This is a genomic window from Polaromonas sp. P1_E12 (assembly GCF_056405975.1).
Window position 1 is genome coordinate 611,249 of the sequence record NZ_JBFUBB010000001.1, and the last position, 223,783, is coordinate 835,031.

Sequence of the window (223,783 nt, forward strand, 5' to 3'; positions counted from 1 at the left end):
ATCGGTGATTCACGCACCGGCAGGTTCACCAGCGCGGCAAACACGCCCAATGCAATCGCGATGTACCAGACGATGTCGTAGCTGCCCGTGCGGTCATACAAATAGCCGCCCAGCCAGACGCCCAGGAAGGAGCCGATCTGATGGCTGAAGAAGATAAAGCCGCCCAGCATCGACAAGTGCTGGATGCCGAAGATCTGCGCCACGACGGCGTTGGTCGGCGGGATGGTCGACAGCCACAGCAGGCCCATCAGGCTGGCAAAGATGTAAACGCTCAAGGGGCTCAGCGGTGCCGCCAGGAACACGGCGATCACGATGGCGCGCGAGAGATAAATCGTCGCCAGGATCTTGCGTTTGGCGATTTTCTGACCCAGCGAGCCTGCAATATAGGTGCCAAACACATTAAAGAGGCCGATCAGCGCCAGCGCATAGCTGGCCACCTGGGGAGACAGGCCCTTGTCCTTGAGGTAGCTGGGCATGTGCACGCCGATGAACACCACCTGGAAGCCGCAGACAAAGTAACCCGCCATCAGCAATTGAAAGCTCGGGTACTTGAAAGCCTCGCGCAGCGCCTGAAGGATAGTTTGCTCGCGTTTGGCAGGCTGCCCGCCGGTAAAACCGCCTTCGCGCAGGCCCAATGCCAGCGGCGCAATCAGCAGCACCGCGCCGCTCAGCACCAGCAAAGCCTCTTTCCAGCCCAGGCTGCTGATCAGCAAACCTTCGGTCGGCACCATCAGGAACTGGCCGAATGAGCCCGCCGCCGCGGCCACGCCCATGGCCCACGAGCGTTTGTCGGCCGAAATATTGCGCCCGATCACGCCGTAAATCACGGCATACGTGGTTCCGGCCTGTGCGGCGCCAATCAGCACGCCGGCTGTCAGGGTGAACAGGAAACCGGTGGGCGACAGCGCCATGCCCACCAGGCCCAGCCCGTACAGCAGCGCGCCGCCCACGATCACGCGGAAGGCGCCAAAGCGGTCGGCCGCCATGCCGGCGAAGATGCCGAACACCCCCCAGGACAGGTTTTGCACCGCCAGCGCAAAGGCAAAAGTCTCGCGCGTCCAGCCCTGCGCCTGCGTGATGGGCTGCAGCCAGAGGCCAAAACCGTGGCGAATGCCCATGGACAGCGTGACGATGGTGGCGCCGCAGATCAGCACCTGCAGCATGGAGAGTTTTTTGGTGTCGGTGGTCATGGGCGAGTCGCCTCGAGTGGCGAAAAAAGGAAAGGCCTGAGGCGGCCGGGAGGCTCTTTGCCGACTGTAACGAAAATGGCGAAACACTGCCGGGGCCGTCCTTCGTTCCCACCCTTGAATCAGACGGGCTGTATGTTTGTACAGTGACTTTTGCGGCCCCGACTACAATTGCGGCAATTCTTTCATCTGCCATGGCTGACAAACTACCCACTGAATATTCCGAAGGCTCGATCCGTGTGCTCAAGGGCCTGGAGCCCGTCAAGCAGCGCCCGGGCATGTACACCCGCACCGACAACCCCCTGCACATCATCCAGGAGGTGCTGGACAACTCCGCCGACGAGGCCCTGGCCGGCTACGGCAAGAAGATCAAGGTGACGCTGCACACCGACGGATCGGTGAGCGTTGATGACGATGGCCGGGGCGTTCCCTTTGGCCTGCACCCGGAAGAAAAGGTGCCGGTCATCGAGATCGTCTACACCCGGCTGCACGCCGGCGGCAAGTTCGACAAGGGCAAGGGCGGCGCCTACAGCTTTTCGGGCGGCCTGCACGGCGTCGGCGTGAGCGTGACGAATGCACTGTCCAAACGCCTGGAAGTCACCTCCTACCGTGAAGGTATGGTCGCCCATCTGGTGTTCTCCGGCGGGGACGTGACCGAGAAACTGCACCTGCGCAAAAACGGCGAGGGCGACCGCAAGACCGGAACCACCGTCCGCGCCTGGCCCGATTCCAAATACTTTGAATCGGCCGCGCTGCCCATGGCCGAGCTCACGCACCTGCTGCGCAGCAAGGCGGTGCTGATGCCCGGCGTCACGGTGACGCTGACCAACGAGAAAACCAAAGACGTCCAGACCTGGCTCTACAAGGGCGGCCTGCGCGACTACCTGATGCAGACCCTGACCGGCGACCCGGTGATCCCGATGTTTGAGGGCGAAGGTTTTGCCGACGCTTCGCACGAGAGTTTTGCCGAAGGCGAGGGCGCGCAGTGGTGCGTGGCCTTCACCGAAGAGGGCCAGCCGGTGCGCGAAAGCTACGTCAACCTGATTCCCACCAGCGCCGGCGGCACGCATGAAAGCGGCCTGCGCGACGGCCTCTTCAATGCCGTCAAGAGCTTTGTCGACCTGCATTCGCTGCTGCCCAAGGGGGTCAAGCTCTTGCCCGAAGACGTTTTTGCCCGTGCCAGCTATGTCCTGAGCGCCAAAGTGCTCGATCCGCAGTTCCAGGGCCAGATCAAGGAACGCCTCAATTCACGCGACGCGGTACGGCTGGTGTCGAGCTTTGTGCGGCCGACGCTGGAGCTCTGGCTTAATCAGCACGTCGACTACGGCCGCAAACTGGCCGAACTGGCCATCAAGGCCGCCCAAACCCGGCAGAAAGCCGGCCAGAAGGTCGAAAAACGCAAAGGCTCCGGCGTGGCCGTGCTGCCCGGCAAGCTGACCGACTGCGAAAGCCGGGACCTGGCGCACAACGAAGTCTTCCTGGTCGAAGGCGATTCGGCCGGCGGCAGCGCCAAGATGGGCCGCGACAAGGAAAGCCAGGCCATCCTGCCGCTGCGCGGCAAGGTGCTCAATACCTGGGAGGTCGAGCGCGACCGCCTGTTTGCCAACACCGAAATCCACGACATCGCGGTCGCCATCGGCGTCGATCCGCACGGCCCCAATGACACGCCCGACCTGAGCGGCCTGCGCTACGGCAAGGTCTGCATCCTGAGCGACGCCGATGTGGACGGCTCGCACATCCAGGTGCTGCTTTTGACCCTCTTTTTCCGCCACTTCCCCAAATTGATCGAATCGGGTAATGTGTATGTCGCCCGGCCGCCGCTGTTCCGGGTGGACGCGCCGGCCCGCGGCAAAAAGCCGGCATCCAAGGTGTATGCCCTGGACGAAGGCGAGCTGATTGCCATTTTGGACAAGTTACGCAAGGATGGCGTGAAGGAAGGCGCCTGGAGCATCAGCCGCTTCAAGGGCCTGGGCGAGATGAGCGCGGAACAATTATGGGAAACCACACTCAATCCTGACACCCGCCGCCTGTTGCCCGTGCAATTGGGCAACCAGGATTTTCTGCAAACCGAGACGCTCATCACCAAGCTGATGGGCAAAGGCGAGGCCGCAGCGCGCCGCGAACTGATGGAGTTGCACGGTGACAGCGTCGAGGTGGACGTTTGAGGCTTCTCCTGTCGTTTGCGCGTGTGATGGGCATCGTGGTACTGGTGCTTGCCGCATTCTGGGCGACGGTGGCACTTGCGCGCCATGAATTCATGGCCTCCGGCTTTGCTTTCGCTCTTGCCGCAGGTGGTTTGTGTTTGTCGATTTTTTCAGAGAAGGCCATCGCCAGAAAGAAGCAGCAGGCGGAGAAAGAGGTCACGTTGGAGGCGCTGCTGTTTAGCGACAGTGCGCTGGACGTGCCATTTCGCTGGTTTCGCTGGCTCTGTTTTGTCGTTGCGCTGTTGCTGATTTTTGGGGTAACGGGTTTGCTGGCAAGGGCGACCTGGCAGGAAGGGAAGTTGGTTCCCGTGGCCTTGCTGAGCAGTTTTGCTGTTCTATTGTTTGTGTACATTGGCAGTTTGTTTGTTTCAGGTTATGCCGCATGGCAATCCGGCAGCGCGTTGAAGGCGGATTTGCTGGGCTTGAGGCTCTGCGGCTTGCCCGCTATCGCCTGGAAGCATATTCGCGGGATCGACCTTAAGCAGTTTGAAGTCAAGGGGCAAAAGAAAGCCATCTTGATGTTGGCGCTTGATCCGGCGACGTTCAACGAGCTGAAATCTGCCTTGGTGCCGAGGTCGCTTCATTGGACGGGTCCCAAATTAAGGGAGAAGCCTGCGGTAGTAGAGTTTGGTTGCGATTTTTTAGGAAGAGACCCGGAGCTCGTCGTTCGGGCCGTCCAGTTCATCGCGGACAAATCAGGTGGGCGAAGGGTCAAGGGCTGGAACTACCTTGAAGCAATTGACGTGGCGGAGCAGCGAGAGCAAGCTGCTGAACTCCGCAGGGAGGCAAACCGCAAGAGTGACCTGCTGTTTGCCGAGCTGCAGCGAATGAACCGGTCGGGACCTGTTGATGAAAAAAGACTGGCGGAAATTGACCGTCAAATGCAGGCTGAACTCGAACGGATGAGTTCAGCGGCCAATGCAGAAGTAAATGCTTTCAAGCACAACATGAGTGCACTGGATGAGCGCCTGAAGCCGCTGAAATGGTTTTACAGGGGAATGGTGGTTTTGCTGATTGTCATGATTGGTGGGGCCGTTTTAAGAATTGTGCTCACACTGAAGTCCTGACTCGTGACGATGAATAACTTGATGTTTTACCGTTCCTGCAAGCTGACCTCGTGGTTCCGACGGCCTGAGGCCGACAGGTTTGCCTGGATGGTTGAGCAATCAACAATGGATTTCTTTTATGAAAATTTTTAGTGGCAAACCCAGGCTCTGGCCGGGTTTCTTTTTGAGCCTGCTAATGCTGCTGTCGCAGCAATCTGCCCATGCCGACATCTGGGGCTACGTGGACAAAGACGGCATTGCGCATTTTTCGGCTGTGCGGCTGGATGAGCGCTATGAGCTTTTCTTTCGTGGTGTTGAAAGTTTCAGCGCAGGCGACAACGTTGCCAAAAGCGGCAAAGCCGTCGGCAACGGCGCCAACCGGGCCACCGGTGTGGCCAATGCGCCGCCCAAGCTGCTTGCTTACTTTGATGTGTCCCCCAACTACAAGGCCGTCAAGCACCTGCTGCGCGAGGCTTCAGCCAAACACGGCATCGACTACGAGCTGCTGCAGGCACTGATCGCCACCGAATCCGGATTCAACGCCCAGGCCGTTTCGCCCAAGGGTGCGGTCGGGCTGATGCAGCTGATCCCGCCGACAGCGGAGCGCTATGGCGTACGGGCCACCAAGGATTCCACCATCCACAAAAGGCTCACCGATCCCAAGACCAACATCCGGGCCGGCTCCAGCTACCTCAGTGATCTGATTGCCATGTTTCCCGGCCAGCTCGAACTGGCCATCGCTGCGTACAACGCCGGCGAGGGCGCCGTTCAGCGTGCCGGCAACAAGATTCCGAACTATCCCGAAACCAAAAACTACGTCAAGACCGTGATGCAGCTCTATAACCACCTCAAGCCACCCAGCATGGCGTCCGGCGGCCGCGTTCGCATGGAAATGATGGGCGGGGCCACCGGCCGCGGCAACATGGTGTCACCCACGGTGGTGTCCACCGCCACGCCAGAGGCCTTGCCCGAGCCGTACTGAGGTCACAATGCGCCTTGTGTCCTGCCCGGCAGCCTGATAGACAGCTTTCCTTTTTTGTAACCCTGTGGCGGCCGCACCCGCGTGTGCCGGCATGCCTCACGCCACCTTACCCGCCAAGCCAAACTCAAGATGGATCTCTTTACACCGGACGCCGTAGCCCCGATCCCCGAACCCGCAGACCAGGATTCCCTGGCCGCGTACGCGCAGCGGGCTTACCTTGAATATGCCCTCAGCGTCGTCAAGGGCCGCGCCTTGCCCGACGTTTGCGATGGCCAGAAGCCGGTGCAGCGCCGCATCCTCTTCAGCATGTCGCGCATGGGCCTGGGTTTTGGCGGGGCGAATGGCGCGAGCGGTGCCAAGCCTGTCAAGAGCGCGCGCGTTGTCGGCGACGTGCTGGGCAAATACCACCCGCACGGCGACCAGGCGGCGTACGACGCGATGGTGCGCATGGCGCAGGACTTCAGCCAGCGTTATCCGCTGGTCGATGGACAAGGTAATTTCGGCAGCCGCGACGGCGACGGCGCAGCGGCCATGCGATACACCGAGGCTCGGCTGGCGCGCATCACGACGCTGCTGCTCGACGAGCTTGACGAAGGCACGGTCGACTTTGTGCCCAACTACGACGGCTCCTTTGAAGAGCCGCGCCAGTTGCCGGCACGCTTGCCCTTCACGCTGCTCAACGGCGCCAGCGGTATTGCCGTGGGCCTGGCTACCGAAATTCCCAGTCACAACCTGCGCGAAGTCGCCGACGCCTGCGTGGCGCTCATCAAGACACCCAAGCTTGCGGACGAAGAGCTGTACGCGCTGATCGCCGGGCCCGACTACCCAGGCGGTGGGCAGATCATCTCGAGCGGCGCGGAAATCGCGGCGGCCTACAGCACGGGCCGCGGCTCGCTCAAGGTGCGTGCCCGCTGGAAGATTGAAGAACTCGCGCGCGGCCAATGGCAGCTGGTGGTGCAGGAACTGCCGCCCGGTGTCAGCACCCAGCGAGTGCTCGAGGAAATCGAAGAGCTCACCAATCCGAAAATCAAGGCCGGCAAAAAAGCCCTGAGCCAGGACCAGGTGCAGCTCAAGCAGACCATCCTGGCCGTGCTCGACGTGGTGCGCGACGAATCCAGCAAGGACGCCGCCGTGCGCCTGGTGTTCGAGCCCAAGACGAGCAAGATCAGCCAGTCCGAGCTCATCAACACCCTGCTGGCCAACACCAGCCTGGAAAGCTCCTCGCCCATCAACCTGACCATGGTCGGGCTGGACGGCAAGCCGACGCAGAAAAACCTGCGCCAGATGCTGACGGAGTGGATCGAGTTCCGCCAGACCACGGTGCAAAAACGATCGCAGCACCGGCTCGACAAAGTGCTGGCCCGCATCCACATCCTCGAGGGGCGGCAACTGGTGCTGCTCAACATCGACGAGGTGATCGCCATCATCCGCCAGTCGGAAGAGCCCAAGCCCGCATTGATAGAGCGCTTCAAGCTCAGCGAAATCCAGGCCGAGGACATTCTTGAAATCCGCCTGCGCCAACTGGCACGGCTTGAAGCCATCAAGATCGAGCAGGACCTGAAAAACCTGCGCGAAGAGCAGGGCAAGCTCGAGGAAATCCTGGGCAGCCCGGCGGCGCTCAAGCGCCTGCTGGTCAAGGAAATCGAGGCCGACGCCAAGCAATTCGCCGATGCGCGCCGCACGCTGATCCAGGCCGAGAAAAAGGCCGTGCTCGAAGTCAAGGTGCTCGACGAGCCGGTGACCGTGGTCATCAGCGACAAGGGCTGGGTGCGCGCACGCAACGGTCACGGACATGACCCGGCAGGCTTCGCCTTCAAGGCGGGCGACGGGCTTTACGGTACCTTCGAATGCCGCACCATCGACACGTTGCTGGCCTTCGGCTCACGCGGCCGCATTTATTCGGTGCCGGTGTCATTGCTGCCCGGTGCGCGCGGCGACGGCCAGCCGCTCACCACCCTGATCGACCTGGAGTCCGGCACGCAGCTGGTGCATTATTTTGCGGGCCCGTCCAATGCCGCATTGCTGCTGAGCGCCAGCGGCGGCTACGGCTTCCTCGCTACGGTCGAGAACATGACGTCGCGCCTCAAAGCCGGCAAGGCCTTTATCAGCTGCGCTGAAGGTGAAACCATTTGCAGGCCTTCGCATGCCGCCTTCACCAGCGCATCGGCGCCCTTGGTGCCGGCCACGCATGTGGCTTGCGCCTCGACGGGCGGCCGCATCCTGACGTTTGAAATCGCGGAACTCAAGATGCAGGCCGCCGGCGGGCGCGGCCTGATGCTGATCGACCTCGAAGCCAAAGACACTTTGGCTGGTGCAGCCGCCTACACGCGCAGCGTGAAGATTGAAGGCATTGGCCGCGGCGGCAAGGCGCGTGAGGAAACGCTGGAAATCCGCAGCCTGAACAATGCCCGTGCGGCGCGCGCGCGCAAGGGCAAGGCGGCCGACCTGGGCTTCAAACCCACCGGCATCAGCCGCGTTGAGTAAAACTGACTGAAGGTCATAACTGGCGGGCGCAAGCAGCTATTGATTTAATAGCAAGATGCTGCGCTCACCGGTCTGGTCAGCAGCTATTCAGCAATCAAGCTGCCAAGAGCAGATCAAGCTTTTTCAGGCCCGCCACCGTCTCCAGGCAGGCTTGCGCCACTTCCTTGCCCTTGGTCAGGAAATGTTCCGTGAAGAATTTTCGGTGTTCGTCATGCTCATGAAAATGCTGCGGCGTCAGCACCGCTGAAAACACCGGCACGCCGGTTTCCAGCTGGATACCCATCAGCGCGCTGATCACCGCATCGGCCACAAACTCGTGACGGTAGATGCCACCGTCCACCACCAGCCCGCAGCAGACCACGCCTGCATAACGGCCCGACTGTGCGAGTTTTTTCGCGTGGAGCGGAATCTCGAACGCGCCGGGCACTTCAAACGTGTCGATGGATTCAGCGCCCACGCCTTGCCGGGCCATCTCGGCCAGGAAGGCACCGCGGCCCTGGTCCACGATGTCTTCGTGCCAGGACGACTGGATAAAGGCAAAACGTGCCTTGTGGGAGGAGCCGCTGGAATGGTTGGTGGAAACGGGGAACTGGGTTGACTGACTCATGGATGGCCTCTGTTGGGTGTTACCAGAATCAGGGCGCACGAGCCTGCGGCTTTGCGCGTGGACACGCGGACGACCGCAGCGCAGAACGCGCCCAGTCGTAAACGCCCACGGCACAGCCGTAAACATCGCGCTCTCTTTCATCCGGACTGTGACCGTCGGCTTCGGAGTTGAACCGAATCTGCTGACCCTGGTTGCCGTATGAAGCACGGCAACCAGGCGCTCGCGGGCTGATGCAGTTGCCTGCAAACACCGCCGGTGGGGAATTTCACCCCGCCCTGAGAACGCTACCCCGGCAAAATGGCCGGGGCGAAGTGAATTTTATGGTTTGCGAGAAACCTTTGCCGGGCGGGTGAATGCCCTGGCGCCAGCTCAGAGGAGGGTACTCAGCGAGGTCCAGTAGCTGTCCATCAGCTTTCTTGCGTCTGCAATCGCTTTTTCCTTGCTGGTTCCGCTGGGGATTCGCATGATCAGTGCAAATTCGACCAGCTTGTCTCCAATGACCGAGAACCTGCTGATGCCCAGCGTGTTCAGTACAGAGGCGTCCGGTGAAACCTGAAAGTCCGCCGTCGGGAAGCAATGCGAGCCAATCCTGTTGGGCACCAGGAGTTCAATGGACTCACCAAACGGGCCGGTCAACCTGGAGAAGGAAAACGGCGCGCCGCGGGATGACTTGACCTGTAAGTCGGCCGCAGCACGCAGACCGCTTGCGTTGCTTCTCATGCTGGAAGGAAGCTCTGTCACCACGATCGCGGCAATCGGGGGAGCCAGATCTCCCGGGGAAAGCAGCACATAGTGATCAGTGACCCCGCGCGATTTGTCGTTCAGGAAAAGCTTGACGTGCGTTCGTTCCAGTTCGGGAAGCTGCGGCACGGCAATTTGAAACCCCGCGTCCTTCAGGATGATTTTTCGGGTGGACTTGATGGTCGCTTCGTCTGCATTGCGCACCATGAGGTTTCCGCCTCCGCCGTTGCAGGGCTGGAGCGATAAATTCCAGACAGACCTGATGTCGTTGGCTGCACCCGCAGGAGCTTGGGCAACTGCCAGCGGGGGACAGGCCAAAGCCAGGTACAGGACAGACATCCCGAGCTTGGCGAGTTTGCCGAAATGCCGCTTTTCCTTGTTCATGGTGAATACTTTCAGAAAGTCGGCTTCCGTGCAAACTTCGTTGCACTTGCCATGAAGAAGGTTCTGCTGGAAGTCAAATTCAGGCCGGGGGTACAAAGCTCCGGCCTGACGTCTTGTCTCACTCGACTTCAGCAACCAGGTCGATCTCGACGCAAGCGCCCATGGGAACCTGGGCCACGCCAAAGGCGCTGCGCGCATGCTTGCCGGCGTCGCCGAAGACTTCTGCAAACAACTCGCTGGCGCCGTTGGTCACCAGGTGCTGCTCGGTATAGTCGCCGGTCGAGTTGACCAGGCTCATGAGCTTGACGATGCGCTTGACCTTGCCCAGGCCGACGGCGGCTTCGAGTGTGCCCATCAGGTCGATGGCGACCGAGCGCGCGGCGGCCTTGCCTTCTTCTGTCGTCATGTTCTTGCCGAGCTGGCCGACGAGGGGCTTGCCGTCCTTCTTGGCGATGTGGCCGCTCAGGAACACCAGGTTGCCGGTCTGCACGAAGGGCAGGTAAGCTGCCAGGGGCGTTGCCACGGTTGGCAGGGTGATGTTCAGTGCTTTCAGCTTGTCGTAGGCGCTCATGGTGATCCTTTTGGTGAAGAAAAATGGCACCAGCCCAATGAGTATAAGCGCGAGCAGCTATTGTTTTGATAGCGAATAAAGCGGCGCGGCCGGCTGGTAGTGCAGGGAATTGTAGGATGGTGCCCGGGTTCCGGAGGCCTTTGGGGTCATGAAAGGAAATGATGGAACGGCGCAGGGCCTGCGCGGCTTGTCCCGCGCCCCCTTTCACCGTTCCACATGCCGGCGTCACTCGGGCTTGATGCCGGCCTTTCGCACCACAGCACCCCAGCGGTCTACTTCGTTGCGCATGAAGGCACGCAGTTCGTCGCGTGTCGAGCCTTTCAGGTCAATGCCCAGGGTGGTGAGGCGCTCGCGCGTGGAAGGGTGCGCCAGCGCCGCCACCGCTTCGCTGCGCAGCCGCTCGACGATATCGATCGGCGTGGTGGCCGGCGCCACCAGCGCCCACCACTGGTTGAACTGCATGCCCTCGATGCCGGCTTCGCGCGCGGTCGGCACGCCGGGCAGGGTAGCCAGGCGCGCATTGCCGGTCACCATCAAGGCAGAGATCCTGTTCGCGCCCAGCAGCGAACTGCCGCTGGCCATCGTGGCGAAATGCGCGTCCACCTGGCCGGCTGCGACGTCGGTGAGCGCGGGTGCGGAGCCGCGATAGGGAATGGCGTTGACCTTGATCCCCGTGGCGCCGGCGAACAGTTCGCTGGAAAGGTGGCTGATGGAGCCATTGCCGCTGTGGGCAAGCGCCAGCGGCACCTTGCTGCCCCGGTAGTTTTTGAGGAAGCCCTTGATGTCGCCATTCTTGTACTGCGCGCCGCCGGCAAACAGCAGCAGCGGCGAGGTGCCGACCATGGACACCGGCGTGAAGTCGCGCAGCAGGTCGTAGGGCATCTTGTTGAACACGGCCGGCGCAATCGCATGCGGCAGCTCGACGATGGCGAAGGTGTAGCCGTCAGGCGCGGCCTTGGCCGCGGCTTCGGTGCCGATGCGCCCGGAAGCGCCGGAGCGGTTGTCGACCACCACGCTTTGCCCCATGGTTTCGCCCATGCGCTGGGCAATCGCGCGGGCGATGGCGTCGGTGCTGCCACCGGGCGCCCAGGGCACGATGAGGCGGATGGGTTTGTCGGGGTAGGCGGCATGGGCGGTTCCCGCCAGGGTGGCGCAGGCCAGAAGCAGGGCGGGGAGCAGTCGGGTCTTCATGGTGAAAAATTCCTTTGCGGGCTGAAGAAAAAGGAGTCGTGTGGTCAAGGGATGGGGTTAAAGGTGTCGCGGTCGCCTTTGGCCGTGAGCAGCAGCAAGGCGTGTTCTGATGCCTGTACTTGGCCGAGTGCGCGTAGGTGCGCCAGCGCACTGAGGCAGGCGCCGGCGCAAAGCTCCACCCACAGGCCTTGCGCCGCGAGTCGGGCGCTGCCCTCAATGGCGCCGGCATCATCAATGGCCACGGCGCCGCCGCCTGACTGCTGCACGGCCAGTTGCTGCTGCAGCGTGACGGTGCTGCCGCCTGTTGAAAATTGTGCCGTCTGGCCGTTAAATTCCGATTGCAGTGGCGCACCCTCGAGTACGCGGGAAAGGCGGGGGAACGGCTCAACGGCCCACAGCCTGGGCATGTGCCCGATGAGTTTCGCCTGGTGCAAATCACGCAGTGCGCTGTAAATGCCCCAGAGCAGGTCGCCGCGCGCAGTGGGCACCAGCACGTGGTCCGGCACGCAGCCGCCGGCGACAAATTCGAGCGCCACCGCGCGGTAGCCTTCCACGCCAAAGGCCGGGCTGCCGACCGCGGGCACGCTGTAGTTGGTGAGCGCAAATGCGCCGTCCTGCTCGACCCGCCGGCGTACATGGCTCCAGCGGTAAAAGCCGTGGTCGAACACCACGCGCCGGGCGCCCAGGTGATGGAGGGCTCGCGCAAAAGGCGCCGGCATGTCGCGGTAGGTGGCGATTTCGCAGGGCAGTCCGGCCGCGGCGCAATAGGCTGCTGCCGACACTGCTGCGTTGCCGCTGGAAGCCAGCACCACGGTCTGTGCGCCTGCGTCCAGCGCCCGACTGACGGCCTGTGCCGACATGCGGTCTTTGTGCGAGCCGGTGGGGTTCATGCCCTCGTGTTTGGCGCTGAGCTGGCGCAGGCCAAGCTCGCGCGCCAGGCGCGGCAGGTCCAGGCAAGGCGTGTCGCCTTCGCCCAGGGACACGCCGTGGGTGTAAGGCAGCCAGTCTCCCCACTTATAACCTGTACTGGCAGTTTTCAGTGTTTGGGGCAGCCCGGTGTAAACGGCTTCCAGGCTGGCGGGCGTACCTTGCGCCGCGCAGTGCGGGCAGCCGGTGGGCAAATCCTTCAGCGGGTATTTACGGGCGCAGAGGATGCAGCGCAGCCCGGTCATCCGGGGATTGCGGCTGATGGCGTTCCATGCCTGAGGGCTTGGAAGGGATTCGGGGAAAACAGGATTCATGGGCAGATGGTACGAAGACCGTGGCCTCTCATGCATCGCTTGTTTGCGATTTAAAATAAGTAAAACTTATAGGAAGAAGCCATGGCTGAAGCCAGTGCACGTCAGATTGAGGTGTTCCGCATGGTCATGCGGCTGGGCACCGCCAACCGCGCGGCGGCGGCGCTGCACGTGAGCCAGCCGGCGGTCACGCAGCTGCTGCAGCAGCTCGAAGCGCGCGCCGGGCTCAAGCTGTTTGACCGGCCCAAAGGCAAGCTCACGCCCACGCCGGAGGCGCACGCGCTGATGGAAGAGGTTGAGCGGGTCTACGAAGGCCTGGAAGCCGTACAGCGAAAAATCGTGGCCCTGCAGTCGCATGAAGACACCGTGCTGCGCATCGGTTCACTGCATGCCATGGCCGCCAGCGTGATGCCCTGGGCGCTGGCGGAGTTCCAGCGCAGCTATCCACGCACGCGTTGCCTGCTGCTGGTCGACAGCTCGAAAGTGCTGCGCGAGGCGTTGTTCCAGGGGGCGGTGGACCTGGCTTTCCTGGGCGACGAGGCGGACACCAGCGGCCTGGTGTCTTCGCTTTTTTACCAGGTGCCTGCGGTATGCGTCATGCCCGCGGCCCACCCGCTCGCGCGCAAGCAGGTCCTGCAGCCCAGGGATCTCGCAGAAGTGCCGCTGGTCGGCCTGTCCGCCTCGGATACAGCCCAGCGCCGGCTGGAAGCCGCATTTGCACAGGCGGGTGTGCAGCCGCGCTTTGTGGTTGAAACACCTTACAGCGCAACGCAGTGTTCGCTGGTGCTGGCCGGGGCCGGGCTGGCAGTTACCAATCCGCTGGTGGCGCGTGAATATGTGGCGCTGGGCCTGCGCAGCGTTCCGCTGGCGGCTGATGTGTCGTTCAGGGCCTTGCTGGCTTTCAAGCCGCGCCAGGCGCAGTCGGGTGCCGCGCAGGAGTTTGTGAGCCTGTGCCGGCGCTGCCTGGCACGCAGCCTGCCGGAGGGTTCGCTGCTGGAAGAGCCGACAGCTTCGCGCAAGCCCCTCAGTTCCCGGCGCTTGCCACCGGCTCCACCGTAACGGCCACGTCCAGGATGTGCTGTGCGCCGCCGCGTATCACGCCGCGCATGGGCGATACATCGAGGAAGTCGCGGCCGATGGCCAGCGTGACGTAATCTTCACCCGGCGCGCGGTTGTTGGTGGGGTCGAAGTCGAGCCAGGCGCCCAGGCCGGGGCAGTACACCGAAGCCCAGGCATGCGAGGCGTCGCTGCCCACCAGCCGTGGCTGGCCGGGCGGTGGCGTGGTGAGAAGGTAACCGCTGACATAACGCGCCGGCAGGCCCATGGCGCGGCAGCAGGCCACCATGATGTGCGCGAAATCCTGGCACACCCCCTTGCCCAGCTTGAGCGCCTCGAGCGCCGGCGTGTTGACTTCGGTGCTTTCGCTTTCGTAGGTCATGGCGCTGTGAATGCGTTCCATCAGGTCGCGCGCCGCCTCGGGCAGCGGCCTGCCAGGCAGGAAGCTGGGGCGGGCAAATTCAATGAAGGCATCGTCGCGCGGCACATAGGGCGAGGCGAAGAGGAATTCGGAGGCGCTGTCGTAGGCCGCGCCGGCGCGGTAACGGAACTGTTCGCGCACCTGCTCCCAGGCGGGCGATGCAGGCTTGCCGGTGGACAGCGTCGCTTCTGATTGCAGCGGGTTGAGGGCCGACGTGGAGACGATGCTGTCGGCCACCACGGTGAGGCTCTCATGTGCCGCCTGCAGGGAGAAGTAGGTGCGCGTGTTGCCGTAGACGTCTTCGGTTTCGCGCAGCTGGACCGGTTCGGGATTCACCCGCAGCGCATAGTCCAGCAGGGTCTGGCCGTTTCGGCTGGCGGGCTTGAGATGCACAACATGGTGCGCGTTTTCCACCACAGGGGCATAGCGGTAACGGGTTTCGTGAACGACGTGAAGCAGCACGGGAAAACTCCTGGGGCCTCAGGCGCCTAAGCTCTGGCTGGCCGAAGCCGCGTGGCTGAAGTAGCGGCGGCTCAAGGTGTCTGACAGCTCCAGCGCGGCATCGCAGCACTGCTCGAGCAGCTGCACCAGCCGCCCGTCATGTTGCTCGCCGTTTTCATCTTCGCCTTCGCCGGTGCGGGCTGGGACCTCCTGGCACAAATCAGCCAGCGCCCAGCTGCCGGGGTCGGGTAGTTCCATCGCCAGGTCGGGCATGTCGCCCGGCGCGCTGCCCGCCAGCTTGGCAAGGCGCCCGCGCAGGGTCTGCACCACCCAGCCGAGGGAGCGCGGGTTGTCGCGGTCCAGCACCAGCAGATCAAGCAGCGCCGGGATGTCGCGGCGCTGCTGGTATTGCGCGTGGAAGGTGATAGTGCTGTCGAACAGCGCCACCATGGCGTTGAAGCCGCCTTCCTCAAAGACCGATCCGGTTTCGAAACCGCGCACCAATGCGCCCGCCAGGGTGTTGAGCCGTTCAATCAGCCGCCCCAGACTCAAGAGGCGCCAGCCGTCGTCGCGTGTCATGCGGTCAGTTTGCGCACCCGTCATGGCTGAGAGGAAACCGCTGGCTGACTCGAGCGCCCGCAGCGCCTCGACGGAAGAATATTCGAGCAGATATTGGCTGGATTGGCTCTGGCTTTGCCCACCCTGACTTTGGGTCTGGCCCACGGCGCTGAACGATGAGCAGCGCTGGAAGAAGTCGGTCTCGGTGCGCACGATCATGTGCCATTGTTCCTGTGACAGGCGTTCGCGCACGGCAGATGCGGCGCTCTTGAGCGCCCGCAGGTTAAAGCCGACGCTGGCGGCCTGTTCGGTGTCGGCCAGGTTGGCGATCAGCGCGCGTTCGAAGACACGGCGCGCATGCGTGGCCGGCGGCACGGTGTCCAGCACCAGCGCATTGCCGACGGCCATGCTGGTCAGCCAGGCCAGCAGCGGCTGCGAGGTCTGGTCCTCGCCGCCCAGGCATTGCAGCGTGATCTGCGCCAGGCGCGTGGAGTTTTCGGCGCGCTCGGTGTAGCGGCCCAGCCAGAAAAGGTTTTCGGCCGCGCGGCTGGTTACTGGTGGGCGGTGGCGCAGCGGTGCTGCGGCCCAGGCAGGCGCCGGCTGTTCGGTGCGCGGCGCGGTGGTGTGTTCGGCCGCCGCCTTGGCTGCCGATGGATCGCCCAGCACCCACACGTCGGCACTGCTGCCGCCGTGCTGCATCGACGACATGTTTTCGTTCTTGCCCGCCAGCCGTGCCAGGCCGCCCGGCAGCACCTGCCAGGAGCCGTTGCCGTCGGCCACCGCAAACACGCGCAGCATGGCCGAGCGCGGGGAAATCCGCTCGCCCTGCCAGGTCGGCGTTTGCGGCAGAGGCAGGTAAGCCTGCACGGTGAAGTCTTCGCCCCGGCGAACAATGCGGCCAGCCCATTCGTCCAGCGCGCGACGCGACAGGGTATGGCCGATGACGGATTCCATGCCGGTGCCCGGATAGGTCGGCTTGATCACGCAGGTCTTGAGCTGGCTCAGCACGTCCTGCATCACCGCCTGCTCGCCGCACCACCAGGTGGCCAGCGAGGGCAGGGCCAGGGTTTCACCGAGCAGGTGCTCGGAGAGCGCGGGAAGAAAGCCGAGCAGCGCGCTTGACTCGAGGAAGGCCGAGCCCGGCGTGTTGACCACCAGCACATTGCCCGCGCGTATCACCTGCAGCAGGCCGGGCACGCCCAGTGTGGAGTCCGAGCGCAGTTCCAGCGGATCGAGAAATTGGTCGTCCAGACGCTTGAGCAGCCCGTGCACACGCTCCAGGCCGCGCAGGGTTTTCAGGTAAAGCTTGTCATCGCGCACCAGCAGGTCGCTGCCCTCGACCAGTGTCAGGCCCAGGAAGCGCGCCAGGTAAGCATGCTCGAAATAGGTTTCGTTGTAAGGCCCCGGCGTCAGCAGCACCACGCGGCTTTCCTCGTCGCTGTCCGTCGGGCTCATGGCTTTGAGGCCATCCACCAGCGCCTTGTACGACGCGGCCAGCCGTTCGACCTTCATTTCGCGGAAGGCTTCGGGGAACAGCAGTGAAATCGTCAGGCGGTTTTCGAGCAGATAGCCCAGGCCCGAAGGCGCCTGCGTGCGCTGCGACACCACCGACCAGCGGCCGTCGGGGCCGTGGGCGATGTCGAAGGCGGCAATGTGCAAATAGGTGCCGCCGGCCGGCTGCACGCCCTGCATGCCGCGCAGGTAACCCGGGTGGGCGTGCACCAGCGCGCTGGGCAGCAGGCCTTTGGATAGCAGCTCCTGCGGGCCGTAGATGTCGGCCATCACGCGGTCCAGCAGGCGGGCGCGCTGCTGGATACCGGTCTCGATCTGCGCCCAGTCAGCGGGCGAAACCATCATGGGGAACAGGTCCAGCGACCAGGGCCGCTGCGGGCCATTGGCGTCGGCATAGACGTTGTAGGTCACGCCGTTGTCGCGGATCTGGCGGCGCAGGTTGGCGGTGCGGCGGTTCAGGTCGTAAAAGCCGTCGCTGCCGAGGAAGTTGAAAAAGCGCGTCCAGTCGGGCGACAGCGCGTCGTCCGTCCCCGCCGCCGGGGCGTCGGGCCGGGCGGGGGCGGTTTCAGGGGGACTGCCTGCGGCCCGCAGCGCGGGCTGTGCCGGCGCGGCCGTTTCTACAGGTGCGGGGCCCTCGGACGCACGGCCCCGCAACTCATCGAAATGCCCCGCCGCCGCATGAGGCGCCAGCGCCGCAGCCAGTGCGCAGGGAGATTCAAGCGACTGGGCGGCAAAAAGTGACTGAGTGTTATTTTCCACGTGGGTGCAAGTATGCCTGCGGCCCATCCCCTGCAAGGCTCAAGGCGGGTTGAATGCACGGCCAAAATGGCTATTTATGCCGCCTGCGCATGCAAATGTTGCAGCCATAAGACAGCCGTTAACGGTACGGGGAGGCGCTTCGCCCGGGGCTTTCAAGCCCCGGGCCGCCGCCGCAGGGGCGGATTCAGCGCAGATCGAGCGTGAACGGGAACTCCCGGCTGGGCTGCGCCGGCGCCACGCGCATCTTGCCCGGGGTGTGGCCCATGCGGAAAAAGCGCGTGAGGCGGCGGCTTTCGGCCTCGTATGAATTGACCGGCAGCGTGTCATAACTGAGCCCGCCCGGATGCGCCACATGGTATTGACAACCGCCCAGCGAGCGTTCCATCCAGGTGTCGACGATGTCAAACGTGAGCGGCGCATGCACGCCGATGGAAGGGTGCAGGGCCGAAGGCGGGTTCCAGGCCTTGTAGCGCACACCGGCTACATATTCGCCGACGCGGCCGGTGCTTTGCAGCGGCAATGCCCGGCCGTTGACGGTGACGACATAGCGGTTGTCATTGAGGCCCGTCACATGCACTTCGACGCGCTCCAGCGATGAATCCACATAACGCACGGTACCGCCGGCCGAGCCTTCTTCGCCCATCACATGCCAGGGCTCCAGCGCACTGCGCAACGTCAGCTCAATGCTGTTGGACTTGACCTGCCCGATCAGCGGGAAGCGGAACTCGAAGTGAGGTTCGAACCATGCCATGTCGAAGCCGTAGCCGGCTTCGCGCAGCTCGGTCAGCACGTCTTCAAAATCCATGCGGATAAAGCCCGGCAGCAGGAAGCGGTCGTGCAGCTCGGTGCCCCAGCGCGTGACGCGGCCGTGGTAGGGCTTGTTCCAGAAGCGCGACACCAGCGCGCGCAGCAGTAGCTGCTGGGCAATGCTCATGCGCGCATGCGGCGGCATTTCAAACGCGCGCAGCTCCAGCAGGCCCAGGCGCCCGGTGGCGGAGTCGGGCGAGTACATCTTGTCGATGCAGAATTCGCTGCGGTGCGTGTTGCCGGTCACGTCGACCAGGATGTTGCGCAGCGTACGGTCCACCAGCCAGGGCGGCATGTCGGCACCGTATTTTTTGCGGTTGTTTTCGATCTCGCGCAGGGCGATTTCCAGTTCGTACAGCTGGTCGTTGCGGGCCTCGTCCACACGCGGTGCCTGGCTGGTCGGGCCGATGAACATGCCCGAGAAAAGATAGCTCAGCGACGGATGGTTGTGCCAGTAGGCGATCAGGCTGCCCAGTACCTCGGGCTTGCGCAGGAAGGGGCTGTCGGCGGGCGTCGCGCCGCCCAGCACGAAGTGGTTGCCGCCGCCGGTGCCGGTGTGGCGGCCGTCGGTCATGAATTTCTCGGCCGACAGGCGCGTTTCATGCGCGATCTTGTAGAGGAATTCAGTGTGCTCCACCAGCTCGCCCCAGTTGTAAGCCGGGTGGATGTTGACTTCAATGACGCCGGGGTCGGGCGTGACCTGCAGCATCTTCAGGCGCGGGTCGCGCGGTGGCGGGTAGCCTTCGAGCACGATGCTCACGCCCAGCGATTGCGCCGTTGCTTCCACCGCGGCCAACAGGTCGAGGTAGTCTTCGAGCCTTTCCATGGGCGGCATGAAGACGTAAATCGCACCGGTTTCGCCACGGCCCGACTTGTTGGCCTTGCTGTCCGGGTCGGCCTTGGGTTTGTCTTTCGGGCCGTTGGCGCGCTGCGGGTCGCGCACTTCCACACAGAGCGCGGTGCGCGTGAGCCATGCGGCCGATTCAAAGGGCTTGGGCGCGCGATCGTCTGCTGCGGTTGCGTCTTCTGCGGCAGGCGCACCGGCCGGTTTGCCGTCTGCGCCGCCGGCGCCGTTATTGCCCAGCGGGCGGAACTGAAGGATGCGGCTGGCTTGCGACAGCGCGGTATTGCCCGTCATGTAGCGCGCCATGTACTGCGCGAGCGAACTGGCGCTGCCGCCTGCCGATGCGGCCGCCGGTGTGGCGCCGCGGGCTGCGCTGAAGCTGCCGTTGTAGCGCGCCGCCAGTGCGGAAGCCGCCGGCAGGTCCTGTCGCGGGGCAAACGGATCGGACTCGATCATGTAAGGGTAGTCGGTCTTGGACACCCAGGGCACCGAATCCAGCGGCAGGCGGTAGCCCATGGGCGAGTCGCCCGGCATCAGGTACATGCGCTCTTCGCGGAAGAACCAGGGGCCGGTGGTCCATTTGGGCCCACTCAGCGCGGGCGAGGCGCCTGCGTTTCGTTGCTTGAGTTGCTCCTTGGTTTGCAGCGGCAGCACATAGCCCACGACGGAATCCAGGCCCTGCATGAAGACGCGGCGCAGGCGTTCGCGCTCCATGGCGTCGTCCAGCTTCGAATCAAATGGGTCGACATTGACTGGCAGCCGGCGTTCGCGCCAGAGGTAGTACCAGGTATCTTCATAGCCTGGCGTGATGTAGGTGGTGGCCAGGCCCAGCTTGCCCGCCAGTGTCTGCACAAAACGCTGCGCGTCGGCGCTGGTGTAGTTGCAGGGCTGGCGCTCGTCGGCGAAGAGGCTCGGGTTTTGCCAGATCGGCTGGCCGTCCTTGCGCCAGAAAATGCTGAGTGCCCAGCGCGGCAATTGCTCGCCCGGGTACCACTTGCCCTGGCCGAAATGCAGGAAGCCGCCTTCGCCATATTCGGCGCGCAGCTTTTGCACGAGTTCGGTCGCATAGCCGCGTTTGGTCGGGCCCAGCGCGTCGATGTTCCATTCGGCCGCGTCGCGGTCGGTGGTGGCCACAAAGGTCGGCTCGCCGCCCATGGTCAGGCGCACGTCACCGGCCGCCAGGTCTTTGTCGACCTTTTCGCCGAGCGCCAGCACCTCCTGCCATTGCTCCTCGGTATAGGGCTTGGTCACGCGTGGTGACTCGTAAATGCGCTGCACCGCCATGTGGTGCTCGAACTCGACTTCGGATTTGTCGACGCCGCCTTCGACCGGCGCTGCGCTCGACGGCTCGGGCGTGCACGCCAGCGGAATGTGGCCTTCGCCGGCCATGAGTCCCGAGGTCGGGTCCAGGCCGACCCAGCCGGCACCGGGCAAAAACACCTCGCACCAGGCGTGCAGGTCGGTGAAGTCGGCTTCGGCGCCGCTGGGGCCGTCGATGGATTTGACGTCGGCTTTCAGCTGGATCAGATAGCCCGAGACAAAACGCGCGGCCAGTCCCATGTGCCGCAGCAGCTGCACCAGCAGCCAGCCGGTGTCGCGGCAGGAGCCGCAGGCCAGGCGCAGCGTTTCTTCGGGCGTTTGCACGCCGGGCTCCATGCGGATCGAATATTTGATGTCCGACTGCAGGCCCTGGTTCAGGCCCACCAGAAAGTCGATGGTGCGTTTGGGCGTACGGTCGATTTTTTCAAGGTAGCGCTTGAGCAGCGGCGTGGCCGGCTGGGTGGCCAGGTAGGGTGCCAGTTCGCGGGCCTGCAGTGCGTTATAGGTAAACGGGAATTCTTCGGCAGCCGGTTCCAGGAAGAAGTCAAACGGGTTGAACACCGCCATTTCCACCACCAGGTCCACCGTGACCTTGAACTCGCGTGTCGGCTCGGGAAACACCAGCCGGGCCTGGTAATTGGCAAACGGGTCCTGCTGCCAGTTGATGAAGTGGCCGGCGGGCTCAACCCTGAGGGAATACGACAGTACCTGTGTGCGGCTGTGCGGCGCAGGCCGCAGGCGCACGACCTGGGGGCCGAGTTTGACCAGGCGGTCGTATTTGTAATGCGTGATGTGGCTCAGGGCGACGTGGATGGACAAGGCAGCCTCGCTTTTAAAGGAACGGGCGTGTAATCACGCCCTCTGGAAAATACGTTCAACAGACCGCCACATCTTGCGGTCTCAGGAACGCCGTGTAAACAGCTTACCCGGATTTGGTGGCATTTCTGAAAGCAAGAGCTGCGCCACGTGGTCTCTTGAGTGTGAACCGGCTGTTTGGCGCTGTTTGTTGGCTATCTGCCGCGCTTTCCCGTTAAGCTCAAAGCGGTCAGTGCATAAAAACAGTTCAAAGGGGAGGCGGGTTTGAATCGACCTGTATCAGCCGGGGCACGGCTGTATGCGGCAAGCCCGGGGCCGGTGTTTGCCGGTTTTATTGCGGGTGTTGCCCTGCAGTTGCAGCAGCCCGTCTTGTGGCCACAACAGATTTATGCCGCCATGGCGCTGCTGGCCTGCACCCTGGCTGGCCTGTACCTGCGCTTTGGCAGGCTGCGTCTTCCTTCGTGGGGAAGGGTGGTTTCGGCCTTTGCCCTTGCTGCCTTGCTCGGTGTGGGCCTCACGGGCTGGCGTGCCGGCGTCTTCCTGACGGCGGCGCTCAATCCGGCGCTGGAGGGCCGCGATATCGAGGTCACAGGCCAGGTGCTGGCGATGCCGCAACCCGGAGAAGATGGCCTGCGCTTTCGCTTCGCGGTGGAATCTGCCCGCCTCAATGGCGGCACAGTCACCCTGCCGCCGCAAATCATGCTGGGCTGGTATTCGGGCTTTGCCGGGCGCGAGCCCGCCGTACCGGCGCAGGACGCCGACCCGTTCGAGATAGCACTGGCCTTGCAGCGCCAGCCGCAAGCCCTGCGCGCCGGAGAACGCTGGCAAATGACGGTGCGGCTCAAGGCGCCGCACGGCAACAGCAACCCTTATGGTTTTGACTACGAACTCTGGCTGTGGGAGCAGGGCATACAGGCCACGGGCTATGTGCGTGCCGGCCCGCGCGACGCACCGCCGGCAAAACTTTCCAGCAGCTGGCAACACCCCATTGAGCAGGCCCGGCAGGCCGTGCGTGAAGCGATTTTTGGGCGCATTGAAAACCGGCAGCTGGCAGGCGTCATTGCCGCGCTGGTGGTCGGCGACCAGGCCGCCATCGAACGCGCCGACTGGGATGTGTTTCGTGCCACGGGCGTAGCTCACTTGATGAGTATTTCAGGCCTTCATATAACGATGTTTGCCTGGGCTGCCTCACTGCTGATCGGCGCGCTGTGGCGGCGATCAGCGCGTTTCACGCCGCGGTTGTGCCTGGTGTTGCCGGCAGCCGCTGCAGGTGCTTTGGGCGGCTTGCTGCTTGCCACCCTGTATGCATTGTTTTCCGGCTGGGGCGTGCCCGCGCAGCGAACCATCTGGATGCTGGCCACCGTGATCCTGCTTCGGCAAGGCGGCAGGCAGTGGCCCTGGCTGCAGACCTGGCTGCTGGCCATGGCCGTGGTGGTGGCGCTGGACCCATGGGCGTTGATGCAAGCCGGGTTCTGGTTGTCTTTCGTTGCGGTGGGTGTTTTGTTTGCTACAGATTCAGGAGCTGCTCGCGCTCATGGGGAAAGGGCTGCAGCCCAATTCGACTCAAAAAAACAACCTGAGGACGGGCACTGGTGGCAGCGCCGGCCCAGATGGCTGGACAGCGTTGGGCGTGCGATGCGGGAGCAATGGGTCGTCACGCTGGCGCTCACGCCCCTGTCGCTGCTGCTGTTCAACCAGGTTTCGCTGGTCGGCCTTCTGGCCAATGCCGTGGCCATTCCGGTGGTAACACTGGTCATCACGCCGCTGGCTTTGCTGGGCGTGGCGTGGGCGCCGGTGTGGTCGCTGGCGGCATGGTCGGTCGGCGGGCTGGCGATATTTTTGCAATGGCTGGCGAGCTGGCCGCTGGCCTCGGTCAGCGTGGCGGCGGCACCGCTGTGGTGTGCTGTCGCCGGCGTGGCGGGCGGCGGCCTGTTGGCCACGCGCCTGCCGTTTCATTTTCGAGCGCTGGGCCTTCCCCTGTTGCTGCCGGTGCTGTTGTGGCAACCGGCCCGCGTGGCACCGGGGCAGTTCGAGCTGCTGGCCGCGGACATCGGGCAGGGCAATTCCGTGCTGGTGCGCACGGCAAGCCACACGCTGCTGTATGACGCCGGCCCGCGCTTTTCGCGCGAAAGTGATGCCGGGCACCGCGTGCTGGTGCCACTGTTGCGCGCGTTGGGGGAGCGGCTGGACATGCTCATGATCAGCCACCGGGACATCGACCACATCGGCGGGGCCCAGGCTGTCCTGGCCATGCAGCCAGAAGCCAGCCTGGTGAGTTCGATTGAAGACGCGCATCCGCTGCAAATGCAGCGCAAAGCCGGCCGCTGCGTGGCCGGCCAGCGCTGGGAATGGGACAGCGTGGCATTTGAGGTGCTGCACCCCGTAGCCGCCGATTACGACGCTGCCAGCAAGTCAAACGCCATGAGCTGCGTGTTGCGCATCTCCAGCAGCGTCCCTGGCGGCAGCCGCACAGCCCTGCTGGTCGGCGACATCGAATCGCCGCAGGAACTCCGGCTGGCAACCAGCGTGCCGGCCAGCCTCAAGGCTGACTTTCTGCTGGTACCCCACCACGGCAGCAAAACATCGTCCAGCGCGGTGTTCCTCGATGCCGTCAGGCCGCAGTGGGCGGTGGTGCAGTCGGGTTACCGAAACCGTTTTGGCCACCCGGTGGAGTCCGTGGTGGCGCGTTATGAGGAGCGCGGCGTACGCCTGGTGAAGTCGCCGCAGTGCGGGGCTGCCACCTGGCAAAGCCTTCGCCCCGGGGAGATTTTGTGCCAGCGGGAGCAGGGCAGGCGCTACTGGCATCATGTGCCTGAACGCTAAAAATATTGGCGGACGCACCGCCTTGGCGCATAACTTGCTAAGCTACGTTAAAACAATTGCCATGCGCATAACTTGCTGGAGATCAAGCCAATGAGCCGACCGATGTTCGACGAAATGAACGCCACGGAGTCCAGCGTCCGTGAGCATTACCAGGGTTACCAGCGTTGGCTGGCCCGGCAGCCTGCCGACGTGATGCAGGCCCGCCGCGCCGAAGCTGAAATGATTTTCCGCCGGGTCGGCATCACTTTTGCGGTTTACGGTGCCAAGGACGAAGACGGCGCCGGCACCGAACGCCTGATTCCCTTTGACCTGATTCCCCGCATCATTCCCGCCCACGAATGGGCCAGCATGGAAAAAGGCCTGGTACAACGCGTCACTGCGCTCAACCGCTTCATCCACGACGTGTACCACGGCCAGGAAATCATCAAGGCTGGCGTGGTGCCGTCTGAGCAAATTTTCCAGAATGCGCAATTCCGGCCCGAGATGATGGGCGTTGATGTGCCCGGCAATATCTATTCGCACATCAGCGGCATCGACATCGTCCGTGCACCCGATGCGCAGGGCAACGGTGAGTACTACGTGCTTGAAGACAACCTGCGCGTGCCCAGCGGCGTGAGCTACATGCTGGAAGACCGCAAGATGATGATGCGGCTCTTTCCCGAGCTTTTCAGCGAAAACCGCGTTGCGCCTGTTGCGCATTACCCCGACCTGCTGCTCGAAACCCTGCGCGGCATGGCGCCGCCGGCCACGGCCGAACCCACGGTGGTGGTGCTGACGCCCGGTATGTACAACTCGGCCTATTTTGAACACGCCTTCCTGGCGCAGCAAATGGGCGTCGAGCTGGTCGAAGGGCAGGACCTTTTCGTCAAGGACAACTTTGTCTACATGCGCACCACACGCGGCCCCAAGCGCGTCGACGTGATCTACCGCCGCGTGGACGACGACTTCCTCGACCCGCTGGCCTTCCGGCCGAATTCCACACTGGGGTGCGCCGGCCTGCTCAATGTGTACCGCAGCGGCAATGTCTCGCTGTGCAACGCCATCGGCACCGGCGTGGCGGACGACAAGTCGATCTACCCTTACGTGCCCAAGATGATCGAGTTCTACCTCGGCGAAAAGCCCATCCTGAAAAACGTGCCGACCTACATGTGCCGCAACAACGAGGATTTGCAATACACCCTGGCCAACCTGAAAGACCTGGTCGTCAAGGAAGTGCACGGCGCCGGCGGCTACGGCATGCTGGTGGGGCCAGCTGCCACCAAGGCCGAGATCGAAGAGTTCCGTGCGGCCTTGCTGGCCAATCCGTCGGGCTACATTGCGCAGCCCACCCTCAGCCTTTCAACCTGCCCCACGTATGTGGAAAGCGGCATTGCACCGCGCCATATCGACTTGCGGCCCTTTGTGCTGAGCGGTAAAGAAGTGCAGATGGTGCCGGGCGGCCTCACGCGCGTGGCGCTCAAAGACGGCTCGCTGGTGGTCAATTCGTCGCAGGGCGGCGGCACCAAAGACACCTGGATATTGCAGGACGGCTCGTCCATGCAGTACCAGTCCCAATCGCAGTCGCAATCCCGGGGAGGAATGTAATCATGTTGTCACGCACTGCAGACCACCTCTTCTGGATGTCGCGCTATACCGAGCGGGCGGAGAATACAGCGCGTATGCTGGATGTGAACTACCAGACCTCGTTGCTGCCGCAGTCCGATGCGCTGGTACAGGCCGGCTGGCAGGGCCTGCTCAGCATCAGTGAGCTCAAGCCTTCGTTTGCCGCCAAGTACGGCGACACCATCAACCCGCGCGACGTGATGGACTTCATGGTGCGCGACGAGAAAAACTCGTCCAGCATCATTTCATGCCTGCAGAACGCCCGTGAAAACGCCCGGGCTGTGCGCGGCACGCTGACCACCGAAGTATGGGAAACGCAGAACCAGACTTACCTCGAAGTCATCCGCATGCTGCGCAGCGGCGACTTCGAGCGCGACCCGGGCCAGTTCTTTGAATGGGTCAAGTTCCGTTCGCACCTGTCGCGCGGCGTGACCCTGGGCACCATGCTGCAGGACGAAGCCTTTCACTTCCTGCGGCTGGGCACCTTCCTCGAGCGCGCCGACAACACCGCGCGGCTGGTGGACGTGAAGTTTCACGCCGTGCAGAACGACTTCCTCGGCATGGCCGGTGAGAAAGACCAGGAATACGACTTCTACCACTGGAGCGCCATCCTGCGCAGCGTTTCGGGCTTTGAGGTCTACCGCAAGGTGTACCGCGACGTCATCAAACCCGAGCGCGTGGCCGAGCTGCTGATCCTGCGCGCCGACATGCCGCGCTCCCTGCTGGCCTGCCTGAACGAAGTCATGAGCAACCTTGCCATGGTGACCAGCGACACCAGCAGCGAAACCCAGCGCCGCGCCGGCAAATTGCGCGCCGACCTGCAGTACGCACGTATCGACGAAATCCTGGCAACGGGCCTGCATGCATTCCTCACGCAGTTCCTGGACCGCGTGAACGAGCTGGGCGCACACATCAGCCGAGAGTTTTTGGTGCCGGCCACCACTTGAAAGACGGTAACCCACCGGCCGCAGCGCCGGGCCAGCCAAGGCAAGCCCGGCGCCGCTGGAAGGCAGAGGCTTAATGAAACTGCACGTCAGACACATCACCGACTACCGGTACACGGAGCCGCTGCGTTACGCGTTGCAGACGCTGTGGCTCACGCCGCAGTCCAGCCCGGCGCAGACGGTGCATTTCTGGAGCCTGGGCGCGCCCGAAAAACTCTTTACCCAAAGCGACGCCTTTGGCAACACCATCAGCTCCTACACCTTTGTGGGCAAGGATGCCGATAACGTGCGCTGGAGCCTGGTCAACGCGGCTGGTGATGTGGAAACCTTTGGCGTGGCTGAGTTCAACGACCCGGAAACCCTGCCGCATCCGTATTTTTTTCTGCGTGCCACGCATCTGGCTGAGCCGCATTGGGAGCTCGCCGAATTTGGCCGCCGCTTTATCCCGCAAAGCCTTGACGGCACCGCAAGCTTGCCGTCCCTGCTGGCATTGAGCCAGGGCGTGGCAGACGCAGTGGGCTACCTGAAAAACAGCACCAGCGTGACGACCACGGCGCTGGAAGCCTTCAAGTCCGGGGCAGGCGTCTGCCAGGACCAGGCCCACGTCATGGTCGCCATCTGCCGCAGCCTGGGCTACCCAGCGCGCTATGTCAGCGGCTACTTCTACGCCGCCAACGAGCCCGACCTTGCCAGCCACGCCTGGTGTGACGTGTGCCTCGATGTGGCCACCCGCCGCTGGGTCAGCATCGACGTCACCCATAGCTGCCTGATCGACCAGCGCCACGTGCGCCTGGCCATGGGCACCGACTACAACGCCTGCCCCCCCATCAAGGGCGTGCGGCAGGGCGGCGGGGAAGAATCGATGACGGTGGAGATCACGATTCAGCCGGTGTGAGCCTGCCCGGGCCTGGATGGGCAGATGCACTGAGCGCAATGCGGAGGTAGATACCCGATCAGTCCATTTGATTGCTATTGTTTTCATAGCTGCTCGCGCCCGCTACTATTGGCCTGCAGACCTAAAATATGAATGAAAACAGGCCCAAAAGCGCGCTAAAACCCGTTTTAACGCCTCAATTGACCGCCCCGGAGGCGCAAAAGAGGCCTGCGGCGGCTCAAGTCGACTTTTTTAAGCATCAAAAGGGAATCCAGCCCAATCAAAGCAAGCGCCAGAAGCTATTGAATTGATAGCAATCCAGGCGAGCCATACAGCTGGCGGCCTGGCAGGACTTTGGTCAGCGTGATCGAAAAACCGCCACCGGCGACCAATACCGAACGGATATGTTGTATGCGTTATCTGGCTGTTGCCGCGGTGGCATCGAACAAAAACGTACCCCAGTACAGGTAAGTTTTCCCGGTGCTAAGGCTATAGTGCAAATACCGAACCCGCTCCCGGACCTGATCCAGCAAGCGGGCAGACTGCAGTGGAGGATTGCGGGGTTTCACGGAACTTTTATATCTGTATGAAATTACAGTGTATTTCTTTGAGACCCAGCATGCAAGCGGCTTACAGGAGGTTCTAATGTCCAGATTAGATTGCAAGCGCCAGGTTATACCGCAGGTTTTGCGGCATACATTACGTTAGACCGCATGAACACCGCCCTCTCATTATTGGCTGCCGCCGGAAGCGCGCTCTTCGGGGCTTCGTTTGCGCGCCACGTTTGGCGAGCGCTGGCAACTGGCTCGGCTAACGTACACAACGCTGCGATCCGCCGTCGTGCGCGACCTGTGTATTTCTGGCTCGCCGTGATAGTCCAGGGTCTTTTCGGAGCATTGTTCTTGGCGAATGCTTGGCGCATAGCGCATCAACTTTTCGTGGCCTAGCCGTATAGTGATGTCCATGGCGCTGCGGTCTAACAGGTCGATCGACACGGACGCCCAAGGGCGTCCGCGGCTACGCCGCTCCTGTTCCTTGGTCGCCGGTCATCTCCGACGTTAGGCGTGTATGAATAGTTCTAGTGTCACATGAGATCGGTCATTTCGTTCCTGCTCGTACTCGGATTCGTTTCCTCGTTTGGATTTTCGCCGAACGCCGATGCGGTCGAGTTTGTTGAGCCGACTCCGGAGCAAAAGGCGCGCTGCGAGGCCGTGGCAGACGAGCGACCCCGGCAACTCTGCCTCCAAGCGTACTCCGTCATGGGGTTGAAGTTTCCGGACACAGTGGAGGAATTTGGCTCCTTTACCAACGCTTCTCGGATGGCCATCTTCAAGCCGAAAGGCAATGGTCCGTTCCCCGCGCTGCTTCTATTGCACACGTGCGCGGCGGTCGATTTTGATCCCCAGCACATGCGTTACTGGGTGAGCCGGGCGCTGGAAGAGGGCTACGTCGCCTTCGTCGTGGATAGCTGGAAACAAAGAGGGATTCCCCAGGAGGGTACCTGCTTCGTCATTCGTCCGGGTTTCGCTCCTCTACCAGTCCGCGTTCGGGACGCCTATGAAGCGCTACGGCATCTGGGCAAGTTTGATTTCGTAGATACCTCCCGTGTCGCCGCGATGGGGTTTTCGCAGGGCGGACGGGTCGCGCATTTGCTTGCGAGCAAGGGAACCGCCGCGAGGTATTCCGTGCAGCGCTTCGCCGCCACCGTCGCGGTTTACGGCCAGTGCTTCAGCCGGGAATTCGGCGCGACGTTCGTGCTGCCGGACAGCGATGCGCCGCTCCTGTCACTCCTCGGCGAGCTGGATGAAGACGGCGACCCGCGGGAATGCCTGCCCCGACTTCAAAAGCTCCAGGAATCCGGCGCACCGGTCGAATGGCATGTGTTCCCTAATACCGGCCACGCTTGGGACCAACCCAAATCCAGCCCGCCCCGGCGCGTCCGTCAGATTGGAAGTTCCCCCGAGGGGGTGCTCTTCGCTTACGACGCCAAGGTCGCGGACGAGTCGCGCAAACGGGTTTTCGAGTTTCTTGCCCGCCACCTCAAGGCACGTGACGGCGGCGTAGGCCCTCCGAAATGAAGGCGAATGTGAGAATTCTTCGTGTTCGCGGAGGATAGAAACGTCACGCCTAACCGCCGCATCCACGCCGACGCGCGCAACAGCGGCGCGCGCGGGTGATGCGGAACGTTAAATGGCAACCTCGCAAGTTCAAACGCTCCCGCGATTTCGGTTCCGCGTCAGCACGGCCCTCGTGTGTTTCGGTCTGATTTTCTTGCCGTGGTCGGCGTATTTCTTTGACCGCCCAAACTTTCTGGACGACAAAGGGTTCGCCGCTGCAACCTTCAATTTCATCGTCTATCATTTTTCTGGGGAGGTCCTGTTTTTGGGCTTTGTCGTTGCCTTCGGATCGTTTTTCTGGTTTGCATACAAGCGGCATTGGCGCGCGGTATTTCAGTTTTTTCTAGAAATGGTGGTGTGTGTTGGTGCAGTCATTCTTCTTCCTGCCTACTGAGCCATTTAACCCGTTGCTCGGCACGGACACGCAACCCAAGGCTGCCGCTTTGCGGCGCAGGTTGTGTGCCGGGCAGCGCCAACGTTAGATTTTCAGATGTACGCGCTCACGGTTTTAGTATTTCTGGTCCTGCCTGTTGGTATGGCGTCATTTCTTCTCTGGCGCGCCTATCAGATGGGAGTCAAAGGCCGCGTTGAACTTACACATCAATGGATTTCGCGCCCGCCTGAAGGCATTGAAGCATTTGCTCGATGGTTTGCTTGGCGCGACTTAACGTTTGGAGCGGGCCTGTTGGCTTGCCTGATGCTGCTACTGGCTTTGCCCCAATACTTTGCCGCGTGGATACCTCTCATGGCACTATTCGGTTTCATACATCAAGGATTCACTGGCTATGCACTTCACAAGCTCAGGAAAAGAAATTCAATCTAACAGGGTGCTCGTCGCGGACAAGCAGCGTCAGAATGCCGCTTCGCGGCGCGTGCTGCGTGCCGTACAGCGCCGACGCTATATGGCTTGAGCACATGAGGTATCGCTGCGTCCCACCAGATCCAAGCGAGTTTCCGAGGATACGCTTGGTTGCGCCGGCCCTAGTTCCCTTGGCCTTTGTGATTGTGGGAATGGTGGGCTCAGGCCAAGGACATCTTTGGAACGTTCACGGCGACGGAGCGTTGTTGCTCGGAGCAATTGTGATCACAGGCATTGCTGCATTTTTCATCACCCTAGTCACCTTTGTTCGGGGGTTAGTCGATCTTGTGGCTTATTCGAGCCTGCGCACGAGCCTCAACATAGGCTGTGTGTCACTGGCGGGTGCCTTCTTGGTCACGGCCCTGGTTGGAGTTGCACGTGGATAGGACGCCACATAACCCGCTAGTCGACACGGACGCCCAAGTGAGTCTGCTCCCTTTGGTCGCACCTGACCTTGAGCGCCGGTCACACGCACGTTAGCCCTCATGAACCTGCCCATCGGTTCTTCCCAAGGATTGCCTCGCTGGGCGGGGCTCGCAATCGCTTGGGGCATAACGTTCGTCTGTCTGGGCTGCGGTACTTACGAATGGGCCCACCCGGGATCTTTGTCTCCTTCAGGTCGAGCGGCTTCTCTCTTCTCTTTTGCTGGAGACCTTTTCGGCCCGAAAGGCGTCGCGGCGGCTCATTTCGCTCTCGCGGTTCCCGCCGCTCTGATCGCTCTCAGCATTCAGTTCTCATCGAAAAGTGAGCGATGAGGGCTAACCATTCCATCAAGAGCGGATCGCCTTCGCCCCCGCTCATGTCAAACGTTAGGCCGCATTATGGAACCGTGGTTGTTCATCACAATCGTCTTCGTGGCCGCTGTAGTGGCAGCCGCAAAATGGCTGTTTCGCCAGCGCACGCCTGACGAAGTACGTGCAGCTCGCGAGCGCCTCCGCCGGTTCCGGGGCAAGCCGTAGGCGGTTGTGGCATAGTCCGTTGAAATACTTGGTTCGAGGGAGAGTGCGAATGCACGACAAGGCGGAAATCTACTGTCCAGTATGCGAGTGGAGGCCACGCTCAGAAGACAGATGGGAATGCATGCCGTCTTGTGGGACCGTTTGGAATACGTTTTGGACTCGAGGCGTTTGCCCGGGTTGCGCATACAAGTGGACGAAGACCCAGTGTCTTGCCTGCAGCGAACTGTCTCCGCATGAAGCCTGGTATCACTACCCTCCTGAGCTGGAGTCGTCAGAGTCCGAGTCAACTGCGGCCACAACGAATGCGGCCTAACCCTTCCATCGAGGGGACGTCCACAAGCGGGCTTCGCCCACTTGCGGCCGCCCCTCATGTCAAACGTTAGGCTTCTCAGATGACCGATATCAAGCCCGCGACCTTCCCCGATGACCTTGAGCATGTCGTAGCCATCCTTCGGGAGTACGTCGCCAGTCCAAGCGTAAGCCTTGCCTTCCAGAATTACGAAGCGGAATTCGCTGCGTTACCCGGAAAGTACGCCGCGCCCGATGGTCGCCTGCTTCTCGCATGGAAGGGGCCGGCTGTCGTTGGCTGTGCCGCGCTTCGCCGCGTTGACGCAACCACCTGCGAAATGAAGCGCGTCTACGTGCGGCCGGATGCGAGAGGCGAAAGCCTTGGCCGCCGGCTCATCGAACGTATCCTCGATGAAGCGCGGGCTGCGGGCTACTCCCGCATCTGCCTCGATGTCTTGCCTGAGTTTTCTGCCGCACAGCGCATCTACGAGTCCCTGGGTTTTCAACCTGCGGCGCCCGTTACCTTCAATCCCGTCCCCGGTACCAGGTACCTGGCCCTTGAGCTCTCGCCGTCACGGCTTGCAGATGTTGCCTGATCCTTCCACCGGGCGGGCGCCTTGTGGACGGCTTTGCCTGGGCGCGGTCGCTATTCCGTCCAGAGATTAATGGTGCGTCCTGCTTTTGCTATCGCCGCCCTCGCCACCGCCGCAAGCAGTGTTGCATTCGCCACCGGCTCCTTGTCGTTCGAAAGTGCTGGCTACGTTCTGGACTTTGAAGTAGGGCAACAGGAGCGCCCAGTTCTGGCTGGTGTGTCGTTTGCCGCGCCTGGGGCGGGCTCGAGTCCGATGCTTCGGCCGCCGCATCTGGTCGCCGTGGCATTTGACGTGAAGGCAAAAATCCTGCTCGTTCGCTACAGGAATCCCGGGGACAGCAAGCTGCCGCCAGACTTTGAGCTTTCAGTTCGCGGTAGTGAGGGCATCTTGAAGCTGCCGAATCGCTCAGTCACCGGCAGGTTCAACTGGGAAATGTGAGCTGAGAATGCCATTCGCCGCATAACGCCAACGTTGAGTGCCGCAACGCGCATATGCTTCACCTTTACGATCGCGAAACTTCTGGCAATGCCGGCAAGGTCCGCCTGCTGCTGGTCTTCCTGGGCATTCCGTATGATCGAACCCTCCTTCCCTTAACGGTCGATCATTTCAGCCGCCCTCGGTGGCCTGTTTGTATTGAATATTGGAATCCATCATGAACAAATTGCTTGTCTTCCAGCTCACGGTTCAAAGCTCCTATGTCGGCAACGTTGAGCATGATGCTGAAGGTGATCACTTCGACACGGTTCAGTGGTGGTTCTCGGAAAACGAGACCTGGCGCATCAAAACGTTTGCAATAGACCAGGACATCCACACGCATCGTATTGCAGGCCCAATCGCTGAAGAAGTTGCAATGGAGAACACCATGAAGCACTACGAAGATGTGGTCGAGAGAGCGTTTGCCGTCGAGTTCGACGATCTGGGTGACGAGAGCGAGGTGTCGGAAGTCATGGAAGATTTAGGGGGAGCCTCCGCGCTGGAGATTGCAAGAAACGGGAGCCAGTTTGCCTTCTGGAATCCGTCACGCCTGAAGTACACCTCCAAGAGTCAACCGGTCTGAAGCTCAACCACTCATCTCAAACACCTGCCCACAAGAACAAAACTCATGAAATTCGAATTTGGAACGCCGAAGGCGCTGGACGATATCTCGCTGCAGGACGCCAAGAATCATCCCATTTGGTTGTGGGCCTGGGAGGCCGGACTGGAGGGCGAGGTGGAAGATGAGACGTGGCAGTGCCCGGTCTTGAACACCGCGGATGTCACGGATGCAATGACGGAGCCGGTCATTACGCTGCGCATCGAGGGGAGCGATGTGATTGGCTCGGCCAGCTACAACGCGGAGCTTGATCAACTGGAAGCAATTTCCATTTGGGAGAACGGTGCCTGGGCAGGAATCCAGGAGACCACGCTGGCGACACCGATTACATTGATTGCTGTCCCCAGCATTCGCGGCGTCACGGGTGTCAGGTTTGTTTGCAGTGAACCCGACGAAGATCGAGCTTCACGTGAGGGCTGACTGCGGTGGGTACTTGGGGCTGGAGCGGCGCATGACGCAATTTGCCAGCTTGGTAGGCACGAATGTTCGGCCAGCCTGCTTTGCATGCTTGTTGGCTGCCGATTGATTTCAACGTCAGGCTAAAAATGCGTTACCCGGAATCAAAACCGCCATGGACCGGCAGCTGCCTTTGCGCAAAGGTGCAGTACCAGCTGACTGCGCATCCGCTGACGTTCTACGCGTGTCATTGCACAGACTGCCAGCGGCGCTCCGGCAGTAGCATGCGGCTGGCCATGTGGGTTGACCGCTCGGCGCTGGAGGTCACGCAGGGAAGCCCGCAGCTCCTGACGTTTGACATGGGAAACGGGCGCCAACGCAGGGCGAAAGTGTGTGTTGATTGCGATACCCGGTTGTGGGCGGAACCGGCCGACAAGCCGACCATGGCGGCGTTGCTGCCCGGCACATTGCACAACGCGCGGGAGTTTGAGCCTGTTGCGCACCTCTGGACAAAAAGCGCGCTTTCCTGGGTGGTGATTCCGCCAGGCGTTGCCGTGTACGAAACCCACCCCGATCGCCCGGGGGAGCTCGCCAGGCTGTGGCAGGAGGCGATGCAACAGCGTGGCTCCGGCGATGCAAACTAAACACTGGTCGAGCCTGCAAATTGTGGCGGGCTGAATTTCCCCTTTCCTCCAGCACATCAACATCAGACCTTAATCCATGACGACAACTGCCCTCCTTATCATCGACGTTCAGAAGGCTCTTTGCTCCGGCGAGAGCGGGGCCTTTGAAAGCCGGCGCGTCATCGACAGAATCAACCAGGTGTCTGCCATGGCCCGCGCCGCGGGAGCTCCCGTCATCCTGATCCAGCACGAGGCGCCGGATGATCCACTGGAATATGGCACTGAAGGGTGGAAACTCGCCGATGGCCTGGACACCCAGCCAACCGATATCCGCCTGCGGAAGAAGGCGACCGACTCGTTCCACAATACGGAGCTGCACGCGCTGCTGCAGGAGCGTGAAATCAAAAAGCTGATCATCTGCGGTATGCAAAGCGACTTTTGCGTAGACACAACGACCCGGCGCGCCCTGGCTCTCGGCTATCCGGTCACGCTGGTTTCGGATGGCCACTCCACCGTGGACAACGGAATCCTCACTGCGGCACAGATTTCGGCCCACCATACGGCGACCCTGGCAAACATCCAGAGCTTTGGGCCAAGAGTCACTCCACAGCTAGCGGGCGAGATCAAGGTTACGGTCTGAGCCAGTTTTGATTTCTATGCACGCACCCTGGATGCCCATCGCCTTTGCCGAAGTCGGCGTGCGCACGTTCCCTGCCGGCCAAAGCAACCTCAGAGTGACCGAGTACCACGCCCACACCAACATTCGCGGCTATGACGACAAGGCGTCGTGGTGTTCATCATTCGTGAATTGGGCTTTGGCACAGGTCGGCATTCCCGGCACCGGGTCTGCGCTGGCGCGTTCCTGGCTGGAATGGGGTGAGCCGCTCGGTGGGCCGGTGCCCGGCTGCGTTGTCGTGTTGTCGCGGGAAGATCCGGGCGGCTGGAAGGGCCACGTGGGTTTTTTTCTTCGCGCAGATGAAACGAATGTGTACCTGCTGGGCGGCAACCAGCTGGACCAGGTGTGTGAAAACGCCTACCCGTTGGTTACGGTGCTGGGGTATCGCTGGCCCTCTGGCAAGGGGCCTTGATCTTCGTGCAACTGCGTGCTTCGCCTGCTGCGCACCAGGTTACTTCATCCTTACCGGCGGCCATCATTGGCGCTTGGCGTCATTGGCACCGGCGTCAGTTGTACTGCCGCAGGGCCGCACTGTCCTGAATTTGTTGGCTATCTGGGCGCTTTCGTGGCATCCTGCCATGCACCGGGATTTCCATCCGATCCTCCGGCCCATGGTGAGCGCCAACGTTGGGCCTCAAAATTACAACGTCAAAGGGAGACGCTCCAATGAAATCATGGGTTGTTCCGGTGGCGGTTGTCATCTGCATGGTGGTCTTGTGGATCTGGAGCCGAAACGCAGATAAAAGAGGGCTGGCTGCCTGGGCCAGGGGGCAAGGCGGCGAACTTCTGGAAGTGCGAGATGTTCATGAATTCGACGGTAGCGGAATGCGTCCCCTGCAAGACGATAACGTCCAAGAATATTTAGTGAAGGTGAAACTTGAAAATGGCACCCTGAAACAGGGGCGGGTTGTGCTGACTTCTCACCTGCTCAGGAAAACGGATATTCAGTGGCGGGAGGACGGTGAATGGGATTGACGCGGCCTCGCGCCAACCGTCTGGCCGAACGGACGGCACAGGCCGGCCGGTGGGTGCCTACTGCCTGACCCGCGCCGCCACTTCCCGCCCCAGCTCAATCACCGCCATCGCGTAATAACTGCTCCAGTTGTAGCGGGTAATGGCGTAGAAGTTTTCGGTGCCCGCAATGTATTGCGGCGCGTCCGGGCCGTTGAGCAGCTCCACCAGCGCGAGCGGCCCGGTGTGCTGCAGCGCAGGGCCTTCCAGGACAGCACCCTTGGCCGTGAAGCTTTCAACACCGAATGTAGGCAGGATGTCGGGCGCCATCAGGGCGTCCATGTCGAGCCGGCTTTTGTCGAAGCTCACGGGGTAATGCGTGGGCATGCCCGGCTGCCAGTTGAAGGCCTTGAAATAACTCGCGACTGAGCCGATCACGTCGGCCGGGCTGCCCGACAGATCGATATTGCCGTCGCCGTCGAAGTCCACCGCGTATTTGACCCGGCTGGAAGGCATGAACTGCGGCATACCCATGGCGCCGGCGAAGCTTCCGCGTGCGTCGAAAGGGCTGGCCTCAAGCCGGTGTTGCAGCGTCAGGAACTGTTCAATTTCTCCCTTGAAGAATTCGCTGCGCTCTTTGGCGCGCGGATGGTTGGCAGGGAAATCGAAGGCCAGCGTGGTCAGGGCATCCATCACGCGAAAACTGCCGGTGTCGCGGCCGTAGATGGTTTCCACGCCGATGATGCCGACGATGATTTCGGCGGGTACGCCGTATTCCTTTTCGGCACGCTCCAGTGTCTGCTGGTTTTCCAGCCAGAAGCGCCTGCCGGCCTCGATGCGCACCGGGTCGATGAAGCGGCTGCGGTAGACGCGCCAGTTTTTGACAAAGGTCTTGGCTGGCGGCTGCATCAGCCGCACCACGGTGGCGTTGTAACGCGACTGGCCGATCGCATCGCGCACCCAGTCGGGGTCCAGGTCGCGGCGTGCGGCCATGTCGTCGGCAAACTGCATGGCTTCGGGGCGGGTGGAATACAGCGGCCCTTGCGCCGGGGCCGATTTGGCGGCCACGCGTTTTTTGATGTTATTTCCCTCGCCAGACCAGGCAGATACTGCGCAAGCAGCTATCAAAAAGAGAGCAAATCCGAAACGTTGAAGGCGCATGAAGGAGTGATCGAATGACGAGGAGTGAGCGGGGAGGGCTGAGCCGATTTTAAGCGGGCCAGGCGAGCCGGTCGAACTCCTGCCTGAGCGCATGAAGCTGCAGCGCCGCTTTACCGCCGCTTGCCGGCACGGCGGCGTAGCGCAGGTGCTCCAGGCGCATCAACCAGTCATGCAGGGCCTCGCCTTGCTTGCCGTAGCGGCCCAGCACCTCCTGCGCCAGCTGGCGGGGCGAGGTGGCGGGCGTGCTGTGAAGGCCGGCCTTTTCCAGCCGCTTGCGCGTGCGGGCCAGCAGGCGCAGCCAGGGATCGTGCTGCGCACGGTCCCACAGCGTCCAGGCCGCGCCGACCAGGGCGGCCAACACCACGATACCGATCAGCACATAGCTCAGGTCTTCCCAGCTGGGGGACTCAAAGCCGATGTCTTTCAGCAAATTGAGTTGTTTGCCTTGGGTGTAGTTCAGCACCCACTGGTTCCAGCCGTTGTTCACGGCCTCCCAGGTGGCGCGCAGCTGCGCAGTCAAGGTCGGGCTGAAGTTGCCCAGGGCTTGCGCCACCACGCCTTGCGGTGCGGCCAGGCGCTGGAACGCCCCTGTGCGTCCCGGCGCCACTGCTGAGGTTGGGTCTACGCGCACCCAGCCTTCACCGGCCTGCCAGACTTCGGCCCAGGCATGCGCGTCGCTTTGCCGCACCACCCAGTAGCCGTCGACGCTGTTGAGCTCGCCGCCCTGGTAGCCGGTGACGATGCGCGCCGGGATGTCGAGGGCGCGCATCAGGATGACAAAGGCCGAGGCGATGTGTTCGCAAAAACCTTCCTTGCGGTCAAACCAGAATTCGTCGGCGGTGTGTTGCCCGTACACACCGGGCTCCAGCGTGTAAACGTAGCCCCCGGTGCGCAGCCGTTCCAGCGCAACTTGCACCAGCGTACGGGTATTTGCCACCGCATAACGCGGGTCGCGGCGAATCTCGGCTGCGAGCGCCAGCGTGCGGGGATTAAAGCCGGCCGGCAGCGCTACAAATTCCTGCAGGCCGATCACCTGCTGACGCGGCCCATGCCTGAAGATCGGATAGCTCTGGGCCTTGTAGCGCACCAGGTCGGTGACAGGCCGGTTGGTGAACCACTGGAGATCGGCCTCCATGGTATTGCGGTATCCGGGCAAGTCGGGGCTTTGCGGGGCCGCCTCCATCACGAAGATCCATGGTTGATTATTGGGGGCAAGCGTCACTTCATAGTTGACAGGCGCACCAGCCACTTCGAGGTTAGCAGGCAGGGCATAACGCGATGGCAGGAACGCGCGCAACGGCTGCCAGTTGCGCCCATCGAAGTTTGAAAGCACAGGCCCCCTGAAGTACAGCTCTTGCTGGGGTGGTGGCTTGCCGCCCTCAAACCGGATGCGCATGGCTACGCTGTCGTCCAGTGCCAGAGTGGCGATACTGCCCACCTGCATGCTGGGGCTCAGGCCGCTGCGGCCGGTCATCGCATCGCTCGGCACCCCCCACAAAGGCGCCAGGCGCGGAAACAGCAAAAACAGCACCAGCATGATGGGCGCGCCCAGCAGGGCCATCCAGCCTGCTGTTTTGGCCGCTTGCAGCAGCGGCGGTTTGCCCACCGGCAAGTGGGCATTGACCAGCACGGTCAGCAGACCCATCAACCCTAGCAGCATGCTGAAGGCGGTAAGCAGGGACTGAGAATAAAAGAAGTTGCTCAGCATGCAGAAGAAGCTGAGAAAGAACACCACAAAGGCGTCGCGCCGGGCCCGCAGCTCCAGGGTCTTGAGCGTCAGCAGCACGACCAGCAAGGTCACGCCTGCATCGCGGCCGAACAAGGTTCGGTGCGTCGTCAGCGTGGCGCCAATGGTCAGGGCCAGCAGGGCCAGCAGCCACCACTTGCCCGGCAGCGGACGGGCCTGCACGGCCAGCCAGCCGCGCCACACCAGCACGGTACTGGCCAGCGCGCTGCACCACAGCGGCAGGTTGCCCACCTGGGGCAGCAGCACCCAGGCGATGACCAGCAACAGGAACAGGGTGTCGCGGGCGTCGCGGGGAAGGGTTTGGAGGCGGGTCAGCATGGGGCTTCCCGTCCCCGTTCGGGCTGGGCCTGTCGAAGCCTCGTTGTTGTAAGGGCGCTGAGGTGGATTGAGTTCCGGGGCCGGGGTTGCCGGCGGCAACTCACTTTCTTTTGCTTCGCCAAAAGAAAGTAAGCAAAGAAAAGGCGACCCTGGTTCCTGCGTCCCCTTCGCTGCGCTACGGGGCAACCTGCGGTGCTCGGTTCAGGCGGGGTCTCGCTCGAACTCGCCTTCGGCTCAGACAATCGCGATCCCTGATCCGCCTGAGCCTGCGCTCCTCGGCGCATCCACAAGGGGCAATCGGGAGCGGGGACCAATACCAACAAGGACACGCCATGGCGTGTCCTTGTTTCTTCAAGTGTTCGGRTTCTGSTATTCGGCTGTTGGCTGTTGGTATTCCTTACCCCACCCCTTCTGTATGCGCCGAGGAGCGCAGGGCCAGACGGATCAGGGCAAAAACTTGTTTGAGCCGCAGGCGAGTTGTTTTTGACCCCGGCTGGACCGAGCACCACAGGCTGCCCGAAGCGCAGCGCAGGGACGCAAACAGCAGGGTCGCCTTTTCTTTGCTTACTTTCTTTTGGCGAAGCAAAAGAAAGTGAGTTGCCGCCGGGCAACCCCCGGCCAGCCGTCCCCAGCAAAAAGCCCCCCGGTCGGATAAACCCAGAAACCGTCAACATACCGCCAACGCCTCCAGGCAAAGCCGTTTATGCGCCTCCCCACTGGCAGGCTTGATCTCCACCGAAGGCAACCTCAAGCCATAGTCCAGCGCGAGCTTGTCGGCCATCAACACCCAGGCACACAGCCGTGAAAGCTTTTGTTCAACACCGGCAGAGCCCGCATTCATGAAGTCCAGCCAGAGCTCATGCCGCTGGGCTTGCTGCGTGTCACGCACGACCAGGCCGTTGCCCTGTTCATCGGCCTTGGCTGCTTTTTTCCAGACGATCAGTTTCATGGGGTCGCCGCGGCGGTAACCGCGTACGCCATCGAATTCACCCGTGCTTTGTGCCCGTGAGGCCGCCGTCGCGCCACCGGAGCGGGGCTCGCCGGGCGGCAGCGGTGGCGGGTGGGCTTCGGGCTGCGGATAGACCAGGATCTGGGCAGCCGGGCGCCATACCGTCCAGACGCGAAAGGTGCCGAGCGGGTAACGGGTTTCGGCGGTCAGCGTCGGCAGCCGGTACAAGCCCCGCCGCGGCGGCGTGAAGGCCACCTGCACCACGCTGCTGCCCTGCGCGGGCACGTCGGTCCACACCCAGTGCTGCTCCCCGCCCTTTTTGGCGTCCTTTTTGGTGTCCACATCGTGTGGGTTCAGCACGCTCAGCCCGATGCCATGGCGCGCGGTACGCCTGGCGTTCATGAGTTTTACATCAAATGCGGCGGTAGCGCCCGCGTAGTGTGCGGGAGGCGCTACTAAATTCATAGCAAGACCGCGCAACGTGCCGTGGCAGACGTGCATGCCGACCAGAGCACTGCCGGCCAGCAGGAACGTCAGCAGGTAGCCCAGGTTGAGCTGGTAGTTGATGGAAGCCACCAGCAGCACCAGCAGCGTCACGCCCAGCATCAGGCCAGGCCGCGTGGGCAGGATGTACACGTTGCGCTGGGTCAGCGACACGCTGTCGGTGAACGGCAGCTTGCTTTGCCACCACTTCTGGAAGCGCCCGCGAATGAAGGCAAAAGGATTCCATTCGCGGGCCGCCGTGGAACCGGCTTTGTCGGGCCACTGGTGGCGCCCCCCGGGGGGGGAGGCGCCGGAGGCGCTTCGGGGGGCGTCCATCTTCTTCAGGGGAGGGGCACAGCGTCGAGCATGGCCCGCACCTGCTCCACAGGGCCGCGGCCGGCGTCGCTGACCGGAATGAGCCGGTGTGCGGCGGTTTGCGGCAGCACGGCAGCAATGTCGTCCGGCGCCACGTAGTCCCGCTTGCTCAGGAAGGCCTGTGCTTTGGCGGCCCGCATGATGGCAATGCCCGCGCGCGGGCTGAGGCCTTGCAGAAACCAGCGGCCTGAACGGGTCGCCGTGACCAGGTCCTGCAGGTAGTTCAGCAGCGGCTCCGACGCGTGAACCTGCGCCACCATCTGCTGCAGCTCCAGCAGGTCGTGCGGCGCCAGCAGGGCCGGCAGTTTTTCGAGCATGTCGCGGCGGTCGGCGCCCCGCAGCAATTCGCGTTCGGCGGCGCGGTCAGGGTAGCCCAGCGAAATCCGCATGTGAAAGCGATCCAGCTGGGACTCGGGCAGGGCGTAGGTGCCGAGCTGGTCGTGCGGATTCTGTGTGGCGATCACGAAAAACGGCAGGGGCAGGGGCCGGGTTTCGCCCTCGACCGTGACCTGCTTTTCCTCCATGGCTTCGAGCAGGGCGCTTTGGGTTTTCGGGCTGGCCCGGTTGATTTCATCGGCCAGCAGCACCTGCGCAAAAACCGGCCCCGGGTGAAACACAAAACTTTCCTTCTGGCGCTCGTAAATCGACACACCCGACAAATCGCTGGGCATCAGGTCGGCGGTGAACTGCACCCGCGAAAACTGCAGCCCGAATGAGCGGGACAGTGCATGGGCCAGCGTGGTTTTTCCGACGCCCGGAACGTCTTCAATCAGCAGGTGGCCGCCGGCCAGCAGGCAGGCCACGCAGTCCTGTACCTGTGCCGGTTTTCCGACGATGACCGTGTTAAGCTGATCGAGAAGTGCCTGGAGTTTTTCTGTGACTTTCATGGTGCCAACCATACCGTAATTTTTTACAAATTATTTCCCCCATGAACGCGACTGGTTATTTCACGCACGCAGATTGCCGCAAGCATGAGATGGGCCCCGGCCACCCGGAATGTCCCGAGCGGCTCGACGCCATTGACGACTGGTTGCTGGCGACCGGCGTCAAGGACGCCCTGGACGCGCGCGAGGCCCCCCTGGCAGCGCTGGGCGACATCGAGCTGGCGCACGACCGCATGATGGTGGCGGCGATCCGCGGCCTGAGCGACAGTCTGGTCGACGACATCAGGGCCGGCGGGCCGGCCTATGCCCAGATAGACCCCGATACCGCGCTCAATGCGCACACCTGGAACGCCGCCCTGCGCGCGACCGGCGCCGTGCTGGCGGCCACCGACGCTGTGATGTCCGGAGAGCTTGAGAACGCGTTTTGCGCGGTGCGCCCGCCGGGCCACCATGCCTGCCACAACCGGTCCATGGGATTTTGCGTTTTCAACAGCGTCGCCGTTGCTGCCAAATATGCGCTGGAGCGCCACGGCCTCAAGCGCGTGGCGATTGTCGACTTCGACGTGCACCACGGCAACGGCACCGAGGACATCCTCAGCGGCGACGACCGTGTCCTGATGGTCAGCTTTTTCCAGCACCCGTTTTACCCATATACCGGCACCGAAAATCATGCAGGCAACATGCTCAACCTGCCCGTGCCGGCCTATACCAAGGGCATGGCCGTGCGTGAGCTGATCGAAGCGGCATGGATTCCGCGCCTGGAAGAATTCAAGCCCGAGATGATTTTCATCAGCGCGGGTTTTGATGCGCACCGCGACGACGACCTGGGCCAGATGGGTCTGGTCGAGCAGGACTACGCCTGGATCACCCAGCGCCTGAAGGACGTCGCCAGGCGCCATTCCCAAGGCCGTATCGTCTCGTCGCTGGAGGGTGGCTACAACCTGAATGCGCTGGCGCGCAGCGTGGAAGCGCATATCCGCGTCCTGGCCGATTTGTAGGGCATTCATGAGTGCCGTATCTGCTGAGCTTTCGGCTCCCGTGCTTCACACGCATGACGCGCGCGGTGTCCACCGCCTGGTGCTGAACCGGGCGTCTACTTTTAACGCGCTCGGTGAAGACGTGCTGTCTGCACTGCAGGCTGCACTGGATTTGATCGCGGCCGACAGCTCGGCGCGCGCGGTGGTCATCTCGGCCGAGGGCAAGGCTTTTTGTGCCGGCCACAACCTGAAAGACATGCGCGCCCGGCCCGAGCTGGCTTATTACCAGAAGCTTTTTGCGCAGTGCACGCGCGTGATGCTCAGCATCCAGAGGCTGCCGGTGCCTGTGATCGCGCAGGTGCAGGGCCTGGCCACCGCGGCCGGGTGCCAGCTGGTGGCGCAATGCGACCTGGCGGTGGCCTCCAGCAATGCGACTTTTGGCGTGAATGGCATCGATGTGGGCCTGTTTTGCGCCACGCCCAGCGTGCCGCTGGTGCGCAACATTCCGGCCAAGCAAGCCATGGAGATGCTGCTCACGGGTGAATTCATCACCGCGGACGAAGCGTGTGCGCGCGGGCTGGTGAACCGTGTCGCATCACCGGAATCCCTCGAGGGCGAAGTCGAAAAACTCTTGCAGTCGCTCCTGCCCAAACCGCGCGAAGCACTCGCCATGGGCAAGGCGCTGTTCTACCAGCAACGTGAAACCGGCATCGAGGCCGCCTACCAGCTGGCGGGCCAGTCCATGGCCTGCAACATGGTCCATGCCGTGGCACAGGAAGGCGTGCAAGCCTTCATCGAAAAAAGGAAACCCCAATGGCCAGCGCCGGCGCCCTGACGACCCGTCCCGCTCCTCCCGTCCGCATTGATGCGCTGGATGACTGGTTTGCGGCACTGGCCCAGCCTACCGCCCTCACGGAGCTGGCCGCGCTGATTTCCTGCGCGTTGCTGGCCTGGCTGGTGGTGCGCATGGCGGGCCGCGCACGTATGGCGGTCGATGGGACTTCCATCCTTTTCGGGCGGCGCGCGATTGACGGCGTGCTGTTTCCGCTGCTGCTGCTTTTCTTTGCCAATGCGGTGCAGGTCCTTTTGGCGAGGACCTTTCCGTTGGCGGTATTCAAGGTAGCCATTCCTGTGCTGCTGTCGCTGGCGGTGATCCGCCTGGGGGTCAAGGTGCTGCAGGTGGCCTTCAAGGACGCGCCGCTCGTGCGGGCCCTGGAGCGCACCATTTCCTGGCTGGCCTGGATCGCCATGGTGCTGTGGGTCAGCGGCTTCTTGCCTGTGATACTTGACGAGCTCGACGACATCAAGTGGAAGGTCGGCAACTCGACGCTGTCGGTGCGCACCATGCTTGAAGGTGCGGTGACAGCCGGTGTGGTGCTGCTGATCACCTTGTGGATATCTTCGGCCATTGAGGCGCGCCTGCTGCGTTCAGCCACCGGCAACGAGCTCTCCCTGCGCAAGGCTGTCAGCAATGCGGTGCGTGCCATGCTGATGTTTGTCGGCCTGATGCTGGCGCTGTCGTCGGTGGGCATTGACCTCAGGGCGTTGTCGGTGCTGGGCGGCGCGGTAGGCGTGGGTGTGGGCTTTGGCCTGCAGAAGCTGGCGGCCAACTACGTGAGCGGCTTTGTCATGCTGGCCGAGCGCAGTGTGCGCATCGGTGACAACGTGCGGGTGGACACCTTTGAAGGGCGCATCACCGATATCAATGCGCGCTACACCGTGGTGCGTGCACCGTCCGGGCGCGAATCCATCGTGCCCAACGAGATGTTCATCAGCAGCCGCGTTGAAAACCTCTCGCTCAGCGATACGCAGGTGCTGCAGTCCACCGTGGTGTCGGTGGGCTATGACAGCGACGTCGAGCTGGTGATGGGCCTGCTCAGCGAAGCCGCGCTCAAGCAGGACCGTGTGCTGCGCGACCCTGGTCCCAGCGTCAATCTGACCCACTTTGGCGTCGACGGGCTCGAGTTCACGCTCAACTACTGGATGGTTGATCCCGAAAACGGCCAGCAGAACCTGCGCTCGCGTGTCAACCTCGCCGTCCTGGAGTCGCTGCGCTCGCACGGCATCGAAATTCCGTACCCGCAGCGTGTGGTGCATACCCGCGTGAGCATTTCGGAGAATGCAAAAAACGTGGAGGGCGAGAAGGGCGCTACCGGTGCCAAGCCTTCCTGAGCGGCCCACAAACGGCCTGCGGCGCGCTTTTTCCCTGCCCGACCTCCGTTCGCTGCATCGGCAATTGACGCCTGAAAGACACCTGAAGGACAGTGGTTGGGCAGGATGCTCTAATTCGCTGTATCCGGCGCTCTATAATGAAAAATAGAACGATCGTTCTTTTTCTGCCTGGTTCCCCTGGATACCCTCCGGCGACCAGTTGAGCAGCCCGCATCAGGGGCGCCGCAGCATAGAATGCAAAGCTTACGTTTACGTTAACGTCAATTCAGTCCCGATTTCATTTCGATTTCAATTCGTACTCAATCCATCAACTCTGGAGTCCTCTCATGAAGGTCTTGGTTCCCGTCAAACGCGTTGTGGACTACAACGTCAAAGTCCGCGTCAAATCCGATGGCACTGGTGTCGACATCGCCAACGTCAAGATGAGCATGAACCCGTTTGACGAGATCGCCGTTGAAGAAGCGACGCGACTGAAGGAAAAGGGTGTCGTAACCGAAGTCATCGCCGTGAGCTGCGGCGTGCTGCAGTGCCAGGAAACCCTGCGCACCGCCATGGCCATCGGTGCCGACCGCGCCATCCTGGTCGAAACCGCCGAAGAACTGCAGCCGCTGGCCGTCGCCAAGCTGCTCAAGGCGCTGGTCGAAAAAGAGCAACCGCAACTCGTCATCCTCGGCAAGCAGGCCATTGACGACGACTGCAACCAGACCGGCCAGATGCTGGCTGCGTTGCTGGGCTGGCCACAAGCCACTTTTGCTTCCAAGGTCGAAGTCGAAGGCGGCACCGCCAAGGTCACGCGCGAAGTCGACGGCGGCCTGGAAACCCTCTCGCTCACGCTGCCGGCGATCATCACGACCGACCTGCGTCTGAACGAACCGCGCTACGTCACCTTGCCCAACATCATGAAGGCCAAGAAAAAGCAGCTCGACAACCTCAAGCCCGAAGAGCTCGGCGTGGACGTCAAGCCGCGCATCAAGACCCTGAAGGTCAGCGAGCCGCCCAAGCGCAGCGCAGGCATCAAGGTGGCCGACGTGGCCGCCCTGGTGGACAAGCTCAAGAACGAAGCCAAAGTCATCTAAGGAGTTGATTGAAATGACCGCACTTGTAATCGCAGAACACGACAACAATTCCATCAAGCCAGCGACCCTTAACACCGTGACGGCTGCCGCCCAGTGCGGTGGCGACGTGCACGTGCTGGTGGCCGGCAAGGGCGCCGAAGCCGCCGCCAAAGCCGCCGCCGCCATTGCCGGCGTGGCCAAAGTCATCCACGTCGAAGGCGAGCATTTCGCCCACGGCCTGGCTGAAAACATGGCCGCCCAGGTGCTGGCCATCGCTTCCGCCTATTCGCACATCCTGTTTCCCGCCACCGCTTCGGGCAAAAACATCGCCCCCCGCGTGGCCGCAACGCTGGACGTCGGCCAGATCTCCGACATCACCAAGGTCGATGCTGCCGACACCTTCGAGCGCCCCATCTACGCCGGTAACGCGATCGCCATCGTGCAAAGCCTGGACGCGACCAAAGTCATCACTGTGCGCACCACCGGCTTTGACGCCGCGGCCGCCACGGGCGGCTCCGCAACCATCGAAACGCCCGCGGGCGTTGCCGACAGCGGCAAGTCGACCTTCCTGGGCTCCGAGATCGCCAAGAGCGACCGCCCTGAGCTGACGGCTGCCAAGATCATCGTCTCCGGTGGCCGCGCGATGGGCTCCAGCGAGAAATTCAACGAAGTGCTGACGCCGCTGGCCGACAAGCTGGGTGCTGCCCTGGGCGCATCGCGCGCAGCGGTTGACGCGGGCTATGCCCCCAATGACTGGCAAGTGGGCCAGACCGGCAAGATTGTCGCGCCGCAGCTCTACATCGCCGCCGGTATTTCCGGTGCGATCCAGCATCTGGCCGGCATGAAAGACAGCAAGGTCATCGTGGCGATCAACAAGGATCCGGAAGCGCCTATCTTTAGCGTCGCTGACTACGGTCTCGAGGCCGACCTGTTCACTGCCGTACCCGAGTTGGTCGCAGCCCTGTAATACGGTTTCAGGCCAGCGCGACATGAAAGCCAAGCAGCAACCCGGCCAATCCGGCATGAGGCGAGGCGCATGCATGGCCTTGATGCTGGCGGGTTTGCTCCTCGCTGCGTGCGCGGGGCTTGACCGCAAAGTCGAACAGGTCAGCGTCAAGTCGGACATCAAGGAGCCTGTGACGTCTTTGGCCCTGGTTTTTGTGACCCCCGAGTGGGCCAACCAAAACCCGGACCTGGTCAAAGGCTACAGGCTCTCGGGTGTACTCGACAACCGCCTGATGAACCAAAGTGTTGGGCACGCCGCAGACTTCATGCAGCTCAACGGAGTTCCCGCAAAGTACGCAGGCACGTTCGGCCAGCGTTCCAATATCAGGGGCGTGCTGGGCGAATGGTCCGGCCAGGGTTACAACACGCTGCTGTTTGTTCCGATGGGCTCTACCGTCACCTCCCAGGGCCATGAAGCCCGCAGGGGTTCTACCCGTTACCGCGTGACGCTGTACAGCAAGAAGCTCGTGCCCATGCTGGAGTTTCAGGATGCGTTTTACGCCTCGGCCCCGGATTCGGGTCATGTGGACCTGATGGCGGCGGGCTGGCTCAATGCCTTGATGGACAACGGTTATGTCGTGCGGAAATCCGAAAAACTGGTGGAACCTCCAGTTCGTGATTTTTCGCCCTAGATTCAAGAGTTCACCTGGCAATTGAGACCCCGATTTCGCCTGGGGTATCCCAAGCCGACAGGCCATGGCGGCGCACCGATTTTTACCCTGCCTTCGCCGGGCATAAGACAACTTTCCGGAGACAAAAACATGACATACAAGGCCCCCCTCAAGGACATGCTGTTTGACATCAAACATCTGGCCAACATCGAACAGATCGCGCAAATCCCCGGCTTTGAAGAAGCCGGCTTCGACACCGCGCAAGCGGTGCTCGAAGAATGCGCCAAGTTCAACGAGGGCGTGCTGGCTCCGCTCAACCGTGACGGTGACATCAATCCGTCGAGCTTTCAATCCGGCGAAGTCACCACCACGCCTGGCTTCAAGGAGGCCTTCCGCCAATACGTCGAAGGCGGCTGGCAAGGGCTGCAGCACCCGGCTGATTTTGGCGGCCAGGGTTTGCCCAAAACCATAGGCGCAGCGTGCGGTGAAATGCTCAATTCCGCCAACATGAGTTTTGCGCTGTGCCCGCTGCTCAGCGACGGCGCCATTGAAGCCCTGCTCACGGCCGGCTCCGACGACCTCAAGGCGGTCTATCTTGAAAAGCTGGTGAGCGGCCAGTGGACTGGCACCATGAACCTGACCGAGCCGCAAGCTGGTTCGGACCTCGCCATGGTGCGCAGCCGTGCCGAGCCGCAGCCCGACGGCACGTACAAGGTTTTCGGCACCAAGATCTTCATCACCTATGGTGAGCACGACATGGCCGAGAACATCGTGCATCTGGTGCTCGCCCGCGTGACCGGCGCGCCCGAAGGCGTCAAGGGCATTAGCCTCTTTGTCGTGCCCAAGTTCATGGTCGGCAAAGACGGCGCACTCGGTGCACGCAACGACGTGCACTGCGTGAGCATCGAGCACAAGATGGGCATCAAGGCGTCGCCCACTGCCGTGCTGCAGTACGGCGACCATGGCGGTGCCGTAGGCTACATCGTCGGTGAAGAAAACCGCGGCCTCGAGTACATGTTCATCATGATGAACTCGGCGCGCTACGCCGTGGGCATGCAAGGCATCGCGATTGCCGAACGCGCCTACCAGAAAGCCGTGGAATTTTCCAAAGACCGCGTGCAAAGCCGACCGGTTGACGGCTCCATCAAGGCCAGCGCGCCCATCATTCACCACCCGGACGTGAAGCGCATGCTGATGACCATGCGAGCCTACATCGAAGGCTGCCGCGCCATGGCTTCTGTCGCTGCTGCGGCGTATGACGCAACGCATCACCACCCCGATGCGGATGTGCGCAAGCAGAACCAGGCGTTTTACGAATTCATGGTGCCACTGGTCAAGGGCTACAGCACCGAGATGAGCCTGGAAGTGACGTCGCTGGGTGTGCAGGTGCATGGCGGCATGGGCTTTATTGAAGAAACCGGCGCCGCCCAGTACTACCGCGACGCCAAGATTCTGACCATCTACGAAGGCACGACCGCCATCCAGGCCAACGACCTGATTGGCCGCAAGACTTCGCGTGATGGCGGCCAGACGGCCAAGGCGATTGCCGCGCAGATCGAAAAAACCGAAGGCGAGCTGCTCAAGCAGGGCAGTGCTGACGCAGTAGCCGTGGCCAAGCGCCTGAAGGCGGCGCGCCTGGCCTTCATCGACGTGGTTGATTTCGTGGCCGGCAACACCAAAGCCAGCCCCAACGCCGTGTTTGCCGGCAGCGTGCCTTACCTCATGCTCGCGGGCAATGTGGTGGCCGGCTGGCAGATGGCGCGTTCGCTGCTGGTGGCGCAAGAACAAATCGCCCAAGGCATCGACGTCGCCTTCATGCAGGCCAAGATCACCACCGCACGTTTTTATGCTGACCACCTGCTGACCAAGGTGCCCGGCGTGCGCGACAGCATTGTCGATGGTGCAGACAGCGTCACGGCGCTGGCGCTGGACGCGTTCTGACCCCCGTACACACTGCTATTTATTTGATAGCTGTTAGCGCCCGTCAGTAAAGGGCTGCAGCATGTTTTTTCTTGAATTCAGAATAACAACGGAGCCACCATGTCCAGACTGCCCGGCGCATTGAACAAGCTGCCTTTGCCCATCATCGGTTCACCGCTCTTCATCATCAGCAATCCCAAGCTGGTCATCGCGCAGTGCAAAGCCGGCGTGGTGGGCGCCATGCCCGCGCTCAACGCTCGGCCCGCGTCGCAGCTTGATGAGTGGCTGGCCGAGATCAGCGAGGCACTGGCAGCCCACAACAAGGCCAACCCTGACAAGCCGGCGGCGCCTTTTGCCATCAACCAGATCGTGCACAAGTCCAACGACCGCCTGGAGCACGACATGGAAATGTGCGTGAAGTACAAGGTGCCCATCTACATCACCAGCCTGGGTGCACGCGAAGACATCAACGCTGCCGCCCACAGCTACGGCGGCGTGGTGCTGCACGACATCATCAACAACAAGTTCGCCCGCAAGGCCATTGAAAAGGGCGCCGACGGCCTGGTGGCCGTGGCAGCCGGCGCTGGCGGCCACGCGGGTGTGAAGAGCCCGTTCGCGCTGATCCAGGAAATCCGCCAGTGGTTTGACGGCCCTCTGGCGCTGTCGGGCGCCATCTCCACTGGCGGCGCGGTGCTGGCCGCGCAGGCCATGGGCGCCGACTTTGCCTATATCGGTTCGGCGTTCATCGCGACGGACGAAGCGCGCGCGGCCGACGCCTACAAGCAGGCCATCGTTGACGGAAATTCCGACGACATCGTCTACAGCAGCCTTTTTACCGGCGTGCACGGCAACTACCTCGCGCCGTCGATTCGCGCTGCTGGCATGGACCCTGAGAACCTGCCCGAAGGCGACGTCAAGACCATGAACTTCGGCGGCGGCGAAGGCAGCAAGTCCAAAGCGTGGAAAGACATCTGGGGTTGCGGCCAGGGCATTGGCTCTGTCAGCAAGGTCCAAAGCGCCGCGGCCTTTGTGGACCAGCTCAGGCGCGAGTACGAGCAGGCACGCAAACGGGTCTGCGCTTAAGCGCCATCGCCACCTTTGAGCAGCGCTGCGCCTGAAATACCCGCCTTGACCACCGCGACCCGACGCTTTCCCGGCATGGATGCCCTCAAAGGGCTGGCCTGCGTCCTCATTGTTTTGCATCACCTGGCTTTTTACGGCCCGATGTCGGATGTGGTGCACCCGTTTGCACCGGCCTTGATGGACTGGCTTTACGACTACGCCCGCATGGCCGTGCAGGTGTTCCTGGTCGTGAGCGGTTTTCTGGCGGCGGCCTCGCTGGCGCCACAGGGTGTGGCCGTGTTCGGTGCACCTGGCACCCTGATTTTTCGCCGCTACTGGCGACTCGTCAAACCCTATCTGGTGGCGCTGGCCGTGAGCATGCTCGTGGCCGCGTTGGTCAGGCCCTGGTTCGCACATCATTCGGTGCCGGATGCTCCCACGGTGCACCAGCTGCTCGCCCATGTCCTGTTGCTGCAGGATCTGCTCGGGCAGGACGCGCTTTCTGCCGGTGTCTGGTACGTGGCCATCGACTTCCAGCTCTACGCCATGGCGGTTCTCATCTTTGCCTTTGCCCGGCGGTTCCAGTTTCAGCCACACAACGGCGACGCAACGCACACTACTTCGGTTTCGGCCCCACTCGGCGTGAGCCTCATCCTGTTGGTTGCCTTGGCTTCGCTGCTGTTTTTCAACCGCCTGCCGGCCTTTGATATCACCGCCCTCTATTTTTGCGGCTCCTATGCCCTGGGCATGCTGGCCTTCTGGGCCTCAAACCGCCTTGGCGCGCGGCGCAGCTTCTGGCTCGTGACCCTGGCGGTGATGGGCGGGCTCGCCCTGGCGCTGGATTTCAGGGGGCGCCTGGTGGTGGCACTGGTCACCGCCTTCGGCCTGGTCGGGCTGGCGGTGCTGCAGCCACAGTCCTGGCCGGTGCGATGGCTGCAGCAGCGCCGGCTGGTGCAGCTGGGCCAGATGTCCTACTCTGTGTTCCTCATCCACTTTCCGGTGTGCCTGCTGGTCAATGCCATCGTGAGCCATTTCTGGCCCACGCAGCTTGCGGCAAATGTGCTGGGCCTGCTGCTGGCCTTCCTGCTGTCGCTGCTGGCGGGCTGGGTGCTGTATCAGTCGGTGGAATCGCGGCCGATTCCTTTGCGGCCGCGCTGGTTGAGTCGCTTTTATTTGCGTTAAAAAGCAGCTCTTCGCCTTTCTGGACAAGCGCAACTAGCTATTGAATTAATAGCATTCAACCGGAGCCAGGCTCACTGCCTGAACATCTCCAGCTTCAATGCCGCAGGCTCACCCAGCCATGAAGCATGCGTGGTGTGGTCGGCCAGGTCGTCGCCGGTGAGCCCGTGCACAAACACATCCAGTCCGTCGCGGTGTTCTTCGAGCCAGGGAATGACGCTGTCAAACGCCGCGCGGTCAAATGCCAGCTGGCAACTCCAGCGCGGGTGCGGTCCCACCTCTCGTTCATGCACCCGCCCCACGGCAATCCCGAAAAGCGCACCGGCCTTTTCGCACAGGGCGCGTGCCTGCTCAACGGTGCCGGGCCCGAAGTACACATGGGCGTGGTAGCGGGCATAAAGGTTTTCGGGACGCTGGATCATGGTGAAACGGAAAGGGAGAAGAGGGACGGAAAAATGAAAAAGGGGGCGTATCAATGACTGCATTGGATGAGTCCTCAGGCATCCTCCAGAAACGTCAGGGCCGGTAGCGGTGCATCGGGGTTTTCTTCTCGGGCTTTTGCATGCGTCTGCTTCATGCGCTGCCGGCAATGCGCCAGGTCTTTTACCTGAAACAGGAAAAACACCTCGGCCGCGTCTTCCGCGTTTTGCCAGAGGTGCTCCAGATACATGCCTTGCTTCGCATGTTCGTCCGCGTCCTTTTCCAGCTGCTGTTTAACGGCGGCCAGCGGCGCGCCGGTGAGTTTTACCAGTACGTGTGCCATGGGACGTCTCCTGCTTTAAACCCATTATTGCGGGCCCTGTTGCAGACATTTGCTAAAGGGTTTTTGTTTGAATATACTGTATTTATATACAGTATCTTTCTGCGACCATGCCGGGCACTGCGCTTGCCCCCACCAAATCTTATTAATCCATGTCCGACGCCATCATCCCGCTACACGCCATCAAGGGCCGAGGCACTGCCACGCGCATGCCGCACCGGTTTGAAAAAGACGTGCGCAACGCATGGGACGACGGCTGGGGTACGCTGGAAGAAGGCGCGGCGGGCGAGGCGCCCCGGATCGAAACCACGGTCACGATGGAAGAAGCGCGCAGCGCCATTGTCGGCAACGATTCGCCCGATATCTTTTTTGACTACAGCATCAATCCCTACCGGGGCTGTGAGCATGGCTGTGTGTACTGTTATGCGCGGCCCACACACAGCTACCTCAATCTTTCGCCGGGGCTGGACTTTGAAACGAAGATCATCGCCAAGCGCAATATTGCCGAGGTGCTGCGCGCCGACCTGCGCAAACGCAGCTATGTTCCCAAGCTGCTTAACATCGGCTCGGCCACAGACTGCTACCAGCCCGCCGAGCGCGAGCTGCGACTGACGCGCAGCATCATCGAGGTGATGCAGGAAGTGCGGCACCCGTTCTCTTTGATCACCAAATCCAGCGGCGTGGAGCGCGACCTGGACCTGCTGGCGCCGCTGGCTGCTGACAAGCTGGCCGCCGCCTACGTGACCATCACCACGCTCGACGGCGAACTCGCGCGCAAGCTGGAGCCGCGCGCGGCCGCACCGCACCGGCGCCTGCGCACCATCCGCACGCTGGCAGAGCACGGCGTTCCCGTCGGCGTCAGTGTGGCGCCGCAAATCCCATTTGTGAACGACGACATGGAGCATGTGCTGGAGGCCGCCTGGGAGGCCGGTGCGCGCAGCGCGTTCTATACCGTGATCCGTCTGCCCTGGGAAGTGGCACCCATCTTCAAGGAGTGGCTGGAGCTGCACTACCCGCAGCGCGCCGCGCGCATCATGGCGCGCATCCACGAAATGCGTGGCGGCAAGGACTACGACAGCGACTTCGCCACGCGCATGAAAGGCCACGGCCTGTGGGCCGAACTCATCAAGCAGCGTTTTGAGAAAGCCTGCAACCGGATTGGCTTTAACCGCCAGCGCATTGAGCTGGATTTGAGCCGGTTCCGGCCGCCAGCGGCTGCGGGGTCCGAGGGGCAGGGTAGGCTGTTTTAAGAGGGCCCGCTGTCAATTCAGCGCGGGGGCTATAGTCCCGGAAGCCTGTGCGTCGCACCTCACGCCGTTTGACAATCAAAGGAGCTCACCTTGGCACTCGAGTGGAAATATTCATCGGAAGGCATGGTCGCCGCAGACTGGGAAGAACTGTCGAACCTTTACCGGATGGCCCCACTGGGCGACAAGAAGCCGGCCGACCTGCAGGTCGTATTCATCAACAGCATGTTCAAGTGTTTTGTGTACGACGCCGGCAAGCTGATTGCCGCCGGCCGTGCGGTGGCGGACGGCAAGGATTGCTCTTATATCTGCGACATCGCGGTAGCGCCGGACCGGCAGGGCTCCGGCATGGGCAAGGACATGGTCGCGGCGCTGGTGCGGCTTTCCAGCGGTCACAAAAAAATCATCCTCTACGCGGTGGCCGGCAAGGAACCGTTTTACCGCAAGCTTGGCTTTCGGCGCATGCTGACCGCGATGGCGATTTTTGCGAATACCGAGCAAGCGCTGCAAAGCGGTTTGATCAGCGATAACTGATCGGGCAACCGAGAGCCGGCCCTAACGCAGATAACTGCGGTTCAGCCTCACTTCAAGCTTTTTCTGCAGCGTTTCAAACGAGGCGCTCATGGCCCAGTAAATGCCCGCCGCCGCCAGGTACAGCGGAAAGGGCTGGAAGGTCGTGGCAATCACTTCCTTGGTCGCCAGCATCAGCTCGCCCACGGCAATCACCGACACCAGCGAGGTGTCCTTGATCAGGCTGATCAGGCTGTTGGAGAGACTGGGCACCGCCAGACGCAGGGCCTGCGGGCCGATCACATAGCGCAGTGTTTGCGCTTGTGTGAGGCCCAGGCTGCGGGCGGCGTTCCACTGCCCGTGTTCCACACCGTTGATCGCGCCGCGAATGGTTTCCGACAGGTAGGCTCCCACGTTCAGGCTCAGGCCCAGGATGCCCGCGCTGATCGGGTCGAACTGGATGCCGATGCTAGGCAGGCCGAAGTAAATGACGAAGAGCTGCACCAGCAGCGGCGTGCCGCGCATGCAGCTGACGTACAGCGTTGCAAACTGCGAAAGCCCAGGCACCTTCGCCAGTCGCGTCACAGCCACGATGGTACCGATGATGGCACCGAAGAATACAGATGCCACCGCCAGCAGCAGCGTCCACGCCGCGCCTTTGAGCATCAGTGGCAGGGCATCGCGCAGCAACTGGGTCAAGCCAGACAAATCCATGGGAGTCTCCACAAATAAAAACCCCGGCAGTGAGCCGGGGTTGCTTCAGGGCGCCTGCCGGAAAGCGGCGCGCGGCTGATCGAATGTTACTTCGGTTATTTCACGGCGACAGGCGGCTTGCTCACGTCGCGGTCAAACCACTTGGTGGATATCTTCGCGAAGCTGCCGTCGGCCTGCAGGTCGGCCAGCGCCTTGTCGATGGCGGCCTTGAACTTCGGGTTGTTCTTGACGAAGGGAATGCCGGATTTTTCAAGGTCGCCCACGGGCGCACCGGGCTTGAGCGGCAGCTTGGTTTGTTTGACGATGTAGGGAATCAGCAGGCTGTCGTTGAGCGCGGCGTCAATGCGGCCCAAAGCCAGGTCTTGCAAATACTCTTGCGCGCCGGGATAGGTCTTCACGTCAATGCCGCCGACTTTTTTGGCGATGTCGGCGTAGTTGGTGCCCTGGCCCAGGCCGAGCTTTTTGCCCTTGAGGTCGGCCAACGTCTTGAACTCGCGCTTTTCATCCTTGCGGATGATCAGTTGCGGTGCAGAGATGGTGTAGGGCTCGGAGAAGTCAAAGGTCTCCTTGCGCTTGTCGGTGATGCCGACCTGGTTGATCACCACGTCGTACTTGCCGGCCTGCAGGCCTGCCAGGATGGCACTCCACTCGCTCGTGGAGAACTCGGCTTTGACGCCCAGCTTCTGCGCCAGGGCATTGGCCAGTTCCACTTCAAAGCCGGCGAGCTGGCCGCCTTCCTTGTAGTTGAAGGGCGGGTAGGTGCCTTCAAGTGCAACTTTGAGGGTGCCGCGCTGTTTGACGGTGTCGAGCAGGTCGGCTGCGCTGGCGCTGAGTGCGAGCGTCAAAAGAAGTGTGGAAGCGATGGTGGAGGCGGCAGCCTTGCGAATATTCATATTCAACCCCTGCATAAGAGAATTGTTATTGAGATGAAAAGTGAATATTAAATCTGCCGTCACATTGGTGCATGCAGGGCGACAAAGGCCCTACGGCGCATCCGGATGCTTCGCGGACGCTGAGCGCGGACTCAGGGCTTGGCGCAGTGGGCGTAGATGTCGAGCGCAGGCTTGTAGACGCTGGTCTGCACATTCATCAGGCCGAGCACCGAGTGGAAGTAATTGTCGTGGCTCACCATGGCGTCCAGTTGCTCCTTCAGGCATGCCGTCGTCAGCTTGTTGCGCTGCTCGAATGCGGGTGAGAGCCAGGTGATCCACGGCACGCGCTTTTGCACTTCAGGCGCAATGCCGTAGGGCATGCCGTGCAGGTAGAGGTTGTTCTCACCCAGCGACTCTCCGTGGTCGGCGAGGTAGAGCAGGGCAGGCGCGCTGCGCGCCTCTTGTGCCTTGAGCCACTGGATGGAAGACGCCAGCAATTTGTCGGTGTAGACGATGCTGTTGTCATAGGCATTGAGCAGGCCTTCGCGGCTGCAGCTTTGCAGCGCGTTGTCGGTGCACTCGGGCAGGAATTTTTTGACGGCTTGGGGCGAGCGCTTGTAATACGCCGGGCCGTGGCCACCCATCTGGTGCATCACGACCACCACGCCCTTGGCGCGGCGCTCGGCCGGCAGCGCGGCAATGCGTTCGTCAATGCCGTGCAGCATGACTTCGTCAAAACATTCGCCGCTGTCGCACAGGCCCGGTACTTTGAGCTGTATGGTGTTCACGTTGGGCACGCGGTCGCACACGCCCTTGCAGCCTGACTGGTTGTCTATCCATAGCACGGCCAGGCCCGCGCGCTGCAGCACGTCCAGCATGCCTTCGTAGTTGGCCGGGCGTGAGTCATAGGCTTCACGCCCGAAGTTGGAGAACATGCAAGGCACGGAGGCTGCCGTGCTGGTGCCGCACGACCATGCATTGCGCAGGCTCACCACGCTTTCCTGGGCCAGCAGCGGGTTGGTGGGCCGGCTGTAGCCGTTGAGTGAAAAGTTGGCGCTGCGCGCTGTTTCACCCAGCACCAGCAACAGCAGCGGTGGCTTGGTTTGGGCTGTGTAATTGGCACCGAGTTTTGCGTCTTCACCCAACGGCAACAGAGTGGATTCGTCGCGCTGAAAGGGCTTGGCCGCGATGGCGCCTAGCGCGTAATAGGAATTGAGTGGGTTGATGAGATAACGCACATGCGTGTAGTTGCGCATGACGGAGGCAATGCTCTGGAAAAACAGGAACACCACTAACACCAGCAGCACGCACGCTCCGGTCAGCGTGGCTGCATTGGTGAGCATCTGTCGCACTGCGCCTGCACGTCTGACCTTCTGCCGCCACAAAAAGATCATCGGCAGGACCGCCAGCACCATCACCGTGGCCAGCAGTCGCCAGTTCAGCAGGTCACGTGTTTCGCGCACATCAGTCTGCAGCGTGTTGATCATCATGGTCTTGTCGATGACCACGCCATAAGTCACCATGAAATAGGCACCGAAAGCGGCCGACAGCAGAAAGACAGTGATGGCGGGCTTGAGTGTCCAGCGCCAGGCCAGCACGCTGAGCAGCGCGATGGTCGCCAGCGCAATCACCAGCGCCAAGGCGATGCTTATTACCACCGCCTGGCCCCCGGTAAGGCCCGGCAGGCGGGCCAGCTCGCGCCACAAGGCCACATTGCACACGGTCGCGATCCAGAGGCTTGCAATGACCACCAGCCACAGCGGCCGCATGCCTCGACGGTGTTGGTCAGGAGAGGAAGGGGGTCTGGACCCGGATGGCGGTTGCAGCGGCATAGCGCTGCATTGTATTTGCCCCACCTTAGGGCGGGCTTATGCGCGCCTCAAGTGGCGGTGGTCAAACCCAGCTGCCGCGCATGGTGCCGCAGGTGTTCGGCCATAAAGGTCGCGATGAAATAGTAGCCGTGGTCATAGCCCGCATGGCGATGCAGCGCCAGTGGCTGGCCCGCTTTGACGCAGGCGGCTTCAAACAGCTCGGGGTACAACTGCTCGGCAAGGAATTTGTCGTCCAGCCCCTGGTCTATGCGTATGCCGCCAGGGTAGGGCGCTGCGGGCATGAGATTCATGATGGCGGTGGCGTCATGTTCGACCCACTGCGACTCATCGCTACCGAGGTAGCCGGTAAACGCCTTGCGGCCCCAGGGACACTGGCTGGGCGTGCAGATAGGTGCAAACGCCGAGACTGATTGAAAGAGATCCGGATGCCGGAGTGCCAGCGTCAACGCGCCATGGCCGCCCATCGAGTGGCCGAAGATGCCGATGCGACTGGCGTCCAGCGGCAAGGCGCTCGTCAGCAGTGGCAGCAGCTCTGCCGTGATGTAGCTTTCCATGCGGTAGTGCTGTGACCACGGCGCCTGTGTCGCATCAAGATAGAAGCCCGCGCCGCGGCCGAAATCCCAGCTGTCGGTCTCGCCCGGAATCTTTGCGCCGCGCGGGCTGGTGTCAGGCGCGATCAGCGCCAGGCCCAGCTCGGCGGCTACGCGCTGCGCACCGGCTTTGATCATGAAAGTTTCTTCGTTACAGGTCAGGCCCGCCAGGTAGATCAACGCCGGCACCTTCTCCCCAGCCATGGCTTGCGGCGGCAGGAAGACCGAAAACTTCATCGGCAGGCCGACCTCGCGCGAGTCGTGCTGGTAGAAGCGTTGTACGCCGCCGAAGCAGCCGTGTTCGCTGAGGAGTTCGAGGGGTGTTGTCATGTCGCTTAGTACAGGACCACACCGCGGATGGACTCACCGGACTTCATCAAATCAAAACCTTTGTTGATGTCCTCCAGCGGCATAGTGTGCGTGATCAGGTCGTCGATATTGATCTTGCCCTCCATGTACCAGTCGACGATTTTGGGCACATCAGTACGGCCGCGCGCGCCGCCGAAGGCCGATCCTTCCCATTTGCGGCCGGTCACCAGCTGGAAGGGCCGGGTGCTGATCTCGGCGCCGGCCTCGGCCACGCCGATGATGATGCTGCGGCCCCAGCCCTTGTGCGTGCATTCCAGCGCCTGGCGCATCACCTTGGTGTTGCCTATGCATTCAAAGCTGTAATCCGCGCCGCCGTCGGTCAGCTGAACGATGGCGTCGACGACGTTCTCCGTATCCTTGGGGTTGATGAAGTGCGTCATGCCGAATTTGCGGGCCATCTCCTGCCGCGCGGGGTTAATGTCCACACCGATGATCTTGTCGGCACCCACCATCTTCGCGCCCTGAATCACATTGAGGCCAATGCCGCCCAGGCCGAACACCACGACGTTGGCGCCAGCCTCGACCTTGGCGGTAAAGAGCACCGCGCCAATGCCGGTGGTCACACCGCAGCCGATGTAGCAGACCTTGTCAAAGGGAGCGTCTTCGCGGATTTTGGCCAGCGAAATTTCAGGGGCGACGGTGTAGTTGCTGAAGGTGCTGGTGCCCATGTAGTGAAAGATGGGTTTGCCGTCCAGGCTGAAGCGGCTTGTGGCGTCGGGCATCAGGCCCTTGCCCTGCGTGCCGCGAATCAGCTGGCACAGGTTGGTTTTTCGCGAAAGACAGAACTTGCATTGCCGGCACTCGGGCGTGTAGAGCGGGATGACATGGTCGCCTTTTTTGAGCGTTGTCACGCCGGGGCCGACGTCAACCACAATGCCCGCGCCTTCGTGGCCGAGGATGGCTGGGAAGATGCCTTCCGGGTCGGCGCCCGAGAGCGTGTAGTAATCGGTATGGCAGATGCCGGTGGCCTTGATCTCGACGAGCACCTCTCCGAACTTCGGGCCTTGCAGGTCCACGGTTTCAATGGTCAGGGGCTGGCCTGATTTCCAGGCAACGGCGGCTTTGGTTTTCATGGTGTGTTGGCTTGCGCTTGAAGTGAGTGGGGATGAGGTTCCGTGCGTAGGTCACTATAAGCCAGTCACCGTCGCTGAGTCTCCCCTGAAGCCGTATCTTCATGGGCCCGATGTTTCATTTTGAGAAAAGCTGGGCCATGCACCCGGGCTGTGTCGCCGACCCTAAGGCTGGAGTATGCCGCGCATTGTGGGAGCAGAGCCTTCATGGCCTTCTCTGTAAATGAAAAAGCTGCCTGGCCCATTAAACATGAGCGCAAGCGGCTATTAATTTCATAGCATTGAGGTCTGGCGAGTGATACCCGCCACGGCTTGCTCAGCGGCCGGCTTCTTTCAGATACTGCGTCCGGGCGGCGATGGCGGTGTCGGTGAAGTCGGTGAACACGCCGTCAACGCCTGTGCGGTAAAAGGCCAGGTACTCGGCCTTGGCATCGCCCTGGTAGTCGCTGGCCAGGCGGCGCGACTCGTTACGGAAGGTGAAGGGATGAACGAACAGGCCTGCTTTGTGCGCATCGGCGACGAAGCTGGTGGCTGGCTGCGAGGTGGAGTCCGCGTCGTTGAGCTTGCCGTCGCGGTTGATGTCGACCTGCTTGCCGTCGGCGCCGAAGGTGCCCTTGGTGCTGATGATGTAGCGCTTCCAGGGGCCGATGCCATCGGCGTAGGTCTTGATCTCGGCCAGGCCCGCTGGTGTGACCATGGCGCTGAAGAAACGCTTGTCGCCGGCCTTGGTCCAGTCGTAAGGGCGGTCGCTCGGCACGGCAAAGGTCACGCGGCCGGTTTTCGGGTCAATGCCGTCGCCGTCGACGAGCTGGATCAGTTTCGTATTGAGGCCCTTGCTCTTCATGTACTTCAGGCTGCCGGGTTCAAACGACTGCACATAGATGGGCGCGGTCTTGCTGTTCCATCCGGCGGCGTTGATGATGGCAATCAGCTTGTCTTCCATCGGCAGGCCGAGTTCGCGGAAGTAGGTCGGGTTCTTGGTTTCCGGGTAGATCGCAATCGTGCGGCCGGTTTTCGCGGACTGGGCTTTGGCCATGTCCACCACTTCCTGGAGGGTGGGGATTTTGTACTGGCCATTGAACTGCTGCGGGCGCTCGGCGTCGGTCGAGATCGCCCCCAGGGTGCGAATCTCGGCCAGTGTGAAGTCGTTGCTGAACCAGCCGGTCTGCGTTTCGCCGTCGACCTGGATGGTCTTCTTGCGTGAAGCGAACTCCGGATGTTTGGCCACGTCGGTGCTGATGGCCAGGTTGGGGTCGTGGCGGGTGATCAGCACGCCGTCCCTGGTCACGACCAGGTCCATCTCGATCACGTCGGCGCCGAGTTCGATCGCCCGCACATAGGCTTCCATCGTTTCTTCCGGCACATAACCGGAAGCGCCGCGGTGGGCGATGACCAGTGGCGCCTTGCCGTCAAGGGTGGGCAGGCCTGCTTGTGATGTTGTGCCTGAGGAGGAGCAAGCGGTGAGTAGTACGCTGCTGCAAATAAGGGCGAGCAGGCTACCTTGTTTTACGGCCTGGCGGGTCGATACGGTCATGGGTGTTTCCGGAGTTAAAGGGCTGATCGTATGTGTCTGATCACGACAGGCGTGTGACAGTGTGTATGGCGCTGATGTCTATACAACAGCGACCCAGCCATCGCCGTACAGATTTCATGGGCAGGGCCGGGATTTGGGCTGATATCATGTTTTTTTCCCTTAGCTGAAGACTCAAGATGCCCGCTGCTGTTGCTTCCACAGACCATCGCACCCGGGTTGCCGCCGAACGCCGCGTCCGCATGCGCAAACGATTGCTCGAAAGCGCAATCATCGTGTTCTCGCAAAAGGGGGTCGGCGCCAGCGTCATTCCGGAGGTCGTTGCGGCAGCCGAGGTCTCGCAGGGCTCGTTCTACAACTACTTTTCCACCAATGAAGAGCTGCTGGCAGCAGTCGGCGAGGAACTCAGCAATGAGATGGTGCAGCTGATCGAGTCCGTGGTTGGCGGGATCGAGGATCCGGCTTTACGGGTCGCGACTGCCATCCGCTCCTACCTGCACCTCGCGCGTTCCTATCGCGTCGTTGCCCGTTTTCTTGCCAGTGCCGGGCTGCAGCTGGGGGGAGAGAAAAGCTCCGTCTACGAGTTCTTGCCTCCGGATCTCAAGGAGGGGCAGAAGAGAGGGTGCTTCGACGAGATGCCGATCGATATTGCAATGGACCTTGTCAGAGGCGCCGGGCTGGCCGCGATCCATCGCATCGCCAACGGCCGGATAGCCAAGGATTACCCTGAAAGAATGGTCCAGGCCATCTTGCGTTCGCTCGGCGTCAGCACTGCCGAGGCTGTGCGCTTGACGGCGACAGCTTTACCCAGGTTGAATGCTCCACCGGAGTCCTTGTTCGCACAAGCGCAGGCGCGGCTTGAGGCGCAGACTGCCGCCACCGGGTGACGTGGCGCCCGGCGGCTTGGCGCATGACGCGCAAGCTTGGCAGGAAGCGGATTTCGCCGTGAAGCGCTAGGGGCGCACATCGATGAGCGTTTTGGCAAGCAAACTTACGAACTGACTCTCGTCAGCGTCCAGCGGAGTGGCGGAGATGACCTCGGCGGCCGCGGCATCCACACCCAGCGCGCACAACGCAACGGCTGCGGCTTGCCCGGAAAAATCCTCCTTGCGGCCGGATTCCATCGTTCCGTGTATTGCACCCAGCACAGCGCCGGCAACGATGTTGAGCGCCAGTGCCATCGGCATGCGCTTGAATCGCCCTTGCTGGAATCCTTGCTCGATATCCCGGCGGACGAACTCCAGCATATTGGGCCCGTTCTCACTTGGCCAGCCGAGCCGGAGAAGGAATCCCGCAAAGGCCGGGTAGTGAATGGCCAGCCGCGCTCCCAGCCGGATCCCCCGTGCCACCTGTTCTGCCGAGTCCTCATGGCTGCGCACGATCGGCTCGGCAATACGGATCAATTCATTGGCGATTTCCGTCGCCAGCTCACGGACAAGCGCGTCTGAGGACGGGAAGTACTTATAGAACGTTCCGCGGGATACCTGCGCTGCCGAGATAACGTCTTCAATAGAGATGGACGCAGGCTCCTTTTCCGACACAAGGCGCATGGCGCTGCGCAGCAATCGAGAGCGCATGCGCTCTCGCCGTTGGGCGGCGACCCGTGAGCGGTGATCCGCGATCAAAGGCGGATTGGGGTTGTTGTCTGGTGAATCTTGCATTCTGTCTCTTGAAAATGATTTATCCATCTCGGTGATCGATCTGCGGGGTTCGCAGCCCGATCACCTCTACGCCAGGACTCCTGGGCTTTCTCGGCTCCTTGAGCGCTTCCTGGGCTTCTTTACGGGCTACACGCGAATCTTCCAGGCTCATGGGCCCGCCGGGGTGAGTCGTATTCAAAGTTTCATTTCTTAATAATAACTTAACTGTCATGATGACAAATCAGTCAATATGAAGTATATTCCAGATTCGTAAGTCGGAAATTAGCCCGGATCGGCCGGTCCCGCAGATGCCGGAGTGCCAGGCAAGGCACAACTCGGCGTAACGAAATCGCAGCTGAGTCGCGTTAGCTGCCTGATTGCCAAAGAGTTGGTGTCTGAAGAATTTGATTGGAGAACTGAAATTGAAAATTAACTATGGACCGATAGGCCTGACTATCATCTCGGCGTATCTGCTCACCGCGTGCGCTCCCGCTCACGAGCCTGGGCATGACGATGCGCGTCCGGTGCGGACCGTTGTTGCCGGCCACACGCCAGGGACTGTCGGCTCAAGCTATTCAGGCGAGATTCGCGCTCGCTACGAAAGCCGGCTCGGCTTCCGCACCGGTGGGAAGATCGTTGCCCGTCTCGTCGAGGTCGGCAGCCACGTCAAGGCCGGCCAGCTGCTGCTGCAGCTCGACCCGACACAGGAAACGCTGCAGGTTGCCGCAGCGGGCGCCGAAACCGATGCCGCAAAAAGCCGCGTCGCACAAGCGCGTATCGACGTGCAACGCATCGAACAACTGTTGGCACGAAATTTCGCGTCACAAGCGGAGCTCGATCAACAGCGCCTGGCGCTGTCGCAGGCTGAAGCGCAGTTGCGCTCGGCGTCCGCGAGGCAGCAGGTGAACGCCAACCTGCGTGGATACACCACGCTGGTGGCCGACCGCGACGGCGTGGTCAGCGCGATCAGCGCGGAAGCCGGCCAGGTGGTCGGGGCGGGCCAACAGATCGTCACAGTGGCGGCTGACGGCGAACGCGAAGTGACCATCAGCATTCCCGAATCGCGGATCGACGAGTTGCGCCAGGCAAAGTCGCTGCAGGTTGCCGTCTGGGCGCATCCGGACAAGTCCTGGGCCGGCACGCTGAGGGAACTGGCGCCGGACACGGACAGCGTCACGCGCACCTATTCGGCCCGCATTTCGATCCAGCAGCCCGACCCAGCCCTGCTCAGGCTGGGAATGACTGCGACTGTCTTCGCTCCCGACGTCGACGGCAAAGCAGCGATCCGCCTGCCGCTGACGGCCATCGTCGACCGCGAAGGCGGGCGCCGGGTGTGGGTGGTGGACGCCAAGACTTCCCAGGTCGCACTGCGCGAAGTGAAACTGGGCAGTGCGCAGAACGACACCGTGCTCATCACCAGCGGCCTGGCCGACGGCGAGATCGTTGTCAGCGCCGGCGTGCACATGCTGCAACCCGGCCAGCGCGTGAAGCTGGTCAATGCGGCCGCCGTCACCGTGGCGGGAGGTGCCAAATGAAAGGCGTCAACCTGTCCGAATGGGCGTTGAAGCACCAGCAGATGATCGCCTTCCTGTTGCTGTTGCTGTCGGTAGCCGGCGTGCTGGCCTACGGCAGCCTGGGCCAGAAGGAAGACCCTGACTTCACCATCAAGACCATGGTGGTGCAGGCCTACTGGCCCGGAAGCTCCGCGCAGCAGATGGCCGACCAGGTGACCGACAAGCTGGAGAAAAGGCTGCAGGAAGTGGCCGAGATCGATTACACCTCCACCTACGTGAAGCCGGGCGAAACCCAGATCAAGGTCAACCTTCGTGAAAGCGTACCGCCGCAAGCGGTACCGGACGTGTGGTACCAGGTTCGCAAAAAGATGAGCGACGTCCGGCACACCCTGCCTCAGGGCACGCAGGGGCCGTTCTTCAACGACGAGTTCGGCGACACCTTCGGTAATCTCTATGCGATCACCGGCGACGGCTTTGACTACGCCGATTTGCGCCGCTTCGCCGACGCCGCCCGTAACGAGTTTCTCCGTGTGGCGGACGTCAACAAAGTGGACCTCGTGGGCAAGCAGGACGAAAAGATCTACGTGGAAGTCTCCACCGCCAAGCTCGCCTCGCTGGGCCTGGATCCGGCCCTGATCGCGTCGACCCTGGCGCAGACCAATGCCGTTGCGGCGGCCGGAACCGTGCAGAGCACGAATGAACAGGTTCGGCTGACGGTGAGCGGCGAATTCGACTCGATCGAAAACATCCGGGCGATCGGCATTCGCGCCGGAGACCGCACTTTCCGCCTCGGCGATATCGCCGAGGTCCGCCGCGGCTTTGTCGAACCCGCCGCCTCCAGAATGCGCTTCAACGGCAACGAAGCGCTCGGCCTGGCAGTGAGCATGCGCAAGGGCGGTGACGTGATCCACCTCGGCGAGCAGCTGAACGAAACGGTTCGCCGCATTCAGGCAGACTTGCCCGTCGGCGTGCAGATTCATGCCGTCAGTGACCAGCCGCACGTCGTCGAACACTCGGTATTCGAGTTCAAGAAGAGCCTGGCGGAGGCGGTACTCATTGTGCTTGCTGTCAGCTTCTTCTCGTTAGGTATGCGCACCGGACTGGTCGTCGCGTTGTGCATCCCGTTGGTCCTGGCGATGACCTTCCTGGTGATGTACCTGCTCGGCATCGAGCTGCAGCGAATCTCGCTGGGCGCGCTGATCATCTCGCTGGGCTTGCTGGTTGACGACGCCATCATCGCCGTGGAGATGATGGCCCTGAAACTCGAACAAGGCTGGGATAAGGCCCGGGCCGCGACCTATGCCTATACGGCTACGGCGTTTCCGATGCTGACCGGCACGCTGATCACTGCCGCCGGCTTCTTGCCAGTGGGTTTCGCCAAGTCGGGTACCGGCGAATACGTGTACTCCCTGTTCCAGGTGGTGGGTATCTCTCTCATCCTCTCCTGGATCGTGGCTGTGTTGTTTACTCCGTACATTGGCTTCAAGCTGCTGAAGGAAAACGCGCATGCATCGCACGACGAGGATGCGGTCTACCAGCGCGGCTTCTACCTGAAATTCCGGCACTTTGTCGACCTCTGCCTGGTTCACCGGAAGTGGGTAATCGTCATCACGTTCGCTCTCTTCGCCGCCTCGCTCGTTCTGTTCAAGGCCGTGCCGCAGCAGTTCTTCCCCGCATCCGACCGGGCGGAGCTGATGGTGAACCTCTGGATGCCAAAGGCATCGACCTTCGAGGCAAGCCAGCGCGAGGTGCGGGAGCTTGAAACCCTGCTCAAGGGTGATCCCGACATCGAGGCGGTGACCAGCTTCGTCGGCAACGGCGCCCCGCGCTTCTACCTGCCCCTGGACGTGCAGACGCCTAACCTGAACCTCGGCGAGATGCTGGTGATGACCAAAGGCGGCGAAGCGCGCGAGCGTGTGCTGGCCAAAATCCACACGCTGTTCGAGGAACGCTTCCCGAACGTGCGCGGCCGCGTCAACCGCCTGGAAAACGGCCCACCGGTCGGTTATCCGGTGCAGTTCCGCGTCTACGGCAACGACAACGCCAAGGTGCGCGAAATCGCAGAACGCGTGGCCGCCATCATGCGCGGAAACCCCCATGTGCGGGGCGTGAACCAGGACTGGGGCGAGCGTATCAAGCGCGTGCGGGTCGACGTCGACCAGGACAAGGCGCGCGCGCTGGGTATCAGCTCCTACCAGATCAAGCAGGCGCTCGAGGCATCGCTGTCCGGAACGCCCATCACGCAGTACCGCGAAGAAGACCAGGGCATCGACGTCGTCGCACGGCTCGTGGCACCGGAACGCACGGACCTGAATAACCTGAAGGACGCAAAGATCTATGTGCGTGACGGCAAGTTCGTGCCGGTTTCGCAGGTGGCCCGGATTGCGCTTGATAGCGAGGAGAGCGAGCTGTGGCGGCGCAACCGTATTCCGACCCTGACCGTGCGCGCCGACATCTCGGGCGCACAGGCGCCGGACGTCACCAATGCGCTGCAACCGAAGATGGCGGCGCTCGCGAAGGAGCTGCCGCTGGGTTACGGCATCGAGGTTGGCGGCGCGACCGAGTCGAGCGAGAAAGCCCAGGCTTCGGTGAATGCGGTCATGCCTGCCACGCTCATCATCGTGCTGGTATTGCTGATGATCCAGTTGCAAGACATGAAGAAGATGGCCCTGGTGTTGCTGACCGCGCCGCTCGGCCTGATTGGGGTCAGCGTGATCATGGCGGTGTTCCGTATTCCGTTCGGCTTCGTCGCAATGCTGGGGGTGATTGCGCTGGCGGGGATGATCATCCGGAACTCGGTGATCCTCGTCGTGCAGATCGACCAGGAAACTGCCGCCGGAACCCCGCTGTGGACCGCCATCATCGAGTCGGCCGTGCGTCGCCTGCGTCCCATCGTGCTGACCGCACTGGCCGCCATCCTGGCGATGGTGCCGCTGACCCACTCGGTCTTCTGGGGCCCCATGGCCTGGGCAATTATGGGCGGGCTTGCCGTTGCAACCCTGCTGACGCTGATTTTCCTGCCCGCACTGTATGCGGCGTGGTACCGGGCCAAGCGCCCCTCCGCCACCCTATCCGTAAATCCCTGAAGAAAGATATATCCATGAAAACACTAGCTAAACCCACCCGCTGGACGGTGCATTCGGCTCTGGGAATCCTGTTTGCCCTGGGTGCCGCACACGCCAATGCCATTGATCTGGTCGGTGCCTACGAGCAGGCGCTGCAGAACGATCCGACCAGCCTTGCCGCCAACAATGCGTTGGCCGCAGGCCGCGAGAAAGCCGTGCAGGGCGATGCCCTGGTGCGGCCGCGTGTCAACTTGCAGGCGGGCGTGAGCCGGATGCACGTTCACTCTACCTCCGACGCGCCTTCCGCCTTCGCGGCATTGGCACCAACCGACAGTACAGGCACGGTGCGGCAAACGGCCGTGGAGGTCGTGCAGCCGCTGTATGACAAGACGGCGACCGCGACGAGGCGGCAGCTGCATGAGCAGTCCGCGCTCGCGCAGACGCAGTTCGACCAATCTCGCCAGAATCTCGCGCTGCGTGTGGCCGACGCCTACTTCGGTGTCGTGGTGGCCGAGGAGACACTGCGTGTGGTGCAAGCCGAGCAAGCGGCATTGCGCCACCAGCGTGACCGCGCCAAGGCGCGCTTCGAGATCGGGCAAGGCAGGATCACCGACCTTAACGAAGCGCAAGCGCGCCTGGACGGCGTGGAAAGCCGGGAAATATCAGCGCAATCCTCGCTTGAGCTACGCAACGCCCAGTTTCGGGAGACCATAGGTGCGTCACCGGCGCAGCTCGTAAAACTGGCTCCCTCATTCGTTGCCCGCCTGCCCGAGCCGAACGACCTGCTCGCCTGGCAGGCGAAAGGCGAGGACCAGAACAGCTTGATCAAGGTCAGGCAGAACGAGTTCCAGATCGCCGGCGCCGAGATCGACAAATACCGTCTCGTCAATCGTCCGAGCCTCGCTCTGGTGGGCCGGTACGCCACGTCAGGGCAGAGCGGGAACCTTTCGCCGCTGGCCGTCTCAAGCGGCCGGACCGGAACCATCGGGTTGCAACTGAACGTACCGCTTTACGCCGGCGGTGGATTGGATTCGCGCGAGCGGGAAGCCGTCGCCAAGCGTAGCCAGGCCGAGCAGGAAGTAGCGGCAGCGCGGCGCGATGTGCGCCTGAAAGTGCAGGACGGATTCCTGGCCGTGAAGACCGGCGTATCCCGCATTGCCGCGACCGAGCAGGCGCTGGTCTCAGCGCGCAGCGCGCTGGAAGCGACGACGCTCGGGCGTGACGTCGGTAGCCGCACCGAACTCGACGTGCTCGATGCCCAGCAGAGGTTCCATGGCGCGGAACTGGACCTTGTCCAGGCGCGCGTCGACTACCTGCTGGGGCGTTTGCGGCTGGCCGATGCAGCCGGCGAATTGAACGAGGGCAGCCTGCGCTCGCTGAGCCTGTGGCTGGGGTCCTGAGTCAGCAAAGCACCAAGGAGGAAACGGGTATGCAATCGGGATATCGAATCATTTGGGCGCGTCTTGCCCGCGGGGTGCTGTGCGCGGGCGCCGCTATGCTGCTGGCAGCCTGCTCCACGACGCGGCCCTGGTTGAACCAGCCAATCACTGCGGAGTCGCCCCAGCCGACGTTCATGCCTGTGCAGGTGTCGGCGCAGGAGCGGCCTCCCTCCATGATCGCTGCGATCACCTTGTCCGGGGGCGGTGCCCGGGCGGCAGCCTTCGGCCTGGGGGTTCTCAAGGAACTCAAGGCCACGCGTTTTGAATGGGAAGGCAGAACGACCAACCTTCTGGACGAGGTGGGGCTGGTCAGCGGTGTCTCCGGGGGCAGCGTGCTGGCGACCTATTACGCGGCCTTCGGAGACGAAACCTTCACGCGTTTCGAGCGCGACTTTTTACTGGTGGACTTCCAGGCCGGCCTGATCAAAGAAGCTTTTTCGCCGGAATCCCTTTACCGGCTCACGTCACCCTGGTTCGGACGCACCAATCTTCTTGAAGAGAAGTTGAACGGGCTGTATCAAGGGAAGACCTTTGCTGACATCCTGGCCCGCGGTCGCGGGCCTAGGCTTCTGGTCACAGCGACCGACCTGACGACCGGCGCGCCGTTTGAATTCACGCCCGAACAGTTCGCCTTGATCTGTTCCGATCTGAACAGCGTGCCCTTGTCCTTCGCGGTAGCCGCGTCGTCGTCAGTGCCGATACTGCTCAGTCCTGTCACTCTGAAAAACTATGCCGGCTCTTGCGCGCAAGCCGCGCAGGTGACGGACGCCGCAAAGAATGATCGCAACCTGCAGGAGCGCCTGCTATACGCGAGTGCCCAGAGCTACCTGGACGCTGAGGACCGACCGTTCCTGCATCTGGTTGACGGTGGCCTCGTTGACAATCTCGGCGTGCGCGGCCTGCTGTACCGCACCGCCGCGGGAGGGTCGCTTGATGAAAACTTTCAGAATTTGCCGCCGGGATCCGTACACAAGGTCGTCTTGATCAGCGTGAATTCGGAGCGAGACACCGCTGACCGTATTGACCGCAGCGACCGTGTTCCGGGAATTGGCCAGGTTCTGGATGCGCTGATCTTCGGCGCCGGCTCCCGGGCCACCAAAGAGACGCTTGTGGAGATGAATGACAATGCCCGGCGATGGACGCAAGAGTTGAACGCGTTGCGGGGCCGGCACGGTAGCCCGTTTGCGCCGGACGCCGAGATCCATGTCATCAATGTCAGCCTGCGGGACCTGAAAGACGAGAAGACGCGCAAGTCCCTGCTGCAGGTCCCGACCGCGTTCACCGTTTTGCCTTTGCAGGTGCGTCAACTCGAGGAGGCAGGTCGCGTCGTGCTGCGCGAGTCGCTGGAGTTTCAACGTCTTCGCGACGACCTGGTCGCAGCGCCTGTCCGTCCGTCTCTCGACGAGAACTTGACGGAGTACCGGCCGGGCTCGCAACGCAGCGAAGAACTACCTCAAGCTGTGGCCACGCCAACTAGCGAGTGACAAAAGAAAAAGCTCTTCCGGATCTCCGGAAGAGCTTTTGTGGATTTTGACCCTTTAGTTGAATGTCTCGAACAAGTCCCGTATCTTCCGGGAAGTGAAAGAGATAGAGGCCGATCAGGCGCTGAAGAAACTCTTGAGCTTGTCGGCCCAGCCTTCTTCGCTGGGCGAATGCTTGGCGCCGCCTTTTTTCAGCGACTCGTCCAGCTCTTTGAGCAGCTTGCGCTGGTGCTCGGTCAGTTTGACCGGTGTTTCCACTGTGATGTGGCAATACAGGTCACCCGGATAACTGGAGCGCACGCCCTTGATGCCCTTGCCGCGCAGGCGGAACTGCTTGCTCGCCTGGGTGCCTTCGGGAATGTCGATGGCCGCTTTGCCGGCGAGTGTCGGCACTTCAATTTCCCCGCCCAGTGCGGCGGTGGTGAAACTGATGGGCACGGCGCAGTGCAGGTCGTCGCCGTCGCGCTCGAAGATGTCGTGCTTCTTCAGGCGGATCTCGATATAGAGGTCGCCGGGCGGGCCGCCATTGGTCCCCGGCTCCCCGTTGCCGGTCGAGCGGATGCGCATGCCGTCGTCGATGCCCGCGGGAATTTTGACCTCGAGTGTCTTGTTGTTCTTGGTCTTGCCCACGCCGTGGCAGGTGATGCAAGGCTCGGGAATCAGCTTGCCCGTGCCTTTGCACTGGGGGCAGGTTTGCTGCACGCTGAAGAAACCCTGCCGCATTTGCACCACGCCGTGGCCATGGCAGGTGGTGCAGGTCACCACCTTGGTGCCGGGCTTGGCGCCGCTGCCGTGGCAGGTATTGCAGTCGTCCCAGCTCGGAATGCGAATCTGTGCGTCCTTGCCGTTAGCGGCTTCTTCGAGCGTGATTTCCATGGCGTAGCTCAAGTCGCCGCCACGGTAAACCTGCCGGCCGCCGCCACGTTGTGCCCCGCCGCGTTGGCCGCCAAACACGTCGCCGAAGATGTCGCCAAAGGCCTCGGCAAAGCCGCCAAAGCCTTCTGCGCCGGGGCCGCCGCGCATGTTGGGGTCTACACCGGCGTGGCCATACTGGTCGTAGGCCGCGCGCTTGTTCTCGTCGGAAAGCATCTCGTAGGCTTCTTTGGCCTCCTTGAATTTTTCTTCGGCAACCTTGGACGCATCCCCCTGGTTGCGGTCGGGGTGGTGCTTCATCGCGAGTTTGCGATATGCCTTCTTGATGTCTTCATCGCTGGCGTTTTTGGCAACGCCCAGCGTGTCGTAATAGTCTTTTTTGGTGGCCATGGCAGGTCAGTCAGGAATCGTTATTGTGGGGGTCAGCGGGAAACGCAAAAGCGGAAATCCTGGATTGCTCCCGGTTTTCCGCCTTTGCTGGCTGCCTTTGCCGTCTGCTTTTGCATGCAGTTATCGCGCCAATGCAGGGATGCTTTGTAAAAAAGCGCTTAGCCCTTTTTGACTTCCTTGACTTCAGCGTCCACGACATTGTCGTCGGCCGGCTTGGCTTCAGCCTGGGCGGCGCCCGCTGCGCCTGCGTCACCACCGGCTGCCGCCTGCGATGCCTGCATGTCGGCGTACATCTTTTCGCCGAGCTTCTGACTGGCTTCCATCAGGGCCGTGTTCTTGGCGTCGATGGCGGCCTTGTCGTCGCCAGTGAGCGCTTCTTCCATGTCCTTGATGGCGGCTTCGATCTTTTCCTTCTCGCCGGCTTCGAGCTTGTCGCCGTATTCACCCAGCGATTTTTTCACGCTGTGCACCATGGCTTCAGCGTTGTTCTTGGCGGTGACGAACTCGACTTTTTTCTTGTCTTCTTCGGCGTTCAGCTCGGCGTCTTTCACCATCTGCTGGATTTCAGCTTCAGACAAACCTGAGTTGGCCTTGATGGTGATCTTGTTTTCCTTGCCGGTGCCCTTGTCTTTGGCGCCGACGTGCAGGATGCCGTTGGCGTCGATGTCAAAAGACACTTCAATTTGCGGCGTTCCGCGTGCTGCCGGCGGAATGCCCTCGAGGTTGAACTCGCCCAGGCCCTTGTTGCCCGAAGCGATTTCGCGTTCGCCCTGGAACACCTTGATCGTCACGGCCGGCTGGTTGTCTTCAGCGGTCGAGAAGGTCTGTGCGAACTTGGTCGGGATGGTCGTGTTCTTCTTGATCATCTTGGTCATCACGCCGCCCATGGTTTCGATACCGAGGGACAGCGGGGTAACGTCCAGCAACAGCACGTCGGTGCGATCGCCGGAGAGGACCTGGCCTTGAATCGCTGCGCCGACGGCAACCGCTTCGTCGGGGTTCACGTCCTTGCGGGGTTCCTTGCCGAAGAGTTCTTTGACCTTTTCCTGCACCTTGGGCATGCGGGTCTGGCCGCCGACCAGAATCACGTCATGGATGTCGGCCGCGCTGACGCCGGCATCCTTCATGGCGATGCGGCAAGGCGCAATCGTGCGCTCGATGAGTTCGTCAACCAGGCTTTCGAGCTTGGCGCGGGTCAGCTTGACCAGCAAGTGCTTGGGGCCGGTAGCCGGGTCGTGCGCGATGTAAGGAATGTTGACTTCGGTGGCTGGGCTGTTGGACAGCTCGATCTTGGCCTTTTCAGCCGAGTCTTTCAGGCGCTGCAGGGCCACCACGTCCTTCGACAGGTCGATGCCGCTGTCTTTCTTGAACTCGGCCACGATGTAGTCGATGACGCGCTGGTCGAAGTCTTCGCCGCCCAGGAAGGTGTCGCCGTTGGTAGACAGCACTTCAAACTGCTTTTCACCGTCGACGTCGGCGATTTCGATGATGGAGATGTCGAAGGTGCCGCCGCCCAGGTCATACACGGCGATCTTGCGGTCGCCCTTTTCCTGCTTGTCCAGGCCGAAGGCGAGAGCCGCTGCGGTGGGTTCGTTGATGATGCGCTTGACTTCAAGGCCGGCGATGCGGCCGGCGTCTTTGGTGGCCTGGCGCTGTGCGTCATTGAAGTACGCAGGCACGGTGATCACGGCCTCGGTGACCGGCTCGCCGAGGTAGTCTTCGGCGGTTTTCTTCATTTTGCGCAGGATGTCGGCGCTGACTTGCTGGGCCGACAGCTTCTTGCCGCGCACTTCCACCCAGGCGTCGCCGTTGTCGGCGGCCACGATGGAATAAGGCATCAGCGCGATGTCCTTCTGGACTTCTTTCTCGCTGAACTTGCGGCCGATCAAACGCTTGACGGCGTACAGGGTGTTCTTGGGGTTGGTCACGGCCTGGCGCTTGGCAGATGCGCCAACCAGCACTTCGCCGTCTTCCTGGTAGGCGACGATGGAAGGGGTGGTGCGCACGCCTTCCGAGTTCTCGATCACGCGGGGGGTGTTGCCCTCCATGACGGACACGCAGCTGTTGGTGGTGCCGAGGTCAATGCCGATGATTCTTCCCATGATGATTTACTCCTGCTTTTTTGATTCGTTAAAGATTGAAGGTGGGGTGGCCGGGGCGTTTGAGGCCGCAGCCGCTGTGTGGATTAACTATGTTGATAACTTGTGGGTAAGTTGTGCGGCTTCAAGGGCTTCAACAAAGTTTTCAAGGTTTTTAAAGGGGGTTTTACTTGGGGGCTGCCACCGTGACCAAAGCGGGGCGCAGCACGCGCTCGGCGATCAGGTAGCCTTTTTGCAGCACGTTGACCACGGTGTTGGCTTCCTGGTCCGCCGGGACCATGCTGATGGCCTGGTGCTGGGTCGGGTCGAATTTGGTGCGAGGAGCCGGGTCGATGGCGACCACCTTGTTGCGCTCGAGTGCACTTTTCAGCTGCTTGAGTGTGGCTTCGGCGCCTTCGCGGATCTGCTCCGGCGTGACGTCCTTGATGGCGAGCCCGGCTTCCAGGCTGTCTGCTACCGGCAGCAGGCTTTCGGCGAAGCTTTCCAGGGCGTATTTGCGCGCCTTGGCCACTTCTTCATCCGCGCGGCGGCGGGCGTTTTCGGTCTCGGCCTTGGCGCGCAGGTAGCTGTCGGCCAGCTCGGTGTTTTTGGCCTGCAGCGTGGCGACTTCGGCTTGTGCGACCGTCAGCGCGTCAAACTCGTTGGCGGCCTGTGCCGCTTCCAGTTCTTCAGGGCTGGGCTCACCGCTAAGTGGTTGATTTTGTTCGGGTTGTGTATTGTCAGACATGCTCGAAGACAGGGTTGAAGCTGGTAATGTTTCCAGCTGGGGATGGCAAAGCCCTTTTCAAGACAGGGGCTTCGTTTTTGGTCCAGATAGTTTGGCTGCGGGTGCGCGGCCTGGGGCCCAGCGCGGTTGGGGGCCCTGCCGTCCCTATGTGGACCGGTGTGCCCCAGCCGTAGGAACTGGTTCGTGGCCTGAATTGTAGTGGCTGGCCACCCATGTTCCCGGCTAGCGGGGCTGGTTCTGGCTGTCCATCGAATGGCGCCCGAATGCAGGCCTTATGCTATGTTATTGATAGCTGCTTGCGCACGCCCACATTGAGCTGGAGGCCAAATCGTCGAAAACTCTGGTGAGGCGGTAAAAAAAGGCCTCAAGGCGCTGCCGGTTTCTGCATGCGCGTCATGAGTTCGCGCTTGTTGTCACGGCTGCGGTGGGCATGCTCGCGCATCAGGGCTTCGGCGCGCGCCCCTTCACCGGCCAGCAGTGCGGCCAGCACATCTTCGTGGTCGGTTTGTGCGCGCTGGATGAACCCGTATTCGAGCAGGGGCAGGGCGCCGTTCAGGCTGAGCGCACCGGCGCCGGCCATCGGGGTTTTGCTGACATGGGCCAGTGCGGAGGTCAATGTGCTGTTGCCTGCGGCGTGCGCCAGGGCGCCATGAAAACGGGCGTTCATCGGTACCCAGCGGGCCGCGTCAATCACGTGGCAGGCGGCCTGTGCTTGCTCCAGTAGCAGCCTGCCTTCTTCGACGCAGGCCTGCAGGGCCTCCCGGGTTTCGGGCGTAATGCCGCGCTCGGCCGCCTGCCGGGCCGCCATGCCTTCCAGTACGCCCCGCACGTCGACTGCATTGGCAATTTCGTCAACGCTGAATTGCCTGACGCGAAAGCCGCGTGTCGGCAGGCGTTCCAGCAGGCCTTCCTTTTCCAGCTCGCCGAGCGCAATACGGATCGGTGTGCGCGAAACCGCCAATTGGGCGGACAGCTCAAGCTCCACCATTCGTTCGCCCGGGGCCGCCTGGCCGCTGAGGATTCTTTGCCTCAACGTCTGCGTGGTGTATTCAATCTGGGAAGACATAGGCCCTGGGGGTAAATGGACGAACGACGAAATTGGCTGAATTATTGCATGCAGTATCTTGATTTATTAGGGTTTATGAGGGTGATATACCAATTATTGCGTGCAATAAAATAAGAGGACTAAGTATTTTTCGCCTGCATGAACCATTCAATGCGCCGGTGACGGCGGCGAGCCTCAGGAGACACCCATGAAGAACCTGCCCCGCTTCAATCGCTTGCGCAAGTTTGCCCGCACGGCAGTCCAGCTGACTGCGGCTTGTGCGGCCTCACTTGTCTTCAACGGCTTGACAGTGGCATATGCCCAGCCGGCTGCAGCGTATCCCGGCAAGCCCGTCAAGCTCATCGTTCCTTTTCCGGCAGGCGGTGGTGGCGACACGTTGGCCCGACTGGTCATGCTGCGCGCGGCCAAAGAGCTCGGTCAGCCCATCGTGGTCGAAAACCTGGGCGGCGCCGGCGGAAACGTGGGCAGTGCAACAGCGGCCAAGGCGCCGGCCGATGGCTACACCTTGCTATACGGCACCAACGGCACACATGCCATCAACCATGCGATCTACAGGTCACCCGGCTTCAACCCGTCTCGCGACTTCGAGCCCGTGACCCAGCTCACCCGCATCGCCGCCATGGTGGTGGTGCGGCCCACGCTGCAGGTCAACTCCATGGCGGAACTCACCAAGCTGCTCAAGGCCAATCCGGGAAAATACACCTTTGGCTCCGCCGGCAATGGCACCACGTCCCACCTGGCCGGAGAAATCTACAAATCGCGCGCGGGTCTGGCGGTGGTGCACATACCTTACCGCGGCGGCGCACAGGCCATGACGGACCTGATGGGCGGGCAGGTCGACATGATGATCGAGGTCATGCCGAATGCCGCACCCCAGGTGAAAAGCGGGCGTGTCAAACCATTGGCGGTGACGACAGCCACGCGCGTGGCGGGCTGGCCGGATCTACCCACCATCGCGGAGTCGGGCTTGCCCGGATTTGATGTGAGCGCGTGGGACGCGATTTTTGTTCCGGCCGGAACGCCCAGGCCCATCATCAATCGTCTCAACGAAGCGATCCACAAAGCCCTGGCGGATCCGGAGTTGCGCGCACAGCTACAGTCGCGTGGTGCCGAGGTGGCGCCGGGCACCCCCGAGGAACTGGCCAGGCATATTGCTGGCAGCATGACCTTGTGGGGTGACGCGGTGAAGCGTTCCGGCGCTGCAGTGGATTAGGGCGCCGGGAAGTGCATGGATGAATACCTGATGAATGCCTGTTGATCGGTAAAACAGCGCAACAAAAAAGCGACCTTGAAGGTCGCTTTTTTTCGGGCCAGGCTGGCCAGGTAATTTACTTTTTCTTGGTCTGGCTGACGGCCCACTTGCCGGCAAATGCCTGCAGGTCGTTCAGGCGCTTGAGCAGGTCGGCGCCCAGCGTGGTGACCGTGTAGCCATCGCTGCCATGGCCAAGCAGGCCGGCTGCGCGCAATTCCTTGATGCGGGTATTGAGGGTGTTGGGTGTGATGCTGCCGATGCTGTCTTGCAGGAGGCGGAATGTCTGGGGATGGCCGTCTTTCAGGGCCCACAGCACGCGCAGTGCGTAGCGTGCTTCCAGCAGTTCAAGCAATTGGCCTACCGCTGCATTTTCTTTGGCACTCATCAGGTTATCTCCTCGGGTCACAGTTTGGTCACAGGGGGTTGTTAAGCAGAAAGCTTCGAAAGCTTGGGGCCAAATATAACGCAAATTGCTGACTGCTACGAGTTTTATAGCTGTCCACGCCCGCTGCAGTTGGACTGGGGCATGTTTGTGCCTTGGAAAACCCTGATGTGGCGAACACCGCAATGCGCTGGCAGGATCACCGGGTGGTGTCAAAGCACATTATTTTTACCTACATCACGGGGATCCGTGTTGCCGGATGAAGTGCTACAGCGCTGCCTGTTCTGGAGGACTCCATGATCGCTTCAATCACCTGTTGCACCCCAAGTGCGGAGCGCCCCGTCACGGCGGGTGCGCATCCATTCTGGACAGAGCGAATGAAATCCTGCAGCACGGCGCGATGAGCGGCATGGTCGAAGGCCATGGGGTTGGCGCCACCGCCGGAGGCCTGGCGTGCACCGGCGGTCAGCGTCTTTCCGCTGGAAAAAACCGCCTGCATTTCACCGCCTTCCAGCGTCACGGTGCCCTGGGTGAAGTTGAGTTCAACGCGCTCGGGAAAACCGGGGTAGGCCGCCGTAGTGGCCTGAACCACAGCGACCGCACCACTGCCGTAGTGCAGCAATGCGGCAGCCATGTCTTCGGCCTCCATGCTATGCACTGCGCTGGTGCTGGCAACTCCTGTGACGCGCGCCGGCATGCCGGTGAAGCTGAGCAGCAGGTCGAGCGTATGAATGGCCTGCGTGATCAGCACGCCGCCGCCGTCCCGCGCCAGGGTGCCGCGGCCGGGTTCATCGTAATAACTTTGCGGCCGCCACCACCGGATCGACGCGGCGGCGCTGACCAGCGGGCCCATAACGTCGTCACGCAGCAGTGCCGCCACGGCAAGGGCCGCGTCGCGCATGCGGTGCTGCAGCATCACCGCCAGCATGACCCCCGCAGTTTCGCAAGCCTCAACCAATGCATTGGCCCGGTTCAAATCAATTTCGAGCGGCTTTTCGACCAGCACATGCTTGCCCGCGCGCGCTGCCTGCTGCACGAGGTCCAGATGGGTATTGGGCGGCGTAAGAACCAGCACGGCTTTCACGCTGGCATCTTCCAGAATATCTTCCAGGCGTGTGGTTCGGCGCGCCCCTTGAGGCACTTCTACAGCGGCCAGCCGTTCGGCGTTCCGCCCATAAACCCATGCGACGTCTGCTTCACTGGCCAGGTCTTCAAGACTTCGGAAGTGAGGTGCAGAGCCCAGCCCTGCACCAATGACGGCGAGGCGCAGCCGCGCAGGGCTGGGTACGAACGGCATGTTCAGTCAAGCTTGACGTTGGCCGCCTTGATGACTTGCGCCCATTTCTCGACCTCGGCCTTCTGGAAGGCGGAGACCTGCTCGATCGTCATGCTGGACGGTTGCATGCCCAGCCCTTTGAGGCGTTCCTGCATCTCGGGCTGCGCGGTGATTTTCATGATTTCATCGTGCAGCCTGTCAATGATGGGCTTGGGGGTGCCGGTGGGCACAAAAATGGCTTGCCACGAGGCAACCTCAAATCCGGGAACGGATTCGGCCACCGTTGGCACATTCGGCATGGACTCCAGGCGCTTGGCGGAGGTGACCGCCAGCGCACGCACCTTGCCGCTCTGGATATGCGGACCTGCTACGACCGTGGTGTCGAACATCATGTCCACCTGTCCGCCGATCACGTCCTGGATGGCGGGGCCGCTGCCTTTGTAGGGCACATGGATGAACTGGGTGCCCGACTTGAAGCCCAGCAGTTCCAGCGAGAGATGCTGCGACGTGCCGCTGCCGGCCGATGCGGACGAAATGGTTTTGGGTTTGGCCTTCGCGGCGGCCAGCACGTCCTGCAGCGTTTTGTAAGGGCTGTTGGCTCCCACCACCAGCACAACCGGGTTGGTGCCGATGAGCGCCACCGGAGAGAAAGACTTGATCGGGTCGTAGCCCAGTTTCGGGTAAAGGCTCACATTGATAGCGTGCGAGCTGACGGTGCCGCCCAGCATCGTGTAGCCATCTGCCGGTGCGCGGGACGCGACTTCCGAGCCGACGCTACCGCCAGCACCGCCCTTGTTGTCAATCACGATGGTGGTGCCGAGTACCGGCCCGAGTTTTTGGCCAATCAGCCGGCCCAGGATGTCGGTGGTCCCGCCCGCAGGAAAAGGCACGATGAAGGTGATGGGCTTGCTGGGCCACTTGTCTTGCGCCCACACGGGGAGCGCAAGCGCCGGCAGGATGGCGCCGGCAATGGCAGAGTGAAGAAGGGAACGGCGTTTCATGATGTCTCCTGTGTGTTGTCTGGTGGTGTTGGCTGGAACTTACTTGATGGCCTGAATGCGCTCGTACAGGCTCTTGGGCCAGGGGGCATCGGCTGCGGTCAGCGAGGGCAAGACCGCTGCGGCAAAAGGCGCGCGGTCTACCTTGTTGACGGTTTTGCCTTTCTTCTCAAACTCGGCGACCAGGCGGTTTTCGGCATCGACGATGTCCTGGCTGGCGCGGCTTGATGCTTCCCAGAGCACCTGGTCAAAGATTTTCCTGTCGGCCTCATTGAGTTTGGTCCAGACCGAGCCCGACACGGCCGTGATCAACGATTCGGTGATGTGGCCGGTCAGGGTGATGTATTTCTGGACTTCGTAAAACCTTTTGGCCTCGATCGTGGGAAGCGGGTTTTCCTGTGCATCGACCGTGCCGTTTTGCAGCGCCAGGTAGACCTCGGCAAAGGCGATGGGCGTCGGGTTCGCGCCCACGGCCCTTGGGAACATCACAAAAAGTGGTGCGTCGGGCACGCGCAGCTTGAGGCCCTTCATGTCGTCGGGTTTGTTGATGACCTTGTTGGAAGTCATGTGGCGCAGGCCGTAGTAGGTGTAGCCTGCAATATGCTGGCCACCGGTTTTGCTGGCATAACCCTGAGCCAGCTCCTGAAAGATCGGGCCGTTACGGAATGCCTGGAAGTGCGCGTAATCGCGAAACACAAAAGGCGCGGCGGCGATCGACAACGGCGGGTGTGCACGCCCGGCAAAGGCCGCGCCGGTGTAGATGATGTCGACGGTACCCAGTGTCAGGCCCTGGTTGATGTCGGTTTCCTTGCCCAGGGATGAGGCCGGAAAGACCTCCACCACATAGCGGCCGTTGGTCTTCTTCCTGATTTCGTCGGCGGCCCAGACGGCTTGCTTGTGAAAGGTCTCCGAGGTCTCGTAGACGTGAGCCCATTTGAGCTTGGTCTGGGCTGCGGCGGCGCCTGCGCCCAGCGTGCCGGCCAGCGCCAGCAGTGTCGCACCCGCAATGCTGCAAAGGGTTCTGCGTTTCATGTCTTGTCTCCTGATTGTTTTTGTGGCTCAGTGGGTATCGTTGGTGGGGAAAGGGCGCCGCGGTATACCGCCCCCGGCGCCTGGCGGGCAACAAATGTCCCGTGCAATGGGCATGACAGATTTCCGGAACCCTCTAAATTCCGGCGACCTGCTGGATTTATCGAACCATGCAGGGCATCTTGTTGTTGAATTTCCAGTCGGGGATCAGGTACTGCATGGCTACGGCATCGTCGCGCGCACCGAGGCCGTGCTTGAGATAAAGCTGGTGCGCTTTTTCCACTTCGGCCATGTCCAGTTCCACGCCGAGGCCCGGTGTTTGCGGCACCGCAACCTGGCCGCCCACAATTTGCAAGGGGGCCTTGGTCAGGCGCTGGCCATCCTGCCATATCCAGTGCGTGTCAATCGCGGTGACCTTGCCCGGCGCGGCCGCAGCCACGTGGGTGAACATGGCCAGGGAAATGTCGAAGTGGTTGTTGGAGTGCGAGCCCCATGTGAGCCCCCAGGTCTGGCAGACCTGCGCGACGCGAACGGAGCCTTGCATGGTCCAGAAATGCGGGTCGGCCAGCGGGATGTCAACCGACTGCAGGTGAATGGTGTGCGACAGCTCGCGCCAGTCGGTGGCGATCATGTTGGTGGCGGTCGGCAGGCCGGTGGCCCGGCGAAACTCCGCCATCACTTCGCGGCCGGAGAACACGCCTTCGGCGCCGCAGGGGTCTTCTGCGTAGGCCAACACATCGCCGCGGCCCTGGCAGATGCGGATGGCATCCTTGAGCAGCCAGCCGCCGTTCGGGTCCAGCGTGATGCGTGCATCGGGAAACCGCTCTGACAGGGCAATGATGGCCTCCATCTCTTCCTCGCCCCGCAGCACGCCGCCTTTGAGCTTGAAATCCTTGAAGCCGTAACGCTTGTAGGCCGCTTCGGCCAATGCCACGATGGCGTCGGCATCCATGGCGGCCTCGTGGCGCAGGCGCAGCCAGTCGTCCTCTGCATCCGGCGCACTGGAATAGGCCAGGTCCGTCTGCTTGCGATCGGCCACATAAAAAAGGTAGCCCAGCATGGCCACTGAATCCCGCTGCTGGCCTTCGCCCAACAGGGCGGCCACAGGTACGCCCAGGAATTGACCCAGCAGGTCGAGCAGGGCGCTTTCCACGGCAGTGACGGCATGAATCGCCACGCGAAGGTCAAAGGTCTGGTTGCCGCGGCCGCCGCTGTCGCGGTCCGCAAAACGTGTGCGCAGGGTGTTGAGAATCTGGTTCCACGCGCCTACCGATTGCCCTTCGATCAGTTCACGGGCGTCTTCCAGGGTGTTGCGGATCTTCTCGCCGCCCGGTACTTCACCTACGCCGGTGCGGCCTGAACTATCGGTCAGGATCAGCAGGTTTCGGGTAAAAAATGGGCCGTGGGCACCGCTGAGGTTTAACAGCATGCTGTCCTGGCCGGCCACGGGAATCACCTGCACGCGAGTGATTCGGGGAGTTTGGGAAAGGGCGTGAGGGGCTGTTGCGGGAGCGTTTGAAGCGGGCATACCGGACGTGCTTGTAGGATGGTTGATAAAACAATTTATCAGTTATCGTACAACTCACCGATTATTTATGCAACCAGATTTGTACCCAGGGTGCGAGGTGCCTGAGGTTCGGAAGGCTCTTCGGGTGGCTGCATGGTATGCGCGTTATTGCCCCGGCGAAGCCGTTCACGGCTATTGGACAGATGCGTCCGCATGGCGGCGCGTGCGGCCTCCGCATCCTGATTGCGGATGGCGTTGTAGATGCTCTCGTGCTCGCTGTTGACCCGCTGCAGGTAGTTGAAGCGGCCTTCGGGTGCACTGTGCGCCGTGTTGACGCGAGTGCGCGGAATGATCATGGTGCCCAGGTAGGTCATCAGGTCGGCGAAGTGCCGGTTGCCCGTGGCGCGGGCTACTTCCATATGGAACTGGAAGTCCGGTGGCACGGCGTCGGAGTCCAGGCTGATGGAGTCGTGAAAGGCGCGCAATGCATTTTCCAGGGCCTTGAGGTTTTCTGGCGTTCTCCTCTGGGCGGCAAGGCCGGCGGCTTCGGTTTCCAGGCTGATACGCAGCTCCAGCACCGAGATCACATCGGCCACGGTGGCAAAGTCCTCGGCGGTGATCTTGAAGTTGCCGGCGTCCTGCGGTTGCAGGACAAAGGTGCCGATGCCGTGCCGGGTTTCGACCAGCCCTGAGGCCTGGAGCTTGGACAGCGACTCACGCACCACGGTCCGGCTCACGTCAAAACGAGCCATGATTTCGGCTTCTGTGGGCAGTTTTTCGCCCGGCTGCAGGTGACCTGAACGGATGCTGGTGGCCAGATTTTCGACGATCTCACCCACCAGTCCGCGGGGGCGGCGCATGCGTAACGGCTCTTCGTGAAAGCCAACCGTAAGGCCTGCCTCGGAGCGACTAGGGGTTTTCCTTGAGTCCATTAAAAAACCATTGACAAGCTAGGGGGCGAACTGGAGAATTCCAAGTCATCAGACAACCTATGACTGCGATGTTCTTGGGTTGACTTTAACAAACTTCATAAAAAAGTCCAGTGTTTGCAATCGCACCGGGCACAGATGTAAAAAATGACCATCAAAGTTCACGAAAAGCTCTTGTTGACCGGCGCGGCTGGTGGCTTGGGCAAGGCCTTGCGCGAGCGCCTGAAAGCCAATTGCTCGGTACTCCGGCTGTCCGACGTGCAGCCTTTCGGTGCTGCCGCGGTCAACGAGGAGGTGATTCTGGCCGACCTGGCCGATTCCGCTGCCGTCCACACCATGGTTCAGGGTGTTGATGCGATTGTTCATCTGGGCGGTGTCTCGGTAGAAGGGCCCTTTGGCCCCATCCTGCAGGCCAATATCCTGGGCGCCTATAACTTGTATGAGGCCGCGCGCAAGAACGGCGTCAAACGCATCGTCTTTGCCAGCTCCAATCACGTCACCGGTTTTTACCGCCAGGACCAGACCATCAATGCCGACCATCCGCCGCGGCCCGACGGTTTGTACGGCCTGAGCAAAGCCTTCGGTGAAGATCTCTCGCGCCTGTACTTTGACCGCTACGGCATTGAAACCGCTTGCGTGCGCATCGGCTCTTCGTTTGCCGAGCCCAAAGACCGCCGCATGCTGGCGACCTGGCTGAGCTTTGACGACCTGCACCGCTTGATTACCGCCTGCCTGACCACGCCGGTGCTGGGCCACAGCATTGTGTTTGGCATGTCCGACAACGCCGTCACCTGGTGGGACAACAGCCGCGCACGCCACATCGGTTATGTGCCGAAAGACAGCTCGGACATCTTTCGCGAGGCCGTCTACGCCCGAACCGCTGCACCTGACCTGAAAGACCCGGTCGCCCAGTACCAGGGTGGTGGCTTTGTCGTGGCCGGCCCTTTCGGCGACTGAGTGGCCAGGATGAACACGAGTGAATCTCACGTTGAGCTGATTCTGGATGCGCGCAATGGCACGGGGGAAAGCCCTGTCTGGCAGGCCGCCGAACAAGCGCTCTATTGGGTTGATATTCCGGCGCGCAGGCTGTGCCGCTGGAGCGTGGCCGAAGGCGTTCTCACTGAATGGGCCGCTCCTGAAATGCTGGCCTGCGTTGCTTCGATAGGCGGCACGCAGGACTGGGTTGCAGGCGCTGAAAGCGGCGTGTTCCGCCTGAGTCCACGGGCGGATGGCCAGCTTGGGTTCAAGCAGCTTGCCGCCGTTACGCATGCCATGCCCGGCATGCGCTTCAACGATGGCCGTTGTGACCGTCAGGGGCGCTTTCTTGCCGGTACCATGTTGATGAATATGGCTGCCGGCGCACGTGTGGGTTGTATCTATAGCTATAAAAAAGATAGCGAACTGAAAAAACTCCTGGACGGTTTCATCACGCCGAACGGTATGGCCTTCAGCCCCGACGGCCGTACCATGTACCTGTCGGACTCGCATCCGTCGGTACAGGCCATCTGGGCCTTTGACTACGACACCGACACTGGCACGCCATCAAACCGGCGCGTCTTTGTCGACATGAACCCGCTGCCCGGCCGTCCGGATGGCGCGGCTGTCGATGCCGACGGCTGCTACTGGATTTGCGGCAACGATGCCGGCCTGATCCATCGTTTCACCCCCGCCGGCAAGCTGGACCGCTCGCTGGCCGTGCCGGTGAAAAAACCTGCCATGTGCGCCTTTGGCGGCGCCGGGCTTGACACCCTGTTCGTGACGTCGATACGCCCTGAAGGTGTCGACTTATCTGACCAGCCGCTGGCCGGCGGTGTGTTCGCGTTGCGCCCCGGCGTGCGCGGGCTGCCCGAGCCGCAGTTTTCCCGCTAGTTATTTATAAACCGGTCCTTCAAGGAGACAACCATGACCTTCCGCAGAAACTTTATCGCCGCAGCCGTTGCGGCAGTCGCATTGGCCACATCGTTTACTGCCTCGGCGCAGAACATCGTGCTCAAGGCATCTGACACGCACCCGGCGGGTTATCCGACGGTTGTCGCCGTCGAGAACATGGGCAAGAAGCTTGAAGCCCAGACCAATGGCCGCATCAAGATGCAGATGTTCCCCGGCGCCGTGCTGGGTCAGGAAAAGGAAACCGTCGAGCAGACCCAGCTCGGCGCCTTGCAAATCAACCGCATCTCGCTGGGCGTGATCGGCCCCATCGTGCCGGAAGTTGACGTGTTCAACATGCCTTTCGTTTTCCGCGACATCCCGCACATGCGCAAAGTGATCGACGGCCCGATCGGCGACGAACTGCTGGCCAAGGTCACTGCCAGCCCGGCGCGCCTGGTTGCCCTCGGCTGGATGGACGGCGGCGCACGCAGCCTGTACACCAAGAAGCTGGTCAAATCCCCCGCCGACCTCAAGGGCGTGAAGGTCCGCATGATGGGCAATCCGCTGTTTGTCGACACCATGAACGCCATGGGCGGCAACGGCATTTCCATGGCTTACGGCGAAGTGTTCAGCGCACTGCAGACCGGCGTGATCGACGGTGCGGAAAACAACCCGCCCAGCATGTTCACTTCCAACCATTACACCGCCGGTGCCAAGTACTACGCCCAAACCAATCACCTGATCATTCCAGAACTGCTGGTGATGTCCAAGGTGACATGGGACAAACTCACGCCAGCCGACCAGGCCCTGGTCAAGAAGCTGGGCCGTGAGGCACAGCTGGAACAGCGCGTACTGTGGGACAAGAGCGTCGAGGAATACTCGGCCAAACTGAAGGCCGCGGGTGTCGAGTTTGTGCCGGTGGACCAGAAGCTGTTCTTTGATGCCACGGCGCCCGTGCGCGCCAAGTACGGCGTGAAGTTTGCTGACCTGATGAAGCGTATCGACGCAACCAAATAAGCGTTGCTCCCGGGCCCAGGTGCGCTGCCGACGCGGCGCGCCCGGGCCGTCTTGCCGTATTGCGGAAATACCATGAAACACCATACCCTTCGCTTCAACGACTGGCTGTACCTTGCGTGCATCTGGATCTCGGGCCTGTCCATCTTTCTCATGTCGCTGATCATTCCATGGGGCATCTTCACACGTTACGTGCTGGGCACCGGTTCGCAGTGGCCGGAGCCCATTTCAATTTTGTTGATGGTGATCTTTACCTTCTTCGGCGCCGCTGCCGGCTACCGCGCCAACGCTCATATTTCTGTAGCCATGGTTACAGACCGTATGCCCGAACAAATGCGCAGCGTCGTTGCCTGGCTGATGGACATCTTGATGGCGGTGGTATCCGTCTTCATGGCCTATTACGGCGCCAAGCTCTGCATGCAGACCTGGGGCCAGTACATCGGCGAAATCCCCTGGATGCCGGTGGGTGCGACCTATCTCCCGCTGCCCCTGGGTGGCCTGATTACGCTTATCTTTGTACTTGAACGCATGGCGCTGGGCCATCAGGGTGACCGCGAAGTTGTCACCTACGACCACGAAAAAATTGAAGGCGAGGCCCTCTGATGGATGCATTTGTTCTGCTGGGGTCTTTTCTCCTGCTCATGGTTCTGGGCCTGCCGGTGGCTTATGCGCTGGGCTTGTCCGCGCTGATTGGCGCCTGGTGGATAGACATCCCGCTGGACGCGGTGATGATCGCGATCTCCAGCGGCGTCAACAAGTTTTCGCTTCTGGCGATTCCCTTTTTCGTACTGGCCGGCGCCATCATGGCCGAGGGCGGCATGTCCCGCCGGTTGGTGGCGTTTGCCAGTGTGCTGGTCGGTTTTGTGCGCGGCGGCCTGTCGCTGGTCAATATCCTGGCCTCAACTTTCTTCGGCGCCATTTCCGGCTCGTCGATGGCAGACACGGCCTCCATCGGTTCGGTGTTGATTCCCGAGATGGAGAAAAAGGGCTACCCGCGCGACTTCGCTACGGCGGTCACCGTCAGCGGCTCGGTGCAGGCCATCCTGATCCCGCCCAGCCACAACGCAGTGATTTATTCGCTGGCCGCCGGCGGCGGCGTGTCGATCGCGGCGCTGTTTCTCGCGGGTGTGCTGCCTGGCTTGCTGCTGGGTCTGACCCTGGCTGTCATGTGTCTGTTCATCGCGAAGAAACGCGACTTTCCCAAGGGCCGCGTCATCCCCATGCGCGAGGCGCTGAAGATTTGCGCCGATGCGCTTTGGGGCCTGATGACCATGGTCATCATCCTGGGCGGCATTCTGTCGGGCATTTTCACGGCCACCGAATCGGCCGCCATTGCCGTGATCTGGGCCTTCTTTGTGACCATGTGCATTTACCGCGACTACAAGTGGCGCGACCTGCCCAAGCTGGTACACCGCACGGTCAAGACCCTGTCCATCGTCATGATCCTGATCGCGTTTGCCGCGAGCTTCGGCTACATCATGACGTTGATGCAGATTCCGCAGCAGATCACCGGCATGTTTACCAGCGTCTCGAACAACAAGTATGTGGTGCTGCTGATGATCAACGTGCTGCTGCTGATTCTGGGCACGCTGATGGACATGGCGCCGCTGATCCTGATCATGACGCCCATCCTGTTGCCCGTGGTTACCCAGCTCGGCGTGGACCCGGTGCATTTCGGCATGATCATGATGGTCAACCTCGGCATGGGCCTGATCACGCCACCCGTGGGCGGCGTGCTGTTTGTCGGCGCGGCGGTAGCCAAACTTCCCATCGAAAAAGTGGTGCGGGCGCTGTACCCCTTCTTTGGCGCGCTGTTGCTGGTGCTGTTCATGGTGACCTACGTGCCGGCGCTGTCGCTGTGGTTGCCCAACCTGCTGCTCAAGTAATTCATGTCCGTATTGAAGATCACCGCGGTTCGCATCACGCCCATTGCCTTTCGCGACCCGCCGCTCCTGAACGCGGCCGGTATTCACGAGCCCTGGGCGTTGCGGTCCATCATCGAGCTGGAAACCAGCACCGGCCTGGTCGGTATCAACGAAAGCTACGGCGACTTGCCGATGCTGGAGGCGCTCGCCAAGGTGGCGCCCTTGCTCGTCGGCCTGTCGCCCTGGGCTCTCAGCGAGATGGAGTCGCGCGTTGCCGGTCAGGTCACGCCGCCGGTGCAGACCGCATCGGAATTTCTCGGCCAGCAGGTGTCGCTGGCGCCGGGCACTCACGTCTCCAAGACGGTGGCTAAGGTCGTCAGCGCCTTTGAGGTCGCCATGCTGGACCTGCAGGGACAACTGGCTGGCGCACCGGTGGTGGACCTGCTGGGCGGTGCGGCGCGCGACCGCGTACCGTTTTCGGCCTACCTGTTCTACAAGTATGCGCAGCACATCGACAAGCCTGCTTCTTCCGGATATCCGGCCGACCCTTGGGGTGAAGCGCTCACACCACCCCAACTGGTGGCCCAGGCGCGCCGGATGATTGCAGAGTACGGCTTCAAGAGCATCAAGCTCAAGGCCGGTGCGCTTGCGCCGGATCAGGAAGCTGCGGGCCTGCTGGCGCTTGCCGAGGCTTTCCCCGGGGTGCCCCTGCGCATCGACCCCAATGCCAACTGGAGCGTGGCGACCAGCCTGAAGATTGTGGAAAAGCTGCGCGGCGTGCTCGAGTACTACGAAGACCCTGCCCCCGGCCTGGAGGGCATGGCGGCCGTGGCGCGCGACTGCGAGGTGCCGCTGGCCACCAACATGGTGGTGACTGATTTCGCCGAGTTCCGCCGCAACGCCGAGATGGGCTGCCCGGTCAAGATCGTGCTGAGCGACCACCACTACTGGGGCGGCCTGCGCGTCACGCAGCAGTTGTCGCGGCTGTGCAGCACCTTTGGCCTGGGCCTGTCGATGCACAGCAACTCGCACCTCGGCATCAGCCTGATGGCGATGACCCACCTGTGCGCCAGCGTGCCGCTGCTGACTTACGCCTGTGACACCCACTATCCCTGGCAGGACGAGGAAGTGGTGGAGGGCGGCCGCCTGCGCTTCGAGGACGGTAGCCTGCGCGTGACGACCACCCCCGGCCTGGGTGTGACGCTGGACCGCACGGCTTTGGCGCGCCTGCACGACAACTACCTGAACTGCGGCATCCGCAACCGCGACGACCTCGCGCAGATGCGCAAATATGACCCCGCATTCACCGGCGCGCAACCGCGCTACTGAACGGCGCCCATCCGCAGGACAACTTCAACCATGAAACAAGGACTTGCCATGCTTCCAGCCTCGTTGCGCACTTCGTTTCTGCTGCTCGCCGGCGTGGGACTGATCGCCGCCTCCGGTGCCGCCAGCTCGGCCACCTGGGTGTACGTTGCCAATGCCGACAGCCAGGACATCTCGGTGATGCAGCTGGACCGCGCGGCAGGTGCCCTCAAGCCGGTGGCCACCGTACCCGTGGGCGGCACGGCCATGCCCATGGTGGTGAGCCGTGACAAAAAATTCCTCTACGTGGCGCTGCGCTCGCAGCCGTTTCGTGTCGTGACTTTCGCCATCGACGGGGCCACGGGTGGCTTGAAGAAGCTGGGCGAATCCACGCTGGCCGACAGCATGGCCAACATCGACCTCGACGCGACCGGCAAGTGGCTGTTCGCCGCCTCGTACGGCGGCAACAAGATCACCGTGAACAGCATGGGCGCCGACGGCGTCGTGGGTGCGGTGCAGCAAATCGTGAGAACCGCGCCCAATGCGCATGCCATCCATGCCGACGCTTCGGGCAAGTACGTTTTCGCCACCAGCCTGGGCGGGGACAACCTCTCGAGCTGGAAGTTCGACCCGGCAACCGGTGTGCTTTCGGCCAACGACCCCGCGCTCATCAACGTCGCCCCGGCTAAAACCGGTCCGCGTCACTTCGTGTGGGACAAGCCGCAAAAATACGTTTATCTGCTCAACGAGCTGGATGGTGGCGTGGACGTGTTCAGCTATGACGCCGGCAGAGGCGCAATGAGCCATCTGCAGCGCAGCACCGTTGTGCCGCCGGGCTTTGCCGGCAAGGTGTGGGCGGCCGATCTGCAGATTTCGCCAGACGGCAAATTCCTCTACGGCTCCGAGCGTACTTCGAGCACGCTGACCACCTTCAAGGTCGACCCTGCCACGGGCCGGATCGCGGTGGTCGGCCAGACGCCGACCGAGAAGACACCGCGCGGCTTCGCGGTGGACTCGACCGGCCGCTTCTTGATCGCTACCGGCCAGGACTCGCACGGCGTGTCGCTGCATGCCATCGATCCCGTCACCGGCCTGCCGGGCGCGGGCAAGAGTCAGCCTGGCGGCAAGAACCCGAACTGGGTCGAGATCGTGGACTTCTGATGAACGCACTCGCCCCCCGTCCACCGCTGTACATCCGCATGCACGATGCGGACAACGTCGCCATCGTCTCCAACGACGGCGGACTGCCGGCTGGCGCAGTGTTTGCCGATGGGTTGACGCTGGTCGAGCGGGTTCCCCAAGGGCACAAGGTGGCGCTGATTGACTTGCCCAAGGGCACGGCAGTTCTGCGCTACAACGTGCCGATTGGCTACGCACTGAAAGATATTCCCGCCGGCAGCTGGGTGCACGAGCGCCTGCTCGCCATGCCCGACGCGCGGGGCCTCGAAGGCCTGCCGATCGCCACCGTCAAGCCACCGGCACAGGCCCCGCTGGAGGGCTACACCTTCGAGGGTTACCGCAATGCGGATGGTTCCGTCGGCACCCGCAACATCCTGGCCATCACCACCACGGTGCAGTGCGTGGCCGGCGTGGTGGACTTCGCCGTCAAGCGCATCAAGGACGAGTTGCTGCCGAAGTTTCCCAACGTCGACGACGTGGTCGGCCTGGAACACACCTACGGCTGCGGTGTCGCCATCGACGCCCCCGACGCCATCATCCCGATACGCACGCTGCGCAACATCAGCCTGAACCCCAACTTCGGCGGCGAGGTGATGGTGGTCAGCCTGGGCTGCGAAAAGCTCCAGCCCGAGCGCCTGATGCCGCCCGGCACCATCCAGATCGTCGACGAACGCAGCGTGGCCGACGTCGGCATCAGCGCCGAAGCGCCGCTTGATGTGGTGTGCCTGCAGTCCGAGAACCATGTCGGCTTCATGTCCATGATCGATTCCATCATGCAGGCGGCCGTGCTGCACCTGGAAAAGCTCGATGCGCGCCGCCGTGAAACCGTGCCCGCCAGCGAACTGGTGGTTGGTGTGCAGTGCGGCGGCAGCGATGCCTTCTCCGGCGTCACCGCCAACCCGGCGGTCGGTTTTTGCACCGACCTGCTGGTGCGCGCCGGTGCCAGCGTGATGTTTTCCGAAACCACCGAGGTCCGCGACGGCATCGACCAGCTCACCTCGCGCGCGGCCACGCCGGAAGTGGCACAGGCCATGATTCGCGAGATGGCCTGGTACGACGCCTACCTGCAAAAAGGCCTGGTCGACCGCAGCGCCAACACCACGCCCGGCAACAAGAAGGGCGGCCTGTCCAACATCGTCGAAAAAGCCATGGGCTCCATCGTCAAGTCCGGCAGCTCGCCCATCAGCGGCGTGTTGGCGCCCGGTGAAAAGCTCAAGCGCAAGGGACTGACCTACACCGCCACGCCGGCCAGCGACTTCATCTGCGGCACCTTGCAGCTCGCCGCCGGCATGAATTTGCATGTGTTCACCACCGGCCGCGGCACACCTTACGGCCTGGCCGAATGCCCGGTGATCAAGGTCGCCACCCGCAGCGATCTGGCGCGCCGCTGGCACGACCTGATGGACATCAACGCCGGCCGCATTGCCGACGGCGACGCCAGCATCGAAGACGTGGGCTGGGAGATGTTCCACCTCATGCTCGAAGTGGCCAGCGGCCGCAAGAAGACCTGGGCTGAACACTGGAAGCTGCACAACGCGCTGGTGCTGTTCAACCCCGCACCCGTGACCTGATTTTTCGTTCAAAAACACGCAAGGAGACATCATCATGCAACGCCGTACCCTGATCCACACTGCCATCGCCGCAGCTGCCGGCGGCCTGTCGGCCCTCTCTGCATTTGCGCAAGGCGCCTGGCCCACTGGCAAGACCATCACCTATGTTGTGCCGTTCCCGCCCGGCGGCAACACCGACACGCTGGCCCGCCTGATCGCGCAGCCGCTGTCCACCGCGCTCGGCACGCCCATCGTCATCGACAACAAGGGCGGCGCCGGTGGCAGCGTGGGTTCGGCCATCGCGTCGCGCGCACCGGCCGACGGCTACACGCTGCTGGGCGGCACCATCAGCTCGCACTCGATCAACGTCAGCCTCTACAGCACGCCCATCGGCTACGACCCGGTGAAATCCTTCGCGCCCGTCGCCATGCTGGGCGTGAGCCCGCTGCTGCTGGTGGTGCCGGCCAGCAGCCCGCTGCGCACCCTGGACGACGTGCTCAAGGCCGCCCGCGCCAAGAACGGCGGCCTGAGCTCGGGCTCGCCGGGCATCGGCACCTCGCCGCACATGGCGCTGGAGCTGTTGGCCAGCCAGTCGGGCGTCAAGTTCACCCATGCGCCGTACAAGGGCTCGGCGCCCGCGGTGCAGGACCTGATAGGGGGCCAGCTCGACATGATGTTCGACACCAGCCTGATCGTCGGCCCACACATCCAGAGCGGCAAGCTGCGCCCGATTGCCGTCACCGGCGGCCAGCGCGTGCCCAGCTACCCGAATGTGCCGACCATCGCCGAGAGCGGCCAGAAGGGCTTCGACATGGTGTCCTGGCAGGCCTTGTTTGTCCCCGCGAACACACCACAAGCCGTGGTCGACCGTCTGCACGCCGAAGTGATGAAGGTGCTGGCCCAGCCCGAGGTTCAGGCCAAGCTCAAGGTGTTCGGCATGGAGCCCTCCAGCATGACGCCCGCGCAGTTGCTCGAGTATCAGAAAACCGAGGTCGACAAGTGGGCCAAGGTCATCAAGGCCGCCAACATCAAGGCCGAATAAGCCCGTACCCCTTTCAGAGAGCAACAGCAAACCACCATGACACAACCCACGCCTTACCAATCCTTTCCCAACAGCTTCAAGCGCGACCTGCTGGCCGGCAAAAAACTGATCGGCTGCTGGTCCTCGCTGTCCAACGCCATCACCACCGAGGTGCTGGGCGTGGCCGGCTTCGACTGGATCCTGCTTGACGGTGAACATTCGCCCAACGACATGGCCACTTACATCCCGCAGCTGATGGCGCTGAAGGACAGTGTCAGCGCACCCGTGGTGCGCCCGACCAGCAATAACTCGGTTGAGCTCAAGCGCCTGCTCGACGCCGGCTTCTACAACTTCCTGATTCCCTTTGTCGAAAGCGCCGAGCAGGCTGTCAGCGCCGTTGCCGCCACGCGTTATCCGCCCCAGGGCATTCGAGGTGTCTCGGTATCCCAGCGCAGCAACAAGTACGGCACGGTGCCGGACTACCTCAAGTCCATCAACGACCACATCTGCGTGATGGTGCAGATCGAAAGCATCGCCGGCACGGCGGCTGCTGACGAGATCGCCGCCACCCCGGGTGTCGACTGCATGTTTGTCGGCCCGTCCGACCTGGCCGCCGGACTGGGCCACCTCGGCAATGCCGGGCACCCGGAGGTGCAGGCCGCCATGGTGAAAATTTTTGCCGCCGCCAAGGCGCACGGCAAGCCGGTCGGCATCCTGGCGCCGGTGGAAGCCGACGCACGCCGCTACATGGAGATGGGCGCAACTTTTGTCGGCGTCGGCAGCGATCTCGGCGTGTTCCGTGGCGCCACGCAGGCCCTGCGCGACAAATACCTCGCCTGATTTTTCTGTCATCCCTGACCGCGCGGCCGGGGCTACCGCTATTTTTTACGAACAAGGAACATTTTTATGAGCAAGCTTGGTTTTATCGGCCTGGGCATCATGGGCGCGCCGATGGCTGCGCACCTGATTGCGGCGGGACACGAGGTTTTCATGAACACGCGGAGCAAAGTGCCTGCGGCTCTCTTGACGGGCAAGGGCAAGGCCTGCGATTCCATCGCCGACGTAGTAAAGCAGGCGGACATCATTTTCCTGATGTTGCCCGACACCCCCGACGTGGAGAACGTGCTGTTTGGCGAGGGCGGAGTGGCCTCGGCGCTGACCAAAGGCAAGACAGTGGTCGACATGAGCTCCGTCTCGCCGATGGACACCAAAGAGTTCGCCAAAAGGATCAATGCCCTGGGTTGCGACTACCTGGACGCCCCGGTGTCGGGCGGTGAAGTCGGCGCCAAAGCTGCGAGCCTGACCATCATGGTGGGCGGTCCGCAGGCCGCGTTTGACCTCGTCAAGCCGTTGTTCGAGCTGATGGGCAAGAACATCACCCTGGTGGGCGGCAACGGCGACGGCCAGACCTGCAAGGTGGCGAACCAGATCATCGTGGCGCTGAACATTGCGGCCGTGGGCGAAGCCCTGCTGTTTGCCAGCAAGGCTGGCGCCGATCCAGCCAAAGTGCGCCAGGCGCTGATGGGCGGTTTTGCCTCGTCGCGCATTCTGGAAGTTCATGGCGAACGCATGATCAAGCGCACCTTTGCGCCGGGCTTCCGTATCGGCTTGCACCAGAAAGATTTGAACCTCGCGCTCAGCGGTGCACGTACGCTGGGTCTGGCTTTACCGCAAACGGCGGGCGCCGCCCAGCTGATGCAGGCCTGTGCCGCCAACGGCATGCAGGACCTGGACCATTCCGCTCTGGTGCGTGCGCTTGAACTTCTGGGCAACCACGAAGTCGCGTAACTCATCCGCATGAAGAGCCCACAGAGGCTCACGGCGCAGCTGGTGGAGGACACCGCTTTTTCATACATCCGGAGACGAACATGCCGATCAATCGACGAGAGCTTATGGCTGCTTCACTGGCTTTGGGGACTGGCGCTGCGAGCGCGCAGGCTTCATGGCCGTCCAAACCCATACGCCTGGTGGTGCCGTACCCACCCGGCGGTTCTTCAGACATCATCGCGCGCGCCATTGCGCAGCCTCTGTCCGAGGCGCTCAAGCAGTCGGTCATCGTGGACAACAAGGCCGGCGCCAACGGTAACCTGGGCGCCGACATCGTGGCCAAGTCAGCACCCGACGGCTACACGCTGCTGCTGTGCGACACCGGCGCTCTGGCCATCAGCCCTTCGGTCTATCCCAAGCTGGGTTTCGACCCGACCAAGGACTTGCGTGGCGTCACGATGCTGGCCTATTCGCCGCACCTGCTGGTGGTTCATCCCTCGGTGCCCGCCAGCAATCTCAAGGAGCTCGTAGCGCTCTCGCACAAGACCGACCTGAACTTTGCGGTAACGGCCATGGGCAGCGCGCCGCACCTGGCTGGTGTCGCGGTCGAGCGGGCGAGCAAGGCGAAGTGGCAGTACATCCCCTACAAGGGCGGTTCGCAGGCCGTCAGCGATACGATCGCCGGCCAGACCCAGGTGTTGATGAACGGCATGCTGGCCACCTTGCCGCATGTGCAAAGCGGGAAGCTGAAGATCCTGGGTGTTTCCAAGAGCACGCGCATGCCGCTGATTGGCAATGTGCCGACGCTGGCGGAGCAGGGTCTTGCCAACTTCGAGTCGGGCACCTGGCAGGGCTTGTTGGTGGCCAACGGTACGCCGGCAGCTGTCATCAATCGCCTCAACACCGAGCTCATCAAGATCATCCGCAGCCCGGACATCCGCGCCAAGCTGGCGGGGCAGGGCGCCGAGGTCGTGACCATGACACCGGCACAGCAGGATGTTTTTTTCAACCAGGAGCGCAGCCGATGGGCCAAAGTTGTTGCAGAAGCAAACATCAAACTGGACTGAAAAATCGTTGCGTGACTTAGTGGTGATATTGCCTGATACCTTTGGGTTGTGAGCGCGCATCCGTGGGAATATCGAGCAAGGGATTCAATTTTGAAAAGAAACGAGTCGGCCCATCAGAGGCTGGCCGTTATTAGCCACGCCAGGAGACAAAAACATGCGGACTTCATTCAAGGGGCTTTTGTGCCTCTCTTTTGCCCTATGCGCGAGCGCCACTGTGGCTCAGACCAAGCTGCGGGCATGGAACATTCATCCCGATGGCTATCCGGTATCGGAGGCCATGAAGAGTTTCGTGGAGCAGGTGGCCAAGAGCACCAGTGGCCGCTATAACATCGAGCTCTTCAACAGCGGCACACTTGGCGACCAGCCCAAGGCCGTGCAGATGCTCAAGAGCGGCGAGATTGACGTGGCTGAGTTCAGTTCCGGTCCGCTGTCGGACGCCGTGCCGGGCATCAAGGTGCTGAACCTGCCCTTCCTGTTCACTGATTCCGCGCACATGTTTCGCCATCTGGACGGCAAGCTGGGTGAGCGTTTTGCCGCCAACCTGAAGGCCGCCGGCTTCGTTGTGCTGGGCTGGTATGACGGCGGTGGCCGTTCTTTTTACTGCGTCAAGCCCGTCAACAATATCAGGGACCTGGCCGGCATGAATATTCGTGTCCAGCAGTCCGAAATTTACATCGAGATGGTGAAGCTGATGGACGCCAAGCCGGTGGCCTTGCCCTTCAAGGACGTGTTGGCCGCCCTGGAGCAGGGCAAGGTGGATTGCGCCGAGAACAACTTGCCTTCGTATGAGTCCACCGGACACTTCAAGGTGGCCAAAAACGTTTACGTCACCAACCATGTGATCTCGCCCGAGGCCCTGGTCGTCTCGACCAAGCTGTGGGAAAAACTCAGCAAAGAAGACAAAGCCGCGTTCACCGAGGCCGGCGTCAAGTCCGCCATCCTGATGCGCGAGCTGTGGAACAAACGGGTGGCCGCGGCCCTGGAGACCACGACCAAGCAGGGTTCGCAGTTCGTCAAGGTCAGGGATGCATCGCCCATGGTCAGGCGCATGGGGCCTTTGTATGGAAAATACATGGCGGACCCGACCACACGCGAAGAGTTGCTGACGATTATTTCGAAGTGAGCGTCCCAGACACCGTGCATTGCCATGCTGCTTGACCCCACACGATTTGTACGAGAGCTCGGTGGCAAGCCCACCGCGTTGTTCACGTTGCGCAACGGTCAAGGCATGACTGTGTGCGTGACAAACTACGGCGCAAAGATCGAGCAAGTACTGGTGCCGGGCCGGGATGGCCGCTTTGACGACGTGGTGCTGGGCTACGACAGCATCGACGGCGTGATCGGCGGAGCGCCCTCGGTGGGGGCCTTCATCGGGCGCTATGCAGGCCGTATTGGCCATGCGCGCTTCACGCTGGGTGGCAAGGAGCATGTGCTGGCCGCCAACAACGGCCTGCACTGCTTGCACGGCGGCGTGAAAGGCTCGCGTTTTCGGGTATTCGATACGGTGCAGTGCAGCGATTCCAGCGTTGAAATGCGTTATGTGTTTGCCGACGGGGAAGAGGGCTTTCCGGGCGCGATGGCACTGCGCCTGACCTACAGCGTGACCGAGGCGAACGAGCTGGTGCTCGACTACGAGGCGCTCGCGCTGGATACACCCACGGTGGCCAATCTCACCACGCATGCTTTTTTCAATCTCGAAGGCGCGGGAAGTCGTAACGCGCTGGAGCATGAGGTCACGATTTGCGCCAGCCGCTATTTCGAGATGGCGCCTGACCTCATCGCGACAGGCAGGTTGCTGCCGGTGGAAGGAACGCCGTTTGATTTGCGCAAGCCGGTCGTGCTGAGCAAGCGGGTGCGCGGCTTGCAAGCCGAGGCTGGTATTGGCCTCGTCGCCGGGTATGACGACTGTTTTGAGATTGACCGCTCTGCCGCCAGTGATGAAGATCTGGCGCTATGCGCGCGCGTGAGTGCACCCATTAGCGGGCGGGTGATGGAAGTCTGGTCGACCGAGCCCACCATGCAGTTCTACACCGGTCTTGTGGCAGGCGAGCCGCTGGCCGGCGGGCCGGGCAAGGGCGGCAGGCAATACGCGCAGCAGCAAAGCCTGTGCTTTGAGCCGCAAGGGTACCCCAACGCACCCAATGTGCCGGCATTTCCTTCCGCCGTACATGAGCCGGGACAGCGCCGCCAGGGCCGCACGCTCTACCGCTTCAGCACTTCTTAGGCGAGTGCGTTCCGCATGTCAAAATGCTCCGGCAACAAGCAAGGAGCTGAGCATGCGATGGTGGAAACTGGCGTGGATGTTTGGGATGGTGTGGGCGGCGCAGACGACCGGCATGCCCGCATGGGCGCAGCAGCCCGAGCGCGTGCCGCCGCAGATCGTCAAACTGCCTCTGCTGATCGACGGTAAACAGTATGAGGTTGTCACCCATCTCTACAAGCCCGCGGGCGAAGGTCCGTTTCCGCTGGTGATCTTTTCCCACGGGCGAGCGCCGTCGCGCGTTGACAGGGCCAAGCTTGAGTATCCGGTGCTGGTCGGGCACGCCAACTACTGGCTTCGCAAGGGTGTTGCCGTGGTTGCCCCGGTACGGCCGGGATACGGGGATACCGGGGGCTCCGACAGGGAGGACTCCGGCATCCGGTGGAGCGGCAAGGTTTGCACCGGCGATGCCGACTTCATGCGTGTGGCCAGCCACGCGGGCCAGACAGTAGTCGCGTTGCACCAATGGGCGCTGCAGCAGCCCTGGGTGCGCAAGGACAGGGTGCTGCTCGAAGGGCAGTCGGTGGGCGGCATGACGACGGTGTCGGTCGCGGCGCTCAATCTGCCGGGCGTCGTCGGCGCCGTCAATTTCGCGGGCGGCTCCGGCGGTAATCCGGAAGACTCCCCGGCCAGGAGTTGCAAGCCCGAGAACATGGGTAAAACCTATGGTGAACTCGGCAAGCTGGTCAAGGTGCCCAACCTGTGGCTCTACGCCGAGAACGACCAGTTCTGGGGAGCCGAGGCGCCCCGCGGATGGCACGAGGCCTTCAGGGCAGGCGGCAGCGACACGCAGTTCGTCCAGACGGGCCCGGTGCCAGGGCATGATGGGCATTCGCTGCTGACCTACGGTGGCAATATGTGGTCGGTGCCGCTCGATGCGTTCGTGCGCAAGGTAGGGCTGACGGCACCTTGAATTTCAAACGGGCATAAAAAAGCCCGGCACCTTCCGGGGCCGGGCTCTCAAGAGGCTTTGAGGAAAAAGCAGCTTACAGCGTATCGATAAAGCTGCGCAGCTTGTCCGAACGCGAAGGGTGCTTGAGCTTGCGCAGCGCCTTGGCTTCGATCTGGCGGATGCGTTCGCGCGTCACGTCGAACTGCTTGCCGACTTCTTCGAGCGTGTGGTCGGTCGACATTTCGATACCGAAGCGCATGCGCAGCACCTTGGCTTCGCGCGGTGTCAGGCTGTCGAGAATGTCTTTGACCACATCGCGCAGGCCGGCCTGCATCGCGGCTTCCAGCGGTGCGGTGTTGGCGCTGTCTTCGATGAAGTCGCCCAGGTGCGAATCATCATCGTCACCGATCGGTGTTTCCATCGAGATCGGCTCTTTGGCGATCTTCATGATCTTGCGGATCTTGTCTTCAGGAATCTCCATCTTGGCGGCCAGGATGCTGGCGTCAGGCTCAAAGCCGAATTCCTGCAAGTGCTGGCGCGACAGACGGTTCATCTTGTTGATGGTCTCGATCATGTGAACCGGGATGCGGATGGTGCGGGCCTGGTCGGCGATGGAGCGCGTGATGGCCTGGCGAATCCACCAGGTGGCGTAGGTCGAGAACTTGTAGCCGCGGCGGTATTCGAACTTGTCGACGGCCTTCATCAGGCCGATGTTGCCTTCCTGGATCAAGTCGAGGAACTGCAGGCCGCGGTTGGTGTACTTCTTCGCGATCGAAATCACCAAACGCAAGTTGGCCTCGATCATTTCTTTCTTGGCGTCGCGCGAGTTGGACTCGCCTTCGTTCATGCGCTTGTTGATGTCCTTGAGCTGGGCCAGCGGCACCACCACGCGGGCCTGCAACTCAGCTAGCTTGGTTTGCAGTTCCTGGATGGGCGGCACGTTACGCGCCATCACCACCGACCACGGCTTGCCGGAGGCAACCTGCTTTTCAACCCATTTCAGGTTGAGCAGGTTGGGCGGGAAGTCCTTGATGAAGACTTCCTGCGGCATGCCGCATTTCTCGACGATGATGCGGCGCAGCTCGCGCTCTTTCTTGCGCACGTCCAGCACCTGGCCGCGCAGCATGTCGCACAACTTTTCAATGGTCTTGGCGGTAAAGCGCACGGTCATCAGCTCGTCACTCAGGGCTTTTTGCGACTTCACATAAGTAGGCGTGCCGTAGCCTTCCTTGTCGTAGGTCTTGTGAACCTTCTCGAACAGGGTGGCGATCTTGTCGAAGCGGCTGAGCGCTTCCTTCTTGAGCTCTTCGAGCTTTTTGGTCAGGGCCTTGGAACCGCCCTTGCCGTCGTCATCATCTTCTTCGTCGAATTCGTCGAAGTCTTCTTCGGCCACATAGTCGTCGGCCTCGTTGGGGTTGGAAAAGCCGTCGACCACGGTGGAGATGACGATCTTGCCTTCGCGGATTTCTTCGCCCAGACGCATGATTTCTGCGATGGTGGCGGGGCTTTCCGAGATGGCTTCCATCATCTTCATGAGGCCGCCCTCGATGCGCTTGGCGATTTCGATTTCGCCTTCGCGCGTCAAGAGCTCAACCGTGCCCATTTCACGCATGTACATGCGCACGGGGTCGGTGGTGCGGCCGAATTCGCTGTCGACGGTGGACAGCGCGGCTTCGGCTTCTTCTTCGGCTTCTTCTTCAGTGGCGACCGTAGGGCCGGTGTTGTTCAGCAGCAGGGTCTCGGCGTCGGGCGCCTGCTCGTACACGGCCACGCCCATGTCGTTGAGCATGTTGACCACGACTTCCAGCGTTTCAGCATCGACCAGCTTGTCGGGAAGGTGGTCGGAGATTTCGCCATGCGTGAGGTAGCCGCGCGTTTTACCCAGCTTGATCAGGGTTTTCAGGCGCAGGCGGCGCTTGAGCATGTCTTCTTCGGAGAGGACGGTTTCATCCAGGCCGAATTCCTTCATCAGGGCGCGTTCCTTCGCCTTGCTGATTTTCATGCGCAGCGGTTTGACCTTCTCGGTCGTTTCCGCGATGGGTTCCCCGACGAGATCGTCTTCAATGTCGGACATGTCGAGGTCTTCCCCTGTCTTGACCGGGCCGGCCGCACTCTTCGGCTTGCGGCCGCGCTTGGCGCCGGTGGTGGCGGCAGGCGCGCTGCCTTCGGCCGCCGGATTCTTGGGCGGGCGGCCGGGTTTCTTCTTCACGGGCACGTCGGCGGAGACGGCGAGGGGCTTGGCTTCAGGACTGGACTTGGTCGGCACGGCGGGGGCTTTCTTCAGGGGCAAATCGGAAATCGCGGTTTTCAGGGGGGCTTTGCTCACCAGAGCATTGGGTTTGCTGGGTTTAACAGATATGGCGTGTTTTCCCGGCTTTTCAACCTTGCCGCTTTTGGCGACAGGCTTTGCAGCAGCTTTAGTTGCTGCTTTGACTGGAGGCTTGCCTGCGGGCCGGGCCGCAGCTTTGGGTGCTGCTTTGGCTTTGGGCTTTGCGGCAGCTTTGGACTGCGCACTTTGCGGCTTCTTGGACGTGCTCGGCTTCTTCGGCTTGGCAGTAGGCATGGGACCTCCAGTTGTCGGGAATTGTTTTAAATATCGATCAGCTACCAGTAAACAAAAATGCGCCTTGGCGCCTGCACAAAGCACAGGCACGGTGACAAAGATTCAGAGTCAAAACGAGAAGGCGGAAAAACAGGCCGGGCAGTGCCAAAGGCACATGGCGGTTTATTTTCCCGGGCAAGCTGTTTGGGCGAACATTTGGTGTGCAGTCCTTGCGGAAATTCCCTGGGGGAAGTGGCCGTCTCATCTGTGAGTTCCCCGAAGTTTCAGGGTGGCCGGGCCGGAGGTGCTGCTGTCGCGCTTGCCGTCGAAAATCGGATTATACCCTGTTGCCTGTTTTTTGGGCGATTTATATGACCCAGAAACAGGGATTTTCCCGGAGGCCGGGCCCGCTCAGCGGGCCGGGTCGGTGGCGGCGGTTTTGAGGCTGGCGGCCAGCTCCAGATAGCGCTGCCGGGCGGCCGGGTCGGTGGCGGCCCGGGCGGCCAACTCGCTCATCTCGCGCTGGCGGTGCAGGCGCAGGAGCTGGTCCAGGATGCTCCGAACCTCATCCCAGTCACTTTCGATGCCTTCAGGAATCTGTGCGATTTGCGCTGTGGCATGTCTTTCGTGGGGGTGGCCGCGCAGCCCTTCACGCAAGGCGGCCCACGGCTGGGGCCCATGCTCATGCAACTGGCTCTCCAGCCAGATGAAAAGCGGGCCGTGGGGCTCAGGCAACTCGACCAGCAAATGATGCTCTTCAGTGGTGAGCCGGTCCCAGGTCTGGGCCTCGGTCAGCAGCAACCTGAGCACACGGTCTTCACGGCTGGCCGGCAAGATACGGCCAGCCACGCGGCGTGGAGCCCGGGCGCCGAAGCTGCGTCCCGTCGTTGACGATGCCGGGAAGTAGCCGCCAGAGGGCTCGGACGAGGTGTAATCGGGCTCCTCGCGAAAATCCGGCAGATAGTCCGCAGGGCCAGACATGTCCTGGGAAGCGCCTGATGTTGAGGACGATTCCGGCTTCTGACCCTTATTGGACGTGCGCAAGCTGCTATTATTTTTATAGCTACCCTTGGAGGTCGCAGGTTGCCAAAGCTGCGTCAGTTCGCGGCTGTCAATCAGTACCCTGTCGGCAATTTCGGCCAACAGCTGGCGTTTCAATGCGCCATCAGGCATCAGGTTCCACAGCGGGCGGGCATTGCTGGCCATATGGGCGCGGCCCTCGGCGGTGTCAAGGTCACAGCCCTCGGCGGCGGCTTCCAGCAGAAAGCGGCTGAGCGGCACGGCCTTGCTGACATAGGCCGCGAAGCCTTCCTGGCCGTGCTCGCGGATGTAGCTGTCGGGGTCGTGCTCGGCCGGCAGGAACAGGAACTTGACGGTGCGCACGTCGGTGGCAAAGGGCAGGGCGGCGTCCAGCGCTTTGCGGGCGGCGCGGCGGCCGGCGCTGTCGCCGTCAAAGCTGAAGACGACTGAGTCGGTGAAGCGGAACAGCTTTTGCACGTGATCAGCCGTGCAGGCGGTGCCCAGGGTTGCCACCGCATTGGCAAACCCCAGCTGGGCCAGGGCCACCACGTCCATATAGCCTTCTGTGACGAGGGCATAGCCGTGTTCGCGCAGGGCGGTGCGGGCCTCGAACAGGCCATAAAGCTCCCGGCCCTTGCTGAACACAGGGGTTTCCGGCGAATTGAGGTATTTGGGCTTTTCGTCGCTGAGCACGCGGCCGCCGAAGCCTATACATTCACCCTTGACGTTGCGGATGGGGAACATGACCCGGTCGCGAAAGCGGTCATAGCGCTTGGCTTCGCCTGCCTGGTTTTCCTCGCCGGGCTCGCCTGTGATGACCAGGCCGCTTTCGACCAGCAGCGGGTCGTTGTAATCGGGAAAGACACTGGCCAGGCTGCGCCAGCCTTCAGGTGCGTAGCCCAAGCCGAAGGTCCTGGCGACTTCGCCCGAGACACCGCGGCCCTTGAAGTAGTCGATGGCGCGCTCGGAGTTGCGCAGGGCCTTGATGTAGGCGACGCCGGCCTTTTCCAGCACGCTGGTAAGCGTGGCCTGCTGCTCTCGCATCTGGGCGGCCCGGGCCCGGTCTTGCGGCGAGACATCGTCTTCAGGCACCTGCAGGCCGTATTGCTGGGCAAGGTCCTTGACGGCTTCGACAAAGGTCATGCCGCCGTGGTCCATCAGAAAGCTGATGGCGTTGCCGTTTTTGCCGCAGCCGAAGCAGTGATAGAACTGCTTGGAAGGGCTGACACTGAAGGAAGGGGACTTTTCGCCGTGAAAGGGACACAGGCCCATGAAGTTGGCGCCGCCCTTTTTGAGCTGCACGTAGCGGCCCACTATGTCCACCACGTCGGCGCGCGCGAGCAGCTCCTGGATGAACGATTGGGGGATGGCCATAAAGCAATTATCGCCCCCACGGTCGCTCACTGCGTGTAGCTCCCTGCCCCCCGAGGGGGCCGCCCGCCTGCGGTCTGGCAAAGCCAGTCCCGCGGCTCATGCTGGCTTGAAGAGTCAGTGGCACAAGCAGTGGGGCATTTCACAAGCGGGCAGCCGCGGAAGCGGCTTTGCCGGGCCGCAGGCGCCGCCCCCTGCAAGGGGCTATACGCAGTGAGCCTGGACGGGGGTGTGCCGGGATCAGTCGCCCAGCACCAGGCCTTCCCGTCGCGGATCGGCGCCGCCGAAGAATCCGTCGGGTGTTCTCTGAATGGCTTGCAGGCCGCTGGTCATGGTTTGTTCGCGTACCTCGGCGCCGCGGCTTCTCAGCGCCTCGACGGTGGCCGGCGAGAAACGTTTTTCTTCCAGGATGCTCGGGCCGTTGAGCGAGGCGAAGTTGGGCAGGTCAATCGCCTGCTGGGCGTTGAGGCCCCAGTTCAGTGTGGCGTAGAGGGTTTTGGCGGTGAAATGGATGATGAGTGCGCCGCCGGGGCTGCCGCCGCTCATGACGAGCTGCCCCGAGGTTTTGTCAAACACCAGCGTGGGGGCCATCGACGAGCGCGGGCGTTTGCCGGCTTGCACGCGGTTGGCCACGGGCTTGCCTTCGGCGTCTGTCGGGGCGAAGCTGAAGTCGGTCAGTTCGTTGTTCAGCAAAAAGCCGCCAGCTTTTCCGGTGCCGCCGTCGGTCATCAGGCGCGAGCCGAATTGGTCTTCAATCGTCGTGGTCATGGCGATGGCATTGCCGTAGCCATCGATGATGCTGATGTGCGAGGTACCGTACTCGGGCTGGTCGGGCATGGGCGCGTAGGCGGTTGTGACGGCGCCCGGCACGCCAGGTTTTGCGGTTTTCATGCTCGGGCCTGTGGACTGAATCAGCCTGGCGCGCTCACTGAGATAAGCGGGGGCCAGCAGGCTCATCCAGTTGCCGCCCGGCGGCTGCACAAAGTCAGGGTCACCCAGGTATTGCGCACGGTCGGCAAAGGCCAGGCGCGAGGCCTCGGTGTAGAGGTGCAGCCAGTCGGCCGAAGGCGTGGGCGACACCGAGCCGGGAACACCGCCGGTGCCGGCGACCAGGCCCAGCGTGGCGGCCGGCGTGTTGTTCAGGATGCCGAGGATTTGGCCGACTGCAATCGCGCCCGAGCTGGGCGGCGGCATGCCGCAGAGGCGGTAGGCCTTGCCGGCCGCGCTGTAGTCCGAGCAGATCGGGTCGCGTTTTTTGGGCTGGTAGCCGGCCAGGTCGCCCAGGGTCAGCTTGCCGGGATTGGTGGCGTGGCCCTGCACTTTGGTGACGATGGCTTGCGCGACCTTGCCTTCGAGCAGCGCGTTGGAACCTCTCGCCGCGATTTGCCGCAGCACGTCGGCCAGCGCCGGGTTGCGCAAGACAGAACCCACATCGACGGGGGTACCGTCGGCTTTATAGAAATAGGCTGCGGCGGTGACATCCTTCTTCAGGTGCACTTCACCCTTGAGCAAGGTGTTGAGCCGCGGGCTGACCTTGAAGCCGCCTTCGGCGAGCTGGATGGCGGGCACGAAGAGCTGGGCCCAGGGCAGGCGGCCGTATTGCTTGTGGGCCATCTCCAGCATGCGCACCGTGCCGGGCGTACCGACGGAACGCCCGCCAACCACGCCGTCGTAAAACGGCATCGGTTTGCCGTCGGCGCCGATAAACAGTTTTTCGTCCGCCGCAGCGGGCGCGGTTTCGCGGCCGTCAAAGGCCTCGACCTTGCCGCCATTGGCGTGCAGCAGGAAGGCGCCGCCGCCTATGCCGCTGGACTGCGGCTCTACCAGCGTGAGCACCATTTGCACTGCAATTGCAGCGTCGATGGCCGAACCACCGGCTTTGAGTACCTGGTAACCCGCATCGGTGGCCAGCGGGTTGGCGGCGGCCACGGCGAAGGTCTTGGTGGCCCAGCCTGGCTTGGGGGTGAAGCCCGAAGAGCCTTCGGGCTGCATGTATTTGGTGCCGCGCGCGACTTCATCGGCGGGGACCTGGTAGTTAAATGCGGTGGGGCTGCTGGCGCAGGCGGCAAGCAGCGCGGTGGCTGCCAGCGCCGGGAAGGCGTGTCTCATGCGATATCCTTGAATGTAGTTGTAGCTTGTGGCAGGACCCTGTGCCTGCGCTGTTGAATATATCGAGCGGCCCCGCGCCTCACAATGGCGTTTCAGAGAAATCACTCTTCCATGGAATTTGACAATCTCGATGCCTTGCGCGTGCTGCTGGCTACGGCGGAAACTGGCAGCCTTACAGCAGCGGGCAAGCGCTGCCGGCTGTCTACAGCGGCCGTCAGTGCGGCGATCAAGCGGCTGGAAACCTCGCTGGGTGTACGTCTGTTTGAGCGAACCACACGCGCCGTGCGGCCCACGGCCGAGGGTGCTGTCATGGTCGACCATGCCCGCCGCGCGCTCGAGCTGGTGTCCGAAGGCCAGGCCAAAGTCCGTGCCGGCACCTTCGGCTTGACGGGCAGCATCCGCATCACCGCCACAGCCATGCTGGCCCGCGAGATGCTGGCCTACTGGCTGGCCGAATTTGCCAACACTCACCCGGGTATTGAAATCGACCTGCAGATCAGCGATGCGCGTGTGGACCTGGTGCGCGAGGGCATCGACATCGCCCTGCGCAACGGGCCGCTGATGGATTCGACCCATTCGGCGCGCCTGCTGGCGCCGGCCCGGCGCGTGGCTTGTGCGGCCCCGGACTATCTGGCGCGCCGCGGCACGCCGCTGGAGCCATGCGAGCTTGTGCAGCACGACTGCCTGGTTTGCCATGTGCGCGAGCGCCGGCAGGATCAGTGGCAGTTCGAATTGCAGGGAGAGGCCAGCGCGCCTTTTCAGGTGCGCGTGGCTGGGCCGCTGGCCTGTAACGACGCATCCATTGCGCTGCAGTGGGCGCTGGAGGGGCGGGGCATCGTCTACCAGTCCGAGATCGACCTCATGGCCTCTTTGGCCAGCGGCAAGCTGGTGCGCCTCTTTGCGGGTCACCTGGGTGAGCCGGCGCCGCTTTATGCGGTGGTGCCCAGCCGGCGCTATGTGCCGGCCCGCGTCAACGAGGTGATTGAACGGCTTTCAGCGCTGCTGACCGAACGGCTGGCAGCGCTGCACCCGCCTGCGGCCTAGGCTCAACGTGGTGCGAGGCGAATCGCGCCGTCCAGGCGAATCACTTCACCATTGAGCATGTCGTTTTCGATGATGTGTTTGGCCAGGCGCGCATAGTCTTGCGGTGTGCCCAAGCGCGAGGGGAAGGGCACGCCGGCAGCCAGCGAGTCCTGCACTTCCTGCGGCATGCCAAAAAGCATGGGCGTGCCGAAAATGCCGGGCGCGATGGTCATGTTGCGGATGCCGTTGCGGGCCAGGTCGCGGGCGATCGGGAGGGTCATGCCGACGATGCCGCCCTTGGAGGCGCTGTAGGCCGCCTGGCCGATCTGGCCGTCGTAGGCTGCCACAGAGGCGGTGGAGATCAGCACACCGCGTTCGCCGGTGGCTTCCGGGTCGTTCTTGCACATGGCGTCGGCCGCCAGGCGGATCATGTTGAAGCTGCCCACGAGGTTGACGGTGATGGTTTTGCTGAATGCGCCCAGGCTGTGCGCGCCGTTTTTGCCTACGGTTTTCTCGGCGGGTGCAATGCCGGCACAGTTCACCAGGCCCATCAGCTTGCCCATGGCAACCGCCTTGGCCACCGCGGCCTGGCCGTCGGCTTCCTGGCTTACGTCGCATTTGACGAAAGCGGCTTTGTCCGCGCCCAGTTCTTTGGCGATGGCTTCGCCTTTGTCCGCCTGCATGTCGGCGATCACGACTTTCGCACCATTGGCCACCAGCATGCGTGCCGTGCCTTCACCCAGGCCCGATGCGCCGCCGGTGACGATGAATACTTTGCCTGCGATTTCCATGGTGGTTCCTTGATGAAGATGGAGAGACTTTGAAGAGATTGCGTGAACGTTTTGGGTGACGTTAACGTAAACGTCAATTATGGCGCATGAAATTACCCCCACGCTCCTTCACTTCGTGTGGTCGTTGTCTCCCGAGGGGGCGTTTTCATCTAGGGACGGCCCGGCGATGAAAAAAGCCCGGCGCCTTTCGGTGGCCGGGCTTTTCGTAACAGTGCGGCGTTGGCTTACTTGTAGCCGACGCGATCCAGCATCTGCTGCACCTTGAGCTGGTTGTTGCCCACGGCGCTGATCGGGATGGTTTCCGATTTGAAGCTGCCGTTGCCCGATGGTGTCATGGCTTTGAGAGCCGGGTTGCTCACACCCAGGCCCGGAACGGCGGCCCATTCGTTATTGCCATTGGCAAAATACTCCTGCGCGCTCGGGCTCGCCAGGTATTCCATGAACTTGACGGCATTGGCCGTGTTCTTGGCATTTTTGGCAACGGCAGCGCCGGCGATATTCACGTGCGTGCCCCAGCTGTCCTGGTTGGGGAAGACCACGCCCACGCGGTCGGCCACGACTTTGTCTTCAGGCGCGTTGGAACGCATGATGCGCGCCAGGTAGTAGGTGTTGGTCAGAGCAATGCCGCATTCGCCGCTGGCCACGGCCTTGATCTGGTCGCTGTCGCCGCCCTTGGGGTCACGCGCCATGTTCGCCACCAGGCCCTTGAGCCATTGCTCGGCCTTGGCTTCGCCCAGATGCTCGGTCACCGCGCCGAAGAGCGACAGGTTGTAGGGGTGCGCGCCCGAACGGGTGCACAGCAGGCCCTTGTTCTTCGGGTCAGCCAGCTCCTCATAGGTATCCACGTCGGCTTTTTTGACCTTGAGCTTGTCAAACACCACAACGCGGGCGCGCGTCGAAAAGCCGAACCAGGTCGTGCCTTCGGCAGTTTCCTTGGCGCGCAGCTTGGCCGGGATGGCAGCTTCGAGGGCGGTCGATTTGATGGGCTTGAAGAGACCGTCTATATCGCCCTTGTGCAGGCGCGCGGCATCGACCAGCAAAATCACGTCGGCAGGAGAGGCCGTGCCTTCGGCCTTCAGGCGCGCCAAAATGCCGGCGTCATCCGCGTCCACGCGGTTGACCTTGATCCCGGTGGCTTTAGTGAAGTCGCTGTAGAGCTTTTCGTCGGTCTGGTAATGGCGGGCAGAATACAAGTTGACCACCTGTTCCTGCGCCGAAGCCAAGCCTGCCAGCAGCATCAGCGACGAGAGAACCACTTTTTTGTACATAACTTTCCACTTCCTTACTGGTATTTTTAAAGCCCGGCCATGATAAAGCAAATAAGAATCATTCTTGGTAGTCCCCCTACGTTGCGCAAGCCTTCGCTAGGGCCAGACTGGCTGGCGGGCATCTGCCTGGCTGCGGGTTTATCGCTGTTTGCCGGCTGCACTACAGCGCCGCCCGGTCCGGGCGCACCCGTGGCACCACTGCCGGTAGAGGCCGCCAGAAAGCCGCCGCGCATCGGCCTGGCGCTGGGCGGGGGCGCCGCACGCGGCTTTGCCCACGTGGGCGTGATCGCCGTGCTGGAGGAGGCCGGGCTCAAGCCGCAGCTGGTGGTCGGCACGTCGGCCGGCAGCCTGGTGGCGGCGCTGTATGCCAGCGGCAAGACCAGCGCGCAGCTGCAGCAGACCGCGCTGAACATGGAGGAAGTTGCCATCACCGACTGGATGCTGCCGATCATCGGCCGCGGCATGTTCCGCGGTGACGCGTTGGCCCGCTATGTCAACGACCTGGTGGCCAACCGGCTGATGGAGAACATGGTCATTCCGCTGGGCATCGTCGCCACCGACCTCAACAGCGGTCAGGCCGTGTTGTTCCAGCGCGGCGATACCGGCACAGCAGTGCGCGCATCCAGTGCAGTGCCGGCCGTGTTCGTGCCCGTCAAGATCAACGGCCGCGAGTATGTCGACGGCGGCCTGGTCTCACCGGTGCCTGTGCGCTTTGCCAGGCAGATGGGCGCCGACGTCGTGATTGCCGTCGACATCTCCAGCCCGCCCGAAGCCAACCTTGCCGGCGACACGTTGCAAATCCTGCTGCAGACCTTTGCCATCATGGGCAAAAGCATCAACCAGTACGAGCTCAAGGATGCTGACATTGTGGTCCGTCCGTCGCTTACGGGCCTGAAAAGCGCCGACTTCTCTGCACGGCAGCGCGCCATCGACTCAGGCCGTGCCGCCATGCTGGCCGCGCTGCCCCAGCTGAAGGCCAAACTGGCCGCGGCGGGTGTGGCGGTGGCCAGGTAGTTGCTATTCTTTTGATAGCTGCTTGCGCTCGTCCCTATTGGGTAGAACGCTTAAATGGCCTAAATCTGGATACGCCAGGCAAAAAAAAGCCCAATCTTGCGATTGGGCTTAACTGGATCCGTGAAAATGAATTTCGAATGGATCCGAGGAGACAAGCGGTCTGGAATCGTGCTGTTACGCAAGGTTCCGGGATCAGGCTCCGGTCGTTCCCGCAGAAGGTGCGGGAACAATGAATAACAATTAACGCTTCTTGGAAGCGGTTTTCGTGGCGCTCACTGCGGATGCAGCCACGGTGTTGAAGTTGGCTTCAGCCATTTCGCTGGCTTGCTTGACAGCCTTTTGCATGGATTCGAATGCGTTGTTCGCGGCAGCAACAGCGCTCTTCATCACGGCAACGGCGGTTTCGGAACCGGCTGGCGCGTTTTTGGCAGCGTTGTCGACCAGGCCGACAAACTTCTTCTGTGCATCAGCGGTTTGGCCTTCCAGGGTCTTGCCCAGTTCAGCACCAGCAGCCGAAGCGATGTCATACAGGTGACGGCTGTAAGCGGCGGTCTTTTCAGCCAGGGGCTGGACCAGGCCGGCTTGCAGGGCCATCAGTTCTTGCGCGTCTTTCACGCCCATCACGGCTTGTGCGTGGTTGGCGGTTTCAGCAAGGGCAGCCTTGGTGGCTTGCACGTTCAGTTCGACCAGTTTTTCAACGCCTTCGAAGGCTTTGTGGGTCAGACCAAACAGGGTTTCGATGTTGGCTTTGTGGGAGGCCATGATTTGTTCAGCGGTCAGCATAATTAATCTCCAGATATAAGTTAATGAGTCGTCGGGTCAATAGTTGCTTTGCGCTGAATTGCTGCACTGCAACATGACCCCAAGTATAGGCATTGGCCGAGGCATTGCAAGCGGTTTTTGTTGCACTGCACCATTTTAGATGTCGAGCCCTATTTGTACTCCGAAAACAGAGTGCAAAAGTATCCAAAAGTCCATGCTTTCCCGCGCTCGGTACTACATGACGGTTGTTGCCCCTTCAGGCCACAATCGTTGAAACCCTTCCTCGCTTCTCATCTTGCAAGCTTTTTACGCCGACAACTTCGTATTGCCGCTGCCGCTTGGGCACCGTTTTCCCATGGCCAAGTACCGGCTGTTGCGCGACCGCCTGGTCAACGAACTGCCGGCCGTTCGAATGGCACAGGCACCGGCCGCCACCGATGGTGAGCTCGCCCTTGTTCACACGCCCGCTTATATAGACGCCATCACCCACGGAACCTTGCCGGCGCCTGCCCAGCGCGAGATCGGCTTTCCCTGGAGCCTGGGCATGGCCGAGCGCGCGCGCCGCTCTGCCGGCGCCACCGTTGCAGCGGCCCGCATGGCGATGGGGCCTGGAGGCAAACAGGGCGAAGGCGTTGCAGCCAACCTGGCCGGAGGCACGCATCACTCGTATGCGCACAAAGGCGGCGGCTTCTGCGTTTTCAACGATGCGGCGGTGGCCGCCAGGCTCATGCAGGCAGAGTGGGCGCGGCTGCACCGCCACGAGCGCAAACCGCTGCAGGTCGCCATCATCGATCTGGATGTGCACCAGGGTAACGGCACTGCCAGCATCTTTGCCGCGGACACCAGCGTGTTCACGCTGTCGTTGCATGGGCAAAAGAATTTCCCGTTTCGAAAAGAAGCCAGCGACCTCGATGTGGACTTGCCGGACGGCTGCGGCGATGCAGCCTATCTGCAGGCGCTGGAGCACGCGCTTGACGAGCTGGAGCGGCGCTTTGAGCCGGGGCTGGTGCTGTTCCTGGCGGGCGCCGATCCGTACGTGGGCGACCGCCTGGGACGGCTGGCCCTGAGTTTTGACGGTCTGGAGGCGCGCGACCGGCGCGTCTTCGACTGGGCCTGGCAGCGCCGCATCCCGCTGGCGTTTTCCATGGCGGGTGGCTATGGAATCAACATCGACGAAACCGTGCAGGTGCAGATGAACACCTACCGGGTGGCGCTTGAATACTGGAAGCGATGGAATCCGTAGCGATTGCTGCTACATTGCCTTGGCCATCCTGGCGCCCCAAAAATTAGAACAAGCCATCGTCATCAAATATGCCGACTGATCCCGCGGAAGCCCAGAAAAATATCGCTGACCGTGCCCTTCGTGTGTTGGTGCTGGGAGGCACCGGTTTCATCGGCCGACATGCCGTGGCGGCCTTGCATGCCTCGGGCGTGCAGGTGGCGATCGGCAGCCGCCATCCTGAGCGCCACGAAAGCACCTATCCCTTTGCCGCCCTGCACCTTGTGCGCTTCGAGCATCTGTTGCAGCCCGATGCGTGGACAACCCTGTTGAAAGATGTGGACGTGGTAGTCAATTGCGTGGGCATCCTTCGCCAGCGGCCGAATGAGTCGTATGACCATGTGCATCACCGCGCGCCGGCGGCGCTGGCCGTCGCTTGCGCCGGCGCCGGCATTCGGCTGATTCATACCTCGGCCCTGGGCCTGCACGCAGGCGCCAAAAGCCGGTTTTTGTCGAGCAAGCTGCTGGGTGAGCACGCCATCGCAGCATCAGGCAGTGACTACGCCATCGTGCGGCCGTCCTTGCTCGACGGCGAGGGCGGCTTTGGCGCCCGCTGGCTGCGCGGCTTGTCGCGCTCGCCGGTGCAATTTATTCCGCGCGGTGCGCGCGGCGGTATTGCGGCGATGGCTGCCACCGATCTTGGGAAAGCATTTGCTGCGCTTGCGGCTCTTTCTTCCCTGGCGGGCCACCGCGAGGTTGAACTCGGCGGAATTCGCCGTTACGGTTACGCGGAGTACCTGCGTGAGCTTCGCGCCGACTACACGGCCACCCCTGCGCTGCAGATTCCAACACCCAACTGGGCGGCACGCCTGGGCGCGCATGTGTGCGACGTCCTGCACTTTTCGCCTTTCTCTTACGGGCACTGGATTTTGCTGCAGCGGGACAACGTGCCTTCACCCAATCGCTTGCCGGAACTGCTGGGGCGCGAGCCACTTCCGATCAGGCCCGCCGTTAGCCCAGCCGTCCACCCCGAAGCCCGCCTTGAGCCTGGCCAGGTGCACGCTGGCAAAATAGGTTCTCATGACCTCCCCGACACGCCCGCAGGCAGAAGCCCGCAGCGCCTATAAAGCCTTTCGCGACATCGGCACCCGCTGGTCCGACAACGATGTTTACGGTCACGTCAACAACGTCGTCTATTACAGCTGGTTCGATACCGCCGTCAACGGCCTCCTGATTGAGCGCGGCGCCATCGACATCCACACCGGCAGCGTGATCGGCCTGGTGATCGAAACCCAATGCAACTACTTCGCGCCGCTGGCTTTTCCTGAGCCGGTGGTCGCGGGCATCCGCGTGGCACACGTCGGCTCGTCCAGCGTGCGCTACGAAGTGGCCCTGTTCCCCGGAGATACGGGTGCACTGTGCGCTGCCCGGGGCCATTTCATCCATGTGTATGTCGACCGCGTCACGCGCCGGCCTGCGCCACTGCCCCCCGAACTGCTTTCTGTACTGGAGACCCTCCGATGACCCAGGCACCGCCCGTGCTTCCCTATATCACCCCGCGCCGCGCAGGCGATGCGCGCAATGCAGTGGACGAAGCCATCGTCAGCCGGCAATCGATACGCCAGTTTTTGCCCAAACCGGTGCCGCGCGAGACCATCGCCCACCTGCTGGAAGTGGCCAGCCGCGCGCCCTCCGGCACCAACACGCAGCCCTGGAAGGTCTATGTGCTGCAGGGCGCCAGCCGGGATATGCTGGTGGAAAAAGTCTGTCAGGCCCATGATGCGATATACGCCAACCCCGCGCTGGCCACTGAATACAAAGAAGAATACGACTACTACCCCGAAAAATGGGTCTCACCCTATATCGACCGCCGCCGCGAAAACGGCTGGGGCCTTTACGGCCTGCTGGGCATCACCAAGGGCGACAAGGACAAGATGCATGGGCAGCATCACCGCAACTTCCGGTTGTTCGATGCGCCCGTGGGGCTGATGTTCACGCTGGACCGCGTGATGGGCCGCGGTTCGCTCGTGGACTACGGCATGTTCATGCAGAGCCTCATGGTGGCCGCACGCGGCCTGGGCTTGCACACCTGCCCGCAAGCGGCCTGGAACGGTTTTTCCCGGATCATCCTGCCGCACATCGGCGCGGGCAGTGACGAAATGCTGGTGTGCGGCATGGCGCTGGGTTATGCCGATGAAACGGCGCTCGTCAACACCTTCCGCACGCCGCGGGTGCCGGCTTCGGAATTCACCACATGGCTTGACTAGGCGCAGCGCAGTTGCATCCCCGCACGCGCCGGCTGGTTTAGGTGTTGCGGGTAAAGTCAGGGATTCGCGAAAAGACGCGATTTCTTTTTGCCTGTTTGGGCTCTGCTTTTTTTGTTTTCACCTGTTTTAGAAGGACCGCATCATGAATCTCACCACCACACCTTCCGGCCTGCAATACGAAGACACCGTGCTGGGCACCGGTGCCATCGCCAAGGCGGGGCAGCATGTCAAGGTTCACTACACGGGCTGGCTCTATAACAACGGCGTCCAGGGCGCGAAGTTCGACTCCAGCAAGGACCGCGGCCAGCCGTTCGAGTTTTCCCTTGGCGCGGGGCAAGTGATCCGCGGCTGGGATGAAGGCGTGCAAGGCATGTCGGTAGGCGGCACGCGCCGCCTCGTTATTCCGGCAGAGCTGGGCTATGGCGCGCGTGGGGCAGGCGGCGTGATTCCACCGAATGCCACCTTGCTGTTTGAAGTGGATTTTCTCGGTACCTGAGCTGGCGCGAGTTGAAGAAGGCCCCGGTGCGGCATTGGCGCCGGGCCTGTTCACCTGATTAACCGCCAAGGCGCCCTGGCGCCGCGGCCCTCAAGCGATCCCCATGATCATCACCAGCCTGCTCGACACCGATCTGTACAAGTTCACCATGATGCAGGTGGTCTTGCACCAGTTTCCGGGCGCCGAGGTGGAATACCGCTTCAAGTGCCGCAACGCCGGCGCTCCGGGTATTGGTGATCTGGCGCCCTATGTGACCGAGATACGGGAAGAAATCCGTGGCCTGTGCAGCTTGCGTTTCCAGGATGCCGAGCTGGCTTACCTCAAGGCCATGCGCTTCATAAAGAGCGATTTTGTCGACTTCCTCGGTATCTTCCGGCTCAATGAAAAGTACGTCAGCGTCACGGCCTTGCCTTCGGGCGAGATCGACGTGTCCATCAAGGGCCCCTGGCTGCACACCATCCTCTTTGAGATTCCGGTGCTGGCCATCATCAATGAGGTCTACTTTCGCAACACGCAAAAGAAGGCGAACCTGGCCGAGGGGCGCAAGCGCCTGGAGACCAAAATTGGCGAGCTGCAGACGCAAGGCCTGCGAACGCTCAAGATCGCCGATTACGGTACACGCCGCCGGTTTGGCAAAGCCTGGCACGAAGAAGTGCTGCGCACCCTGGTGACGCGGCTGGGCACGGGGGTGGGCGGCCAGTTCGCCGGCACCAGCAATGTGCTGTTCGCCATGAAGCTCGGCCTGACGCCGCTGGGCACCATGGCGCATGAATACCTTCAGGCCTGCCAGGCGCTGGGGCCGCGTCTGCGTGACAGCCAGGTCTTTGGCTTCGAGTCATGGGCCAAGGAATACCGGGGCGACCTCGGGATCGCGTTGTCGGACGTTTACGGCATGAGTGCCTTCCTGCGCGATTTCGACATGTACTTCTGCAAGCTGTTTGACGGCGCCCGCCACGACAGCGGCGACCCGTTCCAGTGGGGCGAGCGCATGCTTGCGCACTACACCAAGAACCGGGTCGACCCGCAGACCAAGACGCTGATTTTCAGCGACGGCCTGACGGTGCCGCGCACCATCGAGCTGTACCAGCAGTTCAGGGGCCGCTGCCAGCTGGCCTTCGGCATCGGCACCAACCTCACCAATGACCTGGGCTACGAGCCGCTGCAGATCGTGATCAAGATGATCCGCTGCAACGGCCAACCCGTGGCCAAGCTGTCTGACACACCTTCCAAGAACATGTGCGACGACGAAAAATACCTGGCGTATTTGCGGCAGGTGTTTGAGATTGCATGACTTTCATCCGTCCGATTGGCATGTCTAGCATGGATGCGTAACGATAAAAAAGAACCGGAACATCATGAAACCTCCACAACAGCTGGTGGCGCTGGCGCTGCTTTTGTTATTGCCAAGCCTCTCGTTTGCCGCTGAACTTGACGGTAGCCGGCTGTCAGCCTTGTGGGCGGTGCCGTTCGCTGGAATTTTGCTGTCGATTGCAGTCATGCCGCTGCTGGCGCCTTCTTTCTGGCACCACCACTATGGCAAGGTTGCTGTAGCGTGGACGCTGGCCTTTTTTGTGCCGTTTGCCGCGCTGTACGGTGGCTCTGCTGCTTTTTCCGGCTTGGTGCACGCGCTGCTGGCCGAATACATCCCCTTTATTGTGCTGTTGGTTGCGCTGTTCACGGTGGCTGGCGGGATCCATATTCGCGGCAACCTGCACGGCAGTCCGGCCTTGAACGTTGCGATCCTGGCCATTGGCGCCGTGCTGGCGAGCTTTATGGGCACCACCGGTGCATCGATGCTGATGCTGAGGCCCCTTATCCGGGCCAATGACAATCGCGTGCACAGAGCCCATGTGATTGTGTTTTTTATTTTCATTGTGTCCAATGCAGGCGGTTCACTCACGCCATTGGGCGATCCACCCCTGTTCCTTGGCTTCTTGAAGGGCGTTGATTTTTTCTGGACGGTCAAACAGATATTTCCGGAGACGCTTTTTCTGGTGGGCAGCCTGCTGGCCATCTTCTACGCGCTGGATGGCTGGTTCTTTCGCCGTGAAGGTGTGCTGAAAGTAGACCCTACGCCGGACACCCGGCAGTTTGGGTTTGACGGTGCGGCCAACTTCGCGCTTCTGGCGGCGATCGTGGCCCTGGTGCTGCTCAGCGGCTTCTGGAAGTCACCCGCCTCCTTTCATCTCATGGGGACGGAAGTCGGCTTGCCGGGCCTCGTGCGCGATGTTGGCCTTGTGCTGGTGACGTTCCTGTCGCTCAAGATCACTGCGGAAAAAGTACATGCGGACAACCAGTTTTCCTGGGGGCCGATGGTGGAAGTCGCCAAATTATTTGCCGGCATTTTCCTCACCATCATCCCGGTGATCGCCATGCTCAAAGCAGGCGTCAATGGTCCTTTTGGTTCCGTGGTTTCGGCTGTGACGCGACCGGACGGCCAGCCCGATCCGGCGATGTATTTCTGGGCCGCTGGCTTTCTCAGCTCATTCCTGGACAACGCGCCCACCTACCTGGTGTTCTTCAACACCGCAGGGGGTGATCCGGCCACGCTGATGACCACACTGGCACCGACGCTGGCTGCGATCTCGGCAGGCGCGGTTTTTATGGGCGCGAACACCTATATCGGCAATGCGCCCAACCTCATGGTCAAGGCCATCGCGGAAGACCGCGGCATCAAGATGCCCGGTTTCTTCGGTTACATGGCCTGGTCCTGCTCTATCCTGGTGCCGCTCTTCGTCATCATGACCTTTATCTGGTTCAAGTAAGGAAGTAATTTTTCATGAGCAAGCCCAAAATTCTTGTTGCCCGCGCAGTTTTTCCCGAAGTCATTGCCCGCCTGGAGCAGCATTTCGAGGTTGAATCCAACCAGGCCGACGAGACCTGGTCCAAGGCCCACCTCACCGAGCGCCTCAAGGGAAAGGACGGCGCCTTCACCACGGGCGGCGACAAAATCGACGCGGAGGTGCTGGCCGCCTGCCCGGGGCTCAAAATTTGCGCCAACATGGCGGTGGGCTACAACAACTTCGACATCGACGCCATGACCGCTGCCGGCGTGCTGGCCACCAATGCCCCGGATGTCCTGACCGAAACCACCGCTGATTTCGGTTTTGCCCTGCTGATGGCCACGGCCCGTCGCGTGACCGAAAGCGAGCATTACCTGCGCGCCGGCAAATGGACCAAATGGAGCTACGACATGTTTGCGGGCTCCGACATCCACGGCGCGACGCTGGGCATCCTGGGCATGGGACGCATAGGGCAGGGCATTGCCAAACGCGGTGCCCATGGATTTGGCATGAAGGTGATTTACCACAACCGCTCGCGCCTGGATGCAACGCTGGAGGCAGAATGCAAAGCCAGCTACGTCGGCAAGGAAGAACTGCTCAAGACCGCAGATCACCTCGTGCTGGTACTGCCGTATTCGCCTTCATCCCACCACACCATTGGCGCCGCAGAACTGGCATTGATGAAACCCACTGCCAACCTGATCAACATCGCGCGCGGCGGTATCGTCGACGATGCCGCACTCGCTGCGGCCTTGAAGAGCAAGCGCATCGCAGCGGCCGGGCTCGATGTGTTCGAGGGCGAGCCCAAGGTGCATCCTGATTTGTTGACCGTGCCCAATGTGGTGTTGACGCCGCATATCGCCAGCGCCACCATTCCCACGCGCCTTGCCATGGCCGGGCTGGCTGCCGACAACCTGATCGCATATTTCGGCGGCAAGAAGCCGCTGACCCCGCTCAACCCCGCGGTACTTGCCGGCAAATAAGCAAGAAGAAGGCAGCAAGCGGACAATGAACACATGATGGAATCCTGGCTGATGATTGCCTTGTTGGTGGCCAACCTGCTGTTGCTGGTCTGGCTGCTGGTGCGTAAGCCCGCCGAACCAGCGGATACGGGCCGCATCGAGCTGCTGGCGAACATCGCGGCAGGCCACGACAAGCTCGAGCGCGAATTGCGGCGCGAAATCGGTGACAACTCGCGCAGCAGCCGGCAGGAATTGGCGACTACCTTCGCCACCTTCCAGCAAACGCTGGTGCAGCAAAGCGCCGAAGCGATCCGCACGCAGAACACGCAGATCGACGCGTTTTCGCAGCAACTCACCCTGCTGCAAAAGACGCTGTCGGATACCCTGACCACTCAGCTGCAGTCCGTCAGCGAGTCCAACGCCAGGCGCATGGGTGAAGTGCGCGAGACCCTGGAAAAACAGCTGGCGCAACTGCAGCAAACCAATTCGGCCAAGCTCGATGAGATGCGCAAGACGGTCGACGAGAAACTGCAGACGACGCTGGAGACGCGCCTGGGCGAAAGTTTCAAGCAGGTGGCCGACCGGCTCGAGCAGGTGCACAAGGGCCTGGGTGAAATGCAGACGCTGGCGCAGGGCGTGGGCGACCTCAAGCATTTGCTCACCAATGTGAAAACACGCGGCATCTTCGGCGAAGCGCAACTGTCGGCCTTGCTGGAACAGGTGTTCACCGTCGACCAGTACGCGGCCCAGGTCATTACCCGCCGCGGCGGCAAGAATCCGGTCGACTTCGCCATCAAGCTGCCGGGCCGGTCTGATTCGGGTGAACCTCTGTGGCTGCCCATCGACGCGAAATTTCCGAACGAAGACTACGAGCGCCTGCTGGACGCGCAACAGCGCGCCGATGTGCTGGGCGCCGAAATCGCCGGCAAGGCGCTGGAGACGCGCATACGGCTGGAGGCCAAGTCGATCTCCGAAAAATACATAGACCCGCCTTACACCACCGATTTTGCGATTCTCTTTTTGCCGACCGAGGGCCTCTATGCCGAAGTGCTGCGCCGGCCCGGCCTGATGGAATTCCTGCAGCGTGACCATCGTGTCACGCTGGCCGGCCCGACAACGCTGCTGGCCATGCTCAATTCACTGCAGATGGGTTTTCGCACGCTGGCGCTGGAAAAACGTTCCAGCGAAGTCTGGCAGGTGCTGGGTGCGGTGAAGACAGAGTTCGGCAAGTTCGGCGACGTGCTGGCCAAGGTCAAGTCGCAGACCGAAACCGTGCTCAACACACTGAGCAGTGCCGAGCAGCGCAGCCGTGTCATGGGCAAAGCCCTGCGCAATGTCGAAGCGCTCCCGGAAATCGATTCTGCCCGCCTGCTCCCATTGGACCCGCTTGACAAAGACCTGGACAACATCTGATGCGCACCGCATGAGCTGTGCGTCATGACGCCTGAACTCGCACGCCTGATCGTGGCGCAGATTTGCCTGCACGCCTGCATGGCCGGCACGCGCATGGCGGCGCCGCTGCTGGCGTTGCGCGAGGGCTACAGCCCCGCGGCGGTGGGAGTGCTGCTTGCATTGTTTGCCCTGACGCAAGTCTTCCTGGCGTTGCCGGCCGGCCGTTTCGCCGACCGGCATGGCCTCAGGCGCCCGATCCGGTATAGCGTCTTCGCTGCGGTGCTGGGAGCTGGGGCTGCGGTGGCCTTTCCGGTGTTCCCGGTGCTGTGTCTGGCGGCGCTGCTCACGGGCGGCGCCACCGGCGCAGCAGTGATTTCCCTGCAGCGCCACGTGGGCCGCGCGGCGGTCGGCGCACTGGAGTTGCGCCAGGTGTTCAGCTGGCTGGCCATTGGTCCGGCGGTATCCAATTTCATTGGACCGTTTTCCGCCGGCCTGCTGATCGACCATGTGGGTGCCGTGCCGGGAAGCACTTCCGGCTACCGCGCGGCGTTTTTGCTGATGGCGATCCTGCCGCTGGCCTGCTGGTTCCTGGTACGCAAGACGCGCGAGCTCCCGCCGGTGATTGCCGCCAGCGGCGGGGTGCAGCCCAAGGCCTGGGATTTGCTGCGCCAGGCCAACTTTCGCCGCCTCATGCTGGTGAACTGGTTTTTGTCGTCCTGCTGGGACGTCCACACCTTTGTGGTGCCGGTGCTGGGTTTTGAGCGCGGCATCAGTGCTTCGGTCATAGGCACCATCCTGGGATCGTTTGCGGTGGCCGCGGCTTTGATCCGCATGGTGATGCCGCTGGTGGCGGCCCATCTGCGCGAGTGGAAGGTGCTGGCGGTCTCCATGCTGGCGACAGCCGCACTGTTCGGCATCTACCCGTTGATGCATTCGGCGATCGGCATGGGCCTGTGCTCCATCCTGTTGGGCCTTGCGCTGGGCATGGTGCAACCCATGGTGATGAGCATGCTGCACCAGATCACACCGGAAGCACGCCACGGCGAAGCGCTGGGGCTGCGCCTGATGGCGATCAATGCGTCCAGCGTGGTGATGCCCATGTTGTTTGGCTCCGCCGGTGCGTTGATGGGAATTGGCGGGGTCTTCTGGGTCACCGGGGCCATGGTAGGCGCGGGTTCACGCGCGGCGTGGCTGCTCAAGGACAGCATGTCTGCCCATGGCGGGCACCATCCCGAAACCGGGCCTACAGACGGTAAAAATCCTTGATCAGGTCCCAGGCGACCTGTGCGTCGTCCACGTACTGAAAGAGCTTGAGGTCGTTGGGTGAGATCACGCCTTCTTCCACCAGCATGTCGGTGTTGAGCAGGCGCTTCCAGTAGCTGCTGCCAAAAAGGATGATGGGCACCGGCTTGGCCTTGCGGGTCTGCACCAGCGTGATGACTTCGAACAGTTCGTCGAGCGTGCCGAAACCACCCGGAAACACCACAAGCGCCTTGGCACGCATCATGAAATGCATTTTGCGCAGCGCGAAGTAGTGAAACTTGAATGACAGCTCGGGCGGCACGTAAGGGTTGGCCGCTTCTTCCATGGGCAGGGCAATCGCCAGGCCCACACTCAACCCGCCGGCCTCGTGCGCGCCCCGGTTGGCTGCCTGCATGATGCCCGGGCCGCCGCCGGTGCAGACGAAGAGCTTGGTCTCGGGCGGTTTTGTCTCGCTGTACTGTGCCACCAGCTTGCCGAAGGCGCGGGCTTTTTCGTAATAGTGGGCATTGCGCGCCAGTTTTCGCGCGCGGTCTATGGTTTCGGCATCACCACCTGCCTCGGCTTCGGCCACCATGGTGACGGAATCTTCCTCGCTGCGAAACCTGGCGCTGCCGAAAACGACCACTGTGTTTTCAATGCCATGGGCCTGCTGTTCCAGGTCGGGTTTAAGCAGTTCCAGCTGGAAGCGGATCCCGCGTGTTTCACGCCGCAGCAAAAACTCCGGGTCGGCAAATGCCAGCCGCGAGGCGTCGGCTTCCAGCGGTGTGCCTTCCCGTGCGTGGGCCTGCAGTTCGGCCCAGGCGTTGGCCAGGCGGCTGACGGATAAGTCTTGTTTTTGTTCCATGAGCTTATTGTGAACGATCAGGCGGGGCGGCTGCTTTTCGGGAACTGGGGCCCGCACAAGCAAAAAAAGGCTCCGTGAGGAGCCTTTTTGCGGAGGGCAGAAGCGGGATTACACGCGCTTGCGGTATTCACCGGTGCGGGTGTCAATTTCAACCAGGTCGCCCTGGGCCACAAAAATCGGCACGCCGATTTCAAAGCCGGTAGCGAGCTTGGCGGGTTTCAGAACCTTGCCGGAGGTATCGCCCTTGACGGCGGGTTCAGTCCAGGTGATTTCGCGCTGAACGCTGGTGGGCAGTTCGACCGAGATCGCCTTGCCGTCGTAGAACACCACTTCCAGTTCCATACCGTCCTGCAGGTAGTTGAGCGAATCGCCCATGTTTTCCGCTTCGACTTCGTACTGGTTGTACTCGGAGTCCATGCAGACATACAGCGGATCGGCGAAGTAAGAGTAGGTGCAATCCTTTTTGTCCAGAATGACCTGATCAATCTTGTCGTCGGCCTTGAACACGACTTCGGTGTTGAAGTTGGCGACCAGGCTTTTGAGCTTCATCCGCACGGTGGCGGAATTGCGCCCGCCGCGGCTGTATTCGGTCTTGAGCACCACCATCGGGTCTTTGCCGTTCATGATGACGTTGCCGGCGCGGATTTCTTGAGCGATTTTCATAGCAGTTTCACTGAGTAGGCCGCTAAACGCATGCACCGGTGTGCAGGTTCCGCGGCGGGTTGTGCAGGACGCCAAAGTCTGGTCGACCTTCAGGCTGTTCTGCAAAGCCTATGATTTTAACGTTTTTTTGTCACGAAACCGAGCAGCCGGGTGCCCAGGTCGTCCTGGGCCATCAGGCGGGAGCGGGCCGTCTGGGCTGTTGCTTGCCAGGCCGGCAGGTCAATGGGGAAGGGCGCCGGGCCGCCGGCGGTAGGTGGCGGCGCTGTTTTGCCGTTCCAGGCGGCGTGAAAAGCCCGCAGGGAGGGCGGCGCCTGGAGCATGTCCAGGAAGGCCTGCAGTTTGGCCAGGTGGGCGTTGTCATGCTGCGGATAGATGTGCCAGACGAAAGGCTTGCCTGCCCAAAGCGCCCGCACCACCGAGTCCTCGCCGCGCACGAAGTTCAGGTCCGAGGCCCAGAGCAGGTGGTCAAACCCGGTTTGCGTCAGCAGGGGGAGGTATGAAATTGATAGCTGCTTGCGCCCGCCCTTATTGGGTTGCAGCCGATTCTTATCATCATACAGGGCACGAACGGCGTTGGCGGCACGCCCCGCGGCCACCAGCAGATGCACCGGTTTGCCTTGCAAGCCGTGTTCCGTAAATTGCGCCAGCAGGCCTTCGAGCGCGGGGGGCTCATAGCAAAACAGGGACACCAGGGTTTCGCCACCCCAGTGGATTCCGTGGGTTTTCAGCCAGCCGGCGCGGTCAAAGCCTGCCTGCCTGTCCTGCAGGCCTGACTCACGCAGCAGCCCGCCGGTATCAGCCGTGAAGCCCGGGTAGAAAAACCACTTGGTCCAGCCGGCAGCCGGTCCGCCTTGTACCGGCGAAGGCATGGCGTGGGAGCGCCCCACGTAGTCCTCGGCAGACAGGTATTCGAGATTGATCCAGACGGGTTTTTGGCCTCCAGCCCAATGCAGACGAGCGCAAGCAGCTATGAAATCAGGAGCAACTTCACAGCCGAAGGCCTCGATCAGCACATCGCAGGGTTGCCCGGCGAGCCCTGCGGCGTCCAGGTTCAGGGGCTGTTCACCGGATGGCCAGGGAAATACCTGTACGCCTTCACAGCCCCCGGGGGCCATCCATGTCAGCGCGGATGCGTCATCCACCCAGAGCCGCACCTTGTGCCCGCGCGAGGCCAGGTCGGCGGCCAGACGCCAGCACACACCAATGTCCCCGAAGTTGTCGATGACTTTGCAAAAAATGTCCCAAACGCGTGCTGCAGCCATGGCGGGTATTGTGATGCAGCCGCGATGCCGGCCCTCATGCTGCGGCGTGGCGCGCTCCCCCTGTCACAGCCATGTCACCCAGGCTGGGTACAAGCCGTCATCAATTTGAAATGGAGTTCATCGTGGTTTTATCTAAATCGGTGATGCGCGCACGGGCCATGGCCGCTATTCTGGGGCTGGCCTTGTGCGCCGGCGGTAGCGCTTCATCGTGGGCGCAGGCAAGCCTGGAAAAGGCGGAAACGTCTGTCGTTGAGGGTGTGGTCCTGACCAGGCATGTGCTGCAGGTTGCGACCCGCTTTTACGTGCCTTACACCGGTGCGGACGTGGGCATCAGACAGCGTTTTCCTCAAGGTTTTCCCATAGCGCCCGGCTCGGGGCTGACATTGCGCAACAAGGATGCCGACGGCACTTTGTGGTTTTATGCGCTGACTGATCGCGGCCCCAACGGCGACTCGCCCGACCTTGACAGCAGCGGTGTGACTTCGGCCAACAAGACCAAGGCCTTTCCCGCACCCGATTACGCGCCCAAGTTTGGCCTGATCCGCGTCAGGAATGGGGTGGCTGAACTGGTGTCGGTGACTGACATCAAAACTGCAGAGGGTGTGAATGTGAGCGGCCGCCCGGTGCAGGGCGGTATTGGCTCTTCGGGTGAAACGCCCTTGACCGAAACGCTGCAAGCCAGCCTGGCCTTCGACGCCCATGGCATTGACCCGGAAGCCATCGCCATGGACCCGGATGGCAAACACGTCTGGATTTGTGATGAATACGGCCCGTATCTGATCAAGGTGGCGGTTGAGAGCGGCCGTATTGCGGCCAAATTCGCGCCGGCCAACGGCTTGCCTGCCGTGATTCAATTCCGCCAGCCGAATCGCGGCTGCGAAGGCCTGGCCATCACGCCCGGCGGCAAGCTGGTCATGGCCATTCAAAGCATTCTGGAAATGCCAGATATGGGGAGTGGTTTGTCGGCCCGGCATACCAGCAAGGCGCTCTTTACCCGTCTGGTGGAATTCAATCCCGCCAATGGGGCTACCCGCATGTTTGCCTATCCGCACGACGTGACCCGGTACGGTAAGAGCAAGGACGCCAAGATTGGCGACATCGTCGCCTTGAGTGACGCGCGCTTTGTGCTGATCGAGCAAGGCAAATTCAAGGCCGATGGTGAGGTGCACAACCTGCTGGTGGCGGTGGATGTGGCCCAGGCCACGGATTTAAGCGGCAAGAAACTGGCGGGTGGATTGGAGCTGGAATATGCCGGCGCTTTGAGCGAACTGTCGGCCATCGGGGTTTCCCCTGCGAAGCGGCTGGAAATCCTCGATTTGCGCAAGAAGGATGCAAGCGGAAAGCTCCAGTTCGGCTGGCTTCCAGAGAAGGCCGAAGGCCTGGCCCTGGTGAACGACGATACGCTGGCGCTGATCAACGACAACGACTTTGGTGTGTCCGCGCGAATCGTCGATGCGGCCGGCAAGGCCGTCAAGATCGATGACTGCAGCGTGAATGCCGCCGGTGTCCTGGAGGGCAAAAAATGCAAAGGTGCAGCGCCGCTCAAGTATGAAATCGTCAATGGCAGTGATGACGAGAAGCCAACCCGCCTGTGGCTGATCAGGTTCCCGAAAAAGCTCCTGGACTATCGGCCGGACTGAATCCTTTGTTGGGTCGGCTCCAAAAGGGTATCGGTCCTGTCAGGGTTTTCTTCTGAAGCGCCGGTACGCGGCAAAATAGGGGTATGCCTGAACGTTCCCCCGCTGAAAAGTTACCCGCCGGACATACGCCCGAGTTGCTGGCCGAAGTGGCCGCGCTGCCCGCCTTGCCGGGCGTCTACCGTTACTTCGATGCGGAAGGCGGCGTGCTGTATGTCGGCAAGGCGCGCAACCTGAAGAAGCGGGTCTCCAACTACTTCCAGAAGAACCACGGCGGCACGCGCATCGGCCACATGGTGACCAAGATCGCCCGCATGGAAACCACGGTGGTGCGCTCGGAAGCTGAAGCGCTGCTGCTCGAAAACAACCTGATCAAGACGCTCAACCCGAAATTCAACATCCTGTTTCGGGACGACAAGAGCTACCCCTACCTCAAGCTGACAGGCGCGCGTCCGGCCGAAGAAGGCGCTGCGCCCACGGCTGCCGTCTTTCCGCGCATTGCCTATTACCGCGGCGCGGTCGAGAAAAAGCACCGCTACTTCGGCCCGTACCCCAGCGCCTGGGCGGTGAAAGACACCATCTTGCTGTTGCAAAAGGTGTTCCGGCTGCGGACCTGCGAAGACACGGTGTTCAACAACCGCACCCGGCCCTGCCTGCTGTACCAGATCAAGCGCTGCTCCGCACCCTGTGTGGGCCATGTGTCACCCGAGCAGTACGCGCTGGACACCGCCAACGCCGAACGCTTTTTGCAAGGCCAGGCCCAGGACATCCTGACCGAGCTCGAGAGAAAAATGCTGGTGCATGCCGAGAAGCTGGAGTTTGAGCAGGCCGCAGAGTTGCGCAACCAGATGTCGGCGCTGTCCAAGGTGCTGCACCAGCAGTCGATGGAAATCGGCGGCGACAAGGACGTCGACATCCTGGCGGTGAAAGTTCAGGGCGGCAAGGCCTGCGTCAACCTGGCCATGGTGCGCGGCGGCCGCCACCTGGGTGACAGGGCGTACTTCCCCAGCCATGTGGAGAACGCGACCGACGTCGCGGCGCTGGATGCCGAGATCGATGCGGACGCCAGGCAGGCTGCGCAAGCCGAGGCAGCCGGTGAAAGTGCTGCGCCTGTGCCTGCACCTGTGGGCAAGTCACTTGAGGCCCTGGTGCTGGAAGCCTTCATCGCGCAGCATTACATTGATGTGCCGGTTCCACCCACCCTGGTGTGCAGCGAGCCGGTGGACAAGGAACTGATGGAGGCACTAACAGCGCAGACCGGTACCAAGGTCACGGCCATCCACCAGCCGCGTGAGCAGCGCCGCATCTGGCTGGAAATGGCACAGAAGAACGCCGGCCTGCAGCTGGCCCGGTTGCTGGCCGAACAGGGCTCCCAGCAGGCGCGTACGCGCGCGCTGGCCGAGGCGCTTGATTTGCCGCTCGACAACCTCGATACGCTTCGCATCGAATGTTTTGACATCTCGCACACGGCCGGTGAGTCGACACAGGCTTCCTGTGTCGTGTTCCAGGAGCACAAGATGGTCAACAGCGAATACCGCCGCTACAACATCGAAGGCATCACGCCAGGCGACGACTACGCCGCCATGCGGCAGGTGCTGATGCGCCGCTATACCCGGCTGGCTGAAGCCGCACGCAATGGGGAGGCCAAACTGCCCGACCTGGTGCTGGTCGACGGCGGGAAGGGGCAGGTGTCGATGGCACGTGAGGTGTTCGGGGAACTGGGCCTGGACCTGGGCCTGATTGCCGGCGTTGAAAAAGGGGAGGGCCGCAAGGTTGGCCTCGAAGAGCTCGTGTTTGCGGACGGCCGCGACAAGGTCTATTTGGGGCGGGATTCAGCAGCGTTGATGCTGATCGCGCAGATCCGCGACGAAGCCCACCGTTTCGCCATCACGGGCATGCGGGCCAAGCGCGCCAAGGTGCGGGTGGGCGGCAGCAAGCTTGAGGACATTGCCGGCATTGGCCCCAAGCGGCGCGCCAGCTTGTTGCAGCGCTTCGGCGGCATTCGCGGCATCGCTTCGGCCAGCGCGGAAGACATTGCCACGGTGGATGGCATTTCGAAGGACCTGGCCGAGGAAATCTACCGCGCCCTGCATTGAGGCAGCATCGGTTGCGTGCCCTGTTTCGGGCAGCAGTTCCTTGAAATTTGCTCAGATGTATTTGTGCAACGGAACGCACTGTTTTGGCGTGCTTTGCACCGCTATCCGGCACCACCGCACGGCTCATGCCAAAATCGGGGCATGTTTCTGACCATCCCTACGTTGATGACCTGGACCCGCATCGTTGCGATTCCGTTGATCGTGGGGGTGTTCTACCTGAACCTGGCGCCCACGGAGCGCAATCTGATTGCCACCGTGATGTTCGTCGTGTTTGCCGCAACCGACTGGCTGGACGGCTTTCTGGCGCGCAAGCTGAACCAGACTTCTTCCTTCGGCGCCTTCCTTGATCCGGTGGCCGACAAGTTCCTGGTCTGCGCCTCTTTGCTGGTGCTGGTGCACCTGCAGCGTGCCGACGTGTTCGTGGCGCTCATTATCATCGGCCGCGAGATCGCCATCTCGGCGCTGCGCGAGTGGATGGCCCTGATTGGCGCGACCAAAAGCGTGGCCGTGCACATGCTCGGCAAGGTCAAGACCACGGTGCAGATGATTGCCATCCCTTTCCTGCTGTTCGACGGCGTGCTGTTCGGCGTGATCAACACGCACGTATGGGGCACCTGGTTGATCTGGATCTCCGCCATCCTGACGGTCTGGTCCATGATTTATTACCTGAAAAAAGCCATCCCGGAAATCCGCGCGCGCGCCAAGTAGTCCTGCCCTTGGTGTTGCCGTTCTAAGGCTTCTGTCCTTGAGTTCTTCCTCTTCTTCATCCTCTTCCGATGCGCTGATCCGGGCCATGCCCGCCGTGTTTGTGCTGATCTGGAGCACCGGCTTTATCGTCGCCAAATATGGCTTGCCGTATGCGCCGCCGCTGACTTTCCTGGCGATCCGTTATTTCCTGTCGATTGTTTGCTTCCTTGTCTGGATCGTGCTGGCCCGGGCCGCGTGGCCGCAAGGCCGGGCGCAATGGCTGCATCTGGCCATGGCCGGCGTGTTGATGCATGCCGGTTATCTGGGTGGCGTCTGGATTGCCGTGAAGTCGGGCATGGGTTCGGGCTTGACCGCACTCATTGTCGGACTTCAGCCAGTGTTGACGGCGCTCTGGGTTTCGTGGGTTGCCTCGCCCGAGACAAACGGCGGCGAGGCCAAGGTCACTTCACGCCAGTGGACCGGTCTGGCGCTTGGGCTAGGCGGGCTGTTACTGGTGGTTTCGCGCAAATTCGGCACGGGCCATGAAGTGACGGCGCTGACGCTGGCCTGCACGGTCTTTGCGTTGTTCAGCATCACTGCGGGAACGCTTTACCAGAAACGTTTTGTCAAACCTGCCGATGTGCGCAGTGCCAATGCCATTCAGCTGGCCGCTGCTTTCGTGGTGACCCTGCCGCTTGCGCTGTTTGAAACTGAAGCGATCACGTGGAACCACCAGGTTCTGGGCGCCATGGCGTGGTCGGTGCTGGTGCTCACGCTGGGAGGAAGCTCCCTGCTTTACCTTTTGATTCAGCGTGGCGCAGCTACAGCCGTGACCAGCCTGCTGTATCTGGTTCCGCCAACGACCGCCCTGATGGCATGGCTGTTGTTTGAGGAGCCCATTACGCTCAGCACGATTGCCGGCACTGCGCTCACGGCGTTAGGCGTGAGCCTCGTGGTGCGGGCCGCGAAGCCGGCGGCAGCGTAGTTTTCCAGGGCGCTTCCTGAAACTGTGCGACCAGGTGGTCAATCAGCAGGCGAATACGGCGTGGCTGGTCTGGGCGGTAGGGGGCCAGCCAGTGAATGTCGGCGTCTGGCATTGAATAGGCCGGTAAAACGCGTACGAGCCGGCCCGATGCGATATGCGGTGCAATATCCCAAAGGCTGCGTAGCATGATGCCGCGGCCTTCCATGCACCAGTCGCGTACCAGCTCCCCTGAATTGCTGGCCAGCGGGCCGTGCACGCGAACGCGCACCGCGGTCTTCTCGCGTTCCCTGTGCAGCGGCCAGACATCAAAACGCTGTCCCGGGGCATTGCCGTTTTCGCGCACGATCAGGCAGGCATGGTCCTGCAAGGCCTCCAGGCTGGCGGGTGAACCGTGTTGTTTGATGTAGCGGGGCGAGGCCACCATGATGCGCTGGTTGCGCGCAAGACGGCGTGACACCCACTGGGCCGCCTGCCGACCCTGTATCGACCAGAGCCAGATGGCGCCGTCGTAACCCTCCAGCGCGAGGTCGGGCAAATGCTCGGTGAGCTCCAGCTGTATCTCGACACGCGGATAACGCTCCTGGAATTCCGCCAGCGCAGGCCCCAGCCACCGGCGGCCGAACCCAAAAGTTGCAGCCAGCCGGATAAGCCCGGTGGGCTCCGCTTTTCGTTCCTGCAACTCTGCCTCAAGCGCATGGAAGCCCTGCAGGAGAATGATGGCCCGTTCGCAGACTGTTTCGCCTTCGGCGGTGGGGCTGACGCGCCGGGTCGTGCGCTGGAACAGGCGTTGGCCCAGCCTGGCCTCCAGTGCGGCAAGCCGCTTGGTGACGACCGGCGGCGCCACGTCCAGGCTTTGCGCTGCGGCCGCCAGGCTCCCGTGGTCGCGAACGGCAAGCACCAGTTCAAGGTCGCTGCGTTCCATTGATTAATTCCTTTTTGGAAATAATTGATTGCCTGATTATTGCTTGTATTGGATGCCACTCTTCTACAAAATCAGGCAAAGATCTAAAAATCGTTCAAGGCATTCAACACCGGAGCACCGGGAAATTGATTACCCGAAGATGAACCAAGGCAACTGATTGATGTTTGAGAATTTCGTTTCGTGCGATGTCGACGGCCCGGCCGGCAGCTTGCACACCCTGCGGGGCGGCGCAGGGGCGCCACTTCTGTTGCTCCACGGGCACCCGCAAACCCACGCGATGTGGCACTTGGTCGCGGGAACGCTTGCGAAAAAATTCACCGTCGTGATGATGGACCTGCGCGGTTACGGTGACTCCGCACGGGTTGCCGGTGATTCGGCGCACGAGGCCTATTCCAAACGCGCGATGGCGCTGGATGCCGTCGCAGTCATGCGTCACCATGGGTTCGAACGGTTCCAGGTGCTGGCGCACGACCGCGGCGCGCGCGTGGCCCATCGCCTTGCGTCGGATCATCCCGGGGCGGTTCAGCGGTTGATGCTGCTTGACATTGCGCCCACGCTGGCCATGTATGACAACACGACGAATGCCTTTGCGCGCGCTTACTGGCACTGGTTCTTCCTGATCCAGCCGCCGCCGCTGCCCGAAGCGTTGATCGAGTCCGATCCGGTACGGTATGTACGCAGCGTAATGGGCAAGCGCCATGCGGGCCTTGCGGCTTTTGCGCCAGCCGCACTGGCCGAGTACGAACGCTGCGCGCAAATCCCCGGCACCGCTCAAAGTATCTGCGAAGACTACCGGGCCTCTGCCACGATCGACCTGGAGCACGACCGCGCGGACGTTACTGCCGGCCTGCGCCTGGCGCAGCCGCTGCGCGTGTTGTGGGGCGAGCATGGCGCGGTGGGCCAATGCTTTGATGTACTGAATCTCTGGCGGGACCGTGCGAAAGATGTCTCGGGCCGAAGCTTGCCGTGCGGTCACTACATTGCAGAAGAAGCGCCGGCGTTGCTGCTGGCAGAAGCACTGGATTTTTTCAAACCTGAATCAGCGGCTCTCAACGGGTCAAATTAACGCCAACCACATTCAAAAAGGAACACCATGAGCAAGAGCATCGGAAAAAAACGCATCGCCGTCATCGCAGGCGACGGCATCGGCAAGGAGGTCATGCCCGAAGGCGTGCGTGTGATGGAGGCTGCGGCCGTCAAGTACGGCATCGACCTGCAGTTCGACCATTTCGATTTTTCAAGCTGGGACTACTTTGAAAAGCACGGCAAGATGATGCCGGACAACTGGAAGGACCAGGTGGGCGGCCATGACGCGATCTACTTCGGCGCTGTGGGATGGCCCGCGAAAATTCCCGATCATGTTTCACTGTGGGGTTCGCTGCTGCTGTTCAGGCGTGAGTTTGACCAGTACATCAACCTGCGGCCTGCACGGCTGATGCCCGGCATCATTGCGCCGGTGGTCCGGCGTGACGGGAGCGCGCGTCAACCTGGTGAAATAGATTTTTACATCGTCCGTGAAAACACCGAGGGCGAATATTCCAGTATTGGCGGGCGGGCGTTTCCCGGTACGGAGCGCGAGTTTGTCCTGCAGGAGTCGGTATTCACCCGCATCGGCGTGGACCGCGTCCTGAAGTTCGCCTTTGAACTCGCCCAGTCCCGTCCCAAGAAGCACCTGACCAGTGCGACGAAGTCCAACGGCATTTCCATCTCCATGCCTTACTGGGATGAGCGCGTGGCCGAGATGGCAAAAAACTATTCGGGTGTCCGCCTGGATCAATTCCATATCGACATCCTGACCGCGCATTTTGTGCAGCGCCCGGACTTCTTCGATGTGGTGGTGGCCAGCAATCTCTTCGGCGACATCCTGAGTGACCTGGGGCCGGCCTGCACGGGCACCATAGGCATTGCGCCCAGCGCCAACCTGAACCCTGATCGGAAGTTTCCTTCGCTGTTCGAACCGGTGCACGGCTCGGCGCCCGACATTGCGGGCCGCAACATTGCCAACCCTATCGGGCAGATCTGGTGTGGTGCCATGATGCTGGAGTTCCTCGGGCACAAGGATGCGCATGACGGCATCCTCGCTGCAATTGAAAAGGTGTTGAGCCCTGGAAGCGGTGCGCCGCGCACCCCGGACCTGGGTGGAAAAGCCGGGACGACAGACCTTGGCAAGGCCGTCGCCGAGGCCCTGTCCGCTTCCTGAAACCGTCATAAAGACGGCTTTTGTCAAGCATGAAAATTACACATCATGCTTACGATTAAGCCGTGAAAGCGCTGAAAAACCGTCTAGAATCCGCCTCCGCACGTTGTAAAAACTTGCTGCTGTATTGACAGGTCAAGAGTCCATGGCTCTAATTGGAATCAGCAGAAAACTGCACATGCCGCTCCCGCTGACACACTCAACACAGTGTCCCGGGAGATATTTTTTAGAGACAACCAGATTAACTTTTTATCAACGAGGGGCTCCTTGTGAACAAGACTGAACTGATCGAGCACATTGCCAAGCATGCTGATATTTCCAAAGCTGCCGCCACGCGCGCGCTGGAGTCAACCATTGGCGCTGTGAAAACAACCCTGAAAAAAGGAGGCTCCGTGTCTCTGGTGGGTTTCGGCACTTTTGCCGTGGGAAAACGTGCTGCGCGCACCGGCCGCAATCCGCGTACCGGCGATGCGATTAAAATCAAGGCTGCCAAGGTTCCAAAGTTCCGTCCAGGCAAAGCTCTCAAGGATGCTTTGAACTGAAACGGAAACTCAACGTGGGGTGCTTAGCTCAGTTGGTAGAGCAGCGCCCTTACACGGCGTAGGTCGGCGGTTCGAGCCCGTCAGCACCCACCACCCACGAAAAAAGGCGAACATGGTTCGCCTTTTTTGTTGTTGGCTCCCGGTTTGTTCGTAAAGCTGTTGCAGCACAGGAAGTTCGAGATGTTTGATTTCATTCGCAAGCACACCAAAGTCACCATGGCGTTGCTGTTTTTGCTGATTGTTCCGTCCTTTATATTGGTGGGCATGAACAGCAATGGTCCCTCCGGGAACAACAGCGGGGTCGTTGCCGTTGTCGACGGAAAAGACATCACGCAGCCCGAATGGGACCAGGCCCACCAGAACGAAGTCCAGCGTATACGCGCCTCCATGCCGTCGATTGACGTCAAACTGCTCGATACGCCGCAGGCACGCTACGCGACGCTGGAGCGCCTGGTGCGCGACCGTGTGGTTGCTGCTGCTGCCCATGTCACCGACGACTATCTGGCCCGCGAGTTGCAGAAAATCCCGGAAATCGCCGCCCTGAAAGGCCCGGACGGCAAGCTCGATATGGAGCGCTATCGCCAGTTGCTGGCATCGCAGGGCATGACGCCGGAAATCTTTGAGGCCAATGTCAAGGCCGGGCTGCCGAGCCGGCAGGTGCTGGGCGGTATTGGTGCAAGCGGCTTCGCCACGAATGCTGCGGCTGATCTGTCGCTCAATGCCTATTTCGAGAAGCGCGAAATCCAGCTGGCCCGTTTTGATGCTGCCGATATGGCAGCCAAACTGGCACCGACCGATGCCGACCTTGAGCAGTTCTACAAAGCCAACGAGAAACTCTTTCAGGCGCCAGAACAGGCCAACATTGAATACGTGGTGCTCGACATCGAGACTGTTAAAAAGACGGTCACGGTCAACGAGGCCGATCTCAAGACCTACTATGAGCAAAATATCCAGCGCCTGGGCGGCACCGAAGAGCGCAGGGCAAGCCACATCCTGATTGCAGCGCCCAAGACTGCCTCGGCAGCCGATCGCGAAAAAGCGAAAGCCAAAGCAGAGGAATTGCTGGCGCAGGTCAGGAAGGCGCCCGATACTTTTGCCGATGCGGCACGCAAAAACTCGCAGGACACTGGTTCGGCACCTTCCGGCGGCGATCTCGATTTCTTTGCGCGCGGCTCGATGGTCAAGCCATTTGAGGACGCCGCCTTTGCGATGAAAAAAGGCGACATCAGCAATGTCGTGGAGTCGGAGTTCGGTTACCACATCATCAAGCTGACGGACATCAAGGCACCGAAGCGGCCCGCGTTCGAAGAAATGAAACCGCAGCTGGAAGCCGACCTCCGCAAGCAGGAAGCCCAGAAGAAATTTGCTGAAGTTGCCGATGTCTTCACCAATGGTGTCTATGAGCAGCCCGACAGCCTCAAGCCCGTGGCGGACAAGCTGAAGCTTGAAGTCAAGGCGGCCAGCAATGTGGCCCGGCAGCCCAAAACCGGTGCGGCTGGCGTGCTGTCCAATCCGAAATTCCTGGGCGCACTTTTTTCGCCGGATGCGATCGAAAAGAAGCGCAATACCGAAGCCATAGAGACAGCGCCCAGCCAGCTGGTTTCAGGCCGGATCACCCAGTACACCCCGGCACGCACCCAACCCTTTGCCGAAGTGAAAGATGTCGTGCGCCAGCGCTGGGTTGCCCAGCGCAGCGCCGAAGAAGCGCGCAAGGAGGGCGAGGCCAAGCTGGCTGCCTGGAAGGCCGCCCCGGCGTCTGCAACCGCTTTGGCCGCACCGGTGGTCGTGTCGCGTGAGCAAACCCAGAAGCTTCCCAATCCGGTGATCGATGCGGCGCTCCGTGCCGACGCGGCTGCCTTGCCGGCATTTGCCGGGGTTAGCCTCGGCGCACAAGGTTACGTCGTGATCAAGGTCAACAAGGTGGTTCCGCGCGAGGCGCCGCTTGAAGCGGCCGCCAAGCAGGAACGCAACCAGTACACGCAGTGGTGGACCGCCGCAGAAAATCTGGCGTATTACAACGGCCTGAAAGAACGCTTCAAGACGAAAATCCTGGCGGCAAAGCCTCCTGTCGCCAAGGCTGGCGCAGAAGAAGTCGTCACCCAGTAAATTGCAGCGGCTTTGCCGCTATAATGCAGGGCTCCGGTGGCTGTAGCTCAGTTGGTAGAGTCCAGGATTGTGATTCCTGTTGTCGTGGGTTCGAGCCCCATCAGCCACCCCACTATTTGAAGTCCCGCTTGCCGCAAGGCTCGCGGGACTTTTTCATTTGGGGGCCTGGCGCGGCTGCCTTGCACAGGCGGGCCAGGCCCTAGTTCACCATGACCAGCTTGCCCTTCACGCCACGTGAGCCCATGTGGGCATAGGCAGCTTTCAGTTCGGCCATGGGCATGGTGCGGTCAATAACCGGCTTGATCTTGCCTTGGGCATACCAGCCGGCCAGCTCGGCCATCATGGCCGCATTGGCCTTGGGTTCGCGCTTGGCGAAGTCGCCCCAGAACACGCCGACGATGGATGCGCCCTTGAGCAGCGTGAGATTGAGCGGCAGGGACGGGATGGGTCCCGAAGCAAAGCCCACCACCAGGTAACGGCCCCGCCACGCGATGGAGCGAAAAGCCGGCTCGCTAAACTCGCCGCCGACCGGGTCATAAATCACGTCAGGTCCCTTGCCTTCGGTCAGTGCCTTGATTTCGTCACGCAGGTTTTTCGTGGTGTAGTTGATGGTGGCGTCCGCGCCAATGGACGCGCAAAGGGCGCATTTCTCATCGGTCGATGCGGCTGCGATTACGCGGGCTCCGGCGGCTTTGGCAATCTGTATGGCTGCGGTGCCGACACCGCCTGCAGCACCCAGCACCAGGACGGTTTCACCGGCCTTGAGTTGTGCGCGGTCCATCAGGGCGTGCCACGAAGTTGCGTAAATCATGATGAAAGCGGCCGCGTCCACGAAGGGAAATCCTTTGGGCAAGGGCATGCACAGGGCCGCCGGTGCAAGGGTGTGTGTGCCGAATCCCCCGGTGCCGGAGAGGCAGGCCACGTTGTGACCTACCTGGAGGTGCGTGACGCCTTCGCCCACCGCCTGGACCACGCCGGCGTATTCGGAGCCGGGCACAAAGGGCAGGGGTGGTTTCATCTGGTACTTGTTCTGCACGATCAGCAGGTCGGGAAAGTTCAGGCTGGCGGCCTTGATCTCAATCAGCACTTCGCCTGCCTTGGGTTGCGGTGTGGGCAATTCTTTCCAGGTCAGGGCGTCTACGCCGGTGGGGTTTTCACAAAGCCAGGCTTGCATGGAATGTCTCCGATAGAAGGAATGCTGCGACAGGTACAGAAGAAACAGAAGAAGAAAGGCGGGCCGCCAGCGGAAAGAGACGGCGCCTTGCCTGCATCATAGGCAAAGCGGCAGGTTTTGCGATGTCCGGCAGGGCTCAGGCTGTCGCAGCCGTGACCGTAAAATCAGTCCATGAAAATCCTCATTTGCAACGACGACGGTTACCAGGCCTCCGGCATCATTGCCCTCTATGAAGCGCTTAAAACCGTTGCCGATGTCGAGGTGGTGGCCCCCGAGCACAACAACAGCGCCAAATCAAACGCGCTGACCCTGCACTCGCCGATGTACGTGCAGACCGCGGCCAACGGCTTTCGCTACATCAACGGCACACCGGCAGACTGCGTCCATATCGCGCTGACGGGTTTGCTGGGCTACCGGCCCGATCTGGTGGTTTCAGGCATCAATAACGGCGCCAACATGGGCGACGACACGATTTACTCCGGAACCGTGGGGGCCGCCATGGAAGGCTACCTGTTCGGCATTCCTTCCATCGCGTTTTCCCAGACTGAAAAGGGCTGGGCGTACATCGATGTGGCAGCCCGGCGGGCGGCCGAGCTGGTGCAGCAACTGATGCCCACGCTGGAGGCCGTGGCGGAAGGCGCTGAGCCGACGGTGCCGCCCTGGCTGCTCAATGTGAACATTCCCAACCTGCCCGACAACGAGATCCAGGGCGTGAAGGTGGCCAGGCTGGGGCGGCGCCATGCAGCTGAACGCGTCATCGTGCAGACCAGCCCGCGCGGCGAAACCATGTACTGGATTGGCGGCGCAGGGCCTGCGAAAGAGGCTGGTGAAGGAACCGATTTTTATGCCACCAGCCAGAAGTTTGTGTCCATCACCCCGCTGCAGGTGGATTTGACCGATCATGAGCGTCTGCCTTATTGGGCCCAAACCGCTGCCCGGCTGGCCGAGTTGCACAAAAAATCGTCATGAAATCCAGCCTCAAACCGCCGTTCAATCCAACTGCCAAAGCGCCCGTTGCGGCAGGCCGCCCGGCATTTCCGGTTCGCCTGAAGCCCGACGCGGGTGTCCCATCTGCTACAAAATCAATAGCTGGTAGCGCAAGATCAGAGCGCGCTACAAGCCAAAGTGGCTTGAAGAAACCGGCGCCACCCGTGGCCTCCGCGTTGCCGGGCGGTGTCGGGCTCGATTCGCACACCGTGCGCGCGCGCATGGTGAGCAAGCTTGCTGCGCAAGGTGTTGCCGATGCGTTGGTACTCGCCGCCATGGGGGCTGTCGAACGCCACCGTTTTGTTGACACCGCGCTGGTCAACCAGGCCTATGAAGACACCAGCCTGCCGATTGGCCTGGGGCAAACCATTTCCAAACCCAATGTGGTGGCCCGCATGCTGGAACTGCTGCGCCACGGCGCGGCCGGAAAGCTGGGGCGGGTGCTTGAAATCGGCACTGGCTGCGGCTACCAGGCCGCGGTGCTCAGCCATCTGGCGACGGAGGTCTACAGCATCGAAAGGCTGCGTGGCCTGCACGACAAAGCCAGGGAGAATCTGCGGACTTTACGCCTGCCCAATGTGCACCTGCTGTTTGGTGATGGCATGATGGGCTACGCCAAGGGCGCACCTTATGCGGCCATCATTGCTGCTGCCGGCGGGGAGGCCATTCCGCCTGCCTGGATTGATCAGTTGGCTGTGGGCGGCAGGCTGGTGGCGCCCATGCAAACCGCCGGTGGTGCCCAGGCGCTGGTGGTGGTCGACAAAACCCCCCAGGGCGTCAGGCAGACCCTGCTGGAGGCCGTTCATTTTGTGCCTTTAAAATCGGGGACAAGCTGACGATCCGGCCCCTGCAGGACCCAGGCCGGTTATCGATATAGCAGTGACGGCATTGAACCATCCGATCATCCAGTTAACCAATACGCCATACCCGTCAGATTGACGACGAAAGAACCAATGAATCAAACCGTACGGCCGAACCGGGCAGTGTCTGTGGATGCAGCAGGCGCAAGTCATGGCGCCCGCTCAACGCTCGGCAGGCTGGCCCTGCCATGCGCTCTGGCGGCAGCGCTGCTGCTTGCCGCTGGCTGCGGCACGCGTTCTACCACCCATGCCCCGGTTGAAGACCGCGGCACCGGGCTGTCGCGTCCCACGCCGGGCGCGGTGGACGCGGGCAATGTCAAGCAGTTGCCCGGCTTTGAAAACGCCGGAAAACCCGGTTACTACACCGTCAAACCCGGTGACACCATGATTCGCATCGGCCTGGAAAACGGCCAGAACTGGCGCGACATCGTGCGCTGGAACAACCTTGAAAACCCCAACATCATCGAGGTGGGGCAGGTGCTGCGTGTGGTGCCGCCAAGCAGTGAAAATCCGCTGGTCGTGACGCGTCCCGTGACATCCGGATCGGCCACCACGTCGACCGCATCCACCACGCCGGCCCAGGCTGCCAGCGCGGCGCGTCCCGCGTCAACACCGGCTGGCACCAGCCCGGCGCCCGCTGCAACGGGCGATGAAGACATCGCCTGGATCTGGCCCGCGCAGGGCACGATGCTCGCAGGTTTCGATGAAGCCAAAAACAAGGGCCTGGATATTTCAGGCAAGGCGGGGGACCCTGTCATTGCCTCGGCCGACGGCCGCGTGGTGTACGCCGGCGCCGGCCTGCGCGGCTATGGCAACCTGATCATCCTCAAGCACAACAACACCTTCCTGACGGCCTATGCGCACAACCAGACTTTGCTGGTCAAGGAAGACCAGAGCGTGAAGAAGGGGCAAAAGATCGCCGAGATGGGCAACAGCGACGCGGACCGCGTGAAGCTGCATTTCGAGATTCGCCGTCAGGGCAAGCCTGTCGACCCTTCCAGATACCTGCCTGCCAAATAAGCGGTGTTTTCATCCGCAGAAAGGAGCCCCGCGTTTGCTGGGCTCCTTTTTTTTGTTTCTGGTGTCTTGACGCTGCTTGCGTCAGGGCAAAGCTATCGAAAAATTTAAGAAAAGAAAGCCCGCAGACCAGTCTGGACGAGCGCAAGCAGCTATCTATTTTGTAGCAATTGGTTGCTGGGAAGTGCGGCCGGCTGCCTATGTTCGTGATCAGTGCGGCTGCAAAATCTCGTCGTAGCCACGGCCCTTGAACTCCAGCAGGTCAATGCCATGGCCAAAGGGGTCGGCCAGCCCCGCGATGCGTCCCCAGACCCGTTCAGCCACGGGCATTTCCAGAACGGCGCCGTGGCGCTGCAGCCGGTCAACCGCCGCATCAATGTCTTCCACCACAAAATCAAGGTGAACAGGCGTCCAGTGGCGCTGGTAGGTGCGAACACTCTCGCTGCCCTGACCGCTGGCGATCGGCCGGGTACCCGGCGCATTGAAGAGCAGATCGATCGGGCTGCTTGCACCGAGAATTTCCACGAAATCGCTCTTGAAACGGCGGCCTGTGCGCAGCCCGAGTGCCTCTGTGTAGAACTCGACAGCACGTTCCATGTTGTCAACATCGATGCAAATACGAAGCTCCATGGCGCCTTCCTTTCACGGGTTCAGAAAATGGTACCGCAGCCTGAGACAATTGGTGCATGACAGAAGAAAGCCAGAACAAGCAGCCAGCGACGGCGGCCGACTACCCGCCCGACGTGCTCGAGGTCGAGTCGCTCGACATTGAAGCCCAGGGAATTGCCCACAGGGCTGACGGCAAAGTGGTTTTTATCGAGGGCGCTCTGCCTTTCGAACGGGTAACTGCCAACGTCTACCGCAAGAAAAGCAGCTTTGAAAAAGCCATGGTGATGGCGATTCACCGTGAATCGTCCCAGCGTGTGCGGCCGGCATGTCCGCATTTCGGCATGCACACCGGCGCATGCGGCGGCTGCAAGATGCAGCATTTGCATGTGGGGGCGCAGGTGGCCGTGAAGCAGCGTGTGCTCGAAGACAATCTCTGGCACATCGGCAAGGTCAAGGCGGACAACCTGCTGCGGCCCATTGAAGGGCCGGCCTGGGGATACCGCTATCGCGCGCGGCTGTCGGTGCGGTATGTCCGCAAAAAGGGTGTCGTGCTGGTGGGGTTTCACGAGCGTAAAAGCGGCTACGTGGCCGATATGACCGAATGTCACGTGGTGCCCCGGCACGTCAGCGACATGCTCGTGCCGCTACGCGAGCTGATCGGCAGCATGGATGCGAAGGAAACCTTGCCGCAGATCGAACTGGCCTGTGGCGATGAAGTCACGGCCATGGTGCTGCGCCATATGGAGCCCCTAAGCCCCGGAGACTTGAACCGCCTGCGCGATTTCGCTGCGCAAAACCGCGGCCTGCAATGGTGGCTGCAACCGGGGGGCCTCGAGACGGTCAAGCTGCTGGACGACGCTGTGCAGGAGCTGAGCTACGGCCTGCCGGAGTTCGATGTGGTCATGCCGTTCAAGCCGACCGATTTCACGCAGGTCAATCCCCACATCAACCAGGTGCTGGTGTCGCGTGCACTGCGCATGCTGGCGGTGCAGCCGGATGAGCGGGTGATCGACTGGTTTTGCGGCCTGGGCAATTTCACCTTGCCGCTGGCCACGCGCGCCAGCGAGGTGCTGGGCATCGAGGGCAGTGAAGTCCTGGTCGCCCGTTCACGCGAGAATTTTGAAAGAAACAGGCCTGCATCCAGCGTCCGACGGGCGCTGGCAGCTACAAAATTTGTAGCGCGCAACCTGTTTGAAATGACGCCGGCGATGCTGGTGAAAGACGGCCGGGCCGACAAATGGCTGGTGGACCCTCCGCGTGAAGGCGCTTTTGAGCTCTTCAAGTCCCTGGCAGCGCTGCACCAGCAGATCGTCAGCGGCGTCCCCTGTGACGACGGTGAGCACCAGCAGAGCCTGGCCCTGAACGGCTGGGCGCCGCCGCAGCGCATTGTCTATGTAAGCTGCAACCCGGCCACCCTGGCGCGGGATGCGGGCGTGCTGGTGGACAGCGGCGCATACCGCTGCACGGCGGCCGGTGTGGTCAACATGTTCCCGCATACGGCCCATGTGGAGTCCATTGCGGTGTTTGATTTGGCCCCCACGGTCTCTCACTACGTGTAGCTCCCTGCCCCCGAGGGGGCCGCTGCGCCTGAGACTGGCAGAGCCTGATCCGCGGCCCTGGCTCGAATTGGAGAAGCCCCAAGCTCACCCTGCGGAGAATGACACGAGGTGCGCATGAAAAAAGGGCCCTGAGGCCCTTTTTTTATTCTGTAGCGAAGCGGATGGATCAGTCCCGGTCGCCGCCGAAGATGCCCAGCAGGGCCAGCAGGCTCTGGAAGATGTTGAACAGGTCCAGGTAAATGGCCAGGGTGGCGCTGATGTAGTTGGTTTCGCCGCCGTCGATCACCTGTTTCAGGTCATACAGCAGGTAGGCGCTGAAAACCGCGATCGCCAGCGTGCTGATGACTGCCATCATCATGGTCGAGCCGACGAACACGTTGATGACGGCTGCCACCATGATGACCAGCGCGCCGGCAAACAGCCACTTGCTCATGCCGCTCAGGTCCCGCTTGATGACGGTGGCCAGGCTGGCCATCACGAACATCACGCCGGCCGTACCGGCAAAAGCCGTCATGACCAGTGATGCGCCGTTGCTGAAACCCAGCACCATGGCGATCATGCGCGAGAGCATCAGGCCCATGAAAAAGGTAAAACCGAGTAGCACAGGCACGCCCGCGGCCGAGTTCTTGGTCTTTTCAATGGCGAAAATAAAGCCGAAGGCGCCTCCGAGGAACACGATCAGGCCCAATCCGCCCGTCAGGGAGCGGGTAATGCCCGTCGCCACACCCAGCCAGGCGCCCAGCACGGTGGGCAGCAGGCTCAGGGCCAGCAGCCAATAGGTGTTGCGCAGGACCTTGTTGCGTTGCTCGACGCTGGAAGCAACGCCGTAGTCGAGGGTTTGAACATTGTCAGTCATGAAAGTCGTCTCCGAGGCGCCAGCAAATGCGGGCAAGATTATTTTAGGGTGCATTGCCGTTTTTCCAGCCCTCACTCCCTACTTTTTGTAAGGGTTCTATAAGCTAATTTGGCGGCAATGCGGGTGAGGGGTGGCCTCAAATTTGCGTATGCTCAGTGTCTTTGCCAATAAACTCCGGAAATCCTGAAGACCATGAAATCAAAAGCAGTGCTTGAACTCGCCGACGTCAAAACCATCGCCGCCGCCGCCGAGGCCGAAGCCCTCAAGAACAACTGGGCCGTCACCATTGCCATCGTCGACGACGGCGGCCACCTGCTGCACCTGCAGCGCCTGGACGGCGCGCCGCCCATTTCCTCGCACATTGCACCCTCCAAGGCCAACACGGCCGCCATGGGCCGCCGTGAGAGCAAGGTTTACGAAGACGTCATCAACGGCGGCCGTACGTCCTTTCTGTCGGCGCCCTACATCCACGGCATGCTCGAGGGCGGCGTACCCATCGTGAAAGACGGGCATTGCATTGGCGCTGTGGGTGTGAGCGGCGTGAAGTCCAGCGAAGACGCGCAAATCGCACGTGCGGGCATTGCCGCCATCGGCCTGTAAACCGCGTCGCAGCGGGAATAAAAAAGCCGGCCACAAGGTCGGCTTTTTTGTTGGCGCGAGCAGAACAACATCAAGGAAAAAAAGCCTGGCTAAACAACTCCAAAAGAGTCTGTGGCTGGCTAAAAACGACCTTGGAGGCTTGGTAGCCCCGGATCGCCCCACGATGAAACTGTGCTGGTGAAGAGGGTGATGAAACGGTGAAGGCGGCTTACTTGGTCAAAATCAGTTTGCCCAGGCGAGTGGCCTGAAGGCGATAAGTCGAGCCATTGTGGTTGATTTCCACCGCCTTTTGCCCGCGCAGGATTTCGGTGCTGTTGACGCAGGCGGCAGAGGCCCCCGAAGGATGGCCGCCAGAAGCGGTCTCTGTGTGCGCGGGGGCGCGGGCAGGAAGGCTCAAGGTATGGGAGGCGGGCATTGCGATGGACATGATGGTTAAACCTGTTTGGGTTTCGTTAAGTTAATGATAACCATTCTCATTTGAAAGTCAAGCGAATCCAGGCTGCGGTTTTGTTTCTTTCTGTGTGAAAAACCTGGAGTGCCTGTCCAGCAGGCATGCATCCAGGACCCGATGAGTCCTGCAGGCCCTGGTCAGTTCTTGGGTTCAGTGATGAAACCGATCTTGCGCAGCCCGGCCTGTTGGGCTGCTGCCATGGCTTGGGCCACGCGCTCGTAGCGAACCGATTTGTCGCCGCGGATATGCAGGTCTGGCTGCGGGTTCTGCGCTGCCGACGCCTTGAGCTGCGTGACCAGCTCTTCGTCTGAAACCTTGGTCTCGTTCAGGAAATAGCTGCCTTCCGCATCCACGCTCAGGCGAACCGTTTCCGGCTTGATGTTTTGCGCTTCGTTGGAGGCGCGCGGCAGGTCGATGTTGACGGAATGCTTCATCACGGGGACCGTGATGATGAAGATGATGAGCAGCACCAGCATGATGTCCACCATGGGCGTCATGTTGATCTCGTTCATCACCTCATCGCTGTCGTCTTGGGTTCCAAAGGCCATGGTGCTTCTCGGTCATTGAATGAGGGAGCTCCGCGGCTGTTGGGCGGCAGAGCAGGATAAAGGGTTGGCTTTCAGGCTTTTTTCATTGGCACAACATTGGCCTGTTGGCCGCTGGCGCTCACGCGGGCACCGGTCACGAAGTAGGCGTGCAGGTCATGCGCGAAGCGGCTGAGTTTTTGCAGAACGCCCTTGTTGCCGCGCACCAGCGCGTTGTAGCCCAGCACCGCCGGGATGGCAACCGCGAGACCCAGCGCCGTCATGATGAGCGACTCGCCGATCGGGCCGGCCACCTTGTCGATGGTTGCCTGGCCGGCCGCGCCGATGGACAGCAGCGCATGGTAGATGCCCCACACGGTGCCGAAGAGGCCGACGAAGGGGGCGGTGGAGCCGACCGAGGCCAGGATGGCCAGGCCCGACTGCAGCTTGCCGGTGAATTCGTCGATGGTGTTGCGCAGCGTGCGCGTGACCCAGTCGCTCACGTCCAGGGCGTCGTGCAGGTGTGCTTTGGTGTTACGGTGATGCAGCGTGGCTTCGCGGCCTTCCAGGGCCAGTTGGCGGAACGGGTTGGCGGGGTCCGAGCCCAGCTTGGTGAGGCCTGCGGCAAAGTCTTCGCTGTGCCAGAAGTCTTCAGAGGCGCGGGCGATCTTTTTGTACTTGATGAGGTCCAGCGTCTTGATGATGATGACCATCCATGACGCGAGCGACATGACCAGCAGCAGCACGGCCACCGATTTGGTAACGATATCGCCCTGGCTCCAGACGTTGGCAAGGCCGAATTGGGAATTCATGAATCAATACTCCACGGGTTTCAAAAAGATTACTCCAGGACGAAGTTGATGGGTACGTTAAACCACATCTCTTCGGCCACGCCGCCACGCTTGCCGGGCACGTAGCGCCAGCGCATGACGGTGGTGACCGCTGCCTGGTCAAGCCGGTCAAAGCCGCTTGACTGGCGGATTTCGGTTTTCTTCGCCTGGCCGTCTGCGCCGATCAGCACACGCACGATCACTTTGCCCTGCTCGCCAAGGCGCCGGCTGATGGGCGGATAGGCGGGCTTGGGGTTTTGCAGGTAGTCGGCATCGCTCGACGGCAGCTGCACTGCCGGTGGCGCGGGCGGCGTAACGGGTGCCACGGCCACAGGCGCTGGTGGCAGCGGCGGTGTGACAACGCCTGTCGGGGCATTGGGCGAGGGTGTTGGGTCTGCGATGGCCAGCGGCTGGGGCGCGGGTTTGTCGGGTGCCCTGGCAACCGCTTTTTTCTGCACGGTCGGCGTGGGTGGGGTAGGAGGGACGGGCTCCACCTTGGGGGCGGGCGGGTCCACGAATTGCGTGAGGATTTCTGCAGGAATCACGATTTCGGCGGCGCGCATCAACAAGCCGCTTTGCAGCGCCCAGATGAACCCCACGTGCAGGCCCACTACCACGAGCGCGATAACAGCATTGCGGCTGAGGGGCTGGCGCGGCGGGGCGGGGCGTGGCGCGGTGGAGAAAGTGGCGTTCATCGAGAGGGGGATAGGTGGGCGAATGGCCACATGAGGCGCGGTTTCGGTCAAAAAGGCAACCAGGAAACTAGCGGCGGAAGATCCACCACGCGGAACCTATCACCAGCACAAGGCTGACAGGAAGGGCCGAAATCAGTATTGGGGAGAAGGTTGCAAGGTGTTCCATGGGCTGCCTTCCAGCGTGTGGGCGGCGAGCTTGATGTTGGCCGTCGGGCAGCTGGCGCTGCACTGCGCCACCACGTCGCGGGCGCAGCCTTCGCACTGGCCGCACTGGGTGGCCACGCCGAGTTCGAACTGGATCTCGTCAAAGCCCAAGCCTGCTCGGGCATGGCGGGCAATTTCGCGGTCGGAGATTCGGCGGCAGACGCAAACGATCATGGATGGGCTTGGCTGGTGATTGATTCAATCGGTGCGTTGATTATAAATGCGAATCTATCGCATTTGCAATCATGGCACGCAGATTTCAGGAGGTGCGAGCCATTTGGAGCGGATTTTTGGCCTCATTTTTGAAGCCAAATTCAGCAGTAATCCTTGCTGGATGTGCGCAAGGTGCTATAAATTAGATAGCGAAAAGGCAGTTCCTTGAGGCGAGCGAGGCATCCTGGGGGGTGATGGGTTGCCAAGACCCTTCACGATGCAGGATAAACGCGGTCCTGCCGTCTAAACCTCAGCCCACATCCGCAGCAGGTTGTGATAGCAGCCTGTAAGCCGTACCACTTCGGCGCCTTCGGCCGCACCTGGGGTCGAGCGTTCCAGTTCCTTTTGGCGCAGAGAGGTAATGGCCATGTCCATCTCATACAAAAGCCGGCGTTGGGCATCGGAGCGCACCATGCTTTCAATCCAGAAGAAGCAGGCCAGCCGCTCACCGCGCGTGACAGGCTCCACGCGGTGCACCGATGTGCCCGGGTACATCACCAGGTCACCTGCCTCGAACTTGATGCGTTGCTCGCCGTAAGTGTCTTGCACGACCAGTTCGCCGCCGTCGTAGCTGGCCGGATCGCTCAGGAACAGCGTACAGGAAATGTCGGTTCGCACGTGCCGTGCTGTGGCGGCATGCGTGCGTACCGCGTTGTCAATGTGGTTGCCGAAATTGTTGGCGTCGCCGCCGTAGCGGTTAAAGAGCGGCGGATAGACCGATTTGGGCAGCGCCCCGGTCACGAACATCGGATTACGGGCCAGCGCCACCGACACGATGTGCCGCGCCTGCTGGGCGGCGGGCAGCTCTTCAGGCAGCTGCAGGTTGTTCTTGACGGCGCCGCTCTGGCTGCCGGCCGTGATGCGGCCGTCGGCCCAGTCGGCGGCCAGGATCAGCTGGCGGATTTGCGCGAGCTCGTCCGGCTTGAGGGCTTGTTGAATGCGAAGCAGCATGGTGGGGCTTCCCGAAAAGCGACTGAAAAAAAATGGGCACCCGGAGTATCCCCCAGGTGCCCAACCTTGAAAACGTTCTTTCAAATCAGAACTTGCTGGTGAGCGTCACACGCACGCTGCGTGCGTCGCCGGGCGCCACAAAGCCGCGGTACAGCGTGTTGTAGTAGACCTTGTCAAACAGGTTGTCGATGTTCAGCTTGACGGTGTTTTTTTCATTGATGCGGTATTCCACCAGCGCGTCGGCCTTCACGTAGCCCGGCACCCGGTTGGTGGCCGTGACGGCATTGGCCGGCTTGTTGGTGCTGACGGCGGTGAAGCCGCCGCCGATACGCCACTTGTCGCCGATGCGGTAGGTGGTGAACAGGTTGGCCTGGCGGCTTGGGCTCAGCCCCGGGTTCTGCCCGATCTCGGCAGTGGCGCCGGTCTTGTCGATCCTCGCCGTCAGGAAGCCGATGCCCGCAAAGACATCCCACTGCGGCGTGATGCGGCCGGCGACCTCAAATTCCAGCGCATCGGTGTGCCGCTTGCCGGACAACAGGTAGGAGTTGGTGCTCGTGTCGATGTCGGTGTTGCGCTCGTTGTACTTCTCTGTGCGGGCCAGGGCTGCGCGCAGTGACAGGTCACCGCCGTAGAGCTCCCACTTGGCGCCAATTTCCATGTTGCGGCTGCTCTCGGGCGGCGTGTTGGCAGAGTTCGGGTCGAATTGGTACAGGTCGCCGGAGGTATTGAACGACGTGCCATAGGCGGCGTAGTAGCTGACCTCATCGGTCGGCTGATATATCACGCCCAGCCGTTTGCTCAGCAGGCTGTCGGATCTGGCGAGTGTCCCGTTGTTGGGCGGCGTGCCGGTGGGTCGCTGGTAGTCGGCCTTGAAGTTATCAACGCGCAGGCCGGCAACCAGCTTCCAGTACTGTGTGAGGTCGATCGTGTCCTGCATGTACAGGCCCAGCGTAGTGGCCTTGAATGCCGTTTCCAGTCTCTGCGTGTAATTGCCCCCGATACCGGTGCTGATGGGATTGCCCACAGTGGTGGTCGGCTTGGCCCCCGTCAGGAGGGGGTAGCTAAGGCGGTCGGAATTTTCCACGGCGTACTCGGCGCCGATCAGCAGGCTGTTCTTGCGGCCGAACCACTGGGTGGTCGTGAGGTAGTCGGTTTGCAGGAATGTGTGGTGTTCGTTGCCCGCCTTGGCATTGCCGGCGCTGGTGGCGCCGCGGCTCACCACCGTGTTGGCGCTCAGGTTGGCCAGGGTCGTGCCGGCGGCAAAGCTGGCCTGCGTGGCGCGCAGCGTGCGTGAGTAGTAGCCGTCGCGCACCGTGGTTTTCAGGCTGCTGCCGTCGGTCCATCGGTGGGTATGGCTCAGGGTGACAGCGTCGGCCTTGTCGTTCTGGAAATCGGTGTTGAGGCCATACCAGTATTTCTCGGTGCCAGGCGCGGGGCGGCTGTTGAACCAAGCAAAGCCCCAGTCGGGCTTGTCGTTGTAGTGCAGGTGGTAGTAGCTGATTTCAAATTCGTTCGCTGTGCCGATGCCGAAGCGGTAGTCCAGGGCCAGGCCCCGGCGATGGGTGGAGGCGCTGGCGTTTTCGCCGCGGCCATCGCCGTCTGTCGCCATGGCGTTGATGCGGAGAGCCGCGTCGTCGTCCAGCTTGAAGTTGAAGTCGCCCTGGTAGCGTTGGTAGCCTTTGGTGCCGACGGTGGCGTTCACTTCGTGCTCGGTGATCAGGCGTGGCTGCTTGCTGACCTGGTTAATCACCCCGCCGGTGGAGCCGCGGCCGAACAGCATGGAAGCAGCACCACGCAAGACTTCCACGCGCTCGGTGTTGAAGTTGTCGCGGTTGTACTGCGCGATGTCGCGCATCCCGTCCATGTAAATGTCGCCCGCCGCGCTGAAGCCGCGAATGCGGATGTTGTCGCCGACCCGTCCGCCTTCGCCCGCTTCAAAGGTGATGCCGACGACGTTTTCGAGTGCGCTCTTGAAGCTGTCCTTGCCCTGGTCGTGCATCAGCTTTTCGTTGACGACCGTCAGCGACTGGGGAACGTCCTTGGCCGGCACGGGCATCTTGCCGACACTGGTAATGCCGCTCTGGTAGGTCTGGCTGGCGCGATCGCGTGTGCCTGTCACTGTGACGGGGGCCAGGCTTCTGCCTTCAACAGGTGTTGCAGAGGTGGACGACGTAGCGGTCGTGTTGCCGGTGCTGGGCGTCGGGGTGATGCTCTGGGCCCAGCCCGACACCGAAACAGCCAGCATGAGCGCACCAAGCGGGAGCAGTGTTTTGTCGGAAGATGCGGCAGGATTGGCAACCGGGCTGGCAAACGGCGTGAAGTTGTCGGCGCCCATGGTGCGGTTTTTTTTGTTGCGCGCAGGGCGTGCGGCGCGAGCGGAAGGGTGTGCCAAGATGGCCTCCAAGCAGGGTCCTGCCTTGCAGGCGGTGGACCGGGTTCAGGAAAAAGCTTGGCTGGCTCAGAATGCCCGGGGGCGCGAGTTGGCTGGCTCGTAAAGTTCGCTCGAAGTGTATATCAAATGATAATGATTCGTAATCTGTTGTATCTGAATGTTGCGGGAATAAGGGCGAAAACGGTGGTTGTGTGGCAAAAAGGCCAAATTCAGTAGGCGACAAAAAGAGCTTCTGAAAACCAGGAGCGGTCAGCGTTGGCGCAAACAAAAAAACGGGGCCTGTGCCCCGTCTTTTTTGTGCCAGGTATGTCACCGGGCTATTTCAAGACCACATTCAGCTCAGCTCGCCCATCTGGCTTTGCAGGTAGTTTTGCAGGCCAACCTTGCCAAGCAGTTCAATCTGCGTTTCCAGGAAGTCGATGTGCTCTTCGGTGTCATCGAGGATCTCCTGTAGGAGGTCGCGCGAGACATAGTCGCGTACGCTTTCGCAGTGGGCAATGCCGTCCTTGATGGTGGCCTGTGCACCGGTTTCGGCTTTCAGGTCGCAGTTCAGGGCTTCTGGAACATCCTCGCCGATCATCAGCTTGCCCAGGTCCTGCAGGTTGGGCAGGCCATCGAGCATGAAGATGCGGTCCATCAACTTGTCGGCGTGCTTCATTTCGCCGATGGACTCTTCGTATTCCTTCTTGGCCAGCTTGTCCAGGCCCCAGTGCTTGTACATGCGGTAGTGCAGGAAGTACTGGTTGATGGCCGTGAGCTCGTTCTTCAGCTGCGCCTGCAGGTGAGCGATGACTTTTGCGTCGCCTTTCATGGGAATTCCTTATCGTTGTGTAGTGCGGATCGCCCATTGTCACTGGCCGCGTGCCGTAACTCAAGCATTCCCCTGCTGGGGCGGTCTGGTTGCGTTTGATTGTGAGAAACGTTCGCATTGCAAACGTTTCCCGTTGTCAGTCAGCGCTCGGCAAATGCGCGTTCCACCACGAAGTGGCCGGCTCGCTGCATGTTGCCTTCCTCAAAGCCGCGCTCTTCCAGCATGGCCTTGATGTCGCGCAGCATGTCGGGGCTGCCGCACAGCATCAGGCGGTCGTTCCCGATAGAGATCGCGGGCAAGCCCAGGTCGCTGTACAGCTTGCCCGACTGCATGAGCTCGGTGATGCGGCCTTCGTTGCGAAAGCGCTCGCGCGTCACGGTGGGGTAATACAGCAGGCGTCCGCGCACCAGCTCGCCGAGGAACTCATGCTCGTGCAGCTCGTGCTCGATCAGCTCGCGGTAGGCCAGCTCGGCGCTGGTACGGCAACCGTGCACCACCACCACACGCTCAAATCGCTCGTAAGTGTCTGGGTCCTTGATCAGAGAGAGAAAGGGCGCCAGACCGGTGCCGGTGGCCAGCAACCACAGCGTCTTGCCAGGTAGCAGGTTTTGCAGCAATAGCGTGCCGGTGGGTTTGCGTCCGACCAGGATGTCGTCGCCCGGCTTCAAGTGCTGCAGCCGCGAGGTCAGCGGGCCGTCGGGCACCTTGATGCTGAAAAATTCCAGCTGGTCTTCATGGTTGGCGCTGGCCACACTGTAGGCGCGCAGCAGCGGTTTGCCGTCCACGGGCAGGCCGATCATGGTGAATTGGCCGTTGACGAAGCGAAAGCCCGAATCGCGCGTGGCGGTGAAGCTAAATAGTGAGTCGGTCCAGTGGTGGACGGAAATAATGCGTTCTGTGTTGAAGGCGCTCATGAGAGAAAAAGAAGAGAAGGGGAAAGAAATGGGGGGACGAGAAAGGGCTTTGGGTGATGCAAGGGACTCACCGCGCATCCCTTCAGGTCGTGCCCTCAGATCGTGCGTGAGCAAGCCTGAATTTTATAGCCTGGGCGGGCCTGCCGCCGGTGATGGCTATAGACGCCACACCGGCGCCAAGGTCAGGCACATCACCATCGCATTTCGCGCGGCGACAGAACTCAAGCGCCAGGCAGCCGCCCCTGGGCAAGTATGGCCCGTGAAGGCTTTATTGGGGTTGCTATCAAATCAGGAGCTGTCTGCGCTTGTTTTATAAGGGTTTCAGGCACTTTTCCCATGAGATTTTGGTGTTTTTGTGCTTCGCTTCAAAGTGCTGCCACGTTAACTTTACCTATCGCACCAGAACAAAAAAACCGGTCACCCACCCATTCAGCGTTTGCGAGGCCCGCCGGGCACCCACGAGAACCAGGCCATCACGGCCACGGGCACGCCCAACCCCAGCCAGCACCACCAGTCGCCCCAGCCGTCAGACACCAGTGCGGTCAGCAGGCCGGTGATGCTGAGCATGCCCAGCACGAGGGGCCAGCGCCACAGGCGCCAGAAAGCGGAGCCCTTCGCGGGATCGGCCTTTGCGCTCACACGGCACCGCCAGTCGTTTCATGGCGTGCGGCATGCGGCGCTGATGCTTGCCCTGCTGTTTTTTCCGGCTTCGCTGCTTTGGCCGGATTACGCCGTCCAAGCCACAGGTAAAGGCCGCTGCCCAGCACGATGATGGTTGCGATGTCCAGCAGGGCCCAGAGGATTTGCATCGGCATGCCGCCGTAGTCGCCGAAGTGCAGCGGCTGCGACACCAGTAGCGCGGTGAGATACCAGGGCAGCGGCGGGCTGGCGGTGAGCGCATTGGTGCCGGCGTCCACCAGCACCGGCTTGAGCAGCCGCGAGTTGAAGGGCTCATTGCCGCGCAGGAACACCGTGTAGTGGTGCGGGCTTGAAAACGATGTACCCGGAAAAGCGATAAAGGCCATCTTCATCTCAGGCGCCAGAGCGGTCGCTGATGAAGCTGCCTGCTGCACCGAGGCCAGGCGGGCCGGCGGTTTTTGCCCCTGGTAGGGCGCCAGCAGAGAGCTTAGCTGGTCGTACTGCCAGTACTTGATCAACAGGTCGGCCCAGGTGTTGATCATGCCCGTGGCGCCCACGGTGAAGGCCCACACCAGCGTCACGATGCCGAGCAGGTTATGCAGGTCCAGCCATTTGGCGCGCGGGCGGGTTTGCCGCACTGTGCCGAAGTCCAGCTTACGCATGAAGGGCGCATACAGCACCACACCCGAGACAATCGCCACCAGCAGCAAGAGTCCCATGAAGCCCAGAAAGAGCTTGCCCGCGAGTCCGGCAAAGAGGTCAACGTGCAGCTTGAACATTACATACATAAAGCCTTCGTCGAACCTGGGCTGGGCCAGCACAGCTGCGGTGCGTGCATCGACGGCGACGGTCTTGTTATCCACCTCGGACAGCGGCGTGTCACCCAGCGTGACGTACCAGAAGCGGTCGTCGTCGATCTCATGGGACGCGAACATGGGCACCTTGCCCGGGTGCAGTGCCTGTGCGATTTCCATGACCTTGTCCAGGCTGGCGCGCGGTGTGCCCTTCGGTAAATCGGGCGCCTCAACTTCGGTGCCCAGCAGGTGGCCGATCTCATGGTGAAAAATCAGCGGCAGCCCGGTCAGGCACAGCAGCAGCATGAAGACAGTGCAAACCAGGCTGCTCCATTTATGCACCCAGGTCCAGGTCTTGATGCGCCGGCTGTCCATTTTTGCGGTCGTCGTCATTGGGGTTTTCCTTTCTGCGGCCTGAACCCTGGAGCCGTCAGGCGGCGCGTGGTGCGCGGCAGGTGCATGGTGAGCAAAGTCAAAACTCCCTGGAAGGATCGCCAGATGCCTGGCGTGCGCACAGCAGCCCGAACGCCACCGCAAGTGGCGAAGTTCAAGGGGTCGGTGGGCGGGTTGTCGGCTTGCTACGCCCTGCGACGCGAGCCGGCTGCAGGGCTGTTGGCTAGCGAAAGAGGATGCTGGGAACTATACATCAAATGAGAGTAATTCTCATCTGATGAGCCCTTCGAAGTATCTGGTTTTAGAGGAGGATTCGCATTCTGCGTGCAAAAAAAAGCCGCCCGGTTGAGGGCGGCTTTTGAGCTTCAGTGGTTCAGCCCATGGCCGGACCGTCACCCATGCATTACGCGGCGATAGGGCTACGGATCAGGTAGTCAAACGCGCTGAGCGCCGCCTTGGCGCCTTCACCGGCCGCGATGATGATCTGCTTGAAGGGCACGGTTGTCACGTCGCCCGCCGCGAACACGCCCGGCACCGAAGTCTGGCCCTTGGCGTCGACGATGATCTCGCCGTGTTTGGACAGGTCCACCACGCCCTTGAGCCAGTCGGTGTTGGGCACCAGGCCGATCTGGATGAACACACCTTCAAGCTCAACGGTTTTCAGCTCGCCGCTGGCGCGGTCTTTGTAGATCAGGCCGTTGACCTTCTGGTCGCCGGTGATTTCGGTCGTTTGCGCGTTGGTGAACACCGTCACGTTCTGCAGGCTGTTCAGCTTGCGCTGCAGCACGGCGTCGGCGCGCAGCGCAGTGTCGAACTCGATCAGCGTCACATGGCCGACGATGCCGGCCAGGTCAATCGCCGCCTCGACGCCCGAGTTGCCGCCGCCGATCACCGCCACGCGCTTGCCCTTGAAGAGCGGGCCGTCGCAGTGCGGGCAGTAGGCCACGCCCTTGTTCTTGAACTCGTGTTCGCCGGGCACGTTGATGTTGCGCCAGCGTGCGCCGGTCGAGATCACGATGGACTTGCTCCTGAGCGAGGCGCCGCTTTCAAGCTGCACTTCAATCAGGTTTTTGTCCGGCCCGCTGTTCGGCACCAGCGCCTTGGCGCGCTGCAGGTTCATGATGTCAACGTCGTAGTTGCGCACGTGCTCTTCCAGCGCGTGGGCAAACTTGGGGCCTTCGGTTTCCTTGATGGAGATGAAGTTCTCGATGCCCAGTGTGTCCAGTACCTGGCCGCCAAAGCGCTCGGACGCCACGCCGGTGCGGATGCCCTTGCGTGCGGCATACACAGCCGCAGCTGCGCCGGCCGGGCCGCCGCCGACGATCAGCACGTCGAAGGCTTCCTTTTTGTCGATGATTTTGGCTTCACGTTCCACGCCGCTGGTGTCGATTTTGGCCAGGATTTCTTCCAGGCTCATGCGGCCGTTTCCGAACATGGTTCCGTTGAGGAAGACCGTGGGCACGCCCATGATCTCGCGCTCCTTCACTTCATCCTGGAAGGTACCGCCCTCGATCATGGTGGTCTTGATGCGCGGGTTTTGCACTGCCATCAGGTTCAGCGCCTGGACCACATCCGGGCAGTTGTGGCAGGTCAGCGAGACATACACCTCGAAATCGAAATCGCCGTCGAGCGCGCGGATCTGCTCCAGCACGGGTTGCTCGACTTTGGGCGGGTAGCCGCCGATCTGCAGCAGCGCCAGGATCAGCGAGGTGAATTCATGGCCCATGGGCAGGCCGGCGAAACGCGGGCCGTGGTTTTCACCGGGGCGGTTGATCGAAAACGAGGGCTTGCGGTGCGGGTCGTCGCGGCTTTCGGTCAGTTTGACCAACGGCGAGGACTCAGCCACGTCTTTCAGCAGCGACAGCACTTCGCCCGAAGCCTCGCTACCGTCGAGCGAGGCGACGATTTCGATGGGCGCAGTGGCGCGTTCGAGATAGCTTTTCAGTTGGGCTTTGGTGGCGTCGTCGAGCATGAGGGACTCACTTTCAATTTCAATGGGGAACAAAAAAGCCCGGGACGGCACACGCGCGTGTGCCGGGGCCCGGGCCTTCGTCAGGAAGGCAGCAGGGCGTTAGAACCTGTTCTTAGATCTTGCCAACCAGGTCGATGGACGGAGCGATCGTCTTGGCGCCTTCGTTCCACTTGGCAGGGCAGACCTGGCCGGGGTGTGCGGCGGTGTATTGGGCCGCCTTCAGCTTGCGCAGGGTTTCCTTGACGTCGCGGGCGATCTCGTTGGAGTGCACTTCAGCCGTCTTGATGACGCCTTCGGGGTTAATCACGAAGGTACCGCGCAGTGCCAGGCCTTCTTCAGGGATGAACACGTCAAACGCCTTGGTCAGCGTGTGGGTAGGGTCGCCCACCAAGGGGAACTTGGCCTTGCCGACAGCAGGGGAGGTTTCGTGCCAGACCTTGTGCGAGAAGTGCGTGTCGGTGGTGACGATGTAAACCTCTGCACCGGCCTTCTGGAATTCGGCGTAGTTGTCAGCAGCATCTTCAACTTCCGTGGGGCAGTTGAAAGTGAATGCAGCTGGCATGAAGATCAGGACCGACCATTTGCCCTTCAGCGATTCGTCTGAAACGTCGATGAACTTGCCATTGAGGAAAGCTTGGGTTTTGAAAGGCTGGACTTGGGTATTGATCAGGGACATCTAGATGGCTTCCTATGCTGGGTTAAAGAACTGGTAAAAATGCTTTCGAGACGATAGTATAACTCTTTTATATTTCATGTATCGATAGATATTAACTATTTATCGAATAGGCGTGGTGCGGCGATTTTTGCCTGTCCATTCTTGTTATTCGCTGTGACCAGGTGGTGACTGACGGAGGGGAACACAGAGCGGGAGACGCACGAAGGGTGTTATCACCCAGACTATTTTGCATCTAATTGTTGCGAATGAGAATAATTCGCATATACTTCGATCTCCTCAGAGCCAGCCACAAGTAACGCAAGCCTTCAGGCTTCACCGTTACGGCAGCAAGCCCTCCAAATGTTTCACTTTTTGGGCTTGCACGTGACGTCGATCCATCCATCTTCCCGCTTCGCCTTGCGCGAAATTTCCTTGTTGGCCGGTCTGGCCTGTAGCGCCGGCTTTGCCGCGCATGCACAGCCGGTGGCAAACGCTCCGGTGCAGGTTGCCGCCCTGAAAGAGATCGTGGTCAGCGGCTCCCGCACAGAGCAGGCGATTGAAGACCTTCCGATGACCATCGACGTCCTCAATGCAACCGACATTGAGCAGGGCCAGATCCGCGACATTCGTGATGCGGTCAAAAACATTCCCAATGTCTCAGTGCGGCGTGCGCCTGTGCGTTTTGGTTTTGCCACCGGCGGTGATACGGGCCGGGACGGCAATGCGGGTTTCAATATCCGGGGGCTGGATGGCAACCGCGTACTGATGCTGGTCGATGGCATTCGCATACCGCGCAGCTACAGCTTCAACGTCAATTCTTTCGGCCGCGACACCTTGTCGATTGACCTGGTCAAGCGGATTGAGCTTGTCAAAGGTCCGGCCTCGGTGCTTTACGGGTCTGACGGCATCGCGGGCCTGGTGAATTTCATCACCTACGAGCCCGAAGATTTCCTGAAGGACGGCAAAACCATTGGCGGCCGCGCTTCCACCACTTACAGCGGCGACGACAAGGGCTTCGGCGTGTCCGCGACCATTGCTGCGCGTGCCAATGAAGTGCTGGATGTTCAGCTGACAGTAGCGAGCAATCACAGTCAGGAGCTGGACAACAAGGGAAGCAACAACACCCTGGGTGTTGCCAGGACAACGCCGAACCCGCAAACCGACACCGGCAATTCGTTGCTGGCCAAGGCGGTGCTGCGTCCCGCGGCAGGGCAAAAGCATGTGTTGACTTTTGAGCATGTCGACAAGAAATCGGTTTATGACCTGCTGACGGCTGCGCGTTCCGCGACGGTACTGAGTACCGACGGCTTCAGCAATATGGACCGCAACCGGCTCACCTGGGACGCAAAGTACAAACTTGATGCCGCCCTGGCCGACAACCTGCAAACCGTGCTGAGCTACCAGGACGCCAAGTCGCGCGAGTTCGCCAAAGAGACCCGCACCGGTGCCATACCCCTGCGGACACGCGACACCTACTACCAGGAGCGCACGCTACAGGCCAGCATGCAGGCAGACAAGGTCATCCGGCCTGTGGGCCAATGGGCGCAAAAACTCACCTACGGCGTTGACTACACCCGCGCGAAAATCAGCAACCTTCAAACCGGCATTGCACCGACGGCGCCTGAGACTTTTCCGGTCAAGCGTTTTCCCGACACCACGGAATCCAGCGCAGCACTGTATTTGCAGGATGAGCTGATCAGCGGCGACTGGAGCCTCACGCCGGGCGTGCGGATCGACCGCTTCAGCATCGACGCCAGCCAGGCGGGTTTTGCGGCCACTCCCGTGTCTTTGTCCGGTTCGGCGGTTTCGCCCAAGTTCGGTGTTCTCTATCGCGCAACGCCGCAGTGGAGCGTTTTCGGCAACTATGCGAGCGGCTTCCGGGCGCCTAACGCCGGGCAGGTCAATGCGTTTTTTGAAAACGTGGCGCAGAACTACAGGACCATTCCCAACCCCAACCTCAAGCCCGAGAAAAGCAAAAACCTGGAATTCGGCGTGCGCGGCAATCTCGAACGGCTGACCCTCGATGCCGCCGTGTTCTATGGCCGCTTCAACAACCTGATCCAGGACAACGCAACAGTCTCGATCAGTCCGACGACGGTCTTCCAGTCCATCAACATCGACAATGCGACGATCAGCGGCTTTGAAGTCAAGGGCAGCATGGATTGGGGTCGGCTGGGTGACGGCCGTCTGAGCACGCCGTTTTCCTATGGCGAAACCCGCGGCACCGTCAAGAACACCGGCCTGCCGCTGGACACCATCGACCCGGCCAAGCTCACGCTGGGTGTGAAGTATGAAACCGCAGGCTGGGATGTCCGGCTTGACGCCAGCCACCATTCGGCCAAGAAATTCAGCGACATTGGCACGCAGCAGATCGGTACGGCCCCGGCCACGACACCACAGTTCGCGGTACCGGCGGCCACCACGGTTGACCTGAGCGGGCAGTGGCGCATCAGCAAGACCCTGCGCGTCAACGCGGCCATTGTCAACCTCACCAACAAGAAGTACTGGAACTGGTCCGACGTGCGCGGTGTCGCCGCCAATTCATTGGCGCTGGACTCGTACACCCAGCCCGGTCGCCACTTCAACGTGTCGCTGGTGGCCGATTTCTGATTCAACCCCTGATCGTCTTCATGAAGGAATGCGCATGAGCCAGTTTCCCGACCACGGCATCAACGACCCCGACGTCGGGACGGCTGACACGCCCGGACTTCCCACGGCTGAAGCCTTGCTGGCCGGCACGCTGGCCCTGATGACCGGCCACGCCCAGGCCTGCTGCGAAGGGCAGCGCGCATTGATGGCGGAAAAAATCATCGCCAACCTGTTCATGCTTTCGCATCATCCCGGCGCGCCGCCCAGTTTCAGAGCCATTGCCACCAACCTGCATGTCCTGTGGGTGCGCCTGCTGCCGCAGGGCCAGGATTTGCAGCAGGGCGCCATGCCGGCAGAAATAAACGACACCCCCATCCACCGCGTGCTTTGGCACACAACCCCGGAGACCCTTCAATGAGTGCAGTCCTTCAAACCCAGACGCGGCCAGTGGCCGCAACCCAGGCGCCGGCCGTCACGCCGGTCATGAGCGATGCCAGTGTGCGAGAACGTTTCGTGGCCGCGCGCAGCAGCGGCAAGCGCGCCAAAGATGCCGCTGAAAGCCTGGGGCTCAGCGAAGGCCGGGCGATAGCAGCCCATGCGGGCGCGCACGGCCAGCCCCTCAAAGCCGTTCCGCTCAAAGGTCCCTGGGTTGAAATCCTCCAGGCCCTGGAGTTGTGCGGCCCGGTCATGGCGCTGACGCGCAATGAATCCACCGTGCATGAGAAAACCGGCATCTACCAGAACATCAATGCGACCGGCCACATGGGCCTGGCATTGGGCGAGGACATCGACCTGCGTCTTTTCTTCAGCCGCTGGCATGCGTGCTTTGCGGTGCTCGAGCCCGCCAACGATACGAAGAACCCACCGTCGCAAAGCCTGCAATTCTTTGACGCGCACGGCGTAGCGGTGCACAAGGTGTTTGTGCGCGCTGAAACTGACCGCGATGCCTTCAACGACATCATCGAGCAGTTCACCGACGTGGAAAAGGACTACACCTTCACACCGGCTCCCCCCAAGGCGGCGCCCAAACCCGACACCGATATCGACACGGCCGGCCTGTTGCAGGGCTGGAGTGAAATGACGGACACGCACCAGTTCTTCGGCCTGATCAGCAAGTTCGGCGCGGAACGCCAGCAGGCCTTCAGGCTGGTGCAGGGGCACTTCACCGAACGCGCCGACTTGGGCATCGTGCGCAGGCTGCTGGACGAGTCGGCGATGGACGGCGCGTCCATCATGGTGTTTGTCAGCAGCAGCGGATGCATCCAGATCCACAGCGGCCCCGTCAAGCGCATCGAGCCCATGGTCACACCCACGGCGCATTGGATCAACGTGCTGGACGCCGGTTTCAACCTGCACCTGCGCGAAGACATGATCAAAACCGCTTGGATCGTGAAAAAGCCCACGGTAGACGGAATCGTCACGTCGGTGGAAGTGTTTGACGGCGCGGGCGAATTGATGGCCATGTTCTTTGGCAGCCGCAAACCTGGTGTGCCGGAGCAGCAAGCCTGGCGCGACATTGCAGCGCGGCTGCCCCGGCTCTTGTCTCTTGCCAGCCCGGCCCTGAACCCAGAGCACGCTTGAGTCATGACTTTCCGAAAGAATGCCCATGAAAAATCACCCCGACACACTTCAGCTGGCGCTTCCGCGCACGCCCTCGCGGCGGGACGCCCTGCGGTATTTTTCACTCCCGGCGGTTACCGCCGTCTCCAGCGTTTGCGGCCTGTCTGCGACTGCTGTGCTGGCCCAGGTGCCGGCGAAGATGCCGCGCATCGTCTCGGTGAGCGGCGCGACCACGGAAATCGTGTACGCGCTGGGCGCTGAAAAACAGCTGGTTGGCACCGACACCACCAGCCTGTTTCCTGCCGCTGCATTGCAAACCCCCAAGGTTGGCTATATGCGCCAGCTCTCGGCCGAAGGGCTGCTCTCGCTCAAGCCGGATGCGGTGATCGGCACCACGGAAGCTGGCCCGAATGTGGTGATGGACCAGATCCGAAGTGCCGGCGTCAAGGTGGAACTCGTTGATGCCGACCACAGCTGGGCGGAAGTCCAGCGCAAGGTTGCGGCCGTCGGGCGCGCGACTTCGCGTGTCGCGCAAGCCGCCGCGTTGCAGGCAAAGCTCGATACCCAGTGGGCCGAAGTGATCGCCGCGGTGGCCCGTAAAACCGGCCGCAAACCCCGTGCCGTTTTTATTCTCAGCCATTCAGGCAGCCCCCAGGTCGCCGGCGACAAGACCGCCGCGCACGCCATGTTTCGCTACGCGGGCCTGGACAACGCCTTGATCACGCCCGGCAGTTCCGCCAACTTCAGCGGCTACCGCCCGATGACACCCGAGGCCTTGGTGACGGCCGCGCCGGATGTGATCGTCACGACCACACAGGGCATTGAAGCCATCGGCGGGATTGAGAAATTCTGGCAGCGCCCGGGCCTCGAGCTCACACCCGCCTACAAGCGCCGTGCGCTGGTGGCGCTTGATGCGCTTTACCTGATAGGTTTTGGCCCGCGCCTGCCGCAGGCCGTGGCCGAGTTGCACCGGGCCAGCCTGAAAGCGCTGGCATGAGCGGGCCCCTGAAACCCGTCATGACGGAAGTCCTGTGCGCACGCACACCAGCCGTTCTGCACTGCGCCGACTTGCGCCGGACACAGGCGTTTTATTGCAGCAACTGGGGCTTTTCCGTGCAGCACAGCGTGCCCGGTGTGATCGTGGTGCTCACGCGCGAGTCGGTGACGGTCCAGCTTTGGCAGCGCCGCGCCGACATGGCGCCGCAGCGTTTCGCCTGCCGCCTGCTGGTGGACAGCATCGAACAATGGCACATGGCCTTGCAGTCGGCGCCCGGCCAGGCGCTGCACAGCCTGGTGGAGCAGGAGTGGGGAACCGAGTGGGGCGTCAGCGACTGCGAAGGCAACCGGCTGTTGTTAGTGCAGTCGGCTCCGCATGCGGCCAGGCGCAAGGCGCGCGCATGAAGGCAACCCTGCTGCACGGCGATCACCGGCGCTGGCCTGCCGCGGCAGTACTAGGTATGGGTTTTCTGTTGCTTGCTATCAGTTTTATAGCTGGTAGCGCACGGGGCGCCTACGCTATCAGCCCTTTTCAGTTGTGGACTGTTCTGGTGGACATGCTGGCAGGCAATAGCCAGCCCACACCCGAGCACCTGGTTTTCATGAATATCCGCCTGCCGCGCTTGCTGCTGGGCGTGGCGGCCGGCGCGGCGCTGGGCATGTCCGGCGCGCTGATGCAGGGCCTGTTTCGCAACCCGCTGGCCGACCCCGGCCTGATCGGTGTCAGCAGCGGTGCGGCGCTGGCTGCGGGCATGACCATCGTGCTGGGCAGCCTGTGGTTCCCCGACATGCCGCGTACGCTGGGCAGCTGGACGCTGGTGCTCATGGCTTTTATGGGCAGCTTGCTGGTCACGGTGCTGGTGTATGCGCTGTCGCAGCAGGACGGCGCCACACGCGTCGGCATCATGCTGCTGGCCGGCATTGCCGTGAATGCGCTGGCCGGTGCGGGCCTGGGTTACCTCACTTTCCTTGCCACCGATGAGCAGTTGCGCAACATCCAGTTCTGGCTGCTCGGCAGCCTGGGCGGCGCGCGCTGGAGCGCGGTGGCGCTGGTGTTTTCCGTGGTGCTGGCCGCGGTATGCGCCGGCCTGACATTGGCCAAACCCCTCAATGCCATCGCACTGGGCGAAGCCCAGGCAGCCTTGCTGGGCGTGCCGGTCGAGCGCGTCAAGCGTTTCGCCGTGCTCGTGACGGCGCTGGCCGTTGGCGCGGTCACGGCCACCACCGGCATCATCGGCTTCATTGGGCTGGTGGCCCCGCATTGCGTGCGCCTGGTGGCCGGGCCCGACCACCGCATTGTGTTGCCGGGCTCGGCCCTGTTGGGTGCGGCGCTGGTGCTGGTGGCCGACAGCGTGGCCCGCACCGTGGTCAAGCCGGCCGAGCTGCCGCTGGGTGTGCTGACGGCCTTTGTCGGCGTGCCTTTCTTTTTACTGCTGCTGCGTCACTTCCGGAGCCGGCTATGAGGGCATGCCAGTGAACGCACGTAATCAGACAGATTTTTCGCCACTGGCCGGCATGCTGGAGGTGGTGGGTGTGGGCGTCGAGGTACCCGGCCGCTCGCTGCTGCAGGCGGCTTCGGCGCAATTCATCGCAGGGCAGGTTACGGCGGTGCTGGGACCCAACGGCGCAGGCAAGTCCACTTTGATGTCGCTGCTGACCGGGCAGCGCCAGCCCACAGGCGGCCATGTCTACCTGGCCGGCAGGGCGCTGCCGGCCTATGCGTCGGCTGATCTTGCGCGAGTACGTGCCTCGGTGGCGCAGGAAACACAGGTAGCGTTTGAGTTCACTGTGCGTGAAGTGGTCGAGCTGGGCCGCTACCCGCACCGCCGCCATCCCGGCAAGCGTGATGTGGATGTGGTGCTGCAGGCCATGCAGGCCACCGCGGTCGAGCATCTGCAGCACCGTTCGCTCAACACGCTCTCGGGTGGTGAGAAGGCGCGCGTTCACCTGGCGCGCGCGCTGGCGCAGGTGTGGGAGCCTGTTGCCGGCATCGCTGGCGATGGCCCGGTGCGTTGGTTGCTGCTGGATGAACCTACTGCCGCGCTGGATTTACAACACCAGCACCGCATGCTGCAGCTGGTGCGCGCCTGGGCCACAGCTCAGGGCGTGGGCGTGGTGGCTGTGCTGCATGACTTGAATCTGGCGTTGCGTTATAGCGACCGCTGCGTGGTGCTGCAGGGCGGGCTGGTTGTCGGCAGCGGGGCGACCGCCGATGTGCTCACGCCGGTATGCATCGAGAAAGTCTGGGGAGTGGTGGCACACCCGGTGGCCACGCAGGGCAGGGCGCCTGGGCCGTGCCAGTATTTGTTCGACGCGCTCATCTAGAACTACAGATACTCAGGTCGACAGAGCAATCACCACAGCGGATTCGTCGATCAAGGCCTGGACAAGGGCCTTGGTCTTCAGTCCGCTGCCGGCCGCTGCGAAACCCACCAGCTGCAGACCACCATCAAGTTGTAGCGACACTTCATCGCCTGTAGCACCCCGGCTGATGCGAACGGCCTGGCCATTGAGGCCTTGCACACCTGGCACCGCGGCGGCCGCAGGTGACTGCGCCGTCACGGTCACCGCCGTGGCCTTGCACAGCGCCAACACGGTTTGGCCTTTTTGCAGGCCCAGCAATTCGGCACTGGCTTTGGTAATGCGCGATACCAGCATCGCCCCGCCGGCCAGCGTCAGATGCACGCGTGCCATCTGGCCGCGCACCTCCAGCTTGTCGACCTGGCAAGGTAGCTGGTTGCGCATGCTGGTGCGCACGCTCATGCTGGACAGTACCGGCAGCGCGCGGGGCAGCAGCAGTTCATTGGCTTTGAAGCCCGCCAGCACCTGGCTACGTGTTTCGCTCAAGAGGCCCGCCACTGCCAGCAGCTTCTGGCCCGCCGGCGTCAGGGTGGCGCCGCCACCGCCAGAGCCGCCCACGGCGCGCTCCACCAGCGCCACGCCGGCCAGGTTGGTAAGGGTGTCGATGGCCTGCCAGGCGGCCTTGTAGCTGACCTTGGCCTGCCGCGCCGCCTGCGAGATCGAGCCGCTTTCGCCGACCAGGCGCAGGATCTCGATGCGCTTGTCGGCCGGTTCATGGCTGAAGGCGCTTGCGAAGGAGGGAGCGGCGGGCGAGGAATTGGCGGCTTTTTTCATGGGAGCCTCGGGACAGGTACCGCTATTCTAAAATAGAATAGCGAATCGGCAGGAGTGGCTTTCCTTCAAACGCATCTTCGCCTCCTTCACTGTCGTCTCCCATCTTTCATCATCGGAGCTTCATCATGTTCAAAACTGCGTCGCGCTGGCTGCCGGGTCTGTATCTCGTGCTGGCATCGGCCGCCGCACTGGCCGATGATGTCCAGGTCGCGGTGGCCGCCAATTTCACCGCGCCCATGAAACTGATTGCTGCGGACTTTGAAAAAGACACCGGCCACAAAGCCGTGCTGACCTTTGGCGCTACCGGCAAGTTTTATGCGCAGATCATCCATGGCGCGCCGTTTGAAGTGTTTCTCGCGGCCGACGATGAAACCCCCGCGAAGCTGGAGAAAGAGGGCGCGGCCGTGAACGGCAGCCGCTTTACCTATGCCACCGGCAAGCTGGTGCTCTGGTCGGCCCAGCCCGGCGTGGTCGATGCGCAGGGCGAGGTCCTGAAAAAGGGCGACTTCAAAAAGATCGCCATTGCCGCACCCAAGCTCGCGCCCTACGGCGCTGCCGCGGTTGAGACGATGAACAAGCTCGGCCTGCAAGTCGTCCTGGAGCCTAAACTGGTGCAGGGCGAAAGCATCGGCCAGGCCTTCAGCTTTGTCTCCACCGGCAATGCGGAGCTCGGTTTTATCGCGCTCTCGCAGGTCTACGAAGCCGGCAAGATCAGGTCGGGCTCGGCCTGGATTGTTCCCGACAGCCTGCACAGCCCGATCCGCCAGGACGCGGTGCTGCTGGCCAAGGCCAAAGACAATAAGGCCGCGGTGCAGCTGATGGTTTTTCTGAAAACAGAGAAGGCCAGGGCGGTGATTCGCTCCTTCGGCTACGAGCCCTGAATGCGGCATAGAAGCGGCATAGAGGCGACACTGAACCATGCTCGACGATGCAAGCCTTCAGGCGCTGGCGCTGACCTTGCGGCTGGCCGCCACCACCACCGTGGTGCTGCTGCTGGCCGGAACGCCCTTGGCCTGGTGGCTGGCGCGCACGCGTTCGTGGCTCAAAGGGCCGGTGGGTGCGCTGGTGGCCTTGCCGCTGGTCTTGCCTCCGGTGGTGCTGGGCTTTTATCTGCTGGTACTGATGGGGCCGAACGGCCCGGTTGGTCAGCTCACGCAATCGCTAGGTTGGGGCGTGCTGCCGTTTACCTTTGCCGGACTCGTGGTGGGTTCGGTGCTGTATTCCATGCCCTTCGTCGTGCAGCCGCTGCAAAACGCCTTTGAGGCGATTGGCGAACGGCCGCTGGAAGCCGCCGCCACCTTGCGCGCCTCGCCGCTGGACACTTTTTTCAGCGTGGTGCTGCCGCTGGCACGGCCCGCCTACTTGACGGCCGCCGTCATGGGCTTTGCGCACACGGTGGGCGAGTTCGGCATCGTGCTCATGATGGGGGGCAACATTCCCGGCAAGACACGCGTGATGTCGGTGCAGATCTACGACCATGTGGAGGCGCTTGAATACAGCCAGGCGCACTGGCTGGCCGGTGGCCTGCTGGTGTTTTCTTTCCTGGTGCTGCTGGCGCTCTATACCTTCAATGCCCTGCAGCCGGGCCGGCGCAAAGGGCAGGGCGCATGAAGCCAGCCAGCCTTGTCGAAGGCGGCATCTCCGCCTCGTTTCATCGGGGCTTCACCGATTTCTCGCTCGACGTGTCGCTGGCCTTGCCGGGGCGCGGCGTCACGGCCATCTTCGGTCCCTCGGGTTCGGGCAAAACCAGCCTGCTGCGCAGCATTGCCGGACTGGAGCGGGCGGCGGCCGGCCATCTCTCGGTCAATGGCGAAGTCTGGCAAGACGACAAGGCCGGCGTCTTCTTGCCGGTGCATCAGCGGCCGCTGGGCTATGTGTTCCAGGAAGCGAGCCTGTTCGCCCACCTGGACGTGCACCGCAACCTCGATTTCGGCCAGCGGCGCGTGCCGGCTGGCCAGCGCCGCATCTCGCTGGAACATGCCATTGAATTGCTGGGCTTGCAAAAACTGATGCGGCGCATGCCCGGCACGCTTTCGGGCGGCGAGCGCCAGCGCGTGGCCATCGCGCGCGCGCTGGCCACCAGCCCGCAGCTTTTGTTGATGGACGAGCCCCTGGCCTCGCTGGACATCGCCCGCAAGGCCGAAATCCTGCCCTACCTGGAGCGCCTGCATGACGAACTCGACATGCCCGTGCTCTACGTCAGCCACGCGCCCGATGAGGTCGCCCGGCTGGCCGACCACCTGGTGCTGCTGGAGGCCGGCCGCGTCACGGCCTCAGGCCCCACGCGCGAGCTGATGACGCGGCTGGACCTGCCGCTGGCGCACGGCGACGCCGCGGCCGCGGTGATGGATGCCGTGATCAGCGCCGTCGAGCCTGAATGGCACATGAGCCATGCCGAGTTTCCAGGCGGACGCATCAGCCTGCTCAACCCTTCGCTGCAGGTCGGCCAGCGCGTGCGCGTGCGCATCCAGGCGCGTGACGTGAGCCTGACGCTGGAGCGCCAGGAGGGCACCAGCGTGCAGAACATCTTTGCGGTCACCGTCACCGGCCTTTCAGCCGACAGCCCGGGACAGGTGATGGTCGGCCTGGACGCCGGCGGCAGCGCGCTGCTGGCACGGCTCACCCAAAAATCAGCGGAATCCTTGCAATTGCAGCCCGGCAGCCGTGTGTACGCGCAGGTCAAGGGGGTGGCGGTGCTGGGCTGACCCGGCGCTGCTATAAAAAAGATAGCTGTTCGCGCACGTCGGGATTGGGTTAACGGCTGATTTCATGCGAAATTTTTAACCAGGCCCAGGGCTCTATTTTTCGCTAAAAAATGCTTCCTGGCCAATAGGGGCGGGCGCAAGCAGCTATCAAATCAGTAGCAACTCACCCGATCCCGGGAAAAAACGGGCTCACCTTGTGCATCGCGTGCAGAGGCATGGGATGTACCGGGCCCCGCCTCAGTACTCCAGCCGCTCGGGCCGGATTTCCTGCAGGATGGTGGTGGCGATCTCTTCAATCGATTTGGTGGTGGTTGACAGCCAGCGTATGCCTTCGCGCCGCATCATGGCCTCGGCCTCATGGATTTCGTCGCGGCAGTTCTCCAGGCTGGCGTATTTGGAGTTGGGCCGGCGTTCATTGCGGATCTGCGCCAGGCGCTCGGGCGCGATGGTCAGCCCGAAGATCTTCTTGCGGTGTGGCACCAGCGCCGGCGGTAGCTGGCGGCGCTCGAAATCTTCGGGGATCAATGGGTAGTTGGAGGCCTTCAGGCCGTACTGCATGGCCAGATAGAGCGAGGTCGGCGTCTTGCCGCTGCGGCTCACGCCCACCAGGATCACGTCCGAACCGGCCAGGTCGCGGTTGCTCTGGCCGTCGTCATGCGCCAGCGAGAAATTGATCGCCTCGATGCGGTCGTCGTATTCCTTGCTCTTGGAGGCATCTGAAAACCGGCCAACCCGGTGGTTGGACTTGATGCCCAGCTCACCCTCCAGCGGCGCCACAAACATGCCGAACATGTCCAGCAGCATGCCGTTGCAGTGGGCCTTGATGACGGCGAGGATCTCCATGTTCACCAGCGTCGTGAAGACGATGGGGCGTTTGCCCTCGACTTCGGCGGTGTGGTTGATCTGCCGGATCGCCTGGTGGGCCTTGTCCACGCTGTCGATAAAAGGCAGGCGCACGTGGCGCGGCTTGAATTCAAACTGCGCCAGGATGGCGTTACCAAAGGTTTCCGCGGTAATGCCGGTGCCGTCGGAGATGAAAAACACGGTGCGTTGGGACATGGGAAGGGGATAAATGAGGGACAGGGAAGGAAAATAAGGGTTTCGCTGGTTGAAAGCCGGGTGAAAGCCTGACACGGCACGCCGGGCCCGAGGCCCCTACAATCGTGGCAATTATCCAGTTTGTCACATCATGCCCCGCCACAACCCCTTCCAACAACAACAAGGTTGCTTGCCGCGCATGGTGAATTCCACGGTTTTTAAACCTCCCGGAGTATTTTCATGTCCAAGCTGTTTGAGGCGACCGCCCTGGTCGTACCGTTTGAAAACCTGAGGATGACAGACGTCGAGTCTGTCGGCGGCAAGAACGCCAGCCTCGGCGAAATGATTTCGCAACTGCCGACCGGCCCCAACGGGGTTCGTGTTCCCACCGGATTTGCCACTACGGCCCACGCCTTTCGCGTGTTCCTGGCGCATGACGGCCTCGACAAAAAAATCAACGGCGTGCTGGACACGCTCAACACCGATGATGTGCGCGCGCTGGCCGAAGCCGGCGCCAAAATCCGCAAGCTGGTTGAAGCCCAGCCTTTCCCGGCCGATCTGGAAAAAGCCGTTCGCGACAGTTTTGCCGCCCTCAGCGCCGGCAATGCCCAGGCCAGCTTTGCGGTGCGCTCATCCGCCACGGCAGAGGACTTGCCGGACGCGTCGTTTGCCGGCCAGCAGGAAACCTTCCTGAACGTCGTCGGCATCGAGGACGTGCTGCACAAGATGAAAGAGGTGTTCGCCTCGCTGTACAACGACCGCGCCATCAGCTACCGGGTGCATCAGGGCTTTGCCCATTCCGACGTGGCGCTGTCCGCTGGCATCCAGCGCATGGTGCGTAGCGACAAGGGCGCAGCCGGCGTGATGTTCACCATCGACACCGAAAGCGGCTTTGAAGACGTGGTGTTCATCACCTCCAGCTACGGCCTCGGTGAAACGGTGGTGCAGGGCGCCGTCAACCCCGACGAGTTTTACGTGCACAAGCCCATACTCAAAGCGGGCAAACGCGCCGTCATTCGCCGCAACCTGGGCAGCAAGCTGCTGCAGATGGAGTTCACCAGCGCCGACGAGAAAAAAGCCGGCGGCAAGCTGGTCAAGACCACTGATGTGCCGACCGAGCTGCGTAACCGCTATTCACTGACCGACACCGACGTTGAGCAGCTCGCCCGCTATGCGCTGATCATCGAAGCGCATTACGGCCGCCCGATGGACATCGAGTGGGGCAAGGACGGCATCGACGGCGAGCTCTACATCCTGCAGGCGCGTCCCGAGACCGTCAAGAGCCAGTCCAAGGGCAAGGCAGAGCAGCGCTACAAGCTCAAGGGCACCGGTACCGTGCTGGCGGAAGGCCGGGCGATTGGCCAGAAGATCGGTACAGGCGCGGTCCGCATCGTCCACGACATCAAGGACATGGACCAGGTGCAGGCCGGCGACATCCTGGTGACCGACATGACTGACCCGAACTGGGAACCGGTGATGAAGCGCGCCAGTGCCATCGTGACCAATCGCGGCGGGCGCACCTGCCACGCCGCCATCATCGCGCGCGAGCTGGGTATCCCGGCCGTGGTCGGCTGCGGCGACGCCACCGAAACGCTGAAGGACGGCATGCTCGTCACCGTGAGCTGCGCTGAGGGCGATACCGGCAACATTTATGACGGCCTGCTGGAGACCGAAGTGACGGAAGTGCAGCGCGGTGAGATGCCGCCTATCGACCTGAAGATCACGATGAATGTCGGCAACCCGCAGCTGGCGTTTGATTTCTGCCAGATCCCCAATCACGGCGTTGGCCTGGCACGGCTGGAATTTGTCATCAACAACAACATCGGCGTGCACCCCAAGGCGATTCTTGATTACCCCAACGTGGATGCCGACCTGAAAAAGGCGGTGGAAAGCGTGGCACGCGGCCATGCCTCGCCGCGTGCCTTCTATGTCGACAAGGTGACCGAAGGCGTGGCCACCATCGCAGCGGCCTTCTGGCCCAAGCCGGTGATCGTGCGTCTGTCGGACTTCAAGTCCAACGAATACCGCAAGCTGATCGGCGGCTCACGCTACGAGCCCGAAGAAGAAAATCCGATGCTTGGTTTTCGCGGCGCATCGCGTTACCTCAGCCCTGATTTCGGTGAAGCTTTTGCGATGGAGTGCGAAGCGCTCAGGCGCGTGCGCGACGACATGGGCCTGGTCAACGTTGAGGTCATGGTGCCGTTTGTCCGCACCCTGGGCCAGGCGAAGAAGGTCACGGACCTGCTGGCGCAGCACGGCCTCAAGCGCGGCGAAAAAGACCTTCGCGTGATCATGATGTGCGAAGTGCCGAGCAACGCCATCCTGGCCGATGAGTTCCTTGAATTCTTCGATGGTTTCTCGATTGGCTCGAACGACCTGACCCAGCTCACGCTGGGCCTGGACCGCGATTCGGGCCTGGACATCCTGGCCCAGGACTTCGACGAGCGCGACCCTGCTGTCAAGGCCATGCTGAGCCGGGCCATCCAGGCATGCCGCAAGCAAGGCAAATACGTCGGCATCTGCGGCCAGGGCCCCAGCGACCACCCGGACTTTGCGCAGTGGCTGAAGGACGAGGGCATTGGCTCCATCTCGCTGAACCCTGATACGGTGATCGCCACCTGGAAGCAACTGGCCAACTGAAGACGGCTGACATGAATTGAAACGGTGCGCTGTGGAGAGATCCGCAGCGCATTTTTTTCGCGCGCTTCAACTGGATGACCACGGGAAAACCCCCGGTGGCAGAAGGTTTACCGGTAAGCCAATTGGCAAGGCCTCCGATGACAATCGGAATTGTTGCCTTCATCCCTTAATCCCTTCATCCCTTAATCCCTTCATCTGTTTGCCATGAGCCATGCTTGCCGTCGCCACTACCGTCAAACTGCTCACTGAAATCGCTCTGCTTGCATTGGCCGGCCAATGGGCGGTAGGCCTGCTGGCAGGCGCAGCCAAGGGCAGCAATCCGTTTTATCGTGTGCTCCAGCTGGTGGGCTTGCCTTGGGTCAAGGCAGCACGCTGGATATCTCCGCAGGTGGTGATGGACCGTCACCTGCCGCTGGTGGCTTTTTTGGTGCTGCTGCTGGTGTGGGCTGCCGCTGCCATTGCCAAAATCCGCATCTGCCTGGAGATCGGAGTGGCGCTGTGCAAATAGGGCAAATAAGGAACACCCTCCAATATGGTTTTCTGAAAACACGTGCACTGCTTTTGCTCGCCTGCGCCAAACGGTCTGCCGCGCTGGCCGTCTTTGATCAGATGCTGCAATTGCGCCCCGCAGACCCTTATGCGCTGGCCAGCCGCGGCCATGTGGCGGCGCAGCTCCAGCTCACGCAGGAATCCATTGCCAGCCTTCGGCAACTGACCGCTGTCAGGCCCGGGCAGGCGGCAGGCTGGTTCAACCTGGGTTACGTGTTGCAGCAGGCGGAGCGCCATGACGAGGCCGGGCCGGCCTTTGAACGCGCGGTGGTGCTGGACGCGCGCCTGGACCAGGCCTGGTATGGCCTGGCGCTGGTGCACATTCACGCGCACCGGTTTGAGGAAGCCGCCGAGGCCCTGAAAAAGAACACAGCCCTGCAGCCTTTGAGCCCTTACGGCTGGTATCGGCTCGCGCAGGTGTGGGTGGCGCTGGGCCAGCCCGCCAAGGCGCGCAAGGTGATTGCACACCTGAGTCGCTTTGAGCCGCGTGTGGCGGCCCAGTTCGAGCGCGAGAACGAGGCCGTTTTTGCGGCCACCGGCGAGGCAGCCCATGCAGCCCACTGAGAGTCACCGCCGTTACTGGCGCAAGAACCTGGTTGTGACGGCTGCGCTGCTCCTGATCTGGTTCAGTGTCACGTTCGGCGTGAGCTACTTCGCGCGGGCGCTGAATTTCACTTTTTTTGGCTGGCCTTTCAGCTTCTGGATGGGCGCGCAGGGCGCCCTGGTGGTGTATTGCCTCATTGTCGGGTTTTATGCCTGGTACATGAACCGGCTCGACATCGAGCATGACGTGGCGGACGAGGACTGAATGGGCGGCTTTTTTGGTTCGCGCGACGGGGTCATGCTCTCGAGCCAGCAGTTCAAAAAGCAGCTGGACCGCATCTACCGCTGGTACACGCTGGGCCTGGTGGTGTTTGTGGTCGTCCTGGCGCTTCTGGAACGTGCGGGCCTGCCGCGGCTATGGATAGGCACGGCCTTCCTGCTGGCCACTATCGGCCTTTATGCGGGCATAGGCGTCATGAGCCGCACCACCGACGCCTCCGAATACTATGTCGCGGGGCGGCGCGTGCCGGCGGTCTACAACGGCATGGCCACCGGCGCCGACTGGATGTCGGCGGCCTCCTTCATTGGCCTGGCGGGAACGCTTTACCTCACGGGTTACAGCGGGCTGGCCTTCATCATGGGCTGGACAGGCGGCTACTGCCTGGTGGCGCTGGTGCTGGCGCCTTACCTGCGCAAGTTCGGTCAGTTCACCATTCCGGATTTTCTGGGAGAGCGCTACGGCGGGCGCCTGCCGCGGCTCATCGGCGTGGCGGCGGCCATTCTGTGTTCCTTCACCTATCTGGTGGCGCAGATTTACGGCGTCGGCCTGATCACCTCTTACCTGACCGGCATCGCGTTCGAGCTGGGTATCTTCTTGGGGCTGGGCGGCATTCTGGTGTGCTCGTTCCTGGGCGGCATGCGCGCGGTGACCTGGACGCAGGTGGCCCAGTACATCATCCTGGTGGTGGCCTATCTCATTCCGGTGATCTGGCTGTCGGTCAAGCAGACGGGCGTGCCGGTACCGCAACTGGTTTATGGCTTTCAGCTTGAAAAGGTCACGGCCAAGGAGAAAGAGCTGACGGCCGACCCCAAAGAGTTGCAGGTGCGCGAGCTGTTCCGGCAGCGCTCGGAAGCGCTGTCGGGCAGGCTGGAGCACCCCGCCGAGTCGCTGGCCGCCGACAAGCTGGCCGCCGCCAAACGAATGGAGCAGCTCAAAAGCGGCAATGCATCCGTGGCTGAAATTTCATCGGCCGCCAGGGCGATGGCCGGTATGCCCCGGGACGAGGCCGCAGCCGTCAAGGCCTGGACGGCGGCCAGGGCCGCTGCGGACGTCAAAACCCAGCCGCTTAACGGCATGCCCGCCCACGCGGCCCAGTTCTCCGGCAACCCGGACGGGACCCCGAAAGAGCAGGAGACCTACGACACTTCGCGCCGCAATTTCCTGGCGCTGGTTTTTTGCCTCATGGTGGGCACCGCGGCCTTGCCGCACATCCTGATGCGCTATTACACCGTGCCCAGTGTGCGGGAAGCGCGGCAATCAGTCACCTGGTCGCTGGTGTGTATCTTCCTGCTTTATTTCACCGCACCGGCACTGGCCGTGCTGGTGAAGTACGAGATATTCACCGTGCTGGTGGGCATGCCGTTTGACCAGCTGCCCGCCTGGGTGCATTCCTGGACGAGGGTGGACCCTTCGTTGCTGTCGGTCACTGATATCAACAAGGACAACATCCTGCAGCTCAATGAGATGAACATCGGCGGCGACATCATCGTGCTGCTGACGCCCGAGCTGGCAGGCTTGCCGTATGTGATTTCAGGCCTGGTGGCGGCGGGTGGGCTGGCTGCCGCGCTTTCCACCGCCGACGGCCTGCTGCTGACGATTGCCAATGCGCTGGGCCACGACCTTTATTACAAGATGATCGACCCCAATGCATCAACGGTGAGCCGGGTGACGGTGTCCAAGATATTGCTGCTGATCGTGGCCTTGCTGGCGGCCTATGTGGCGGCGCAAAAGCCGGCGGACATCCTGTTTCTGGTGTCGGCCGCGTTCTCGTTTGCCGCCGCCTCGTTCTTCCCGGCGCTCAGCCTGGGGATCTTCTGGAAGCGCGCCAACGGCATCGGGGCCGTGCTGGGCATGGTGTCGGGCCTTGGCGTAACCTCGTATTACATGTTCACCAACCAAGCTTGGCTGCGCGCCACCTTCGGCATTACCTCGCCGGTGCAGCTGTGGTGGGGCATAGACCCGATTTCGGCCGGGCTTTTCGGCGTTCCGGTCGGTTTTGCGGTGATTGTGCTGGTGAGCCTGCTCACCCCGCCACCCAGCCAGAAAGTCCAGGAACTGGTGGAATACATTCGCTATCCGGACCTGAAACGTCTCTGAAAAAGCTCAAGCCACGTGGTTTGGCTGCCTGGATTGTCGGGGCGCCGTGCGCCAACGCCAAAGCGTAGCAGCCAGCCATCCCAGCATGAGCAGCCCAAACGAGACCCAGGCGATATACGACAGCCGGTTGGCCATTTCCTGGCGTGCCGAGAAATTGAAAGCAAATGGCTTGTAGCTTGCGAATTTCTGGGCTTCCTCGCGTTGATCTGCACGGAAAAGATCGCCTGGTTTGCAGTTGTTTTCTTTTGGGTAGACGTAGCAGGCCGGGTTTTTCAGGTTCAGGAAACCGTTGTGCTCGGCAAGAACTGGCCCTGTTGTCAGGCCTTCTGCTGAGAATTTCTCCAGGCTGTAGCCGAAAACGGGGTTATAGCAAAATAGCGCCGACTTGCCTGCAGCCAGGAGGTTGTTGGATGTCACTTGCAGAATGCCCGTCTCGGTCTGCATGTCTGCACGGCTTCCGAGTTCCCGGATTCCAGCGGCAAATGTGCCGTCCCGTAATTTTTTTTCAGCGATTACCACACTGCGGGGGTCATATCCCTGCCACGAATAGAACTCCCGGCCTTCAAGCGCTGACTGCGCCACTGTTGCCGTGAGGCAGGCTGCCACGGCCAGGCTTTTCCAGCGTTTCCAGGTCGCGCGTTGCAGCAGCAAGCCCATACCGACGGCGAAAATGGTGATGTACACCACCAGCCAGCGTACCAGCGTGCTGGCCGAGTTGACGATGGGCAGCGTCTTCAGGAAGGCATTCCACCGCGGATCAAAGTAGTTAAGTGCCAAAGGCACGGCCAGGCTCAGCAGCAAGGCAGAGCCCAACAGAAATTGACGCCAGCCCGGAAGCCGAAATGCCGTTGTTGCTCGGCGAATCCTGTCAACCATAAGGCAAACCAGTAAAACGGCGCTCGCCATCCCGAAGTTGAAGGCCCACTCGTGCGGCGATTGCGTGGCCTGCAGGTTGGTCATGGAAGCCTTGCCGATCTGGTAGGCCTGCTGGGACTCCAGAAAAAGTGCTGCGACGGTCATTCCCGCCGCTTCATGCCATGAAGGTGCGCCCGGCAGCGGATAAAAAGTACGAGGAAAAAGGGCAAGAAAGGAAAAGGTTGCCATCAGCTTGGACGCCGAAAGCGCCAAGCCGACGACGCTGGCAATCAATCCCCTCGCCATAAACTGCCGGAGGTCACCGGCGTTCATGCAATGCAGCAGACCGATCACGAAAACAGCGAGGCCCCCCGCGAGCATCAGAGTGCTGAGGCCGGAATGCACCCAATAGGCAAGCACAACCCCCGCCAGCACTGATATCCCGGCCTGATCGAGTCGCGAGCGGATAGGCAGCAGGAGCAGTAAGGCCAGCCAAGGCACCAGGGCAAGCCCATGGAAGCCGACATGCCCGATGATGATCCGATGTGGAAGAAACCCGTTGAACATCAGCAAGCCGCCCACCAATACTGCCGCCAGGGGCCCGGTTAAAAAGACCTTGCGCGCCAGCAGATAACCGCCCCAGAACATCAGGCTCGCGCTCAGGCACAGCAACAGATATGCGGCGTTGATCGGTCCGGCCAATATGGCCAGTAACTGTGGAAACGAATAAAAAGCGGACTGCGGATCAGGAAAAAAGGGCTGACCGGCACAGAATGACGGTGTAAACCATGGGGTGCTCAATCCGTTCGTGGAAAACCAGATGTGCCCATCCAGCCAGTTGGGCAACATCAGCGAGTAGTCATGACCCAGCCATCCTCTGTCCAGAGGGAAAAAGGGCTTGAAAATCAGGCCAAGGCAGAGCAACAGGAGGCCGTATACCAGCCAGACCGCATAGGTCGCATGCCGGCCTGAAAGGCTTGCTGGCGCGTGAGGCAGTTGCATGTCGACGGCGTAGGTAGGCGGGTGCGGGATGGTTGTAGTCCAGCGCATCCGGATCTGGCGGGAGATTAACACGCAGTAACAATCAGCCAAAGAGCTTCATTGCATGGGTCATTGCGTGGGTTCTACCCGGCTGTGCCCGGTGCTGGTGCCAGCGCTTTGAAGCAGGGGGAAACTACCCCAAAAGCTGCGATTTCTTGGGTTTGCAGGTCGCTGGCCAGGCCAAACTGGCATCCGAACAAGTCTTCAGGCTATAATCATGGGCTTCGCCTTGCTGCACCCTTAACGACGCTGGGGCAGCTTCAATTAACCACAAGGAGAGTTTATGCGTCACTATGAGATCGTCTTGCTGATCCATCCGGATCAAAGCGAGCAAGTCCCAGCCATGCTGGAACGTTACAAGGGCATGATCACCGCCGGCGGTGGCAAAGTGCACCGTGTCGAAGATTGGGGCCGCCGCCAGCTGGTGTACCTGATCCAGAAACTGGCCAAGGCCCACTACCTCTGCATCAACATCGAAGCCAGCCAGGCCGTGATGGAAGAAATTGAACACGCGTTCAAGTTCAACGATGCCGTGCTGCGCCACCTGACCGTGGTGAAGAAGAAAGCCGAAACCGGCCCGTCCCTCATGATGCGCAACGTCGAGAGGGAAGAAGCCCGTAAGGCCCAACAGCAGGAGTATGCGGCTTAATAGCCACCATGCTGTTGAACGCCTCGCTGCTGCGCATCTGCTTTTGAGCAAGAGCCCGCAGTGAACCACGTTGAACTGACCGCCTGTATCGCCGAGGCAAGTCCTCTTCGCTACACGCCCGCTGGAATCCCCGCCGCCAATTTCGTCCTCGAACACGAGTCCGAAATCGTCGAAGCCGGAGTCACCAGACAGGTCAAGTTGACGGTAAGGGCGGTGGCCTTCGGAGCGCTGGCTGAGCAATCAGCCAAATCCCCGCTAGGCAAACCCTTCAGGTTCACCGGTTTTCTCATCAATGCGCGCACCAGCAAAGGTGTTGTTTTTCATATCCAGGCTCTGCACAAGGTAGAGCAAATACCGAACCCCATTTAAGGAGTCCATCATGCCCGGACCAAAACGTTTCAACAAAGACAAGCGCCCCAAGCGCAATACCCAATCACTGCTGTTCAAGCGCAAGCGTTTTTGCCGCTTCACAGCCGCTGGCGTTGAAGAAATCGACTACAAAGACATCGACACCCTGCGCGATTTCGTAGCCGAAAACGGAAAAATCATCCCCGCTCGCCTGACCGGCACGCGCGCGATTTTCCAGCGCCAGATCAACACCGCCGTCAAGCGCGCTCGCTTCCTCGCGATGCTGCCTTACAGCGACCAGCACCGTAGCCTGTAAGGAGCACGACCATGCAAATTATTCTGCTCGACAAAGTCGTGAACCTCGGTAACCTCGGCGAAATCGTCAAGGTCAAAGACGGCTATGCACGCAACTTCCTGATCCCTTCGGGCCGCGCACGCCGCGCCACGGAAGCCAACAAGGCCGAATTCGAAGCCAAACGCGCCGAACTCGAAAAAGCTGCAGCAGCCAAGCTGGCCGAAATGCAGGCCCAGGGCGCAAAGCTCGGCGGCACCACCGTCAAGCTCACGCAAAAAGCCGGTGTTGACGGCCGCCTGTTCGGCTCCGTCACCAACCATGACATCTCGGCCGAGCTGACCAAGCAGGGCTTCCCTGTGCTGAAGTCGCAAATCCGCATGCCTAACGGTCCGCTGAAGATTGTTGGCGACCACGCCGTGACCGTTGCCCTGCACACCGACGTGGCAGTGGACATCACCGTCACCGTGTACGGCGAAACCGCTTAAGCGTTTTCGCCCTCCGCAAAAAAGCCGCTCGCCGAGCGGCTTTTTTCATGGCTGTTCATATCGATTGGCTATACACAAGCTCCGGGTGTATTTACACCGAATTTCCAACGCTTATTCACAACTTTGTCCACAGCGGTTTTTCGTAGCGGGCTTAGTATTTCAGTCTCTCAAGGAAACCCATGTCCGCCGTACTTTCCACCTATGACGATCCCGGCTACAGCCCCGACCGCCAGATCGCCCAGCTGCGCATTCCGCCGCACTCAATCGAGGGTGAATCCAGCGTGCTGGGCGGCCTGCTGCTCGACAACGGCGCGTGGGACCGTGTGGGCGACCTGCTGACCGACCAGGACTTCTACCGCTCCGAACACAAGCTGATCTATGCCGCCGTGGGCGCGCTCATCAACGCCTCCAAGCCGGCCGACATCATTACGGTGTACGAGCACCTGCAAAACCAGGGCAAGGCCGACGAAGTAGGGGGCCTGAGCTACCTCAATTCCCTTGCGCAATACGTTCCTAGCGCGTCCAACATTCGCCGCTACGCAGAAATCGTGCGCGAGCGCTCCATCCTGCGCAAACTGGTGTCCGCCTCGGACGAGATTTCCACCAACGCCTTTAACCCGCAGGGCAAAGACGTCGCGACCATCCTCGACGAAGCAGAGCAGAAGATCTTCAAGATCGGCGAGCAGGGCTCGCGCATGAAAGAAGGCTTCCAGAGCATGGATACGCTGGTCGTGAGCCTGCTCGATCGCGTCACCGAGATGGCCGAGAACCCGCAGGATGTCACCGGCGTGCCCACGGGCTTCTACGACCTGGACCGCATGACGTCCGGCTTCCAGGCTGGTGACCTGGTGATTCTGGCGGCGCGCCCCTCCATGGGCAAAACTGCACTGGCCATCAACATCGCCGAAAACGTTGCCTTGCTCGAAGGTCTGCCCGTTGCCGTGTTCTCCATGGAAATGGGCGCCTCGCAGCTTGCCGTGCGTATTGTCGGCTCCATCGGCCGCATCGACCAGACCCATCTGCGCACCGGTGCCCTGACGGACGAAGAATGGCCGCGCCTGACCGAGGCCATTGAAAAGCTGCGCACCGTCTCTTTGCACATCGATGAGACTCCCGGCCTCACGGTGAGCGAGCTGCGCGCCAACGCCCGCCGCCTGGCCCGCCAGTGCGGCAAGCTCGGCCTGATCGTGGTCGACTATTTGCAGCTCATGAGCGTATCCGGCGGCATGGCAGACGAGAACCGCGCCACGGCCGTCGGCGAAATCTCACGTGGCCTGAAAATGCTGGCCAAAGAGCTGCAGTGCCCCGTGATCGCGTTGTCGCAGCTCAGCCGCGGCGTCGAGTCCCGCACCGACAAACGCCCCATGATGAGCGACCTGCGCGAGTCCGGCGCCATCGAGCAGGACGCCGACATCATCATGTTCATTTACCGTGACGAGTACTACACCAAAGAGGCCTGCAAGGAGCCCGGTGTCGCCGAGGTCATCATCAGCAAACAGCGTAACGGCCCGACGGGCACGGTCAAGCTGGCCTTCCTGAACCGCATTACCAAATTCGAAAGCCTGGCCAGCGGCGGCAGTGGGGATTTTTAAGGCCTGAAGAAGCTCGCAAGCCTTCCGGTCGTATCGAGTGGCCACGGCGCAGTGGTCTCCTAGGGTTTTCCGGCGGCCGTTTTCGGGGAAACGGTGATTTAATGGCAGAAAACAGCTGCAGGCCAATCAAGCCGGGCGCAAGCAGCTATCAATACAATAGCTAAAGGAGGAGGTTCCATGCCGATGCCCCTGCGGATTCTTACCGTCACCTCACTGTAGGTCCGGGAATCCATGCCTGTTTCCTCCGTCATTTCCGCTGCCATCCCCGACGCCGACATCCTGGCGCTTTTGCGTGGCGACGCGCTGTTCGCCGACCTGTCCGGCAGCCAGCTTGCACGCCTGCTCGGCAGCCTGCACACGCTCGAATTCGCCGCCGGCGACACGCTATACGAGAAAGGCGCGCCGGCCGAATTTCTGTATGTGATCGAAGCCGGCGAGCTGCAGCTGACCACGCCGGCCGGCCGTACTGTGGTGCTGCCCGGTATGCGCTGCGGTGAAGAAGCCGCCTGCGACACGGCCAATTATCTGTGCAGCGTCACGGCCGCCACGCGGGTCAGGGCGGTGCAGGTTCCGCGCGACGCCCTGGCCGAGCTGGCTGCAAAATCGCCCGCCTTGCGCAACAAGGCCTGGCTGACGCTGATGGGTTATGTGGGCGGCGAATCCTTTCTTGCGCCGGCCCCCGGCAAGCCCGCCGCCAAAAAGCCGGCCAAACCCATTTCCCGGCGCGAGCTTGTCGGCTGGCTGGGTGTGGTGCTGGTGCCGCCCGCGATTTATTTCCTTTCCGGCATGGCCGGGCTGGTGGTGGAGGCCTCGTTGTTCCTGGCCATCCTGTCGGCCACGGTGCTGATGTGGCTGTTCAACCTGGCCGATGAGTTCGTGCCGCCGCTGGTGGCCATTACCGCGGTGTTGATCGTGGGTCTTGTGCCCTACGAAGTCGCTCTGGCCGGGTTCTCGTCAAGAACACTCACCACGCTGGTCGGTGTCTATGCGCTGGCCGCCGTGATTTCCGCCTCGGGCCTGAGCTATCGCTTCATGCTGTGGTTGTTGATACGCCTGCCCGACACGCCGTTCTGGCACCAGGCGGCGCTGCTGCTGTCGGGTTACCTGCTGTCGCCCATCATGCCTTCTGGCAATGCGCGGCTGTCGCTGGTGCTGCCGTTTTACCGCGACATGATCGAAGGCCTCAACCTGCCGGCGCACAGCAAGTCCGCCACGGCCTTGATGGCCGCCACGTTTTCCGGCGCCATGCTGTTCTCGCCGATGCTGCTGACCAGCAAGTCGTCCAACCTGACGGCTTTCGGCATGCTGCCCGTGCAACTGCAGGACCAGTTCCAGGGCCTGTTCTGGTTTGCCGCTGCCGGCGTGGCCGCGCTCACTGTCACGGCCATGCACCTGGTGGTGGTGCGCCTGTGTTTTGGGCGCACGGCCCAGGCCGCTTTGCCCAAGGAAAGGCTCAAGCGCCAGCTGGCCTTGCTGGGCGACGTCACCCGGTCCGAAAAAGCTGCACTCACCGGTTTCCTGTTTTTCCTGCTGGGCGCCGGCACCGCCGGCTGGCACCAGATTTCTCCTGCGTGGCTGGCGGCCTTTTTGCTGGTGGGCCTGCTGCTCATGGGCTTGCTGAGCAAGAAAGACTTCCAGCAGAAGATCGACTGGCCGATGATTTTCTTTCTGCTCAGCCTCGACGGCCTGAGCCGCGCCATCAGCTACCTGGGGCTGGACACCGCACTGGCCCATTCGGCGGGCAACATGTTTGATTTCGTCGGCGGCAAAATGGTCTGGTTCATTCCGGTCGCGCTGGTGGTCACGCTGCTGCTGCGCCTGGTGCTGCCGATCACCGCCGGCATGATCGTGGCTGCGGTCATCCTTCTGCCGATCGGGCAGGCGCAGTTCATCAACCCCTGGGTCGTGGTCTTCCTGACTGCGATGTTCAGCGACATCTGGTTCATGCCCTACCAAAGCTCGCAGTACCTGCAGGTCATGGGCAGCGGGCTGGACCGCTACTACAAACACACCGATTTCCTGCGCTATAACCACTGGATGAACCTGGCGCGCCTGCTGGCGGCCTATCTCTCGATCCCTTACTGGGAATGGCTGGGCCTGGTATGAAAAATGGAACCCTCGCCGTCCTGACGGGTGCGGCCCTTCTTGTCGCGTTGCTGCTGCTGGGCATGTTCAACCTGTCCAAGCCGCGGGTGCTGGTGCTGCACAGCTCGGACCGAAGCTCCACCACCGTCGGCAAGATGGACGAAGGCATACGCCATGTCCTGGACAAAAACAGGCAGCCCTTGACTGTTCGCTGGCATTACCTCGGCATAGACCGCCTTCCCGATGAAGACCATCGCCAGGACGCCGCAAAAGAAGGCCTGCGCGCCATTGAGCAGTTCAACCCCGACCTGGTGATTGCCGTAGACGACGAAGCCCAGCAATACGTGATGCGCCGCTTCGCCGGGCAGGGCCGTCCCAGGGTGGTGTTCGCCGCCATAGACCATGAGCCCGCAGAGTACGGCTACGTGGGCGCAGCCAACGTCACCGGTGTGGCCGAGCGCCTGCCGCTGGCCGCCATGCGCGACTTGCTGCAGCACGTCAAAAAGGGCCAGCCCGTACGCGTGGCAGTACTGGGCGACGCCGGCCCCACCAGCCAGGGTCAGCTCAGGCAGGTCGAGGCTTTCAACTGGGCGCCGCACAGCGTGGTGGCTACCCACACACTGGGCGATTTCCCCGCCTGGCAGGCTGCCACCAAGGCCATGGACGGCAAGGCCGATGTGGTGTTGGTGCTCTCGCACGGCAGTTTGCGTTCCGGGCCCGCAGCGGCCGGCGTGGTGCCCGATGCCGAGGTGATCAAGTGGCTCGAAGCCAATGCCGCGCCCTTGCCGCTGGGGGTCGATATTGAATACGTTCAGCAGGGCGGGGGGCTCAGCGTAGCGCCGTCTGCCAAGTCGATGGGGGAAATCGCTGCCGCCGACGCCCTGGCCTGGCTGAAGGCAAAACCCGCCAGTGCACCACCGCTTCCGGGCCAGGACGCGCGCTACAGCGTGGGTTTGCGCGCTGCCGCACTGGGTGCCCGCAACATCACGCTGCCGTCGATCTACACCGAGGCCGCGCGGCTGGAGCAACTCTACTACCCCTGATACCCGCTATTACCGAGGCGTAATGGGTTCCAGCCCGGTTTTCCGGATGACGGGCGCGGCCGCCGCAGTGGTAAAGAAACGAATCAATGCACGTGCGGCATCCTGCTCGACAGCATCGGTGGCAATGCCCGCTGAAAACACGGTGACGCGCTGTACTTCATCCGGCAGTGGCCCCACGTAGTCGATGCCCGGAACCGGAAGCAGTTCGCTGACCTGCTGGAAGCCCAGTTCGGCATCGCCGCGGGCCACCACGGTGCCCACCCGCTCGCTGAGTATTTTGGTGCTCTTGCCCGCAACCTGCGCGGAAATTCCCAGGCGCTGGAACAGCTCGGTCGAGATATAGACACCGCTCGCGCTGGCCGAGTAGGCAATGGACCGGGCGTCCAGCAGCGTGCGCCTGAGCGCGTCGACCGTGCTGATGTCAGGCTTGGGCGCACCTGCGCGTACAACCATGCCGATCAGGGAGCGCACCAGGTCCACCCGGCTGCCGGCTTGCACCTTGCCCTGGCTGATGAGCGCATCCAGCGCCGGCGCCGCCAGGATCACGATGTCGGCCCGCTCCTTGCGCGCCAGCCTGTTCGGAATGGCATCCGGTGCGTCGCCCATGGAAGCGCCATACGCCGTGATGACTTTGTGCCCGGTTGCACGCTCAAAGGCCGGCACCAGCTCGTTGTAGGCGGCGGTAAAGCCGCCCGAGGTCATCACATGAATGTCGGCCGCCCACGCGGCGCCGCCGGGCCATACCAGCACGGGCAGCAGCAGCCAAAAGATCCTGCAGAACTTCAGAAGTTGTTGCATGCCATCTCCTCGTTTTCTTCGATCTGATGCGTGGATGCCTGACTCAGCGCACGCACTCAAACCCGTACTGCTCGGGGGTCGGCTTTGTCACCAGCCGGGCGTGCAGGCCGCGCTTCTGGCATTCCATTTCAGCGATGTCGGTGGCTTCGCCCAGTTTCGACGGGCGGGCTTTGACCACAATCAGTTTGTCATTGACGCTGACCAGTTCGGCGGCGCAGCCGGACATCAGGACGCAGGCGAGCAGGGGGAGCAGTGTTTTCATGGTTGTTTCCTTCTAAAGATAAAGACAATTTTGGCCGTCAGGGTTTTTAAGTAAAAAGCGGTTGAAACCCTTTGTGGATAAGCGCAGCCAGCTATCAATTTGGTAGCGTATTGCGGCCGCGCTTACCCCAGCCCCAGCGCTTTGTACACCCGCAGCGCGCCATAGGCATCGTTGGCCGCATAAATGATCTGCGCTTCCGTCAGCCTTTCATTGGCCCAGTTGGAGGTGGCGGCCTTCTTGGACTTGAGGAAGCGCTTGTTGAACATCACGGCCACGGCGCCGCGCACACCCATGTCCTTGCGGTAGCCGCGCTCGCGGAACACCACGTTCAGGTCCAGCACGCCCTGCAGGTCTGTGCCCAGCTTGCGGATGATGCGGCGCTGGTCGTCCCCCAGGCCGAAGCCTGCCTTGATGATGGCAGGCGAGCTCAGCAGCAGCCCGACCACGCGGCGGCATTCGGCGTCTTCGAGCTGGAAGATCCAGGCCTTGTCGAGCGCCGAAAGCTGCACGATGTGCGGCCCTTCAGAGGCCTCGTTTTTGGCAAAGGTCGGTTTCGACTCGGTGTCAAAGCCCAGCACCGTGGCGCCAGCCAGGGCCTGCAGCGCTGCGGCGGCCTGGGCCGGTGTCGCCACCACCTGGATCTGTCCCAGGCTCAACCGGTCGAACGGCTCCAGCAGGGCAATTTCTTCTTTTCCGGGGGTTGGGTGACGCTCTGTCATGGGTATTGGGGCATAAGTGGGCAAAAAACAGGGCCGCGGCAAGGTCTGTGCAAGGCTAGAGCTTACAGTCAGGGTTAACGCATTACACCGGACAGCCCCCGACCGCCCTCACTCACCCACACCATGGCAGCAGCACAAAGCATCACCACCGAGCAATACAAGCTCTTTCCGTCGCCGCGCAACCGGCACCGTACGATTTTTCTGCACCAGGTGTTTGTGCCGCACTCCTTCATGCTGATCGACATGGAAAGCTACGGGCTCAAGGGCAAATACAGCCTGTTCGGCGCCTGCCGCCTCGCCGACATGCGCATGGGGCAATTGGTGACGCTGGAGCTGCCCGAAGACGAGGCGACCTTCAACGCGAAGTTTGTGCCGGACTGACACGAGCCGCGCATTCAGCCCGATTTACCGGATGCCGCTGACGCCGCGCAGCATTTCATGCACGTCATGCGTCATTACCGCCAGAAACGCCGCCAGGGCCAGGTAATAAAAGCCGTATTCAAAGCGCGTGGCGGCACTGGTGGCGTAATAGGTTTTCGCCTCTTCGCTGTCTGATTTGTAGCGTATGGCCTTCAGCAGCTGCGGCCCGGCCAGCAGCGCCATCAGGATAAGCATGGGGCTGGGCCGCCAGAAGAACAGGCCCACCAGCACCGGCACCCCCAGAAACCAGATGCGCGGCGACAGCACCGCGGTGATGCGGCCTCCGTCAAACGGCGACAGCGGAATCAGGTTGAAGAGGTTCAGGAAAAAGCCGGAATAGGCAATCGCCAGCAGCAGATTGCTGTCCTGGTCGCGCGCCAGAAAATAGCAGGCCAGCGCGCCTATCGTGCCCAGCAGCGGGCCGCCCAGGCCTACATACGCTTCGGTTTCGGCGTCATGCGGCATGTCCTTGAGCTCTACCCAGGCGCCCACAAACGGAATGAAGGTGGGCGCGCCCACATTGAGGCCGCGCTGCCGCGCCGCAATGTAGTGGCCCATTTCATGCACAAACAGCAGCGCCACAAAACCCACCGCGTAGCGCCAGCCGAACAACAGCGCGTAGGCAAACACCGAAATCAGCATGCTGCCGCCCGTGAGCAGCAACTTGCCGAACTTGGCGCCGGTGAAAAGCAGCAGCAGGAGTTTCGTCACGCGAAGGTGCTTTTCAGGCGGTGGGCGGTGCGGGAGGTTTTGCCGGGGTGGTTGGCGCGTTTGCCGCACTGCCGAATGCGGCAGGAACCGTCTCCTGCTCGGCGGCCGCGACCGGCATGGGCGCTGCAGCCGGTTTGCGCTTGAAGTATTTCAGGAACACCGCGCCAAACCCCGCCACGGCCAGAAAGATCACCTTGGCAAATTTGGCAAAAAAGAGCGCGGCGACGGCGAAGAAGCCGAGTTTTTTCGCGGCCACGCCCAGCACCAGCGCGGCCAGGCCGTATTCGGCCACCTTGTCGGTTTTGGAGTTGAAATCGGCATAACGTTTGCCGTCGTTGTATTGCAGGGCCGACAGCAACTCCGCGGCGACGGGTTTGTCTTTCGGCAAATCATTCAGCGCCGTCACCAGGTTCAGGCTGAAGTAGCCCTCACGCCCCAGCGCGTAGGTGTTGTAGTTCACCCCCTGCGCGGCATCGGGCGCTGCGCCGCGGTCCTTGCTGGACATGGCCCACACCAGCCGGTGGGTGGCGGCGTTGTAGGCCGGTTTTTCGGCCCAGCCGACAATTTCCATTTCAGGAAAACCCATCTTCTTGCGTTCGCTGTTCGAGGCCTCTGTGCCTTCGCGGTAGCTTTTGAGAAGGTCGTCGGCGTTCCAGTCCTTGGCGTCGTCGTCTTTCACGTAGCCTGCGGACTCAAAGCGCACCGTGACAAACCAGGAATCGTTGGCCGCCGGAAACACCAGGCCCTGCAGCCGCGAATCCTTGCCGGGGTTGCCCATGGCATTGAGAAGCCTGGCGGCCTGCGGCTGCGGCACAAAAATGCGGCCGGCCGGCAGCTTCAGCACCGCCTGGTCGGCCAGGGAAATGTCCTGCGGGCCTTCCTTGGCTGCTGTACGGGCTTCTGCCCAGATTTTTTCGGCTTCGTCTTTTGTCATCGGCTGCGCCATGGCAGCACCGCAAGACAGCACAACCGCCAGCGCACAGATGCGCGTCCACAAATGGTTCATCAAGTCCTCCCTGTTGGAATAAATTTCCGGATATTCTGACACGGGCTTTGGGGGAACCGGCGGCTGTTTGATCTGGATCAACAGCGCCCCTGATCGCCTCCCTATAGTCAAACTGGCTGCACGGTGTCCGGTTGGCTCTTCCCGGCGCTTCCTGGCTGTTGTCCGGCTGTTGCCGGGTTGGCTGGCCGGCAGGGTGCATTCGTTAACCAGGGGAAAGATCCATGAGCATCCATCACGTCAGCTACCACAGTGGGGAATTGCCCGCGCCTCCCGCCGCTGCGGGCCTGGTTGACCTCGCCATGCCGCTGGCCGGCTTCTCGCAATGCCACTTCGGTATCGTGTCCCAGCTGCAGGCTTTCGCCGAACTGCCGGCCTTGCTGGCCGCGGCGGCGCAAGCGCGCAACGTCGCTTCGCACACGCTCAGCCTCTTCAAGTACGCGGTGGCAGGCCACCATGCCGACGAAGAAAATGAGTTGTTCCCAGCGGTGTTGCGCAGTGCCGCCAAGGGGGAAGAGGCCGACAAAGTCAGCGCGATGATCAAGCGCCTGGTGGCCGAGCACCGCAAGATCGAATCGATCTGGAAAGACCTCGAACCCGCAGTGAAAGCGGCGGCAAAAAGCCAGCCGGCAGAGCTGGACCTGCAAGCGGCGGAGGCGCTGGTGCAGGCCTACCTGAAACACGCGCGCTTTGAAGAGGAAGAATTCCTTCCGCTGGCCGAAACCATCCTCGGGCGCAACGGCAACCACATGGCGGCACTGGGCCTGTCGCTTCACCTCAGGCATGCGCCCATGGTGGTGGGGCATGTCTAGGCGCTTGCGTGGCTGAAATGTGTTGCACCGGAATATTCAAGCAAAAACAGGCTGTAGCCCAATAGGGTAAAGCGCAAGCAGCTATTAAAAGTATAGCGTTCCGGCTGCTGAAAACCTGCCGTGCGGCGGCCGCCTTCAGCCCTGCAGCTGCTGCGCCAGCAGTACCGCGACGTGAATCGCCTCGCGCTGCGCGCCGTCCCTGATCTGGTGGCGGCAGCTGGTGCCGTCGGCCACCACAATGGCGTCGGGCTGCTTGCGCACCGCTGGCAGCAGGCTGAGTTCGGCCATCTGCATCGACACCTCGTAGTGGTTGGCCTCGTAGCCAAAGCTTCCTGCCATGCCGCAGCAGCTTGACTCGATCAGCTCAGGTTTTGCGCCGGGAATCAGCTTGAGCACATCCATGACGGGGCTGACCGCGCCAAAAGCTTTCTGGTGGCAGTGGCCGTGCAGCAAGATGGGTTGGGCCGTCGCTTTCAGCCGGCCCTTGAGCTTGTCGAGTTTGCCGTCGGCTGCCTCGCGCGCCAGAAATTCCTCCAGCAGCAATGCATGGCGGCTGATGGTGTGCGCTGCTTCGCCCAGGCCCATCACCAGCATCTCGTCGCGCAGCGTCAGCAGGCAGGAGGGCTCCAGGCCGACGATGGCGATGCCCTTTTCGGCAAAGGGCAGCAGGGCTTCCACCACCTCGCGCGCCTTGGCTCTGGCCTTGCCTACCATGCCGCTGGCCAGGTAAGTGCGGCCGCAGCACAGGCTCTTGCCGTCGGCCTCGGTTTTCGCAGCCACATGCACCGTGTAGCCGGCGGCCTGCAGCACCTTCAGTGCAGCCAGTGCGTTTTCTGACTCAAAGTAGCCGTTGAAAGTGTCCACAAACAGCACGACCGGCCGTGCGGCGGCCAGCACTTCTTCGCGGCTGGCGGTCGTGATGCTTCCTTTCGACGCCGCGCCGGGTTTGTTCAGGCGCTTCCAGAAGGTCTGGCGCGTCCATTGCGGCAGTGTGCGGCGGGCCGACAGGCCCATCAGTTTTTCGCTCCAGGCCGCCAGCACCGGCACCTTGTCGCGCAGGTTCAGCAGCGGCGCCAGGCGGCTGGCCCAGTGGGCATAGTCGGGCAGGTACGCCACCATCTTGTCTTTGAGCGTGTAGCCGTGCTTGTGCTTGTAGTGGTGCAAAAACTCCACCTTCATTTTGGCCATGTCCACACCGGTGGGGCAGTCGCGCTTGCAACCCTTGCAGCCCACGCACAGGTCCATGGCTTCCTTTACAGCCTCGCTGGTGAAGGCGTCTTCGGCCTTCATCCCGTCGAGCTGCCCGCTCAATGCCAGGCGCAGTGTGTTGGCGCGTCCGCGCGTCAGGTGCTGCTCGTCGCGTGTCACGCGGTAGCTGGGGCACATGGTGCCGGCATCAAACTTCCGGCAATGGCCGTTGTTGTTGCACATCTCCACGGCCTTGGCAAAGCCGCGGGCCGGGTCGCCGCCGCTGCCGGGTGCGCTGGTCCTTTCGGTGGCCGGGTCGTTCTGCACGTCCCAGGCGCGCCAGTCCAGCGCAGTCTTCAGGGGAATGACACGATAGCCCGGCGGAAACCGCATCAGCCGCGTGTCGTCCATCTTGGGCGGGTTGATCATGCGTCCGGGGCTCAGCAAGCCCGCCGGGTCCATGTATTGCTTGATGTCGGCGAAGGCCTGGCTGATCTCCGGGCCAAACTGCCACTTGATCCATTCCCCGCGGCACAGGCCGTCGCCGTGTTCGCCGCTGTAGGCACCCTTGAACTTGCGCACCAGCACGGAGGCTTCTTCGGCAATCGCGCGCATCTTGGGTGCGCCTTCACGCCGCATGTCCAGGATGGGCCGCACGTGCAGCGTGCCGACGGAGGCATGGGCATACCACGTGCCCTTGCTGCCGTACTTCCTGAAGATCTCGGTCAAGGCGTCGGTGTAGGCGGCCAGATGCTCCAGCGGCACGGCGCAGTCTTCGATAAAACTCACCGGCTTGCCGTCGCCCTTGAGGCTCATCATGATGTTGAGGCCGGCCTTGCGCACCTCCCACAGGTTTTTTTGCGGTGCGTCCTCGGTCATCTCCACCACCGAGTCGGGCAGCAGCAGGTCGCCCATCAACTCGCCCAGGCGCTTGAGCTTGGGCAAGAGCTCGGCCTTGCTGGCACCCGAAAACTCCACCAGCAAAATGGCCGCCGGATCGCCGATCAGCGCGCTGCGGATCGTCGGCGCAAAGGCCGGGTTTTGCAGCGACAGGTCAATCATCGTGCGGTCGACCAGCTCTACCGCAGTGAGCGCGCCTTCGCCGATTTTGACGATGAATTGCGCCGCATCCATGGCGCGGTAAAAGGTCGGGAAATTCACCACACCCAGCACCTTGGCCCGGGGCAGCTCGCTCAGTTGCAGCGTCAGCGACCGGGTCAGCGCCAGCGTGCCTTCGCTGCCTATGAGCAGATGCGCCAGGTTGACCGAGCCGTCGCTGGTGTAGGGCCGCTCGCTCTGCGGGTCGAAGATGTCCAGGTTGTAGCCGCCCACGCGCCGCATGACTTTGGGCCAGCGCCGCTTGATGAGGGGGTGCAGCTCCTCGGCCAGCGCACGCACGTGGCTGCCCAGCTCGCGTGCCTTGCCGCTGCTGCCGGCGTAAGCACCCAGTTGCAGCAGGCTGCCGTCGGATGTCCAGGCTTTGGCACCCAGCACGTTGTGCACCATGTTGCCGTAGGCAATGCTGCGGCTGCCGCAGGAGTTATTGCCCGCCATGCCGCCCAGCGTGGCCTGCGCGCTGGTCGAAACATCCACCGGGTACCACAGGCCGTGTTTTTTCAGGGCTGCGTTCAGGTGGTCCAGCACAATGCCGGGCTCTACCTCGGCGGTACGCTCTTGCGGGTTCACCGCCAGGATGTTGCGCACATGCTTGGCGTAGTCGATGACAAGGCCGGTGCCCACGGTTTGCCCGCACTGACTGGTGCCGCCGCCGCGCGGCACTATGGGCACCTGCATGTCGCGGCAGATGTCCAGCGCGGCCTTCACGTCGTCTGCCGTGCGCGGCACAAACACTCCCACAGGCATGACCTGGTAGATGGAGGCGTCGGTGGCGTAACGGCCCCGGTCGGCCGGCGAAAACAGCACTTCGCCCTGTGTTTCGGCGGCCAGCCGTGCCGCAAGCCTGCCGGCAACTTCATTGCTGATGCGGGCCACGTTGTCGTAGGCGTGGGCCGCGGCCTGCCGGGATATCTTGAGTGGAAGGGGGGCGTTCATCGCGGGCGATCCGGGTTTTGTGTGGGTGTTGAGGCCCGGCCCTGAAGCCAGGCAAAGGTCACGTTGCAGGTCACGCCCTGGAAGGCGTGCTGGCGGGCGCCGCCGCGGCGCGCAGTTGCTGGACCACGACTTCGCGCTTGCTGGCCAGGTGGCCCAGCAGCACCTTGCGCATGGCGGCGGTGTCGCGCGCAGCCAGTGCGTCAATCATCAGCTCGTGTTCATTCACAGCTGACTTCCATTTTTCTTCGTCCTGGTTGGAGCGAAAGCGCAGCGCCTGCAGGCGCGCGTTGACCTGCCGGTAGGTGGTGGTGAGCACCGGGTTCTTCGCGGCCGCGTTGATGGCGCTGTGAATGGCGGAGTTGAGCCGGTAGTAGTTGGGCAGGTCGCGGCGCGTGTAGGCGGCCATCATTTCAAAGTGCATGGCCTTGATTTCGGCCAGCTCATCGTCGGTGATGCGCTGGGCGGCCAGTTCGCCCGATTGCGCCTCCAGCCCGGCCATGACCTCAAAGGTATTCAGCACGTCGGCTTCGGTGAGTTCCACCGCTATCGCACCGCGGTTGGGCAAGAGCTCGACCAGGCCCTCTGCGGCCAGCATCTTGATGGCCTCGCGCAGCGGTGTGCGCGAGACGTTCAAAACTTCGCTGAGTTCGCGCTCATTGAGCTTGGCGCCCGGGTGGATGCGGTTTTCAACCAGCATCTGGCGCAGGCGGTGCGCCACCTGTTCGTGAAGGGCAGCGCGGGGGATGGGAATGATTTCGGCGGCCATAAGCAAATTTTGTATGCAAAAAACAGGGGTGTCAAATCAATTTGTAACCCTTTGCTCTATTGACAAATGAATTTTGTATGCAAAAAATAGCGCCCTACTTCTGGAGTTTTTCGCCATGTTGACGCTTGACTTTCACCCCACCGGACGTCATTTTCTGCAAATTCCCGGCCCTTCGCCGGTGCCTGACCGCGTCCTGCGGGCCATGAGCCTGCCCACCATCGACCACCGCGGCCCCGAATTCGCGGCGCTGGGCCTCAAGGTGCTGGCCGACATCAAGAAGATCTTCCAGACCCAACAACCCGTCATCATTTACCCGGCCTCCGGTACCGGCGCCTGGGAAGCTGCACTTTCCAATACGCTGAATGCGGGTGACCATGTGCTGATGTACGAAACCGGCCATTTCGCCGCGCTGTGGCAAAAGCTGGCTGCGCGCCTGGGCCTCAAAACCGAAGTCATCGGCTACCCCGGCGCCGACGTCTGGCGCCATGGTGTCCAGGCCCATCTGATTGAAGAGCGCCTGAAGGCCGACACCCAGCACAGCATCAAGGCTGTCTGCGTGGTGCACAACGAAACTTCCACCGGCGTGACCAGCAACATTGCCGCCGTGCGCAAGGCGATTGACGCCGCCAGACATCCGGCCCTGCTGCTGGTCGACACCATTTCGGGCCTGGCTTCGGCCGACTACCGCCACGACGAGTGGGGCGTTGACGTCAGCATCAGCGGCTCGCAGAAAGGCCTGATGCTGCCGCCCGGCATCAGCTTCAACGCCGTGTCGGCCAAGGCCATCGAAGCCAGCAAAAAGGCCACGCTGCCCAAAGCCTTCTGGGCCTGGGATGAAATCATCGAGATGAACAAGACCGGCTACTGGCCGTCCACCCCCAACACCAACCTGCTGTACGCCCTCAGCGAAGCCTGCGACATGCTGCTGGAGCACGGCCTGGAAACCGTGTTTGCGCGCCACCAGCGCTGGGCTGTCGGCGTGCGTGCGGCGGTCAAGGCCTGGGGCCTGCAGATCCAGTGCGCCGATGCGGCCGTGTATTCGCCGGTGCTGACCGGCGTCATGACACCGGAGGGCATTGATGCCGACGCGGTGCGCAAGATCATTTACGAACGCTTTGACTGCTCACTGGGCACCGGCCTGGGCAAGGTCAAAGGCAAGATGTTCCGCATCGGCCACCTGGGCGACTGCAACGACCTCACGCTGATGGCGGCGCTGAGCGGCTGTGAAATGGGTCTGAAACTTGCGGGCGTCAAACTCGCGGGATCGGGTGTGCAAGCCGCCATGGACCACTTTTCCAGCCATGCGGCTGTGGTGCCGCAGCGCAAGGCAGCCTGATCACCCGCTGCGCACGACCGCAGGGTGTTACGTCAAACGGTCATCAAAATTCCATAAATTACCGAATCAAAAAGGGAAACCATGCAACGCAGAACCTTTATCAGCGCGACGGCGGCCACAGCCGCCATGGTGGCGTCACCCATGCTCAGGGCGCAAACGCTGCCCAGTGGGCCGGTGCGCATTGTGGTGGGTTTCCCGCCCGGCGGCGGCACCGACGCGCTGGCGCGCGTGGTGGGCCAGAAGCTGTCCACCATGTGGAACACCTCGGTCATCATTGAAAACAAGAGTGGCGCGGCCGGCGTGATTGCCGCCGACTACGTGGCCAAGCAGGCCGGTGACGGCAACACCTTGCTGATGGCCCACATCAACAGCCACGCGCTGGCGCCGGCACTGGGCATCAAGCTCGGCTACGACGCTGATCGTGACTTCGTGCCCATCAGCATGGTCGGCGTCACGCCCAACATGCTCATCTGCAATGCCGACCAGCCCGCCAAAACCGTGAAGGACCTGGTGGCCTTGTGCAAGGCCAAACCCGGCCAGATCAGCTTTGCTTCTGCGGGCGGTGGTTCGGCCCAGCACTTTGCACTGGAAATGTTCAAGCTTCAGGCAAAGATTTTTGCGCTGCACATTCCTTATCGCGGCTCCGGCCCGGCGCTGGTCGATCTGATCGGCGGGCAGGTCAACTACTGCTTTGAAACCATGACCTCGGCCACGCCGCATGTCAAAAGCGGCAAGGCCATCGCGCTGGCGCAAACGCGCCTCAAGCGCGCCAAAGGCCATCCCAATGTGCCCACCATGGCCGAGTCCGGTTTCCCGGGTTTCGAAGCCACCGTGTGGTACGGCCTCATGGGCCCTTCAAAGATGCCGCCGGCCATGGTCCAACGCATGAACGAAGACGTCAACAAGGTACTGGCCATGTCTGACGTGCAGGAAAAGATGGACCAGTATGGCGCCGAAGACGGCGGCGGCAGCACCGAAAAATTTGCGGCCTTCATCAAGATGGAGCAAAAGAAGTGGGCGCAGGTGGCCCAGCAGGCCAAGGTCAGGGTCGACGCCTGACATACACCGCGCACCGGAAGCACAAGCCGGCCTTGGGCCGGCTTTTTTATTGACACCAATTTTTTCACAAGAGGGTAGGGATTCGTTTCATGAAAGTTGTTAATTTTTCAAAGGGCGGCCGTTTTCTGGCCGCTTTTTTTCTGGGTCTGGCCGCCTCGGCCGCTTCGGCCGACATCGTGCTCGGCCACTCGGGTGACCTCTCTGGCAATAGCGCCGCACTGACGACCGACTATGTGCGCGGCATGAATGCGTACTTTGATGACATCAACAAAAAAGGCGGCGTTCGCGGCGAGAAGATCAAACTCGTCAGCCTGGACGACGGCTTTAATCCCGACAAGACGGCCGAGAACACCAAGGCCCTGATCGAAACCCAGAACGCCGTGGCGCTGGTGGGCTATCGCGGCACGGCCAACATGCTGAAGATCGTGCCCCTGGTGCAGGCGGCCGGCATTGCGGAGATCGGCAACACCAGCGGCGCAAAGTCGCTGCGTGAACCGTATGTGTCCAACCTGTTCCACGTGCGCGCCAGCACCACCGACGAGATCGAAGCGGCGGTCAACCACGCGTGGACCATCGGCATCAAGAAAATCGGCGTGATGTACCAGGACGACGCTTTCGGCAAGGAAGGCCTGGAAGCCCTGAACGCCGCCATGCAAAAGCGCGGCGCAACGGCTGCTGCCGTGGCCCCGGTGCCGCGCGGCACGGTGGACGTGGCCAAGGCCGCCGAGGTGATTGCCGCGGCGCAGCCGCAGGCCGTGATTTTGATCGGGCAGGCCAAGCCCAATGCGGCGTTCATCCAGGCTTTTCGCGCCAAGGGCGTGACCGCCCAGTTCATGGTGCTCAGCGTGTCGTCCGGGCTGCATGCCGAGCTCAAGGATGCGGCAGCCGGCGTGATTGCCTCGCAGGTCGTGCCTTACCCGTTTACCGAGCTGGGCAACGCCGTCGTGCGTGAATACCAGACCGTCATCTCGTCCAACGGCGACAAGAAATTCAGCTACAACAGCATGGAAGGTTTCCTGAACGCCAAGCTGGTGGTGCGCGCGCTGCAAAAGACGCCGGCGCCGGTTACGCGCGCCAAACTCATCAGCACGCTCGAAACATTCACCAATGAAGACCTGGGCGGCTTTGCATTGACTTACAGCAAGCAAAGCAATCTGGGTTCGCGCTTCGTGAATCTGACAATGATTCGCGCCGACGGCACCTTCGCCCGTTAAGCGCCGGCTTGGTTCCGGGTAATTTCGCTCAAGCCGCCGGCGGCGGTGTCTTGGGGCGAAAGTCGCACCACGGCGCCACCGCGCATTGCCAGCACTGCGGCTTGCGCGCAATGCACACATAGCGTCCGTGCAGTATCAGCCAGTGGTGCGCATCCACCATGTATTCGGCAGGCACACGCTTGAGCAGGCCCAGCTCGACTTCCAGCGGGTTTTTGCCGGGCGCCAGGCCTGTGCGGTTGCTCACGCGAAAGATGTGCGTGTCCACCGCCATCGTGGCCTCGCCAAATGCCGAGTTCAGCACCACGTTGGCCGTCTTGCGGCCTACGCCGGGCAGGGCCTGCAGTGCTTCGCGGCTGCGCGGTACTTTGCCGCCATGCTGCTCTACCAGAATCTGGCACGCTGCCAGCAGGTTTTTGGCCTTGGTCCGGTACAGCCCGATGGTGCGGATGTAAGACTCCAGGCGTTCCAGCCCCAGGTCAATGATGGCCTGCGGCGTGTTGGCCACCGGAAAAAGCTTGCGCGTCGCCTTGTTCACACCCACGTCGGTGGCCTGCGCGCTCAACAGCACGGCGGCCAGCAGCTCAAACACGCTGGTGTATTCCAGCTCGGTCACAGGCATCGGGTTGGCCGCCTTCAGCGTGGCAAAAAATGGGGCGATGTCTTCTTTTTTCATGCCTCGCAGTGTATCGGCGCGCGCAGGCCGGCGCGCGCAAACACCTGTCCGTGCAGCAAGATGCCGATAAACAAAAACGGGAAAACGGGGAAATGGGGAAATGGGGAAATGGGGCAGGGCGCTCAGGCCGCCATGCGCGGCACGTCCCACACCGAGCTGGACGGCGCACCGGCCCGGTCCAGCTGGTCGCGCATCGTCTGCCATATGGCGTTGCAGTTGTCGGGCGTGGCAACGCCCCCGACGACATACTCCAGCTGCGCAGCCTTTGCCATCTCCTGCATGCGCTGGTGGGTCGCGGTGTCGCGGGCAACCCCCACCAGCACCGGCTTCGCAGGCAGGCCGTCGCAGGCGGCGATCATGCGGTCCATCAGCGCATCGTCAAACTTGGCCGCGCCGCAAAAGAGCATCACAAAATGCGGCCACTCCGGAAGGAAAGCCCGGCGAAGCCCGTGCGTCAGGCCGTTGCGCGCCACGGCAATCAGCCGGCATGGGTAGCCGCCTTCCATGAAGTCGACATACTCGCTGCTGCCGTCAAAGTCTGTCTCGCCGGCAAAGCGCCGTTTGGCGACCACCCCGCCCGTCTTTTGGGCCAGCCAGCCCACCATGTCGAAAGCCTCGGTGCCGCTGGCCGAGCAGATGCCCATGCGGTGAAAGGCTTCGGGGTCTGCGAGTGCCTGCGCCTGGGCAAGTTGCATGGGTGCCGACAGGCGGCGAAGCACCGAGGAGGGCGAATACTGTTTGCCCTTTTCAAGTTGCTCCCGCAGGGCCATGACCCGGCGGCCGAAATAAACCGCCGACTCGGTGGCCTGCGACATCGCCATGGACCACGGTGTCGGCAAAAGCCGCCGCCCCTTGCTGGTGTGCAATGTATGGGGTGAATGGTGGCGCGGGTCGTGTTGCACAACATGCTGCAGCAAGTCCCGCACTGCCGCCGAAGGCCCTTCGACCCAATGCACAAACCAGCCGCTTTGGTAATGCAGCACTACGTGCAGACCGAGGGGCGTGTTGTGGCGCAGCGACTCCGTGCGGATGTTTTCCATCTGCGCGAAGATGCCTTCCCGCATGTTGCACATGCTCGCCGTCACCACGCGCTCAACCTCCGTCTCTCCTGGAGCGGCGACATATGGCGCTACGTTGGGCGCCGTGTCCGGCGCTGCGTTGTTGGTCATGAATGCATCCTGCCTTACAACCGAAACGCACGTCAATCCTTTGGCATTGAAACCAAATGTGAACGAGACAGAAGTAGTAGTCCGGAGAGCCATGGTCCTACACAGGGGACCCAAATGGGTACGTGGTGACGCAGTTACCATGCAAGCCTTCCCGGCAACAGGCCGTGACAGCCAGGCCTGCTACGGGTGACTACTGTTGCCCGCAAACCATGAACTCACCTAGCATCACCCGCATGATCCCCATGAAACTTCACACACCTTTGCGTATTCTGGTTGCCGCGTTCACGGCAGTATTGCTGGCCAGTTGTGCCGCAGCGCCCGGCGCTACCGCGCCATCGCAAGCCGCTGCACCGCGGCCCAAACTCGTTGTCTTCCTGGTGGTGGACGGGCTGCCGCAGCGCCAGGTGCTGGACTATCGCGACCAGCTCGCGCCCGATGGCCTGGCACGCTTCCTTGACCGCGGCGCCTGGTTCGCCAACGCGCATTACGGCCATGCTTTCACCGTCACCGCGGCCGGCCACGCCACCATGCTCACAGGCGCTTACCCGCATCGCACCGGCATCATCGGCAACGACTGGCGCGACCCCATCACCGCAGAGCCGGTGTATTGCACGGGCGACACCACGGCCACTTACATCGGCCACCAGACCAATGCGCTCGACGGCACCAGCCCGAAGAACCTCAAGGTGGAAACGGTGGGCGACGTGCTGCGGCGGGTAGACAGCCGCTCAAAAGTGATCGGCATCTCCGGCAAAGACCGCGGCGCCATCCTGCCCGCCGGCAAAACCGGCACGGCCTATATGTACATGGGTGCCACAGGGCAGTTTGCGTCCAGCACGCACTACATGGCCGCGCATCCGGGCTGGGTCAATGCCTTTAACGGCCAGAAGCTGGCCGACCGTTACTTCAAGACCGAATGGAAAGCCCTGCTGCCCGAGGCCGCCTATGCGCGCTCTGTGCCCGACCAGCAAAAATGGTTTGGCCCCGCCGGCGGCGGTTTGCCAGCCATGTACGGCGCGCCCGACGACACGGCGCCCGGACCGCGGTTTTACAGCTCGCTGCTGCGTGGTCCTTTTGTCGATGCCATGTCGCTGGAGTTTGCCCGCGCGGCCATTGCCGGCGAGCAGCTGGGGCAAGACGACATTCCCGACATCCTGTCCGTCAGCCTGTCGGGCCACGACTACGTGAACCACGCCTACAGCGCCGAGTCACGCCTGTCGCACGACCACCTGCTGCAACTCGACCGCATGCTGCAGGCCTTCTTCCAGGACCTGGACGCCCGCGTCGGCAAGGACAACTACCTCGTCATGCTGACGGCCGACCACGGCTTCATGCCGTCACCTGACTACCTCGCCAGCCAGGGCCGTGGGGCCGGTCGCGTCAACAGCAGTCAGGTGCTGTGGCGCGTCAACACCGGCCTGGAAAAACGGTTTGGCGAAGGCAAATGGACGGCGGGGTTCTCCGGCTCCAGCTTGCTGTTCGACAAAAAACTCATCGCGCAAAAGCAGGCAGACCCGAATGCCCTGGCAGAAGAAGCCCGCACCCTGCTGCTGGCAGAGCCCGGCTTTGCTGCGGCCTATACCCGCCGCGAACTGGCAAGCGCAAGCCGTGCCGGTGCGCCATTTTTTGATCAGATCCGAAAATCCTGGCACGCCGATGTGTCGGGCGACGTGCAGTATTCACTCAAGCCCGGCTGGATGTTCGGCAACACGGTCGCCACCCATGGTTCCCCGCATCCTTATGACACGCAAGTGCCCATCCTGATGTACGGCCCGGCCTGGATAAAGCCCGGCCGCATCGATGCGCGGGTGGAAGTGGTGGACATTGCGCCCACGCTGTCACGCCTGCTGCGCATTGCGCCGCCTTCCGCGGCCGAAGGCAAGTTGTTGCCGCTACAGGGGCTGTAGGGCCCCAGGCCCGGCTTTAAAGACCAGTCGCCGGCGCTACAGCGCCCGCACGGGCACGCAGAGCCAGCAACTGAAGGTGCCGGTCTTCGGGTCCATCACGAAGTCTTCTTCATACAGCTCCAGCGCCGGCTTGTTCTCCGGCTGGTAGCCGCTTTGCGGCAGCCACTCGGCGAACATGTGCGTCCAGGCTTCGTGCACTTCGTTGCCCGGCTTGCCGGTAAAACGGCCGCAGGCATAGCGCCCGCCGCCAAAGTTTTGCACGCCTGTCTCGCCTTGCGGTTTGAAAGCCTCGTTCACCTCAATGCAGGCGTCGTAGCGGCATTTTTCGGCCGGCGTGATCTCGGGGTTGTCCTGGCTGATGCCGTACATCCTGGGGCGCGGGTTCATGTGGCCGTGCTGGCCGCACCAGGCGACAAAGCGTTGCCACAGCTGCGCCACGCCGTCGCCGTAAGGGCCGGTGTTGCGCATGTAAGCCAGGCGCATGGCAGGAATGGTCTTCAGTTCAATGTGCATGCTCAAACCTCTTTCAGATAAAACCGGCCCCACGGGCCAGAGGGTTCTATCTTTAAACAATGCCATGAGGGAGTCTTGATTCATCTTGTGATTGCCTTGATGAATCTTGCTAAGTTCACGCTGCTGGCGCGCTGCCCAGTCGCGCCAGCCGCCGCGCCGCCAGGCCGTGGGCGTTGTGCCGAAATGGGCGCGAAAGGCACGGCTGAAAACCTCGGCCGACGCAAAGCCCGTGTCGAGCGCGATTTGTAGCGCGGTCTGCGGTGAAAAAATGAGTTGCTGGGCTGCCGACTCCAGCCGCAGGCGGCGCACGCAGTCAGCCAGGGTTTCACCCGTGACCGCCTGAAACACGCGGTGAAAGTGCCAGGGCGAAAAGTGAGCCACATCGGCCAGCGCTTGCAAGTCCAGCGTGCCGGCCAGGTTGGCGCTGACGTGGTCTACCACCCGGTTGATGCGGGCGATATACGTGCGGCGGGCCGCGGGGTCAAGGCCGGGCTCCGTCATGAAAGTTCGGCCACAAACTTTTCAGCCTGCGCCAGCATGCCGCGGCGTATGGCGGTGAACACCGCCTTGGGAAAATCTGCCGGCAACTGCGCGGCCACGCGCTCCAGCGCGTACGGCACCTGCAGCACCAGCGCCACCATCTGGTCGAAGGCGCCCGGCACACCGCTTTGCCGCGCCAGCGCTTCCCAGTGGCGGGTGCGGATTTCGTGCAAATGGTAGTGCGCGTTTTTGCTGCGCAAGGCCATGGCCAGTTTGGCGCGGCGTGGGCTGATCTGGTTGGGCCCGTTGCCGATGATGGGCCAGGCCGACAGCACGTCGTACAGCGGCGTCATGCGAAAGCTGCCGCCGCGCTCCAGAAAGATCGAAAAATTCTTGGCATGGCCGTCAGTGGCGGCCATGATCCAGAAGGCCAGCTGGACCTGCGCGAAATGCAGAAGATCGGCGCGGGCATTGCTGCTTCCGCTCAGCAAGTCCAGCCCTGTGCGAATGCCTGGGCCGCCGTCGCTTTCATACTTGAGGTCACCGGGCGTCCCGGTGGCTTGGCAGAAATCCTCTTGCGGCAGGCGGGCGATCCATTGGCCGCCGTCCATCCAGCGCCTGTCAAAGCGCTCCACGATCAGCACCTTGCGCCGGCCGAAGCGGCCCATTTGTGTGGGCGCGACCTCAAACCCCAGTTCACCCAGCAGGGCGGCGCAGAGCCATTCGTTTTCCACCGAGTCCGACATGTCGGCGCGCATATTGCCGACCAGGCCCAGCGGTAGTTTGAAGATGTGCGTGGTGGGTGTAGAGCCCGACGGCAGGTGCCAACGCTGGCCAATGCGCAGCAGCGCTGTCTTTTCCTGAGCGCCGGCAATGGATATCCGGAAATCGTCCGCCAGCGAGGCGCCTTCCACACCGTCCCCGGTTACGTCACCCAGCAGCGTCTCCACCTGGCTGTCGGTCAGTGCCGTGCTGTCGATGCGGTCGTGCGGCGGTGGCCGCTGGCCCTGTGGCAGCAGCTGCAGCGCGCCCACGCAATCCCGGCCGATGGCTGCCAGCAGGTCGGCCGCGCGGATTGAAGAAGTCCCAAAGCGGCGGCGCAGCCGTTCGCGGATGCGGCTGCTGTCGGGTAACAGGTTGTCAAAGTAGTGCTCTACCTTGGGGCCCATCACATCGCCGCCCCCGGCCGGCATGGGCAGTGAAACCGACAGCGGCCGCGCATGGGGCGACTGCGGCCAGCTTTGGTCATAACGAAAACCCGGCGTGCCGGTTCGCGTCCAGAACCACAGGCCCACATGCTGGCCGTTCATCCACACGTCAAGATCGGCAAATGCCATGGGCCACCTTTTTAAACTGTTTCGTCATGCTTTCCCAAGCGCTTTCTCCGGTTACCAATCGGCTGTGGGGCTGTTCGCGGTGGGGGCGGGTGGGGTGTCAGTCTCGGCATACCGCCGCAAGTCTGCCAGCAGCAGTCGCGCGTCCAGCGCATGCAGCACCTGAAGCAACTGGTCGAGGCTCACCGCACCGGGGTTTTTTTCAATATCGGCCATGCGGACCTGCTTGACGCCTATGCGCTCACCCAACGCGGTCTGCGTCAACCCGCGTGCTTTTCGCAGCGATTTCAAATGCACTGACAGCTGTGCTGATGTCTGAACGGGAAAGGTTTGAAGCGTGCTCATGGATACCGCCTTTGAGTGATATCTGCATAATATCGTTTTTAGACAATATTGTCAAAATATCGCTCAAGGGCGATCAAATGGCCAGGCTTGTACCGTCCCCGCCAGCATCCGTGTTTTGCGAAGCCTGTGGCCTGTCAACAGTCCCTAGGTCGCCTTGCGTATCGTGCCCTGCGCCGCTGCGCACAAGGTACGCTCTTGCCCGCGCAGCACAAAAATATCGCATCGGCATACCGCCTGGGTCTTGCCACTGCCCACCACCGAGGCTACGGCCAGCAGGCGGTCGGCATCCTTGGCCGGCCGCAGGTAATTGATCTTGAACTCTGACGTGACAGAGTCGCCCAATACAGAGCCGCCGGCAAACGTCAGCGCGTTGTCCGCAAGATAAGACAACACACCGCCATGCACAAAGCCGTGCTGTTGCAAGAGGCCGGGCACCACAGGCACCGACAGCTCCGCGCCGCCGGGCGCAAAGGCATCCAGCTGCGCGTTCAGCATCGCGCTAAAGGGCTGTTGGCCCAGCACCTGACGGCCCCAGGCCAGCAAGTCAGCGGGCATGCTGGCTGCGCGAAAACGGCGGAGTCAAGCGCCTGCCGCCCGACACCAGCCAGCGCAGCAGGCGTATGTAGGCCGGCCAGGGCACCTGCCGTGGCTCGTTGCCCAGCGAGAGCTGCGCCTGCGACAGCACGTCTTCCACGCAAACATCGTGCAGGGGGCCAATCACCAGCGGCCACAAGAGCAGGCCAGTGCCGCGTGTGTTCATCTCAATGCGGTGCTCCAGCACGCAATGCGCAGGCGTGGCGTCCAGCACCTCAAAGCCGTGCCAGCCGTCAAACCCCGCCGGTGCGGTCAGGCGAAACCGCACCGACTGCCCCGGCGTATAGGCTTCCACCACATAGCGGATAGGCCCATGCCCACCGATGGCTCCCACGGCCAGCGGCCTGTCGAACTTCAGGCGCGGCCAGACCTTGCCGGGCCACAAGGCATCGGCCGGCGAGCCCAGCGAATCAATCAGCGCGCCCACCTGCTCCGGGCTGGCGTGCAGCAGACGTTGATGAACATTGACGACTTTCATGCAGCTACTCCTTGTTGAAATCGGGAAGGTGTTTCAGGGGGCCATGGCCATCCAGGCCGCGTGTTCCAGTGCGGCCCTCACTTTGGGTGTGACGGCCGGGGTGGGCTGGCTGACCCAGCCCTGCGTAAGCGACATCGCCGGTGAAAACATCAGCGCCATCCACAGGTGAAAAGGCATGGCCCGCATCTCGCCGGCCTCCACCTGCTGCGCCACCCAGGCCCTCAGCGTGGCAAAGGCCTGCTCATTGGCCGCGTCGATCTCGGCGCCGCCTGCCATGTCGCCGCCGCGCCGCAGCGTGTGCAGCAGCCGTGCCTGGTCGGGGTGTTGCAGCACCCACTGGATGTACGCGCGCATCAGGCCCTTGACGCCGGCCTGGGCAGAGGCCTTGCCGCTGATGGGCTGCATCAGCGCCCCATGGAAATCGCGCAGCGTGTGCGCATACAGCGCGTCGGCCAGTTGTGCCTTGGTGGGAAAGTGGTGGTACAGGCTGCCGTTGCTCACGCCCGCCTCCTGGCGAACCATGTCCATCGACGCGGCCGTGAAGCCGTGCGCCAGGAACACCTTGGTGGCGGCGTCCAGCAGGCGCTCCCGGGTGGAGAGGGCGGCAGCGGCAGGGGGTGTGGCAGAACTCATGACTAGAGTATTACTCTAGATTGATACTCTGTCAACTTCCATGCGGCTGCAGGGCAACCGGCGGCCCAGGCCGCAGGAAACCTGCGCGCAAATTGGCGACAATACAAACCAGAAAGCGAGACCCCCATGCCATTGCAATTTGCCGACCGCCTCAACAACGTTGAAACCTCCGCCATCCGCGAACTCTTCAAACTACTGGGCAAGCCCGGCATCGTCAGCTTTGCCGGCGGTTTTCCGGACCCTGCCATGTTCGACGTGGCCGGCATCCAGGAGGCCAGCAACAAGGCCCTGAATGAAGAGCCCGGCGGCACGCTGCAATACGGCGCCACCGAAGGCTACGGCCCGCTGCGCGAACAGCTCGCCGCCTTCATGGCCACCAAGGGCGCCAAAGACGTCGCCCCCGAAAACCTCATCGTTACCACCGGCAGCCAGCAGGCGCTTGATTTGCTCGGCAAAACCATGATCTCCCCCGGCGACAAGGTCATCGTCGAAGGTCCCACCTTCCTGGCCACCATTCAGTGCTTTCGCCTCTACGGCGCAGAACTCATCAGCGCACCGATTGATGCCAACGGCGTCAAGACCGACGAGCTCGAACAACTCATCGCCCAGCACAAGCCCAAGTTTGTCTACCTGATTCCCACTTTCGGCAACCCCAGCGGCGCGCTGCTCAGCCTGGAGCGCCGCAAGAAGGTGCTGGAGATGGCCGTCAAATACCAGACCCTGATCGTCGAAGACGACCCGTATGGCGACCTCTACTTCGGCGAGGCACCACCCCCCTCACTGCTGGCCCTGAGTGCCGGCGTGCCCGGCAGCCGCGAGCTGCTGGCGCACTGCGGTTCACTCAGCAAGGTGCTGAGCCCCGGCCTGCGCGTGGGCTGGATGATCGCCCCCGCCGAACTGCTGGCCAAAGCCACCATGTGCAAACAGTTCAGCGACGCCCACACCAGCACCTTCGCCCAGGCCACCGCTGCCCAATACCTCAAGGCCGGCCGCATGCCCGCCACGCTGACCCATGTGCGCAAGGTGTACGGCGAGCGCGCCAACGCCATGGGCGCAGCGCTCAAGCGCGAGCTCGGCGACGCGATTGAATTCACCCAGCCGCAAGGCGGCTTGTTCTTCTGGGCACGCCTGACGGGCGCGGGCGGCAAAAGCAAAGACGCCGGCGAGTTCGCCAAAAAAGCCATTGAGCAGCTCGTGGCCTTTGTGCCCGGCGCGCCGTTCTACGCCAGCAACCCGGACCTGGCCACGCTGCGGCTGAGCTTTGCCACCGCGGATGTGGCGAAGATTGAAGAGGGTGTGGGGCGGTTGGGCAAGGCGCTTTGATGAGATAGCCTGAGGTCAGCTGGGTGGGTTGGGCGGGGTAGATAAGCAAAAAATAGATAAGCGGTGGAGGGGAAAAATGCGCTTCGTTAAAACATGGGCTTTGGTTTTTTTGCTTGCGGGCCAAAGCGGCTTCGTATGGGCGGGGGATGCGGTTCGGGCTTTCGCTTCGGAACTGATGCTTCATGAAAGCAAGCAGGTGATGCAGCCAGACCGCCCGCTGAAATATTCAGATCCGGAGGGTGGTGCCGCGTTGCGCGCATTGCTGGCGCCTGCAAGGGCCAAAGTCGTCATGGACGACTATTTTGTGGAATTTCCAAAAAGTATTGGCCAGCCGGACATTCCGAAACTGATCGGGCCTCTCGTCAAGCGCTATGAGAAAGCTTTCAATGCAGACCCCCGCGCTTATGAAGAGGAATACCTCGATGCCTTGAACTGGATGGTCATTCCTATCGAAGGCGCCAGCAAGGCAGCCTCCACAAACATGAAAGAAAACGCGGCAGCAGGCGGACCCGATGCGGAAGCCGCGCAAAAAATTCTTGAGACATTGCAAGGTCTTTCAGACAGCATGATGAAACTTGTTGCGCAAAGCATCAGGGACAAGGCCAACAGCGGCGTCTATAGCCCAGCGGGCAAAGCGCGTGCACTTTCCATGGCTGACCGTGTGGTTGCCACCCTGCGACCTGCGCCGCCAGCGCAAGCCCGATTCGCCCAGCAGGCACCCGCCGCGGCAGTGAGCCCCCGGGACATCGAAGAACGCTTTTCGCGCCAGTCGCTCTTGGCCCCAGATGCGCTGGAACAGTTGCAGCGCTGCAATGCTGGTGTTCCGCGGCAACGCTATGAGGAACTCGTTGAAAACACCCAAAAGGGCAAAACCGTCACCGGCTTTATGGGGCAGGCGGGCGCCTCTAAGCTGGTGGGAATCGCGGACCAGTTCTGGACCTGCATCGGCTTCAGCCCTGCCGGGCATGCCATCTTGCCGGTGGAAGTCTTGCGCAACACGGTCGTGACGGTCGGCGCCACCCGCGCCGGCCTTGTCAATTGGCGGCGCCAGTTGTTGGCGGAACTGGCCACTTACGGAAAAGCCCAGGGCCTGATTGAGCTGCGCAGCGGCAACGCCTACGCGGTGTCCTATACGCTGACTCGCGATGGCGGGGTGACCTTGTCCTACGACTCCTCGCTGTTGAAGCCAGGCAGCTACAACAGGGCCGACTACAGGGCCGTGATTTCAGAGCCGCCCATTAGCAACGTGATGACCCGCTACGTTGGGGAAAGCAAGACAAAAAGCGGCGCCACGCTTCTGGCTCCGCTGGCGCGTGCGCCGCTCACCAGCGACGGCTACATCCCGATCGTCGGAACCGCGGCTACCGCAGCGGCCAACTTTGCAGGCAGCGTATGGAAGTCGGAGGCGTTGCAGGTGCCGGGAAACATACTCCGCCTGAACCCGGACGGCGTTGCCATTTACCAGATGCCCAGGTCGTCAGACACCGGCCAGTGGAAGGTGGCTGGCAACGTCTTGCAGGTGTCTTTGAAATCTGATGTTCATTACTCGCTTGCACTCACCGAAGACGGCCGGTTTTTGCAAGGAGAGCTTCGCCGGCAAGAGCTCCCACGGCCCGTCCACATACCCGGTGTCCCTGTGATTCCCCAGGATGATGATTTCGATCCCGAACTGCGCTTCAAGATATCGCGGCTGCACCGCGAGTCTGATACCGAACAAGAAAAAGTCGTTACCGCCAGGCGAGATGCGGCAAAGCAATCTGCCGGCCTTGCTGTGCAAAAGCTGGTTGCCAGGGCCGAAGAGCAAAAGACGCAGATACTGGCCGAAACCTCCGAGCAAGAGGCCAAAGAGCAGGCCTTCGAAACCGCCCGCAGTGGCAAGCCAGAAAACACATGGCGAGTGTGTTCTGGCTCTCTGTATTCCGACCTCCTGACTGCGAAGTTCACCTCCGCGGCGACGGCTGCAGAATTTTCCGGCAAAAGCGTCGGTGAGATTTGCTATGCATGGCTGGGCACGCGCAAAGAGTGGAAGGCCACCATTCTTCAGCAGGGGTGCAACGGCCGTTGCGCGATGCAGTGAGGGGTGCATGACGTACAACTGGCACAGTACAGCTCGCAGTACAACCAGTGCGCGCCGCGCCCGCATAGGCGTAACACACACGCGCTTTCGCACTTTGGCCGAGTCCTTTGCGAGTACCTGTATCCGCGGGCGGTGTCGCACGATAGATCGACTAATTAAAAAAGGCGCTTGTGAGTGACTACCAGCCGGATTCTTTCACCAACCCCGGGCCACAAGGCGGCGGTATGAACGCAGACGCTTACCCCGCGCCACCCCAATTGCATTGGGCTTTGGTGCTGCTGTTTACGCTCCTCACGCTTGGGGTCTTCATGATCGTCTGGATGTTCGTCCAATCCACCTGGGTGCGAAAAATCAATCCGGCGTCGAATGCGACCACCCAATTCGTCATTTATGTCCCGCTGGCCATCTTTGCCCAGATACTGTTTGAAGGCTCAGACAACCTCAAGGGGGTTGGTTTTCTCTTGATGCTCGTGTCGTATGTGATTTTCTATTTCGGGGCTTATTCCATCCGAAGGTCCATGCTGAACCACTACAACAGCGTTGAACCCATGCAGCTTGAGCTTTCAGCGGCCATGACTTTCCTCTTCAGCACCTTCTATTTGCAGTACCACATGACCCGTATTGCGCAATGGAAAGCCGCTTCCAAGTTGGCCATATAGCAGCTCCCGGGCCTGTTTACCTTCATGACTTCTGCCGCCGCGCACAGCGCTTCCCACGCCAGCATTTCCCCCGCCGTCCGGCGCTCCATCCTTCTTCTTTCATTTGGCACCTTTGCCAGCATGATGGCCCAGCGCATTTGCGACGCCATGCTGCCCGAGCTGTCGCGCGTGTTTGCCGTCAGCCTGGCCCAGGCCGCACAGGTCGTGTCGATATTTGCCATGACGTATGGCGCGTCGCAGCTTTTTTACGGCCCGCTCGGCGACAGGCTGGGCAAGTTTCGCGTCGTCACCTTTGCCACGCTGGGCTGCAGCGTCGGCAGCCTGCTGGCCGTGTTTGCGCACAGCCTGGATGCGCTGCTGTTTGCCCGCCTGCTGATGGCGCTGGGCGCGGCGGCGCTGATTCCGCTGGGCATGGCCTGGGTGGGCGACAACGTGCCCGCCGACCAGCTGCAGGAAATGCTCACGCGCACTGGCCTGGGCAGCACGCTGGGCATTGTGTGCGGCCAGCTGATTGGCGGCCTGCTGACCGATGCTTTGGGCTGGCGCTGGGCCTTTGTTTTCATGACGGTGCTGTTTGCCGTGGTGGGCACGCTGCTGTATGTGGACCTGCGCCGCCAGAATGCCGCACAGCGCGCCGAGGGCAAAGACCCGGCCGCCGCACCAAGCCAGCCCGTGCAGCGTACCCATTTCGTCACGCAAGCGCTGGAGATCATCACCGGTCGCTGGTCACGCGTGGTGCTGATCATGGCGGTGATAGAGGGCGCCGCCGGCTTTGGCGTGCTGGCCATCTGGGCCTCGCACCTGCACCATGCCCTGGGCCTGTCGCTCTCGGTGTCAGGCGCCATCGTGGCGCTGTTTGGTCTGGGCGGCGTCGGGTACATGGCCGCAGGCCGCCCGCTGATACGCCGCTTCGGCCAGCACAGCCTGGTGATTCTGGGCGGCACGATGATCGGCGTCAGCGCCCTGGTGCTGGCCTACACCCCGCACTGGGCTCCGGCCATTCCGGCCAGCCTGGTGGGTGGGTTTGGCTTTTTCATGTTCCACAATGTCATGCAGGCCAACGCAACGCAGATGGCGCCGCATGCGCGCGGCACCGCCGTCTCGATGTTTGCTTCTTTCCTGTTCCTGGGCCAGTCGATTGGTGTGGTGCTGGCTGCCAGTTTGATTGAACGCATTGGGAGCAGCGCGGTGGTGGCGCTGGGTGGGGCGGTGATGGCGGCGGAGGGGGTTTACTTTGCCTGGGTGTTGAGAAGGCGAGACGGCAAGTCATCTCTTCAAGTCAAATAGACTCTGGAGAACTTCAATTGAAAGTATCGGATATGACCAAATCGTTTTTCAGTGCTGGAATCATCACGCTGATGGTGCTCGGTTTTACGCCTGCGGCTCATGCCCAACTAGCGGTTGCTTCAGGAAACTATGAGAACGATCTCGGCCAGTTGTATGGCGCAGCTCAATCGTTGGGAGCCATCAAAGACCTGTGCGCTGAAGAATTTCCTGAGCACAAGGCAAAAAATGAAGCCGCTTACGCCGCTTGGCGGGCAAGGGCGGCGCCCCTTCTGCAAGAAGTGGAAAGCAATATGTCGGCCATGATTGAGCGGGAGACCAAAGGTGATCGCGCGAAGGCCGACGCGGTTCGCGCGCAACTCGATCGAAGGATTGTTGACTTCAAGGCTAATCAGAGGCGCACTGTGTTTTCGAGCGACCCCGCGCGAGCCCGAGAGCGTTGCGCCGCCTATCCCGCGCTTATTACTTCTCCAACCTGGGACTTTGAGAAATCCATGGCGGGGCTGGTTGCTACCATGCGCAAAGGCCCAGTGAAGCCTTAGCGGGCGGGCTAAGAAGCGGCCTGGGCTACGTCGCCATCGCCGCCCGCTGATTCGTCGCTTCGGTCAGCATGGCCTGGTGATTCTGGGTGGCGCGCTGATCGGCATCGGCGCCCTGGTGCTGGCCTATACCCCGCACTGAGCCCCGGCCATTCCGGCCAGCCTGGTGGGTGGGTTTGGTTTTTTCATGTTCCACAACGTCATGCAGGCCAACGCAACGCAGATGGCACCGCATGCGCGCGGCACGGCCGTCTCGATGTTTGCTTCTTTCCTGTTTTTGGGCCAGTCGATTGGTGTGGTGCTGGCGGCCAGCTTGATTGACCGCATTGGGAGCAGTGCGGTGGTGGCGCTGGGTGGGGCGGTGATGGCGGTGGAGGGGGTTTACTTTGCCTGGGCGTTGCGGCGGCGTGGCTCGCCTGTTTGATCCCGAACGCCGGCTGAACTGAGTCGAAAAGATGCCTTCTTTATCGTTTCAGCTTTGCTTTTACGGCCAACAGCCACGCACGCATGAAGGCATATCGTATGGAAATGACGACCGCCGCACAAGCCACTATTTCAAGTGAAACCAACACCATGGCGTGCACTGTGTACTGCCCATAGAACTCAGGGGTAGGCCAAAAAGCAAGGTGCACCACGATGTACATCAAGCTTGTTATCAGGATAACTTGCTCTGTTTTTCGAATGTGAAGTAAAGGCGTCAAGAAGAGCGCGGCAAATGCTATGTAGGTGAGGGATGTGGTCATCTTGTGTGAGTCCACCTCGTAAAGAGTCGAGAAGACCGCATGAATGAGAAATAGAACCGTGACCACGGCGAGGCTTGCTTTGTAAATCCTGAGCATGTATTTTCGGCGCCGCTGCTTATTGAGTAGTTCTTTGAGGTCGGTATCTTATTTTCACTCAACTCAACTTCTCGCAAGCGCGAGTAAATTTGCCTTGAATTGCGTCGCATTTATACAGATTTGCATTTGCTTTGAACTTGAGTCACATTCGCACCATTACGGGAGGTTAACGATGAAGGTTCGTCTAAGTTGCGTGCTTGTTAGTGCATTGATTCTCGGGGTAGGCGGATTCGCTATCTTTACCAGCGCTGGACTGAATCTTCCAGCTCTGTTTGATCCGAAATACGCGGTGATCTGGTCGGGCGTGTCCGGTGCGGCTATAGCCGCATTCATTTCACTGTTCGGCGTAATCGCCGCAAATAGGCACAGTCTGAACCTGCTGGACAGAAGGAACGCCCATGACACGGCCGCGGCTATCGTGCAGCGCAGCCACGATGCACAACAGAAAGAGGAGGACCGTAAGGCCGCAATTCGGCGCGAGGTATACACCAACGCCGTTGAGGAGGTACATGCGGTGTTGGCGGTCCTAGGCAGTCTTCCGGAGCGGCCTTTGAGCGAGGAGTCCACTGACGTCGAGGGTCTACAACTTTTCTTGAAAGCCAATGCCAAGGTGTGGTTGGTTGCAGAAAGCGAGGCAGCTCTACTTTCACGTGAGTTAACTAGTCTAATGAGCGAGCTCTATATAAAAGCACTTCGAACCGCATATCCTCTTCGGTTCGCGATGGAACCGGTGCGGGATCTTGATCGCGAAACGGTGCATGTGGAATCGGAAATTCGGCGTCTCGCCACGCGGATGAGTGAGGTTAAGGAACGGTCCGGCAGTTTCGAGGAGCAGGAGTCCGCAGGCGAGGCGTGGGTCAAAGAAAACCAATGGCTCAAGACACTCAAAGCAGAGCGAAACCGACAAGTCAGGCTAATAGCGCCGATGCGTTTGGCGCAAGCCAAGGGACTGTTTGAGGACCTAAGGCTTGTGCAGAAAGCCATTGTGAAATTGGTAAGTGCGCTACGTAAGGAGCTTTATCTTCAGCCCGACGAAGACCGTTTTCTCGCCCAACTTTCCGATATGGAGTCACGAGCGCTTGCAGCACTAAATCGCGCCTACGGCATTGAGGCTTGACAGTACACGACCCCATTCATAAAGAGCTGGAACATGCTGAGTGAAGCCCAGTTTAGTGATATTGCTCGCGCAATAGTTCGTGGGGCTTGTGGTCTAGTTGCGTGATGAAGGAGCCGGCCACTCGGACCCGATCGCGGATACGACAACGGATGTGAAGGGGACGAAGGTGCGGGGTGCAAGGACATGGCGTTACCTTCTGCGCGCCGCTGACTCCCGATTTGGTTGCTTCGACTTCCCATCCGCGATCTCATGGGCACAGGGCCAGTGACACCCCGCAACAGTAGCGTGTAGAGCCTACGTCCGCCTTGGGAATGGGCAATTTCCCGACATCGGCAGCTCTGGGCGTAGTCCTCAAAATGCTTCCATCGTCTCGATGGAGGTCAATGCATGGAAACCAAACGACTTCGTCTGTCAGGTGGCACCGAGCTTTCTTACTTCACGGCGGGCGAGGCGTCCAGACCCGCCTTGTTGCTGTTGCACGGTACCCCGAATTCATCGCGAATGTTCCGTGAGGTCGCGCCGGCGCTGGCGCAGTCCGCTTATGTCGTCGCGCCTGACCTGCCTGGGCACGGCAAGTCTGACGTGCTGCCAGCGGTCTCGTTTGCCGCTATCGGTCAGGCGATCTCTGAACTGCTGGACCGGCTTGAGATCGGGCCGCGGTTTATTTACCTGCATGATTGGGGAACGCCGGTGGGGCTACAGATTGCGATGCAGGCGCCCGAGAAGGTCCTTGGCCTCATCATCCAGAACGCCAACGCGCACCGAACGGGGTGGGGACCGGGATGGGCTGCGCAGCTGGACTACTGGTCGCAACCGAACGCGAAAAACGAGGCGGAGGTCACCGCGCATCTGACTCTGGAGGGCACGCGTGACACGTATATCTCCGGCGTTTCACCGGAGGTGGCTGAACGGATCCCTGCCGAACATTGGGAAGAAGACTGGCGGGTGATGAACCTGCCGGGCCATATGGATACGCAGCGAGCGCTGATTGCAGACTACAAGAACTACGCCAGCCGATTCGACGCCGTCGCAAAGTACCTCGAGCGCTGGCAGCCACCTGCATTGATGGTCTGGGGGCGGCACGATATCTATTTCGATCTCGCCGAGGTGCTTTCGTGGATGCGAGCGCTGCCGAGGATGGAGGCCCATGTGCTCGACGCTGGCCACCTGCTGCTGGAGACGCATGCGGCCGCAGCTGTGCCGCTGATGCTCGACTTTATAAAGCGCACCCAAAGGAAGGCGAAGGAAGAGGGATAAGGAGTGAGGCTTCGCGACCCTTCACGCCGTCTTCACCACCGTCACAAACTCCGTCCCGCTCTCAGGCAGCCAGACCTCTCCAGGCCGGCCCAATATCTGCCGCACACTTGCCCCAGCACGCGGCATGGTGATCACCTCAAACTTCTCGGTGGCCGGGTCAAAGCGCAAGAGGGCGTTGCTGCTCCACTCTGAGGCCCAGACGATGTCTTTGTGGTCAACGTACACGGCGTAGACGTGTGGCTCGGTGCCGGGGGCTTTCCACGCGCGCCAGCTGCTGGGGCCTGTGCCCAATGCGGGGTCGTGCATTGAGAGGTTGCCGCTGTTCCATTCTGATACCCAGATGCGGCCCCTGCTGTCTGACCAGACGCGGCGGGCGCCCTGGCGTGGGGTGGGTGGCTCGACGATGCGTGATTCGCCTGTCTTGCGGTCGAGCTGCGCGATGAATGAGCCGGCCAGCGAGCACCACCACACGTCGCCCTTGGGTGTGGCGCAGATGCCGTAGGGGCCGCGTCCGCGGGGGGACTCTTTCACGGTGACGGTGCCGGCGCGCACCTCTACCTTGCCGACGTAGCCGCTTTGGCCGGTGAACCAGAGGTTGCCGTCGCCGTCGAAGGCGCAGGTGTTGAGGTTGGCGTACGGTGTGCCTGCGGGCAGGGGGAAGACCTTGACTTCGCGAGAAGGCCAGGCCACGCGGGCGATTGCGTTTTGCCCGCCGTCGGTCAGCCAGGCTGCGCCGTCGGGCCCGGCAATGACGCCGTGGGGTGATGAGCCGCTGCCCAAAGCCACCAGGTCTGACTTGCCGGTGCGTGGGTCAAACCAGCCGAGGTGGCCGCTGCGCTGGGCCGAGAACCACACGCCGCCGTCGGGTGCGGGGGCGATGTCGTGAATGCCTGTGAAGGTGCGGGCGTTGAGCGGCCACGATTGCAGGCGGACAGTGCCGGGTGTTTGTGCGTGTGTGGCGGCCGGCAAACTGAAACCGGCCAGAGTCGCCAAACTGGGCAGGGCCACCAACGCGGTGCGCCGGTTGATCTGGGTTGCGTCTGATTGTTGAGGAGCGTGGGATGAAGCGGGTGTCTGCAATGCCATGGCAAAACCTCCTGCGCATCTTGCTTTATGCGCTGAACACGGTGAACGGTGGTGTCTCTCTGGCATTTTGGCGGCAATGCGCGCCGCCATCAAGCTCACTTGTGTGTACTCAACTCGTGCACGCGGTCTGCGTTGGTGGTGCTGCGGGCGCCCTTGAGGTGCAGCTCTACGTTGGTTGCCTTGTCGCCCACGGCGGCGATGGCTTCACGGAGCTGGTCGTTGGTCACGTCCAGCTTCTTCATCCACTGTTCGGTGCCGGGTTTGTCGTTCAGGTTGATGCGGTCGGGCTGTACGCCTGGCTGCTGGTGGGTACTCGTCATGGTGGTCCGCTCCTTTCCAGCTAAGGTAAAAGACCACATTAACGCGCTCAGAACCATACGTTTGTAGGCCATTGCCGACATCAGCAAGGGGTGAATTCAGGTCGCACCGTCGGCCAATAACCGCTATGCGGCCATTGCCGGCGGGAAATGGCCGAAAAACGGCGAGAAGACGCGCCCGCTACGGCGGCGTGCGGCCCTTTGCTACGCCTACTTGCCGGCCTGCGATACCAGCACGGGCTTCTCGCGGTAGACCTCGGGCATCACGGTCTTCAGGTTCGCGATCTTGGGCAAGTCAAACCTTGCGATGTAAGGCTGGTTGGGGTGCAGGGTGGCGTAGTCCTGGTGGTAGGCTTCTGCGGGGTAGAAGGCGGCGAGCGGCGCGAGCTGCGTCACGATCCTGTTCGGGAAGGCCTTGGCGGCGTCGAGCTGGGCGATGTAGCTTTCGGTCACCTTCTTTTGCTCGGCGTCTTTGTAGAACACGGCTGAGCGGTATTGCGTGCCGCTGTCGGGGCCCTGGCGGTTGAGTGTGGTGGGGTCGTGCGCCACAGAGAAGTAAATCTGCAGCAGCTTGCCGTAGCTGATTTTTTTCGGGTCGTAGGTGATTTGCACGGCCTCGGCGTGGCCGGTGCGACCCGAGCCGATCTGCTCATAGGTGGCAGTGGCTTTGTCGCCGCCTGAATAGCCCGAGACGGCGTTGAGCACACCGTCGGTGTGCTGAAACACGGCCTGCACGCCCCAGAAGCAGCCGCCGGCAAACACGGCGGTGGCGGTGCCCGCCTGTGCGGTGGCTGTGGCGTCCACCGCAGGCGCGGGCAGCTTCACGGCTTTTTCTTCCGCAGCGCGGGCGCTGGTGCCCATGCCCCCGCCAATGAATGCCCACGCGGCCAATGCCACAGCGCCCAGGGTGAAAAGGTATTTGTTCATTTTTAGGCTGCCTTGAAGTTAAGGGCCACGCCGTTCATGCAATAGCGCAGGCCGGTGGGTTTGGGGCCGTCGTCAAACACATGGCCCAGGTGCCCGCCGCAGCGGCGGCACAGCACCTCGGTGCGTTTCATGAAGAGGGTGGTGTCGGTTTCTTCGACCACGGCGTTGCTCATGGCTTGCCAGAAGCTGGGCCAGCCGGTGCCGCTGTCGAATTTGGTGGTTGACGCGAAAAGGGGCAGGTCGCAACCGGCGCAGCTGAAAACGCCGGCGCGCTTTTCTTTATTGAGCGGGCTGGTGAAGGGCGTTTCAGTGCCGGCCTTGCGCAGCACGCGGTACTGGTCGGGCCGCAGCAGCTTTTGCCATTCGGCTTCGGTGCGGGTGACTTCATAGGCGCGCGCGGCCGCGTGGGCGGGTGCGGACGCCAGCAGCCCGCGCAGGCCGGCGGCCATGGCGGCGGAGAGGGCGCCCAGTTGGAGCAGGGAGTTTCTGCGGGTCATCATGCGTTGGCCTCTTTCGGTTGGTTGTTGTATTGCTTGCCGTGAACAGGCGGCATGAAGGTTGGTCGGCGTGGCGCGGCGTTTCTTACGGATGACGACGCCCCTGGTGCGAAAGATTGGATGACGCTGTGCTGGTTCAGTTCCGTGCGGCGAAATGGCGGGCAGCCTGAAATCGCTATCAATACAGTAGCTGCTCGCGCAGACTCCTATTGGGTTGGAGGCCGATTTGATGCTTGAAAATGGCACTGCAGGTGGCGAAATTGGCCCCAAAAGCGCCCGCAGGGCCCACGACGGCTGAAAACAGGCAAAAACAGGCGAAAAAGAGGCAAAAAAGAGGCCCAAATACCACCAAAACTGCCCCGCAGGACGCTATTAAAACAGTAGCTGCTTGCGCCCGTTCTGATTGGTCTTGAGGCCAATTTGGTGCTTAAAAACGGCCTCCTGCAAGCCGCTGAAGCGGCGTTTTCCGATGGCGTGCATTTTCCGCATCGCCGCAGTCCTACAGGCCCGTTTACGCCTGCCCTTTAGACTTGCAGGCAATGATGAAACAGCTCCTGACCCAACTTCGCGACTTTGCGGCCACCATTCCGGACCGCTTGCGCCACCCCACCAAACGCGGCGTGCTGCTGACACTGGCGGCCATTCCGGCGCTGGTGCTGCTGTATGTGCTGATCCTGATTCCGTTCACGCCCAGCATCAACGACCTGCTGAAAGCCAAAACCGCCAAACCGTCGGTGGTGATGTCGTCTGACGGCCAGGTGCTGGCGGTGTTCAAGCGGGCCAACCGCGACTGGGTGAAGCTCGAAGACATTTCGCCCAGCGTGGTGGACGCGCTGATCGCCACCGAAGACCACCGGTTTTACGACCACCACGGCCTGGACATCAAGCGCACGGTGTCGGCCGTGCTGCACACGGCCACCGGCAAGACGCAGGGCGGCTCGACCATCACGCAGCAGCTGGCGCGCAACCTCTACCCGGAAGAAATCGGCCGTTCGTTGTCGATCACGCGCAAGCTGAAAGAAGCCATCACGGCTTTCAAGATAGAGGCGGTTTATTCCAAGGACGAAATCCTGGAGAGCTACCTCAACACCGTGCCCTTTTTGTACAACGCCTACGGCATTGAAATGGCGGCGCGCACCTACTTCGACAAATCCGCCAACGAGCTGGACGTGCTGCAAAGCGCCACGCTGGTGGGCATGCTCAAGGGCACGGCCTACTACAACCCGGTGAACAACCCCGAGCGCGCCATGCAGCGCCGCAACACGGTGCTGGCGCAGATGGTCAAGCACGAGAAGCTGCCCGTAGCCCAGCTGGAGGCACTGAAAAAGAAGCCGCTGCGCATCGACTTCGAGCGCCAGGACGAAGAGCTGGGCTCGGCGCCGCACCTGGCGCAGCAGCTGCGCCGCTGGCTGATTGAATGGGCCGACCGCAACGACTACAACATTTATGCCGACGGCCTGGTGCTGCGCAGCACCATTGATTCACGCCTGCAGGACATGGCCAACAAGGCGCTGGCGGTGCAGGTAGACCGCTTGCAAAAGACGGTCGCAGGTGACTGGCGCTTTAACTCGGGCTGGAAGGCCAAGAGCGGCGCGCCGCGCGAGCTGGCCCTGGCCTTCATACGCGACACCGCCGAATACAAGGCCCTGCGCACCAAGGGGCAGGCCGACGACCAGGCCACCAAGGCGCTGCTGGCGGACGCGGAGTTCATGCAAAACCTGAAGGACGAAAAAACGCGCCTGCAGGCCGGCTTCATGGCGCTGGACCCAACCAACGGCCAGGTCAGGGCCTGGGTGGGCAGCCGCGACTTTGCGCGCGACCAGTTTGACCACGTGCAGCAGGCGCGCCGCCAGCCGGGCTCGACCTTCAAGCCCTTTGTGTATGGCGCGGCGTTTGAAAACGGCGCCAAGCCGTCCGACGTGTACCTGGACGGTGAGGTGGAAATCCCGCTGGGGAACGGCGCTTTCTGGCGGCCGACCGACGGCGGCGGCCCCAGCGGCGAGATGATGACGCTGCGCCAGGGCCTGATGTTTTCCAAGAACACGATCACCGCACAGGTCATGCACGCGGTGGGCCCGGCCAATGTGGCCAGGCTGGCCAAGGCCATGGGCGTGCGCCAGAGCAAGCTGGAAGAAGTGCCCTCACTTGCGCTGGGCACCAGCCCTGTCACGCTGAGGGAAATGGTGGCGGCCTACGGCACGCTGGCCAATGACGGCCGTTATATAGAGCCCGTGATCGTTACCCGGGTAGAAGACCGCAACGGCAAGGTACTGGAAGCGTTTGAGCCCAAGCTGGCTGAAACCGTGATGCCGGCCACGGTGGCGCAGACGCTGCTGGACGTGATGCGCGGCGTGATCGACCAGGGCACGGGCGCTGCCATTCGCAGCCGCTACGGCATCCAGGCCGACGTGGCCGGCAAGACCGGCACGACACAGGGCAACACCGACGGCTGGTTCATCATGATGCACCCGCAGCTGGTGGCCGGCGCATGGGTGGGCTTTAACGACAACCGCGTGACCATGGCTGACAGCTATGGGCAGGGTGCCCGCAGCGCGCTGCCGATGGTGGGTGAGTTTTTCCAGGGGGCGATCAAGGCAAAAGTGGTTGACGTGAACCTGCGCTTCCCCGCGCCGGAAGGCGCAGGCGTGACGGACCAGGAGCGGCAGCGCATTGAAGCGCTGCTCAATGGCGCCGAGCCGCCGCAGGAAAGCCAGCCAGGCCAGACCGGTGACGGCGGCATGCCCCAGCCTTTGGGGCAACAGAGCATGTCGGGCGCTGTGGGAGGGCAGGCCACCGAGGGCGGACCGCCGCGCGTGTGGCAGCCGGCGCCGGTGATCAAGTACATCACTGTGAACGGGCCTGCCGCAGACGGCACGCCGGGCGTGGTGCTGCCACCCGAGCAGCCGCGGCGTGTGCAGCCCGATGCTGCGGCGGAAAACACCGCCGTGCCGGGCGTGGTGGTGGGTGCGCCCATCGCTCCGCGCTAGCGCTGTGCGCGGTGCGTGAGACTGCTATTAAATAGATAGCTGCTTGCGCTATTACTGATTGGGTTTCAGGCCTTTTTCTCTTGAATTGTTGCAACGCAGCGCGCGGCGTCAGCGTTTCGTTTTGCGCACCGCGTGCGGGCCGGTGTTGACAAAGCTGGCGTTGCCCAGCCCGGTACCCACCGTCAGCACGGCCCAGCGCTTCACCCCCTGCATGAAGGGCAGCTCAGACAGGCCCTGCACCACCGCATCGTTGTGCAACCGCACCTGGGTGGTCTGGCCGTCCTGGCGCGGCAGCAGTTCGCTGAGGTCATGCGCCAGGTTAAAGCGCGGGCTTTCCCAGTTGCCGGGCAGGTTCTGCGCGCCGGTGGCGATGGAGCCGTCGTCGCAGATCAGGCCGGGGCAGGCCACGCCGACAAACGGCGCCAGGGTGATGCCTTTTCTGTCGGCCAGGCGTTTGAGTTTTTTGAGCATGGCGGCAATGCCCTGCACCAGGTGTTCGCGGCGGGTCACGTCGTCGTCGCCGCGGTGGCCCCACTTTTCCAGGCCCGCCACGCGCACATCCGACAGGTCGGGCGACTTGCTCAGGCGTGGCCGCACAATGCCGCAGCGCACGTTGGTGCCGCCAATGTCTACCGCCAGGAAACCGCCGTATTGCGACAACAGTTCGGGCGGCGCCAGGTGCACCCAGCCGATCAGCCCGCCTTCGTCGGGGTGGTGGCGCAGCGTCATCAAATGCACGCGGGCGTTTTGCTGGTAGAGCAATTCGGCCGCGCGGTCGATGGCCAGTTCGCCCACCAGGCTTTGCTGAAAGCCGCCGCCCACCACAATGCGCTGCACGCCGTGCCATGTGGGATGCGCCAGAAAACGCCGCACCACACGCACCAGTTGCCAGGCGTAGTCTTCCGATGCCGCGGAAATCACGGCGGCGGCCTTGCCGTCGCGTTGAAGGAGCAGGTCGAGCCGCTTTTTGCTGATGGCGGGTGTGGGCTTGGTGCCCAGCACGTCTTCGCCGCTGATGCGTTGAAAAAGCCGGCGCCATACGTCCAGCATTTCGCTGTAGGCAACGCGGCTGACGGTGTCGCCCAGAAAGCGCTCACCGTCGTGCAGTTCCAGGCTGTAGCCGTTGATCGTCACGGCAGGCAGCTTCAGCTGACCGTGCAACAGGTCATGAGGCAGGGAAGCGGGGGAGGCTTTGCGCGGCATGTGGGGGCGTGTTGTGCTGTGGTGAAAGGTTTCATCATGCGGGCGCGGCAGGCCGCCGGCTATCAGCCAACGCGCCTGAACGCGTCAGCCAATGGCTGGTGTACGCGGCGATTTGCGCGCAAAAAAACGGCCGGGAAGAGCCGGCCGATGGTGGGTTTGCAGCGTTCAGTGCTGCTTAGCGACCCAGGGGGTCGCGGTCTTTGTCCAGATCCTTCTGGATGTCTTCTGCGTTCTCACGTGCGTCGCCGGCGGCCTTTTGTGCCTTGCCCTGGAATTCACGGGCGTGGCCCTTGGCCTGCTGCTCGGCATTGCCGACCAGCTTGCCGGTGTGTTCCTGCACTTCACCGGCAACTTCCTTGATCTTGCCTTTGACCTGGTCTTTGTTCATGGGATGTACCTTTCAGAGAGTTGCGTCATGGAAAATTCCATGCAGTTCAAGATAGCCCGCCGGCCCAGACCGCGCCGAAGGCATCGGGCCCATAGCCGTGTGGGTGTGTGCCTACAGGGCCTTTCGACGCGCGCCTGCTACGGGTCGGGAAACAGTTGCAACAGAACGTTCGTTGCGTCAGGATTAAACTGGCATTGCAGACAATGGACTGTGCTTTGAAGTGACCGTGCAGTGGAGGAAGGAAGAAAAAAGTCATATGAAGAAATTAGCCATCGTTTTAGGGACCCTGGTGTCCGGGGCTTCCCTGTGGGGCGCGCCAGCCGCCCCCACCACATGGTTTACCGTGATGGGTGACCCGGCTGACCCGGCCGTCAACACCATTGAGGTAGACCCGACCCCCATTGCCGCCAACGGCGACATGCGGGCCATGCAGGTACGCGTAAGCCGCGCGCTGCAACGCACCAGCTGGGACGGCGTGCCTTACCGTTCGTATGTTTCCACCGTGTTGTTTGACTGCGCTGACAAGAGCGCCAAGTACGTCACGCTGGCGTTTTACGTGCAGCCCCTGTGGAAGGGTGAGCCGTACAAAACAGTGACTTACCCCAACGAAGTGGTGCGCCCCATGGAGTTCCGCGACGTGACGCCCAACCCGACCCAGCGCATCATTCGCGCTGCATGCGAAACCGGCAAAATTACCACCAATTAGCGACCATGTTGCGGCGCTGGCGGGTTGTGCCCCGCTTGTGCCTTTAGGGCGCTCGGGCTACGATGGTTTGTCGCTTACGCATGGGGCTCCGGCGACTATCTTGAAGAAGGGTCTTGCATGCCGCAACTCATTGCAACGGTCGAAGGCGTCGAAATCAAGCACGTGTACCTGACGAACGACCGCACCACGCTGGGCCGCAGGCCCTACAACGACATCATCTTCGACAACCTGGTGGTCAGCGGCGAGCACTGCGTGTTCCTGCTGAAAGGCCTTGCGGACGTGTACCTTGAAGACCTGGGCAGCACCAACGGCACCTACCTCAACGGCCACATGGTCAAGTCGCGTGAGCTGCTGCACGACAACGACATCATCAATATCGGCAACTTCCGCATCCAGTACCTGGCCACCTCGCGGCATGAAGAAGAGGCTCCGCGCGAACATCAAACCACCGCCATGGCGCTGGACGCGATGGGCCTGCCCGGCACCAGCGGCACGATGCACGCGAGCCTGAAGGTGTTGTCGGGTTCGTCAGCGGGGCTGGAGGTGCCGGTGGTCAAGGCCGTTACCACCTTCGGGCAGCCCGGTGTGGCCGTGGTGTCGATATCGCACCGGCGCGACGGCTACTACGTGGCGCACATGGACGGCGAAAAGCCGCCGACCTGCAACGGCAAACCGATCGGCATGAAAGCGATTCCGCTGGCCCACCACGACATACTGAACCTGGCCGGAACCGAGATGGAGTTTTTGCTCAAGAGCGCCGAAGCCTGAGCGGGCCGGGCGGCGTGCAGGCTCGCTCAGATGGTCGAGTTGCTGATGCTGGTGGTGGGAAAGCCCATGGGCCTGCGCGAACTCCGTGGCCTGTAAGAAGGCGGCTCACCGGCCAGGCGCCAGGCAAAGGCCCGTGCCAGTGCCTTCAGCTTGAGCGTGGACTTCAGATGCAGCGGCGTCATGCCGGTGCGGGTCAGGTCCGATGCGTTGTTGGACACGCGTGACAGGCGGCGCTGCTCCAGCGCGGTGACGGGTTTGCGGGGCATGGCTGAGCGTGGCGTCTTTTTGATCGCCGCCTGCGTGGCGGCAGCGCCGGTGAACTTTTCACGCAGCAGCGTGGCCTCGGGCCGCCGCTGGCTGTCCACAATCCAGTAGGGAATGCCGGCGCGGCCCAGCAGCTCGCGCTTGAAAGCATGCTTGCGGTCTGCCTGCTCGCCGCGCCCCAGCACATCGACGCAACCCAGCACAGCGCCTTTGCGGTCGGCCACGGCGCAGGCAAAGCTCACGGTGCTCAGTAGCGCCTGCCAGTGCGCGTCGCCGCCGCGGCTGTTGGGTTCAATAAAGCCGGTAAAGGGCACCTTGATCAATACATGGTGGTCCGGAAAAATGTCTGCCAGCCAGCGCCACACCGCGAGCTCGTCGCGGCTGGTGAGCGGCTTGCGGCGCAGCGCGTGGTTGCGCGCCACCTTCTTGCGGGCCGACACCACATGCGAGAGCCAGCGTTCATAGCCCAGCGCCCCCAGGGCTACGCTGCCCACAAAGATAAAGAAGCCGATCAGAAAAGAGGTGCCGGTCATGGTGCTGTCCTGGTGCTGGTGCTGCGTTGACTTGCCGGGCCGATGCGCTGCCTGTTGTGATGTGGGTGTATGACCCTGAGTGGCTGCGCGGCGCTGGCTGAAAATCCCAGCCGTGTTTATAAGGTACATTTTTCATTTTTCGGCAATATGACCCAGAACATTTGTGAACGTTCGTATTAAACCGTGCTGACCCGGCCGTGGTGACCACGCTGTGGTGTTACCCGGCCGGAGCCGCTTCCCACGCATCCCCCTTTCTTAAACTTCATGAAGAAACCCCCTGCCAGCGGCGGCCTCGTGTATTCCACCGACGCGGGACGCATGTGCCCTGGCTGCCGCCAGCCGGTGTCCGCGTGCACGTGCAAGCAGCAGGCAACACCCAAGGGCGACGGTGTGGTGCGCGTCATGCGTGAAAGCAAAGGCCGCGGCGGAAAAACTGTCACCGTCATCAAGGGCCTGCCGCTGGACGCGCTGGCCCTGGCGCAATTGGGCAAACAGCTCAAAGCCGCCTGTGGTTCGGGGGGCACGGCCAAAGACGGAATCATTGAAGTGCAGGGCGACCATTGCGACACCGTCATGCAGGCCCTGCAAAAACAGGGCTACGCGCCCAAGCGGGCAGGCGGTTAGGGTTAGGCATGAAACCCGAAGACCTCCAGCTGCTGGTGACCCGCGAAATGCCTTTCGGCAAACACAAGGGCACCCTGATCGCCGACCTGCCTGGCAACTACCTTAACTGGTTCGCCCGCGAAGGTTTTCCCAAAGGCGAAATCGGCCGCCTGCTGCAGTTGATGCAGGAGATCGACCACAACGGGTTGAAGCCGCTGCTGGACCCGCTGCGGCGGTAGTCAAGTCACTCAATCACCGCGAGACTCTGGAAGCTTTGCAATCACCTTGATCTCAAACTGAAAGCCATATAGCCAGGTCACGCCGACACCCGTCAGCGTAGGGTGCGGTGCGTTGCCCCAGTAGTCGGGCACCACTTTCCAGGCTGTCTCGAACACCGATTCCGGATCCACCATGAAGACGGTGACGTCGACCACGTCGTCGAAGGTGCAGCCTGCGGCCTTGAGGATGGCGTTCAGGTTGTCGAAGGCGAGCCGGACCTGAGCCTCCAGGTCGGGCTCGGGGGATCCGTCTTCGCGGCTGCCCACCTGCCCTGAAACGAACAGGAAGCCGTTGGACTTCACCGCCGGCGAATACCGGTTGCGTTCATAGAGGGCCTGGCGCCCCGGTGGAAAAACGACTTCACGCTTGGTCATAAAAATGTCCTTCATATGGGCCGTCGCCGGCCCGTGGTTAACGATGAAAGAACTTTAAAAGGCTGTGCCTTTCGGATAAACAGGCAAGGCTAACCATCACTGTTCGTAAAATCCAAACAATCATCAACGTCACCGTATCTGGAGCAGAGATGGACCGTTTCGATGCTATGCAGGCATTCGCCCGCGTGGTGGAAGCAGGCAGCTTCACCAAGGCGGCCGAGACACTCCACATGAGCAAGACCAGCGTGACACAGCTGGTGCAGCAGCTGGAAGCGCGGCTGCGGGTCAAGCTGCTCAACCGGACCACACGCAAGGTCAATGTCACTGCCGATGGCGCTGCCTACTATGAGCGGGTGGTGCGCGTCCTGGCCGAAGTGGACGATGCCGAGACCAGCCTGTCCAGTGCGTCAGCGTCGCCCAGGGGTCGGCTGCGGGTCGATGTACCCAGCCCCCTGGCCCGCATGATCCTGGTGCCGGCCTTGCCGGAATTTCATGCGCGCTACCCTGAGATTCAGCTCGACATGGGTGTCAGCGACCGTATGGTGGACCTGATCGGCGACAACGTGGACTGCGTCGTGCGCGGCGGCGAGCTAACCGATCAGTCGCTGATGGCCCGCAAGGTGGGTGACCTGCAGTTGGGGGTGTACGCCGCCCCGGCCTATCTGGAGCGCTCGGGCACACCGTTGCACCCGCGAGAGCTGGAAGACACACATCACCGCATCGTGGGGTTCCTGTGGGCGCGCACCGGCAAGGCTTTTCCGTACGCCATGCACTGCAAGGGCGAGAGCATCAAGGTGCAAGGCCGCCACCTGTTCGCATTCGATGACGGCAATGCCTACCTCGCGGCCGGGCTGGCGGGCCTGGGAGTCCTCTGGCTGCCGGACTACATGGCGAAGGGGCACCTGGCTGGCGGCGAACTGGTACCCCTGTTCAAGGGCTGGCGCCTTGACCCGATGCCCCTGTACGTAGCCTTTGCGCCGAACCGGCATGTCAGCGCCAAACTGCGGGTGTTCATCGAATGGGTAGCCGGGCTGATGGCGCAGCATGCGCCTGTTGCCGGCCGAGATGGAACCCCCCCGATCTGAAGTGATCAAGGGTATTTATGAGTAGCCGAAACAAGGTATCACCCGTGGTTCTCCGGCTTTCAAACCGGCGAGGCGCATGACCCAGGTGGGTTAGGTTTCGATTTAAAAGCGGCCACCTTTAATCTGGCAGGCCTCTATTCAGGTAACTCCGATTCGAAACGTTCCAGCTCTTCATCGACTGTTCCACGGCTGTGGAAATCCCGATTTGCCTGGCCGTACCAGTACTCCGCATTTCCCAGGTCGCCCTCCTGAATATGCAGGATGCCGTGCAGCCAGGCGGCCAAATGCGATTGATCACTTTGCACGATACCGTGTGCCTCGTTCCATTGGCCTGAGCGCATATGAACCAGGGCTTGACGAAGAGTGGCCGTCATCGAAACCTCCTTGATTGGATATGGATGCATTGCTCATCTATCGAGATTTGAATGAGTGTTGCATTGCGTGGATGGAGTGGTCAGAAATCACAAATTTTTTGATCCCGATAGATTTTTCCATCGTGTAGCTTAGAACTAAATTGTTCAAGGCGTTGTGGGCGCGTCGG

At 61.8% G+C, this 223,783-nt stretch carries 207 protein-coding genes, 2 tRNA genes, 1 pseudogene and 1 riboswitch (1 of these 211 only partly in view); of the genes and pseudogenes, 123 read left to right on the forward strand and 87 right to left on the reverse strand.

The window, feature by feature from the left end:
• On the reverse strand, positions 1-1,190 hold the 5' portion of the coding sequence (locus AC1D13_RS03095) for an MFS transporter (RefSeq protein ID WP_457278924.1). 31 nt of this gene lie to the left of the window's left edge; the window shows 1,190 of its 1,221 coding nt (coding positions 1-1,190); its start codon is at positions 1,188-1,190; its stop codon lies off the left edge, out of view.
• A 191-nt stretch (positions 1,191-1,381) separates the two neighbouring features.
• Here AC1D13_RS03095 and AC1D13_RS03100 point away from each other — a divergent pair, with 191 nt between their 5' ends.
• The 4 genes from AC1D13_RS03100 (at position 1,382) to parC (ending at position 7,903) form a co-directional block, all read left to right on the forward strand.
• Positions 1,382-3,352: a DNA topoisomerase IV subunit B gene (locus AC1D13_RS03100; RefSeq protein ID WP_477667469.1), complete on the forward strand. Its 1,971-nt coding sequence runs from the start codon at positions 1,382-1,384 to the stop codon at positions 3,350-3,352.
• Positions 3,349-4,458, forward strand: a complete 1,110-nt coding sequence (locus AC1D13_RS03105) for a hypothetical protein (protein ID WP_457278922.1) — start codon at positions 3,349-3,351, stop codon at positions 4,456-4,458. Before AC1D13_RS03100 ends, AC1D13_RS03105 begins: the two co-directional genes overlap by 4 nt.
• Before the next feature lie 118 nt (positions 4,459-4,576).
• Entirely contained in the window at positions 4,577-5,419 is an 843-nt protein-coding gene (locus AC1D13_RS03110; protein ID WP_457278921.1) for a lytic transglycosylase domain-containing protein, read from the forward strand.
• A gap of 129 nt (positions 5,420-5,548) precedes the next feature.
• Complete coding sequence (gene parC, locus AC1D13_RS03115; RefSeq protein WP_477667467.1) at positions 5,549-7,903, forward strand: DNA topoisomerase IV subunit A; 2,355 nt, start codon at positions 5,549-5,551, stop codon at positions 7,901-7,903.
• A 94-nt stretch (positions 7,904-7,997) separates the two neighbouring features.
• On the opposite strand, the gene AC1D13_RS03120 is transcribed toward parC, so the two are convergent.
• The 5 genes from AC1D13_RS03120 to AC1D13_RS03140 all read right to left on the reverse strand — a co-directional run bounded on the left by AC1D13_RS03120 (position 7,998) and on the right by AC1D13_RS03140 (position 12,638).
• Positions 7,998-8,510 carry a 6,7-dimethyl-8-ribityllumazine synthase gene (locus AC1D13_RS03120; protein WP_477667466.1) on the reverse strand — a complete coding sequence of 171 codons (513 nt, stop codon included), beginning with the start codon at positions 8,508-8,510 and terminating at the stop codon, positions 7,998-8,000.
• 125 nt (positions 8,511-8,635) lie between these two features.
• Positions 8,636-8,797, reverse strand: a riboswitch (FMN riboswitch).
• An 82-nt stretch (positions 8,798-8,879) separates the two neighbouring features.
• The gene (locus tag AC1D13_RS03125) at positions 8,880-9,635 is read right to left on the reverse strand and encodes a hypothetical protein (RefSeq protein WP_477688917.1); all 756 of its coding nucleotides are present in this window, start codon (positions 9,633-9,635) and stop codon (positions 8,880-8,882) included.
• A 118-nt stretch (positions 9,636-9,753) separates the two neighbouring features.
• On the reverse strand, positions 9,754-10,206 hold the full coding sequence (locus AC1D13_RS03130; protein ID WP_457278917.1) for a RidA family protein: 453 nt from the start codon (positions 10,204-10,206) through the stop codon (positions 9,754-9,756).
• A gap of 225 nt (positions 10,207-10,431) precedes the next feature.
• Entirely contained in the window at positions 10,432-11,397 is a 966-nt protein-coding gene (locus AC1D13_RS03135; RefSeq protein ID WP_477688918.1) for a tripartite tricarboxylate transporter substrate binding protein, read from the reverse strand.
• Positions 11,398-11,441: 44 nt separating this feature from the next.
• A complete protein-coding gene (locus AC1D13_RS03140; protein WP_477688919.1) occupies positions 11,442-12,638 on the reverse strand; it encodes a pyridoxal-phosphate dependent enzyme in 1,197 nt (398 codons plus the stop codon).
• An 81-nt stretch (positions 12,639-12,719) separates the two neighbouring features.
• Here AC1D13_RS03140 and AC1D13_RS03145 point away from each other — a divergent pair, with 81 nt between their 5' ends.
• Positions 12,720-13,694 (forward strand): LysR substrate-binding domain-containing protein, encoded by a 975-nt coding sequence (locus AC1D13_RS03145; protein WP_477667462.1) that lies wholly within the window; start codon positions 12,720-12,722, stop codon positions 13,692-13,694.
• Here AC1D13_RS03145 and AC1D13_RS03150 read toward each other — a convergent pair.
• The 4 genes and pseudogenes from AC1D13_RS03150 to AC1D13_RS03165 all read right to left on the reverse strand — a co-directional run.
• Positions 13,660-14,574: a transglutaminase family protein gene (locus AC1D13_RS03150; RefSeq protein WP_477667461.1), complete on the reverse strand. Its 915-nt coding sequence runs from the start codon at positions 14,572-14,574 to the stop codon at positions 13,660-13,662. The genes AC1D13_RS03145 and AC1D13_RS03150 overlap by 35 nt on opposite strands.
• Positions 14,575-14,592: 18 nt before the next feature.
• Entirely contained in the window at positions 14,593-17,382 is a 2,790-nt protein-coding gene (locus AC1D13_RS03155) for a circularly permuted type 2 ATP-grasp protein (protein ID WP_477688920.1), read from the reverse strand.
• 184 nt (positions 17,383-17,566) lie between these two features.
• Positions 17,567-20,422, reverse strand: coding sequence for a transglutaminase family protein (locus AC1D13_RS03160; RefSeq protein ID WP_477689140.1), 2,856 nt, complete (start codon positions 20,420-20,422; stop codon positions 17,567-17,569).
• 72 nt (positions 20,423-20,494) lie between these two features.
• Positions 20,495-21,097: pseudogene (locus tag AC1D13_RS03165) on the reverse strand (transglutaminase family protein); the annotation flags it as partial.
• 336 nt (positions 21,098-21,433) lie between these two features.
• Here AC1D13_RS03165 and AC1D13_RS03170 point away from each other — a divergent pair.
• The 15 genes from AC1D13_RS03170 to AC1D13_RS03240 all read left to right on the forward strand — a co-directional run bounded on the left by AC1D13_RS03170 (position 21,434) and on the right by AC1D13_RS03240 (position 35,991).
• On the forward strand, positions 21,434-23,992 hold the full coding sequence (locus AC1D13_RS03170; RefSeq protein WP_477688921.1) for a DNA internalization-related competence protein ComEC/Rec2: 2,559 nt from the start codon (positions 21,434-21,436) through the stop codon (positions 23,990-23,992).
• A 90-nt stretch (positions 23,993-24,082) separates the two neighbouring features.
• Entirely contained in the window at positions 24,083-25,576 is a 1,494-nt protein-coding gene (locus AC1D13_RS03175) for a circularly permuted type 2 ATP-grasp protein (RefSeq protein ID WP_457278909.1), read from the forward strand.
• Between the two features lie 2 nt (positions 25,577-25,578).
• Positions 25,579-26,541: an alpha-E domain-containing protein gene (locus AC1D13_RS03180; protein WP_457278908.1), complete on the forward strand. Its 963-nt coding sequence runs from the start codon at positions 25,579-25,581 to the stop codon at positions 26,539-26,541.
• A 73-nt stretch (positions 26,542-26,614) separates the two neighbouring features.
• Positions 26,615-27,433 carry a transglutaminase family protein gene (locus AC1D13_RS03185; RefSeq protein ID WP_477667458.1) on the forward strand — a complete coding sequence of 273 codons (819 nt, stop codon included), beginning with the start codon at positions 26,615-26,617 and terminating at the stop codon, positions 27,431-27,433.
• A 1,067-nt stretch (positions 27,434-28,500) separates the two neighbouring features.
• Positions 28,501-29,490, forward strand: a complete 990-nt coding sequence (locus AC1D13_RS03190) for a dienelactone hydrolase family protein (RefSeq protein WP_457278906.1) — start codon at positions 28,501-28,503, stop codon at positions 29,488-29,490.
• A 112-nt stretch (positions 29,491-29,602) separates the two neighbouring features.
• The gene (locus AC1D13_RS03195; protein WP_477688922.1) at positions 29,603-29,923 is read left to right on the forward strand and encodes a hypothetical protein; all 321 of its coding nucleotides are present in this window, start codon (positions 29,603-29,605) and stop codon (positions 29,921-29,923) included.
• A 96-nt stretch (positions 29,924-30,019) separates the two neighbouring features.
• Positions 30,020-30,352, forward strand: coding sequence for a hypothetical protein (locus AC1D13_RS03200; RefSeq protein WP_457278904.1), 333 nt, complete (start codon positions 30,020-30,022; stop codon positions 30,350-30,352).
• 1,387 nt (positions 30,353-31,739) lie between these two features.
• Positions 31,740-32,231, forward strand: coding sequence for a GNAT family N-acetyltransferase (locus AC1D13_RS03205; RefSeq protein WP_457278903.1), 492 nt, complete (start codon positions 31,740-31,742; stop codon positions 32,229-32,231).
• Positions 32,232-32,300: 69 nt separating this feature from the next.
• Positions 32,301-32,666 carry a hypothetical protein gene (locus AC1D13_RS03210; protein WP_477667453.1) on the forward strand — a complete coding sequence of 122 codons (366 nt, stop codon included), beginning with the start codon at positions 32,301-32,303 and terminating at the stop codon, positions 32,664-32,666.
• A gap of 214 nt (positions 32,667-32,880) precedes the next feature.
• Entirely contained in the window at positions 32,881-33,285 is a 405-nt protein-coding gene (locus tag AC1D13_RS03215; protein WP_457278901.1) for a hypothetical protein, read from the forward strand.
• Positions 33,286-33,330: 45 nt separating this feature from the next.
• A complete protein-coding gene (locus AC1D13_RS03220) occupies positions 33,331-33,741 on the forward strand; it encodes a hypothetical protein (RefSeq protein WP_457278900.1) in 411 nt (136 codons plus the stop codon).
• A 62-nt stretch (positions 33,742-33,803) separates the two neighbouring features.
• Entirely contained in the window at positions 33,804-34,361 is a 558-nt protein-coding gene (locus AC1D13_RS03225) for a GFA family protein (RefSeq protein ID WP_457278899.1), read from the forward strand.
• A 76-nt stretch (positions 34,362-34,437) separates the two neighbouring features.
• The gene (locus tag AC1D13_RS03230; protein ID WP_457278898.1) at positions 34,438-34,980 is read left to right on the forward strand and encodes a cysteine hydrolase family protein; all 543 of its coding nucleotides are present in this window, start codon (positions 34,438-34,440) and stop codon (positions 34,978-34,980) included.
• Between the two features lie 16 nt (positions 34,981-34,996).
• On the forward strand, positions 34,997-35,428 hold the full coding sequence (locus AC1D13_RS03235) for a TIGR02594 family protein (RefSeq protein ID WP_477667541.1): 432 nt from the start codon (positions 34,997-34,999) through the stop codon (positions 35,426-35,428).
• Positions 35,429-35,682: 254 nt separating this feature from the next.
• Positions 35,683-35,991: a hypothetical protein gene (locus AC1D13_RS03240; protein ID WP_477688923.1), complete on the forward strand. Its 309-nt coding sequence runs from the start codon at positions 35,683-35,685 to the stop codon at positions 35,989-35,991.
• Positions 35,992-36,048: 57 nt separating this feature from the next.
• On the opposite strand, the gene mltB is transcribed toward AC1D13_RS03240, so the two are convergent.
• The 4 genes from mltB to AC1D13_RS03260 all read right to left on the reverse strand — a co-directional run bounded on the left by mltB (position 36,049) and on the right by AC1D13_RS03260 (position 41,887).
• Positions 36,049-37,128 (reverse strand): lytic murein transglycosylase B, encoded by a 1,080-nt coding sequence (mltB, locus tag AC1D13_RS03245; protein WP_457278895.1) that lies wholly within the window; start codon positions 37,126-37,128, stop codon positions 36,049-36,051.
• Between the two features lie 49 nt (positions 37,129-37,177).
• Positions 37,178-39,193 (reverse strand): transglutaminase TgpA family protein, encoded by a 2,016-nt coding sequence (locus tag AC1D13_RS03250; RefSeq protein ID WP_457278894.1) that lies wholly within the window; start codon positions 39,191-39,193, stop codon positions 37,178-37,180.
• A gap of 667 nt (positions 39,194-39,860) precedes the next feature.
• The gene (locus AC1D13_RS03255; RefSeq protein WP_477688924.1) at positions 39,861-40,961 is read right to left on the reverse strand and encodes a DUF58 domain-containing protein; all 1,101 of its coding nucleotides are present in this window, start codon (positions 40,959-40,961) and stop codon (positions 39,861-39,863) included.
• A gap of 5 nt (positions 40,962-40,966) precedes the next feature.
• Complete coding sequence (locus tag AC1D13_RS03260) at positions 40,967-41,887, reverse strand: AAA family ATPase (protein ID WP_457278892.1); 921 nt, start codon at positions 41,885-41,887, stop codon at positions 40,967-40,969.
• Positions 41,888-41,928: 41 nt separating this feature from the next.
• On the opposite strand from AC1D13_RS03260, the gene AC1D13_RS03265 reads away from it, so the two are divergent.
• From AC1D13_RS03265 to AC1D13_RS03305, 9 genes are all read left to right on the forward strand, one after another.
• Positions 41,929-42,882: a histone deacetylase family protein gene (locus AC1D13_RS03265; protein WP_457278891.1), complete on the forward strand. Its 954-nt coding sequence runs from the start codon at positions 41,929-41,931 to the stop codon at positions 42,880-42,882.
• A gap of 7 nt (positions 42,883-42,889) precedes the next feature.
• A complete protein-coding gene (locus tag AC1D13_RS03270) occupies positions 42,890-43,696 on the forward strand; it encodes an enoyl-CoA hydratase (protein ID WP_457278890.1) in 807 nt (268 codons plus the stop codon).
• Entirely contained in the window at positions 43,675-45,033 is a 1,359-nt protein-coding gene (locus AC1D13_RS03275) for a mechanosensitive ion channel family protein (protein WP_477688925.1), read from the forward strand. Before AC1D13_RS03270 ends, AC1D13_RS03275 begins: the two co-directional genes overlap by 22 nt.
• A gap of 326 nt (positions 45,034-45,359) precedes the next feature.
• A complete protein-coding gene (locus AC1D13_RS03280; RefSeq protein WP_457278888.1) occupies positions 45,360-46,109 on the forward strand; it encodes an electron transfer flavoprotein subunit beta/FixA family protein in 750 nt (249 codons plus the stop codon).
• Between the two features lie 13 nt (positions 46,110-46,122).
• Entirely contained in the window at positions 46,123-47,055 is a 933-nt protein-coding gene (locus AC1D13_RS03285; protein WP_457278887.1) for an electron transfer flavoprotein subunit alpha/FixB family protein, read from the forward strand.
• 22 nt (positions 47,056-47,077) lie between these two features.
• Positions 47,078-47,725: a hypothetical protein gene (locus AC1D13_RS03290; RefSeq protein ID WP_457278886.1), complete on the forward strand. Its 648-nt coding sequence runs from the start codon at positions 47,078-47,080 to the stop codon at positions 47,723-47,725.
• 129 nt (positions 47,726-47,854) lie between these two features.
• Positions 47,855-49,645, forward strand: a complete 1,791-nt coding sequence (locus AC1D13_RS03295) for an acyl-CoA dehydrogenase (RefSeq protein WP_477688926.1) — start codon at positions 47,855-47,857, stop codon at positions 49,643-49,645.
• 99 nt (positions 49,646-49,744) lie between these two features.
• The gene (locus tag AC1D13_RS03300; RefSeq protein WP_477688927.1) at positions 49,745-50,707 is read left to right on the forward strand and encodes an NAD(P)H-dependent flavin oxidoreductase; all 963 of its coding nucleotides are present in this window, start codon (positions 49,745-49,747) and stop codon (positions 50,705-50,707) included.
• A gap of 45 nt (positions 50,708-50,752) precedes the next feature.
• Positions 50,753-51,868, forward strand: coding sequence for an acyltransferase family protein (locus tag AC1D13_RS03305; RefSeq protein ID WP_477688928.1), 1,116 nt, complete (start codon positions 50,753-50,755; stop codon positions 51,866-51,868).
• A gap of 71 nt (positions 51,869-51,939) precedes the next feature.
• On the opposite strand, the gene AC1D13_RS03310 is transcribed toward AC1D13_RS03305, so the two are convergent.
• Both AC1D13_RS03310 and AC1D13_RS03315 read right to left on the reverse strand, forming a co-directional pair.
• The gene (locus AC1D13_RS03310) at positions 51,940-52,287 is read right to left on the reverse strand and encodes a DOPA 4,5-dioxygenase family protein (RefSeq protein WP_457278882.1); all 348 of its coding nucleotides are present in this window, start codon (positions 52,285-52,287) and stop codon (positions 51,940-51,942) included.
• Between the two features lie 74 nt (positions 52,288-52,361).
• Entirely contained in the window at positions 52,362-52,628 is a 267-nt protein-coding gene (locus AC1D13_RS03315) for a hypothetical protein (RefSeq protein WP_457278881.1), read from the reverse strand.
• 149 nt (positions 52,629-52,777) lie between these two features.
• Between AC1D13_RS03315 and AC1D13_RS03320 the strand changes: the two genes are divergently transcribed.
• Positions 52,778-53,875: a PA0069 family radical SAM protein gene (locus tag AC1D13_RS03320; RefSeq protein WP_477667095.1), complete on the forward strand. Its 1,098-nt coding sequence runs from the start codon at positions 52,778-52,780 to the stop codon at positions 53,873-53,875.
• Positions 53,876-53,965: 90 nt separating this feature from the next.
• Positions 53,966-54,406 (forward strand): GNAT family N-acetyltransferase, encoded by a 441-nt coding sequence (locus AC1D13_RS03325; protein WP_477667096.1) that lies wholly within the window; start codon positions 53,966-53,968, stop codon positions 54,404-54,406.
• 21 nt (positions 54,407-54,427) lie between these two features.
• Here the strand turns inward: AC1D13_RS03325 and AC1D13_RS03330 are convergent, their stop codons facing one another.
• From AC1D13_RS03330 to AC1D13_RS03355, 6 genes are all read right to left on the reverse strand, one after another.
• Positions 54,428-55,096 (reverse strand): amino acid ABC transporter permease, encoded by a 669-nt coding sequence (locus tag AC1D13_RS03330; RefSeq protein WP_457278878.1) that lies wholly within the window; start codon positions 55,094-55,096, stop codon positions 54,428-54,430.
• 95 nt (positions 55,097-55,191) lie between these two features.
• On the reverse strand, positions 55,192-55,989 hold the full coding sequence (locus AC1D13_RS03335) for a transporter substrate-binding domain-containing protein (protein WP_457278877.1): 798 nt from the start codon (positions 55,987-55,989) through the stop codon (positions 55,192-55,194).
• A 131-nt stretch (positions 55,990-56,120) separates the two neighbouring features.
• On the reverse strand, positions 56,121-57,800 hold the full coding sequence (locus AC1D13_RS03340; RefSeq protein WP_477688929.1) for a phosphoethanolamine transferase: 1,680 nt from the start codon (positions 57,798-57,800) through the stop codon (positions 56,121-56,123).
• A 47-nt stretch (positions 57,801-57,847) separates the two neighbouring features.
• Positions 57,848-58,720, reverse strand: a complete 873-nt coding sequence (gene fghA / locus AC1D13_RS03345) for an S-formylglutathione hydrolase (RefSeq protein ID WP_477688930.1) — start codon at positions 58,718-58,720, stop codon at positions 57,848-57,850.
• Between the two features lie 5 nt (positions 58,721-58,725).
• The gene (locus tag AC1D13_RS03350) at positions 58,726-59,832 is read right to left on the reverse strand and encodes an S-(hydroxymethyl)glutathione dehydrogenase/class III alcohol dehydrogenase (RefSeq protein WP_007868626.1); all 1,107 of its coding nucleotides are present in this window, start codon (positions 59,830-59,832) and stop codon (positions 58,726-58,728) included.
• Positions 59,833-60,145: 313 nt separating this feature from the next.
• Complete coding sequence (locus AC1D13_RS03355) at positions 60,146-61,363, reverse strand: glycerophosphodiester phosphodiesterase (RefSeq protein WP_477688931.1); 1,218 nt, start codon at positions 61,361-61,363, stop codon at positions 60,146-60,148.
• A 176-nt stretch (positions 61,364-61,539) separates the two neighbouring features.
• On the opposite strand from AC1D13_RS03355, the gene AC1D13_RS03360 reads away from it, so the two are divergent.
• Positions 61,540-62,247 carry a TetR/AcrR family transcriptional regulator gene (locus AC1D13_RS03360; RefSeq protein WP_477688932.1) on the forward strand — a complete coding sequence of 236 codons (708 nt, stop codon included), beginning with the start codon at positions 61,540-61,542 and terminating at the stop codon, positions 62,245-62,247.
• A gap of 66 nt (positions 62,248-62,313) precedes the next feature.
• Here AC1D13_RS03360 and AC1D13_RS03365 read toward each other — a convergent pair whose 3' ends face one another.
• Entirely contained in the window at positions 62,314-63,021 is a 708-nt protein-coding gene (locus AC1D13_RS03365; RefSeq protein ID WP_477688933.1) for a TetR/AcrR family transcriptional regulator, read from the reverse strand.
• 401 nt (positions 63,022-63,422) lie between these two features.
• Between AC1D13_RS03365 and AC1D13_RS03370 the strand changes: the two genes are divergently transcribed.
• Genes AC1D13_RS03370 through AC1D13_RS03385 form a run of 4 tightly spaced genes read left to right on the forward strand, consistent with a single transcriptional unit; the run spans position 63,423 to position 70,502 of the window.
• Positions 63,423-64,535 (forward strand): efflux RND transporter periplasmic adaptor subunit, encoded by a 1,113-nt coding sequence (locus AC1D13_RS03370; protein WP_477688934.1) that lies wholly within the window; start codon positions 63,423-63,425, stop codon positions 64,533-64,535.
• Entirely contained in the window at positions 64,532-67,600 is a 3,069-nt protein-coding gene (locus AC1D13_RS03375) for an efflux RND transporter permease subunit (RefSeq protein WP_477688935.1), read from the forward strand. Before AC1D13_RS03370 ends, AC1D13_RS03375 begins: the two co-directional genes overlap by 4 nt.
• Before the next feature lie 14 nt (positions 67,601-67,614).
• On the forward strand, positions 67,615-68,979 hold the full coding sequence (locus AC1D13_RS03380) for a TolC family outer membrane protein (RefSeq protein ID WP_477688936.1): 1,365 nt from the start codon (positions 67,615-67,617) through the stop codon (positions 68,977-68,979).
• 29 nt (positions 68,980-69,008) lie between these two features.
• On the forward strand, positions 69,009-70,502 hold the full coding sequence (locus tag AC1D13_RS03385) for a patatin-like phospholipase family protein (protein WP_477688937.1): 1,494 nt from the start codon (positions 69,009-69,011) through the stop codon (positions 70,500-70,502).
• A gap of 114 nt (positions 70,503-70,616) precedes the next feature.
• Here the strand turns inward: AC1D13_RS03385 and dnaJ are convergent, their stop codons facing one another.
• From dnaJ to AC1D13_RS03405, 4 genes are all read right to left on the reverse strand, one after another.
• On the reverse strand, positions 70,617-71,762 hold the full coding sequence (gene dnaJ / locus AC1D13_RS03390) for a molecular chaperone DnaJ (RefSeq protein ID WP_477667101.1): 1,146 nt from the start codon (positions 71,760-71,762) through the stop codon (positions 70,617-70,619).
• Positions 71,763-71,920: 158 nt separating this feature from the next.
• The gene (dnaK, locus tag AC1D13_RS03395) at positions 71,921-73,864 is read right to left on the reverse strand and encodes a molecular chaperone DnaK (RefSeq protein WP_477667102.1); all 1,944 of its coding nucleotides are present in this window, start codon (positions 73,862-73,864) and stop codon (positions 71,921-71,923) included.
• 163 nt (positions 73,865-74,027) lie between these two features.
• Positions 74,028-74,588: a nucleotide exchange factor GrpE gene (gene grpE, locus AC1D13_RS03400; RefSeq protein ID WP_457278871.1), complete on the reverse strand. Its 561-nt coding sequence runs from the start codon at positions 74,586-74,588 to the stop codon at positions 74,028-74,030.
• 364 nt (positions 74,589-74,952) lie between these two features.
• Entirely contained in the window at positions 74,953-75,654 is a 702-nt protein-coding gene (locus AC1D13_RS03405; protein WP_457278870.1) for a GntR family transcriptional regulator, read from the reverse strand.
• Between the two features lie 187 nt (positions 75,655-75,841).
• Between AC1D13_RS03405 and AC1D13_RS03410 the strand changes: the two genes are divergently transcribed.
• Positions 75,842-76,867, forward strand: coding sequence for a Bug family tripartite tricarboxylate transporter substrate binding protein (locus AC1D13_RS03410; RefSeq protein WP_457278869.1), 1,026 nt, complete (start codon positions 75,842-75,844; stop codon positions 76,865-76,867).
• 115 nt (positions 76,868-76,982) lie between these two features.
• Here AC1D13_RS03410 and AC1D13_RS03415 read toward each other — a convergent pair whose 3' ends face one another.
• The 6 genes from AC1D13_RS03415 to AC1D13_RS03440 all read right to left on the reverse strand — a co-directional run bounded on the left by AC1D13_RS03415 (position 76,983) and on the right by AC1D13_RS03440 (position 82,958).
• A complete protein-coding gene (locus AC1D13_RS03415; RefSeq protein WP_457278868.1) occupies positions 76,983-77,291 on the reverse strand; it encodes a winged helix-turn-helix transcriptional regulator in 309 nt (102 codons plus the stop codon).
• A gap of 229 nt (positions 77,292-77,520) precedes the next feature.
• Positions 77,521-78,585 carry a Gfo/Idh/MocA family protein gene (locus AC1D13_RS03420; RefSeq protein ID WP_477667103.1) on the reverse strand — a complete coding sequence of 355 codons (1,065 nt, stop codon included), beginning with the start codon at positions 78,583-78,585 and terminating at the stop codon, positions 77,521-77,523.
• A 2-nt stretch (positions 78,586-78,587) separates the two neighbouring features.
• Entirely contained in the window at positions 78,588-79,565 is a 978-nt protein-coding gene (locus tag AC1D13_RS03425) for a Bug family tripartite tricarboxylate transporter substrate binding protein (protein ID WP_457278866.1), read from the reverse strand.
• 39 nt (positions 79,566-79,604) lie between these two features.
• Positions 79,605-80,594 carry a sialic acid TRAP transporter substrate-binding protein SiaP gene (locus AC1D13_RS03430; protein WP_457278865.1) on the reverse strand — a complete coding sequence of 330 codons (990 nt, stop codon included), beginning with the start codon at positions 80,592-80,594 and terminating at the stop codon, positions 79,605-79,607.
• A 157-nt stretch (positions 80,595-80,751) separates the two neighbouring features.
• Positions 80,752-82,119, reverse strand: a complete 1,368-nt coding sequence (gene gudD, locus AC1D13_RS03435; protein WP_477667104.1) for a glucarate dehydratase — start codon at positions 82,117-82,119, stop codon at positions 80,752-80,754.
• A 65-nt stretch (positions 82,120-82,184) separates the two neighbouring features.
• A complete protein-coding gene (locus AC1D13_RS03440; RefSeq protein WP_457278863.1) occupies positions 82,185-82,958 on the reverse strand; it encodes a FadR/GntR family transcriptional regulator in 774 nt (257 codons plus the stop codon).
• Between the two features lie 216 nt (positions 82,959-83,174).
• On the opposite strand from AC1D13_RS03440, the gene AC1D13_RS03445 reads away from it, so the two are divergent.
• The 15 genes from AC1D13_RS03445 (at position 83,175) to AC1D13_RS03515 (ending at position 98,837) form a co-directional block, all read left to right on the forward strand.
• Entirely contained in the window at positions 83,175-83,984 is an 810-nt protein-coding gene (locus AC1D13_RS03445) for an NAD-dependent epimerase/dehydratase family protein (RefSeq protein ID WP_457278862.1), read from the forward strand.
• 9 nt (positions 83,985-83,993) lie between these two features.
• The gene (locus AC1D13_RS03450; protein ID WP_457278861.1) at positions 83,994-84,896 is read left to right on the forward strand and encodes an SMP-30/gluconolactonase/LRE family protein; all 903 of its coding nucleotides are present in this window, start codon (positions 83,994-83,996) and stop codon (positions 84,894-84,896) included.
• Positions 84,897-84,929: 33 nt separating this feature from the next.
• Positions 84,930-85,913 (forward strand): TRAP transporter substrate-binding protein, encoded by a 984-nt coding sequence (locus tag AC1D13_RS03455; protein WP_457278860.1) that lies wholly within the window; start codon positions 84,930-84,932, stop codon positions 85,911-85,913.
• A 72-nt stretch (positions 85,914-85,985) separates the two neighbouring features.
• Entirely contained in the window at positions 85,986-86,513 is a 528-nt protein-coding gene (locus tag AC1D13_RS03460) for a TRAP transporter small permease (protein ID WP_457278859.1), read from the forward strand.
• Positions 86,513-87,796: a TRAP transporter large permease gene (locus AC1D13_RS03465; protein ID WP_457278858.1), complete on the forward strand. Its 1,284-nt coding sequence runs from the start codon at positions 86,513-86,515 to the stop codon at positions 87,794-87,796. Before AC1D13_RS03460 ends, AC1D13_RS03465 begins: the two co-directional genes overlap by 1 nt.
• 3 nt (positions 87,797-87,799) lie before the next feature.
• Positions 87,800-89,104: a glucarate dehydratase family protein gene (locus AC1D13_RS03470; RefSeq protein ID WP_477688938.1), complete on the forward strand. Its 1,305-nt coding sequence runs from the start codon at positions 87,800-87,802 to the stop codon at positions 89,102-89,104.
• Between the two features lie 30 nt (positions 89,105-89,134).
• Positions 89,135-90,241, forward strand: a complete 1,107-nt coding sequence (locus tag AC1D13_RS03475; RefSeq protein WP_477688939.1) for a lactonase family protein — start codon at positions 89,135-89,137, stop codon at positions 90,239-90,241.
• On the forward strand, positions 90,241-91,830 hold the full coding sequence (gene garD / locus AC1D13_RS03480) for a galactarate dehydratase (protein WP_477688940.1): 1,590 nt from the start codon (positions 90,241-90,243) through the stop codon (positions 91,828-91,830). Before AC1D13_RS03475 ends, garD begins: the two co-directional genes overlap by 1 nt.
• Before the next feature lie 34 nt (positions 91,831-91,864).
• Positions 91,865-92,851 (forward strand): Bug family tripartite tricarboxylate transporter substrate binding protein, encoded by a 987-nt coding sequence (locus AC1D13_RS03485; RefSeq protein WP_477667108.1) that lies wholly within the window; start codon positions 91,865-91,867, stop codon positions 92,849-92,851.
• A 36-nt stretch (positions 92,852-92,887) separates the two neighbouring features.
• On the forward strand, positions 92,888-93,670 hold the full coding sequence (gene garL / locus AC1D13_RS03490; protein WP_457278853.1) for a 2-dehydro-3-deoxyglucarate aldolase: 783 nt from the start codon (positions 92,888-92,890) through the stop codon (positions 93,668-93,670).
• Positions 93,671-93,736: 66 nt separating this feature from the next.
• Positions 93,737-94,618 (forward strand): 2-hydroxy-3-oxopropionate reductase, encoded by an 882-nt coding sequence (gene glxR, locus AC1D13_RS03495; RefSeq protein WP_457278852.1) that lies wholly within the window; start codon positions 93,737-93,739, stop codon positions 94,616-94,618.
• An 80-nt stretch (positions 94,619-94,698) separates the two neighbouring features.
• Positions 94,699-95,664 carry a Bug family tripartite tricarboxylate transporter substrate binding protein gene (locus AC1D13_RS03500; protein WP_457278851.1) on the forward strand — a complete coding sequence of 322 codons (966 nt, stop codon included), beginning with the start codon at positions 94,699-94,701 and terminating at the stop codon, positions 95,662-95,664.
• Positions 95,665-95,818: 154 nt separating this feature from the next.
• Entirely contained in the window at positions 95,819-96,787 is a 969-nt protein-coding gene (locus AC1D13_RS03505; RefSeq protein ID WP_457278850.1) for a TRAP transporter substrate-binding protein, read from the forward strand.
• A 24-nt stretch (positions 96,788-96,811) separates the two neighbouring features.
• A complete protein-coding gene (locus AC1D13_RS03510; protein WP_457278849.1) occupies positions 96,812-97,888 on the forward strand; it encodes an aldose epimerase family protein in 1,077 nt (358 codons plus the stop codon).
• A 52-nt stretch (positions 97,889-97,940) separates the two neighbouring features.
• Complete coding sequence (locus AC1D13_RS03515) at positions 97,941-98,837, forward strand: dienelactone hydrolase family protein (RefSeq protein WP_457278848.1); 897 nt, start codon at positions 97,941-97,943, stop codon at positions 98,835-98,837.
• Between the two features lie 73 nt (positions 98,838-98,910).
• On the opposite strand, the gene rpoD is transcribed toward AC1D13_RS03515, so the two are convergent.
• Positions 98,911-101,142 (reverse strand): RNA polymerase sigma factor RpoD, encoded by a 2,232-nt coding sequence (gene rpoD, locus AC1D13_RS03520; protein ID WP_477667111.1) that lies wholly within the window; start codon positions 101,140-101,142, stop codon positions 98,911-98,913.
• Between rpoD and AC1D13_RS03525 the strand changes: the two genes are divergently transcribed.
• Positions 101,135-101,629, forward strand: a complete 495-nt coding sequence (locus tag AC1D13_RS03525; protein ID WP_477667112.1) for a hypothetical protein — start codon at positions 101,135-101,137, stop codon at positions 101,627-101,629. The two genes, rpoD and AC1D13_RS03525, sit on opposite strands and share 8 nt — an antisense overlap.
• A gap of 140 nt (positions 101,630-101,769) precedes the next feature.
• On the opposite strand, the gene dnaG is transcribed toward AC1D13_RS03525, so the two are convergent.
• Both dnaG and AC1D13_RS03535 read right to left on the reverse strand, forming a co-directional pair.
• Positions 101,770-103,752 carry a DNA primase gene (gene dnaG, locus AC1D13_RS03530; protein WP_477667113.1) on the reverse strand — a complete coding sequence of 661 codons (1,983 nt, stop codon included), beginning with the start codon at positions 103,750-103,752 and terminating at the stop codon, positions 101,770-101,772.
• Between the two features lie 237 nt (positions 103,753-103,989).
• Positions 103,990-105,858 (reverse strand): gamma-glutamyltransferase family protein, encoded by a 1,869-nt coding sequence (locus tag AC1D13_RS03535; RefSeq protein ID WP_477667114.1) that lies wholly within the window; start codon positions 105,856-105,858, stop codon positions 103,990-103,992.
• 111 nt (positions 105,859-105,969) lie between these two features.
• Between AC1D13_RS03535 and AC1D13_RS03540 the strand changes: the two genes are divergently transcribed.
• Entirely contained in the window at positions 105,970-106,902 is a 933-nt protein-coding gene (locus tag AC1D13_RS03540; RefSeq protein WP_457278843.1) for a LysR family transcriptional regulator, read from the forward strand.
• A gap of 2 nt (positions 106,903-106,904) precedes the next feature.
• On the opposite strand, the gene AC1D13_RS03545 is transcribed toward AC1D13_RS03540, so the two are convergent.
• The gene (locus tag AC1D13_RS03545) at positions 106,905-107,672 is read right to left on the reverse strand and encodes a 3-hydroxyacyl-CoA dehydrogenase (protein ID WP_477688941.1); all 768 of its coding nucleotides are present in this window, start codon (positions 107,670-107,672) and stop codon (positions 106,905-106,907) included.
• Positions 107,673-107,896: 224 nt separating this feature from the next.
• The gene (locus AC1D13_RS03550; protein ID WP_457278841.1) at positions 107,897-108,940 is read right to left on the reverse strand and encodes an extracellular solute-binding protein; all 1,044 of its coding nucleotides are present in this window, start codon (positions 108,938-108,940) and stop codon (positions 107,897-107,899) included.
• Positions 108,941-109,060: 120 nt separating this feature from the next.
• On the opposite strand from AC1D13_RS03550, the gene AC1D13_RS03555 reads away from it, so the two are divergent.
• Positions 109,061-109,954: a patatin-like phospholipase family protein gene (locus AC1D13_RS03555; protein ID WP_457279776.1), complete on the forward strand. Its 894-nt coding sequence runs from the start codon at positions 109,061-109,063 to the stop codon at positions 109,952-109,954.
• A 240-nt stretch (positions 109,955-110,194) separates the two neighbouring features.
• On the opposite strand, the gene AC1D13_RS03560 is transcribed toward AC1D13_RS03555, so the two are convergent.
• On the reverse strand, positions 110,195-110,740 hold the full coding sequence (locus AC1D13_RS03560) for a phasin family protein (RefSeq protein ID WP_457279775.1): 546 nt from the start codon (positions 110,738-110,740) through the stop codon (positions 110,195-110,197).
• Positions 110,741-111,011: 271 nt separating this feature from the next.
• Between AC1D13_RS03560 and AC1D13_RS03565 the strand changes: the two genes are divergently transcribed.
• The 10 genes from AC1D13_RS03565 to AC1D13_RS03610 all read left to right on the forward strand — a co-directional run bounded on the left by AC1D13_RS03565 (position 111,012) and on the right by AC1D13_RS03610 (position 121,101).
• Entirely contained in the window at positions 111,012-111,959 is a 948-nt protein-coding gene (locus AC1D13_RS03565) for a histone deacetylase family protein (RefSeq protein ID WP_477688942.1), read from the forward strand.
• Positions 111,960-112,027: 68 nt separating this feature from the next.
• Positions 112,028-113,062: an NAD(P)H-binding protein gene (locus AC1D13_RS03570; protein WP_477688943.1), complete on the forward strand. Its 1,035-nt coding sequence runs from the start codon at positions 112,028-112,030 to the stop codon at positions 113,060-113,062.
• The gene (locus tag AC1D13_RS03575) at positions 113,016-113,459 is read left to right on the forward strand and encodes an acyl-CoA thioesterase (RefSeq protein WP_477688944.1); all 444 of its coding nucleotides are present in this window, start codon (positions 113,016-113,018) and stop codon (positions 113,457-113,459) included. The genes AC1D13_RS03570 and AC1D13_RS03575 overlap by 47 nt, the downstream gene beginning before the upstream one ends.
• Entirely contained in the window at positions 113,456-114,202 is a 747-nt protein-coding gene (locus AC1D13_RS03580; RefSeq protein ID WP_477688945.1) for a nitroreductase, read from the forward strand. The genes AC1D13_RS03575 and AC1D13_RS03580 overlap by 4 nt, the downstream gene beginning before the upstream one ends.
• 142 nt (positions 114,203-114,344) lie before the next feature.
• The gene (locus AC1D13_RS03585; protein ID WP_457278836.1) at positions 114,345-114,698 is read left to right on the forward strand and encodes an FKBP-type peptidyl-prolyl cis-trans isomerase; all 354 of its coding nucleotides are present in this window, start codon (positions 114,345-114,347) and stop codon (positions 114,696-114,698) included.
• A gap of 103 nt (positions 114,699-114,801) precedes the next feature.
• A complete protein-coding gene (pncB, locus tag AC1D13_RS03590; RefSeq protein WP_477688946.1) occupies positions 114,802-115,989 on the forward strand; it encodes a nicotinate phosphoribosyltransferase in 1,188 nt (395 codons plus the stop codon).
• A gap of 64 nt (positions 115,990-116,053) precedes the next feature.
• A complete protein-coding gene (locus AC1D13_RS03595) occupies positions 116,054-117,463 on the forward strand; it encodes a sodium:proton antiporter (RefSeq protein WP_457278834.1) in 1,410 nt (469 codons plus the stop codon).
• A gap of 14 nt (positions 117,464-117,477) precedes the next feature.
• Positions 117,478-118,464, forward strand: coding sequence for a 2-hydroxyacid dehydrogenase (locus AC1D13_RS03600; protein ID WP_477688947.1), 987 nt, complete (start codon positions 117,478-117,480; stop codon positions 118,462-118,464).
• 36 nt (positions 118,465-118,500) lie between these two features.
• Positions 118,501-119,856: a DNA recombination protein RmuC gene (locus AC1D13_RS03605; RefSeq protein ID WP_457279774.1), complete on the forward strand. Its 1,356-nt coding sequence runs from the start codon at positions 118,501-118,503 to the stop codon at positions 119,854-119,856.
• 24 nt (positions 119,857-119,880) lie between these two features.
• On the forward strand, positions 119,881-121,101 hold the full coding sequence (locus tag AC1D13_RS03610; protein ID WP_477667120.1) for an MFS transporter: 1,221 nt from the start codon (positions 119,881-119,883) through the stop codon (positions 121,099-121,101).
• On the opposite strand, the gene AC1D13_RS03615 is transcribed toward AC1D13_RS03610, so the two are convergent.
• From AC1D13_RS03615 to earP, 3 genes are all read right to left on the reverse strand, one after another.
• Positions 121,079-121,942, reverse strand: coding sequence for an LOG family protein (locus tag AC1D13_RS03615; RefSeq protein ID WP_477688948.1), 864 nt, complete (start codon positions 121,940-121,942; stop codon positions 121,079-121,081). The genes AC1D13_RS03610 and AC1D13_RS03615 overlap by 23 nt on opposite strands.
• 108 nt (positions 121,943-122,050) lie before the next feature.
• The gene (gene efp, locus AC1D13_RS03620) at positions 122,051-122,605 is read right to left on the reverse strand and encodes an elongation factor P (RefSeq protein WP_457278830.1); all 555 of its coding nucleotides are present in this window, start codon (positions 122,603-122,605) and stop codon (positions 122,051-122,053) included.
• Between the two features lie 116 nt (positions 122,606-122,721).
• Complete coding sequence (earP, locus tag AC1D13_RS03625; RefSeq protein WP_477688949.1) at positions 122,722-123,867, reverse strand: elongation factor P maturation arginine rhamnosyltransferase EarP; 1,146 nt, start codon at positions 123,865-123,867, stop codon at positions 122,722-122,724.
• A gap of 122 nt (positions 123,868-123,989) precedes the next feature.
• On the opposite strand from earP, the gene AC1D13_RS03630 reads away from it, so the two are divergent.
• The 4 genes from AC1D13_RS03630 (at position 123,990) to AC1D13_RS03645 (ending at position 129,272) form a co-directional block, all read left to right on the forward strand.
• Positions 123,990-125,507: an esterase-like activity of phytase family protein gene (locus tag AC1D13_RS03630; protein ID WP_477688950.1), complete on the forward strand. Its 1,518-nt coding sequence runs from the start codon at positions 123,990-123,992 to the stop codon at positions 125,505-125,507.
• Positions 125,508-125,590: 83 nt separating this feature from the next.
• Positions 125,591-127,600, forward strand: a complete 2,010-nt coding sequence (gene uvrC, locus AC1D13_RS03635; RefSeq protein ID WP_457306539.1) for an excinuclease ABC subunit UvrC — start codon at positions 125,591-125,593, stop codon at positions 127,598-127,600.
• 141 nt (positions 127,601-127,741) lie between these two features.
• On the forward strand, positions 127,742-128,308 hold the full coding sequence (gene pgsA / locus AC1D13_RS03640; protein ID WP_457278826.1) for a CDP-diacylglycerol--glycerol-3-phosphate 3-phosphatidyltransferase: 567 nt from the start codon (positions 127,742-127,744) through the stop codon (positions 128,306-128,308).
• An 85-nt stretch (positions 128,309-128,393) separates the two neighbouring features.
• The gene (locus AC1D13_RS03645) at positions 128,394-129,272 is read left to right on the forward strand and encodes a DMT family transporter (protein ID WP_457279773.1); all 879 of its coding nucleotides are present in this window, start codon (positions 128,394-128,396) and stop codon (positions 129,270-129,272) included.
• On the opposite strand, the gene AC1D13_RS03650 is transcribed toward AC1D13_RS03645, so the two are convergent.
• The gene (locus AC1D13_RS03650) at positions 129,217-130,194 is read right to left on the reverse strand and encodes a LysR family transcriptional regulator (protein ID WP_477688951.1); all 978 of its coding nucleotides are present in this window, start codon (positions 130,192-130,194) and stop codon (positions 129,217-129,219) included. The genes AC1D13_RS03645 and AC1D13_RS03650 overlap by 56 nt on opposite strands.
• 160 nt (positions 130,195-130,354) lie before the next feature.
• Between AC1D13_RS03650 and AC1D13_RS03655 the strand changes: the two genes are divergently transcribed.
• The 6 genes from AC1D13_RS03655 to AC1D13_RS03680 all read left to right on the forward strand — a co-directional run bounded on the left by AC1D13_RS03655 (position 130,355) and on the right by AC1D13_RS03680 (position 135,151).
• Complete coding sequence (locus tag AC1D13_RS03655) at positions 130,355-131,260, forward strand: alpha/beta fold hydrolase (RefSeq protein ID WP_457278824.1); 906 nt, start codon at positions 130,355-130,357, stop codon at positions 131,258-131,260.
• A 39-nt stretch (positions 131,261-131,299) separates the two neighbouring features.
• Positions 131,300-132,394, forward strand: a complete 1,095-nt coding sequence (locus AC1D13_RS03660; RefSeq protein ID WP_457279772.1) for a tartrate dehydrogenase — start codon at positions 131,300-131,302, stop codon at positions 132,392-132,394.
• A 266-nt stretch (positions 132,395-132,660) separates the two neighbouring features.
• Complete coding sequence (locus tag AC1D13_RS03665) at positions 132,661-132,933, forward strand: HU family DNA-binding protein (RefSeq protein ID WP_007874140.1); 273 nt, start codon at positions 132,661-132,663, stop codon at positions 132,931-132,933.
• A gap of 17 nt (positions 132,934-132,950) precedes the next feature.
• A tRNA-Val gene (locus AC1D13_RS03670) sits at positions 132,951-133,026 on the forward strand.
• A gap of 87 nt (positions 133,027-133,113) precedes the next feature.
• The gene (locus AC1D13_RS03675; protein WP_477667122.1) at positions 133,114-135,039 is read left to right on the forward strand and encodes a SurA N-terminal domain-containing protein; all 1,926 of its coding nucleotides are present in this window, start codon (positions 133,114-133,116) and stop codon (positions 135,037-135,039) included.
• A gap of 36 nt (positions 135,040-135,075) precedes the next feature.
• Positions 135,076-135,151 (forward strand) — tRNA-His (locus AC1D13_RS03680).
• Between the two features lie 87 nt (positions 135,152-135,238).
• Here the strand turns inward: AC1D13_RS03680 and AC1D13_RS03685 are convergent.
• Entirely contained in the window at positions 135,239-136,213 is a 975-nt protein-coding gene (locus AC1D13_RS03685) for an NADPH:quinone oxidoreductase family protein (protein ID WP_457278822.1), read from the reverse strand.
• 171 nt (positions 136,214-136,384) lie between these two features.
• On the opposite strand from AC1D13_RS03685, the gene surE reads away from it, so the two are divergent.
• The 3 genes from surE (at position 136,385) to AC1D13_RS03700 (ending at position 139,080) form a co-directional block, all read left to right on the forward strand.
• Positions 136,385-137,182 (forward strand): 5'/3'-nucleotidase SurE, encoded by a 798-nt coding sequence (gene surE, locus AC1D13_RS03690; protein ID WP_477688952.1) that lies wholly within the window; start codon positions 136,385-136,387, stop codon positions 137,180-137,182.
• Complete coding sequence (locus tag AC1D13_RS03695) at positions 137,179-138,036, forward strand: protein-L-isoaspartate(D-aspartate) O-methyltransferase (RefSeq protein ID WP_477688953.1); 858 nt, start codon at positions 137,179-137,181, stop codon at positions 138,034-138,036. The genes surE and AC1D13_RS03695 overlap by 4 nt, the downstream gene beginning before the upstream one ends.
• A 117-nt stretch (positions 138,037-138,153) precedes the next feature.
• Entirely contained in the window at positions 138,154-139,080 is a 927-nt protein-coding gene (locus AC1D13_RS03700) for a peptidoglycan DD-metalloendopeptidase family protein (protein ID WP_477688954.1), read from the forward strand.
• Between the two features lie 207 nt (positions 139,081-139,287).
• Here AC1D13_RS03700 and AC1D13_RS03705 read toward each other — a convergent pair whose 3' ends face one another.
• Positions 139,288-139,707 carry a VOC family protein gene (locus AC1D13_RS03705; protein ID WP_477667125.1) on the reverse strand — a complete coding sequence of 140 codons (420 nt, stop codon included), beginning with the start codon at positions 139,705-139,707 and terminating at the stop codon, positions 139,288-139,290.
• 56 nt (positions 139,708-139,763) lie between these two features.
• On the opposite strand from AC1D13_RS03705, the gene rlmD reads away from it, so the two are divergent.
• On the forward strand, positions 139,764-141,245 hold the full coding sequence (gene rlmD, locus AC1D13_RS03710) for a 23S rRNA (uracil(1939)-C(5))-methyltransferase RlmD (protein ID WP_457278817.1): 1,482 nt from the start codon (positions 139,764-139,766) through the stop codon (positions 141,243-141,245).
• 166 nt (positions 141,246-141,411) lie between these two features.
• Here the strand turns inward: rlmD and AC1D13_RS03715 are convergent, their stop codons facing one another.
• On the reverse strand, positions 141,412-142,101 hold the full coding sequence (locus AC1D13_RS03715) for a Bax inhibitor-1/YccA family protein (RefSeq protein WP_457278816.1): 690 nt from the start codon (positions 142,099-142,101) through the stop codon (positions 141,412-141,414).
• A 192-nt stretch (positions 142,102-142,293) separates the two neighbouring features.
• Between AC1D13_RS03715 and AC1D13_RS03720 the strand changes: the two genes are divergently transcribed.
• The gene (locus AC1D13_RS03720; protein WP_457278815.1) at positions 142,294-142,701 is read left to right on the forward strand and encodes a GlcG/HbpS family heme-binding protein; all 408 of its coding nucleotides are present in this window, start codon (positions 142,294-142,296) and stop codon (positions 142,699-142,701) included.
• A gap of 208 nt (positions 142,702-142,909) precedes the next feature.
• On the opposite strand, the gene AC1D13_RS03725 is transcribed toward AC1D13_RS03720, so the two are convergent.
• The 9 genes from AC1D13_RS03725 to AC1D13_RS03765 form a co-directional block, all read right to left on the reverse strand.
• Complete coding sequence (locus tag AC1D13_RS03725) at positions 142,910-143,128, reverse strand: hemin uptake protein HemP (protein ID WP_477649635.1); 219 nt, start codon at positions 143,126-143,128, stop codon at positions 142,910-142,912.
• A 161-nt stretch (positions 143,129-143,289) separates the two neighbouring features.
• Positions 143,290-143,700: an ExbD/TolR family protein gene (locus AC1D13_RS03730; RefSeq protein ID WP_477667126.1), complete on the reverse strand. Its 411-nt coding sequence runs from the start codon at positions 143,698-143,700 to the stop codon at positions 143,290-143,292.
• A gap of 71 nt (positions 143,701-143,771) precedes the next feature.
• Complete coding sequence (locus tag AC1D13_RS03735; RefSeq protein WP_457278812.1) at positions 143,772-144,488, reverse strand: MotA/TolQ/ExbB proton channel family protein; 717 nt, start codon at positions 144,486-144,488, stop codon at positions 143,772-143,774.
• A 29-nt stretch (positions 144,489-144,517) separates the two neighbouring features.
• Positions 144,518-145,201 carry an energy transducer TonB gene (locus AC1D13_RS03740; RefSeq protein ID WP_457278811.1) on the reverse strand — a complete coding sequence of 228 codons (684 nt, stop codon included), beginning with the start codon at positions 145,199-145,201 and terminating at the stop codon, positions 144,518-144,520.
• A gap of 132 nt (positions 145,202-145,333) precedes the next feature.
• Entirely contained in the window at positions 145,334-145,579 is a 246-nt protein-coding gene (locus AC1D13_RS03745) for a (2Fe-2S)-binding protein (protein ID WP_457278810.1), read from the reverse strand.
• A gap of 282 nt (positions 145,580-145,861) precedes the next feature.
• A complete protein-coding gene (locus tag AC1D13_RS03750; protein ID WP_457278809.1) occupies positions 145,862-146,569 on the reverse strand; it encodes a Fe2+-dependent dioxygenase in 708 nt (235 codons plus the stop codon).
• 85 nt (positions 146,570-146,654) lie between these two features.
• The gene (locus tag AC1D13_RS03755; RefSeq protein ID WP_477688955.1) at positions 146,655-148,961 is read right to left on the reverse strand and encodes a TonB-dependent receptor; all 2,307 of its coding nucleotides are present in this window, start codon (positions 148,959-148,961) and stop codon (positions 146,655-146,657) included.
• 334 nt (positions 148,962-149,295) lie between these two features.
• Positions 149,296-149,772, reverse strand: a complete 477-nt coding sequence (gene bfr / locus AC1D13_RS03760) for a bacterioferritin (RefSeq protein WP_457278807.1) — start codon at positions 149,770-149,772, stop codon at positions 149,296-149,298.
• Between the two features lie 140 nt (positions 149,773-149,912).
• Complete coding sequence (locus AC1D13_RS03765) at positions 149,913-150,686, reverse strand: ferredoxin--NADP reductase (protein WP_457278806.1); 774 nt, start codon at positions 150,684-150,686, stop codon at positions 149,913-149,915.
• Between AC1D13_RS03765 and AC1D13_RS03770 the strand changes: the two genes are divergently transcribed.
• Positions 150,685-151,002: a hypothetical protein gene (locus tag AC1D13_RS03770; protein WP_457278805.1), complete on the forward strand. Its 318-nt coding sequence runs from the start codon at positions 150,685-150,687 to the stop codon at positions 151,000-151,002. The genes AC1D13_RS03765 and AC1D13_RS03770 overlap by 2 nt on opposite strands.
• A 113-nt stretch (positions 151,003-151,115) precedes the next feature.
• Here AC1D13_RS03770 and AC1D13_RS03775 read toward each other — a convergent pair whose 3' ends face one another.
• From AC1D13_RS03775 to ahpC, 4 genes are all read right to left on the reverse strand, one after another.
• Positions 151,116-151,325 (reverse strand): hypothetical protein, encoded by a 210-nt coding sequence (locus AC1D13_RS03775; RefSeq protein WP_477667128.1) that lies wholly within the window; start codon positions 151,323-151,325, stop codon positions 151,116-151,118.
• Positions 151,322-152,494: a PepSY-associated TM helix domain-containing protein gene (locus AC1D13_RS03780; RefSeq protein ID WP_477689141.1), complete on the reverse strand. Its 1,173-nt coding sequence runs from the start codon at positions 152,492-152,494 to the stop codon at positions 151,322-151,324. Before AC1D13_RS03780 ends, AC1D13_RS03775 begins: the two co-directional genes overlap by 4 nt.
• A 421-nt stretch (positions 152,495-152,915) precedes the next feature.
• A complete protein-coding gene (ahpF, locus tag AC1D13_RS03785) occupies positions 152,916-154,484 on the reverse strand; it encodes an alkyl hydroperoxide reductase subunit F (protein ID WP_457278803.1) in 1,569 nt (522 codons plus the stop codon).
• Between the two features lie 112 nt (positions 154,485-154,596).
• On the reverse strand, positions 154,597-155,160 hold the full coding sequence (gene ahpC, locus AC1D13_RS03790) for an alkyl hydroperoxide reductase subunit C (RefSeq protein ID WP_007874200.1): 564 nt from the start codon (positions 155,158-155,160) through the stop codon (positions 154,597-154,599).
• 339 nt (positions 155,161-155,499) lie between these two features.
• Between ahpC and AC1D13_RS03795 the strand changes: the two genes are divergently transcribed.
• The 7 genes from AC1D13_RS03795 to AC1D13_RS03825 are packed head-to-tail and all read left to right on the forward strand — an operon-like array spanning position 155,500 to position 162,609.
• Positions 155,500-157,749, forward strand: a complete 2,250-nt coding sequence (locus AC1D13_RS03795) for a TonB-dependent hemoglobin/transferrin/lactoferrin family receptor (RefSeq protein ID WP_477688956.1) — start codon at positions 155,500-155,502, stop codon at positions 157,747-157,749.
• Between the two features lie 34 nt (positions 157,750-157,783).
• A complete protein-coding gene (locus AC1D13_RS03800) occupies positions 157,784-158,146 on the forward strand; it encodes a hypothetical protein (protein WP_457278801.1) in 363 nt (120 codons plus the stop codon).
• Positions 158,143-159,309, forward strand: a complete 1,167-nt coding sequence (locus AC1D13_RS03805) for a hemin-degrading factor (protein ID WP_477688957.1) — start codon at positions 158,143-158,145, stop codon at positions 159,307-159,309. The genes AC1D13_RS03800 and AC1D13_RS03805 overlap by 4 nt, the downstream gene beginning before the upstream one ends.
• 25 nt (positions 159,310-159,334) lie before the next feature.
• Positions 159,335-160,285: a heme/hemin ABC transporter substrate-binding protein gene (locus AC1D13_RS03810; protein ID WP_457278799.1), complete on the forward strand. Its 951-nt coding sequence runs from the start codon at positions 159,335-159,337 to the stop codon at positions 160,283-160,285.
• A complete protein-coding gene (locus tag AC1D13_RS03815) occupies positions 160,282-160,689 on the forward strand; it encodes a VOC family protein (RefSeq protein WP_477688958.1) in 408 nt (135 codons plus the stop codon). The genes AC1D13_RS03810 and AC1D13_RS03815 overlap by 4 nt, the downstream gene beginning before the upstream one ends.
• On the forward strand, positions 160,686-161,747 hold the full coding sequence (locus AC1D13_RS03820) for a FecCD family ABC transporter permease (RefSeq protein ID WP_477688959.1): 1,062 nt from the start codon (positions 160,686-160,688) through the stop codon (positions 161,745-161,747). Before AC1D13_RS03815 ends, AC1D13_RS03820 begins: the two co-directional genes overlap by 4 nt.
• A gap of 10 nt (positions 161,748-161,757) precedes the next feature.
• Entirely contained in the window at positions 161,758-162,609 is an 852-nt protein-coding gene (locus AC1D13_RS03825) for a heme ABC transporter ATP-binding protein (RefSeq protein ID WP_457278796.1), read from the forward strand.
• A gap of 12 nt (positions 162,610-162,621) precedes the next feature.
• Here AC1D13_RS03825 and AC1D13_RS03830 read toward each other — a convergent pair whose 3' ends face one another.
• The gene (locus AC1D13_RS03830) at positions 162,622-163,419 is read right to left on the reverse strand and encodes a TOBE domain-containing protein (RefSeq protein ID WP_477667132.1); all 798 of its coding nucleotides are present in this window, start codon (positions 163,417-163,419) and stop codon (positions 162,622-162,624) included.
• Between the two features lie 125 nt (positions 163,420-163,544).
• Here AC1D13_RS03830 and modA point away from each other — a divergent pair, with 125 nt between their 5' ends.
• The 3 genes from modA to modC are packed head-to-tail and all read left to right on the forward strand — an operon-like array spanning position 163,545 to position 166,124.
• Positions 163,545-164,300: a molybdate ABC transporter substrate-binding protein gene (gene modA, locus AC1D13_RS03835; protein ID WP_477688960.1), complete on the forward strand. Its 756-nt coding sequence runs from the start codon at positions 163,545-163,547 to the stop codon at positions 164,298-164,300.
• Positions 164,301-164,337: 37 nt separating this feature from the next.
• Positions 164,338-165,030, forward strand: a complete 693-nt coding sequence (gene modB, locus AC1D13_RS03840; protein WP_477667134.1) for a molybdate ABC transporter permease subunit — start codon at positions 164,338-164,340, stop codon at positions 165,028-165,030.
• Positions 165,027-166,124: a molybdenum ABC transporter ATP-binding protein gene (modC, locus tag AC1D13_RS03845; protein ID WP_477688961.1), complete on the forward strand. Its 1,098-nt coding sequence runs from the start codon at positions 165,027-165,029 to the stop codon at positions 166,122-166,124. The genes modB and modC overlap by 4 nt, the downstream gene beginning before the upstream one ends.
• Before the next feature lie 237 nt (positions 166,125-166,361).
• On the opposite strand, the gene ppsR is transcribed toward modC, so the two are convergent.
• Positions 166,362-167,183 carry a posphoenolpyruvate synthetase regulatory kinase/phosphorylase PpsR gene (gene ppsR / locus AC1D13_RS03850; RefSeq protein WP_457278791.1) on the reverse strand — a complete coding sequence of 274 codons (822 nt, stop codon included), beginning with the start codon at positions 167,181-167,183 and terminating at the stop codon, positions 166,362-166,364.
• Between the two features lie 219 nt (positions 167,184-167,402).
• On the opposite strand from ppsR, the gene ppsA reads away from it, so the two are divergent.
• The 5 genes from ppsA (at position 167,403) to AC1D13_RS03875 (ending at position 173,271) form a co-directional block, all read left to right on the forward strand.
• Entirely contained in the window at positions 167,403-169,802 is a 2,400-nt protein-coding gene (gene ppsA / locus AC1D13_RS03855) for a phosphoenolpyruvate synthase (protein ID WP_457278790.1), read from the forward strand.
• A gap of 211 nt (positions 169,803-170,013) precedes the next feature.
• Complete coding sequence (locus AC1D13_RS03860) at positions 170,014-170,310, forward strand: hypothetical protein (protein WP_457278789.1); 297 nt, start codon at positions 170,014-170,016, stop codon at positions 170,308-170,310.
• Positions 170,301-170,915 (forward strand): tetratricopeptide repeat protein, encoded by a 615-nt coding sequence (locus AC1D13_RS03865; protein ID WP_477688962.1) that lies wholly within the window; start codon positions 170,301-170,303, stop codon positions 170,913-170,915. Before AC1D13_RS03860 ends, AC1D13_RS03865 begins: the two co-directional genes overlap by 10 nt.
• Positions 170,902-171,159, forward strand: coding sequence for a DUF4212 domain-containing protein (locus AC1D13_RS03870; protein WP_457278787.1), 258 nt, complete (start codon positions 170,902-170,904; stop codon positions 171,157-171,159). Before AC1D13_RS03865 ends, AC1D13_RS03870 begins: the two co-directional genes overlap by 14 nt.
• Entirely contained in the window at positions 171,160-173,271 is a 2,112-nt protein-coding gene (locus AC1D13_RS03875) for a sodium:solute symporter family protein (protein WP_477688963.1), read from the forward strand.
• Positions 173,272-173,277: 6 nt separating this feature from the next.
• Here AC1D13_RS03875 and AC1D13_RS03880 read toward each other — a convergent pair whose 3' ends face one another.
• Positions 173,278-175,128, reverse strand: a complete 1,851-nt coding sequence (locus tag AC1D13_RS03880; RefSeq protein WP_477688964.1) for a hypothetical protein — start codon at positions 175,126-175,128, stop codon at positions 173,278-173,280.
• Between the two features lie 322 nt (positions 175,129-175,450).
• Between AC1D13_RS03880 and rpsF the strand changes: the two genes are divergently transcribed.
• From rpsF to AC1D13_RS03915, 7 genes are all read left to right on the forward strand, one after another.
• Positions 175,451-175,816, forward strand: coding sequence for a 30S ribosomal protein S6 (rpsF, locus tag AC1D13_RS03885; protein WP_007871089.1), 366 nt, complete (start codon positions 175,451-175,453; stop codon positions 175,814-175,816).
• 60 nt (positions 175,817-175,876) lie between these two features.
• A complete protein-coding gene (gene priB, locus AC1D13_RS03890; RefSeq protein WP_457278784.1) occupies positions 175,877-176,185 on the forward strand; it encodes a primosomal replication protein N in 309 nt (102 codons plus the stop codon).
• 10 nt (positions 176,186-176,195) lie between these two features.
• On the forward strand, positions 176,196-176,480 hold the full coding sequence (rpsR, locus tag AC1D13_RS03895; RefSeq protein WP_077592883.1) for a 30S ribosomal protein S18: 285 nt from the start codon (positions 176,196-176,198) through the stop codon (positions 176,478-176,480).
• A gap of 11 nt (positions 176,481-176,491) precedes the next feature.
• Positions 176,492-176,944: a 50S ribosomal protein L9 gene (gene rplI, locus AC1D13_RS03900; protein ID WP_457278783.1), complete on the forward strand. Its 453-nt coding sequence runs from the start codon at positions 176,492-176,494 to the stop codon at positions 176,942-176,944.
• A gap of 179 nt (positions 176,945-177,123) precedes the next feature.
• A complete protein-coding gene (gene dnaB, locus AC1D13_RS03905; RefSeq protein WP_457278782.1) occupies positions 177,124-178,536 on the forward strand; it encodes a replicative DNA helicase in 1,413 nt (470 codons plus the stop codon).
• A 231-nt stretch (positions 178,537-178,767) separates the two neighbouring features.
• Positions 178,768-180,642 (forward strand): SLC13 family permease, encoded by a 1,875-nt coding sequence (locus AC1D13_RS03910; RefSeq protein WP_477688965.1) that lies wholly within the window; start codon positions 178,768-178,770, stop codon positions 180,640-180,642.
• Entirely contained in the window at positions 180,639-181,664 is a 1,026-nt protein-coding gene (locus AC1D13_RS03915; protein WP_477688966.1) for an ABC transporter substrate-binding protein, read from the forward strand. The genes AC1D13_RS03910 and AC1D13_RS03915 overlap by 4 nt, the downstream gene beginning before the upstream one ends.
• Positions 181,665-181,673: 9 nt before the next feature.
• On the opposite strand, the gene AC1D13_RS03920 is transcribed toward AC1D13_RS03915, so the two are convergent.
• From AC1D13_RS03920 to AC1D13_RS03930, 3 genes are all read right to left on the reverse strand, one after another.
• A complete protein-coding gene (locus AC1D13_RS03920) occupies positions 181,674-182,462 on the reverse strand; it encodes a substrate-binding domain-containing protein (RefSeq protein ID WP_477667141.1) in 789 nt (262 codons plus the stop codon).
• Positions 182,463-182,505: 43 nt separating this feature from the next.
• Entirely contained in the window at positions 182,506-182,724 is a 219-nt protein-coding gene (locus tag AC1D13_RS03925; RefSeq protein ID WP_457278778.1) for a hypothetical protein, read from the reverse strand.
• A gap of 122 nt (positions 182,725-182,846) precedes the next feature.
• Positions 182,847-183,443, reverse strand: coding sequence for a 3'-5' exonuclease (locus AC1D13_RS03930; protein ID WP_457278777.1), 597 nt, complete (start codon positions 183,441-183,443; stop codon positions 182,847-182,849).
• Positions 183,444-183,566: 123 nt separating this feature from the next.
• Here AC1D13_RS03930 and AC1D13_RS03935 point away from each other — a divergent pair, with 123 nt between their 5' ends.
• Positions 183,567-183,824: a hypothetical protein gene (locus AC1D13_RS03935; RefSeq protein ID WP_457278776.1), complete on the forward strand. Its 258-nt coding sequence runs from the start codon at positions 183,567-183,569 to the stop codon at positions 183,822-183,824.
• A gap of 24 nt (positions 183,825-183,848) precedes the next feature.
• Here the strand turns inward: AC1D13_RS03935 and AC1D13_RS03940 are convergent, their stop codons facing one another.
• Together AC1D13_RS03940 and AC1D13_RS03945 are read right to left on the reverse strand one after the other, a co-directional pair.
• Complete coding sequence (locus AC1D13_RS03940) at positions 183,849-184,574, reverse strand: site-2 protease family protein (protein WP_457278775.1); 726 nt, start codon at positions 184,572-184,574, stop codon at positions 183,849-183,851.
• Positions 184,575-184,587: 13 nt separating this feature from the next.
• Positions 184,588-185,580, reverse strand: a complete 993-nt coding sequence (locus tag AC1D13_RS03945) for a DUF2167 domain-containing protein (RefSeq protein WP_477688967.1) — start codon at positions 185,578-185,580, stop codon at positions 184,588-184,590.
• Between the two features lie 221 nt (positions 185,581-185,801).
• On the opposite strand from AC1D13_RS03945, the gene AC1D13_RS03950 reads away from it, so the two are divergent.
• Positions 185,802-186,389 (forward strand): hemerythrin domain-containing protein, encoded by a 588-nt coding sequence (locus AC1D13_RS03950; RefSeq protein ID WP_477688968.1) that lies wholly within the window; start codon positions 185,802-185,804, stop codon positions 186,387-186,389.
• Positions 186,390-186,524: 135 nt separating this feature from the next.
• Here AC1D13_RS03950 and AC1D13_RS03955 read toward each other — a convergent pair whose 3' ends face one another.
• Entirely contained in the window at positions 186,525-189,629 is a 3,105-nt protein-coding gene (locus tag AC1D13_RS03955) for an FAD-binding and (Fe-S)-binding domain-containing protein (RefSeq protein WP_477688969.1), read from the reverse strand.
• 70 nt (positions 189,630-189,699) lie between these two features.
• Positions 189,700-190,395: a GntR family transcriptional regulator gene (locus AC1D13_RS03960; protein WP_457278771.1), complete on the reverse strand. Its 696-nt coding sequence runs from the start codon at positions 190,393-190,395 to the stop codon at positions 189,700-189,702.
• 115 nt (positions 190,396-190,510) lie between these two features.
• Between AC1D13_RS03960 and AC1D13_RS03965 the strand changes: the two genes are divergently transcribed.
• The 3 genes from AC1D13_RS03965 (at position 190,511) to AC1D13_RS03975 (ending at position 194,004) form a co-directional block, all read left to right on the forward strand.
• Complete coding sequence (locus tag AC1D13_RS03965; RefSeq protein ID WP_477670980.1) at positions 190,511-191,731, forward strand: pyridoxal-phosphate-dependent aminotransferase family protein; 1,221 nt, start codon at positions 190,511-190,513, stop codon at positions 191,729-191,731.
• An 81-nt stretch (positions 191,732-191,812) separates the two neighbouring features.
• Entirely contained in the window at positions 191,813-192,790 is a 978-nt protein-coding gene (locus tag AC1D13_RS03970) for a Bug family tripartite tricarboxylate transporter substrate binding protein (RefSeq protein WP_457278769.1), read from the forward strand.
• An 89-nt stretch (positions 192,791-192,879) separates the two neighbouring features.
• Complete coding sequence (locus tag AC1D13_RS03975; protein ID WP_457278768.1) at positions 192,880-194,004, forward strand: ABC transporter substrate-binding protein; 1,125 nt, start codon at positions 192,880-192,882, stop codon at positions 194,002-194,004.
• A 28-nt stretch (positions 194,005-194,032) separates the two neighbouring features.
• Here the strand turns inward: AC1D13_RS03975 and nth are convergent, their stop codons facing one another.
• Both nth and AC1D13_RS03985 read right to left on the reverse strand, forming a co-directional pair.
• On the reverse strand, positions 194,033-194,677 hold the full coding sequence (gene nth / locus AC1D13_RS03980; RefSeq protein WP_477688970.1) for an endonuclease III: 645 nt from the start codon (positions 194,675-194,677) through the stop codon (positions 194,033-194,035).
• Between the two features lie 122 nt (positions 194,678-194,799).
• Positions 194,800-195,846: a BLUF domain-containing protein gene (locus AC1D13_RS03985; RefSeq protein WP_477688971.1), complete on the reverse strand. Its 1,047-nt coding sequence runs from the start codon at positions 195,844-195,846 to the stop codon at positions 194,800-194,802.
• Positions 195,847-196,088: 242 nt separating this feature from the next.
• On the opposite strand from AC1D13_RS03985, the gene AC1D13_RS03990 reads away from it, so the two are divergent.
• Positions 196,089-197,753 (forward strand): alkaline phosphatase family protein, encoded by a 1,665-nt coding sequence (locus AC1D13_RS03990; RefSeq protein ID WP_477688972.1) that lies wholly within the window; start codon positions 196,089-196,091, stop codon positions 197,751-197,753.
• Positions 197,754-197,789: 36 nt separating this feature from the next.
• Here AC1D13_RS03990 and AC1D13_RS03995 read toward each other — a convergent pair whose 3' ends face one another.
• The 6 genes from AC1D13_RS03995 to AC1D13_RS04020 all read right to left on the reverse strand — a co-directional run bounded on the left by AC1D13_RS03995 (position 197,790) and on the right by AC1D13_RS04020 (position 202,130).
• Positions 197,790-198,767: an AraC family transcriptional regulator gene (locus tag AC1D13_RS03995; RefSeq protein WP_477688973.1), complete on the reverse strand. Its 978-nt coding sequence runs from the start codon at positions 198,765-198,767 to the stop codon at positions 197,790-197,792.
• Positions 198,764-200,083, reverse strand: a complete 1,320-nt coding sequence (locus AC1D13_RS04000) for a type II toxin-antitoxin system HipA family toxin (RefSeq protein ID WP_477688974.1) — start codon at positions 200,081-200,083, stop codon at positions 198,764-198,766. Before AC1D13_RS04000 ends, AC1D13_RS03995 begins: the two co-directional genes overlap by 4 nt.
• A 51-nt stretch (positions 200,084-200,134) precedes the next feature.
• Positions 200,135-200,425 (reverse strand): helix-turn-helix domain-containing protein, encoded by a 291-nt coding sequence (locus AC1D13_RS04005; protein ID WP_457278762.1) that lies wholly within the window; start codon positions 200,423-200,425, stop codon positions 200,135-200,137.
• A gap of 144 nt (positions 200,426-200,569) precedes the next feature.
• A complete protein-coding gene (locus tag AC1D13_RS04010; RefSeq protein WP_477688975.1) occupies positions 200,570-200,980 on the reverse strand; it encodes a PaaI family thioesterase in 411 nt (136 codons plus the stop codon).
• A complete protein-coding gene (locus tag AC1D13_RS04015; protein WP_457278760.1) occupies positions 200,970-201,497 on the reverse strand; it encodes an SRPBCC family protein in 528 nt (175 codons plus the stop codon). Before AC1D13_RS04015 ends, AC1D13_RS04010 begins: the two co-directional genes overlap by 11 nt.
• Positions 201,498-201,530: 33 nt before the next feature.
• The gene (locus tag AC1D13_RS04020) at positions 201,531-202,130 is read right to left on the reverse strand and encodes a TetR/AcrR family transcriptional regulator (protein WP_477688976.1); all 600 of its coding nucleotides are present in this window, start codon (positions 202,128-202,130) and stop codon (positions 201,531-201,533) included.
• A gap of 132 nt (positions 202,131-202,262) precedes the next feature.
• Between AC1D13_RS04020 and AC1D13_RS04025 the strand changes: the two genes are divergently transcribed.
• From AC1D13_RS04025 to AC1D13_RS04050, 6 genes are all read left to right on the forward strand, one after another.
• Positions 202,263-203,453: an aminotransferase-like domain-containing protein gene (locus AC1D13_RS04025; protein ID WP_477689142.1), complete on the forward strand. Its 1,191-nt coding sequence runs from the start codon at positions 202,263-202,265 to the stop codon at positions 203,451-203,453.
• Between the two features lie 199 nt (positions 203,454-203,652).
• Positions 203,653-205,530 (forward strand): hypothetical protein, encoded by a 1,878-nt coding sequence (locus AC1D13_RS04030; protein WP_477688977.1) that lies wholly within the window; start codon positions 203,653-203,655, stop codon positions 205,528-205,530.
• Positions 205,531-205,754: 224 nt separating this feature from the next.
• Positions 205,755-206,189, forward strand: a complete 435-nt coding sequence (locus AC1D13_RS04035) for a hypothetical protein (protein ID WP_477688978.1) — start codon at positions 205,755-205,757, stop codon at positions 206,187-206,189.
• Between the two features lie 24 nt (positions 206,190-206,213).
• Positions 206,214-207,476: an MFS transporter gene (locus tag AC1D13_RS04040; protein WP_477688979.1), complete on the forward strand. Its 1,263-nt coding sequence runs from the start codon at positions 206,214-206,216 to the stop codon at positions 207,474-207,476.
• 32 nt (positions 207,477-207,508) lie between these two features.
• Positions 207,509-208,015 carry a hypothetical protein gene (locus AC1D13_RS04045; RefSeq protein WP_477688980.1) on the forward strand — a complete coding sequence of 169 codons (507 nt, stop codon included), beginning with the start codon at positions 207,509-207,511 and terminating at the stop codon, positions 208,013-208,015.
• A 184-nt stretch (positions 208,016-208,199) separates the two neighbouring features.
• A complete protein-coding gene (locus AC1D13_RS04050) occupies positions 208,200-208,436 on the forward strand; it encodes a hypothetical protein (RefSeq protein ID WP_477688981.1) in 237 nt (78 codons plus the stop codon).
• Positions 208,437-208,476: 40 nt separating this feature from the next.
• Here AC1D13_RS04050 and AC1D13_RS04055 read toward each other — a convergent pair whose 3' ends face one another.
• The gene (locus AC1D13_RS04055) at positions 208,477-208,755 is read right to left on the reverse strand and encodes a hypothetical protein (protein WP_477688982.1); all 279 of its coding nucleotides are present in this window, start codon (positions 208,753-208,755) and stop codon (positions 208,477-208,479) included.
• Between the two features lie 268 nt (positions 208,756-209,023).
• On the opposite strand from AC1D13_RS04055, the gene AC1D13_RS04060 reads away from it, so the two are divergent.
• Both AC1D13_RS04060 and AC1D13_RS04065 read left to right on the forward strand, forming a co-directional pair.
• Positions 209,024-209,968 carry a hypothetical protein gene (locus AC1D13_RS04060; RefSeq protein WP_477688983.1) on the forward strand — a complete coding sequence of 315 codons (945 nt, stop codon included), beginning with the start codon at positions 209,024-209,026 and terminating at the stop codon, positions 209,966-209,968.
• Positions 209,969-210,355: 387 nt separating this feature from the next.
• The gene (locus AC1D13_RS04065; protein ID WP_477688984.1) at positions 210,356-211,225 is read left to right on the forward strand and encodes an alpha/beta fold hydrolase; all 870 of its coding nucleotides are present in this window, start codon (positions 210,356-210,358) and stop codon (positions 211,223-211,225) included.
• Positions 211,226-211,246: 21 nt separating this feature from the next.
• Here AC1D13_RS04065 and AC1D13_RS04070 read toward each other — a convergent pair whose 3' ends face one another.
• The 4 genes from AC1D13_RS04070 to msrB form a co-directional block, all read right to left on the reverse strand.
• On the reverse strand, positions 211,247-212,311 hold the full coding sequence (locus AC1D13_RS04070; protein ID WP_477688985.1) for a Vgb family protein: 1,065 nt from the start codon (positions 212,309-212,311) through the stop codon (positions 211,247-211,249).
• 95 nt (positions 212,312-212,406) lie between these two features.
• Positions 212,407-212,631 carry a DUF3606 domain-containing protein gene (locus tag AC1D13_RS04075; RefSeq protein WP_477688986.1) on the reverse strand — a complete coding sequence of 75 codons (225 nt, stop codon included), beginning with the start codon at positions 212,629-212,631 and terminating at the stop codon, positions 212,407-212,409.
• Positions 212,632-212,838: 207 nt separating this feature from the next.
• Positions 212,839-213,555, reverse strand: coding sequence for a peptide-methionine (S)-S-oxide reductase MsrA (gene msrA, locus AC1D13_RS04080; protein ID WP_477688987.1), 717 nt, complete (start codon positions 213,553-213,555; stop codon positions 212,839-212,841).
• 2 nt (positions 213,556-213,557) lie between these two features.
• Complete coding sequence (gene msrB / locus AC1D13_RS04085) at positions 213,558-214,055, reverse strand: peptide-methionine (R)-S-oxide reductase MsrB (protein ID WP_477688988.1); 498 nt, start codon at positions 214,053-214,055, stop codon at positions 213,558-213,560.
• A gap of 539 nt (positions 214,056-214,594) precedes the next feature.
• On the opposite strand from msrB, the gene AC1D13_RS04090 reads away from it, so the two are divergent.
• Positions 214,595-217,039: a penicillin-binding protein 1A gene (locus tag AC1D13_RS04090; RefSeq protein ID WP_477688989.1), complete on the forward strand. Its 2,445-nt coding sequence runs from the start codon at positions 214,595-214,597 to the stop codon at positions 217,037-217,039.
• Between the two features lie 108 nt (positions 217,040-217,147).
• On the opposite strand, the gene AC1D13_RS04095 is transcribed toward AC1D13_RS04090, so the two are convergent.
• Positions 217,148-218,242 (reverse strand): ROK family protein, encoded by a 1,095-nt coding sequence (locus tag AC1D13_RS04095; RefSeq protein ID WP_477688990.1) that lies wholly within the window; start codon positions 218,240-218,242, stop codon positions 217,148-217,150.
• Between the two features lie 175 nt (positions 218,243-218,417).
• On the reverse strand, positions 218,418-218,630 hold the full coding sequence (locus AC1D13_RS04100) for a CsbD family protein (RefSeq protein WP_457278743.1): 213 nt from the start codon (positions 218,628-218,630) through the stop codon (positions 218,418-218,420).
• Between the two features lie 256 nt (positions 218,631-218,886).
• On the opposite strand from AC1D13_RS04100, the gene AC1D13_RS04105 reads away from it, so the two are divergent.
• Positions 218,887-219,336 carry a surface-adhesin E family protein gene (locus tag AC1D13_RS04105; protein WP_477667167.1) on the forward strand — a complete coding sequence of 150 codons (450 nt, stop codon included), beginning with the start codon at positions 218,887-218,889 and terminating at the stop codon, positions 219,334-219,336.
• A 117-nt stretch (positions 219,337-219,453) separates the two neighbouring features.
• Positions 219,454-220,104 (forward strand): FHA domain-containing protein, encoded by a 651-nt coding sequence (locus tag AC1D13_RS04110; protein ID WP_457278741.1) that lies wholly within the window; start codon positions 219,454-219,456, stop codon positions 220,102-220,104.
• A 26-nt stretch (positions 220,105-220,130) separates the two neighbouring features.
• Here AC1D13_RS04110 and AC1D13_RS04115 read toward each other — a convergent pair whose 3' ends face one another.
• Positions 220,131-220,901, reverse strand: a complete 771-nt coding sequence (locus tag AC1D13_RS04115; RefSeq protein ID WP_477688991.1) for a DUF2726 domain-containing protein — start codon at positions 220,899-220,901, stop codon at positions 220,131-220,133.
• A 264-nt stretch (positions 220,902-221,165) separates the two neighbouring features.
• Between AC1D13_RS04115 and AC1D13_RS04120 the strand changes: the two genes are divergently transcribed.
• Together AC1D13_RS04120 and AC1D13_RS04125 are read left to right on the forward strand one after the other, a co-directional pair.
• Entirely contained in the window at positions 221,166-221,525 is a 360-nt protein-coding gene (locus AC1D13_RS04120) for a translation initiation factor Sui1 (RefSeq protein ID WP_477688992.1), read from the forward strand.
• Positions 221,526-221,533: 8 nt separating this feature from the next.
• Positions 221,534-221,743: a DUF3820 family protein gene (locus AC1D13_RS04125; RefSeq protein ID WP_431096799.1), complete on the forward strand. Its 210-nt coding sequence runs from the start codon at positions 221,534-221,536 to the stop codon at positions 221,741-221,743.
• A gap of 9 nt (positions 221,744-221,752) precedes the next feature.
• On the opposite strand, the gene AC1D13_RS04130 is transcribed toward AC1D13_RS04125, so the two are convergent.
• Positions 221,753-222,157 carry a RidA family protein gene (locus tag AC1D13_RS04130; RefSeq protein WP_477667171.1) on the reverse strand — a complete coding sequence of 135 codons (405 nt, stop codon included), beginning with the start codon at positions 222,155-222,157 and terminating at the stop codon, positions 221,753-221,755.
• 149 nt (positions 222,158-222,306) lie between these two features.
• Between AC1D13_RS04130 and AC1D13_RS04135 the strand changes: the two genes are divergently transcribed.
• Positions 222,307-223,242, forward strand: coding sequence for a LysR family transcriptional regulator (locus AC1D13_RS04135; protein ID WP_477688993.1), 936 nt, complete (start codon positions 222,307-222,309; stop codon positions 223,240-223,242).
• Between the two features lie 134 nt (positions 223,243-223,376).
• Here the strand turns inward: AC1D13_RS04135 and AC1D13_RS04140 are convergent, their stop codons facing one another.
• Positions 223,377-223,616, reverse strand: coding sequence for a hypothetical protein (locus AC1D13_RS04140; RefSeq protein WP_477688994.1), 240 nt, complete (start codon positions 223,614-223,616; stop codon positions 223,377-223,379).
• Positions 223,617-223,783 lie beyond the last annotated feature (167 nt).

What these genes read in the sequence shown, in the direction of transcription:
- AC1D13_RS04040 (WP_477688979.1), top strand. Translation starts at nt 206,214, where the DNA reads ATGACTTCTGCCGCCGCGCACAGCGCTTCCCACGCCAGCATTTCCCCC.
- AC1D13_RS03700 (WP_477688954.1), top strand. Translation starts at nt 138,154, where the DNA reads ATGAATCAAACCGTACGGCCGAACCGGGCAGTGTCTGTGGATGCAGCA.
- pncB (WP_477688946.1), top strand. Translation starts at nt 114,802, where the DNA reads ATGATCATCACCAGCCTGCTCGACACCGATCTGTACAAGTTCACCATG.
- modC (WP_477688961.1), top strand. Translation starts at nt 165,027, where the DNA reads ATGAAGCCAGCCAGCCTTGTCGAAGGCGGCATCTCCGCCTCGTTTCAT.
- AC1D13_RS03935 (WP_457278776.1), top strand. Translation starts at nt 183,567, where the DNA reads ATGGCAGCAGCACAAAGCATCACCACCGAGCAATACAAGCTCTTTCCG.
- AC1D13_RS03685 (WP_457278822.1), bottom strand. Translation starts at nt 136,213, where the DNA reads ATGCAAGCCTGGCTTTGTGAAAACCCCACCGGCGTAGACGCCCTGACC.
- AC1D13_RS03230 (WP_457278898.1), top strand. Translation starts at nt 34,438, where the DNA reads ATGACGACAACTGCCCTCCTTATCATCGACGTTCAGAAGGCTCTTTGC.
- glxR (WP_457278852.1), top strand. Translation starts at nt 93,737, where the DNA reads ATGAGCAAGCTTGGTTTTATCGGCCTGGGCATCATGGGCGCGCCGATG.
- AC1D13_RS03875 (WP_477688963.1), top strand. Translation starts at nt 171,160, where the DNA reads ATGGGCGGCTTTTTTGGTTCGCGCGACGGGGTCATGCTCTCGAGCCAG.
- gudD (WP_477667104.1), bottom strand. Translation starts at nt 82,119, where the DNA reads ATGCCCGCTTCAAACGCTCCCGCAACAGCCCCTCACGCCCTTTCCCAA.
- AC1D13_RS03505 (WP_457278850.1), top strand. Translation starts at nt 95,819, where the DNA reads ATGCGGACTTCATTCAAGGGGCTTTTGTGCCTCTCTTTTGCCCTATGC.
- AC1D13_RS03430 (WP_457278865.1), bottom strand. Translation starts at nt 80,594, where the DNA reads ATGAAACGCAGAACCCTTTGCAGCATTGCGGGTGCGACACTGCTGGCG.
- AC1D13_RS04135 (WP_477688993.1), top strand. Translation starts at nt 222,307, where the DNA reads ATGGACCGTTTCGATGCTATGCAGGCATTCGCCCGCGTGGTGGAAGCA.
- AC1D13_RS03425 (WP_457278866.1), bottom strand. Translation starts at nt 79,565, where the DNA reads ATGAAACGCCGTTCCCTTCTTCACTCTGCCATTGCCGGCGCCATCCTG.
- AC1D13_RS03705 (WP_477667125.1), bottom strand. Translation starts at nt 139,707, where the DNA reads ATGGAGCTTCGTATTTGCATCGATGTTGACAACATGGAACGTGCTGTC.
- AC1D13_RS03475 (WP_477688939.1), top strand. Translation starts at nt 89,135, where the DNA reads ATGAAACAAGGACTTGCCATGCTTCCAGCCTCGTTGCGCACTTCGTTT.
- AC1D13_RS03570 (WP_477688943.1), top strand. Translation starts at nt 112,028, where the DNA reads ATGCCGACTGATCCCGCGGAAGCCCAGAAAAATATCGCTGACCGTGCC.
- dnaJ (WP_477667101.1), bottom strand. Translation starts at nt 71,762, where the DNA reads ATGGCCACCAAAAAAGACTATTACGACACGCTGGGCGTTGCCAAAAAC.
- AC1D13_RS03740 (WP_457278811.1), bottom strand. Translation starts at nt 145,201, where the DNA reads ATGAACGCCACTTTCTCCACCGCGCCACGCCCCGCCCCGCCGCGCCAG.
- ahpC (WP_007874200.1), bottom strand. Translation starts at nt 155,160, where the DNA reads ATGTCCCTGATCAATACCCAAGTCCAGCCTTTCAAAACCCAAGCTTTC.
- AC1D13_RS04030 (WP_477688977.1), top strand. Translation starts at nt 203,653, where the DNA reads ATGCAGCCAGACCGCCCGCTGAAATATTCAGATCCGGAGGGTGGTGCC.
- msrB (WP_477688988.1), bottom strand. Translation starts at nt 214,055, where the DNA reads ATGATGACCCGCAGAAACTCCCTGCTCCAACTGGGCGCCCTCTCCGCC.
- AC1D13_RS04070 (WP_477688985.1), bottom strand. Translation starts at nt 212,311, where the DNA reads ATGGCATTGCAGACACCCGCTTCATCCCACGCTCCTCAACAATCAGAC.
- AC1D13_RS03185 (WP_477667458.1), top strand. Translation starts at nt 26,615, where the DNA reads ATGAAACTGCACGTCAGACACATCACCGACTACCGGTACACGGAGCCG.
- fghA (WP_477688930.1), bottom strand. Translation starts at nt 58,720, where the DNA reads ATGACAACACCCCTCGAACTCCTCAGCGAACACGGCTGCTTCGGCGGC.
- grpE (WP_457278871.1), bottom strand. Translation starts at nt 74,588, where the DNA reads ATGTCTGACAATACACAACCCGAACAAAATCAACCACTTAGCGGTGAG.
- dnaK (WP_477667102.1), bottom strand. Translation starts at nt 73,864, where the DNA reads ATGGGAAGAATCATCGGCATTGACCTCGGCACCACCAACAGCTGCGTG.
- parC (WP_477667467.1), top strand. Translation starts at nt 5,549, where the DNA reads ATGGATCTCTTTACACCGGACGCCGTAGCCCCGATCCCCGAACCCGCA.
- AC1D13_RS03720 (WP_457278815.1), top strand. Translation starts at nt 142,294, where the DNA reads ATGAAATCAAAAGCAGTGCTTGAACTCGCCGACGTCAAAACCATCGCC.
- rpsF (WP_007871089.1), top strand. Translation starts at nt 175,451, where the DNA reads ATGCGTCACTATGAGATCGTCTTGCTGATCCATCCGGATCAAAGCGAG.
- AC1D13_RS04130 (WP_477667171.1), bottom strand. Translation starts at nt 222,157, where the DNA reads ATGACCAAGCGTGAAGTCGTTTTTCCACCGGGGCGCCAGGCCCTCTAT.
- AC1D13_RS03145 (WP_477667462.1), top strand. Translation starts at nt 12,720, where the DNA reads ATGGCTGAAGCCAGTGCACGTCAGATTGAGGTGTTCCGCATGGTCATG.
- AC1D13_RS03260 (WP_457278892.1), bottom strand. Translation starts at nt 41,887, where the DNA reads ATGAAAGTCACAGAAAAACTCCAGGCACTTCTCGATCAGCTTAACACG.
- AC1D13_RS03955 (WP_477688969.1), bottom strand. Translation starts at nt 189,629, where the DNA reads ATGAACGCCCCCCTTCCACTCAAGATATCCCGGCAGGCCGCGGCCCAC.
- AC1D13_RS03175 (WP_457278909.1), top strand. Translation starts at nt 24,083, where the DNA reads ATGAGCCGACCGATGTTCGACGAAATGAACGCCACGGAGTCCAGCGTC.
- AC1D13_RS04110 (WP_457278741.1), top strand. Translation starts at nt 219,454, where the DNA reads ATGCCGCAACTCATTGCAACGGTCGAAGGCGTCGAAATCAAGCACGTG.
- AC1D13_RS04045 (WP_477688980.1), top strand. Translation starts at nt 207,509, where the DNA reads ATGACCAAATCGTTTTTCAGTGCTGGAATCATCACGCTGATGGTGCTC.
- AC1D13_RS03450 (WP_457278861.1), top strand. Translation starts at nt 83,994, where the DNA reads ATGAACACGAGTGAATCTCACGTTGAGCTGATTCTGGATGCGCGCAAT.
- AC1D13_RS03375 (WP_477688935.1), top strand. Translation starts at nt 64,532, where the DNA reads ATGAAAGGCGTCAACCTGTCCGAATGGGCGTTGAAGCACCAGCAGATG.
- AC1D13_RS03695 (WP_477688953.1), top strand. Translation starts at nt 137,179, where the DNA reads ATGAAATCCAGCCTCAAACCGCCGTTCAATCCAACTGCCAAAGCGCCC.
- AC1D13_RS03645 (WP_457279773.1), top strand. Translation starts at nt 128,394, where the DNA reads ATGCCCGCCGTGTTTGTGCTGATCTGGAGCACCGGCTTTATCGTCGCC.
- AC1D13_RS04060 (WP_477688983.1), top strand. Translation starts at nt 209,024, where the DNA reads ATGAAGGTTCGTCTAAGTTGCGTGCTTGTTAGTGCATTGATTCTCGGG.
- earP (WP_477688949.1), bottom strand. Translation starts at nt 123,867, where the DNA reads ATGGCTGCAGCACGCGTTTGGGACATTTTTTGCAAAGTCATCGACAAC.
- AC1D13_RS03990 (WP_477688972.1), top strand. Translation starts at nt 196,089, where the DNA reads ATGAAACTTCACACACCTTTGCGTATTCTGGTTGCCGCGTTCACGGCA.
- AC1D13_RS03595 (WP_457278834.1), top strand. Translation starts at nt 116,054, where the DNA reads ATGAAACCTCCACAACAGCTGGTGGCGCTGGCGCTGCTTTTGTTATTG.
- AC1D13_RS03265 (WP_457278891.1), top strand. Translation starts at nt 41,929, where the DNA reads ATGAACGCGACTGGTTATTTCACGCACGCAGATTGCCGCAAGCATGAG.
- AC1D13_RS04120 (WP_477688992.1), top strand. Translation starts at nt 221,166, where the DNA reads ATGAAGAAACCCCCTGCCAGCGGCGGCCTCGTGTATTCCACCGACGCG.
- AC1D13_RS03575 (WP_477688944.1), top strand. Translation starts at nt 113,016, where the DNA reads ATGACCTCCCCGACACGCCCGCAGGCAGAAGCCCGCAGCGCCTATAAA.
- AC1D13_RS03100 (WP_477667469.1), top strand. Translation starts at nt 1,382, where the DNA reads ATGGCTGACAAACTACCCACTGAATATTCCGAAGGCTCGATCCGTGTG.
- AC1D13_RS03255 (WP_477688924.1), bottom strand. Translation starts at nt 40,961, where the DNA reads ATGGACGCCCCCCGAAGCGCCTCCGGCGCCTCCCCCCCCGGGGGGCGC.
- msrA (WP_477688987.1), bottom strand. Translation starts at nt 213,555, where the DNA reads ATGAACAAATACCTTTTCACCCTGGGCGCTGTGGCATTGGCCGCGTGG.
- AC1D13_RS03795 (WP_477688956.1), top strand. Translation starts at nt 155,500, where the DNA reads ATGTTTCACTTTTTGGGCTTGCACGTGACGTCGATCCATCCATCTTCC.
- ahpF (WP_457278803.1), bottom strand. Translation starts at nt 154,484, where the DNA reads ATGCTCGACGACGCCACCAAAGCCCAACTGAAAAGCTATCTCGAACGC.
- AC1D13_RS03415 (WP_457278868.1), bottom strand. Translation starts at nt 77,291, where the DNA reads ATGAGTGCCAAAGAAAATGCAGCGGTAGGCCAATTGCTTGAACTGCTG.
- AC1D13_RS03810 (WP_457278799.1), top strand. Translation starts at nt 159,335, where the DNA reads ATGAAAAATCACCCCGACACACTTCAGCTGGCGCTTCCGCGCACGCCC.
- AC1D13_RS03610 (WP_477667120.1), top strand. Translation starts at nt 119,881, where the DNA reads ATGACGCCTGAACTCGCACGCCTGATCGTGGCGCAGATTTGCCTGCAC.
- AC1D13_RS04075 (WP_477688986.1), bottom strand. Translation starts at nt 212,631, where the DNA reads ATGACGAGTACCCACCAGCAGCCAGGCGTACAGCCCGACCGCATCAAC.
- AC1D13_RS03215 (WP_457278901.1), top strand. Translation starts at nt 32,881, where the DNA reads ATGAACAAATTGCTTGTCTTCCAGCTCACGGTTCAAAGCTCCTATGTC.
- pgsA (WP_457278826.1), top strand. Translation starts at nt 127,742, where the DNA reads ATGTTTCTGACCATCCCTACGTTGATGACCTGGACCCGCATCGTTGCG.
- AC1D13_RS03355 (WP_477688931.1), bottom strand. Translation starts at nt 61,363, where the DNA reads ATGACCGTATCGACCCGCCAGGCCGTAAAACAAGGTAGCCTGCTCGCC.
- AC1D13_RS03750 (WP_457278809.1), bottom strand. Translation starts at nt 146,569, where the DNA reads ATGCTGCTTCGCATTCAACAAGCCCTCAAGCCGGACGAGCTCGCGCAA.
- AC1D13_RS03650 (WP_477688951.1), bottom strand. Translation starts at nt 130,194, where the DNA reads ATGGAACGCAGCGACCTTGAACTGGTGCTTGCCGTTCGCGACCACGGG.
- AC1D13_RS03365 (WP_477688933.1), bottom strand. Translation starts at nt 63,021, where the DNA reads ATGCAAGATTCACCAGACAACAACCCCAATCCGCCTTTGATCGCGGAT.
- AC1D13_RS03335 (WP_457278877.1), bottom strand. Translation starts at nt 55,989, where the DNA reads ATGAATATTCGCAAGGCTGCCGCCTCCACCATCGCTTCCACACTTCTT.
- AC1D13_RS03455 (WP_457278860.1), top strand. Translation starts at nt 84,930, where the DNA reads ATGACCTTCCGCAGAAACTTTATCGCCGCAGCCGTTGCGGCAGTCGCA.
- AC1D13_RS03515 (WP_457278848.1), top strand. Translation starts at nt 97,941, where the DNA reads ATGCGATGGTGGAAACTGGCGTGGATGTTTGGGATGGTGTGGGCGGCG.
- AC1D13_RS03920 (WP_477667141.1), bottom strand. Translation starts at nt 182,462, where the DNA reads ATGCAACAACTTCTGAAGTTCTGCAGGATCTTTTGGCTGCTGCTGCCC.
- AC1D13_RS03535 (WP_477667114.1), bottom strand. Translation starts at nt 105,858, where the DNA reads ATGAGACACGCCTTCCCGGCGCTGGCAGCCACCGCGCTGCTTGCCGCC.
- AC1D13_RS03950 (WP_477688968.1), top strand. Translation starts at nt 185,802, where the DNA reads ATGAGCATCCATCACGTCAGCTACCACAGTGGGGAATTGCCCGCGCCT.
- AC1D13_RS03545 (WP_477688941.1), bottom strand. Translation starts at nt 107,672, where the DNA reads ATGGAAATCGCAGGCAAAGTATTCATCGTCACCGGCGGCGCATCGGGC.
- garL (WP_457278853.1), top strand. Translation starts at nt 92,888, where the DNA reads ATGACACAACCCACGCCTTACCAATCCTTTCCCAACAGCTTCAAGCGC.
- AC1D13_RS03930 (WP_457278777.1), bottom strand. Translation starts at nt 183,443, where the DNA reads ATGACAGAGCGTCACCCAACCCCCGGAAAAGAAGAAATTGCCCTGCTG.
- AC1D13_RS03800 (WP_457278801.1), top strand. Translation starts at nt 157,784, where the DNA reads ATGAGCCAGTTTCCCGACCACGGCATCAACGACCCCGACGTCGGGACG.
- AC1D13_RS03190 (WP_457278906.1), top strand. Translation starts at nt 28,501, where the DNA reads ATGAGATCGGTCATTTCGTTCCTGCTCGTACTCGGATTCGTTTCCTCG.
- AC1D13_RS03780 (WP_477689141.1), bottom strand. Translation starts at nt 152,494, where the DNA reads ATGGACAGCCGGCGCATCAAGACCTGGACCTGGGTGCATAAATGGAGC.
- rplI (WP_457278783.1), top strand. Translation starts at nt 176,492, where the DNA reads ATGCAAATTATTCTGCTCGACAAAGTCGTGAACCTCGGTAACCTCGGC.
- AC1D13_RS03350 (WP_007868626.1), bottom strand. Translation starts at nt 59,832, where the DNA reads ATGAAAACCAAAGCCGCCGTTGCCTGGAAATCAGGCCAGCCCCTGACC.
- rlmD (WP_457278817.1), top strand. Translation starts at nt 139,764, where the DNA reads ATGACAGAAGAAAGCCAGAACAAGCAGCCAGCGACGGCGGCCGACTAC.
- AC1D13_RS03275 (WP_477688925.1), top strand. Translation starts at nt 43,675, where the DNA reads ATGGCCAGCGCCGGCGCCCTGACGACCCGTCCCGCTCCTCCCGTCCGC.
- AC1D13_RS03330 (WP_457278878.1), bottom strand. Translation starts at nt 55,096, where the DNA reads ATGGATTTGTCTGGCTTGACCCAGTTGCTGCGCGATGCCCTGCCACTG.
- AC1D13_RS03140 (WP_477688919.1), bottom strand. Translation starts at nt 12,638, where the DNA reads ATGAATCCTGTTTTCCCCGAATCCCTTCCAAGCCCTCAGGCATGGAAC.
- bfr (WP_457278807.1), bottom strand. Translation starts at nt 149,772, where the DNA reads ATGAAAGGCGACGCAAAAGTCATCGCTCACCTGCAGGCGCAGCTGAAG.
- AC1D13_RS03130 (WP_457278917.1), bottom strand. Translation starts at nt 10,206, where the DNA reads ATGAGCGCCTACGACAAGCTGAAAGCACTGAACATCACCCTGCCAACC.
- AC1D13_RS03465 (WP_457278858.1), top strand. Translation starts at nt 86,513, where the DNA reads ATGGATGCATTTGTTCTGCTGGGGTCTTTTCTCCTGCTCATGGTTCTG.
- AC1D13_RS03605 (WP_457279774.1), top strand. Translation starts at nt 118,501, where the DNA reads ATGGAATCCTGGCTGATGATTGCCTTGTTGGTGGCCAACCTGCTGTTG.
- AC1D13_RS03945 (WP_477688967.1), bottom strand. Translation starts at nt 185,580, where the DNA reads ATGAACCATTTGTGGACGCGCATCTGTGCGCTGGCGGTTGTGCTGTCT.
- AC1D13_RS03925 (WP_457278778.1), bottom strand. Translation starts at nt 182,724, where the DNA reads ATGAAAACACTGCTCCCCCTGCTCGCCTGCGTCCTGATGTCCGGCTGC.
- AC1D13_RS03310 (WP_457278882.1), bottom strand. Translation starts at nt 52,287, where the DNA reads ATGATCCAGCGTCCCGAAAACCTTTATGCCCGCTACCACGCCCATGTG.
- AC1D13_RS03460 (WP_457278859.1), top strand. Translation starts at nt 85,986, where the DNA reads ATGAAACACCATACCCTTCGCTTCAACGACTGGCTGTACCTTGCGTGC.
- AC1D13_RS03270 (WP_457278890.1), top strand. Translation starts at nt 42,890, where the DNA reads ATGAGTGCCGTATCTGCTGAGCTTTCGGCTCCCGTGCTTCACACGCAT.
- AC1D13_RS04115 (WP_477688991.1), bottom strand. Translation starts at nt 220,901, where the DNA reads ATGACCGGCACCTCTTTTCTGATCGGCTTCTTTATCTTTGTGGGCAGC.
- AC1D13_RS03745 (WP_457278810.1), bottom strand. Translation starts at nt 145,579, where the DNA reads ATGATCGTTTGCGTCTGCCGCCGAATCTCCGACCGCGAAATTGCCCGC.
- uvrC (WP_457306539.1), top strand. Translation starts at nt 125,591, where the DNA reads ATGCCTGAACGTTCCCCCGCTGAAAAGTTACCCGCCGGACATACGCCC.
- AC1D13_RS03210 (WP_477667453.1), top strand. Translation starts at nt 32,301, where the DNA reads ATGGTGCGTCCTGCTTTTGCTATCGCCGCCCTCGCCACCGCCGCAAGC.
- AC1D13_RS03205 (WP_457278903.1), top strand. Translation starts at nt 31,740, where the DNA reads ATGACCGATATCAAGCCCGCGACCTTCCCCGATGACCTTGAGCATGTC.
- AC1D13_RS03995 (WP_477688973.1), bottom strand. Translation starts at nt 198,767, where the DNA reads ATGACGGAGCCCGGCCTTGACCCCGCGGCCCGCCGCACGTATATCGCC.
- rpsR (WP_077592883.1), top strand. Translation starts at nt 176,196, where the DNA reads ATGCCCGGACCAAAACGTTTCAACAAAGACAAGCGCCCCAAGCGCAAT.
- AC1D13_RS03735 (WP_457278812.1), bottom strand. Translation starts at nt 144,488, where the DNA reads ATGAATTCCCAATTCGGCCTTGCCAACGTCTGGAGCCAGGGCGATATC.
- AC1D13_RS03915 (WP_477688966.1), top strand. Translation starts at nt 180,639, where the DNA reads ATGAAAAATGGAACCCTCGCCGTCCTGACGGGTGCGGCCCTTCTTGTC.
- AC1D13_RS03500 (WP_457278851.1), top strand. Translation starts at nt 94,699, where the DNA reads ATGCCGATCAATCGACGAGAGCTTATGGCTGCTTCACTGGCTTTGGGG.
- AC1D13_RS04105 (WP_477667167.1), top strand. Translation starts at nt 218,887, where the DNA reads ATGAAGAAATTAGCCATCGTTTTAGGGACCCTGGTGTCCGGGGCTTCC.
- AC1D13_RS03815 (WP_477688958.1), top strand. Translation starts at nt 160,282, where the DNA reads ATGAGCGGGCCCCTGAAACCCGTCATGACGGAAGTCCTGTGCGCACGC.
- AC1D13_RS03235 (WP_477667541.1), top strand. Translation starts at nt 34,997, where the DNA reads ATGCACGCACCCTGGATGCCCATCGCCTTTGCCGAAGTCGGCGTGCGC.
- nth (WP_477688970.1), bottom strand. Translation starts at nt 194,677, where the DNA reads ATGAAAAAAGAAGACATCGCCCCATTTTTTGCCACGCTGAAGGCGGCC.
- AC1D13_RS03580 (WP_477688945.1), top strand. Translation starts at nt 113,456, where the DNA reads ATGACCCAGGCACCGCCCGTGCTTCCCTATATCACCCCGCGCCGCGCA.
- AC1D13_RS03765 (WP_457278806.1), bottom strand. Translation starts at nt 150,686, where the DNA reads ATGAGCGCCTTCAACACAGAACGCATTATTTCCGTCCACCACTGGACC.
- AC1D13_RS03965 (WP_477670980.1), top strand. Translation starts at nt 190,511, where the DNA reads ATGTTGACGCTTGACTTTCACCCCACCGGACGTCATTTTCTGCAAATT.
- AC1D13_RS03615 (WP_477688948.1), bottom strand. Translation starts at nt 121,942, where the DNA reads ATGGAACAAAAACAAGACTTATCCGTCAGCCGCCTGGCCAACGCCTGG.
- AC1D13_RS03870 (WP_457278787.1), top strand. Translation starts at nt 170,902, where the DNA reads ATGCAGCCCACTGAGAGTCACCGCCGTTACTGGCGCAAGAACCTGGTT.
- efp (WP_457278830.1), bottom strand. Translation starts at nt 122,605, where the DNA reads ATGAAAATCGCTCAAGAAATCCGCGCCGGCAACGTCATCATGAACGGC.
- modA (WP_477688960.1), top strand. Translation starts at nt 163,545, where the DNA reads ATGTTCAAAACTGCGTCGCGCTGGCTGCCGGGTCTGTATCTCGTGCTG.
- AC1D13_RS03510 (WP_457278849.1), top strand. Translation starts at nt 96,812, where the DNA reads ATGCTGCTTGACCCCACACGATTTGTACGAGAGCTCGGTGGCAAGCCC.
- AC1D13_RS04125 (WP_431096799.1), top strand. Translation starts at nt 221,534, where the DNA reads ATGAAACCCGAAGACCTCCAGCTGCTGGTGACCCGCGAAATGCCTTTC.
- AC1D13_RS03485 (WP_477667108.1), top strand. Translation starts at nt 91,865, where the DNA reads ATGCAACGCCGTACCCTGATCCACACTGCCATCGCCGCAGCTGCCGGC.
- modB (WP_477667134.1), top strand. Translation starts at nt 164,338, where the DNA reads ATGCTCGACGATGCAAGCCTTCAGGCGCTGGCGCTGACCTTGCGGCTG.
- dnaB (WP_457278782.1), top strand. Translation starts at nt 177,124, where the DNA reads ATGTCCGCCGTACTTTCCACCTATGACGATCCCGGCTACAGCCCCGAC.
- AC1D13_RS03470 (WP_477688938.1), top strand. Translation starts at nt 87,800, where the DNA reads ATGTCCGTATTGAAGATCACCGCGGTTCGCATCACGCCCATTGCCTTT.
- AC1D13_RS03315 (WP_457278881.1), bottom strand. Translation starts at nt 52,628, where the DNA reads ATGGCACACGTACTGGTAAAACTCACCGGCGCGCCGCTGGCCGCCGTT.
- AC1D13_RS04050 (WP_477688981.1), top strand. Translation starts at nt 208,200, where the DNA reads ATGTTCCACAACGTCATGCAGGCCAACGCAACGCAGATGGCACCGCAT.
- AC1D13_RS03970 (WP_457278769.1), top strand. Translation starts at nt 191,813, where the DNA reads ATGCAACGCAGAACCTTTATCAGCGCGACGGCGGCCACAGCCGCCATG.
- AC1D13_RS03960 (WP_457278771.1), bottom strand. Translation starts at nt 190,395, where the DNA reads ATGGCCGCCGAAATCATTCCCATCCCCCGCGCTGCCCTTCACGAACAG.
- AC1D13_RS03600 (WP_477688947.1), top strand. Translation starts at nt 117,478, where the DNA reads ATGAGCAAGCCCAAAATTCTTGTTGCCCGCGCAGTTTTTCCCGAAGTC.
- AC1D13_RS03820 (WP_477688959.1), top strand. Translation starts at nt 160,686, where the DNA reads ATGAAGGCAACCCTGCTGCACGGCGATCACCGGCGCTGGCCTGCCGCG.
- AC1D13_RS03385 (WP_477688937.1), top strand. Translation starts at nt 69,009, where the DNA reads ATGCAATCGGGATATCGAATCATTTGGGCGCGTCTTGCCCGCGGGGTG.
- AC1D13_RS03360 (WP_477688932.1), top strand. Translation starts at nt 61,540, where the DNA reads ATGCCCGCTGCTGTTGCTTCCACAGACCATCGCACCCGGGTTGCCGCC.
- AC1D13_RS03320 (WP_477667095.1), top strand. Translation starts at nt 52,778, where the DNA reads ATGTCCGACGCCATCATCCCGCTACACGCCATCAAGGGCCGAGGCACT.
- AC1D13_RS03380 (WP_477688936.1), top strand. Translation starts at nt 67,615, where the DNA reads ATGAAAACACTAGCTAAACCCACCCGCTGGACGGTGCATTCGGCTCTG.
- AC1D13_RS03200 (WP_457278904.1), top strand. Translation starts at nt 30,020, where the DNA reads ATGTACGCGCTCACGGTTTTAGTATTTCTGGTCCTGCCTGTTGGTATG.
- AC1D13_RS03290 (WP_457278886.1), top strand. Translation starts at nt 47,078, where the DNA reads ATGAAAGCCAAGCAGCAACCCGGCCAATCCGGCATGAGGCGAGGCGCA.
- AC1D13_RS04055 (WP_477688982.1), bottom strand. Translation starts at nt 208,755, where the DNA reads ATGACCACATCCCTCACCTACATAGCATTTGCCGCGCTCTTCTTGACG.
- AC1D13_RS04000 (WP_477688974.1), bottom strand. Translation starts at nt 200,083, where the DNA reads ATGGCATTTGCCGATCTTGACGTGTGGATGAACGGCCAGCATGTGGGC.
- garD (WP_477688940.1), top strand. Translation starts at nt 90,241, where the DNA reads ATGAACGCACTCGCCCCCCGTCCACCGCTGTACATCCGCATGCACGAT.
- AC1D13_RS03295 (WP_477688926.1), top strand. Translation starts at nt 47,855, where the DNA reads ATGACATACAAGGCCCCCCTCAAGGACATGCTGTTTGACATCAAACAT.
- AC1D13_RS03160 (WP_477689140.1), bottom strand. Translation starts at nt 20,422, where the DNA reads ATGGCCGGCGAAGGCCACATTCCGCTGGCGTGCACGCCCGAGCCGTCG.
- AC1D13_RS03585 (WP_457278836.1), top strand. Translation starts at nt 114,345, where the DNA reads ATGAATCTCACCACCACACCTTCCGGCCTGCAATACGAAGACACCGTG.
- AC1D13_RS03420 (WP_477667103.1), bottom strand. Translation starts at nt 78,585, where the DNA reads ATGCCGTTCGTACCCAGCCCTGCGCGGCTGCGCCTCGCCGTCATTGGT.
- AC1D13_RS04015 (WP_457278760.1), bottom strand. Translation starts at nt 201,497, where the DNA reads ATGAAAGTCGTCAATGTTCATCAACGTCTGCTGCACGCCAGCCCGGAG.
- AC1D13_RS03910 (WP_477688965.1), top strand. Translation starts at nt 178,768, where the DNA reads ATGCCTGTTTCCTCCGTCATTTCCGCTGCCATCCCCGACGCCGACATC.
- AC1D13_RS04005 (WP_457278762.1), bottom strand. Translation starts at nt 200,425, where the DNA reads ATGAGCACGCTTCAAACCTTTCCCGTTCAGACATCAGCACAGCTGTCA.
- AC1D13_RS03805 (WP_477688957.1), top strand. Translation starts at nt 158,143, where the DNA reads ATGAGTGCAGTCCTTCAAACCCAGACGCGGCCAGTGGCCGCAACCCAG.
- AC1D13_RS03725 (WP_477649635.1), bottom strand. Translation starts at nt 143,128, where the DNA reads ATGTCCATCGCAATGCCCGCCTCCCATACCTTGAGCCTTCCTGCCCGC.
- AC1D13_RS03195 (WP_477688922.1), top strand. Translation starts at nt 29,603, where the DNA reads ATGGCAACCTCGCAAGTTCAAACGCTCCCGCGATTTCGGTTCCGCGTC.
- surE (WP_477688952.1), top strand. Translation starts at nt 136,385, where the DNA reads ATGAAAATCCTCATTTGCAACGACGACGGTTACCAGGCCTCCGGCATC.
- AC1D13_RS03550 (WP_457278841.1), bottom strand. Translation starts at nt 108,940, where the DNA reads ATGTACAAAAAAGTGGTTCTCTCGTCGCTGATGCTGCTGGCAGGCTTG.
- AC1D13_RS04095 (WP_477688990.1), bottom strand. Translation starts at nt 218,242, where the DNA reads ATGCCGCGCAAAGCCTCCCCCGCTTCCCTGCCTCATGACCTGTTGCAC.
- AC1D13_RS04065 (WP_477688984.1), top strand. Translation starts at nt 210,356, where the DNA reads ATGGAAACCAAACGACTTCGTCTGTCAGGTGGCACCGAGCTTTCTTAC.
- AC1D13_RS03135 (WP_477688918.1), bottom strand. Translation starts at nt 11,397, where the DNA reads ATGAAGACCCGACTGCTCCCCGCCCTGCTTCTGGCCTGCGCCACCCTG.
- AC1D13_RS03770 (WP_457278805.1), top strand. Translation starts at nt 150,685, where the DNA reads ATGAGAGAAAAAGAAGAGAAGGGGAAAGAAATGGGGGGACGAGAAAGG.
- ppsA (WP_457278790.1), top strand. Translation starts at nt 167,403, where the DNA reads ATGTCCAAGCTGTTTGAGGCGACCGCCCTGGTCGTACCGTTTGAAAAC.
- AC1D13_RS03675 (WP_477667122.1), top strand. Translation starts at nt 133,114, where the DNA reads ATGTTTGATTTCATTCGCAAGCACACCAAAGTCACCATGGCGTTGCTG.
- AC1D13_RS03280 (WP_457278888.1), top strand. Translation starts at nt 45,360, where the DNA reads ATGAAGGTCTTGGTTCCCGTCAAACGCGTTGTGGACTACAACGTCAAA.
- AC1D13_RS03225 (WP_457278899.1), top strand. Translation starts at nt 33,804, where the DNA reads ATGTTCGGCCAGCCTGCTTTGCATGCTTGTTGGCTGCCGATTGATTTC.
- AC1D13_RS03405 (WP_457278870.1), bottom strand. Translation starts at nt 75,654, where the DNA reads ATGTCTTCCCAGATTGAATACACCACGCAGACGTTGAGGCAAAGAATC.
- AC1D13_RS04140 (WP_477688994.1), bottom strand. Translation starts at nt 223,616, where the DNA reads ATGACGGCCACTCTTCGTCAAGCCCTGGTTCATATGCGCTCAGGCCAA.
- mltB (WP_457278895.1), bottom strand. Translation starts at nt 37,128, where the DNA reads ATGCGCCTTCAACGTTTCGGATTTGCTCTCTTTTTGATAGCTGCTTGC.
- AC1D13_RS03860 (WP_457278789.1), top strand. Translation starts at nt 170,014, where the DNA reads ATGCTTGCCGTCGCCACTACCGTCAAACTGCTCACTGAAATCGCTCTG.
- AC1D13_RS03830 (WP_477667132.1), bottom strand. Translation starts at nt 163,419, where the DNA reads ATGAAAAAAGCCGCCAATTCCTCGCCCGCCGCTCCCTCCTTCGCAAGC.
- AC1D13_RS03340 (WP_477688929.1), bottom strand. Translation starts at nt 57,800, where the DNA reads ATGCCGCTGCAACCGCCATCCGGGTCCAGACCCCCTTCCTCTCCTGAC.
- AC1D13_RS04090 (WP_477688989.1), top strand. Translation starts at nt 214,595, where the DNA reads ATGAAACAGCTCCTGACCCAACTTCGCGACTTTGCGGCCACCATTCCG.
- AC1D13_RS03975 (WP_457278768.1), top strand. Translation starts at nt 192,880, where the DNA reads ATGAAAGTTGTTAATTTTTCAAAGGGCGGCCGTTTTCTGGCCGCTTTT.
- AC1D13_RS03440 (WP_457278863.1), bottom strand. Translation starts at nt 82,958, where the DNA reads ATGCGCCGCCCCCGCGGACTGGTGGGTGAGATCGTCGAAAATCTGGCC.
- AC1D13_RS03410 (WP_457278869.1), top strand. Translation starts at nt 75,842, where the DNA reads ATGAAGAACCTGCCCCGCTTCAATCGCTTGCGCAAGTTTGCCCGCACG.
- AC1D13_RS03240 (WP_477688923.1), top strand. Translation starts at nt 35,683, where the DNA reads ATGAAATCATGGGTTGTTCCGGTGGCGGTTGTCATCTGCATGGTGGTC.
- AC1D13_RS03110 (WP_457278921.1), top strand. Translation starts at nt 4,577, where the DNA reads ATGAAAATTTTTAGTGGCAAACCCAGGCTCTGGCCGGGTTTCTTTTTG.
- AC1D13_RS03250 (WP_457278894.1), bottom strand. Translation starts at nt 39,193, where the DNA reads ATGCTGACCCGCCTCCAAACCCTTCCCCGCGACGCCCGCGACACCCTG.
- AC1D13_RS03300 (WP_477688927.1), top strand. Translation starts at nt 49,745, where the DNA reads ATGTCCAGACTGCCCGGCGCATTGAACAAGCTGCCTTTGCCCATCATC.
- ppsR (WP_457278791.1), bottom strand. Translation starts at nt 167,183, where the DNA reads ATGTCCCAACGCACCGTGTTTTTCATCTCCGACGGCACCGGCATTACC.
- AC1D13_RS03120 (WP_477667466.1), bottom strand. Translation starts at nt 8,510, where the DNA reads ATGAGTCAGTCAACCCAGTTCCCCGTTTCCACCAACCATTCCAGCGGC.
- AC1D13_RS03125 (WP_477688917.1), bottom strand. Translation starts at nt 9,635, where the DNA reads ATGAACAAGGAAAAGCGGCATTTCGGCAAACTCGCCAAGCTCGGGATG.
- AC1D13_RS04010 (WP_477688975.1), bottom strand. Translation starts at nt 200,980, where the DNA reads ATGCCCGCTGACTTGCTGGCCTGGGGCCGTCAGGTGCTGGGCCAACAG.
- AC1D13_RS03220 (WP_457278900.1), top strand. Translation starts at nt 33,331, where the DNA reads ATGAAATTCGAATTTGGAACGCCGAAGGCGCTGGACGATATCTCGCTG.
- AC1D13_RS03180 (WP_457278908.1), top strand. Translation starts at nt 25,579, where the DNA reads ATGTTGTCACGCACTGCAGACCACCTCTTCTGGATGTCGCGCTATACC.
- AC1D13_RS03985 (WP_477688971.1), bottom strand. Translation starts at nt 195,846, where the DNA reads ATGACCAACAACGCAGCGCCGGACACGGCGCCCAACGTAGCGCCATAT.
- AC1D13_RS04020 (WP_477688976.1), bottom strand. Translation starts at nt 202,130, where the DNA reads ATGAGTTCTGCCACACCCCCTGCCGCTGCCGCCCTCTCCACCCGGGAG.
- dnaG (WP_477667113.1), bottom strand. Translation starts at nt 103,752, where the DNA reads ATGGCCATCCCCCAATCGTTCATCCAGGAGCTGCTCGCGCGCGCCGAC.
- AC1D13_RS03445 (WP_457278862.1), top strand. Translation starts at nt 83,175, where the DNA reads ATGACCATCAAAGTTCACGAAAAGCTCTTGTTGACCGGCGCGGCTGGT.
- AC1D13_RS03730 (WP_477667126.1), bottom strand. Translation starts at nt 143,700, where the DNA reads ATGGCCTTTGGAACCCAAGACGACAGCGATGAGGTGATGAACGAGATC.
- AC1D13_RS03540 (WP_457278843.1), top strand. Translation starts at nt 105,970, where the DNA reads ATGGAATTTGACAATCTCGATGCCTTGCGCGTGCTGCTGGCTACGGCG.
- AC1D13_RS03285 (WP_457278887.1), top strand. Translation starts at nt 46,123, where the DNA reads ATGACCGCACTTGTAATCGCAGAACACGACAACAATTCCATCAAGCCA.
- AC1D13_RS03715 (WP_457278816.1), bottom strand. Translation starts at nt 142,101, where the DNA reads ATGACTGACAATGTTCAAACCCTCGACTACGGCGTTGCTTCCAGCGTC.
- AC1D13_RS03655 (WP_457278824.1), top strand. Translation starts at nt 130,355, where the DNA reads ATGTTTGAGAATTTCGTTTCGTGCGATGTCGACGGCCCGGCCGGCAGC.
- AC1D13_RS04035 (WP_477688978.1), top strand. Translation starts at nt 205,755, where the DNA reads ATGAACGCAGACGCTTACCCCGCGCCACCCCAATTGCATTGGGCTTTG.
- AC1D13_RS04100 (WP_457278743.1), bottom strand. Translation starts at nt 218,630, where the DNA reads ATGAACAAAGACCAGGTCAAAGGCAAGATCAAGGAAGTTGCCGGTGAA.
- AC1D13_RS03880 (WP_477688964.1), bottom strand. Translation starts at nt 175,128, where the DNA reads ATGCAACTGCCTCACGCGCCAGCAAGCCTTTCAGGCCGGCATGCGACC.